General features: G+C 67.6%; 240 protein-coding genes and 4 tRNA genes (2 of these 244 running past the window's edge). 78 read left to right on the top strand and 166 right to left on the bottom strand.

Going from position 1 to position 222,635, the window contains the following annotated elements; genetic code table 11:
- Both EV650_RS18040 and truA read right to left on the bottom strand, forming a co-directional pair.
- Positions 1–75: the start of a class I SAM-dependent methyltransferase gene (locus EV650_RS18040; RefSeq protein WP_238174303.1), read on the bottom strand. It extends 528 nt beyond the left edge of the window; the window shows 75 of its 603 coding nt (coding positions 1–75); the start codon lies at positions 73–75; its stop codon lies off the left edge, out of view.
- Positions 68–880: a tRNA pseudouridine(38-40) synthase TruA gene (truA, locus tag EV650_RS18045; protein ID WP_134120230.1), complete on the bottom strand. Its 813-nt coding sequence runs from the start codon at positions 878–880 to the stop codon at positions 68–70. The genes EV650_RS18040 and truA overlap by 8 nt, the downstream gene beginning before the upstream one ends.
- Positions 881–1,025: 145 nt before the next feature.
- On the opposite strand from truA, the gene EV650_RS18050 reads away from it, so the two are divergent.
- A complete protein-coding gene (locus EV650_RS18050) occupies positions 1,026–1,703 on the top strand; it encodes a hypothetical protein (protein ID WP_134120231.1) in 678 nt (225 codons plus the stop codon).
- Positions 1,704–1,760: 57 nt separating this feature from the next.
- Here the strand turns inward: EV650_RS18050 and rplQ are convergent, their stop codons facing one another.
- From rplQ to EV650_RS18325, 55 genes are all read right to left on the bottom strand, one after another.
- A complete protein-coding gene (rplQ, locus tag EV650_RS41565; protein WP_134120232.1) occupies positions 1,761–2,435 on the bottom strand; it encodes a 50S ribosomal protein L17, sunset domain variant in 675 nt (224 codons plus the stop codon).
- A 49-nt stretch (positions 2,436–2,484) separates the two neighbouring features.
- Complete coding sequence (locus EV650_RS18060) at positions 2,485–3,510, bottom strand: DNA-directed RNA polymerase subunit alpha (protein WP_130384620.1); 1,026 nt, start codon at positions 3,508–3,510, stop codon at positions 2,485–2,487.
- A 107-nt stretch (positions 3,511–3,617) separates the two neighbouring features.
- Entirely contained in the window at positions 3,618–4,226 is a 609-nt protein-coding gene (rpsD, locus tag EV650_RS18065; RefSeq protein ID WP_134120233.1) for a 30S ribosomal protein S4, read from the bottom strand.
- Between the two features lie 26 nt (positions 4,227–4,252).
- Positions 4,253–4,660 carry a 30S ribosomal protein S11 gene (gene rpsK / locus EV650_RS18070; RefSeq protein ID WP_130384622.1) on the bottom strand — a complete coding sequence of 136 codons (408 nt, stop codon included), beginning with the start codon at positions 4,658–4,660 and terminating at the stop codon, positions 4,253–4,255.
- Between the two features lie 38 nt (positions 4,661–4,698).
- Entirely contained in the window at positions 4,699–5,070 is a 372-nt protein-coding gene (gene rpsM / locus EV650_RS18075; protein ID WP_020388083.1) for a 30S ribosomal protein S13, read from the bottom strand.
- 184 nt (positions 5,071–5,254) lie between these two features.
- Positions 5,255–5,368, bottom strand: coding sequence for a 50S ribosomal protein L36 (gene rpmJ, locus EV650_RS18080; RefSeq protein ID WP_008361054.1), 114 nt, complete (start codon positions 5,366–5,368; stop codon positions 5,255–5,257).
- 33 nt (positions 5,369–5,401) lie between these two features.
- Positions 5,402–5,623, bottom strand: a complete 222-nt coding sequence (gene infA / locus EV650_RS18085; RefSeq protein ID WP_012923661.1) for a translation initiation factor IF-1 — start codon at positions 5,621–5,623, stop codon at positions 5,402–5,404.
- 96 nt (positions 5,624–5,719) lie between these two features.
- Positions 5,720–6,502, bottom strand: a complete 783-nt coding sequence (locus tag EV650_RS18090; RefSeq protein WP_134120234.1) for a type III secretion system chaperone family protein — start codon at positions 6,500–6,502, stop codon at positions 5,720–5,722.
- Positions 6,499–6,948: a DUF1707 SHOCT-like domain-containing protein gene (locus EV650_RS18095; protein ID WP_134120235.1), complete on the bottom strand. Its 450-nt coding sequence runs from the start codon at positions 6,946–6,948 to the stop codon at positions 6,499–6,501. The genes EV650_RS18090 and EV650_RS18095 overlap by 4 nt, the downstream gene beginning before the upstream one ends.
- Before the next feature lie 64 nt (positions 6,949–7,012).
- Positions 7,013–7,837, bottom strand: coding sequence for a type I methionyl aminopeptidase (map, locus tag EV650_RS18100; RefSeq protein ID WP_134120236.1), 825 nt, complete (start codon positions 7,835–7,837; stop codon positions 7,013–7,015).
- A 6-nt stretch (positions 7,838–7,843) separates the two neighbouring features.
- Positions 7,844–8,416 carry an adenylate kinase gene (locus EV650_RS18105; protein WP_202874750.1) on the bottom strand — a complete coding sequence of 191 codons (573 nt, stop codon included), beginning with the start codon at positions 8,414–8,416 and terminating at the stop codon, positions 7,844–7,846.
- Positions 8,416–9,717, bottom strand: coding sequence for a preprotein translocase subunit SecY (gene secY / locus EV650_RS18110; RefSeq protein ID WP_134120237.1), 1,302 nt, complete (start codon positions 9,715–9,717; stop codon positions 8,416–8,418). The genes EV650_RS18105 and secY overlap by 1 nt, the downstream gene beginning before the upstream one ends.
- Positions 9,718–9,852: 135 nt before the next feature.
- Entirely contained in the window at positions 9,853–10,293 is a 441-nt protein-coding gene (gene rplO, locus EV650_RS18115) for a 50S ribosomal protein L15 (protein ID WP_130441472.1), read from the bottom strand.
- A gap of 1 nt (position 10,294) precedes the next feature.
- A complete protein-coding gene (gene rpmD / locus EV650_RS18120; RefSeq protein ID WP_020388092.1) occupies positions 10,295–10,477 on the bottom strand; it encodes a 50S ribosomal protein L30 in 183 nt (60 codons plus the stop codon).
- On the bottom strand, positions 10,477–11,076 hold the full coding sequence (gene rpsE / locus EV650_RS18125) for a 30S ribosomal protein S5 (RefSeq protein ID WP_134120238.1): 600 nt from the start codon (positions 11,074–11,076) through the stop codon (positions 10,477–10,479). Before rpsE ends, rpmD begins: the two co-directional genes overlap by 1 nt.
- 30 nt (positions 11,077–11,106) lie before the next feature.
- Entirely contained in the window at positions 11,107–11,490 is a 384-nt protein-coding gene (rplR, locus tag EV650_RS18130; RefSeq protein WP_134120239.1) for a 50S ribosomal protein L18, read from the bottom strand.
- Between the two features lie 2 nt (positions 11,491–11,492).
- Positions 11,493–12,035, bottom strand: a complete 543-nt coding sequence (rplF, locus tag EV650_RS18135) for a 50S ribosomal protein L6 (protein ID WP_134120240.1) — start codon at positions 12,033–12,035, stop codon at positions 11,493–11,495.
- A 27-nt stretch (positions 12,036–12,062) separates the two neighbouring features.
- The gene (rpsH, locus tag EV650_RS18140) at positions 12,063–12,470 is read right to left on the bottom strand and encodes a 30S ribosomal protein S8 (protein WP_134120241.1); all 408 of its coding nucleotides are present in this window, start codon (positions 12,468–12,470) and stop codon (positions 12,063–12,065) included.
- 91 nt (positions 12,471–12,561) lie between these two features.
- Positions 12,562–12,747 carry a type Z 30S ribosomal protein S14 gene (locus EV650_RS18145; RefSeq protein WP_012923674.1) on the bottom strand — a complete coding sequence of 62 codons (186 nt, stop codon included), beginning with the start codon at positions 12,745–12,747 and terminating at the stop codon, positions 12,562–12,564.
- Between the two features lies 1 nt (position 12,748).
- Positions 12,749–13,321: a 50S ribosomal protein L5 gene (rplE, locus tag EV650_RS18150; protein WP_134120242.1), complete on the bottom strand. Its 573-nt coding sequence runs from the start codon at positions 13,319–13,321 to the stop codon at positions 12,749–12,751.
- Positions 13,321–13,710: a 50S ribosomal protein L24 gene (gene rplX, locus EV650_RS18155; protein WP_134120243.1), complete on the bottom strand. Its 390-nt coding sequence runs from the start codon at positions 13,708–13,710 to the stop codon at positions 13,321–13,323. Before rplX ends, rplE begins: the two co-directional genes overlap by 1 nt.
- 1 nt (position 13,711) lies before the next feature.
- Positions 13,712–14,080 carry a 50S ribosomal protein L14 gene (gene rplN, locus EV650_RS18160; RefSeq protein WP_012923677.1) on the bottom strand — a complete coding sequence of 123 codons (369 nt, stop codon included), beginning with the start codon at positions 14,078–14,080 and terminating at the stop codon, positions 13,712–13,714.
- 97 nt (positions 14,081–14,177) lie between these two features.
- Complete coding sequence (rpsQ, locus tag EV650_RS18165) at positions 14,178–14,474, bottom strand: 30S ribosomal protein S17 (RefSeq protein WP_134120244.1); 297 nt, start codon at positions 14,472–14,474, stop codon at positions 14,178–14,180.
- Entirely contained in the window at positions 14,471–14,758 is a 288-nt protein-coding gene (gene rpmC / locus EV650_RS18170) for a 50S ribosomal protein L29 (protein WP_134120245.1), read from the bottom strand. The genes rpsQ and rpmC overlap by 4 nt, the downstream gene beginning before the upstream one ends.
- Positions 14,758–15,177: a 50S ribosomal protein L16 gene (rplP, locus tag EV650_RS18175; RefSeq protein ID WP_134120246.1), complete on the bottom strand. Its 420-nt coding sequence runs from the start codon at positions 15,175–15,177 to the stop codon at positions 14,758–14,760. Before rplP ends, rpmC begins: the two co-directional genes overlap by 1 nt.
- 2 nt (positions 15,178–15,179) lie before the next feature.
- A complete protein-coding gene (gene rpsC, locus EV650_RS18180; RefSeq protein WP_134120247.1) occupies positions 15,180–16,046 on the bottom strand; it encodes a 30S ribosomal protein S3 in 867 nt (288 codons plus the stop codon).
- 1 nt (position 16,047) lies between these two features.
- A complete protein-coding gene (gene rplV / locus EV650_RS18185; protein ID WP_134120248.1) occupies positions 16,048–16,644 on the bottom strand; it encodes a 50S ribosomal protein L22 in 597 nt (198 codons plus the stop codon).
- 52 nt (positions 16,645–16,696) lie between these two features.
- Positions 16,697–16,978 carry a 30S ribosomal protein S19 gene (gene rpsS / locus EV650_RS18190; protein WP_134120249.1) on the bottom strand — a complete coding sequence of 94 codons (282 nt, stop codon included), beginning with the start codon at positions 16,976–16,978 and terminating at the stop codon, positions 16,697–16,699.
- Between the two features lie 15 nt (positions 16,979–16,993).
- Positions 16,994–17,827, bottom strand: a complete 834-nt coding sequence (gene rplB, locus EV650_RS18195; RefSeq protein WP_134120250.1) for a 50S ribosomal protein L2 — start codon at positions 17,825–17,827, stop codon at positions 16,994–16,996.
- Positions 17,827–18,132, bottom strand: coding sequence for a 50S ribosomal protein L23 (rplW, locus tag EV650_RS18200; protein ID WP_134120251.1), 306 nt, complete (start codon positions 18,130–18,132; stop codon positions 17,827–17,829). Before rplW ends, rplB begins: the two co-directional genes overlap by 1 nt.
- Entirely contained in the window at positions 18,129–18,821 is a 693-nt protein-coding gene (gene rplD, locus EV650_RS18205; RefSeq protein WP_134120252.1) for a 50S ribosomal protein L4, read from the bottom strand. The genes rplW and rplD overlap by 4 nt, the downstream gene beginning before the upstream one ends.
- The gene (gene rplC / locus EV650_RS18210; protein WP_134120253.1) at positions 18,818–19,477 is read right to left on the bottom strand and encodes a 50S ribosomal protein L3; all 660 of its coding nucleotides are present in this window, start codon (positions 19,475–19,477) and stop codon (positions 18,818–18,820) included. The genes rplD and rplC overlap by 4 nt, the downstream gene beginning before the upstream one ends.
- A gap of 16 nt (positions 19,478–19,493) precedes the next feature.
- A complete protein-coding gene (gene rpsJ / locus EV650_RS18215; RefSeq protein WP_012923688.1) occupies positions 19,494–19,802 on the bottom strand; it encodes a 30S ribosomal protein S10 in 309 nt (102 codons plus the stop codon).
- A gap of 358 nt (positions 19,803–20,160) precedes the next feature.
- Complete coding sequence (tuf, locus tag EV650_RS18220) at positions 20,161–21,354, bottom strand: elongation factor Tu (protein WP_134120254.1); 1,194 nt, start codon at positions 21,352–21,354, stop codon at positions 20,161–20,163.
- Between the two features lie 72 nt (positions 21,355–21,426).
- Positions 21,427–23,487 (bottom strand): elongation factor G, encoded by a 2,061-nt coding sequence (gene fusA / locus EV650_RS18225; protein WP_238174557.1) that lies wholly within the window; start codon positions 23,485–23,487, stop codon positions 21,427–21,429.
- 121 nt (positions 23,488–23,608) lie between these two features.
- Entirely contained in the window at positions 23,609–24,079 is a 471-nt protein-coding gene (rpsG, locus tag EV650_RS18230) for a 30S ribosomal protein S7 (protein ID WP_130384648.1), read from the bottom strand.
- Positions 24,079–24,453: a 30S ribosomal protein S12 gene (rpsL, locus tag EV650_RS18235; RefSeq protein ID WP_130384649.1), complete on the bottom strand. Its 375-nt coding sequence runs from the start codon at positions 24,451–24,453 to the stop codon at positions 24,079–24,081. Before rpsL ends, rpsG begins: the two co-directional genes overlap by 1 nt.
- 325 nt (positions 24,454–24,778) lie before the next feature.
- Positions 24,779–26,053 carry a nuclear transport factor 2 family protein gene (locus tag EV650_RS18240; protein ID WP_134120256.1) on the bottom strand — a complete coding sequence of 425 codons (1,275 nt, stop codon included), beginning with the start codon at positions 26,051–26,053 and terminating at the stop codon, positions 24,779–24,781.
- Positions 26,054–26,192: 139 nt separating this feature from the next.
- A complete protein-coding gene (locus EV650_RS18245; RefSeq protein ID WP_134120257.1) occupies positions 26,193–30,053 on the bottom strand; it encodes a DNA-directed RNA polymerase subunit beta' in 3,861 nt (1,286 codons plus the stop codon).
- Between the two features lie 68 nt (positions 30,054–30,121).
- Entirely contained in the window at positions 30,122–33,604 is a 3,483-nt protein-coding gene (rpoB, locus tag EV650_RS18250) for a DNA-directed RNA polymerase subunit beta (protein ID WP_134120258.1), read from the bottom strand.
- 264 nt (positions 33,605–33,868) lie between these two features.
- Positions 33,869–34,537, bottom strand: coding sequence for a hypothetical protein (locus EV650_RS18255; RefSeq protein ID WP_134120259.1), 669 nt, complete (start codon positions 34,535–34,537; stop codon positions 33,869–33,871).
- Positions 34,537–35,028, bottom strand: a complete 492-nt coding sequence (locus EV650_RS18260) for an Rv1363c family protein (protein ID WP_238174304.1) — start codon at positions 35,026–35,028, stop codon at positions 34,537–34,539. Before EV650_RS18260 ends, EV650_RS18255 begins: the two co-directional genes overlap by 1 nt.
- Positions 35,025–36,314: an MCE family protein gene (locus EV650_RS18265; protein WP_134120260.1), complete on the bottom strand. Its 1,290-nt coding sequence runs from the start codon at positions 36,312–36,314 to the stop codon at positions 35,025–35,027. Before EV650_RS18265 ends, EV650_RS18260 begins: the two co-directional genes overlap by 4 nt.
- The gene (locus EV650_RS18270; RefSeq protein WP_134120261.1) at positions 36,311–37,537 is read right to left on the bottom strand and encodes an MCE family protein; all 1,227 of its coding nucleotides are present in this window, start codon (positions 37,535–37,537) and stop codon (positions 36,311–36,313) included. The genes EV650_RS18265 and EV650_RS18270 overlap by 4 nt, the downstream gene beginning before the upstream one ends.
- Positions 37,534–38,721 (bottom strand): MCE family protein, encoded by a 1,188-nt coding sequence (locus tag EV650_RS18275; RefSeq protein WP_134120262.1) that lies wholly within the window; start codon positions 38,719–38,721, stop codon positions 37,534–37,536. Before EV650_RS18275 ends, EV650_RS18270 begins: the two co-directional genes overlap by 4 nt.
- Positions 38,721–39,734, bottom strand: coding sequence for an MCE family protein (locus EV650_RS18280; RefSeq protein ID WP_134120263.1), 1,014 nt, complete (start codon positions 39,732–39,734; stop codon positions 38,721–38,723). The genes EV650_RS18275 and EV650_RS18280 overlap by 1 nt, the downstream gene beginning before the upstream one ends.
- Complete coding sequence (locus EV650_RS18285; protein ID WP_134120264.1) at positions 39,731–40,762, bottom strand: MCE family protein; 1,032 nt, start codon at positions 40,760–40,762, stop codon at positions 39,731–39,733. The genes EV650_RS18280 and EV650_RS18285 overlap by 4 nt, the downstream gene beginning before the upstream one ends.
- Entirely contained in the window at positions 40,759–42,087 is a 1,329-nt protein-coding gene (locus tag EV650_RS18290; protein ID WP_238174305.1) for an MCE family protein, read from the bottom strand. Before EV650_RS18290 ends, EV650_RS18285 begins: the two co-directional genes overlap by 4 nt.
- Positions 42,084–42,914: an MlaE family ABC transporter permease gene (locus EV650_RS18295; RefSeq protein WP_134120265.1), complete on the bottom strand. Its 831-nt coding sequence runs from the start codon at positions 42,912–42,914 to the stop codon at positions 42,084–42,086. The genes EV650_RS18290 and EV650_RS18295 overlap by 4 nt, the downstream gene beginning before the upstream one ends.
- Before the next feature lies 1 nt (position 42,915).
- Positions 42,916–43,689 carry an MlaE family ABC transporter permease gene (locus EV650_RS18300; protein ID WP_134120266.1) on the bottom strand — a complete coding sequence of 258 codons (774 nt, stop codon included), beginning with the start codon at positions 43,687–43,689 and terminating at the stop codon, positions 42,916–42,918.
- The gene (locus EV650_RS18305) at positions 43,686–44,633 is read right to left on the bottom strand and encodes an ABC transporter ATP-binding protein (protein WP_134120267.1); all 948 of its coding nucleotides are present in this window, start codon (positions 44,631–44,633) and stop codon (positions 43,686–43,688) included. The genes EV650_RS18300 and EV650_RS18305 overlap by 4 nt, the downstream gene beginning before the upstream one ends.
- 222 nt (positions 44,634–44,855) lie before the next feature.
- Entirely contained in the window at positions 44,856–45,245 is a 390-nt protein-coding gene (gene rplL, locus EV650_RS18310) for a 50S ribosomal protein L7/L12 (RefSeq protein ID WP_134120268.1), read from the bottom strand.
- 68 nt (positions 45,246–45,313) lie between these two features.
- Entirely contained in the window at positions 45,314–45,922 is a 609-nt protein-coding gene (rplJ, locus tag EV650_RS18315) for a 50S ribosomal protein L10 (RefSeq protein ID WP_134120269.1), read from the bottom strand.
- Between the two features lie 219 nt (positions 45,923–46,141).
- Entirely contained in the window at positions 46,142–47,326 is a 1,185-nt protein-coding gene (locus tag EV650_RS18320; RefSeq protein ID WP_134120270.1) for an MFS transporter, read from the bottom strand.
- Complete coding sequence (locus EV650_RS18325; protein WP_134120271.1) at positions 47,326–48,135, bottom strand: IclR family transcriptional regulator; 810 nt, start codon at positions 48,133–48,135, stop codon at positions 47,326–47,328. Before EV650_RS18325 ends, EV650_RS18320 begins: the two co-directional genes overlap by 1 nt.
- Positions 48,136–48,187: 52 nt before the next feature.
- Here EV650_RS18325 and EV650_RS18330 point away from each other — a divergent pair, with 52 nt between their 5' ends.
- Positions 48,188–48,766 (top strand): SMI1/KNR4 family protein, encoded by a 579-nt coding sequence (locus EV650_RS18330; protein WP_238174306.1) that lies wholly within the window; start codon positions 48,188–48,190, stop codon positions 48,764–48,766.
- Here the strand turns inward: EV650_RS18330 and EV650_RS18335 are convergent.
- Genes EV650_RS18335 through EV650_RS18345 form a run of 3 tightly spaced genes read right to left on the bottom strand, consistent with a single transcriptional unit; the run spans position 48,763 to position 50,888 of the window.
- The gene (locus tag EV650_RS18335; RefSeq protein WP_134120273.1) at positions 48,763–49,167 is read right to left on the bottom strand and encodes a RidA family protein; all 405 of its coding nucleotides are present in this window, start codon (positions 49,165–49,167) and stop codon (positions 48,763–48,765) included. The genes EV650_RS18330 and EV650_RS18335 overlap by 4 nt on opposite strands.
- A gap of 15 nt (positions 49,168–49,182) precedes the next feature.
- A complete protein-coding gene (locus EV650_RS18340) occupies positions 49,183–49,917 on the bottom strand; it encodes an IclR family transcriptional regulator (RefSeq protein ID WP_134120274.1) in 735 nt (244 codons plus the stop codon).
- Positions 49,914–50,888, bottom strand: coding sequence for a sugar kinase (locus tag EV650_RS18345; RefSeq protein WP_134120275.1), 975 nt, complete (start codon positions 50,886–50,888; stop codon positions 49,914–49,916). The genes EV650_RS18340 and EV650_RS18345 overlap by 4 nt, the downstream gene beginning before the upstream one ends.
- A 147-nt stretch (positions 50,889–51,035) precedes the next feature.
- Between EV650_RS18345 and EV650_RS18350 the strand changes: the two genes are divergently transcribed.
- Genes EV650_RS18350 through EV650_RS18360 form a run of 3 tightly spaced genes read left to right on the top strand, consistent with a single transcriptional unit; the run spans position 51,036 to position 54,576 of the window.
- Positions 51,036–52,337 (top strand): type III PLP-dependent enzyme domain-containing protein, encoded by a 1,302-nt coding sequence (locus tag EV650_RS18350; RefSeq protein ID WP_134120276.1) that lies wholly within the window; start codon positions 51,036–51,038, stop codon positions 52,335–52,337.
- Position 52,338: 1 nt separating this feature from the next.
- The gene (locus tag EV650_RS18355) at positions 52,339–53,931 is read left to right on the top strand and encodes an N-acyl-D-amino-acid deacylase family protein (RefSeq protein WP_134120277.1); all 1,593 of its coding nucleotides are present in this window, start codon (positions 52,339–52,341) and stop codon (positions 53,929–53,931) included.
- Positions 53,932–53,943: 12 nt separating this feature from the next.
- The gene (locus tag EV650_RS18360) at positions 53,944–54,576 is read left to right on the top strand and encodes a bifunctional 4-hydroxy-2-oxoglutarate aldolase/2-dehydro-3-deoxy-phosphogluconate aldolase (RefSeq protein WP_134120278.1); all 633 of its coding nucleotides are present in this window, start codon (positions 53,944–53,946) and stop codon (positions 54,574–54,576) included.
- Here EV650_RS18360 and EV650_RS18365 read toward each other — a convergent pair whose 3' ends face one another.
- The 3 genes from EV650_RS18365 to EV650_RS18375 are packed head-to-tail and all read right to left on the bottom strand — an operon-like array spanning position 54,577 to position 57,192.
- Entirely contained in the window at positions 54,577–55,269 is a 693-nt protein-coding gene (locus EV650_RS18365) for a DUF4097 family beta strand repeat-containing protein (RefSeq protein WP_134120279.1), read from the bottom strand. It abuts the gene before it with no gap.
- Positions 55,269–55,922 (bottom strand): response regulator transcription factor, encoded by a 654-nt coding sequence (locus EV650_RS18370; RefSeq protein WP_202874752.1) that lies wholly within the window; start codon positions 55,920–55,922, stop codon positions 55,269–55,271. Before EV650_RS18370 ends, EV650_RS18365 begins: the two co-directional genes overlap by 1 nt.
- The gene (locus EV650_RS18375) at positions 55,915–57,192 is read right to left on the bottom strand and encodes a sensor histidine kinase (RefSeq protein WP_134120280.1); all 1,278 of its coding nucleotides are present in this window, start codon (positions 57,190–57,192) and stop codon (positions 55,915–55,917) included. The genes EV650_RS18370 and EV650_RS18375 overlap by 8 nt, the downstream gene beginning before the upstream one ends.
- A 166-nt stretch (positions 57,193–57,358) precedes the next feature.
- Between EV650_RS18375 and EV650_RS18380 the strand changes: the two genes are divergently transcribed.
- Complete coding sequence (locus EV650_RS18380; RefSeq protein WP_134120281.1) at positions 57,359–57,868, top strand: hypothetical protein; 510 nt, start codon at positions 57,359–57,361, stop codon at positions 57,866–57,868.
- Here EV650_RS18380 and srmL read toward each other — a convergent pair.
- A complete protein-coding gene (gene srmL, locus EV650_RS18385; protein WP_134120282.1) occupies positions 57,855–58,976 on the bottom strand; it encodes a PheS-related mystery ligase SrmL in 1,122 nt (373 codons plus the stop codon). The two genes, EV650_RS18380 and srmL, sit on opposite strands and share 14 nt — an antisense overlap.
- A gap of 226 nt (positions 58,977–59,202) precedes the next feature.
- Between srmL and EV650_RS18390 the strand changes: the two genes are divergently transcribed.
- Entirely contained in the window at positions 59,203–60,246 is a 1,044-nt protein-coding gene (locus EV650_RS18390) for an alpha-hydroxy acid oxidase (protein ID WP_134120283.1), read from the top strand.
- 63 nt (positions 60,247–60,309) lie between these two features.
- On the opposite strand, the gene rplA is transcribed toward EV650_RS18390, so the two are convergent.
- The 5 genes from rplA to EV650_RS18415 form a co-directional block, all read right to left on the bottom strand.
- Positions 60,310–61,032 (bottom strand): 50S ribosomal protein L1, encoded by a 723-nt coding sequence (rplA, locus tag EV650_RS18395; RefSeq protein ID WP_134120284.1) that lies wholly within the window; start codon positions 61,030–61,032, stop codon positions 60,310–60,312.
- Positions 61,033–61,139: 107 nt separating this feature from the next.
- Entirely contained in the window at positions 61,140–61,574 is a 435-nt protein-coding gene (gene rplK / locus EV650_RS18400; protein ID WP_134120285.1) for a 50S ribosomal protein L11, read from the bottom strand.
- Positions 61,575–61,586: 12 nt separating this feature from the next.
- Complete coding sequence (gene nusG, locus EV650_RS41050; RefSeq protein ID WP_439648814.1) at positions 61,587–62,537, bottom strand: transcription termination/antitermination protein NusG; 951 nt, start codon at positions 62,535–62,537, stop codon at positions 61,587–61,589.
- A 313-nt stretch (positions 62,538–62,850) separates the two neighbouring features.
- Positions 62,851–63,093, bottom strand: coding sequence for a preprotein translocase subunit SecE (gene secE, locus EV650_RS18410; RefSeq protein WP_134120287.1), 243 nt, complete (start codon positions 63,091–63,093; stop codon positions 62,851–62,853).
- 55 nt (positions 63,094–63,148) lie between these two features.
- Positions 63,149–63,221, bottom strand: a tRNA-Trp gene (locus tag EV650_RS18415).
- A gap of 275 nt (positions 63,222–63,496) precedes the next feature.
- Between EV650_RS18415 and EV650_RS18420 the strand changes: the two genes are divergently transcribed.
- The 4 genes from EV650_RS18420 (at position 63,497) to EV650_RS18435 (ending at position 67,770) form a co-directional block, all read left to right on the top strand.
- On the top strand, positions 63,497–64,690 hold the full coding sequence (locus EV650_RS18420; RefSeq protein ID WP_134120288.1) for a pyridoxal phosphate-dependent aminotransferase: 1,194 nt from the start codon (positions 63,497–63,499) through the stop codon (positions 64,688–64,690).
- 42 nt (positions 64,691–64,732) lie between these two features.
- A complete protein-coding gene (locus EV650_RS18425; RefSeq protein WP_134120289.1) occupies positions 64,733–65,767 on the top strand; it encodes an adenosine deaminase in 1,035 nt (344 codons plus the stop codon).
- Entirely contained in the window at positions 65,734–66,336 is a 603-nt protein-coding gene (locus tag EV650_RS18430; RefSeq protein WP_134120290.1) for a histidine phosphatase family protein, read from the top strand. Before EV650_RS18425 ends, EV650_RS18430 begins: the two co-directional genes overlap by 34 nt.
- A gap of 63 nt (positions 66,337–66,399) precedes the next feature.
- Complete coding sequence (locus EV650_RS18435; protein WP_134120291.1) at positions 66,400–67,770, top strand: TrpB-like pyridoxal phosphate-dependent enzyme; 1,371 nt, start codon at positions 66,400–66,402, stop codon at positions 67,768–67,770.
- On the opposite strand, the gene EV650_RS18440 is transcribed toward EV650_RS18435, so the two are convergent.
- Positions 67,767–68,270: a hypothetical protein gene (locus EV650_RS18440; protein ID WP_134120292.1), complete on the bottom strand. Its 504-nt coding sequence runs from the start codon at positions 68,268–68,270 to the stop codon at positions 67,767–67,769. The genes EV650_RS18435 and EV650_RS18440 overlap by 4 nt on opposite strands.
- 289 nt (positions 68,271–68,559) lie before the next feature.
- Here EV650_RS18440 and EV650_RS18445 point away from each other — a divergent pair, with 289 nt between their 5' ends.
- The 3 genes from EV650_RS18445 to EV650_RS18455 are packed head-to-tail and all read left to right on the top strand — an operon-like array spanning position 68,560 to position 71,200.
- A complete protein-coding gene (locus EV650_RS18445) occupies positions 68,560–69,939 on the top strand; it encodes an NsdA family TPR-like regulatory protein (RefSeq protein WP_202874754.1) in 1,380 nt (459 codons plus the stop codon).
- Positions 69,936–70,559 (top strand): 2'-5' RNA ligase family protein, encoded by a 624-nt coding sequence (locus EV650_RS18450; RefSeq protein WP_134120293.1) that lies wholly within the window; start codon positions 69,936–69,938, stop codon positions 70,557–70,559. Before EV650_RS18445 ends, EV650_RS18450 begins: the two co-directional genes overlap by 4 nt.
- Complete coding sequence (locus tag EV650_RS18455; protein WP_134120294.1) at positions 70,556–71,200, top strand: hypothetical protein; 645 nt, start codon at positions 70,556–70,558, stop codon at positions 71,198–71,200. Before EV650_RS18450 ends, EV650_RS18455 begins: the two co-directional genes overlap by 4 nt.
- On the opposite strand, the gene EV650_RS18460 is transcribed toward EV650_RS18455, so the two are convergent.
- The 9 genes from EV650_RS18460 to EV650_RS18500 form a co-directional block, all read right to left on the bottom strand.
- A complete protein-coding gene (locus EV650_RS18460; RefSeq protein ID WP_134120295.1) occupies positions 71,194–73,410 on the bottom strand; it encodes an FAD-dependent oxidoreductase in 2,217 nt (738 codons plus the stop codon). The genes EV650_RS18455 and EV650_RS18460 overlap by 7 nt on opposite strands.
- A gap of 11 nt (positions 73,411–73,421) precedes the next feature.
- A complete protein-coding gene (locus tag EV650_RS18465) occupies positions 73,422–74,309 on the bottom strand; it encodes a MurR/RpiR family transcriptional regulator (protein WP_134120296.1) in 888 nt (295 codons plus the stop codon).
- 11 nt (positions 74,310–74,320) lie between these two features.
- Positions 74,321–75,139, bottom strand: a complete 819-nt coding sequence (locus tag EV650_RS18470; RefSeq protein ID WP_134120297.1) for a carbohydrate ABC transporter permease — start codon at positions 75,137–75,139, stop codon at positions 74,321–74,323.
- Positions 75,132–76,061, bottom strand: a complete 930-nt coding sequence (locus tag EV650_RS18475; protein ID WP_238174307.1) for a carbohydrate ABC transporter permease — start codon at positions 76,059–76,061, stop codon at positions 75,132–75,134. The genes EV650_RS18470 and EV650_RS18475 overlap by 8 nt, the downstream gene beginning before the upstream one ends.
- The gene (locus tag EV650_RS18480; RefSeq protein ID WP_238174308.1) at positions 76,061–77,320 is read right to left on the bottom strand and encodes an ABC transporter substrate-binding protein; all 1,260 of its coding nucleotides are present in this window, start codon (positions 77,318–77,320) and stop codon (positions 76,061–76,063) included. Before EV650_RS18480 ends, EV650_RS18475 begins: the two co-directional genes overlap by 1 nt.
- A 215-nt stretch (positions 77,321–77,535) precedes the next feature.
- Positions 77,536–78,387 (bottom strand): type IV toxin-antitoxin system AbiEi family antitoxin domain-containing protein, encoded by an 852-nt coding sequence (locus tag EV650_RS18485; protein WP_134120298.1) that lies wholly within the window; start codon positions 78,385–78,387, stop codon positions 77,536–77,538.
- Positions 78,388–78,536: 149 nt separating this feature from the next.
- Positions 78,537–79,562 carry a UDP-N-acetylmuramate dehydrogenase gene (locus tag EV650_RS18490; protein ID WP_238174309.1) on the bottom strand — a complete coding sequence of 342 codons (1,026 nt, stop codon included), beginning with the start codon at positions 79,560–79,562 and terminating at the stop codon, positions 78,537–78,539.
- Entirely contained in the window at positions 79,559–79,960 is a 402-nt protein-coding gene (locus EV650_RS18495; RefSeq protein WP_134120299.1) for a MaoC family dehydratase, read from the bottom strand. The genes EV650_RS18490 and EV650_RS18495 overlap by 4 nt, the downstream gene beginning before the upstream one ends.
- Complete coding sequence (locus tag EV650_RS18500) at positions 79,957–80,379, bottom strand: FAS1-like dehydratase domain-containing protein (protein WP_134120300.1); 423 nt, start codon at positions 80,377–80,379, stop codon at positions 79,957–79,959. The genes EV650_RS18495 and EV650_RS18500 overlap by 4 nt, the downstream gene beginning before the upstream one ends.
- Positions 80,380–80,448: 69 nt before the next feature.
- Between EV650_RS18500 and EV650_RS18505 the strand changes: the two genes are divergently transcribed.
- The gene (locus EV650_RS18505) at positions 80,449–81,189 is read left to right on the top strand and encodes a DUF3175 domain-containing protein (RefSeq protein WP_238174310.1); all 741 of its coding nucleotides are present in this window, start codon (positions 80,449–80,451) and stop codon (positions 81,187–81,189) included.
- 57 nt (positions 81,190–81,246) lie between these two features.
- Here the strand turns inward: EV650_RS18505 and rpmG are convergent, their stop codons facing one another.
- The 4 genes from rpmG to EV650_RS18525 form a co-directional block, all read right to left on the bottom strand.
- Complete coding sequence (rpmG, locus tag EV650_RS18510; RefSeq protein WP_130384703.1) at positions 81,247–81,414, bottom strand: 50S ribosomal protein L33; 168 nt, start codon at positions 81,412–81,414, stop codon at positions 81,247–81,249.
- 63 nt (positions 81,415–81,477) lie between these two features.
- Positions 81,478–81,554, bottom strand: a tRNA-Met gene (locus EV650_RS18515).
- A gap of 44 nt (positions 81,555–81,598) precedes the next feature.
- Positions 81,599–81,671 (bottom strand) — tRNA-Thr (locus EV650_RS18520).
- Between the two features lie 135 nt (positions 81,672–81,806).
- Positions 81,807–82,748 (bottom strand): NAD-dependent epimerase/dehydratase family protein, encoded by a 942-nt coding sequence (locus EV650_RS18525; RefSeq protein ID WP_134120301.1) that lies wholly within the window; start codon positions 82,746–82,748, stop codon positions 81,807–81,809.
- A gap of 122 nt (positions 82,749–82,870) precedes the next feature.
- Between EV650_RS18525 and EV650_RS18530 the strand changes: the two genes are divergently transcribed.
- Positions 82,871–83,503: a DUF899 family protein gene (locus EV650_RS18530; protein ID WP_134120302.1), complete on the top strand. Its 633-nt coding sequence runs from the start codon at positions 82,871–82,873 to the stop codon at positions 83,501–83,503.
- On the opposite strand, the gene EV650_RS18535 is transcribed toward EV650_RS18530, so the two are convergent.
- From EV650_RS18535 to EV650_RS41485, 11 genes are all read right to left on the bottom strand, one after another.
- Positions 83,500–84,546, bottom strand: a complete 1,047-nt coding sequence (locus EV650_RS18535) for an LLM class flavin-dependent oxidoreductase (protein WP_134120303.1) — start codon at positions 84,544–84,546, stop codon at positions 83,500–83,502. The genes EV650_RS18530 and EV650_RS18535 overlap by 4 nt on opposite strands.
- The gene (locus EV650_RS18540) at positions 84,543–85,322 is read right to left on the bottom strand and encodes a DUF1684 domain-containing protein (RefSeq protein ID WP_134120304.1); all 780 of its coding nucleotides are present in this window, start codon (positions 85,320–85,322) and stop codon (positions 84,543–84,545) included. The genes EV650_RS18535 and EV650_RS18540 overlap by 4 nt, the downstream gene beginning before the upstream one ends.
- A complete protein-coding gene (locus tag EV650_RS18545) occupies positions 85,319–86,404 on the bottom strand; it encodes an LLM class flavin-dependent oxidoreductase (RefSeq protein WP_134120305.1) in 1,086 nt (361 codons plus the stop codon). The genes EV650_RS18540 and EV650_RS18545 overlap by 4 nt, the downstream gene beginning before the upstream one ends.
- On the bottom strand, positions 86,394–88,268 hold the full coding sequence (locus EV650_RS18550; protein ID WP_134120306.1) for an FAD/NAD(P)-binding protein: 1,875 nt from the start codon (positions 88,266–88,268) through the stop codon (positions 86,394–86,396). Before EV650_RS18550 ends, EV650_RS18545 begins: the two co-directional genes overlap by 11 nt.
- A complete protein-coding gene (locus EV650_RS18555) occupies positions 88,265–89,581 on the bottom strand; it encodes an NtaA/DmoA family FMN-dependent monooxygenase (protein WP_134120307.1) in 1,317 nt (438 codons plus the stop codon). The genes EV650_RS18550 and EV650_RS18555 overlap by 4 nt, the downstream gene beginning before the upstream one ends.
- On the bottom strand, positions 89,578–90,561 hold the full coding sequence (locus EV650_RS18560) for an LLM class flavin-dependent oxidoreductase (RefSeq protein ID WP_134120308.1): 984 nt from the start codon (positions 90,559–90,561) through the stop codon (positions 89,578–89,580). The genes EV650_RS18555 and EV650_RS18560 overlap by 4 nt, the downstream gene beginning before the upstream one ends.
- Positions 90,558–91,613: an NADPH-dependent FMN reductase gene (gene ssuE / locus EV650_RS41415; RefSeq protein WP_134120309.1), complete on the bottom strand. Its 1,056-nt coding sequence runs from the start codon at positions 91,611–91,613 to the stop codon at positions 90,558–90,560. The genes EV650_RS18560 and ssuE overlap by 4 nt, the downstream gene beginning before the upstream one ends.
- A 9-nt stretch (positions 91,614–91,622) precedes the next feature.
- Positions 91,623–92,564, bottom strand: a complete 942-nt coding sequence (locus tag EV650_RS18570; RefSeq protein ID WP_134120310.1) for an ABC transporter substrate-binding protein — start codon at positions 92,562–92,564, stop codon at positions 91,623–91,625.
- Positions 92,564–93,316 carry an amino acid ABC transporter ATP-binding protein gene (locus EV650_RS18575; protein WP_134120311.1) on the bottom strand — a complete coding sequence of 251 codons (753 nt, stop codon included), beginning with the start codon at positions 93,314–93,316 and terminating at the stop codon, positions 92,564–92,566. Before EV650_RS18575 ends, EV650_RS18570 begins: the two co-directional genes overlap by 1 nt.
- Entirely contained in the window at positions 93,313–94,206 is an 894-nt protein-coding gene (locus tag EV650_RS18580) for an amino acid ABC transporter permease (RefSeq protein WP_134120312.1), read from the bottom strand. The genes EV650_RS18575 and EV650_RS18580 overlap by 4 nt, the downstream gene beginning before the upstream one ends.
- Positions 94,207–94,303: 97 nt before the next feature.
- Complete coding sequence (locus EV650_RS41485; RefSeq protein ID WP_355483003.1) at positions 94,304–94,378, bottom strand: putative leader peptide; 75 nt, start codon at positions 94,376–94,378, stop codon at positions 94,304–94,306.
- A 361-nt stretch (positions 94,379–94,739) separates the two neighbouring features.
- Between EV650_RS41485 and EV650_RS18585 the strand changes: the two genes are divergently transcribed.
- Together EV650_RS18585 and EV650_RS18590 are read left to right on the top strand one after the other, a co-directional pair.
- Positions 94,740–95,636: a M23 family metallopeptidase gene (locus tag EV650_RS18585; RefSeq protein ID WP_238174311.1), complete on the top strand. Its 897-nt coding sequence runs from the start codon at positions 94,740–94,742 to the stop codon at positions 95,634–95,636.
- Between the two features lie 59 nt (positions 95,637–95,695).
- A complete protein-coding gene (locus EV650_RS18590) occupies positions 95,696–96,388 on the top strand; it encodes a hypothetical protein (RefSeq protein WP_134120313.1) in 693 nt (230 codons plus the stop codon).
- A 280-nt stretch (positions 96,389–96,668) separates the two neighbouring features.
- On the opposite strand, the gene EV650_RS18595 is transcribed toward EV650_RS18590, so the two are convergent.
- Positions 96,669–97,178, bottom strand: a complete 510-nt coding sequence (locus EV650_RS18595) for a GNAT family N-acetyltransferase (RefSeq protein WP_238174312.1) — start codon at positions 97,176–97,178, stop codon at positions 96,669–96,671.
- Between the two features lie 103 nt (positions 97,179–97,281).
- Here EV650_RS18595 and EV650_RS18600 point away from each other — a divergent pair, with 103 nt between their 5' ends.
- A complete protein-coding gene (locus EV650_RS18600; RefSeq protein WP_134120315.1) occupies positions 97,282–97,860 on the top strand; it encodes a M15 family metallopeptidase in 579 nt (192 codons plus the stop codon).
- Here the strand turns inward: EV650_RS18600 and EV650_RS18605 are convergent.
- Positions 97,857–98,378 carry a GNAT family N-acetyltransferase gene (locus EV650_RS18605; RefSeq protein ID WP_134120316.1) on the bottom strand — a complete coding sequence of 174 codons (522 nt, stop codon included), beginning with the start codon at positions 98,376–98,378 and terminating at the stop codon, positions 97,857–97,859. The two genes, EV650_RS18600 and EV650_RS18605, sit on opposite strands and share 4 nt — an antisense overlap.
- A 39-nt stretch (positions 98,379–98,417) precedes the next feature.
- On the opposite strand from EV650_RS18605, the gene EV650_RS18610 reads away from it, so the two are divergent.
- On the top strand, positions 98,418–98,981 hold the full coding sequence (locus EV650_RS18610) for a helix-turn-helix domain-containing protein (protein WP_134120317.1): 564 nt from the start codon (positions 98,418–98,420) through the stop codon (positions 98,979–98,981).
- Here the strand turns inward: EV650_RS18610 and EV650_RS18615 are convergent.
- Together EV650_RS18615 and EV650_RS18620 are read right to left on the bottom strand one after the other, a co-directional pair.
- Positions 98,948–100,462, bottom strand: coding sequence for an FAD-dependent monooxygenase (locus EV650_RS18615; protein ID WP_134120318.1), 1,515 nt, complete (start codon positions 100,460–100,462; stop codon positions 98,948–98,950). The two genes, EV650_RS18610 and EV650_RS18615, sit on opposite strands and share 34 nt — an antisense overlap.
- A 67-nt stretch (positions 100,463–100,529) precedes the next feature.
- Positions 100,530–101,138, bottom strand: a complete 609-nt coding sequence (locus tag EV650_RS18620) for an acyl-CoA-like ligand-binding transcription factor (protein ID WP_134120319.1) — start codon at positions 101,136–101,138, stop codon at positions 100,530–100,532.
- Between the two features lie 101 nt (positions 101,139–101,239).
- Here EV650_RS18620 and EV650_RS18625 point away from each other — a divergent pair, with 101 nt between their 5' ends.
- Entirely contained in the window at positions 101,240–102,448 is a 1,209-nt protein-coding gene (locus tag EV650_RS18625) for a TerC family protein (protein WP_134120320.1), read from the top strand.
- Positions 102,449–102,458: 10 nt separating this feature from the next.
- Here the strand turns inward: EV650_RS18625 and EV650_RS18630 are convergent, their stop codons facing one another.
- The gene (locus EV650_RS18630) at positions 102,459–104,285 is read right to left on the bottom strand and encodes a glycoside hydrolase family 127 protein (RefSeq protein WP_134120321.1); all 1,827 of its coding nucleotides are present in this window, start codon (positions 104,283–104,285) and stop codon (positions 102,459–102,461) included.
- A 131-nt stretch (positions 104,286–104,416) separates the two neighbouring features.
- On the opposite strand from EV650_RS18630, the gene EV650_RS18635 reads away from it, so the two are divergent.
- From EV650_RS18635 to EV650_RS18645, 3 genes are read left to right on the top strand one after another with little or no spacing between them, the layout of a single operon-like run.
- Positions 104,417–105,403 (top strand): LacI family DNA-binding transcriptional regulator, encoded by a 987-nt coding sequence (locus tag EV650_RS18635; RefSeq protein ID WP_134120322.1) that lies wholly within the window; start codon positions 104,417–104,419, stop codon positions 105,401–105,403.
- A gap of 54 nt (positions 105,404–105,457) precedes the next feature.
- Entirely contained in the window at positions 105,458–106,636 is a 1,179-nt protein-coding gene (locus tag EV650_RS18640) for a hypothetical protein (protein WP_134120323.1), read from the top strand.
- 9 nt (positions 106,637–106,645) lie between these two features.
- Positions 106,646–107,452: a TrmH family RNA methyltransferase gene (locus EV650_RS18645; RefSeq protein WP_134120324.1), complete on the top strand. Its 807-nt coding sequence runs from the start codon at positions 106,646–106,648 to the stop codon at positions 107,450–107,452.
- On the opposite strand, the gene EV650_RS18650 is transcribed toward EV650_RS18645, so the two are convergent.
- Entirely contained in the window at positions 107,435–108,229 is a 795-nt protein-coding gene (locus EV650_RS18650; RefSeq protein ID WP_134120325.1) for a class I SAM-dependent methyltransferase, read from the bottom strand. The two genes, EV650_RS18645 and EV650_RS18650, sit on opposite strands and share 18 nt — an antisense overlap.
- A 170-nt stretch (positions 108,230–108,399) precedes the next feature.
- Between EV650_RS18650 and EV650_RS18655 the strand changes: the two genes are divergently transcribed.
- The gene (locus EV650_RS18655) at positions 108,400–108,696 is read left to right on the top strand and encodes a putative quinol monooxygenase (protein ID WP_134120326.1); all 297 of its coding nucleotides are present in this window, start codon (positions 108,400–108,402) and stop codon (positions 108,694–108,696) included.
- Positions 108,693–109,445, top strand: a complete 753-nt coding sequence (locus EV650_RS18660) for an isocitrate lyase/PEP mutase family protein (RefSeq protein WP_134120327.1) — start codon at positions 108,693–108,695, stop codon at positions 109,443–109,445. The genes EV650_RS18655 and EV650_RS18660 overlap by 4 nt, the downstream gene beginning before the upstream one ends.
- On the opposite strand, the gene EV650_RS18665 is transcribed toward EV650_RS18660, so the two are convergent.
- The gene (locus EV650_RS18665; protein WP_134120328.1) at positions 109,421–110,872 is read right to left on the bottom strand and encodes an AlkA N-terminal domain-containing protein; all 1,452 of its coding nucleotides are present in this window, start codon (positions 110,870–110,872) and stop codon (positions 109,421–109,423) included. The genes EV650_RS18660 and EV650_RS18665 overlap by 25 nt on opposite strands.
- On the opposite strand from EV650_RS18665, the gene EV650_RS18670 reads away from it, so the two are divergent.
- Together EV650_RS18670 and EV650_RS18675 are read left to right on the top strand one after the other, a co-directional pair.
- Positions 110,772–111,311: a P-loop nucleotide/nucleoside kinase family protein gene (locus EV650_RS18670; RefSeq protein ID WP_238174314.1), complete on the top strand. Its 540-nt coding sequence runs from the start codon at positions 110,772–110,774 to the stop codon at positions 111,309–111,311. The genes EV650_RS18665 and EV650_RS18670 overlap by 101 nt on opposite strands.
- Before the next feature lie 109 nt (positions 111,312–111,420).
- Complete coding sequence (locus EV650_RS18675) at positions 111,421–112,305, top strand: aldo/keto reductase (protein ID WP_134120330.1); 885 nt, start codon at positions 111,421–111,423, stop codon at positions 112,303–112,305.
- Positions 112,306–112,310: 5 nt separating this feature from the next.
- Here the strand turns inward: EV650_RS18675 and EV650_RS18680 are convergent, their stop codons facing one another.
- Positions 112,311–113,195: an LLM class flavin-dependent oxidoreductase gene (locus tag EV650_RS18680; protein ID WP_134120331.1), complete on the bottom strand. Its 885-nt coding sequence runs from the start codon at positions 113,193–113,195 to the stop codon at positions 112,311–112,313.
- Positions 113,196–113,288: 93 nt separating this feature from the next.
- On the opposite strand from EV650_RS18680, the gene EV650_RS18685 reads away from it, so the two are divergent.
- Positions 113,289–113,714 carry a MarR family winged helix-turn-helix transcriptional regulator gene (locus EV650_RS18685; RefSeq protein WP_134120332.1) on the top strand — a complete coding sequence of 142 codons (426 nt, stop codon included), beginning with the start codon at positions 113,289–113,291 and terminating at the stop codon, positions 113,712–113,714.
- Positions 113,715–113,747: 33 nt separating this feature from the next.
- Here the strand turns inward: EV650_RS18685 and EV650_RS18690 are convergent, their stop codons facing one another.
- The 5 genes from EV650_RS18690 to EV650_RS18710 all read right to left on the bottom strand — a co-directional run bounded on the left by EV650_RS18690 (position 113,748) and on the right by EV650_RS18710 (position 119,851).
- Complete coding sequence (locus EV650_RS18690) at positions 113,748–115,340, bottom strand: metallophosphoesterase (RefSeq protein ID WP_134120333.1); 1,593 nt, start codon at positions 115,338–115,340, stop codon at positions 113,748–113,750.
- A gap of 42 nt (positions 115,341–115,382) precedes the next feature.
- On the bottom strand, positions 115,383–115,901 hold the full coding sequence (locus EV650_RS18695; RefSeq protein ID WP_134120334.1) for a YciI family protein: 519 nt from the start codon (positions 115,899–115,901) through the stop codon (positions 115,383–115,385).
- Positions 115,898–116,986: a hypothetical protein gene (locus EV650_RS18700; RefSeq protein WP_134120335.1), complete on the bottom strand. Its 1,089-nt coding sequence runs from the start codon at positions 116,984–116,986 to the stop codon at positions 115,898–115,900. Before EV650_RS18700 ends, EV650_RS18695 begins: the two co-directional genes overlap by 4 nt.
- 65 nt (positions 116,987–117,051) lie before the next feature.
- A complete protein-coding gene (locus EV650_RS18705) occupies positions 117,052–119,199 on the bottom strand; it encodes an outer membrane protein assembly factor BamB family protein (RefSeq protein ID WP_134120336.1) in 2,148 nt (715 codons plus the stop codon).
- A 70-nt stretch (positions 119,200–119,269) separates the two neighbouring features.
- Positions 119,270–119,851 (bottom strand): TetR/AcrR family transcriptional regulator, encoded by a 582-nt coding sequence (locus EV650_RS18710; RefSeq protein ID WP_134120337.1) that lies wholly within the window; start codon positions 119,849–119,851, stop codon positions 119,270–119,272.
- Between the two features lie 54 nt (positions 119,852–119,905).
- Here EV650_RS18710 and EV650_RS18715 point away from each other — a divergent pair, with 54 nt between their 5' ends.
- The 3 genes from EV650_RS18715 (at position 119,906) to EV650_RS18725 (ending at position 124,019) form a co-directional block, all read left to right on the top strand.
- Positions 119,906–120,328, top strand: a complete 423-nt coding sequence (locus EV650_RS18715; RefSeq protein WP_202874755.1) for a nuclear transport factor 2 family protein — start codon at positions 119,906–119,908, stop codon at positions 120,326–120,328.
- Positions 120,329–120,400: 72 nt separating this feature from the next.
- The gene (locus EV650_RS18720) at positions 120,401–123,433 is read left to right on the top strand and encodes a hypothetical protein (protein ID WP_134120338.1); all 3,033 of its coding nucleotides are present in this window, start codon (positions 120,401–120,403) and stop codon (positions 123,431–123,433) included.
- A gap of 19 nt (positions 123,434–123,452) precedes the next feature.
- A complete protein-coding gene (locus EV650_RS18725; RefSeq protein WP_134120339.1) occupies positions 123,453–124,019 on the top strand; it encodes a P-loop nucleotide/nucleoside kinase family protein in 567 nt (188 codons plus the stop codon).
- Positions 124,020–124,076: 57 nt separating this feature from the next.
- On the opposite strand, the gene EV650_RS18730 is transcribed toward EV650_RS18725, so the two are convergent.
- Positions 124,077–124,159 (bottom strand) — tRNA-Tyr (locus EV650_RS18730).
- An 82-nt stretch (positions 124,160–124,241) separates the two neighbouring features.
- Here EV650_RS18730 and EV650_RS18735 point away from each other — a divergent pair.
- Both EV650_RS18735 and EV650_RS18740 read left to right on the top strand, forming a co-directional pair.
- The gene (locus EV650_RS18735; RefSeq protein ID WP_134120340.1) at positions 124,242–124,733 is read left to right on the top strand and encodes a YajQ family cyclic di-GMP-binding protein; all 492 of its coding nucleotides are present in this window, start codon (positions 124,242–124,244) and stop codon (positions 124,731–124,733) included.
- Positions 124,734–124,831: 98 nt separating this feature from the next.
- A complete protein-coding gene (locus EV650_RS18740; RefSeq protein WP_166678212.1) occupies positions 124,832–125,761 on the top strand; it encodes a phosphotransferase enzyme family protein in 930 nt (309 codons plus the stop codon).
- 159 nt (positions 125,762–125,920) lie between these two features.
- Here EV650_RS18740 and EV650_RS18745 read toward each other — a convergent pair whose 3' ends face one another.
- Positions 125,921–126,655 carry a GNAT family N-acetyltransferase gene (locus tag EV650_RS18745; protein WP_134120342.1) on the bottom strand — a complete coding sequence of 245 codons (735 nt, stop codon included), beginning with the start codon at positions 126,653–126,655 and terminating at the stop codon, positions 125,921–125,923.
- 10 nt (positions 126,656–126,665) lie between these two features.
- Positions 126,666–127,448 (bottom strand): AraC family transcriptional regulator, encoded by a 783-nt coding sequence (locus tag EV650_RS18750; protein WP_134120343.1) that lies wholly within the window; start codon positions 127,446–127,448, stop codon positions 126,666–126,668.
- Between the two features lie 102 nt (positions 127,449–127,550).
- On the opposite strand from EV650_RS18750, the gene EV650_RS18755 reads away from it, so the two are divergent.
- Together EV650_RS18755 and EV650_RS18760 are read left to right on the top strand one after the other, a co-directional pair.
- Positions 127,551–128,420: a phytanoyl-CoA dioxygenase family protein gene (locus EV650_RS18755; protein WP_202874757.1), complete on the top strand. Its 870-nt coding sequence runs from the start codon at positions 127,551–127,553 to the stop codon at positions 128,418–128,420.
- A complete protein-coding gene (locus tag EV650_RS18760; protein ID WP_134120344.1) occupies positions 128,417–128,713 on the top strand; it encodes a hypothetical protein in 297 nt (98 codons plus the stop codon). Before EV650_RS18755 ends, EV650_RS18760 begins: the two co-directional genes overlap by 4 nt.
- A gap of 36 nt (positions 128,714–128,749) precedes the next feature.
- On the opposite strand, the gene EV650_RS18765 is transcribed toward EV650_RS18760, so the two are convergent.
- Both EV650_RS18765 and EV650_RS18770 read right to left on the bottom strand, forming a co-directional pair.
- The gene (locus EV650_RS18765; protein WP_134120345.1) at positions 128,750–129,763 is read right to left on the bottom strand and encodes a lactonase family protein; all 1,014 of its coding nucleotides are present in this window, start codon (positions 129,761–129,763) and stop codon (positions 128,750–128,752) included.
- Between the two features lie 18 nt (positions 129,764–129,781).
- Positions 129,782–130,306: a GNAT family N-acetyltransferase gene (locus EV650_RS18770; RefSeq protein WP_166678213.1), complete on the bottom strand. Its 525-nt coding sequence runs from the start codon at positions 130,304–130,306 to the stop codon at positions 129,782–129,784.
- Between the two features lie 19 nt (positions 130,307–130,325).
- Here EV650_RS18770 and EV650_RS18775 point away from each other — a divergent pair, with 19 nt between their 5' ends.
- Positions 130,326–131,174 carry an arylamine N-acetyltransferase family protein gene (locus EV650_RS18775; RefSeq protein ID WP_166678214.1) on the top strand — a complete coding sequence of 283 codons (849 nt, stop codon included), beginning with the start codon at positions 130,326–130,328 and terminating at the stop codon, positions 131,172–131,174.
- Here the strand turns inward: EV650_RS18775 and EV650_RS18780 are convergent.
- From EV650_RS18780 to EV650_RS18825, 10 genes are all read right to left on the bottom strand, one after another.
- On the bottom strand, positions 131,164–131,691 hold the full coding sequence (locus tag EV650_RS18780; RefSeq protein ID WP_134120348.1) for a hypothetical protein: 528 nt from the start codon (positions 131,689–131,691) through the stop codon (positions 131,164–131,166). The genes EV650_RS18775 and EV650_RS18780 overlap by 11 nt on opposite strands.
- A gap of 55 nt (positions 131,692–131,746) precedes the next feature.
- Positions 131,747–133,198, bottom strand: a complete 1,452-nt coding sequence (locus EV650_RS18785; protein ID WP_134120349.1) for an NADH-quinone oxidoreductase subunit N — start codon at positions 133,196–133,198, stop codon at positions 131,747–131,749.
- The gene (locus EV650_RS18790) at positions 133,198–134,751 is read right to left on the bottom strand and encodes a complex I subunit 4 family protein (RefSeq protein WP_134120350.1); all 1,554 of its coding nucleotides are present in this window, start codon (positions 134,749–134,751) and stop codon (positions 133,198–133,200) included. The genes EV650_RS18785 and EV650_RS18790 overlap by 1 nt, the downstream gene beginning before the upstream one ends.
- Positions 134,748–136,514, bottom strand: a complete 1,767-nt coding sequence (locus EV650_RS18795; RefSeq protein ID WP_134120351.1) for an NADH-quinone oxidoreductase subunit 5 family protein — start codon at positions 136,512–136,514, stop codon at positions 134,748–134,750. Before EV650_RS18795 ends, EV650_RS18790 begins: the two co-directional genes overlap by 4 nt.
- Positions 136,511–136,819 (bottom strand): NADH-quinone oxidoreductase subunit NuoK, encoded by a 309-nt coding sequence (gene nuoK, locus EV650_RS18800; RefSeq protein ID WP_134120352.1) that lies wholly within the window; start codon positions 136,817–136,819, stop codon positions 136,511–136,513. Before nuoK (EV650_RS18800) ends, EV650_RS18795 begins: the two co-directional genes overlap by 4 nt.
- A 1-nt stretch (position 136,820) precedes the next feature.
- Positions 136,821–137,375, bottom strand: a complete 555-nt coding sequence (locus EV650_RS18805; protein WP_134120353.1) for an NADH-quinone oxidoreductase subunit J family protein — start codon at positions 137,373–137,375, stop codon at positions 136,821–136,823.
- Positions 137,372–137,719 (bottom strand): 4Fe-4S binding protein, encoded by a 348-nt coding sequence (locus EV650_RS41570; protein WP_439648815.1) that lies wholly within the window; start codon positions 137,717–137,719, stop codon positions 137,372–137,374. Before EV650_RS41570 ends, EV650_RS18805 begins: the two co-directional genes overlap by 4 nt.
- 212 nt (positions 137,720–137,931) lie before the next feature.
- Positions 137,932–138,690 (bottom strand): methylenetetrahydrofolate reductase, encoded by a 759-nt coding sequence (locus tag EV650_RS18815; RefSeq protein WP_134120355.1) that lies wholly within the window; start codon positions 138,688–138,690, stop codon positions 137,932–137,934.
- Positions 138,691–138,709: 19 nt separating this feature from the next.
- The gene (locus tag EV650_RS18820) at positions 138,710–139,903 is read right to left on the bottom strand and encodes an RNA polymerase sigma factor (RefSeq protein WP_134120356.1); all 1,194 of its coding nucleotides are present in this window, start codon (positions 139,901–139,903) and stop codon (positions 138,710–138,712) included.
- Positions 139,900–140,244, bottom strand: a complete 345-nt coding sequence (locus tag EV650_RS18825) for a YciI family protein (RefSeq protein WP_134120357.1) — start codon at positions 140,242–140,244, stop codon at positions 139,900–139,902. The genes EV650_RS18820 and EV650_RS18825 overlap by 4 nt, the downstream gene beginning before the upstream one ends.
- 89 nt (positions 140,245–140,333) lie before the next feature.
- Here EV650_RS18825 and EV650_RS18830 point away from each other — a divergent pair, with 89 nt between their 5' ends.
- On the top strand, positions 140,334–141,251 hold the full coding sequence (locus EV650_RS18830; RefSeq protein WP_134120358.1) for an NADP-dependent oxidoreductase: 918 nt from the start codon (positions 140,334–140,336) through the stop codon (positions 141,249–141,251).
- Here EV650_RS18830 and EV650_RS18835 read toward each other — a convergent pair.
- A complete protein-coding gene (locus tag EV650_RS18835) occupies positions 141,226–142,536 on the bottom strand; it encodes a sensor histidine kinase (RefSeq protein ID WP_238174315.1) in 1,311 nt (436 codons plus the stop codon). The two genes, EV650_RS18830 and EV650_RS18835, sit on opposite strands and share 26 nt — an antisense overlap.
- Entirely contained in the window at positions 142,533–143,189 is a 657-nt protein-coding gene (locus EV650_RS18840; protein ID WP_134120359.1) for a response regulator transcription factor, read from the bottom strand. The genes EV650_RS18835 and EV650_RS18840 overlap by 4 nt, the downstream gene beginning before the upstream one ends.
- Positions 143,190–143,300: 111 nt before the next feature.
- On the opposite strand from EV650_RS18840, the gene EV650_RS18845 reads away from it, so the two are divergent.
- Genes EV650_RS18845 through EV650_RS18860 form a run of 4 tightly spaced genes read left to right on the top strand, consistent with a single transcriptional unit; the run spans position 143,301 to position 146,741 of the window.
- Positions 143,301–143,807, top strand: a complete 507-nt coding sequence (locus EV650_RS18845; RefSeq protein ID WP_134120360.1) for a hypothetical protein — start codon at positions 143,301–143,303, stop codon at positions 143,805–143,807.
- On the top strand, positions 143,807–144,859 hold the full coding sequence (locus tag EV650_RS18850; protein WP_134120361.1) for a peptidoglycan-binding protein: 1,053 nt from the start codon (positions 143,807–143,809) through the stop codon (positions 144,857–144,859). The genes EV650_RS18845 and EV650_RS18850 overlap by 1 nt, the downstream gene beginning before the upstream one ends.
- Positions 144,856–145,521 carry an ABC transporter ATP-binding protein gene (locus EV650_RS18855; RefSeq protein ID WP_134120362.1) on the top strand — a complete coding sequence of 222 codons (666 nt, stop codon included), beginning with the start codon at positions 144,856–144,858 and terminating at the stop codon, positions 145,519–145,521. The genes EV650_RS18850 and EV650_RS18855 overlap by 4 nt, the downstream gene beginning before the upstream one ends.
- Positions 145,518–146,741, top strand: coding sequence for an ABC transporter permease (locus EV650_RS18860; RefSeq protein WP_134120363.1), 1,224 nt, complete (start codon positions 145,518–145,520; stop codon positions 146,739–146,741). The genes EV650_RS18855 and EV650_RS18860 overlap by 4 nt, the downstream gene beginning before the upstream one ends.
- Here EV650_RS18860 and EV650_RS18865 read toward each other — a convergent pair.
- Entirely contained in the window at positions 146,728–147,675 is a 948-nt protein-coding gene (locus EV650_RS18865; RefSeq protein WP_238174316.1) for a complex I subunit 1/NuoH family protein, read from the bottom strand. The two genes, EV650_RS18860 and EV650_RS18865, sit on opposite strands and share 14 nt — an antisense overlap.
- A gap of 61 nt (positions 147,676–147,736) precedes the next feature.
- On the opposite strand from EV650_RS18865, the gene EV650_RS18870 reads away from it, so the two are divergent.
- Positions 147,737–148,918: an NmrA family NAD(P)-binding protein gene (locus EV650_RS18870; RefSeq protein WP_166678215.1), complete on the top strand. Its 1,182-nt coding sequence runs from the start codon at positions 147,737–147,739 to the stop codon at positions 148,916–148,918.
- A gap of 226 nt (positions 148,919–149,144) precedes the next feature.
- On the opposite strand, the gene EV650_RS18875 is transcribed toward EV650_RS18870, so the two are convergent.
- The 4 genes from EV650_RS18875 to EV650_RS18890 are packed head-to-tail and all read right to left on the bottom strand — an operon-like array spanning position 149,145 to position 152,282.
- Positions 149,145–150,068 (bottom strand): GNAT family N-acetyltransferase, encoded by a 924-nt coding sequence (locus tag EV650_RS18875; RefSeq protein WP_238174317.1) that lies wholly within the window; start codon positions 150,066–150,068, stop codon positions 149,145–149,147.
- The gene (locus EV650_RS18880; protein ID WP_134120365.1) at positions 150,065–150,883 is read right to left on the bottom strand and encodes an NADH-quinone oxidoreductase subunit C; all 819 of its coding nucleotides are present in this window, start codon (positions 150,881–150,883) and stop codon (positions 150,065–150,067) included. Before EV650_RS18880 ends, EV650_RS18875 begins: the two co-directional genes overlap by 4 nt.
- Positions 150,880–151,431, bottom strand: coding sequence for an NADH-quinone oxidoreductase subunit B (locus EV650_RS18885; RefSeq protein ID WP_134120366.1), 552 nt, complete (start codon positions 151,429–151,431; stop codon positions 150,880–150,882). Before EV650_RS18885 ends, EV650_RS18880 begins: the two co-directional genes overlap by 4 nt.
- A gap of 5 nt (positions 151,432–151,436) precedes the next feature.
- Positions 151,437–152,282 (bottom strand): alpha/beta fold hydrolase, encoded by an 846-nt coding sequence (locus EV650_RS18890; protein ID WP_134120367.1) that lies wholly within the window; start codon positions 152,280–152,282, stop codon positions 151,437–151,439.
- A gap of 83 nt (positions 152,283–152,365) precedes the next feature.
- Between EV650_RS18890 and EV650_RS18895 the strand changes: the two genes are divergently transcribed.
- The 7 genes from EV650_RS18895 to EV650_RS41420 all read left to right on the top strand — a co-directional run bounded on the left by EV650_RS18895 (position 152,366) and on the right by EV650_RS41420 (position 158,980).
- A complete protein-coding gene (locus EV650_RS18895) occupies positions 152,366–153,823 on the top strand; it encodes a purine-cytosine permease family protein (RefSeq protein ID WP_202874760.1) in 1,458 nt (485 codons plus the stop codon).
- Positions 153,823–154,338, top strand: coding sequence for a cysteine hydrolase family protein (locus EV650_RS18900; protein WP_134120368.1), 516 nt, complete (start codon positions 153,823–153,825; stop codon positions 154,336–154,338). The genes EV650_RS18895 and EV650_RS18900 overlap by 1 nt, the downstream gene beginning before the upstream one ends.
- Complete coding sequence (locus tag EV650_RS18905; RefSeq protein WP_134120369.1) at positions 154,338–155,045, top strand: GntR family transcriptional regulator; 708 nt, start codon at positions 154,338–154,340, stop codon at positions 155,043–155,045. The genes EV650_RS18900 and EV650_RS18905 overlap by 1 nt, the downstream gene beginning before the upstream one ends.
- A 115-nt stretch (positions 155,046–155,160) precedes the next feature.
- Positions 155,161–155,379, top strand: coding sequence for a hypothetical protein (locus EV650_RS18910; RefSeq protein WP_134120370.1), 219 nt, complete (start codon positions 155,161–155,163; stop codon positions 155,377–155,379).
- Positions 155,380–155,623: 244 nt separating this feature from the next.
- The gene (locus tag EV650_RS41340) at positions 155,624–155,752 is read left to right on the top strand and encodes a hypothetical protein (RefSeq protein WP_255512105.1); all 129 of its coding nucleotides are present in this window, start codon (positions 155,624–155,626) and stop codon (positions 155,750–155,752) included.
- Positions 155,753–155,765: 13 nt separating this feature from the next.
- Positions 155,766–155,936 carry a hypothetical protein gene (locus tag EV650_RS40390; protein ID WP_166678216.1) on the top strand — a complete coding sequence of 57 codons (171 nt, stop codon included), beginning with the start codon at positions 155,766–155,768 and terminating at the stop codon, positions 155,934–155,936.
- 137 nt (positions 155,937–156,073) lie between these two features.
- Entirely contained in the window at positions 156,074–158,980 is a 2,907-nt protein-coding gene (locus tag EV650_RS41420) for a helix-turn-helix transcriptional regulator (protein ID WP_134120371.1), read from the top strand.
- A gap of 11 nt (positions 158,981–158,991) precedes the next feature.
- Here EV650_RS41420 and EV650_RS18920 read toward each other — a convergent pair whose 3' ends face one another.
- Positions 158,992–159,210 (bottom strand): hypothetical protein, encoded by a 219-nt coding sequence (locus EV650_RS18920; protein WP_134120372.1) that lies wholly within the window; start codon positions 159,208–159,210, stop codon positions 158,992–158,994.
- Positions 159,211–159,450: 240 nt separating this feature from the next.
- Here EV650_RS18920 and EV650_RS18925 point away from each other — a divergent pair, with 240 nt between their 5' ends.
- Complete coding sequence (locus tag EV650_RS18925; protein ID WP_134120373.1) at positions 159,451–160,347, top strand: ornithine cyclodeaminase family protein; 897 nt, start codon at positions 159,451–159,453, stop codon at positions 160,345–160,347.
- On the opposite strand, the gene EV650_RS18930 is transcribed toward EV650_RS18925, so the two are convergent.
- Complete coding sequence (locus EV650_RS18930; protein ID WP_134120374.1) at positions 160,344–160,700, bottom strand: NADH-quinone oxidoreductase subunit A; 357 nt, start codon at positions 160,698–160,700, stop codon at positions 160,344–160,346. The genes EV650_RS18925 and EV650_RS18930 overlap by 4 nt on opposite strands.
- A gap of 10 nt (positions 160,701–160,710) precedes the next feature.
- A complete protein-coding gene (locus tag EV650_RS18935) occupies positions 160,711–161,505 on the bottom strand; it encodes a hypothetical protein (RefSeq protein WP_134120375.1) in 795 nt (264 codons plus the stop codon).
- Positions 161,506–161,751: 246 nt separating this feature from the next.
- Here EV650_RS18935 and EV650_RS18940 point away from each other — a divergent pair, with 246 nt between their 5' ends.
- Both EV650_RS18940 and EV650_RS18945 read left to right on the top strand, forming a co-directional pair.
- Complete coding sequence (locus EV650_RS18940; protein ID WP_238174318.1) at positions 161,752–163,728, top strand: 2-oxoacid:acceptor oxidoreductase subunit alpha; 1,977 nt, start codon at positions 161,752–161,754, stop codon at positions 163,726–163,728.
- Positions 163,725–164,804 (top strand): 2-oxoacid:ferredoxin oxidoreductase subunit beta, encoded by a 1,080-nt coding sequence (locus tag EV650_RS18945; RefSeq protein WP_134120376.1) that lies wholly within the window; start codon positions 163,725–163,727, stop codon positions 164,802–164,804. The genes EV650_RS18940 and EV650_RS18945 overlap by 4 nt, the downstream gene beginning before the upstream one ends.
- Here the strand turns inward: EV650_RS18945 and EV650_RS18950 are convergent.
- From EV650_RS18950 to EV650_RS18975, 6 genes are read right to left on the bottom strand one after another with little or no spacing between them, the layout of a single operon-like run.
- Positions 164,797–165,546 carry an alpha/beta fold hydrolase gene (locus EV650_RS18950; RefSeq protein WP_134120377.1) on the bottom strand — a complete coding sequence of 250 codons (750 nt, stop codon included), beginning with the start codon at positions 165,544–165,546 and terminating at the stop codon, positions 164,797–164,799. The genes EV650_RS18945 and EV650_RS18950 overlap by 8 nt on opposite strands.
- A gap of 4 nt (positions 165,547–165,550) precedes the next feature.
- Positions 165,551–166,702, bottom strand: a complete 1,152-nt coding sequence (locus tag EV650_RS18955; RefSeq protein ID WP_134120378.1) for a serine hydrolase domain-containing protein — start codon at positions 166,700–166,702, stop codon at positions 165,551–165,553.
- A gap of 51 nt (positions 166,703–166,753) precedes the next feature.
- The gene (locus EV650_RS18960) at positions 166,754–167,398 is read right to left on the bottom strand and encodes an HAD family hydrolase (protein ID WP_134120379.1); all 645 of its coding nucleotides are present in this window, start codon (positions 167,396–167,398) and stop codon (positions 166,754–166,756) included.
- The gene (locus EV650_RS18965) at positions 167,395–168,417 is read right to left on the bottom strand and encodes an alpha-hydroxy-acid oxidizing protein (RefSeq protein WP_238174319.1); all 1,023 of its coding nucleotides are present in this window, start codon (positions 168,415–168,417) and stop codon (positions 167,395–167,397) included. The genes EV650_RS18960 and EV650_RS18965 overlap by 4 nt, the downstream gene beginning before the upstream one ends.
- On the bottom strand, positions 168,389–169,924 hold the full coding sequence (locus EV650_RS41080; protein WP_134120381.1) for a nitrilase-related carbon-nitrogen hydrolase: 1,536 nt from the start codon (positions 169,922–169,924) through the stop codon (positions 168,389–168,391). Before EV650_RS41080 ends, EV650_RS18965 begins: the two co-directional genes overlap by 29 nt.
- On the bottom strand, positions 169,908–170,483 hold the full coding sequence (locus EV650_RS18975; protein ID WP_166678218.1) for a TetR/AcrR family transcriptional regulator: 576 nt from the start codon (positions 170,481–170,483) through the stop codon (positions 169,908–169,910). Before EV650_RS18975 ends, EV650_RS41080 begins: the two co-directional genes overlap by 17 nt.
- 163 nt (positions 170,484–170,646) lie before the next feature.
- On the opposite strand from EV650_RS18975, the gene EV650_RS18980 reads away from it, so the two are divergent.
- From EV650_RS18980 to EV650_RS19020, 9 genes are all read left to right on the top strand, one after another.
- A complete protein-coding gene (locus tag EV650_RS18980; RefSeq protein ID WP_166678219.1) occupies positions 170,647–171,645 on the top strand; it encodes a hypothetical protein in 999 nt (332 codons plus the stop codon).
- Entirely contained in the window at positions 171,623–172,831 is a 1,209-nt protein-coding gene (locus EV650_RS18985) for an MFS transporter (protein WP_238174320.1), read from the top strand. Before EV650_RS18980 ends, EV650_RS18985 begins: the two co-directional genes overlap by 23 nt.
- A gap of 47 nt (positions 172,832–172,878) precedes the next feature.
- Positions 172,879–174,126: a DUF445 domain-containing protein gene (locus tag EV650_RS18990; protein WP_134120384.1), complete on the top strand. Its 1,248-nt coding sequence runs from the start codon at positions 172,879–172,881 to the stop codon at positions 174,124–174,126.
- Positions 174,127–174,166: 40 nt separating this feature from the next.
- The gene (locus tag EV650_RS18995) at positions 174,167–174,418 is read left to right on the top strand and encodes a type II toxin-antitoxin system Phd/YefM family antitoxin (RefSeq protein WP_134120385.1); all 252 of its coding nucleotides are present in this window, start codon (positions 174,167–174,169) and stop codon (positions 174,416–174,418) included.
- Positions 174,415–174,795 carry a PIN domain-containing protein gene (locus EV650_RS19000; RefSeq protein WP_134120386.1) on the top strand — a complete coding sequence of 127 codons (381 nt, stop codon included), beginning with the start codon at positions 174,415–174,417 and terminating at the stop codon, positions 174,793–174,795. The genes EV650_RS18995 and EV650_RS19000 overlap by 4 nt, the downstream gene beginning before the upstream one ends.
- Before the next feature lie 91 nt (positions 174,796–174,886).
- Positions 174,887–175,525, top strand: a complete 639-nt coding sequence (locus EV650_RS19005) for a hypothetical protein (RefSeq protein ID WP_134120387.1) — start codon at positions 174,887–174,889, stop codon at positions 175,523–175,525.
- 4 nt (positions 175,526–175,529) lie between these two features.
- Positions 175,530–177,362: an HAD-IB family phosphatase gene (locus EV650_RS19010; protein ID WP_134120388.1), complete on the top strand. Its 1,833-nt coding sequence runs from the start codon at positions 175,530–175,532 to the stop codon at positions 177,360–177,362.
- A gap of 65 nt (positions 177,363–177,427) precedes the next feature.
- Complete coding sequence (locus EV650_RS19015) at positions 177,428–177,970, top strand: SigE family RNA polymerase sigma factor (protein WP_369409957.1); 543 nt, start codon at positions 177,428–177,430, stop codon at positions 177,968–177,970.
- The gene (locus EV650_RS19020) at positions 177,967–179,382 is read left to right on the top strand and encodes a hypothetical protein (protein ID WP_134120389.1); all 1,416 of its coding nucleotides are present in this window, start codon (positions 177,967–177,969) and stop codon (positions 179,380–179,382) included. Before EV650_RS19015 ends, EV650_RS19020 begins: the two co-directional genes overlap by 4 nt.
- On the opposite strand, the gene EV650_RS19025 is transcribed toward EV650_RS19020, so the two are convergent.
- Positions 179,379–180,131: a sugar phosphate isomerase/epimerase family protein gene (locus tag EV650_RS19025; protein ID WP_134120390.1), complete on the bottom strand. Its 753-nt coding sequence runs from the start codon at positions 180,129–180,131 to the stop codon at positions 179,379–179,381. The genes EV650_RS19020 and EV650_RS19025 overlap by 4 nt on opposite strands.
- A gap of 64 nt (positions 180,132–180,195) precedes the next feature.
- Positions 180,196–180,786 (bottom strand): hypothetical protein, encoded by a 591-nt coding sequence (locus EV650_RS19030; protein WP_134120391.1) that lies wholly within the window; start codon positions 180,784–180,786, stop codon positions 180,196–180,198.
- A gap of 117 nt (positions 180,787–180,903) precedes the next feature.
- On the opposite strand from EV650_RS19030, the gene rarD reads away from it, so the two are divergent.
- The 5 genes from rarD to qcrB all read left to right on the top strand — a co-directional run bounded on the left by rarD (position 180,904) and on the right by qcrB (position 185,814).
- A complete protein-coding gene (gene rarD, locus EV650_RS19035; protein WP_134120392.1) occupies positions 180,904–181,821 on the top strand; it encodes an EamA family transporter RarD in 918 nt (305 codons plus the stop codon).
- Between the two features lie 42 nt (positions 181,822–181,863).
- On the top strand, positions 181,864–182,346 hold the full coding sequence (locus EV650_RS19040) for an RrF2 family transcriptional regulator (RefSeq protein WP_202874761.1): 483 nt from the start codon (positions 181,864–181,866) through the stop codon (positions 182,344–182,346).
- A gap of 37 nt (positions 182,347–182,383) precedes the next feature.
- Positions 182,384–182,875 carry a cupin domain-containing protein gene (locus EV650_RS19045; protein WP_134120393.1) on the top strand — a complete coding sequence of 164 codons (492 nt, stop codon included), beginning with the start codon at positions 182,384–182,386 and terminating at the stop codon, positions 182,873–182,875.
- Positions 182,872–184,386, top strand: coding sequence for a phospholipase D-like domain-containing protein (locus tag EV650_RS19050; RefSeq protein ID WP_134120394.1), 1,515 nt, complete (start codon positions 182,872–182,874; stop codon positions 184,384–184,386). Before EV650_RS19045 ends, EV650_RS19050 begins: the two co-directional genes overlap by 4 nt.
- A 78-nt stretch (positions 184,387–184,464) precedes the next feature.
- Positions 184,465–185,814: a cytochrome bc1 complex cytochrome b subunit gene (gene qcrB / locus EV650_RS19055; protein WP_134120395.1), complete on the top strand. Its 1,350-nt coding sequence runs from the start codon at positions 184,465–184,467 to the stop codon at positions 185,812–185,814.
- On the opposite strand, the gene EV650_RS19060 is transcribed toward qcrB, so the two are convergent.
- The 17 genes from EV650_RS19060 to EV650_RS19140 all read right to left on the bottom strand — a co-directional run bounded on the left by EV650_RS19060 (position 185,806) and on the right by EV650_RS19140 (position 204,447).
- Positions 185,806–186,828 (bottom strand): polyprenyl synthetase family protein, encoded by a 1,023-nt coding sequence (locus EV650_RS19060; RefSeq protein ID WP_134120396.1) that lies wholly within the window; start codon positions 186,826–186,828, stop codon positions 185,806–185,808. The two genes, qcrB and EV650_RS19060, sit on opposite strands and share 9 nt — an antisense overlap.
- A complete protein-coding gene (gene nuoN, locus EV650_RS19065) occupies positions 186,825–188,408 on the bottom strand; it encodes an NADH-quinone oxidoreductase subunit NuoN (RefSeq protein ID WP_134122564.1) in 1,584 nt (527 codons plus the stop codon). Before nuoN ends, EV650_RS19060 begins: the two co-directional genes overlap by 4 nt.
- A gap of 5 nt (positions 188,409–188,413) precedes the next feature.
- Positions 188,414–189,937: an NADH-quinone oxidoreductase subunit M gene (locus tag EV650_RS19070; RefSeq protein ID WP_134120397.1), complete on the bottom strand. Its 1,524-nt coding sequence runs from the start codon at positions 189,935–189,937 to the stop codon at positions 188,414–188,416.
- On the bottom strand, positions 189,934–191,802 hold the full coding sequence (gene nuoL, locus EV650_RS19075; protein ID WP_134120398.1) for an NADH-quinone oxidoreductase subunit L: 1,869 nt from the start codon (positions 191,800–191,802) through the stop codon (positions 189,934–189,936). The genes EV650_RS19070 and nuoL overlap by 4 nt, the downstream gene beginning before the upstream one ends.
- Positions 191,803–191,813: 11 nt before the next feature.
- On the bottom strand, positions 191,814–192,113 hold the full coding sequence (gene nuoK, locus EV650_RS19080; RefSeq protein WP_130384807.1) for an NADH-quinone oxidoreductase subunit NuoK: 300 nt from the start codon (positions 192,111–192,113) through the stop codon (positions 191,814–191,816).
- Positions 192,110–192,919, bottom strand: a complete 810-nt coding sequence (locus tag EV650_RS19085) for an NADH-quinone oxidoreductase subunit J (protein WP_134120399.1) — start codon at positions 192,917–192,919, stop codon at positions 192,110–192,112. The genes nuoK (EV650_RS19080) and EV650_RS19085 overlap by 4 nt, the downstream gene beginning before the upstream one ends.
- Entirely contained in the window at positions 192,916–193,464 is a 549-nt protein-coding gene (gene nuoI, locus EV650_RS19090) for an NADH-quinone oxidoreductase subunit NuoI (protein ID WP_134120400.1), read from the bottom strand. The genes EV650_RS19085 and nuoI overlap by 4 nt, the downstream gene beginning before the upstream one ends.
- Entirely contained in the window at positions 193,457–194,770 is a 1,314-nt protein-coding gene (gene nuoH, locus EV650_RS19095; protein ID WP_134120401.1) for an NADH-quinone oxidoreductase subunit NuoH, read from the bottom strand. The genes nuoI and nuoH overlap by 8 nt, the downstream gene beginning before the upstream one ends.
- Positions 194,767–197,205: an NADH-quinone oxidoreductase subunit G gene (locus EV650_RS19100; RefSeq protein WP_134120402.1), complete on the bottom strand. Its 2,439-nt coding sequence runs from the start codon at positions 197,203–197,205 to the stop codon at positions 194,767–194,769. Before EV650_RS19100 ends, nuoH begins: the two co-directional genes overlap by 4 nt.
- Positions 197,202–198,512 (bottom strand): NADH-quinone oxidoreductase subunit NuoF, encoded by a 1,311-nt coding sequence (gene nuoF, locus EV650_RS19105; protein ID WP_134120403.1) that lies wholly within the window; start codon positions 198,510–198,512, stop codon positions 197,202–197,204. The genes EV650_RS19100 and nuoF overlap by 4 nt, the downstream gene beginning before the upstream one ends.
- 2 nt (positions 198,513–198,514) lie before the next feature.
- Positions 198,515–199,243 (bottom strand): NADH-quinone oxidoreductase subunit NuoE, encoded by a 729-nt coding sequence (gene nuoE, locus EV650_RS19110; protein WP_134120404.1) that lies wholly within the window; start codon positions 199,241–199,243, stop codon positions 198,515–198,517.
- On the bottom strand, positions 199,244–200,581 hold the full coding sequence (locus EV650_RS19115; RefSeq protein ID WP_134120405.1) for an NADH-quinone oxidoreductase subunit D: 1,338 nt from the start codon (positions 200,579–200,581) through the stop codon (positions 199,244–199,246).
- The gene (locus EV650_RS19120; RefSeq protein WP_134120406.1) at positions 200,581–201,282 is read right to left on the bottom strand and encodes an NADH-quinone oxidoreductase subunit C; all 702 of its coding nucleotides are present in this window, start codon (positions 201,280–201,282) and stop codon (positions 200,581–200,583) included. Before EV650_RS19120 ends, EV650_RS19115 begins: the two co-directional genes overlap by 1 nt.
- The gene (locus tag EV650_RS19125; protein WP_134120407.1) at positions 201,279–201,833 is read right to left on the bottom strand and encodes a NuoB/complex I 20 kDa subunit family protein; all 555 of its coding nucleotides are present in this window, start codon (positions 201,831–201,833) and stop codon (positions 201,279–201,281) included. The genes EV650_RS19120 and EV650_RS19125 overlap by 4 nt, the downstream gene beginning before the upstream one ends.
- A 1-nt stretch (position 201,834) precedes the next feature.
- Positions 201,835–202,194 (bottom strand): NADH-quinone oxidoreductase subunit A, encoded by a 360-nt coding sequence (locus EV650_RS19130; protein ID WP_134120408.1) that lies wholly within the window; start codon positions 202,192–202,194, stop codon positions 201,835–201,837.
- Between the two features lie 86 nt (positions 202,195–202,280).
- A complete protein-coding gene (locus EV650_RS19135; protein WP_134120409.1) occupies positions 202,281–203,594 on the bottom strand; it encodes a geranylgeranyl reductase family protein in 1,314 nt (437 codons plus the stop codon).
- Positions 203,595–203,748: 154 nt separating this feature from the next.
- The gene (locus EV650_RS19140) at positions 203,749–204,447 is read right to left on the bottom strand and encodes a demethylmenaquinone methyltransferase (RefSeq protein WP_134120410.1); all 699 of its coding nucleotides are present in this window, start codon (positions 204,445–204,447) and stop codon (positions 203,749–203,751) included.
- 138 nt (positions 204,448–204,585) lie between these two features.
- Here EV650_RS19140 and EV650_RS19145 point away from each other — a divergent pair, with 138 nt between their 5' ends.
- Both EV650_RS19145 and EV650_RS19150 read left to right on the top strand, forming a co-directional pair.
- Positions 204,586–205,848, top strand: a complete 1,263-nt coding sequence (locus EV650_RS19145; protein WP_134120411.1) for an isochorismate synthase — start codon at positions 204,586–204,588, stop codon at positions 205,846–205,848.
- 3 nt (positions 205,849–205,851) lie between these two features.
- Entirely contained in the window at positions 205,852–206,469 is a 618-nt protein-coding gene (locus EV650_RS19150) for an MBL fold metallo-hydrolase (RefSeq protein WP_134120412.1), read from the top strand.
- Here the strand turns inward: EV650_RS19150 and EV650_RS19155 are convergent.
- Positions 206,462–207,286 carry a GNAT family N-acetyltransferase gene (locus tag EV650_RS19155; RefSeq protein WP_134120413.1) on the bottom strand — a complete coding sequence of 275 codons (825 nt, stop codon included), beginning with the start codon at positions 207,284–207,286 and terminating at the stop codon, positions 206,462–206,464. The genes EV650_RS19150 and EV650_RS19155 overlap by 8 nt on opposite strands.
- Positions 207,287–207,341: 55 nt before the next feature.
- On the opposite strand from EV650_RS19155, the gene EV650_RS19160 reads away from it, so the two are divergent.
- Entirely contained in the window at positions 207,342–207,971 is a 630-nt protein-coding gene (locus EV650_RS19160) for a PadR family transcriptional regulator (protein ID WP_134120414.1), read from the top strand.
- A 4-nt stretch (positions 207,972–207,975) separates the two neighbouring features.
- On the opposite strand, the gene EV650_RS19165 is transcribed toward EV650_RS19160, so the two are convergent.
- The gene (locus EV650_RS19165) at positions 207,976–208,539 is read right to left on the bottom strand and encodes a hypothetical protein (RefSeq protein ID WP_134120415.1); all 564 of its coding nucleotides are present in this window, start codon (positions 208,537–208,539) and stop codon (positions 207,976–207,978) included.
- Between the two features lie 124 nt (positions 208,540–208,663).
- Between EV650_RS19165 and EV650_RS19170 the strand changes: the two genes are divergently transcribed.
- The 4 genes from EV650_RS19170 (at position 208,664) to mptB (ending at position 212,518) form a co-directional block, all read left to right on the top strand.
- Positions 208,664–209,233 (top strand): TetR/AcrR family transcriptional regulator, encoded by a 570-nt coding sequence (locus EV650_RS19170; RefSeq protein ID WP_134120416.1) that lies wholly within the window; start codon positions 208,664–208,666, stop codon positions 209,231–209,233.
- 66 nt (positions 209,234–209,299) lie between these two features.
- On the top strand, positions 209,300–210,292 hold the full coding sequence (locus tag EV650_RS19175; RefSeq protein WP_134120417.1) for an ABC transporter ATP-binding protein: 993 nt from the start codon (positions 209,300–209,302) through the stop codon (positions 210,290–210,292).
- Positions 210,289–211,053 carry an ABC transporter permease gene (locus EV650_RS19180; protein WP_134120418.1) on the top strand — a complete coding sequence of 255 codons (765 nt, stop codon included), beginning with the start codon at positions 210,289–210,291 and terminating at the stop codon, positions 211,051–211,053. Before EV650_RS19175 ends, EV650_RS19180 begins: the two co-directional genes overlap by 4 nt.
- Before the next feature lie 40 nt (positions 211,054–211,093).
- Complete coding sequence (mptB, locus tag EV650_RS19185) at positions 211,094–212,518, top strand: polyprenol phosphomannose-dependent alpha 1,6 mannosyltransferase MptB (protein ID WP_134120419.1); 1,425 nt, start codon at positions 211,094–211,096, stop codon at positions 212,516–212,518.
- Here the strand turns inward: mptB and menD are convergent.
- Genes menD through menE form a run of 3 tightly spaced genes read right to left on the bottom strand, consistent with a single transcriptional unit; the run spans position 212,511 to position 216,159 of the window.
- On the bottom strand, positions 212,511–214,145 hold the full coding sequence (gene menD / locus EV650_RS19190; protein WP_134120420.1) for a 2-succinyl-5-enolpyruvyl-6-hydroxy-3-cyclohexene-1-carboxylic-acid synthase: 1,635 nt from the start codon (positions 214,143–214,145) through the stop codon (positions 212,511–212,513). The two genes, mptB and menD, sit on opposite strands and share 8 nt — an antisense overlap.
- Positions 214,142–215,068, bottom strand: a complete 927-nt coding sequence (locus EV650_RS19195) for an o-succinylbenzoate synthase (protein ID WP_134120421.1) — start codon at positions 215,066–215,068, stop codon at positions 214,142–214,144. Before EV650_RS19195 ends, menD begins: the two co-directional genes overlap by 4 nt.
- Positions 215,065–216,159: an o-succinylbenzoate--CoA ligase gene (gene menE, locus EV650_RS19200; RefSeq protein WP_134120422.1), complete on the bottom strand. Its 1,095-nt coding sequence runs from the start codon at positions 216,157–216,159 to the stop codon at positions 215,065–215,067. The genes EV650_RS19195 and menE overlap by 4 nt, the downstream gene beginning before the upstream one ends.
- 62 nt (positions 216,160–216,221) lie before the next feature.
- Between menE and EV650_RS19205 the strand changes: the two genes are divergently transcribed.
- Positions 216,222–217,094, top strand: a complete 873-nt coding sequence (locus EV650_RS19205; RefSeq protein WP_134120423.1) for a 1,4-dihydroxy-2-naphthoate polyprenyltransferase — start codon at positions 216,222–216,224, stop codon at positions 217,092–217,094.
- Here EV650_RS19205 and EV650_RS19210 read toward each other — a convergent pair.
- The gene (locus EV650_RS19210) at positions 217,077–218,267 is read right to left on the bottom strand and encodes an FAD-dependent monooxygenase (RefSeq protein ID WP_134120424.1); all 1,191 of its coding nucleotides are present in this window, start codon (positions 218,265–218,267) and stop codon (positions 217,077–217,079) included. The two genes, EV650_RS19205 and EV650_RS19210, sit on opposite strands and share 18 nt — an antisense overlap.
- 78 nt (positions 218,268–218,345) lie before the next feature.
- On the opposite strand from EV650_RS19210, the gene EV650_RS19215 reads away from it, so the two are divergent.
- Complete coding sequence (locus tag EV650_RS19215; protein WP_238174321.1) at positions 218,346–218,810, top strand: MarR family winged helix-turn-helix transcriptional regulator; 465 nt, start codon at positions 218,346–218,348, stop codon at positions 218,808–218,810.
- Between the two features lie 45 nt (positions 218,811–218,855).
- On the opposite strand, the gene cds1 is transcribed toward EV650_RS19215, so the two are convergent.
- Positions 218,856–219,965 (bottom strand): L-cysteine desulfhydrase Cds1, encoded by a 1,110-nt coding sequence (gene cds1 / locus EV650_RS19220; RefSeq protein ID WP_134120425.1) that lies wholly within the window; start codon positions 219,963–219,965, stop codon positions 218,856–218,858.
- An 82-nt stretch (positions 219,966–220,047) separates the two neighbouring features.
- On the opposite strand from cds1, the gene EV650_RS19225 reads away from it, so the two are divergent.
- On the top strand, positions 220,048–220,359 hold the full coding sequence (locus EV650_RS19225; RefSeq protein ID WP_134120426.1) for a hypothetical protein: 312 nt from the start codon (positions 220,048–220,050) through the stop codon (positions 220,357–220,359).
- On the opposite strand, the gene EV650_RS19230 is transcribed toward EV650_RS19225, so the two are convergent.
- Positions 220,344–220,925 (bottom strand): dihydrofolate reductase family protein, encoded by a 582-nt coding sequence (locus EV650_RS19230; RefSeq protein ID WP_134120427.1) that lies wholly within the window; start codon positions 220,923–220,925, stop codon positions 220,344–220,346. The genes EV650_RS19225 and EV650_RS19230 overlap by 16 nt on opposite strands.
- Positions 220,926–220,990: 65 nt before the next feature.
- The gene (locus EV650_RS19235) at positions 220,991–221,821 is read right to left on the bottom strand and encodes a helix-turn-helix domain-containing protein (RefSeq protein ID WP_238174322.1); all 831 of its coding nucleotides are present in this window, start codon (positions 221,819–221,821) and stop codon (positions 220,991–220,993) included.
- Positions 221,822–221,935: 114 nt separating this feature from the next.
- Between EV650_RS19235 and EV650_RS19240 the strand changes: the two genes are divergently transcribed.
- On the top strand, positions 221,936–222,635 hold the 5' portion of the coding sequence (locus EV650_RS19240) for a M48 family metallopeptidase (protein ID WP_134120429.1). It continues 320 nt past the right edge of the window; only the first 700 of its 1,020 coding nucleotides appear in the window; its start codon is at positions 221,936–221,938; its stop codon lies off the right edge, out of view.

Raw genomic sequence — 222,635 nt, forward strand, 5'->3', positions numbered from 1 at the left:
TCCCCAGATCCGCGCCTCGACGGTACGCCGCACGTCCGCCGACTGTGGGTCCGCCGAGAAGAAGTGGTCAGCCACGCTGGTGTACCTCTCCCCTGACCTGACGGGCCTGCAACGCCCGCGCGGCCAACTCGTCATCCGCTGGGTAGCGCACTTCCTCCAACGTGAGGCCGTGCGCGGGCAGGACCGACACAGCCGAGTCCCGCACCTTCCCAGCCAGTACTGCGGCCGGCCAGTCGACGTCACGGCGTCCGTCGCCCACCGGGATCATCGAACCGACCAGAGCCCGGACCATCGAGTGGCAGAACGCATCTGCGATCACTGTGCCCTCCAGCTGCCCTACTGCGGTCCGTTGCCAGCTGAACTCCAGCAGAGCCCGGACTGTGCTGGCGCCTTCCCGTTTCTTGCAGAACGCCGCGAAGTCGTGCTCACCGAGCAGTCCGGTCGCTGCCGCGTTCATCCGGTCCACATCCATCGGGCGACCCACTCGGAGAACCTGTCCCCTGCTGAGCGGGTCCCGGCCCGCTGGGTCGTCGCACAGCCGGTACACGTACCGACGGGCCAGTGCGGAGAACCGTGCGTCAAAGCCCTCTGGAGCCGCCGTGACGGCTGTGACAGCTACATCCTCGGGCAGGACGCCGTTCAGCCCTCTCAACAGCCTCAGCGGGTCCACAGCGCCGTCGACGTCCACATGCGTGACCTGTCCACGGGCATGCACCCCGGTGTCGGTCCGGCCGGCGCAGGTAACGGTCAACGGCTCCGGCAGCCGCAGTACAACCCGAACGGCCTCTTCCAGCTCACCCTGAACAGTACGAAGACCCTCTTGCCGGGCCCACCCATGAAAACCCGTCCCGTCGTACCTCAAATCAATCCGCCAACGCACACGGCAATCTAACGCAGGACCGACGTGCACCCCGACGTGACTACGGTGAGAACGGCCAGCAAATCACGGGGAACGTGAGGACAAAGGAGATCGAGTTATGGCCCTGGCGGGCGAATCCGAAGCCTATGTTCCGCGACCGGGTGACGTGATCGAAATCCGGCCGGACGCGGACTACTGGCAATTCGGGCGGGACGAGAATCAGCCGGACACCTGGCAACGGACGGTCGGGTTCGAGACCGACGACGGTGTGGCGCTCATGTGGGTGAATGCCCACGGCACGGACCCGTTCGACCACATCCAGCCCGGGCGGCAGTTCGAGCTCGACCGCGAGGTCGACGGCCAGGAGGAGACGTTCGGCCTGGTGCGCGACGAGTCCGGCGAGCTCCGCGTCGAGGCGCTGGAGCCGCCGCCCGAGCCGCTCGACCTCAGCGGCGCCGAGCCGTTCCGGCTGCGCTCCGGCGACAAGGTGATCACGAACGACCGAGGCGTTTTCTCGTACTACGGCACCGACAACGCCGGCGCGGAACGCTGGCAGGCCAACTTCCAGGAAGGGATCTCGGTGGAGATCCCGGACGCACCGTTCCAGCCCGGCGAGCAGACCACCGTCGTCCGCCAGCGCGACGGCGACGACCTGGAGTTCACCGTGGCGAAGGGCGACGACGGACTGGTCCTCGTGCCTGGTGTCGAGCAGCCGTCGATCGACGATGCAGGCGCCGCGGAACCGGGCGTCTCCGGCCCGGCCGCCCAGACCGACGCGGGTGAGCGGGCTTACACGGCCCACACCCAGGCCACCCGGAAGCAAGCACCGTCCGCCGGACGCTGAAACGCAAAACAGCGCCCCCTCCCTGTGCGGGGAGGGGGCGCTGTTGCGTGCTGGGTGTTACTTGTCGTCGTCCGAGCCGCCGGCCTTGGCGAAGCCTGCGGCTTCGGCGTCGGCCTCGGTCTTGAACCAGACCTCGGCGACCGTCTGGTCGTACCACGGGGACTCGGTGGTGTGGAACTTCATCGAGTCCTCGTTGCCCTTGATCGTGAAGCCTTCCGGCGCGGAGCCGTCGGCGTTCGGGGCGGCCGAGTTGTCGTACTTGCCGGTGACGACGTCCTGGACCTTCTCGTCCTTCGGCTCGTCGTCCTTGGGTGCGGCGGCCTTCTTCGCCGGGGCCTTCTTGGCCGGAGCCTTCTTGGCCTTCGGCGAGTCGGCCAGCGCCTCGACCAGCTCGATCTTCACCATCGGGGCGTTGTCGCCCTTGCGCGGGCCGAGCTTGGTGATCCGGGTGTAGCCACCCGGGCGGTCGGCGTACCGCTCGCCGATCTCGGTGAAGAGCACGTGCACGACGCTCTTGTCCTTGATCCGCTTCATCACCTGGCGGCGCGAGTTCAGGTCACCACGCTTCGCCTTGGTGATCATCTGCTCCGCCAGCGGCTGCAGGCGCTTGGCCTTGGCCGCGGTGGTGGTGATGGCGCCGTGCTCGAACAGCGACGTCGCGAGGTTGCTGAGGATCAGCTTCTCGTGCGCCGGGCTGCCGCCCAGCCGGGCACCCTTGGTTGGGGTAGGCATCTCTTGACTCCAGGAATCTCAGGCCGCGGGCGGCCCGGGGGTGGTTGACTCAGTACTGCTCGGTCTCGGCGAAGCTCTCGTCCTCGTCGTCCGCCTCGTTGCCGTAGGCACCGGACGCCGCACGCAGGTCGAAGCCAGGAGGCGAGTCCTTCAGCGACAGGCCCATCTCGGCCAGCTTCAGCTTGACCTCGTCGATCGACTTGGAGCCGAAGTTCCGGATGTCCAGCAGGTCCTGCTCGCTGCGCGAGATCAGCTCACCCACGGTGTGGATGCCCTCGCGCTTGAGGCAGTTGTACGACCGGACGGTCAGCTGCAGGTCCTCGACCGGCAGGGCCAGGTCGGCGGCCATCTGCTCGTCCACCGGCGACGGGCCGATGTCGATGCCCTCGGCCTCGACGTTCAGCTCGCGGGCCAGGCCGAACAACTCGACCAGGGTCTTACCGGCCGACGCGACGGCGTCGCGGGGCAGCATCGACGGCTTGGTCTCGACGTCGACGACCAGGCGGTCGAAGTCGGTGCGCTGCTCGACGCGGGTGGCCTCGACCTTGTAGGTGACCTTGAGGACCGGCGAGTAGATCGAGTCGACCGGCATCCGGCCGATCTCGGCGTCGGCGGACTTGTTCTGTACGGCGGACACGTAACCGCGACCGCGCTCGACGACCAGCTCCATCTCGAGCCGGCCCTTCTCGTTCAGGGTGGCGATCTTCAGGTCCGGGTTGTGCACCTCGACACCGGCCGGCGGCGCGATGTCGGCGGCGGTGACGTCACCGGGGCCCTGCTTGCGCAGGTACATGGTGACCGGCTCGTCGTGCTCGGAGGAGACGACCAGGTCCTTCAGGTTCAGGATCAGCTGGGTGGCGTCTTCCTTCACCCCGGCAACGGTCGAGAACTCGTGCAGGACACCGTCGATCTTGATGCTGGTGACGGCGGCCCCCGGGATGGAGGACAGCAGGGTCCGGCGGATCGAGTTACCGAGGGTGTAACCGAAGCCAGGCTCCAACGGCTCGATCACGAACCGCGAGCGGTACTCGTCGACGACCTCTTCGGTCAGGGTGGGGCGTTGTGCGATCAGCACTGTGTGTTCTTCTTTCTGGTTCCGCGACGACCACTATTTGAGGCCGCGAAGGTGAAGAAGAGACCGTTTCCGGCCGGTGGCCACGAGGGCCACCGGCCGGAGCAGGATCAGTTCTTCGAGTAGAGCTCGACGATCAGGTGCTCGGCGACCTGGGTGTCGATCTGCTGCCGGGTCGGCAGCTGGTGGACGAGGATCCGCAGCCTTTCGGGCATCACCTCGAGCCACGCCGGAACGACGCGCTCGCTGTGCGTCTCCCGGGCGACGATGAACGGCGTCGTCTCGGCCGACTTCTGCTTGACATCGATGATGTCGTGAGCGGCCACCCGGTACGACGGGATGTTCACCTTGACGCCGTTCACGGTGAAGTGACCGTGGACGACGAGCTGACGGGCCTGCCGGCGGGTCCGGGCCAGGCCGGAGCGGTAGACCACGTTGTCCAGGCGGGACTCGAGGATCTGCAGCAGGTTGTCACCGGTCTTGCCGGAGCGCCGCGAGGCCTCTTCGTAGTACCGGCGGAACTGCTTCTCGAGAACGCCGTACGAGTAACGCGCCTTCTGCTTCTCGCGCAGCTGGAGCAGGTACTCGCTCTCCTTCGGGCGGCCGCGGCCGTGCATACCCGGCGGGTACGGACGACGCTCGAACGCCTTGTCGCCACCGACGAGGTCGACCCCGAGACGGCGCGACTTCTTGGTCATAGGTCCGGTGTAACGGGCCATGGTTCGCTACCTTCCTCTCTCTGGGATCAGACCCGGCGCCGCTTGGGCGGGCGGCATCCGTTGTGGGCGACTGGGGTGACGTCCTGGATGGTGCCGACCTCGAGGCCGACGGCACCCAGCGAACGGATCGCGGTCTCACGGCCGGAGCCGGGACCCTTGACGAAGACGTCGATCTTGCGCATGCCGTGCTCCATCGCGCGCCGGCCGGCAGCCTCGGCTGCCATCTGCGCGGCGAACGGGGTCGACTTGCGCGAACCCTTGAAGCCGACGGTTCCCGCGGAAGCCCACGAGATGACCGCGCCGGTCGGGTCGGTGATCGTCACGATCGTGTTGTTGAACGTGCTCTTGATGTGCGCGTGGCCGGCGGCCACGTTCTTCTTCTCCTTGCGGCGCACCTTCTTCGCGCCGGCCGCGCTGCGGCTCTTGGGAGGCATAGGTCAGTTGCTCCTGGGGTGGTCGAAAGTCATCCGGGTCACTTCTTCTTCTTGCCGGCGATCGCCTTACGGCGGCCCTTGCGGCTACGGGCGTTGGTCCGCGTGCGCTGACCGCGCACCGGAAGCCCGCTGCGGTGCCGGCGACCCTGGTACGACCCGATCTCGATCTTGCGGCGGATGTCCGCGGTCACCTCGCGACGGAGGTCACCCTCGATCTTGTAGTTGCCTTCGATGAAGTCCCGGAGCTTGACCAGTTCTTCGTCGCCCAGTTCGTGGACGCGCTTGTCACCGGAGATCCCGGTGGCTTCGAGCGTCTTCAGGGCGCGAGTACGACCTACACCGAAGATGTAGGTGAGAGCGACCTCGATGCGCTTGTCGCGCGGCAGGTCGACTCCTACGAGGCGTGCCATGTGGCGGTGTTCCTTTCGTCAGCAGAGGTGTGGTGGCGCGCTGCGTCCTTGCCCGCCTCGGTGATTCGCTTGTGCTTCACCGGCAAGGCCCCGGCCTCTGTTCCAGGGGCGACGTACGGTCCGTGGACCGCACGAGCATGCGCGCTGTGGTGCGAAAGTGCTGTGTCCTGCGTTCGGGCTGAAATCAGCCCTGCCGCTGCTTGTGCCGCGGGTTCTCGCAGATCACCATGACCCGGCCGTGACGGCGGATCACCTTGCACTTGTCGCAGATCTTCTTGACGCTCGGATTGACCTTCATCGAGCTACTTTCTTCGACAGGTGTTGGTGGTCGTTACTTGTACCGATAGACGATCCGACCTCTGGTGAGGTCGTACGGCGACAGCTCGACGACGACCCGGTCCTCGGGAAGGATCCGGATGTAGTGCTGCCTCATCTTGCCGCTGATGTGCGCGAGCACCTTGTGCCCGTTGGACAGCTCAACACGGAACATCGCGTTCGGCAGCGCCTCGACGATGGTGCCCTCGAGTTCGATGACTCCCTCTTTTTTGGGCATGTCCTCGCACTTCTGTAGACGTGACTGACTATGGCTACAAACAGCCAAGGAATAAGTGTACGCCAGTCACCCATCCGAAACCCAATCGAGACCCGGTCAGTGCTCGGTAGCGGCCCACTGCTCGCCTTCGCGCCAGATTTGTTCGGGCATCAGGTCCAGAAGATCACAGGCTGCGTTCAGCTGCGCGAGCGCAGTGACGGATTCGCGGTACGCCGGGAGGATCGCGACGAAACGGCGGCCCTCGCAGCTGAAGCCGAAGGGCGGCACATCGGCCAAAGCCTCGACCGCTCGCGGGTGCAGAACGGCCATCGCGTGGTCCTCGCGGCCGTTGAACAGCTGGTACTGCGCCTGCAGGTCGGGGACCGTGAGCTTCAAGGGCAGGAAGCTCGCCGCGGCCACCGGGGCCAGTCCGGCGGGCAGCACCTGGAGCGGCGGCAGTGGTCGATCCACCTGCAGATCGAGGAAGTCGAAGCCCAGGTCACGCCGCCGTACCTTGTGGCGGAAGCGCCCGGTCCAGAACTCCCGGCCCCGATGCCGGCCGGTGGTCACGTCGATGACCTGGGCCCGGGGATCGCCGTCGAACGGTGGGAACGGCCAACGATCCCGCAGCTCCGGGCCCGACGCGCTGAGCCGCCAGCCCTGCTCCGCCGCCGCTTCGGCCCACGACCTCCGGCGGCGGCTGTCACCGACCCGCAGAGCCAGCGTGAAGACGATCAGCACCAGGAACCAGGCCAGCACCATCCAGCCCACCCAGCGCGGCTCCAGCAGCAGTCCGGCGACCGCCAGCGGTACGGCGACGGCGAACCAGATGACGTAGACGACCGCGGCGCCCTGGTGCAGCTGCCACGACCAGTCCGCCCGCACCGGGGCCGACGTCAACGGCGCCTGCCGAGGCCGCCGAGGGCGATGATCGCCCAGGGAATCAGCAGCCAGACCGGCCAGAAGCTCGGCCAGTGCCCGCCGTTGCCGAGCCCGATCACGAACCAGATCACCACGTTGACCAGCACGACCCCGGTGAAACCGCCTGCGGCAGCGAACGGGTGCTTGTGCGGCCGGTTGTCCTTCTTCCGCTCCGGGAAGTTGCCCGGCTCGGGCGCCGGCTTGACGTCCTGCACCGCTGCCGGCGTCTGGTAGGTCCGCACCGGCGGCAGGTCACGCACCAGCGGCTCGAGCTCGCCGTAGGTCTGCACGGTGTAGAGCTTGTCGAGGCGGGTGGAGAACTCGGGCTGGTCCAGCCGGCCGTCCGCGAACGCGTCCCGCAACCGCCCGGCGATCTTGTCGCGGTCGGCTTCGGTGAAACGCTGGTACGGCTGGTACTGAGGCATGTCTCAAGTGTGCCTCAGCTACGGTCCGCTTCGCGTCCCCCAACGGGTGGACCCGCAGGGTCCGTCAATCAGCCAGTGCGCCGAACTTGACGCCAAGCTCGGACAGCTTCGCTTCGCCGCCGTCGAGCGCGGTCAGCACCCACGGTCCTTGCGGAGTGAGAGTGAACGTGTGCTCTGTGTGCGCGGCGGACCGGCCGTCGTCGGTGACGACGGTCCAGTCGTCCTCGAGCGTGTGGTTGTCCTGCTTGCCGAGCGTGAGCATCGGCTCGACGGCGAGCGCCATCCCCTCGATCAGCTTCGGGCCGCGGCCCGGGCGGCCGAAGTTCGGCACGTTCGGCGGCTGGTGCATGGCCGAGCCGATCCCGTGCCCGACGAAGTCCTCGACGATCCCGTACGACGAGTTGGCGCGAACGTACGTCTCGACCGCAGCCGAGATATCCGTCAGCCGCCCGCCGAGCCGAGCGGCCGCGAACCCGCGCCACATCGACTCGGAACAGATCCGGGCCAGCTCGAGCAGCTCGTCGTCGACCTGCCCGACCGGCACGGTGATCGCGGCGTCGCCGTGCCAGCCGTCCACGATCGCACCGCAGTCGATCGAGATCAGGTCGCCGTCGGCGAGCACCCGGTCCCCCGGGATGCCATGCACGATCTCGTCGTTCACCGAGGCACAGATCGAGCCGGTGAAGCCGTGGTACCCCTTGAACGACGGGGTCGCGCCGGAGGACCGGATGTTGTCCTCGGCGATCGCGTCCAACTCGCCGGTGGTGATGCCGGCCCGGACCGACCCGCGGAGCAGCTCCAGCGTGCGGCCGACCACCAGGCCGGCCTTCCGCATGGCCAGAATCTGCTCGCGGGTCTTGATCTCGATCCCGCGGTCCTTGAACATCATCGGTCGCTACTCCGTGACGGTCTTGAGCGCCGCCAGCACGCGCTCGCTGACCTCGTCGATCTCGCCGACGCCGTCCACCTCGACCAGCAGGCCGCGCTCGGCGTACACCTGCAGCAGCGGCTTGGTCTCGGCGGCGTAGACGTCCTGCCGGTGCCGGACGACCTCTTCGGAGTCGTCGGTCCGGCCCTCGATGTGCGCCCGCTTCGTCATCCGCTCGACCAGTACGTCGATGTCGGCGACCAGCGCGACCACGGCATCCAGCTTGTGGCCGTGGTCGGCCAGGATCTCGTCCAGCGTGCCCACCTGGGCCACCGTCCGCGGGTACCCGTCGAGCAGGAAGCCCTCGCCGGCGTCGGCCTCGGACAGCCGGTCGCGCACCATCGAGTTCGTGATCTCGTCCGGGACGTAGTCGCCGGCATCCATGTACCGCTTGGCCTCGACACCCAGCGGCGTCTCGTCCTTCACGTTCGCACGGAAGATGTCGCCGGTGGACACGGCCGGGATATTCAGGCGATCCGCAAGCACCTTTGCCTGCGTGCCCTTGCCCGCCCCGGGCGGACCCATCAGCAACAATCTCATCAGCGCAGGAACCCTTCGTAGTTTCGCTGCTGCAGCTGAGACTCGATCTGCTTCACCGTGTCCAGTCCGACGCCGACCATGATCAGGATCGACGTACCACCGAACGGGAAGTTCTGGCTCGCGTTCAGCAGGACGAGAGCGACCAGCGGGATCATCGAGATCGCCGCGAGGTAGATCGCGCCGGGCAGCGTGATGCGGTCCAACACGTACTTCAGGTATTCCTCGGTCGGCCGCCCCGCCCGGATGCCCGGGATGAAGCCGCCGTACTTCTTCATGTTGTCCGCGACCTCCTTCGGGTTGAAGGTGATCGAGACGTAGAAGTACGTGAAGAAGATGATCAGGGCGACGTACGTCACCATGTAGATCGGGTGGTCGCCCTTGACCAAGTTGCCCTGGATCCAGTTGGACCAGCTCTTGCCTTGCTGGAACTGACTGACCAGGACGGGGAGATACAGCAGGCTGGACGCGAAGATCACCGGGATGACGCCGGCCTGGTTGACCTTCAGCGGGATGTACGTCGACGTGCCGCCGAACATCTTCCGTCCGACCATGCGCTTCGCGTACTGCACCGGGATCCGGCGCTGGGCCTGCTCGATGAAGATGACCGCGGCCATGATCACCAACCCGATGGCGATCACCACGACGAACGTGGTGATGCCCTTCTGCTTGCGGATGCTCCACAGCTGGGTCGGGAAGGTGGCGACGATCTGGGTGAAGATCAGGATCGACATACCGTTACCGACACCACGGTCGGTGATCAGCTCACCGAGCCACATGATGATGCCGGTGCCGGCGGTCATGGTCAGCACCATCACCGAGACGGTGAACCAGTCGTCCTTGTAGAGCAGCGGCTCGGTGCAGCCCTGGAACAGCCGGCCCGGCGTCCGGGCGAGGGCCACGAACGCGGTGGACTGCAGGATCGCCAGACCAACGGTCAGGAACCGGGTGTACTGGGTGATCTTGGACTGCCCCGCCTGGCCCTCCTTCTTCAGCGACTCCAGCCGCGGGATGACCACGGTGAGCAGCTGCAGAATGATGCTGGCGGTGATGTACGGCATGATGCCGAGCGCGAAGATCGCGAGCTGCAGCAGTGCTCCGCCGGAGAACAGGTTGATCAAGTTGTACAGGTTGGCGTTCTGGCCACCCTGGGAAATCTTGATACACGTGTGCAGAGACTGAACGTTGACGCCCGGTGCCGGCACGACAGAGCCGATCCGGAAGATCACGACGATGAATAGCACGAACAAGATCTTCCGGCGCAGGTCCGGAGTCTTGAACGCGTTGGCAAAGGCGCCTAACACCCTGTCCTCCCACAAGTTTCCCTCGCCGCGGGCACGGCAGGGGCCTAGCTAAGCCGCTGGGCAAGAGACGAGCCAGGGCTCGTCCGACCGGCGCAGGATATCAAGCACCGGGCGTTACGAGCCCTGGACCTCGTGTCACACCTCGGTCGTGGTCCCCCCAGCCGCCTGGATCTTGTCCGTGGCGGACTTGGAGAACTTGTGTGCCGAGACCTGCAGTGCCACGGTCAGCTCGCCGTCACCCAGTACCTTGACCGGCTGACCGCGGCGGACCGCACCCTTGGCGACCAGCTCGGCTACGCCGACCTCGCCACCCTCGGGAAACAGTTGTCCGAGCTTGTCCAGGTTAACGACCTGGAACTCCACCCGGTTCCTGCTCTTGAAGCCCTTGAGCTTCGGAAGCCGCATGTGCAGCGGCATCTGGCCACCCTCGAACCACTCGGGGATGTTGTTACGGGCCTTGCTGCCCTTGGTACCGCGGCCGGCCGTCTTGCCCTTGCTGCCTTCACCACGACCCACACGGGTCTTGGCGGTCTTGGCACCGGGCGCCGGACGCAGGTGATGAACCTTGAGCGCCATGTCAGTCGACCTCCTCGACGGTGATGAGGTGGCGAACCGCGCGGACCATACCGCGAACCTCGGGCTTGTCCTCGTGGACGGCGGTGTCGCCGATCCGCTTGACGCCCAGGGTGCGCAGCGTGTCCCGCTGGTTCTGCTTGCCACCGATGCCGGAACGGGTCTGGGTCACCTTCAAGCGTGCCATCAGGAAGCCGCCTCCGCCCGCGCCTTCAGCAGGGCCGCCGGAGCGACGTGCTCGACCGGCAGACCACGGCGCGCGGCCACGGCCTCCGGCGTCTCCAGGCTGCGCAGCGCCGCCACCGTGGCGTGCACCACGTTGATGGAGTTGGACGAGCCCAGCGACTTGCTGAGGATGTCGTGGATCCCGGCGCACTCCAGTACGGCGCGTGCCGAGCCACCCGCGATCACACCGGTACCGGGAGCGGCCGGACGCAGCATGACAACGCCTGCGGCCTTCTCGCCCTGGACCGGATGCGGAATGGTGCCTTGGATCCTCGGCACCTTGAAGAACGACTTCTTGGCCTCCTCGACACCCTTGGCGATCGCCGCGGGCACCTCCTTGGCCTTGCCGTAACCCACACCTACGGTGCCATCTCCGTCGCCGACGACCACGAGGGCGGTGAAGCTGAAGCGCCGACCACCCTTCACGACCTTGGCGACCCGGTTGATGGCTACCACCTTCTCGATGTAGGCGGTCTTGTCCGCCTGCTGACCGCGACCCCCGTCGCGGCCACGGCGATCACCACCGGCGCCGCCTCCGCGACGCTGTTGGCCTCCGCTCATTTCGAGTTACCTTCTTCCCTTGTCGCCATGTCAGAAGCCGAGCCCGCCCTCGCGGGCGGCGTCAGCCAGTGCCGCGATGCGGCCGTGGTACTTGTTCCCGGCCCGGTCGAACACGACCGAGTCGATGCCGGCAGCCTTGGCCCGGTCGGCGATCAAGCCGCCGACGGTCTTGGCCTTGTCGGTCTTGTTCGCCTCCGTGCCACGCAGGTCGGCCTCCATCGTGGAAGCCGAGACCAGCGTCTTGCCGGCCACGTCGTCGATGACCTGTGCGAACAGGTGCTTCGACGACTTGCTGACCACCAGTCGCGGCCGGTCGGCCGTGCCGTTGATCTTCTTCCGGACCCGGATCTGCCGACGCAGCCGGGAGGCCGTCGTCTTGGCGGAGTGCTTGTGCGGACGCAGTCCGATCGCCATGGTTACTTACCAGCCTTTCCGACCTTGCGGCGCACCTGCTCGCCGGCGTACCGCACACCCTTGCCCTTGTACGGCTCGGGCTTACGCAGCTTGCGGATGTTGGCGGCGACCTCGCCGACGGACTGCTTGTCGATGCCCTGCACGGAGAAGCGGGTCGGCGCCTCCACGTTGAACGTGATGCCTTCCGGCGCGTCCACCGTGATGGTGTGGCTGTACCCGAGCGAGAACTCCAGCTGGGTCGGTCCCTTGGACAGGACGCGGTACCCGACGCCGACGATCTCGAGCTTCTTCTCGTAGCCCTCCGTCACGCCGGTCACCAGGTTGGCGATCAGCGTGCGGGACAGGCCGTGCAGTTCCTTGCTCTTGCGCTGGTCGTCCGGACGGGAGACGGCGATGGTGCCGTCCTCGTCCCGGTTGACCACGATGGGCTCAGCCACGACGTGCGAGAGCTGACCCTTCGGACCCTTCACCGTGACCGTCTGGCCGTCGATCGTGACGTCGACGCCGGACGGGACCGTGACCGGGAGCTTACCGATGCGAGACATTTCAGTGGTCCTCCTTCCGGTTCTTCGTCACCAGACGTAGGCGAGGACTTCCCCGCCGACGCCCTTGTTCTTGGCCTGACGGTCGGTCAGCAGTCCCTGGGACGTCGAGATGATCGCGACTCCCAGTCCGCCGAGGACCTTGGGCAGGTTGGTCGACTTCGCGTAGACCCGCAGGCCCGGCTTGCTGATCCGGCGTACGCCCGCAATGGAGCGCTCCCGGCTCGGGCCGAACTTCAGGTCGACAGTCAGGGTCTTGCCGACGGCGCCCTCCTTGGGCTCCTCCACCTTGTAGGAGGCGATGTAGCCCTCCTGCTGGAGAATGTCGGCGATACCCTGCTTGATCTTGCTGTACGGCATCGCGGTCGACTCGTGGTACGCCTGGTTGGCGTTCCGCAGACGCGTCAACATGTCTGCGATCGGGTCGGTCATCGTCATGGCCTGGGGCCTCTTTCCCGCCGTGGTTTCGCCGCTCGGCGACCTACGGTGACTAGATAATGAATAGGGAGAAGTTCGGAGGTGGAGACGGTCACCAGCTGGACTTGGTCACACCGGGCAGCTCGCCCCGGTGCGCCATCTCCCGCAGGCAGATCCGGCACAGGCCGAACTTGCGGAAGACCGCCTTCGGCCGGCCGCAGCGCTGGCAGCGCGTGTAGCCACGCACCGCGAACTTCGGCTTCCGGGCCTGCTTGACCTTGAGTGCTGTCTTCGCCACGTCAGTTCTCCTTGAACGGGAAGCCGAGCGCCCGCAGCAGGGCCCGACCCTCGTCGTCGTTCTTCGCGGTGGTCACCACGGTGATGTCCATACCCCGGACCCGGTCGATCCGGTCCTGGTTGATCTCGTGGAACATCACCTGCTCGGTCAGACCGAAGGTGTAGTTCCCGGTACCGTCGAACTGCTTCGGGGACAGACCGCGGAAGTCGCGGATCCGGGGCAGCGCGAGCGCCAGCAGCCGGTCCAGGAACTCCCACATCCGGTCGCCGCGCAGCGTCACGTGGGCGCCGATCGGCATCCCCTCGCGCAGCTTGAACTGCGCGATCGACTTACGGGCCTTGGTGACCTGGGCCTTCTGGCCGGTGATCGCGGCCAGGTCCTTCACCGCGCCGTCGATCAGCTTGGAGTCGCGAGCCGCCTCGCCGACGCCCATGTTCACCACGATCTTGGTGAGCCCGGGCACCTGCATGACGTTCGCGTACTGGAACTCCTCCTGCAGCTTGCCGACGATTTCCTCGCGGTACTTCGTCTTGAGCCGCGGAAGAACCTTGGTCTCGGATACTGCGGTGGTCATCAGATCTCCTCGCCGGTACGCCGCGCGACCCGGACGCTCCGGAAACCGGTGTACGTCGAGCCGTCGGGGCGCCGCTTCTGCACCTCGACGCGGTTGTAGCCGACGCGGGTGGTCACCTTCTGCTTCTTGCCGTCCTTCTCGACCTCGACCAGAAGCATCACGTTCGAGACGTGGATCGGGGCTTCCTGGGTGACGATGCCACCGGTGGTGCCGCCGCGCTGGGCCTGCTGCACCTTGGTGTGCTTCTTCACCCGGTTGACGCCCTCGACGATGACCTTCTCGTCGTTCGGGAAGACCTGGATGATCTTGCCCTCGAGGCCCTTGGACTTACCGGCGATCACGCGGACCTGATCGCCCTTCTTCACGTGCAGCTTCTTCTGGACAGCCATCTCAGAGCACCTCCGGAGCGAGCGAGATGATCTTCATGAACCGCTTCTCCCGCAGCTCCCGGCCGACCGGCCCGAAGATACGGGTGCCGCGCGGCTCGCCGTCGGCCTTCAGGATCACCGCGGCGTTCTCGTCGAAGCGGATGTAGGAGCCGTCCGGACGCCGGCGCTCCTTCACGGTCCGCACGACGACCGCCTTGACGACGTCACCCTTCTTCACACCGCCGCCCGGGATCGCGTCCTTGACGGTGGCGACGATCGTGTCACCGACACCGGCGTAGCGCCGACCGGAGCCACCGAGAACGCGGATGCACAAGATCTCCTTGGCACCCGTGTTGTCGGCGACCTTCAGTCGCGACTCCTGCTGGATCATCTGTTGATCTCCTGGTTGTCTCGCTGGTTCTCACTCACGTGAGCCTTGCGGAACGAATAATTTCGATTGGTTGCCGGGCCGTCAGGACCCCGGAGGGCTACTTCGCCTTCTCGAGGATCTCGACGATGCGCCAGCGCTTGGTCGCCGACAGCGGCCGGGTCTCCATCAGGAGGACACGGTCGCCGGTGCCGGCGGCGTTCTGCTCGTCGTGCGCCTTGAGCTTGCTGGTACGCCGGATGACCTTGCCGTACAGCTTGTGCTTGACCCGGTCCTCGACCTCGACCACGACGGTCTTGTCCATCTTGTCGCTCAGCACCAGGCCCACCCGGGTCTTACGGTGGCTGCGCGCCTCGGGCGTCGTGCTCACGGTCTCGTCCTTCGCGTTCTCGGTCATGCGTTCGCCTTCTCACTGTCGTCCGCAGGCTCGTCGGCCTCGGTCTCGGCCTCGGCAACCGGGGCGTCGACCTCCTCGGTGATCCCGAGCGCACGCTCGGACAGCACCGTGTAGATGCGGGCGATGTCCTTACGGACGGCGCGCAGCCGGCCGTGGGACTCCAGCTGGCCCGTGGCAGCCTGGAACCGGAGGTTGAACAGCTCCTCCTTGGCTTCACCGAGCTTGGTCATCAGCTCGTCCCGGCCGAGGTTGCGCAGCTCAGCTGCGGTCACGGTGGTAGCCATCAGTTCTCACCTGCCTCTCGGGAAATGAAGCGGCACTTCATCGGCAACTTGTGGATCGCGCGGCGCAGCGCCTCGCGAGCGATGTCCTCCGGCACACCGGAGAGCTCGAACAGCACCCGGCCCGCCTTGACGTTGGCGATCCACCACTCCGGCGAACCCTTACCGGAACCCATCCGGGTCTCGGCCGGCTTCTTGGTCAGCGGACGGTCGGGGTAGATGTTGATCCACACCTTGCCGCCACGCTTGATGTGCCGCGTCATCGCAATACGCGCGGCCTCGATCTGCCGGTTGGTGACGTAGTGGTTCTCCAGCGCCTGGATACCGAACTCACCGAATGCCAGCGTCGTACCGCCCTTGGCGGCGCCGGAGCGCCCCGGGTGGTGCTGCTTGCGGTGCTTGACCTTACGGGGGATGAGCACGGTCAGCTCTCCGTTCCGGTCGTCTCGGCGGGCTTGTCGGCCGCCGGGGCGCTGGCCTCGGCAGCAGCCGGAGCCGCCGCCGCGTTGTCGCGCCTGTTGTTGTCCCGGCGGTCGTCGCGACGACCACCACGGTCACCACCGCGACCGCCACGGTCACCACGGTCGCCACCGTCACGGCGGGCCGGACGGCCACGCTGCTGGGTAGCGGCCCGGGCGGCGGCCTGCGCCTCGCGCTCGGCGCGGGTGCCGGCGACGTCGCCCTTGTAGATCCAGACCTTCACGCCGATCCGGCCGAAGGTCGTCCGGGCCTCGTAGAAGCCGTAGTCGATGTCGGCCCGCAGCGTGTGCAGCGGGACGCGGCCTTCGCGGTAGAACTCCGACCGCGACATCTCCGCGCCACCGAGCCGGCCGGAGCACTGGATCCGGATGCCCAGGGCGCCGCCACGCATGGTGGTCTGCATCGCCTTGCGCATCGCGCGGCGGAACGCCACGCGGCCGGACAGCTGCTCGGCCACACCCTGTGCGACCAGCTGAGCGTCGACCTCGGCGTTCTTCACCTCGAGGATGTTCAGCTGCACCTGCTTGCCGGTGAGCTCCTCCAGGCTGCCCCGAATCCGGTCCGCCTCGGCGCCACGGCGACCGATGACGATGCCCGGACGAGCCGTGTGGATGTCGACCCGGACCCGGTCACGGGTGCGCTCGATCTCCACGCGGGAGATGCCGGCGCGCTCCATGCCCTTGCTCAGCAGGCGGCGGATCTTGACGTCCTCGCCCACGTAGTCCTTGTACAGCTTGTCGGCGTACCAACGGCTCTTGTGGTCGGTGCTGATGCCGAGACGGAACCCGTGCGGGTTAACCTTCTGTCCCACGTCAGGACTCCTTCTTCTCAGCGGTGGCCTTCTTGGCGGCCTTCTTGGCGGTCGCCTTCTTGGCCGGCTTCTCGGCAGCCTCCACCGTGTCGGCAGCCTTCTTGGCTGCCTTCTTGGCGGGGGCCTTCTTCGCCGTGTCCGCGGTGTCCGCAGCCTTCTTGGCGGCGGTCTTCTTGGCCGGGGCCTTGGCGACCGGCTCGTCGGTGACCCGCGGCGTGACCACGACAGTGATGTGGCTGGTCCGCTTGTCGATCCGGGTGGCCCGGCCCTGGGCACGCGGGCGGTGACGCTTCAGCGTCGGTCCCTCGTCCACCAGGACCTTGGTCACGACCAGGTCGGCCCGGCTCAGGTGCTCGGTGCCCTCGGCGTTCGCCGCGGCGCTGTCGACGACCTTGTACACGGTCGCGGCAGCGGCCTGCGGGGCGAACTTCAGAGTGGCGAGTGCGTCGTCGACGCCCAGACCGCGCACCAGATCGCCCACGCGGCGCGCCTTCATCGGCGTCACGCGGACGAAGCGCGCGACCGCGAAGGCCCCGGGCTCTTCGCCCAGCAGGCTCTCGCGACGGGCACTGATCGCCCTACGCTCTTGAACGCTCATGATGTTCGAATCTCTCCGTAGTTTGCTTTCGCTTCGTCACTGTCCCTGAGGATCAGCGACGCCGTGACTTCCGGTCGTCCTTCTCGTGACCCTTGAACGTCCGGGTCGGTGCGAACTCGCCGAGCTTGTGCCCGATCATCGAGTCCGTCACGAACACCGGCACGTGCTTGCGGCCGTCGTGCACCGCGAGCGTGTGGCCGATCATGTCCGGCACGATCATCGATCGGCGGGACCAGGTCTTGATGACGTTGTGGGTGCCCTTCTCGTTCTGCACCTCCACCTTCTTCATCAGGTGGAGATCGACGAACGGGCCCTTCTTCAGACTGCGTGGCATCTTGGCCGGCTCCTATCAGCGCTTCTTGCCGGCCTTGCGGCGCCGGACGATCATTCGGTCGCTTTCCTTGCGGGTACGGGTACGGCCCTCAGGCTGACCCCACGGGGACACCGGGTGGCGACCACCCGAGGTCTTACCCTCACCACCACCGTGCGGGTGGTCGACCGGGTTCATCGCGACACCGCGGACGGTCGGGCGCTTGCCCTTCCAGCGCATCCGGCCCGCCTTGCCCCAGTTGATGTTCGACTGCTCGCCGTTGCCGACCTCACCGAGGGTGGCGCGGCAGCGAACGTCGACCATCCGGACCTCGCCCGACGGCATCCGCAGGGTGGCCATCCGGCCTTCCTTCGCGACCAGCTGGATGCTGGTACCGGCGGAGCGGCCCATCTTGGCGCCACCGCCCGGCCGCAGCTCGACCGCGTGGATGGTGGAACCGACCGGGATGTTGCGCAGCGGCAGGTTGTTGCCGACCTTGATGTCGGCGGCCGGACCGTTCTCGACGATCGTGCCCTGCTTCAGGTTCGACGGGGCGAGGATGTAGCGCTTCTCGCCGTCGACGTAGTGCAGCAGTGCGATCCGCGCGGTGCGGTTCGGGTCGTACTCGATCTCGGCGACCTTGGCCGGCACGCCGTCCTTGTCGTACCGCTTGAAGTCGATCAGCCGGTACGCCCGCTTGTGACCGCCACCGTGGTGCCGGGTGGTGATCTTGCCGGAGTTGTTCCGGCCGCCCTTCTTCGGCAGCGGACGCAGCAGCGACTTCTCGGGGGTCGAACGGGTGAGCTCGACGAAGTCGGCCACGCTCGAGCCACGACGGCCCGGCGTTGTCGGCTTGTACTTGCGGATTCCCATTACGACTGGCCTCCGAAGATGTCGATACGGTCGTCGCCCTTGAGGGTCACGATCGCTCGCTTGGTGTCCGGGCGCTTGCCGAAGCCGGACCGGGTCCGACGGCGCTTGCCCTTGCGGTTGAGTGTGTTGACGTCGTTGACCTTGACCTTGAACACCTTCTCGACCGCGAGCTTGATCTCGGTCTTGTTGGCGTCCGGTGCGACCTCGAACGTGTACTTCTGCTCGTCCAGCAGGCCGTAGCTCTTCTCGCTCACGACCGGCCGGAGCAGCACGTCGCGGGGGTCCTTGTTGACTCCGTGGCTCATGCCTCTACCTCCTCGGCCTCAGTCGACGTCGCGACGGCCTTGACGGACTTGCCCTTGGGCGCGCCGGCGACGAAGGCGTCGAGCGCGTCCTTGGTGAACACGACCGCGTCGCTGACCAGAACGTCGTACGCGTTCAGTTGGTCGGACGCGATCAGGTGCACGTGCTGCACGTTGCGCAGGCTCAGCCAGGTGAGCTCGTCGGCGCGGTCGACGACGACCAACGCCTTACCCGGGTCGGTCACCTCGCTCAGCACCTTCAGGGCCGACTTGGTGGAAGGCTTGTCGCCGTCCACGAAGCTCTCGACCACGAACACCTGGCCGTCGCGGGCCCGGTCGGACAACGCACCGCGAAGCGCGGCGGCGATCATCTTCTTCGGGGTCCGCTGGCTGTAGTCGCGCGGCACCGGGCCGTGGACGACGCCACCACCGGTGAACTGCGGCGCGCGGGTCGAACCCTGGCGGGCCCGACCGGTGCCCTTCTGGCGGTACGGCTTGGCGCCACCGCCGGACACCTCGGCCCGGGTCTTGGCCTTGGCCGTGCCCTGGCGGGCCGCGGCCAGCTGGGCCACCACGACCTGGTGGATCAGCGGGATGTTGACCTGGACGTCGAACAGCTCGGCCGGAAGCTCGGCGGAACCCTTCTTGCTGACCTTGTCGCCCTTGACGGCGACGACGTCGACGGTGCTCACTTGGCAGCTCCCTTCGCGGAGTTGCGGATCAGCACGAGGCCGCCCTTGGGGCCGGGAACGGCACCCTTCAGCAGGATCAGGCCGCGCTCGGTGTCGATCGCGTGCACGGAAATGTTCTGCGTGGTGACCTGCTCGCCACCCATCCGGCCCGCCATCCGCATGCCCTTGAAGACCCGGCCCGGGGTGGCGCAGCCGCCGATGGAGCCCGGCGAGCGGTGCTTCTTGTGCACACCGTGGGTGGCGCGGAGGCCGTGAAAACCGTGCCGCTTCATCACACCGGCGAAACCCTTGCCCTTGCTGGTGGCGGACACGTCGACCCGCTCACCGGCCTCGAAGGCCTCGGCCTTGATCTCCTGGCCCAGGGTGTACTCGCTGGCGTCGGCGGTGCGCAGCTCCAGCAGGTGGCGCCGCGGCGTCACGCCGGCCTTGTCGAAGTGGCCTCGCATCGGCGAGTTCACCTTGCGGGGGTCGATGTCGCCGAAGGCGATCTGGACGCCGTCGTACCCGTCCCGGTCCGCGGTGCGGACGCCGGTGACGACACAGGGTCCGGCCTGGATCACGGTGACGGGGACGACTCGGTTGTTCTCGTCCCAGGTCTGGGTCATGCCGAGCTTGGTGCCCAGCAGACCGCGCGTGTTCTTGGTAACAGTGCTCATTGGCTGTTCGCGTCCCTCAGAGCTTGATCTCGATGTCGACACCGGCCGGCAGGTCGAGACGCATCAGCGAGTCGACGGTCTTCGGCGTGGGGTCGATGATGTCGATGAGCCGCTTGTGGGTGCGCATCTCGAAGTGCTCGCGGCTGTCCTTGTACTTGTGCGGCGAGCGGATGACGCAGAACACGTTCTTTTCCGTCGGCAACGGCACCGGGCCAGCAACCTTCGCACCAGTACGCGTCACCGTGTCGACAATCTTGCGTGCCGAGCTGTCGATGACCTCGTGGTCGTAGGCCTTCAGCCGGATGCGGATCTTTTGTCCCGCCATCGCTTCGCTTCGTCCTTCTCTATCGTCTTTCGGTGCGTTGCTCCGACCCCCGCGGTCGGGTGTGTCGCGTAGAGGACACGCGCGTGACCAACCGCTTCTTCGACCTTGGGGTGGTGATCGGGGCCCGGTCTCGGACCGAACCTCGGCATGGTCTCCGGTCCGGCGCACCAGCCAGACGACAGTCTGGGGCGCGCCCCGGCGGCCTCGCCTGAGCAACCTGAATATTGTGCCAGAGATCGACGTCGAAACGCCAATCGGGTGGCTTTGGGCCCGATCCCGCACCACCTGAGCGTGGGATCGGGCCGCAAAGCAGAGGTCCGCGGGGCTCAGACTGCGAGCCCTCGCGGACCTCGTGAGATCACTTCAGGATCTTGGTGACCCGGCCGGCGCCGACGGTGCGGCCACCTTCACGGATCGCGAACTTCAGACCCTCCTCCATGGCGATCGGCTGAATCAGCTCGACCGACATGTCGGTGTTGTCGCCCGGCATGACCATCTCGGTGCCCTCGGGCAGCGTGACGACGCCGGTGACGTCCGTGGTCCGGAAGTAGAACTGCGGACGGTAGTTCTGGAAGAACGGCGTGTGCCGGCCGCCCTCTTCCTTCGACAGGATGTAGACCGAGGCGTCGAAGTTGGTGTGCGGGGTGGTCGTACCCGGCTTGATCACGACCATGCCGCGCTCGACGTCCTCGCGCTTCGTACCACGGAGCAGCAGACCGACGTTCTCACCGGCCTGGCCCTCGTCGAGCAGCTTGCGGAACATCTCGATACCGGTGACCGTGGTGGTCTGCTTCTCCGGACGGATGCCGACGATGTCGACGGTCTCGTTGATCTTGACCACACCGCGCTCGATCCGGCCGGTGATGACCGTGCCGCGACCGGTGATGGTGAAGACGTCCTCCACCGGCATCAGGAACGGCTTGTCGATCTCGCGGACCGGCTGCGGGATGTAGGAGTCGACCGCGTCCATCAGCTCGAGGATCGACTCGCCCCACTTCGCGTCACCCTGCAGTGCCGGGTGCGCCGCGACCTTGACGATCGGGGCGTTGTCGCCGTCGAACTCCTGCTCGGAGAGCAGCTCGCGAACCTCGAGCTCGACGAGCTCCAGGATCTCCTCGTCGTCGACCATGTCGCACTTGTTCAGCGCGACGACCATCGCCGGCACGCCGACCTGACGGGCGAGCAGCACGTGCTCACGCGTCTGCGGCATCGGGCCGTCGGTGGCGGCGACGACCAGGATCGCACCGTCCATCTGGGCCGCACCGGTGATCATGTTCTTGATGTAGTCCGCGTGACCCGGGCAGTCGACGTGGGCGTAGTGCCGGGCCTCGGTCTGGTACTCGACGTGCGCGATGGAGATGGTGATACCGCGCTGACGCTCTTCCGGCGCCTTGTCGATCTGATCGAAGGCCGACGCCTCGTTGAGGGTCGGGTACTTGTCGTGCAGCACCTTGGTGATCGCCGCGGTAAGAGTGGTCTTACCGTGGTCGATGTGACCGATGGTGCCGATGTTGACGTGCGGCTTAGTCCGCTCGAACTTCGCCTTAGCCACTGGGGCCCTCCTGGAAAATGTTGACTTACGCCGTACGCCGACGCGCTGTGGGTGGGTTGGTCCGGGGCGAGATTACTCGCCGCGGGCCTTTTTGATGATCTCTTCCGCCACGTTCTTCGGAACCTCGGCGTAGGAATCGAACTGCATCGAGTAGGACGCGCGACCCTGGGTCTTGGACCGCAGGTCACCGACGTACCCGAACATCTCGGACAACGGCACCAGGGCCTTGATGGCCCGGCTGCCACCGGGGCCTTCGTCCATCGACTGGATCTGGCCGCGGCGTGAGTTGAGGTCGCCGATCACTTCACCCATGTAGTCCTCAGGGGTGATGACCTCGACCGCGAACATCGGCTCCAGGATGACCGGAGTCGCCCGGCGGGCGGCATCCTTGAAGGCCATCGAACCGGCGATCTTGAAGGCCAGCTCGGAGGAGTCGACATCGTGGTAGGCGCCGTCGGTCAGCGTCACCTTGACGTCGACCATCGGGTAGCCGGCCAGTACGCCGAACTCCATCGCCTCCTGGGCGCCCTCGTCCACCGACGGGATGTACTCCCGGGGGATGCGGCCACCGGTGACGGCGTTGACGAACTCGTAACCGCCCTCGCCACCGGCTTCGACCGACGTCGGCTCGATGCTGATGATCACACGCGCGAACTGACCCGAACCACCGGTCTGCTTCTTGTGCGTGTAGTCGACCTTCTCGACCTTCTTCTTGATGGTCTCGCGGTAGGCGACCTGCGGCTTACCGACGTTCGCCTCGACCCGGAACTCGCGCTTCATCCGGTCGACCAGCACCTCGAGGTGCAGCTCGCCCATACCGGCGATGATCGTCTGGCCGGTGTCGTCGTCGGTCCGGACCTGGAAGGTCGGGTCCTCGTCGGCCAGGCGCTGGATCGCGACGCCCAGCTTCTCCTGGTCGGCCTTCGACTTCGGCTCGATGGCGACCGAGATGACCGGGGCCGGGAACTGCATCGACTCCAGCAGCACGGGCTTGTTCGGGTCGCACAGCGTCTCGCCGGTGGTGGTGTCCTTCAGACCCATCACGGCGACGATGTGGCCGGCGCCGACCGACGCGATCTCCTCACGCTTGTTCGCGTGCATGCGGTAGATCTTGCCGATCCGCTCCTTGCGGCCCTTGGTCGGGTTCAGCACCTGGGTGCCAGTCTCGAGCTTGCCCGAGTACACCCGGATGAAGGTCAGCTTGCCCAGGTGCGGGTCGGCCGCGATCTTGAACGCCAGCGCCGAGAACGGCTCGCTGTCGTCCGGCTTGCGCAGTACGACCGTGTCGTGGTCCTTGACGTCGTGGCCCTCGATGGCCGGTACGTCGACAGGGCTGGGCAGGTAGTCGTTGACCGCGTCGAGCAGGGGCTGGACGCCCTTGTTCTTGAACGCGGTGCCGGTCAGCACCGGGGTGAGCTTGCTGGCCAGGGTCGCGCGCCGGATGGCGGCCTTCAGCTGCTCCTGGGTCGGCTCCTCGCCCTCCAGGTACAGCTCCATGATCTCGTCGTCGGCCTCGGCCACGGTCTCGATCATCTTGTCGCGCCACTCGGCGGCGATCTCGGTGTGGCTGGCCGGAATCTCCTCGACCGTGTAGTCCTCGCCCATCACGGTCTCGCCGCGCCAGGTCAGCGCGCGCATCCCGATCAGGTCGACGACACCGATGAAGTCGGCCTCGGCGCCGATCGGCAGCTGCAGCACCAGCGGCACCGCGGCCAGCCGGTCGACGATCATGTCGACGCAGCGCATGAACTCCGCGCCGGTCCGGTCCAGCTTGTTCACGAAGCAGATGCGGGGTACGCCGTACCGGTCGGCCTGACGCCACACGGTCTCGGACTGCGGCTCGACGCCGGCCACACCGTCGAACACGGCAACTGCACCGTCGAGGACGCGCAGCGAGCGCTCCACCTCGACGGTGAAGTCGACGTGGCCCGGGGTGTCGATGATGTTGATGGTGTGGTCTTTCCAGACACAGGTCGTCGCGGCGGACGTGATGGTGATGCCGCGCTCCTGCTCCTGCTCCATCCAGTCCATCGTGGCGGCGCCGTCGTGGACCTCACCGATCTTGTAAGTGATACCGGTGTAGAAGAGGATCCGCTCGGTCGTCGTCGTCTTGCCGGCGTCGATGTGAGCCATGATCCCGATGTTGCGGACCTTGGCCAGGTCGGTGGTGATTTGTACGGCCACCTCGGTGGTCTACCTCTCGATTCTGTACTGCGTCAAAGGGGTGAAACTGGAGTCCGGATCGGACCCCGGATCACCAGCGGTAGTGGGCGAAAGCCTTGTTGGCTTCGGCCATCTTGTGCGTGTCCTCGCGGCGCTTCACCGACGCACCGAGACCGTTGGACGCGTCCAGGATCTCGTTCATCAGGCGCTCGGACATGGTCTTCTCGCGACGCGCCCGGGAGTACGACGTCAGCCAGCGCAGGGCGAGCGTGGTCGAGCGACCCGGCTTGACCTCGATCGGCACCTGGTAGGTGGCTCCACCGACGCGGCGGCTCTTCACCTCGATGCTCGGCTTCACGTTGTCCAGCGCACGCTTCAGCGTGATCACCGGGTCGGTGCCGGTCTTGGTGCGAGTGCCCTCGAGCGCGTTGTACACGATGCTCTGCGCGATCTGCTTCTTGCCGTCGACCAGGATCTTCGAGATCAACTGCGTGACGAGCGGCGAACTGTAGACCGGGTCGATGATGACCGGGCGCTTCGGGGCGGGGCCCTTGCGCGGCATTAGCTCTTCTCCTTCTTCGCGCCGTAGAGGCTGCGAGCCTGCTTCCGGTTCTTCACACCCTGGGTGTCGAGCGAACCGCGGATGATCTTGTACCGAACACCCGGGAGGTCCTTCACCCGGCCACCGCGGACGAGCACGATCGAGTGCTCCTGCAGGTTGTGGCCGACGCCCGGAATGTAGGCGGTGACCTCGATGCCGCTGGTGAGGCGGACGCGGGCGACCTTACGAAGGGCCGAGTTCGGCTTCTTCGGGGTGGTCGTGTAGACGCGCGTGCACACACCACGACGCTGAGGGGAACCCTTCAGGGCCGGCGTCTTGTTCTTGGACACCTTGTCCTGGCGGCCCTTGCGGACCAGCTGGTTAATGGTGGGCACCGCGTGGGTCTCTTTCTGTCGTCCGGCTGGGTTTGCTGCTTTTGCCTGACCCCCGCGGTCGGGTGTGTCGCGTGGGCACGGGCGTACCGAGGCCTTAATCTTCAAGACTGTCGGCTGAGTCCCGTGCCACGCGGCCCGATCCGTTGGACGAGGGGCACGCATGACGGCCCAGGTAGACCCCGGGCACGATCGTTAAGACTAGCGGGTGCCTCAAGCACGGTCAAAATGAGTAGGTGACCGCGGCGGAGGATCTGCCGTCAATTCAGTGTACAGGGACTCTGGAATGCCTGCGGCAAGCGCTTCCAGAGACCCTGTCCGCTGAACGTCAGGCGCGGAACTCGACGTCGGTGATCAGACCGTCGACGACCCGGTACAGCCCGAGCAGTGCGGTGGACTCGCCGTCGTCGTACGACAGCACGTGCTCCACCACCCACTCCCCGAGCATCAGACGCTGCACTACTTCGGTCTTGCACTGGCCGGCGTCGAAGCGCGGGCGGTAGTACTCGCGCAGGAACCGGCGGCCCTTCAGTTCGGAACCGTCCGCGAGATGGATCCGCGCGGTCGGCGAGTACATCGCCAGGAAGCCCTCGAGGTCGTGCGCGGCGAAGGCGGTGTGCTCGCGGCTGATCACCCGGGCCGCCGGGGTGTCCGCGGTGACGGCTGCGATCGTCGCCATCCCCAGGTCTGCCAGCGGAGCAGGCGTAGGAGTGGCCCTGGGGGTCGGAAGCGTCTGCTGAGTAGCGGGTTCAGCAGGAGCCTCCTTGACCGCCGCAGCAGGCTTTACAGCGGGTTTGGCGGCGGACGGCGTCCGTCGGGGCGAGGTGGTCTTCTTCTTGGCCGGTGGTGGTGGGACGAGGAGCTTGCCGTCGGCACCGGGCTCTTCGCCGAGGTGGGCTATCGCCCAGTCCAGAGCCTTGGTGACGGCGGCGCGTGATTCTTCGGTGTGGTCGAGCATGTCGAACCCGTGGTGCCCTTTCGGTACGTCGATGATGTCCAGCGCGGCGCCGCCCGCGGAGACGAACTCCGCAACCGGACCGGCGAGCTCCTCACGCTCGAGTCCAGCTCTGGTCAGCAGCACCGGCAGGTCCTTGTGTTTGCCGATCACTTCGGCGGCGGTTACCAAATCGTCGACACCGGGCGGGGTGGCGAGCAGGGGGTAGGTCAGGGCGACGAAACGCAGCCAGTCGGGGCGGCTGTCCAGCCACTCCCCGGCCAGCAGGCCGGCGCCGGAGAAGAACCACAGACCGACCCGATCAGGGTCGACCCGCGGATCGGAACGCAGTACGCCGACCGCGGCCTCCACCTCGTCCGCGGCCGCGACCAGTCGGTCGAGACCGTGGATCAGGCTGTGGTCGACGACCGCGGCCACCAGGCCTCGCCTGGCAGCGGCTGTCGCGTAGCCCTTGTAGACCGGCCAGTCCCGAGGCATCACCTCGAGGCCGGCAGGCCCAGGACCCCCGTGCACAAAGAGAATTGCACCGCCTCGGGCGGTCCCGGGCGGGCGGTACAGGTCGATCTCCCCCAGGCGATCGACACGTACATCGGGACCATCCAGAACCCCCAAGACGAAAGGCCGCAGGTAGGCCGGCAGATCCGTCATGGACCAATCTTGGCGCATGACGGGCACACTGTGTGCGCCCACCCCGAGTGTCTTTTCCAGCGGCCCTGAAACAGGGTCCGGAAATGCCGCGAGGGCGGCACCCCGAGTGGGGTGCCGCCCGCGTGCTGAGTGACTCGAATCAGTTCTGGTACGAACCGAGATCGAAGTCGTCGAGCGGGACGGACTGACCGCTGGACGGGCCGAAGTCGTAGTCGTACGACTCGTAGCCGACCATCGAGTACATCGCCGCCTTCGCCTCCTCGGTGGGCTCCACCCGGATGTTGCGGTACCGGTCCATGCCCGTACCGGCCGGGATCAGCTTGCCGATGATGACGTTCTCCTTCAGACCGACCAGCGAGTCGGACTTGCCGTGGATCGCGGCCTCGGTGAGGACGCGGGTCGTCTCCTGGAAGGAGGCGGCCGACAGCCACGACTCGGTCGCCAGCGAGGCCTTGGTGATGCCCATCAGCACCGGACGACCCGAGGCCGGCGTACCGCCCTCGGCCACGACGCGACGGTTCTCCGCCTCGAACATGATCCGGTCCGCGAGCTCACCCGGCAGCAGGTTCGCCTCGCCGGACTCGATCACCGTGACCCGGCGCAGCATCTGCCGGACGATGATCTCGATGTGCTTGTCGTGGATGGCGACACCCTGCGACCGGTACACCTCCTGGACCTCGTCCACCAGGTGCTCCTGCGCCTTGCGTACGCCGAGGATCCGCAGGACCTCCTGCGGGTCCGGCGTACCCTGCGTCAGCTGCTGACCGACCTCGACGTGCTGACCGTCCTCGATCAGCAGGCGACCACGCTTCGACACCGGGTAGGCGACCTCCTCGGAACCGTCGTCCGGGGTGAGCACCAGCTTCCGGGTCTTGTCGGTGTCCTCGATCGCGATCCGGCCGGCGGCCTCCGAGATCGGCGCCTTGCCCTTGGGCTGACGGGCCTCGAAGAGCTCGACCACACGCGGCAGACCGTGGGTGATGTCATCACCCGCGACACCACCGGTGTGGAAGGTACGCATCGTCAGCTGCGTACCCGGCTCACCGATGGACTGGGCCGCGATGATGCCGACCGCCTCGCCGATGTCGACCGGCTTGCCGGTCGCCAGCGAACGGCCGTAGCACTTCGCACAGGTACCGGTCTTGGCGTCACAGGTGAGCACCGACCGGACCTTGACCTCTTCGATCCCGGCCGCGACCAGCTTCGCGATCGACACGTCGCCCAGGTCGGCGCCGCCGGCAAGCACGACGTTGCCGTCGGCATCCAGGGCGTCGGTGGCCAGGGTCCGCGCGTACGCGCTGGTCTCCACGTTCTCGGCGTGCACGACCTTGCCGGACGGGTCCTTCTCGCCGATCTGCTTCGGCAGGCCCCGCTCGGTGCCGCAGTCCTCCTCGCGGATGATGACGTCCTGCGACACGTCCACCAGACGACGGGTCAGGTAACCCGAGTCGGCGGTCCGCAGCGCGGTGTCGGCAAGACCCTTACGAGCACCGTGGGTGGCGATGAAGTACTCGACCACCGACAGGCCCTCGCGGAAGTTGGACTTGATCGGCCGGGCGATGATCTCGCCCTTCGGGTTGGCGACCAGACCACGCATACCGGCGATCTGCCGGATCTGCATCATGTTCCCTCGGGCGCCCGAGTGGACCATCATCCAGATCGGGTTGTCCTTGGCGAAGTTCTCCTCCATCGCCTTGCCGACCTCGGCGTTGGCGCCGGTCCAGATCTCGATCAGCTCCTGCCGCCGCTCGGACGAGGTGATCAGACCCCGCTCGAACTGCTTCTGGACCTTCTCGGCCTGGGACTCATACCGGGCCATGATCTCCGGCTTGGACGGCGGCGTGCTGAAGTCGTCGATCGACACCGTGACACCCGAACGGGTGGCCCAGCGGAAACCGAGGTCCTTCAGGTTGTCGAGGGCGTTCGCGACCTCGACCTTGGTGTACCGCTCGGCCAGGTCGTTGACGATCCCGCCCAGCTGCTTCTTGCCGACCTCGACGTCGACGAACGGGTAGTCCGCCGGCAGCGCCTCGTTGAACAGCGCACGGCCCAGCGTCGTCTCCAGCGCGAAGCCGCCGTCAGGCCGCTCGGTCGCGCCGGCCGGTACGCCGGACTCGTTCAGCCGCAGCGTGACCTTGGCCTGCAGCGACAGCTCCTTGCGGTCGAAGGCCATGATCGCCTCGGCCACCGAGCTGAACGCCCGGCCCTCGCCCAGCACGCCTTCCTTCAGCATGGTCAGGAAGTAGATGCCGATGATCATGTCCTGCGTCGGCATCGTGACCGGACGGCCGTCGGCCGGCTTCAGGATGTTGTTGGTCGACAGCATCAGGATCCGGGCCTCGGCCTGCGCCTCGGCCGACAGCGGCAGGTGCACCGCCATCTGGTCACCGTCGAAGTCCGCGTTGAACGCGGAGCAGACGAGCGGGTGGATCTGGATCGCCTTGCCCTCGATCAGCTGCGGCTCGAACGCCTGGATGCCCAGCCGGTGCAGGGTTGGTGCACGGTTGAGCAGGACCGGGTGCTCGGTGATGACCTCTTCCAGCACGTCCCAGACCTGGGCGCGCTGACGCTCGACCATCCGCTTGGCGGACTTGATGTTCTGCGCGTGGTTGAGGTCGACCAGCCGCTTCATCACGAACGGCTTGAACAGCTCCAGCGCCATCGCCTTCGGCAGACCGCACTGGTGCAGCTTCAGCTGCGGGCCGACCACGATGACCGAGCGGCCCGAGTAGTCGACGCGCTTGCCCAGCAGGTTCTGACGGAAACGACCCTGCTTGCCCTTGAGCATGTCGGACAGCGACTTCAGCGGCCGGTTGCCCGGGCCGGTGACCGGACGACCACGGCGACCGTTGTCGAACAGTGCGTCGACGGCCTCCTGCAGCATCCGCTTCTCGTTGTTGACGATGATCTCCGGCGCGCCCAGGTCGAGCAGTCGCTTGAGCCGGTTGTTCCGGTTGATCACCCGGCGGTACAGGTCGTTCAGGTCCGAGGTGGCGAACCGGCCACCGTCGAGCTGAACCATCGGCCGCAGGTCCGGCGGGATCACCGGGACGCAGTCGAGCACCATGCCCATCGGGCTGTTGTTCGTCGCCAGGAACGCGGTGACGACCTTGAGCCGCTTCAGGGCGCGGGTCTTGCGCTGGCCCTTACCGGTCTTGATCGTCTCGCGCAGGCTGTCCGCCTCGGCCTTCAGGTCGAAGGTCTCCAGCCGGCGCTGGATCGCGGCGGCACCCATGGCGCCCTCGAAGTACTTGCCGAACCGCTCCTTCATGGCGCGGTAGAGGATCTCGTCGCCCTCCAGGTCCTGGACCTTCAGGTTCTTGAACCGGGTCCAGACCTCGTCGAGGCGGTCGATCTCGCGCTGCGCACGGTCGCGCAGCTGCTTGACCTCACGCTCGGCGCCTTCCTTGACCTTGCGGCGTACGTCGGCCTTGGCGCCCTCGGCCTCGAGCTGCGCCAGGTCCTCCTCGAGCTTCTTCATCCGCGTTTCGATGTCGTTGTCGCGCCGGTTCTCGAGCTGCTTGCGCTCGACGTCGGTCCGGCCCTCCAGCGACGACAGGTCGCGGTGCCGCGCCTCGTCGTCGACATCGGTGATCATGTACGCCGCGAAGTAGATGACCTTCTCCAGGTCCTTCGGGGCGAGGTCGAGCAGGTAGCCGAGTCGCGACGGGACACCCTTGAAGTACCAGATGTGGGTGACCGGCGCGGCCAGCTCGATGTGGCCCATCCGCTCACGGCGCACCTTGGAGCGGGTGACCTCGACGCCACACCGCTCGCAGATGATGCCCTTGAAGCGAACGCGCTTGTACTTACCGCAGTAGCACTCCCAGTCCCGGGTGGGACCGAAGATCTTCTCGCAGAAAAGGCCGTCACGCTCGGGCTTGAGCGTCCGGTAGTTGATCGTCTCGGGCTTCTTGACCTCGCCGTGCGACCACTGACGGATCTCATCCGCGGTGGCCAGGCCGATCCGAAGCTCGTCGAAGAAGTTCACGTCGAGCACGATGTGTTATCTCCCGATAGTAAAGATGGTCTGAGTGAGTTGGCTGTTGATCTCAAGCGGCAACCCGCTCAGACCTCCTCGACACTGTTCGGCTCACGCCGGGACAGATCGATTCCCAGTTCCTCCGCCGCGCGGAAGACGTCTTCTTCGCTGTCGCGCATCTCGACCCGGCTTCCGTCGGACGAGAGCACTTCCACGTTCAGACACAGGGACTGCATTTCCTTGACCAGAACCTTGAAGGACTCCGGGATACCCGGCTCCGGAATGTTCTCGCCCTTGACGATCGCTTCGTACACCTTGACGCGACCGACCACGTCGTCCGACTTGATCGTGAGCAGCTCCTGCAGCGCGAAGGCGGCACCGTAGGCCTCGAGGGCCCACACCTCCATCTCGCCGAACCGCTGGCCACCGAACTGGGCCTTACCGCCCAGCGGCTGCTGGGTGATCATCGAGTACGGACCGGTCGACCGTGCGTGGATCTTGTCGTCGACCAGGTGGTGCAGCTTCAGCATGTACATGTAGCCGACGCCGACCGGCTCCGGGAACGGCTCACCCGAGCGGCCGTCGAACATCCGGGCCTTACCGGTGCCGTCGACCATCCGGACGCCGTCACGGTTCGGCAGCGTTGAGCCGAGCAGGCCGGTGACCTCCTCTTCCCGGGCGCCGTCGAAGACCGGGGTGGCGACGTTCGTCATCGCCGGAGCGGAACCCGCGCCGATCTTGATCAGCCGCTGTGCCCACTCCTCCTGGTTCTCGGGGTCGACCTCCCAGCCGCGGCTGGCAACCCAGCCGAGGTGGGTCTCGAGGACCTGACCGACGTTCATCCGGCCGGGCACGCCCAGCGGGTTCAGGATGATGTCGACCTGGGTGCCGTCTTCCATGAACGGCATGTCCTCGACCGGAAGGATCTTGGAGATGACGCCCTTGTTGCCGTGCCGGCCGGCCAGCTTGTCGCCGACCGAGATCTTCCGCTTCTGGGCGACGTACACCCGGACCAGCTGGTTGACGCCCGGCGGCAGCTCGTCGCCGTTGTCGCGGTCGAAGACGCGGACACCGATGACGGTGCCCTCCTCGCCGTGCGGCACCTTCAGCGACGTGTCGCGGACCTCGCGCGCCTTCTCACCGAAGATCGCGCGCAGCAGCCGCTCTTCCGGGGTGAGCTCGGTCTCGCCCTTCGGCGTGACCTTGCCGACCAGGATGTCGCCGGTGGTGACCTCGGCGCCGATGCGGATGATGCCGCGCTCGTCGAGGTCGGCCAGCATCTCGTCGGAGACGTTCGGGATGTCCCGGGTGATCTCCTCCGGCCCCAGCTTGGTGTCGCGAGCGTCGACCTCGTGCTCCTCGATGTGGATCGAGGTCAGCAGGTCCTGCTGTACGACGCGCTGGGAGAGGATGATCGCGTCCTCGTAGTTGTGGCCTTCCCACGGCATGAACGCGACCAGCATGTTCCGGCCGAGAGCCATCTCGCCCTCGTCGGTGCACGGACCGTCGGCCAGCGGCGTCCCGATCTCGACCCGCTGCCCGGCGTCGACCAGCGGACGCTGGTTGATGCAGGTGCCCTGGTTCGAGCGGCGGAACTTCGCCATCCGGTAGGTCTGGTACGTGCCGTCGTCGGCGGCGATCTCGATCAGATCGGCCGAGACCTCCTTGACCACGCCGGCCTTGTCGGAGGTGACCACGTCACCCGCGTCCACGGCCCCGCGGAACTCCATCCCGGTGCCGACCAGCGGCGCGTCCGAGGTGATCAGCGGCACCGCCTGGCGCTGCATGTTCGAACCCATCAGGGCGCGGTTGGCGTCGTCGTGCTCGAGGAACGGGATCAGCGCGGTCGCCACCGACACCATCTGGCGCGGCGAGACGTCCATGTAGTCCACGTCGTCGACGGGCACGAGCTCGACCTCACCGTGGCGCCGGCGAACCAGCACCCGCTCCTCGGCGAACCGGTTGTCGTCGGACAGGGCGGCGTTCGCCTGGGCGATGACGAACCGGTCCTCCTCGTCCGCGGTCAGGTAGTCGACGTCGTCGGTGACCTGACCGGTGACGACCCGGCGGTACGGCGTCTCGACGAAGCCGAACGCGTTCACCCGGCCGTACGACGCGAGCGAGCCGATCAGACCGATGTTCGGGCCTTCCGGGGTCTCGATCGGGCACATCCGGCCGTAGTGGGACGGGTGCACGTCGCGGACCTCGAAGCCGGCCCGCTCACGGCTCAGACCACCCGGGCCGAGCGCGTTCAGCCGGCGCTTGTGGGTCAGACCCGCGACCGGGTTCGTCTGGTCCATGAACTGCGACAGCTGCGACGTACCGAAGAACTCCTTCAGCGCCGCCACCACCGGACGGATGTTGATCAGGGTCTGCGGCGTGATCGCCTCGACGTCCTGGGTCGTCATCCGCTCCCGGACCACGCGCTCCATCCGGGCCAGGCCGGTGCGCAGCTGGTTCTGGATCAGTTCGCCGACCGTGCGCAGGCGGCGGTTGCCGAAGTGGTCGATGTCGTCTTCCTCGACCACGATCTCGCCGGTCGGGGCGGGCAGCTCGGTCTTGCCTTCGTGCAGGGCGACCAGGTACTTGATCGTGGCGACGATGTCGTCCACGGTCAGCACCGCCATGTTGTGCGCCTCGTCACGGCCGAGCTTCTTGTTGATCTTGTAGCGGCCGACCTTGGCCAGGTCGTAGCGCTTGCCGTTGAAGTAGTAGTTCTCCAGCAGCGCCTGCGCGGCCTCGCGGGTCGGCGGCTCACCCGGACGCAGCTTGCGGTAGATGTCCAGCAGCGCGTCGTCCTGCCCGGAGGTGTGGTCCTTCTCCAGGGTCAGCCGGATCGACTCGTAGTCGCCGAACTCCTCGAGGATCTGCGCGTCGGTCCAGCCGAGCGCCTTCAGCAGCACGGTGACGTTCTGCTTGCGCTTGCGGTCGAGGCGGACGCCGACCATGTCGCGCTTGTCCACCTCGAACTCCAGCCACGCGCCGCGCGACGGGATGATCTTGGCGGTGAAGATGTCCTTGTCCGAGGTCTTGTCCGGGGTGCGCTCGAAGTACACACCGGGCGAGCGGACGAGCTGGGACACGACGACCCGCTCGGTCCCGTTGATGACGAAGGTGCCCTTGCGCGTCATCAGCGGGAAGTCACCCATGAAGACGGTCTGGCTCTTGATCTCACCGGTTTCGTTGTTCATGAACTCGGCGGTGACGAACAGCGGCGCGGAATAGGTGACATCCCGCTCCTTGCACTCGTCCACCGTGTTCTTCGGGGGCTCGAAACGGTGGTCGCGGAACGAGAGCGACATGGTGCCGCTGAAGTCCTCGATCGGGGAGATCTCCTCGAAGATCTCTTCGAGACCGCTGGGGCCGGACAGGTCCGACCGCCCCTCGGCCTCGGCGGCGGCCACACGGGCCTGCCACGTTTCGTTACCGACCAGCCAGTCGAAACTGTCCACCTGCAGCGCAAGGAGATCCGGAACCTGGAGAGGTTCGGCAATCTTCGCGAAGGAAATGCGGCGGGGGCCGGAGACGTTGGAAATGCTGTCGGACTGGGGGTTGCGCGAGGCGACCAAGGGGCGTCCTTCCACGGGCTCGCAAAAAATCACTTCGGTGCTGGGAGCGCACGCCGAACCGCCCCAGTCAAGTTGACACCCGAGCCGAGGCGAGGAAAAAGGCAGCGCAAAGCAATAGGCTACACGATCCAGGCAAGCCTGTCCAGTGGGGTCCAACAGTTTGCCGTTGGACCACCCTCTCCGTCAAGGACCGACCCGGGATCTCCAGCAGGTAGACCACCTGCGAGACACCCGGCGCCCTTCTGGTGCGGAGTCACCTAGAGGTTACAGTCCGGCGATCTCTTGGACCAGCCATCGATCGCCGTTTCGGACCATTGTGAACCGGGTCCGGTTCAGGTCCACCCGGGGACTACCCTTAGTGATCGTGCTGGTGGTCGTCTGGTTCACGAAGATGATCAGCGTGACCCGGTCGGCGTCGCCGTCACGGACCCCGACCTCGCGGACGTCGGCCTTCACTGTCGCCTTGGTCTTGGTGGCCAGCTCGCCGGCCACCTTGGCGGTCGCGTCGAACTTGGCGGCGAAGTCCGGAGTCATCGTCTCGCGGGCGGCGGCGAAGCTTTTGTCCAGGTCACGGTAGTCGTAGCTGAGCGCCGTCTCGGCCGCTTTCCGACCCGCGGCCGCGGCCTGGTCGCGGGCGTCGTCGGCCTGCTTCCCGTGCCATGCCTTCACCCCGAGCACGGCGGCGACGGTCAGCGTCAGGACGACCACCACAGCGAGGGCGATGGTCAGGACATTGCCCAGATTACGACCACGCTCTGTAGTTGTGGGTGCCTTCGGTGGGGTCTTTGGAGGCTCTGGTGTGGCTGGTGTCACATCCTGCGGAGCGTCGTCGGGCACCTGCTCCTCGACGAGCGGGGTCTCCTCGACCGTCGTCGACGTACCCGCGGTGCGGCGCTGGCCGGCGATCCGGGGGCGGTTGCGGCGGTCTGCCATCAGCCCACCACCTGCAGGTCGGCGGTCAGCCAGTGGTCCTTCTCCCGGACCATGTCCAGCTTGATCCGGTACCGGCGTTCGGTCCCGTCGGCGGAGGCCGTGTTGGTCACCACCGCGTTCACGATCACCAGCACCTGGGCGGAGTCCTTGTCGTTCGAGACCACCGCGGCCTCCTTCACGTCGCCCTTGGAGGTCGCCTTGTTCGTCACCACGTCGGTCTTCACCGCGTCGATCCCGGACTGGAACTCCTGCTTGAACTGCCCGGTGGAGTCGTCCAGCACCCGCTTCGAGTCCGCGTCCCAGGTCTGGTAGTCGTACGTCGTGAAGTCCAGCGCCAACTGCCGCGCTGCCTTCATCGCGCCGCTCCGCTCCGAGTTGTCCGCCCGCTGCCGGCTCAGGGCGACCACCGACAGCGTCAGCCCGCCCAGCGCTACCAGTAGGACCACGCTGAGCGCCCACGCCAGAATCATCCGGCCGTTCCGTGCGATCACTTGCCGCTCACCGGTCCGAGAATCAGGGCCTTCCAGGAGTCGCTGCCGAGCAGCTCCTCCTGACCGCCGGTGGAGCCGAGCACCAGGTCCGGCGTACCCGTGGACCCGCCGGCCTCGCCGGTAGCCGGGTCGTACCCGATCCCGTAGCCGGTCCGGTTCAGTTCGCGGGACGACGGGCTCGGCTTGTTCTGCGAGCCGCGGACGTTGATCCCGGTCGTCGGGCTCGCCGTACAGCCGGCCTTGGTGTTGGCCGGGGTGTCCGTGGTGGCCTGCGGGACCCGCTTTGGGGTGCCGCCGTACCCGGGCCGGCAGGCCGGCGGGGTGAGGCCGACGACCAGGCCGAAGTGCGCGTCGTAGTGCCCGGTGCCAGGGTCCTTCGCCGGTACGACGTACCCGCCCATCGCCACCGCCGGGTACACCACGAACAGCTGCTCGACGGCATCCAGCCGGACCGCGGTCAGTTCGCTCACCGTCAGCAGGTTACCCAGCAGCACCGCGATGTCGGCACGGTTGTCCTCGATCAGGCCGGTGATCTGGGTCGACGCGGCCGAGCCCTGGTCGATCACCTTCCGCAGGTTCGCGTCCGAGCTGACCAGGGTGTCGGACAGCAGCGCGAGGTTCTTCGCCCAGGTCTTGATCGCGTCGCCGCTGGCCACTTGGGTCGCCAGCACGGTGTCGCCGTCGTTGATCAGCTTGATCGTCTGCAGCACGTTCGCGTCCGCGGTGTCGATCAGCTGGCCGGAGCTGTCGATGATCTTCTGCAGATCGGTGCCCTTGCCCTTGAGGGCCGCACCAAGCTCGCGGACGGTGACCTTCAGGCTGTTCTTGTCGACCGAGTTCACCAGCTGGTCGAGGTTCAGCAGCAGCTCGGTGGTGTCGATCGGGATCGCGGTGTCCTGGCGGGCGATCTTCGAGTTGTTCTGCAGGTACGGCGCTCCGTCGCGGCGCGGCTGCAGGTCGACGTACTGCTCGCCGATCGCCGACCGGTTCGCGACCACCGCGAGCAGGTCGTTCGGGATCTTGAACTTCTTCTCGATCACCAGATTCACGTCGACGCCGTCGTCCAGCAGCTTCAGCTGGCCGACCCGGCCGACCGGCTGGCCGCGGTACGTCACCTCGGCACCGGAGAAGATGCCGCCGGACTCGGCGAAGCTCGCGCTGACGGTGTAGTCGGTGTCGACGATCAGCTTGTCGATCTGGGCGTACTTCGCGCCGACGAAAGCGACCCCGACAACGGTGATCAGCAGGAACACCATCAGCTGGATCCGGACTTGTTTGCTGATCATTGGACCGCCCCCGGCATCAGCGCGCGGGCCAGGTCCGGATCGAACCCGGACCGGTTCAGCTTCGGGGTGCAGACCGGCAGCCCGAGCAGCGTGATGCAGGTGGTCGCCGTACCGGTCGGGACCGGCAGCGACGGCAACGCGCTCTTCCCCGGGCTGGTCGGCAGGTGTACCGGGAGGCTGATCCGGCCGGTCGGCAGCGCGGTCGGGCCGACCGTCGGCAGGTTCAGCCCGAGCAGGCCCTTGAGCGCCTTCTGCGTGTTCACGTCGACGGTGATCCCGAGGTTGGTGAAGTCACCCTTCGCGGCCTTGGCGGCCTGGTCCGGGAACGGGTAGGTGAACAGCAGCTCCAGCGACTTCGGCAGGTTCTCCCCCGCCTCGGCCAGCTTGGTCAGGATCGGGTACAGCGACTGCAGGTTGGCCACCAGGTCCTTCTGCGCCGAGGTGATCACCCGGGTCGCGGTGTTGCCCAGCGTGGCCAGGGCCTGCAGCGTCTTAACCAGCGCGGCGCGCTGCTTGTCCAGGGTCGCGATCGACTTCGGCAGCGAATCGATCGCGGTCGCCAGCGTCGCCTTCTGCGCGTTCAGCTTCTTGGCCAGCGCGTCCACGGCGGTGATCGCAGTGACGATCCGGGCCTTGTTCTGGTCCAGGGTGCCGACGAACGTGTTCAGCTGGGTCAGCACGTCCCGGATGGCCGGCTCGTTGCCGGTCAGGGCCTTGTTCAGCTCCTGGGTGATGATCTGCAGCTGGGCCACGCCGCCGCCGTTCAGCAGCAGCGAGAGTGCGGCCAGGACTTCCTCGACCTCGACGTTGCTGGTGGTCCGGGACAGCGGGATGACCTCGCCGTTGTCCAGCTTGCCGCGCGGCTGCTCGGAGCCGGTCGGCCGCGACAGCGACACGAACTTCTCGCCGAGCAGGCTGGTCTGCCGGATGGTGGCGTGCGTGTTGTCCGGCAGCGCGAGGCTCTTCGGCAGCTTGATCCGGACCTTCGCGACGTACCCGTCCAGCCAGACCTTCTCGACCGTGCCGACGGTGACGTCGTCGACCTTCACCGACGACTTCGGCACCAGGTCCAGGACGTCCGCGAACTCGACGGTGACCGTGTACGACGGTCCCTTGATCTTCGCGCCGCCCGGCAAGGGCAGCGAGTACACGCTGAAGTCGCAGCCGGTCAGCAGCATCGCGAGCGCGGCCACTCCGGCGACAATCGACGTACGGCGCTTCATTTGACCAACCCCCCGAGCGTCGGGTCCACGGGGTCGGGGCTGTTCAGCGGGGCTTTCGGCGGCGGGGCCCACGGCGTACCGGCTGGACCACCACTGGCCGGCGCGGTGCCGGTCAGCTGGGTGATCAACGGCAGCTTGGCCAGGGCGTCGAGGACCGGCTTCAGCGCCGAGCACAGCGACATCGGCTGGTTCGCCTGCAGCAGCAGCGAGCAGACGAACGTCGCCGGATCGTCGAGCTGAGCCGGGTTGATCCGCTGGTCCAGCGTGCCGAACTGCGGGTTGTAGATCCGGGCCAGGTTGCCGAGGCCGAGCGGCGCGGTGTCGAGCACCTCGGCGATCGCGGACTTCTCCTTGACCAGGATCTGCGACAGGGCAGTGGCGCTGGTGACCGTGGTCTTCACCAGCGACCGGTTGTCCTTGACGAACGACGCGACCTCGCCGAGCGCGGTCGCGAGCAGCGACAGCGCGGCGCCCAGGTCCTGGCGTTCACCGGCCAGGGTGGTCGAGGTCTGCGCGAAGTTCGTGTTGAACTGCCGGACCAGCTGGTCGTTCGCGGCCAGCGCGGAGACGAACGTCTGCAGCTGCCGGATCGTATTGAACAGCGCCGACGAGTTGCCCGACAGCGTGCTGGTCAGCTTCGAGACGTCGGTGATGGTCTGGTTCAGCTTGGCGCCCTGGCCGTTCAGGTTCTTCGCCGAGACGTCCAGCAGCCGGGCCAGCGCGCCCTGGTCGTTCGCGCCCTTCGGACCGAGTGCGACGGACAGGTCGTTGAGGCTCTGATAGATCTGGTCGAGCTCCAGCGGTACGGCGGTCCGCTCGATCGGGATCTGGGCGCCGTCGGCCATCACGGCGCCCTTGGAGTACGCCGGGGTGAGCTGGATGTACCGGTCCGCGACGATCGACGGCGACGCGATCACGGCCTTCGCGTTCGCCGGCACCTTGTGCTTCGCGTCCCAGGAGAACTTCACCCGGACGGTCCGGCCGGCCGGGGTGACGCTGTCCACCTCGCCGACCTTGATGCCGAGGATCCGGACGTCGGATCCGGGGTACACCGAGACCGCGCGCGGAAAGTACGCCGTCGCGGTCACTCGGTCGGGCCTCGGCCACAGCGTCACGGCGCTGACCGCGAGGATCACCACGACCACGCCGATCGCGATCAGCCGGGACAGGGCGTTGACCTTCATCAGCCGCCACCTCCCAGGATCGCCGGCAGGCCGGGAATCGGGACCTTGGGCAGCGGGATCTCCGGGACCGGCGCCAGGTTCTGCAGGTAGGTGTCGAACCACGGCCCGGTGCCGAGCGTGTTGGTGAAGACGCGGACGAACGGCGCCAGACCCTTGATGCTCGCGTCCAGGGAGTTCTGGTTCTGCAGCAGTACGGCGAGGACCGCGTTGACCTTCACCAAGGTCGGTGAGAGGTCCTTGCGGTTCTCCCGGACCAGCGCGGTGATCTGCGCGGACAGCTGCTGCGTCGACACCAGGAGCTGGTGGATCAGCGCCCGTCGCGCCTGCACGGCCTGGAAGACCTTGTCACCGTCCTTCATCAGCTTGATGACCTGCTGGTTGCGGTCGGCAAGGACCTTGGTGACCACGTTGGAGTGCTGGAGCAACAGCTTGAGCTGCTCGTCCCGCTTGGCCACGTTCTGGGACAGGCGGGACAGGCCGGTCAGCGAGGCCCGCACTTCCTCCGGCGTGTTCTGGAACGTCGCGGACAACGTGTCCAGGGCCTTGGCCAGCTGGGCGGTGTTGATCCGATCGGTCGTGTTGGCCAGATCGGTGAAGGCGTCTACGACGTCGTACGCCGAAATTGTCCGGGCCAAGGGGATCTCGGTGCCGGGCTTGAGCTCGCCGGGGCCGGCCGGGTTCAGCTTGAGGTACTTCTGGCCGAGCAGGGTCTTGATCTTCATCTCGGCGCCGGTCTGGTCGCCGAGCTTCACGCCTTTGTCGACGACGAAGTCGACCCGGACGTGGGTGCCTTCGAGCTCGACCTTGCGGACCTTGCCGACCCGGACGCCGGCCACCCGGATCTCGTCGTTCGCCTTCAGGCCGCCGGCCTCGGAGAACTGCGCGGAGTACTTCGTCCCGCCGCCGATCAGCGGCAGGTCCTGCGCCTTGAACGCGGCCAGCATGATCAGGCCGATCACGGTCAGCCCGATCACGCCGATCGTCACCTGGTTCTGCTCGCGGAACGGCTTCACTTCTTGCACCTCGCCGAGTTGAGGTCGTAGGCGACCGGAACGCGGGTCCCCGTCGGCAGCGTGACGTTGCCGTCGAAGTTGCACAGGTAGAAGTTGAACCAGGAGCCGTACGACGCGGTGCGGGTCATCGAGTTCAGCTTCTCCGGCATGAACTGCAGGGTCTTCACCCAGATCGACTGGGTGTCGTCCAGCGTGGTGGCGACCGTCCGCAGCTTGTCCAGGTCGGCCTTGATCGGCACCCGGGTCTGCTGCAGCAGGCCTGCGGTCTTGGTGTTCAGCGAGTTGATCGAGCCGAGCGAGCCCAGGATCGGGGTGATGTCCTGACTCAGGCCGGTGATGAACTGCTGCAGGTTGACCAGCAACTGGGAGAAGTTCTGCTGCCGCTGGGAGACGATCTGCAGGGTCGACGTCAGGTTCGTGATCAGGTCGCCGATCACCTGGTCCGCGTCGGCCAGCGTGGTGGTCAGCGACGCGGTCTTGGCCAGCAGCGACTCGATCGTGCCGCCCTCGCCCTGGAGCACCTTGATCACTTCGAAGGCGAACTGGTTCACGTCCGCCGGCGTGAGCGCGGTGAACAACGGCTTGAACCCGTTGAACAGCACCGACAGGTCGAGCGCGGGGGTCGTGTGCTCCTTCGGGATCATCCCGTTCTTCTTCAGCCGCGGGCCGCCACCGACCCCGTCGGTCAACGCGATGTACCGGTTGCCGACCAGGTTCCGGTAGCGCAGCGTGGCGTGCGTCGACGTGTCGACGACCTGGTCGGAGTCGACGCTGAACGTCACCAGCGCCAGCGTGTTCTGGTAGAGCTGGATCTTGTCGACCTGGCCCACCTTCACGCCGGCGATCCGGATGTCGTCACCCTGGTTCAGCCCGACCGCGTCGGTGAACACGGCCTTGTACTTCGTGGTGGTGTTGAAGGTGATGTTGCCGATCGTCACGGCCAGCAGCGCGGTCGCGATCGTGGTGACCACGATGAAGATCCCGAGCCGGACGGTGTCGAAGGTCGTCTTCTTGTCGAAGAAACTCATTTCAGGTTCACCTGCCCGCCGCGAAGGAGAGGCCCGACCATCAGCGTGGTCAGATCCGGTACGTCGTTCGGCGCTACGCCCATCTCGGGACCGACGACGGAGTCGATGACCTTCTGCTCAGCCGGCGTACCGACGCCCTGGGTGTCCATCGCGAACCCGGGCATCGCCCGGTTCAGCTGCACGTTGAGCGGGAACCGCAGGTTCTTGTTGTGGTCGCCGATCACGCCGTCGTCACCGGTCACGTACGGCGCCGGGTTCTCCTGGTTGTACGGACCTGGCTTCTCACCGGGGACGCTGTAGTTCTTGCCGACACAGGTCGGCCCACGGTGGTCCTTGTAGGCCGGGAGCTCGTTCGGCTCGTACGGCGTGGGCTGGTTGGTGATCAGCTCGAGGTTGATGTTCAGCCGGCCGTCGCGGAACGTGTCGTTCAGGATCGGGGCGGTCTCGGTCATCACCTGGAGGAAGCACGGCACCTCGGGCGAGTACTTCTCCAGCAGGTCGAGCACCGGCCGGCTGACCTGGCCGAGCCGGATGACCCGGTCCTCGTTCTCCTGCAGGAACGAGTTCCCAGTGGTGGACAGCTTCTGCACGTTGCCGAAGAACGCCTGCAGCTGCTGCTCCTTCTCCACGACCGTGTTGCCGGTGATGGTCAGGTTGCGCAGGGCCCGGACCAGGTCCGGAGTCGCATCGCCGTACAGGTCGGCGACCTGGGTGAGCTTGGCCAGCGCATCCATCAGCTTCGGGACGCTCGGGTTCAGCTTCTTCAGGTACCCGTCGAGCTGGGTCAGCGTGCCGGCGATCTCGGCGCCGCGGCCTTCGAGCGCCGTAGCCAGCGTGTTCAAGGTGGCGTTCAGGTCGGCCGGATCGACGGCTTGCAGCAACGGCAGCGCGTCGTTCAGCACCTTCTCGATCTCGATGCCGACCGCGGTCTTGTCCCGGGCGATCACGTCACCGGCCTTGATGTGCGCGCCCTCGGGACCGGTTGGCGGCACGAGGGCGACGTACTTCTCGCCGAACAGCGTCTTCGGCAGGATCCGGGCGCTGACCGCGCTGGAGATCTCGTCCACCTGGTCGGGCTTGAGCGCCAGCTTGACGGTCGCCTCGTCGCCGTCGGTGGAGACTCCGCGGACCTCGCCGACGATGATGCCGCGCAGCTTCACGTCCGCGTGGTTGTTCAGCTGCAGGCCGATGTGGCTGGTCTTGAGCTCGACGTTCACGGTCTTGACGAAGACCTTGGCGTAGAACGCATACGTCAGCCAGAGCAGGAAACAGAGCACGCCGATGAACGCGACGCCCAGCACCTTGTGCGAGATCAATTTGGTCATCCGGCCAACCTGACCGTTGTCGTCGTACCCCAGATGGCCATCGACAGCAGCAGGTCGACGACGTTGATGACGACGATGGACGTCCGTACGGCGCGACCGACGGCGACGCCCACACCGGCAGGACCCCCGGTCGCGTGGTAGCCGTGGTAGCAGTGCACCAGGATCACCAGGACCGAGAACACCAGCACCTTGCCGAACGACCAGAGCACGTCTCCGGGCGGCAGGAACAGGTGGAAGTAGTGGTCGTACGTGCCCGTGCTCTGCCCGTAGAACGTGGTCACAGTGAGGCGAGTGGCGAAGTACGACGACAGCAGACCGACGACGTACAGCGGGACGACCGCGACCAGGCCGGCGATGATCCGGGTGGTGACCAGGAACGGCAGCGACGGGATCGCCATCACCTCGAGGGCGTCGATCTCCTCGCTGATCCGCATCGCGCCGAGCTGCGCGGTGAAGCCGCAGCCGACGGTCGCGGCGAGCGCGATACCGGCGATCAGCGGGCCGATCTCGCGGGTGTTGATGTACGCCGAGACGAAGCCGGCGAAGGCCGACGTACCGATCTGGTTGAGGGCCGAGTAGCCCTGCAGGCCGACCTCGGTGCCGGTGAAGAAGGCCAGGAACGTGATCACGCCGACGGTGCCGCCGATGACCGCGAGCGCGCCGCTGCCCAGCGTCACCTCGGCCAGCAGCCGGAAGATCTCCTTGCGGTACCGCGTGATCGACTTACCGGACCAGGCCAGCGCCTTGATGTAGAAGGCGAGCTGCTCACCGAGATGGTCGAGCGAGTTCAGCGGCTTCTTGACCAGGTTGTCCACCAGGGCCGACACGTCAGGCCCCCTTCGGCGGGACGAGCTGGAAGTAGATCGCGGTCATCGAGAAGTTCGCGACGAACAGCAGCATGAAGGTGATGACGACGGACTGATTCACCGCGTCCCCGACACCCTTCGGGCCGCCGCCCGCGTTGACACCCTTGTACGACGCGACGACCGCGGCGATGAACCCGAACACGAGAGCCTTCGCCTGGCCCTGCCACAGGTCTGGGAGATGCGCCAGCGCGGTGAACGAGGCGATGTAGCTACCCGGCGTACCGTCCTGCAGGACCACGTTGAAGATGTAGCCGCCCATCACGCCGACCACGCTGACGAACCCGTTCAGGAAGAACGCGACCAGCATCGTCGCCAGCACCCGCGGTACGACGAGACGCTGGATCGGATCGATGCCGAGCACCATCATCGCGTCGAGCTCTTCGCGGATCTTGCGGGACCCGATGTCGGCGCAGATCGCGGAGCCGCCGGCGCCGGCGATCAGCAGCGCGGTCGCGATCGGCGATGCCTCCCGGACAACCGCGAGTACTGCGGCCGAGCCGGTGAACGCCTGCGCACCGAACTGCTCGATCAGGCCGCCGACCTGCAGCGCGATCACCGCGCCGAACGGGATGGCGACCAGCGCGGTCGGGATGATCGTCACGCTCGCGACGAACCAGGCCTGCTGAAGGAACTCCTTCAGCTGGAACGGCCGCCGGAACGCCGCCCGCCCGGTGTCGAGGGCGAATGCGAACAGCGACCCTGCCTGCTTCAGCGGGGCGGTTGCCGAAAGGGTCACCGAGCCCCCACCGTCGCTGAGGCGAAGGATCCGGGTGGCGGGGTGACGCCGTTCTCACGGCACCACTCGCCTGGCTCACGCTGGGTCGGCCGGAGCATGCCGCTGCTGGGCAGCTGCTGGATCGGAATCGGCGGCAGTGGCGGCAACTCCTGGCCCGCCTCCGCGGCCAGTTCCTCGGCGTCCTTCTCCTCGGACATGCCGATCGGGCCGATCATCTGCGCGTTCAGGAACTGCCGGACCACCGGCTCCTCGCTGGACAGCAGCATCTCGCGCGGTCCGAACATGGCCAGGTGCCGGTGGTACAGCATGCCGATGTTGTCCGGCACCGTTCGCGCCGTGTTCACGTCGTGCGTGACGATCAGGAAGGTCGGGCTGAACGCCTCGTTCAGGTCGATCATCACCTGGTTCAGGAACGACGTACGGACCGGGTCCAGACCGGAGTCCGGCTCGTCGACCAGCAGGATCTCGGGATCGAGGACCAGCGCGCGGGCCAGGCCGGCCCGCTTGCGCATCCCGCCGGAGATCTCGCCGGGCAGCTTCTTCTCCGCGCCGACCAGGCCGACCATCTCCATCTTCTCCATCACGATGGAGCGGATGTCGGACTCGGACTTCTTGGTGTGCTCGCGGAGCGGGAAGGCGACGTTGTCGTACAGGTTCATCGAGCCGAACATCGCGCCGTCCTGGAACAGCACGCCGAACAGCCGGCGGATGTCGTACAGCTCGCGTTCGCTGCAGGTGGCGATGTCGGTGCCCTCGATCCAGACGTGACCCTTGTCCGGCTTGAGCAGGCCGATCAGCGTCTTCAGGAACACCGACTTACCGGTACCGGACGGGCCGAGCATCACGCAGATCTCACCGGCCGGCAGCGTCAGGGACACATCGCCCCAGATCAGCTGGCTGCCGAAGGACTTGGTGAGACCTTCGACGCGGACTTCTACGCCCACCGGCCCTCCTCACGGGAATGTTCTGGCTGCCCCGAACCGACGAGTACGCGGTTCCAACGACGGAGCAGTGGCCTAGGTTACGCACGAGTACGGTTTTGCGTAACCCCTGGAAGTCAAGCGGTTGCGATACTAACCATCACGTAATGGCAGAAGGGCGGCCCCCTGGCAGGGACCGCCCTTCTCTACACATTCGTTACGCTCCTTGACGGAGCGTAAGCGAGGTCACTTCAGCGTGACGGTGGCCCCGGCGCCCTCGAGGGCCTCCTTGGCCTTCTCCGCGGCAGCCTTGTCGACCTTCTCCAGAACGGCCTTCGGGGCCGCCTCGACGAGGTCCTTGGCCTCCTTCAGCCCAAGGCTGGTGAGACCGCGCACCTCCTTGATGACCTGGATCTTCTTGTCGCCGGCGCTCTCGAGAACGACGTCGAACTCGTCCTGCTCGGCGGCCTCTTCGGCCGGCGCGCCGGCAGCCGGGACACCGGCGGCGGCAACGGCAACCGGGGCGGCGGCGGTGACGCCGAACTCCTCCTCGAATGCCTTAACGAACTCCGACAGCTCCAGCAGGGTCAGTTCCTTGAACTGGCCGAGGAGCTCTTCGGTGCTGAGCTTCGCCATGATGGCGGTCCTTCCTGAACAAATGGTGCTTGGTGATCACTGATGGGGTGTTGCGGATGAGATCTGCCTCAGCTTTCGGCTGAAGCGGTCTCCTCGGTGCTCGCCTCGGCAGGTGCCTCGTCCGCCGCTGAATCCTGCACAGCGTCCTGTACAGGTACTGCTTCGGCCGGGAGCTTGTCCTGCAGCGCCGCGAACAGGCGCGCGGCCTGCGACAGCGGAGCAGCGAACAGCGACACCGCTTGCTGCGGGGCCGCCTTCATCGCACCTGCGAGCTTCGCGAGGAGGACCTCACGCGACTCCAGGTCAGCGAGCTTGCTGATCTCGTCAGAGCCGAGTGCCTTGCCTTCCAGCACTCCACCCTTGATGACGAGCAGGGGGTTCGCCTTGGCGAAGTCACGCAGTCCCTTGGCCGCTACCACCGGATCGCCCTTGATGAAGGCGATCGCGGAGGGGCCTTCGAGCAGCGTGTCGAACGAGTCGACACCTGCGTCCTTGGCCGCGATCTTGGTCAGCGTGTTCTTCACCACGGCGTAGTTCACGTCGTCACCGAGCGCAGTTCGGAGTTGCTTGAGCTGCGCAACGGTGAGACCGCGGTACTCGGTCAGCACGGCGCCGTTGGAGCTACGGAACTCGTCCGTCAGCTCCGCGACAGCGGCTGCCTTGTCCGGCCTCGCCATGGGGGTCTCCTTCTTTCGGCTTCCATGCCTAAGACCCCTGAACAAAGAGAACGCCCCTTGCGCAGGCGCAAGGGGCGTGAACATACGTGCTTCACTATCCAAGTCACCTACGCGGGCCACCCACCTGAGTGGGACCTTCAGCTGCCCTGAGGCAACAACCAGCGGTCTTCGGCAGAGACCAGTGTGCCTGGTGTACAGGTATTTAGCCAAATCGGGTGTTCAGGCCGGTTGTTCCGCTCGGGGATGCGGTGGGATCCAGCGGTGCATCGCCGTGGCCGCGGCCCACCCCGCTCCCGCCATGATGACGATCGCCGGCCCCAGCCCGAGGATCGCCGTCGCCCCCGCGAGCAGCAGTGGCCCAGCACCGTTCCCAGTGTCCGCGAACAGCCTGAATGCACCCAGGAACTGGGCTCTGCCGACCGGTGGAGACGCATCGGCCCCCAGCGTCATGATCACGCCGGCACCCAGCCCGTTCCCGATCCCCATCAGCAGGGCGACCAACGTCAGTGTCACCACGGTGTGCGTCAGCGGCAGTAGTAGATGCGCCAACCCCAGCACGAACATCGACGGTACGGCGACCCACTTGCGCCCCAGCCGGTCCATCACCGACCCAGCTGGATAGAACAGCAACATGTCCACCGCGCCGGACAGTCCGAAGATGATGCTGGTCGTCTGCGGATCCAGTCCGATGTGCAACGCCCACAGGGGAATCACCACCTGACGCGACGCCCGCACCGCACCGACCAGCAGCGCTCCGACACCGAGAGTCCGCAGTACCGGGAAGTGGTCGCGGATGACGACCCAGGTGGACTGGGGAGCCACCGGCCGCTTTCCGCGCGTGTGTGCGACGTCTGGAAGGCTGATCAGCACCGCGCAGGCGAGCAGTGCGGCTACTAGGTGCACCCAGTAGGCGCCGTCCGTGCCGAGGAACTTCATCGCGCCCGCACCGAGGAACGGGCCGATGAACGAGCCAATGCGCTGTACGCCGCCCAGCGTGGACAGGGCCCGTGCCCGGAGCTCGATCGGGATGGCCTCACTCAGATAGGCCTGGCGGGCAAGGCCCCAGACCGCACCGGCAAGCCCGGTGCAGCCGATGGCGATAGCTAGGCCCCAGACGTTCGGCACGACCAGACAGGCGGCCAATGCCAAGGAAACAAGGACAGTGGCGCCCAGCATCGCTTTGCGCTCACCAATGCGGTTCGTCAGGGCACCGGCCGGGATGTCACCGATCACCTGACCCAATCCGGCCGCCCCGACGACCAGACCGGCCACTGCCACCGAGGCGCCCAGGTGGGTGGCTGACAGCGCTACGACGGGTGCGATCGCGCCCTGCCCGATCCCGTACAGCAGGGCGGGCAGATAGACCGCGGGTGCGATCTTCCAGAGGCTTCCGATCTGGGACATCACCGGCCGCCGGCCAGCGCCGTACTGCGGTCCCGGGAAGCCGGGGTGGCACCCAGCAGCTCCGACACCGACCAGGCACCCGCGACGACTCTCATCCCGAACTCCTCCATCCGCTCCACCGGCATCCGCATCTCGGGGCCGGACACACTCAGACAGCCGGCGACCTGCCCGGAGTAGCCGAACACCGGCGCCGCGACGCTGCAGATCCCTGCGGTCCGTTCGGTCCTCGACATCGCGTACCCGCGCCGGCGGATGTCCGAGAACTGCTCCGCCAGCACCTGCGGATCAGTGATGGTCGCCGGCTGCACCTGCTCGAGCGGACCCTTCAGAACCTCCTGCTGCCGCTCGAACGGCAGAAACGCCAGCAACGCCTTCCCTGGTGCGCCCTGCGGCAGTGCGACCGGCAGGCCGAACTCCGTGTACGTACGGCGTAATTGGTGGTGGCTCTCGACCTGGTCCAGTACGACGCGCAGCCCGGACGGCAGCAGCTCGTGCACGGCCGCGGTCTCCCCTGTGTCATCGCGGAGTGCATGCAGAACCGGCATGGCCGCCTCGCGGAGGCCGGCCGGAATTCCGCCGCTGTGTGCGAGCTGAACGACCAGCGGACCGATCGCGTACCGCCGGTGGGCCGTCTGCCGGACGAGTCCGTTCTCCTGCATGGCCAGCAGCAGCCGGTGCACGGTGCTCGTGGACAGACCGGTCGCCCGAGCCAGGTCGCTGATCCCGAGGTCCGGCGTACGCGCGTCGAAGCACCGCAGGATCGCCACAGCGCGGTCGATCGACTGCACAGAGCCACGGGTTTCCTGCATTACGAAACCATATCCCGCAATGCGGGAAGCTCGTCCAGGTACTGTCCAGCCGGTGAGCATCACCGACTCCTGGAGCCGGCTCGACGGCTGGCTGTCCCAGCACGCACCCGCGACTTACGCCGTACTCGCGCCGCCCGCCACCGACGCCGAACTGCAGGCCGGGGTCGCGCTGCCACCTGAGGTTGTCGAGTCACTGAGGTGCCACAACGGCCTCGCCGAGTGGGCCAACCTGCTGCCGGAGGCGCAGCCGTCGACTGCGGCGCAGATCGCTGAGAACTGGCAACTGCGGATAGATCTAGCCGACGAGTTTGCTGTCCATCCGCCGGCTTCGGAGCCGTACTGGCATCCGGCCTGGATCCCGTGGGCCGACAGCGACGGAGACCTGCAGGTCATCGACGTACGCACGGGCCGGGTGGGTATGGCTGCTCACGACGGGACCGGCGACTTCGCGGACGGCTGGCCGGATCTCGCGTCGTACCTCGTCGCTGTTGTCGACTCGCTCCACACCGGAGCTGGGGTCAACGGCTGGTACCCGTACCTCACTACCCACCAGGAGCTCTGGTGGGACCGCGGCCCGGACCAGCGGGCCGTCAATGACGAGCCTCTGGTCCGGGTGCCGAGTCAGACTTAGCTGAGGACGGCCAGTGCGTCGATCTCGACCAGCATGTCCGGCAGCGGCAGGCCGGTGAACACGGTGGTCCGCGACGGCAGTACGCCGCTCGGGGTGCGGGTCGACACGAAGTCGGCGTACGCCTCGTTCATCGCGGCGAAGTTGTCGCGCTCGGTGAGGTAGACGCGCAGCATCACCACGTCGTCGATGCTCCCGCCGCCGGCCTTCAGGATCGCCTCGATGTTCTGCAGGACGCGGGTAGTCTGGGCCTTCACGTCACCGGTGAAGACGAACTCACCGCTGGCCGGGTCGACCGAGCCCTGGCCGGACACCTGCAGGATGTTGCCCTTGCGGACGCCCTGGGAGAACACGGGCATCGGCGGCGGCGCGTCGGTGGTGGAGACAACGGTCTTGTCGGACATCAGGTCTGACACCTCTCAGTTGTAGTCGGCACTGATCGCTTGGGCGGTGGCGAGCAGATCGGGGAGCAGCTCTAGCACCTGCTCATAGTTCAGCAGTACGTCGGGAACCGACAGCGACACGGCCCCGACAACGCGACCCGTGCTGTCCTTGAGCGGCGCACCGATGCAGTTGATGAACGCCTCGTGCTCAGCCTTGTCCTGCGCCCAGCCACGCTCTTTCACTGCTTCCAGCTCGTCCCGCAGCCGGTCCGGGTCAGTAATCGTGTTCGGCGTGTACACGTGGTAGTCCAGCGACTGGATCAACGCCTCTCGCCGCCGCTTGGGTTGCGCGGCCAGCAGCACCTTCCCGACCGCAGTGCAGTGCAACGCCGCCGGTACGCCGATCTGCGAGTACATCCGTACCGAGCGCACACTATCGAGCTTGTCGACGTAGATGACCTCGTCGTTCTCCCACGCGGCCAGGTGAACGGTCTGGCCGGTCTTCTGGTTCAGCTCCCGCAGATGCGGCGCCGCAACTTCGCGTACGACGTGTTGCTCGCGAGCAACGTCCGCCAGTGCGAACAGTCGTGAGCCCAGCCGATAGCGGTGCGCGGAGTCCCGCCGTACGAACCGATCTGCCTCCATGGTGCGCAGCAGCCGCAGTACGGTCGTCTTGTGCACACCCAGCTCGGTCGCGAGCTGGTCCAGCGACCGCTCACCCTCACCGAGACTGCTGAGGATCTGCAGAGCACGTCCGAGGCTCTGACTCATGCGGGACCGAATTTCGTAGCGGCCCACTCCTCGTCGGTGCAGTTCAGCAGCCGCTCGCGCACCTCCGGCTTTGGCGGCGGCGCGTGGTCCTCGTGCGCCGTCAGTACAGCTGCTGCTGTGAGATGTCCCAGTCGGAGCCGCTGTGTCATCGGGAGCTCTTGCAACGTCGCCGCCAGGAATCCGGCAGCAAATGCATCCCCCGCGCCCACGGTCTCCACCACGTCTACTGTCAGCGCTGGGACCTCAGTGCGGCCGTCTGCGTCGAGCACCATCGCTGTGTGCGCGTCGTCCTTCACAACCAGCGTGGGCACGCCTAGGCGCTCATAGAGCTCCTCTGGGTTTCCCGTGCCAGCAAAGACCTCCGCCTCGTCCGCACCGATCAGCACGAGGTCGGCGGCTTTCAGCAACCGCCACAGCGGTTCCGGGTCTTTGTCTCGCCAGAGGGCCGGACGCCAGTTCAGGTCGACGCTCAGCAGGAACTCACGCGGCTCGGTCGCCAGTCGTTCCAGCATCTGCGCACTGCTCGCGGAGATCGCCGCTGTGATGCCCGTGGTGTGGACAAGGTCGGCTTCGTCGAGCCTCTGCTTGACGTCGGGCCGGTCCAGGAACTCGGGGTCCATCGCGGCGGCAGCCGAACCAGTCCGGTAGTAGTGCATCCGGGACCGGCCGTCCTCCGACTCCTTCACGTACAACGCAGTCGGCCGGACCGGATCCAGCTCGACACCCCCGACGTCGACGCCTCGCGCTTGCAAGTCCCGCAGTACGTGCTGCCCGAAGCCGTCGTCACCGAGCCGCGAGATCCAGCCGGTCGGCACACCCAGCGCGGCGAGCCCGCCGGCCACGTTGCACTCCGCTCCACCGACCGACCGCCGGAACGTTTCGACGTCCGCCAGCGGCCCTGATTCCCCGGCCAGCATGATCATCGCCTCGCCGATACAGACGGCGGCCGTCTCAGGGAGCGGTTCGGGCATCGGCACTCCCTGGCGGCGAGGTGATGGGATAGGCGAGGTGATGGGATAGACGTGCGTTGACGCGACTTTGGCCGCGATGCTACAACCGACGAGTCAGAATACGCAATGAGCGTTGCGTATTCTGCAACTCCAACCCCAGGGGATCAGATGCCTGCTTACGATGCCGACGCCGTCGCTGCTCTCGCCGATGAGCAGGTGAGCTGGCGGGACAAGGCGCTACCGCCCGCGTTCTGGGGCAGGACCGTGGCGGAGGTGCTGGCCGGCCGGCCGCGGCTCTCCCAGCTGCCCACCCCGCTGATGACGCTGTCCGCGCCGGGTCTGCGGCACAACGTGGACACGCTCGAGACCTGGTGCACGCGCCACGGCGTCGAGCTCGCACCGCACGGCAAGACCACGATGGCGCCCGCGCTGTGGGCGATGCAGCTCGACGCCGGCGCGTGGGCGATCACGCTGGCCAACGGCTTCCAGCTCGGCGTCGCCCGTGCGTACGGCGTACAACGGGTGCTGATCGCGAACGCGGTGATCTCCCCGCTGCAGCTGCGCTGGATCGCCGACGAGCTCGCGGCCGACCCGTCGTTCGAGGTGATGGTGTGGGCGGACTCGGTCCGCACCGTCGAGATCATGGAGGCGGCGCGGTCGGCGCACGTCGGCCCCGACGCGCGCCCGCTCGACGTGATGGTCGAGGTCGGCGGCATCGGCGGCCGGACCGGCGCCCGGGATGCCGACACCGCCGTGGCTGTCGGTCACGCGATCGCCGAGGCGTCGACGCTGCGGCTCGTCGGCGTGGCCGGATACGAGGGCGCGATCGGACACGGTGTCGACGAGGCCAACCTCGAGGAAGTCCGCACGTACCTGCGCGATCTGGCGACGGTCCATCACCGCCTAAGGACCGTTTATGACGCGGACGTCGTTCCGGTGGTGAGTGCGGGCGGAAGTCAGTACTTCGAGCAGGTCGCCAAGGTGCTCGCGTCCGAGGCAGGCGAGGGCGCCCGGGTCGTACTGCGGTCCGGCGCCTACATCACCCACGATGACGGGCTCTATCGCCGGGTGTCGCCGCTCGGCGAGAACCCCCGCACGGACGGCGAGCAGCTCGTCTCGGCCATGCACGGCTGGATGCGGATCACGTCCCAGCCCGAGCCCGGCCTGGCGATCTTCGACGGCGGCCGTCGGGACTTCCCGTTCGATCAGGACTATCCCGAGCCGCAGCTGATCCGGCCTCGGACCGAGGGCTCGCCGATTCTGCCGGCCACCGGGATGACGGTGACCAATCTGAACGACCAGCACGGCTACCTGACCTTCACCGACGTACCAGTCGTGATCGGCGACGAGCTCCGGGTCGGCCTGTCCCACCCCTGTACGGCGTTCGACAAATGGGGCCTGATCCCGGTCATCGATGACCCGGACGCGGCCGATCCCGTCGTCGTCGACCTGGTCCGGACGTTCTTCTGAGATGACCCAACTGCTGATCACAGGGGCGCTGGTCATCGACGGCTCCGGCTCCCCCGGGTACCACGCCGACGTCGCGGTCGACGCCGGCCGGATCGTAGCCATCGGCAACGACCTGCCGGCCGCGCACCGGACCATCGACGCCAATGGGCTGGTGCTGTCGCCCGGATTCATCGACATGCACTCGCACTCCGATCTGCAGATCCTGGTCAACCCGGATCACACCGCGAAGGTCAGCCAGGGCGTGACGCTGGAGGTGCTCGGCCAGGACGGGCTCTCGTTCGCCCCGATCGACGATCCGACCCGTGCCGCCGTACGTCGTCAGATCGCGGGCTGGAACGGTGAACCCGACGACTTCGACTTCACCTGGTCGACGGTCGCCGGGTACCTCGACCGTCTCGACCAGGGGATCGCCTGCAACGCGGCGTACCTGGTCCCGCAGGGAACGCTCCGGATGATGGTCGTCGGGACGTCCAACCGTCCGGCTTCCGCTTCGGAGCTCGCGCAGATGAAGGAGCTGCTCGCCGACGGCCTTCGCGAAGGCGCGGTTGGGATGAGCAGCGGCCTCACCTACACGCCGGGTATGTTCGCGAGCACCGACGAGCTCGTTGCGCTCTGCGAGGTCATCGCGCAGTACGGCGGGTACTACGCGCCGCACCAGCGCTCGTACGGCAAGGGCGCCCTCGAGGCGTACGCCGAGATGGTCGAGGTGGCACGTCGATCCGGGTGCGCGCTGCATCTGACGCACGCGGTGATGAACTTCGCGCCCAATGCGGGCCGCGGGACCGACCTGGTCGCGATGATCGACGCGGCGCTCGCATCGGGGGTCGATGTCACCACTGACACCTATCCTTATTTGCCTGGGGCAACCACTCTGGCGGCGATCCTGCCGAGCTGGACCGCCGAGGGCGGGGTGGACGCGTTGCTGTCGCGGCTCCGCGATCCGGCTGCGCGTTCGAAGATCACTTATGAACTGGAGCAGGTCGGCTCGGACGGCTGCCACGGCTGCATCGTCGAGTGGGACACGATCGAGATCGGCGGGGTCCGCAATCCCTCACTGTCCTCAGCCGTCGGCCAAACCGTCGCCGCGCTCGCTCGTCGCGACGGCCACTCGCCTTCTGACATCTTCTTCGATCTGCTGCTCCAGGACGATCTCGCCACGTCGATCCTGCAGCACGTCGGCCACGAGGAGAACGTCCGCGCGATCATGCGGCACCAGTCCCACACCGGTGGCTCCGACGGAATCCTGGTCGGCGGCAAACCACACCCCCGCTCGTGGGGTACGTTCCCGCGTTACCTCGCCCACTACGTCCGCGAACTCGGCGTCCTCGACCTCGCCGACTGCATCCACCACCTCACCGGCCGCCCCGCCCGCCGGCTCTGGCTTCCCGATCGAGGCCTCGTGCGGGAGGGCTACGTCGCCGACCTGGTCCTCTTCGACCCCGACACCGTCCGCGACACGGCCACCTTCCCCGAACCCCGCCAACAGGCGGCCGGCATCCCGTACGTCCTGGTCAACGGCACGCCCGTCATCGACGACTCCCATCGAACCGCAGCGCTGCCCGGCCGTTCCATCCGTCGCACCTCCATCAGCTGAGAGGAACCTGTTGTGAACACCTTGGAGCTACTCCGCGCCGATCGGGTGCTGACCGTCGTACGCGCCCCGGAGATCTCCGACGCCCGCGACCTCTGCGCCGCACTGGTTGCCGGCGGCATCCACGTCGTCGAGCTCACGTACACCACGCCTGACCTCCCCCGTCACCTGGAACGCGCCGCCTCCACGGCTTCCGAAACCGGTGCGGTAGTCGGTGCCGGAACCGTCCAGACCGCCGACCAGGCAACCCAGGCGATCAACGCCGGCGCCCAGTTCCTCGTCACCCCCGGTCAGGGACCCGAAGCCGCCGCCATCGCCGAAGCCGCCCACGCCGCTGACATCCCCGTCGTACTTGGGGCCTTCACGCCGTCCGAGGTGATGACCGCCTTGGCCCTCGGCTCCGCGGCAGTGAAGATCTTCCCGGCCCACCACCTAGGCCCGAAGTACTTCAAGGACCTCAACGGCCCGTTCCCAGGTGTCCCGCTGATCCCGTCCGGCGGAGTCAACGCCACCAACGCCCACGACTTCCTCGCCGCCGGCGCCCTGGCCGTCAGCGCCGGCACCGACGTCGTCTCCCCCGCGGACGTAGCCGCCGCCAACTGGTCCTCGATCACCACCAAGGCCAAGACCTTCTGCGCAGCCCTGTGACTACTGGACGGTGATGCTGCCGTAGCTGGTTCGTAGGTAGAGGCGGTTCGACGAGCTGGAGTCGTTGGGAATGTCGATCTGGGTCGAGCCTTGAGCCGCCAGGGCGTCGATCGCGTACGTCGTGGTACGTGGGACCTGCACCGTCAGAGAACCGCCGCTGGCGGTGGCGTTGACCTGGTCCGGGGCGCTGTCGAACAGCATGTCGACCGAGCCGTGCACGGCGTCCACCGAAACCCGCGAGCTCCGCACCCGGGTCAGCGTGATCGAACCGTCGTTGGCCTCCACGGTCAGCGGTGAGGCAACCCCGACCGCATCCATGGACGTCCCCTCGGCCTTGACCTGTACGGCGGACGTACCGGGCACCTCCACCGTCACCTCCACCTCGCAGTGCACATCGGGACACCCGGTCTCCACGTCGAGCACGCCACCGGCCGTCGCCACTTTCACGCTGGGCTGTGCGACGGCGTACGTCCCGTCGACCGTCACATGGACCTGCCCGTCCGAGCTCGCCAGCAGCTGCAGCGACACGTCCGACACCACCTTCACGCCCTTCGGTCCGGGCGCGTACGAGGCCGAGTAGCTGTACGGCAACCGTCCCCGGATCATCGACACCGTGAGGGCGGCTGCGGTGACGACGAGCACCAGCACCGGAACCAGTCCGATGATCAGCATCTTCCGCTGCGCGCTCGTCATCACGTGTCCAGGAACTTGAGGACAGCGAGCACGCGGCGGTGCTCACCGTCGGTCGGCGTGAGATTGAGCTTCAGGAAGATGTTGCTGATGTGCTTCTCCACGGCGCCCTCGCCTACGACCAGCGCCTGCGCGATACCGCCGTTCGACTTACCTTCCGCCATCGCCCGGAGAACTTCCTGTTCCCGCGGGCTCAGCACCGCCAGCGGATCCGCCCGTCGCGACCGCACCAGCAGCTGCGAGATCACCTCCGGGTCCAGCGCCGCGCCGCCGCCCGCGACCCGGCGCAGTCCGTCGATGAACTGATCCACGTCGGCGACCCGGTCCTTCAGCAGGTACCCGACACCGCCTGGGTTCCCACCGATCAGTTCACTCGCGTACCGCTCCTCGACGTACTGCGAGAGCACCAGTACGCCGACGTTCGCGTACTGCTCGCGGATCACCAACGCGGCCCGCAGGCCTTCGTCGGTGAAGGTCGGCGGCATTCGTACGTCGACCACGCACACGTCCGGACGATGCGCCTCGACAGCCTTCAGCAGTGCGTCGCCGTCGCCGACTGCCGCGACCACCGTGCAGTCCTGCTCCTCCAGCAGTCGCACGATGCCCTCACGCAGCAGCACCGAGTCCTCGGCGATCACCACCCGCGTCTCAGCCACAGGGAACCTCCGCGATCAGCGTGGTCCCGCCACCGGGCGGGCTGTCCACCGTGAGTCGTCCGTCCACACCGGCCACCCGGTCGGTCAGCCCCCGCAGCCCAGTGCCGCCGGCCGGGTCCGCACCGCCTTGCCCGTCGTCGCGCACCTCGACCCGCAGTACGTCGCCGACCCGTGTCACCTTCACCTCCGCTTGTGCCGCCTCCGCATGTTTGGCCACGTTGGCGAGCGCCTCCGTCACCACGAAGTACGCGATCGACTCGATCGTCAGCGACGGCCGAGGCTGTACGTCGACACTCAGCCGGACCGGTACCGGTGATCGGGCCGCGACCGCGGACAGGGCCGCGTCCAAACCGCGATCGGTCAACACCGGTGGGTGCAGTCCCCGAGTCAGATCGCGGATCTCGACGATGGCCTGCTTCGCCTCCTTGTGCGCCTCCTCGATCAACGCACGAACGCTAGGCTCCCTGTCCCCGAGCCGATTCTTTGCCAGCCCGAGAGTCATCGCCAGCGAGACCAGCCGCTGTTGGGCGCCGTCGTGCAGGTCGCGCTCCATCCGGCGCCGCTCGGCCTCCACCGAGTCGACCACCTGCTGCCGGCTCTCGACCAGTTGGGTGACGCGCTCGGCCAGCACGCCGGTCTCGGACGGGCCGAGCAGCATCCGCGCCAGCCAGCCGTCCGCCGCCGAGGCGGAGCGCATCATCAGCGGTGAGACCAGCAGCAGGAAGACGGCCGCGATCGCGGCCACCACCGATGCCTTCGTGACGGTGTCGATCGTGAACGGCCCCAGCTGTGACTGCGACGCGGCGAACTGTGAGTAGTAGGCCGGCAAGGCGATCAGCACCGGCGGGATCGACCAGGCGACCACGATCGCGATGATCCACACGATTGCCAGCGGCAACAGCACGGCGTAGTACGTGAGCTGCCGCCACAGCCCTGGATCGCCCAGCGCGGCGAGCGCGTCGTCGGTGCGCGAGCCGGTCGGCGGCGGTGGCATCAGCGGCGGCACTTCCTGCCCACGGGTGATCCGCGCCCTGGCCCGCTCCCAACCGGCGATCGCATAGACCAGATGGTTCGCACCCTTGCTGAGTGGGATCCCGATCGCGGCAAGCGGAAAGCCCAGCAGGACCACGGTGGTCGCGCACAGCACCAGCAGGCCGGACGTGAGCACGACCACGGAGTCACCGAAAATGTGGATCGTTGCCAACCACAAGTACGGTGAGCGCCACAGCCGCCACGGCGCCCGGGGAACCGGACTCGCCGCAACCGTCATCCGGACCACCTCCCCGTGTCAGCGCCTGCTTGCCGTCACAACTTACGTCGTCCGAGCGGCCGCCCGGCATGGGGACATCCCACGGAACTGACCGGGGGTTATCCCCACCCCTGTTCGTGGGCTGGCCGGACTGTGCGGGACGGCCACCGCCGGGATGCTCGAAGCCATGACGACAACACTCGGCAGCAGGCCCTCCGACACCCTGGACGGGACGCTCGGCGACGCGATCGACGACCGCGTGGCCGATGCGCTCGAGGACTACATCACCGAAGGCCGCCTGGACGGCAGGATCCGCCCACGCCGCTCCCCCGGCGGTCTGGCCGCGCTGGTCGCCGCCGGGGTCGCGGCCGTGCTGCTTCCTTGGTGCCTGATCCTCGCGGCCACGCTGCCGAGCACCTACCAGGCGGACAACTGGAAGCTCACCTGGATCGGGCTCGACTGCGGGACCGCGCTCGCCGCCGGCCTGACGGCGTACCTGCTGCACAAACGCAACAGGCACGCCGTTCTGACCGCGATGGCCGCCGGGACGCTGCTGATCGCCGACGCCTGGTTCGACGTCAGCACGTCGGCGGCCGGCTTCGATCGCACGCTCTCGCTGACCGAGGCTCTGCTGCTGGAGCTGCCCCTGGCCGTGTGCGCCTTCGTGGTCGCGGCCCGTGAGCTCAGGAGGCAATGAGTTCCATGACAGGACCTTCGTGCAGAGCCCGATACACCTTGTCTCGCAGGGCGTTGGCCTCTATGTCCGTGAGCGTGCGGTCCACCGGCCTGAGGACCAGCCTGACCAGGAGATTCCGTTGACCTGGCGTCAGCTGAAGGCGTTCGCGGGCAGCCGTCGGCAAGTCGTCGTACGACGTTTCGTCCAGCACCTCCAGCGACTCCGCGGCATCCGCGTCCGGACCGAGCGCGGCCCGGACCTTGTCACCGAGGACCTCCGCCGACACATCGGCCGACGCGCCGACCACGACGGACAGGTCGCGACGTACGGGTGGCATGGACGAGACCGACTTGTACGGCGAGAGATCCAGCATCTGGCTGGCCACCCGTGGGTCCGTCGATCTCAGCAGGCGAATGTCCCGGATCCCCTTCCGGAGCATCAGAAGGCGGTCGAGACCAGGCCCCATCGCGAGTCCGGTCCAGCTCTCGTCCAGGCCGGCCAGGCGGAGGACGTGCGGCGCCGCGACACCGCACTCACCGATCTCGATCCACTGATCGTCCAGCAGGACGTCGATCTGGCGGCCGTGGATCGTGTACGGGTGGACCGCCGGCACAGTGCGGTAGGTCTGGCCGGGGAGGACCGTGTCGACCAGGCGGGCGATCATGTCCTCCAGCTCCGGCTCCCCCAACGTGACGTTGCGGCTGATCCGCCACAGATCAAGCTGATGCGGGGTTCCGGTGTGCTGCCAGTCGACGGAGTCCCGGCGGTAACAGATGCCGGCACAGACCATCAGCACATCGGACGCGTCCGACTTCGCGAGCTCACGAAGCGCGGGCGGGACCATCGCCGACGTGTGACTTCGGAGTACCTCGCCCTCCGACACGTAGCGCGTGTAGCGCGCCTCCCGGGTCACGGCGTCGGTCGCGTAGCCGAGGTTGTCGTAGTTGTCGGCCAGCGGTACGACGGGATGGTCGCGACGGGTCCAGATCTCGGTGTACGGCCAGGCCGCGCCGAGCGACGTACGGACCGAGTCGACGATGAGCTGGACGGCATGTGGTCCCTGGGCCGGATCGGTGAGGTCGCGGAGCGCCAGAGCAGCGTGCAGTTCTTCAGCAGTGAGTACAGACATGGGTTTCTCTCCAGGATGACGGTCTCGACAGGGGTCCACCCCGGTCGGCCGCGGTCACCTCAGGAGAGAGCGCAGCAGCAGCTCACCCCGTCGGCACCGATGTGCCGGCCGGGGCGCAGAAATCGCCGCCCGTACTGCGTCATGCCCTCAACTCTACAGTCCGCCCACCAGCTCCGCCGCGAAATTCCACCCGACAGCAGCGGAGACGGATGCGACGATGGGCCGCATGCGATGGATCGACACTCTGGAAGCGGCGGCCGCCGAAAAGCTACCGGAGGCCGTGTACCGGTACTTCCGGCAAGGCTCGGCCGGCGGGGTCAGCGTCGGCGAGGCGACCGCGGCCTGGTCGGCGTACCGCTTCCGTCCCCGCGTGCTGAACGACGTCTCCACGATCGATCTCAGCACGACGGTGCTCGGCGTACCCGTCGATTCGCCGATCCTGGTCGCACCGTCGACGCTGCACCGGATGGCCGATCCGGACGGCGAGATCGCGATGGCGCGCGGCGTCGGCGCGGCGAGGTCCGCACTCGGGGTCTCCAGCAACGCCGGTACGACGTTCGCCGAGCTCGGTGCGACCGGTGTTCCGTGGTGGCTGCAGATCTACGTCGTCCGGAACCGGGAGATCACCCGCCGGATGCTCGACGCCGCGGTCGAAGGTGGAGCGCGTGCGGTGGTGCTCACCGTCGACACTCCGGTGGTCGGTCGGAAGGAAGACGACGGCGACACGGTCTGGGGTCTGGTGAAGCCCGGACAGCTACTGGCCAACCTGCCCGACGGCGACTGGACCGACGACGACCTCGCGAAGGCCGACGACCTGAATCCCGACGTGATCGGCTGGCTTGCCGAGCGCACCGGCCTGCCAGTAGTGGTGAAGGGCGTCCTGCGCGGCGACGACGCCAAGCGCTGCGCGGACGCGGGCGCCGCCGGCATCATCGTGTCGAACCACGGCGGCCGTCAGCTCGACGGCTCGATTCCGACCGCTCAGGCCCTGCCCGAGGTCGCGGAAGCCGTGGCCGGGACCGGCCTCGAGGTGTACGTCGACGGCGGCATCCGCCGCGGCGAACACATCCTCACCGCCTTGGCCCTCGGCGCCCGGGCAGTCTTCGTCGGCCGGCCGGCGCTGTGGGCCCTGACCGTTGGCTCGTCGGCCGGCGTCGCCCGGCTCCTCACCGACCTCAGCGCGGAGCTCGACCACAGCATGCGACTGATCGGACATTCGACCCCGTCCTCGCTGACCCCCGACCTCGTCACCACGCCTCACCTCAACTGACGCCACAAAAGCAGATCCCCCGGGAAGACCCGGGGGATTCTGATGATGCTGAAGAGCTGAGGATCAGACCTCGGCAGCCTCTTCGGCCAGGTTGCGGCTCAGGTTGGGGTCAACCTGAACGCCCGGACCCATCGTGGTCGAGATGACCGTCTTCTTGATGTAGCGGCCCTTGGAGCTGGCCGGCTTCAGCCGGAGGATCTCGTCGAGCGCGGCGCTGTAGTTCTCCACCAGCTGGGCGTCGTCGAACGATGCCTTGCCGATGATGAAGTGCAGGTTCGCGTGCCGGTCGACCCGGAACTCGATCTTGCCGCCCTTGATGTCGGTGACGGCCTTGGTGACGTCCGGGGTAACTGTGCCCGTCTTCGGGTTCGGCATCAGACCACGCGGGCCGAGGACGCGACCGAGGCGGCCGACCTTGCCCATCAGGTCAGGGGTGGCGACGACGGCGTCGAAGTCGAGCCAGCCGTCGGTCACCTTCTTGATCATGTCGTCGTCGCCGACGAAGTCGGCGCCGGCGGCCCTAGCGGCCTCGGCCTTGTCACCGGTGGCGAAGACGAGGACCCGTGCCGTCTTGCCAGTACCGTGCGGAAGGTTGACGGTGCCGCGCACCATCTGGTCGGCCTTGCGAGGGTCGACCCCGAGACGCATTGCGACGTCGAGCGTCGAGTTGAACTTCTTGCTACCGGCGGCCTCCTTGGCCAGCCGGATCGCCTCGACCGGCGTGTACAGGTGATCGAAGTCGATCTTCTCCGCCGCCGCGCGGTAAGCCTTGCTGCGCTGTGCCATTTCTTTGTCTCCTTGTGCGAACGGTGCTCGTCGTTCGCGTGTTGTGGTGATCGGGCGAGGTGCGCCCTGCCACTCCTGCTGGTCCGCCAACGGCGGACCGGGTGACGTTACTTGTCGACGACGACGCCCATCGAGCGGGCGGTGCCCTCGATGATCTTCATCGCGGCGTCGATGTCACGGGCGTTCAGGTCCGGCATCTTGGTGGTGGCGATCTCGCGCACCTGGTCGCGGGTGATCTTGCCGACCTTGTCCCGCTGCGGGACGGCCGACCCCTTCTGCAGACCGGCGGCCTTCTTGATCATCTCGGGCGCCGGCGGCGTCTTGGTGACGAACGTGAAGGAACGGTCTTCGTAGATCGTGATCTCGACCGGTACGACGTTTCCGCGCATGGATTCCGTCTGGGCGTTGTACGCCTTGCAGAACTCCATGATGTTGACGCCGTGCGGACCGAGCGCGGTACCGACCGGCGGTGCCGGCGTCGCGGCACCGGCCTGGAGCTGCACCTTGACCAGGGCAGCGATCTTCTTACTCTTGGGAGGCATTCTGTCGGGTCCTTAGACTTTCTGGATCTGGTTGAAGCTGAGTTCCACCGGGGTCTCCCGGCCGAAGATCTCCACCAGGGCCTTGATCCGCTGGGCCTCGGCATTGATCTCCGTGACTGTGGCGTGCAGGGTCGCGAACGGCCCGTCGACCACCATGACCGAGTCGCCGACACCGAAGTCGGCGACCTCGACCTTCTTCTTGGCCGCGGTCTTGGCGGGTGCGGCACCGGCTTCGGCTGCCGCCGCTTCGGCCGCCGCCACGACGGCCGGAGCGAGCATCTTCTCAACCTCTTCGAGGCTGAGCGGGACCGGCTTCTGGCTGTTCCCGACGAAGCCGGTCACCGACGGCGTGTGCCGCACGGTCGACCAGGACTCGTCGGTCAGGTCCATCCGGACCAGCACGTAGCCGGGGAGCACGGTGCGCTTGACCATCCGGCGCTGACCGTTCTTGATCTCGGCGACCTCTTCGGTCGGCACGATGATCTCGAAGATGTAGTCCTCCATGTTCAGGGAGTTGATCCGGTTCTCAAGGTTGCCCTTGACCCGGTTCTCCATCCCTGAGTACGTGTGCACCACGTACCAGTCACCGATCTGCGAACGCAGCCGGTCGCGCAGCTCCTCGACCGGGTCGCCCGGCTCCTCGGGCTGAGCCTCCGCGGCGTCCTCGTCGTCAGCCTCAGCAGCACCGGCGGCCGCGGCGAGCGCGTCCACGTCGGCGTCGTCATCGGCCTCGTCATCGGCCGCGTCAGCCTCGGCGTCGCCGCTGGAGAAGACCAGCTCGTCGGCCGGGGCAGGCTGCTCGGCGGTCGTCAGCGGCGCGGTCTCGGCGGTCTCCTCGGCCAGCTCCTCGGTGGCGTCCTCGACGTCCTCCTCGGTCACCACCTCGGCGTCCTCGGCCTCGTCGGTCGCGGCAACCACGGCGACGGGCTCGTCGTCGGACGTGTCAGCGTCCGCCGGCGGCACCTCCGCCTCGTCGTCAGCGGAGTACTCGTCATCGGTCACGTCATCGCCGTCCTCGTCGTCGTCATCCTCGTCGAGGCCCGCGAACGGGTCGTCGTCGCCGTCACCATTACCGAACAGGTCGTCGTCATCGGCGGTGGCGTTCTCGTCGAAGTCGAGATCGAGCTCGGCGTCGGATACGTCGAACTCGTCCTCGTGGTCGAGGACCTCGTCGTCGCGCTCGGACACGTCGTACTCCGTCATCTGTAAATCGGGGTCTTGTCTCTTCGGGTCGGGCCGGGAGCCCGGGACCTACGGTTGGCTCGTTCGGTGGGCCTCAGCCGAAGACCTTGAACATCGCCCAGCCGAAGGCGAGGTCGAGGACCGAGACGATCGCGATGACGAACACCACGAAGGTCAGCACGACCACGAAGTACGTCGAGAGCTGCTTACGGGTCGGCCAGACGACCTTGCGGAGCTCGGCGACCACCTCGCGGTAGAACCGCACCAGGCCACGGCGCTGCTTGCCTTCAGCAGGCTTGCCGGCGCCGGACGGTGCCGGGGTGCGCGTCTCCGTCACGACCTACCTCTTTCGCTAGCGGCGGCCTGACCGGCCCTGCGCCGGTCAGGAGTTGCAGGGCACGAGGGACTTGAACCCCCAACCTTCGGTTTTGGAGACCGATGCTCTGCCAGTTGAGCTAGTGCCCTCTGCAATCCATCCGGACGCCGCGTCGGACCTGATCTCAGGCATGCCGGATCAGGGCCACCAACGCCCGGACTAGAAGAGTGTACGGGGTCAGAGCCACCGGGTCGAACTCAGCCTCTCGGCGTCCTCCGACCTGGTCCTACCCGCACGACCCCTATTCCAGGCGCCGCACCGCGGTCAGAACCTTACTGCCTCCAGCAGGCCCAACGGACCACACCCCCTGCTCGTTCCCCGATACTCCCGAGCCCGGTACGGCGGTTGGTGCCAGGATGGATCCATGGGTTCCAGGATCTCGGCGCGGATCGGCGCCATCAGTGAATCGGCGACGCTGGCGGTCGACGCCAAGGCGAAGGCACTCAAGGCGGCCGGGCGCCCGGTGATCGGGTTCGGCGCGGGCGAGCCGGACTTCCCGACACCGGACTACATCGTCGAGGCAGCGGTCGTGGCCGCCCGGGACCCCAAGAACCACCGGTACAGCCCGGCCGGCGGTCTGCCGGAGCTGAAGCAGGCGATCGCCGACAAGACCAAGCGCGACTCCGGCTACGAGGTCGAGGCGGCCCAGGTCCTGGTCACGAACGGCGGCAAGCACGCGGTGTACAACGCGTTCGCGACGCTCCTCGACCCCGGTGATGAGGTCCTGCTGCCGGCGCCGTACTGGACGACCTACCCGGAGACGATCCGGCTGGCGGGCGGCGTACCGGTCGAGGTGTTCGCCGACGAGTCGCAGAACTACTCCGTCACCGTCGAGCAGCTCGAGGCAACCCGGACCCCGCGAACCAAGGCTCTCCTGTTCTGTTCACCGTCGAACCCGACCGGTGCGGTCGACAGCCCGGAGGCGGTCGAGGCGATCGCTCGCTGGGCCCTTGAGCACGACCTTTGGGTGATCACCGACGAGATCTACGAGCACCTGACGTACGGCGACGCGAAGCCGACGTCGATCCCGGTCGTCGTACCGGAGCTGGCCGATAAGACCATCGTGCTGAACGGGGTCGCCAAGACGTATGCCATGACCGGCTGGCGGGTGGGCTGGTTGATCGGCCCGAAGGATGTGGTCAAGGCCGCGACGAATCTGCAGTCGCACCAGACCTCGAACGTCTGCAACGTTGCCCAGCGGGCAGCGCTCGCGGCGGTCTCCGGCGACCTGACCGCGGTCGACGAGATGAAGAAGGCGTTCGACCGGCGTCGGCGGACCATGGTCCGGATGCTCAACGAGATCCCCGGCGTCGAATGCCCGGAGCCGACCGGGGCGTTCTACGCGTACCCCTCGGTCAAGGGCGTCCTCGGCAGGGAGATCAACGGGCGGACCCCGGCGACGTCAGCCGAGCTGGCCGACCTGATCCTCGACGAGGTCGAGGTGGCGGTCGTGCCGGGCGAGGCGTTCGGCGCCCCTGGATACCTGCGGCTCTCCTATGCACTCGGCGACGAGGACCTGGCCGAGGGTCTCGGCCGGATCGCCAAGCTGCTGAGCTGAGCCGATTTCTCTCCTAGTGCGCCGCATCGGTAACCTTCGGTAATGACGCAGCGGGATCTGCGGGTGCTGCCGAAAACACACCTGCATCTGCACTTCTCCGGGTCGATGCGGCATCTGACGCTGGTCGAGCTGGCCGACAAGCACGGGGTCCGGCTGCCTGACGCGTTGCGGACCGATTGGCCGCCCGAGCTGTCGGCGGCGGACGAGCGTGGCTGGTTCCGGTTCCAGCGGTTGTACGACATCGCGCGGTCGGTGCTGCGCACGGAGGACGACGTACGGCGTCTGGTCCGCGAAGCAGCCGAGGACGACCGGGCCGACGGGTCGCGCTGGCTGGAGATCCAGGTAGATCCATCCGGGTATGCGAACCGGTTCCACGGGATCACTGAGTTCACGGATCTAGTACTGGATGCCGCGCGGGACGCGTCGGCGTCGACTGGGATCTCCGTCCAGGTGATCATCGCGGCCAACCGGACCCGGCATCCGCTCGACGCTCGCACGCTGGCTCGACTGGCGTCGCAGTACGTCGGACGCGGAGTGGTCGGGTTCGGCCTGTCGAACGATGAGCGCCGGGGTACGACGTCGGAGTTCGCGCCGGCCTTCCGGATCGCTCGTCACGCCGGCCTGCTCGCCGCACCTCACGGTGGTGAGCTGTGCGGCCCGGCAACCGTGCGTACCTGCCTGGACGAGCTTGGTGCTGGCCGGATCGGTCATGGCGTGCGGTCCGTCGAGGACCCTGATGTGTTGAAACGCGTGGTCGACGCCCAGATCGCACTGGAGGTCTGTCCGGCGTCCAACGTCTCGCTCGGCGTCTACCGCAGCGCCGAGGACGTGCCCCTCCGCCAGCTCTACGAAGCCGGCGCCCGCATCGCCCTCGGCGCCGACGACCCCCTCCTGTTCGGCTCCAGACTCGCCGAACAGTACGAAACCGCCCGCACCGTCCACGCCTTCACCGACCCCGAACTAGCCGACCTCGCCCGCGGCTCAGTCCTAGCCTCCACCGCCCCACCCGAAGTCCAAACCTCCCTCCTAACCGAGATCGACCAATGGCTAACCACCCCAGCGGTCGTCCCAGCCTGACCATCTATCTCGCACGCCACGGCCAAACGGAGTGGAACGTCACCGGCCGCCGTCAAGGCGGCCTGGACTCCCCGCTCACCCCGCTCGGCTTGCAACAAGCAGCCCGGAACGCCGAGCTGCTGTCTGCAGAAGGCATCGATGCTGTGTTCGCGAGCCCACTGGGCCGGGCGCATGAGACCGCCTCGATCATCGGCTCCACGCTCGGGCTGACTGTCCAGGTGCTCGACGATCTGGCTGAGATCGATCACGGGTTGTGGTCAGGGCTTGGGTCGGCTGAGATCGACGCCGGTTGGCCGGGGCAGCGTGCAGTTCGGGAGCGGGACAAGTACGCCTTTCGGTTTCCCGATGGCGAGAGCTATGCGGATGGCGCCGTACGCGCCGGTCGGGCACTGGCCGAGGTTGCGAGGACCGACGTACGGCGACCGGTGCTGGTGTCGCACGAGATGATCGGGCGGATGCTGCTTCGGCAACTCGGCGTACCGGATGCGCTTGAATCGCGGCAGCCGTCCGACGTGGTCTATCGCGTGCGGACGGGCGGCCTGGCTGAAGGGCTGACGAGGTCCGGATAAGTGCTGGTTGAGTTCCGGTGCGGGTCATTGCCGGGGCGTTAGGGCGGGCCTAACTTTGCTGGCATGACGCCGACGAAGATCCTGTTGCCAGAGGACGAGCTGCCGACCCGTTGGTACAACGTGCTGCACGATCTGCCCACACCACCGCCACCGGTCCTGCATCCGGGGACGGGGCAACCGATCGGGCCGGACGATCTGGCGCCGCTGTTCCCGATGGACCTGATCATGCAAGAGGTTTCGCAGGAGCAGTACGTCGACATTCCCGGCGAGGTGCTCGACGTCTACCGGTTGTGGCGGCCGAGTCCGCTGTACCGGGCGCATCGGTTGGAGAAGGCGCTCGATACGCCGGCGCGGATCTACTACAAATACGAAGGCGTCTCGCCGGCGGGATCACACAAGCCGAACACCGCGGTCCCACAGGCGTACTACAACGCGAAGTCCGGCGTACGGAAGCTCACCACCGAGACCGGCGCCGGACAGTGGGGGACGGCGTTGGCGTTTGCTTGCGCGCAGTTCGGCTTGGACTGCGAGGTCTGGCAGGTGCGGGCGTCGTACGACCAGAAGCCGTACCGGCGGACGATGATGGAGGTCTTCGGCGCGACCGTCCATCCGAGCCCGTCGGACCTGACTGCGGCCGGGCGGAAGATCCTTGCCGAGCACCCGGATTCGACCGGCTCACTCGGGATCGCGATCAGCGAGGCGGTCGAGGCAGCCGTGCAGGATCCCGAGGTGCACTACGCGCTGGGCTCGGTGCTCAACCACGTGCTGCTGCACCAGACGATTATCGGCGAGGAAGCGCTGATCCAGCTCGCAATGGTTGGCGAGACCCCCGATCTCCTCGTCGGCTGCACGGGCGGCGGGTCGAACTTCGGCGGCCTGGCGTTCCCGTTCCTACGGGAGAAGTGGGCCGGACGGATGTCGCCGGTCATCCGCGCAGTCGAGCCGGAGGCGTGCCCGTCGCTGACCCAGGGCACGTACGCGTACGACTTCGGCGACACACTCGGTATGACGCCGTTGATGAAGATGCACACCCTCGGCCACGACTTCATTCCTGACCCGATCCACGCCGGCGGCCTGCGGTACCACGGCATGAGCCCGCTGATCAGCCACCTCTACGAAACCGGCGAGCTCGAGGCCGTCGCCAAACCCCAGTCCGAGTGCTTCGCCGCCGGCATCCAGTTCGCCCGTACCGAGGGGATCGTCCCCGCCCCTGAGCCCACTCACGCCCTGGCCGCCGCCATCGAGGAAGCCCAACGATGCAAGGAGTCCGGCGAGGAGAAGGTCATCCTCACCGCCCTCTGCGGTCACGGTCATCTCGACCTCGCGGCATACGACGCCTACCTCAGCGGCACCATGACCGACCGTTCCTGGGACGACGCCGACATCCAATCGGCCGTCGCCGACGCCCTGACCCGTCTGCCCGCCCTTGGCTAGCCGCCGCCGCGTTTCCACCAGGGCTTGGGCCGCTTGGCGACCGCGGTAAGCCAGTCAGGCGGAATGGACCAACCGCGGGAGCTCAGCGCTTCGAAGTAGTCGGCCTTCAGACTGTCCGGCAGCCAGTACGTCGCCTTGTGCGGCCCGGACGCCTCGAAGTACGTCGTCCGTTGGCGGCGGCTCCAGACCGTGGCTTGGCTGGAGCTGTACGCGAGCCGCACGTAATCCCATCGCGCCTGCTCATCGTCCATGTCGAACCCGCGCTCAGGCACACGAGCCGCTCCGCGAGGCTGCTGCTCGAGCTCCTCGATCAGCTCCTGCACAACAGCCCGGTCATCAGTCATGCCATCAGGCAACTGCAACCCGATCGGGTCCAGCACCACCGGCCCCAGCCGCGGCCGAGCCACCTCAAGAAACACCTCGAGCAGCGCAAACCCTTCCTCAGCCCGCCCAAACCGATCCAACTCACCACGCAACGTCGTAACGGCTTCCTCAGACACCCACCAACCCTATCCACCGAACGGTTTCGGGGTTCGGGCAGTGGAGGGGCTGCCCCTATCTGCCCCGGGTTGCCCCGACGTGCCCCGCTGCGATCACGCTCAGCGAGCGGACCTACGGGCCATCGGCAGGACCGATGCGGCATTCCGGCGCCACATTCCTTCCGGCCGAACGGCCAAAAACCCTTTTCCAGCAGTGTTTTCGGGGCAGATCGGGGCATGCCGGGGCAGATCATCCACAGGGGCCTATTTCTTGGTCGCAGAGGGTGTTCGGCGTCTTACAGTTACCGCCATGTCAGAGCCCAACGAGTTGCTGCGCGCGGCGCGAGAGCGCACACCGTCTCGCCTCGCGCCGGGCGAACACATGTCGCGGGCCGAGCTCGCCGACACCATCTGCGCCTGGCTCTGGGACACCACCGAGATCAAGTACGAGCTCGACGGCCACTACATCGCCAAGCTCGAACGCGGCGCCGTCCGCTGGCCAGGTGCGGCGTACCGTTCCGGCCTGCGCCATGTCCTCGACGTTGCCGCCGACAACGAACTCGGATTCTTCCCGCCGTCCGGCGCCTCTCCGATCGAGCCGGATTCGGTCCCGCCGTCGATGGTCGGCCACGACGACGACCTGATCAACGCGGGCGACGAGTCCATCGCGCTGTTGTCCTTCGCCGAGGAGTCGAACGTCGGAGAGCTCACCGTCGAGCAACTGCAGGCCGACATCGAGCGGATCGCCCAGTCCTATCTCCGTACGCCGACCAGACCGCTGTTCGCCAAGAGCCGTGCGATCCGGGACCGTGCCTTCGGACTGCTGGCCGGCAATCAATCCCCCGGCCAGTCCCGCGACCTGTACTCCGCAGCCGGTTGGGCGATCACTCTGCTCGCCTGGATGTCGACCGACCTCGGCCGCCCGGACATCGCCGAAGGTCACACCAGGACTGCCTGGGCCTGCGCCGAGGCCGCAGATCACGACGTACTGCGTGGCTGGATCCGCGCCACCCAGCACACGGCCGCCTTCTGGCAGGAAGACTTCTCCCGGGCCGCGGCCTACGCCGAGGACGGACTGCGGTACGCCGCCGGTACGTCGCGACTCTTCCTCGCCAGCGCCGCGTCCGTCGATCTCGCCCGCGCAGGCCGACCGGACAAGGCCCGCGAGCTGCTCGACCTGGCCCGCACGCTGGCTGTCCATCCGGCGGAGTCCGAGCCAGGCGGCGTCCTGATCTGTACGCCGGAGCGCGCCGAAGGACTCTGGGCCGACACCCACCTGGCCTTCGGCGAAGCACAACGCACCGCGGATCAGGCCGATCACAGTGTCGCCCTGTTCGAGGCAGCGCCGTACTCACTCCGAAACCTCGGATCCGAACGCATGGCCCGATTGCAGCAGGCGAAAGCACGCCTGCTGCTCGGTGAGCTCGACGGTGCACTAGAGGCCGTCGAGCCGGTGCTGCAGACCCAGATGGAGTACCGCGTCCGCCCGCTGATTCAGCGCCTCGCGGAGGTCGCGGCCCTCACGTCGCCGTACGCACGGAGCCCGAAGGGCCGGATGTTGCGGGAGCGGATCGCCGAGTACATCCAACGCCCGGGACACCTGATGTCACCTCATCGGCGGATCGTCGCGCCGCCGCAAACCACTCCGCAAATCCATTTGGTACGACGTTCGAGAGAGGACCAGGAATGATCAAGGAAGTTCGCGATCACTGGTACTGGCGCCCCAACTGGCGACCCGGGCGGTCGTTCTACACCTGGCACATCGTCTTCCCGAACGACCCGGTGCTACTCGACCTGCACGCGGAGTACCAACGGCTGGTCGAAGCGCTGCCAGGCATCACGCCGGTCTCACCGCAGTGGCTGCATCTGACCATGCAAGGCATCGGGTTCGCCGACAAGGTTCCGCAGGCGGATCTTGATCCGATCGTCGAGGCCGCGCGACAGCGACTGGAGCACTTCCGGCCGTTCGAGATCCGGATCGGTCCGGCTGTCGTCGATGCCGAGAGTCTCCAACTCCCCGTCACGCCCGTCGACCGAATGCGCCGACTTCGCGATCAGCTGCGGGCTGCCGTCACCGACGTCTGGGGCCGGGATTCCGTCCCCGAGCTGCCAGAGCTCGATCCGCACATCTCCTTGGGCTACTGGAACGAAGTCGCCCCGGCCGAACCACTCAGGCAACGCGTCAACGCCCTCGGCGGCGGACTCGCGAAGACCGAACTGACCAGCGTCGCCCTCATCAACCTCAACCGGGACCACAACCAATACGAGTGGACCACGTACGCCCGCGTCCCTCTCGGACTGGCCGAATGAACGCGACCACGCCCTTGTCCGGCGACACTGCCGCCCTGGTCATTCGCGCTCTCCTGGACTTCCGAAGCCTGTGGACAACGCATGATCTGGTGACGACGAGCGGCGTTCCGGGGCCTGCGGTACGCCGCATTGTCGACCGACTCGAGCAGGAAGAGCTCGTCCAGCGCCACGCCCCAGGAGTCGTCGCCGTGCCGAGTTGGATGGCGCTACTCCGCCGGTGGAACCAGGAGTTCCGCTTCGGCCGTGACAGCCGACTGACCTACTGGCGCAGCAAGCACGGCGTCCAGGCACTCATCGATCAGATCCCGACCACGCCGGTCCGGCACGCGCTCAGCGGCGCCCGGGCAGCGCAACTCTGGGCTCCGGAGACACCGAGCGGGCCGACCGTGATCTACACCCCGGACGCTCGGGCAGCAGCCACGGTGTGGGAACTCGTGCCGGCAACGAGCAAGTCCATCATCCTGGCCGAACCGACGGCCGACGTCGTCTACGCGCGCTCTCGGAAGACCACCACCGGCCTTCGCCTGGCCGCACCCGCCCAAGTTCTCGCGGACCTTCTGACGGGCGCGGCCGCGGCGCAGCGCGTTGCCGATCCACTGTCCCGCTGGATGCAGGACAACGAACTCGAATGGCGTTATTGACCGTACGCGCGGATTGAGACGACGTGGGCTCGGGGGGAGCCGTTGGTCGAGTGGGCGGTTAGGCGTAGGTGGGTTGCCTGGGTTGGGGTGTCCAGGCGGTGGCGTTGGGTGCGGTGGTGGTTGGCGGTGACCTTGGCGATCGGGTGCCAGTCTTCGGTGCCGTTGCGGGCTTCCAGGACGTAGTCCGCGAGGAGGGTCGGTAGGGATTCGAAGGGGGTTCGGTGGTGGTGGAGGTTGATCAGGTCCTCTTGGACATCCGCGTCGAGGACGACCACGATCTCCGCGAGTTCGACCGGCTCGGGCCACTGCAGTTCTAGCCAAGGGTTCGGGTCCCAGGCGAGGTCCTCGGAGGACCAGAGGTTCGGTCCGCCGTACGGGCGGGAGTAGCCGCCGACCACCTTCGAGGCAGAGTACGCCGACGTCTCGCCGAGCCGGATGCAGAGCCCGCCGCGCGGCAGGATGTGCTTCCAGGCACGGAACTGTTCGGTCCACTGCTCATCCGAAGCCGGATCGCGGTGAGTGAAATGCACCATCCCGGGCAGCCCGGCCGACGCGGTGTGAACCGTGATGTCCGGCGTCTTCCGCAGTACGACGAAAGCGTTCGAAGCGGTCGCTGGATGCCAGGTCAACGGCACCTGGATCCAACGCTTCTCGCCGGCGGGGACCTCGATGGTGCAGGAGTCGACAAGCTTGGCCGGGAGGTAGTTCTGCGGTTTGACCGGGTCGTGCAGCTCGACGGTCAGCGAACCGCCGGCCGAGTCGACGAGCAGCTCGAAGCCGTCCAGGGCCGGGTCGACAGGGATCACCATGCCGACGTCGCTCGTCAACGGGAGCGTGCCGGCCGACACCTCGACAGCCGGCCGGGTGAGGGTCGACGAGGCGGTGACGGAAGCAGTCAGTGCAAGGTTCGCAGGATCGTCGTCGATCACACCGAGGACCGATGAGTCGGCCCGGGTTAGTGCGTGCCTGACCAGGTCAGACTTTGAGCGAGCCAGCTCCCGCGGCGTCAATCCGTTGCGCAGGGCAACAGCTGCGCCGATCCCCGCGGCTTCACCGAGCAGAGCACAGGTCGCCATCACACGCGTCGTACCGAACGCTACGTGACTAGCGCTGATGTTGCGGCCGGCCATCCACAGGTTGCGGACGTTGCGTGAGTACAGCGATCGCAGCGGGACGTGATAGTTGCCGTCCGGGTGCCAGTGCTTCGACCCCTTCTCCGTCGCGTAGACGCCACCCGGCGGGTGCAGGTCGATCGACCAACCACCGAAGGCCACTCGATCCTCGAATGGCGTCTGCTCGAGTACGTCGTGCTGGGTCAGGACGTGGTCGCCCAAAAACCGCCGGTACTCGCGCTTCCCGGGCACGGACCCGATCCACTCCAAGGTGAGCGTGTCCGCGTCGAAGCGCCCGGAATTCTTGATGTAGTCCCAGATCCCGTACACGACGGCCTGCAACTCGTCCCGGATCGCCTCGTTGTCGTCGACGACGTCGAGCGAGCCGCCCCACTCGATCCACCAGAACGCGCACCCGTTCAGGTCCGTCCGGATCACCCGGCGGTCCGGGATCGCGGTCTCGGTGACGTCCCGCGCGAACGACGGCGGCACGAACCGCACCGGCTCCCCCGCGTCCTTGGTGTAGAAGAGGATCGTGCTGCCGAGCGTGTTCGAATCGGGTACGAGCGGCGCCCACGACTCGTCGTACTCCGATCGTGGTTCGCGACCGGTGTGGAATTCCGCGCCGGCGAGAAACCCGACCAGCCCGTCACCCGAGCAGTCCAGGAAGACCGGGCTGACGAACCGGATCTCCTTCTCCGATCCCATCTGCCACCCGGTCACCGACCGGATCTCGCCGTCCGAAGCATCGATCGCACGGACGTCGGTGTTCAAGTAGACGGAGATCAGCGGCTCCGCGCGGACGGCCTCCAGGAGCACGAGATCCCAGTAGTACGGGTTCCCCAGCGGGTTCTGGTACTGGTTCTCGACGAACAGCTCACCCATGATGCCGGTCTCGCGCGCGAAGCTCTGGACCCCGTGCCCGGTCGCGCCGCACACCCACACCCGCACCTCACTGGACGAGTTCCCGCCGAGCACCGGCCGGTTCTGCACCAGCGACACGGTGCTCCCCTGCCGCGCGGCGCCGATCGCCGCGCAGATCCCGGCGAGCCCGCCGCCGACGACGGTCAGATCGGTCTGGACCTCGAGCTGCTGCATGCACAAACCCTTCAGCTATCTGGATGTACGACGGGCTGTCCCGGCCCGTTCGGGTGATTGGCGGTCAGGTGATCAGGCACCCGCTGCGCGACCAGGACGAACAACAAGCCGGCCGTCAGTACGTCGCTAGCCCGGCCGGCGAAGAACTCAGTCCAGGTCGACCCGTTCGGCGTACCGGTGTCAAAGGTGACGTCGGCCAGCCGGCCTATCGGTGAGTCGGCCACGCCGGTGATGACGACGGTGAGCGCACCTTCCTCGGCGGCCCGCTTGACGTAGTCGAGCGTGGTCGGATCGTTCCCCGACCGCGCCACCGTCAACGCGACATCGCCCGCGCCGAGCAGGCCGGCGCCGATCTGCGAAGACTGCGGTCCGTCGAAGAACCACACCGGAATCCCGATCCGCAGCAGCCGGATGTACAGCTCGCGCGCCGGGACCGCGTCCCCCCACTCCCCATAGATATGGGTACGGCGAGCGCCCGCGATCGCGTCCGCGACCCGGGTCGCAGCCGGCAGGTCGATCGCCGCCAACGCGTTGCGCAGTGCGTTCGCCTGGGTCGACGCCAGCACGTTGAGCACCTGCTCAGGCGGGTCCGCCGGGCCGATCGCCATACCGATGTCGCTCGCCCACCCGGCCTCCAGACCGCGGCCGACCTCCATGGCCAGCGCCGCCCGCAAGGCCGGGTACCCGGCGAACCCGAGATGCGTGGACAACCGCGTCACGGTCGCGGCCGAGGTCTGCGCAACCCCGGCCAGCTTGGTGATCGACCCGCGCGCGACCTCGTCCGGGTTCGCCAGGATGTGCTCGGCGACCCGCTGCATCGCGCCGTTCAGCTCGGGCAGGGCTCGCTTGACCAGCTGCAACGGACTCGGACTGCCGGCTCGCTCCATCAGGGATTCCATTCCGTGATCAACTATTTGATCCCAGTGTGAGTCATCGCCGCGATGAACCGGCGCTGCAGAACGACGAAGACGATCAGCACCGGAACGATCGAGATCACCGACGCGGCCATGGTCAGACCGGGTGCGATCTGGCCTTGTTCGTCGACGAAGTTGGTCAGGCTCAGCGGCAGCGTGTACCGATCCGGATTGCTGATCAGCACCAGCGGGGTCTCGTAGTCGTTCCACGACCAGACGAACGCCAGGATGCCGAGCGCACTCATCACCGGTGTTGCCAACGGCAAGTAGATCCGGGTGAACACCCGCCACTCGTTCGCCCCGTCCATCCGGGCCGCCTCGGCGAACTCGGCCGGCTGACTGATGAAGAACTGCCGCATCAGGAACGTCCCGAGCACGGTGAACATCCCGGGCAGGATCAACGCCCACAACGTGTCGTACAGCCCGAGCTTCTGGAAGTAAATGAACCGCGGCACCAGCAACAACTGCGCCGGGATGATCGCAGTCGCCAGATACAGGAGGAACAGTTTGTCCCGCCCCTTGAACGACATCCGCGCGAAGGCATACCCGGCCATCGTCGCGGTGATCAGCTCGCCCGCAACCCGCAGTACGGCAACGAACACCGAGCGGCCGAACGCCGGGAGTACCGAGGTCGCCCCGGTCAGCACCGTGCTGAAGTTGTCCCACTGGAACGGGTTCGGGATCCACTGCATCGGGATCTTGTACGCGTCCACGTCCGGCTTCAGCGCGGTCGAGATCATCCACGCGAACGGCGCGAGGAACGCGATCGCGAGGATCCACAGCGGGATTCCCCACAGCCACTTCGACTTAGTCATTGAGGGCCCTCCCTCGCTGCGCCCGCCAGGTGAGCAGAGTCAGGACGAGTACGCCGACGAACGTCACCAGGCCGATCGCCGAGGCATAGCCGAATCGGTAGAACTGGAAGCCTGTTTGGTACATGTAGTAGGAGATCGTCGTGGTCGCGTCGCCCGGACCACCCGCGGTGATCAGCGCGATCAGGCCGAAGCCCTGTGACGCACCGATGATCAGCGTGACCATCAGGAAGATCGTTGTCGGCAGCAACGACGGCCAGGTGATCACCCGGAACTTCGCCCAGGCCGAGGCGCCATCGATGTCGGCTGCTTCGTACAGCTGCGCCGGAGCATCCTGCAGCGCCGACAGGTAGATCAGCGAGCAGTACCCGACCCCGCCCCAGATCGCCATCACAATCAACGCCGGCAGCGCCCAGTGCGACGACGCGAACCAGCCCGGCTGGATGCCGAAGGCGTCGAGCACCTGGTTGACCAGGCCGGCCTTCGGGTTCATCAGCATCAGCCAGGTCATGCCGATCGCGACCACGTTGACGATGTACGGCAGGAAGAAGATCGCCCGCAGTACGGCGCGACCCGGGAGCGGGCGGTTGAGCGCGATGCCGAGGGCGAGTCCGAGTACGACGGTCAGTGGGACGGACACGACGACGTACACGAGGGTGAGGCCGATGGCGTGCCAGAAGCCGGGATCGCGGGCGATCGCGACGAAGTTGTCAATGCCGTTGAACGTGATGCCGCCGAGGCCGGAGACCAGGTTCCAGTCGGTGAAGGCGAGCACGACCACACTGATCAACGGGATCAGGGTGAACGCGATCACGCCGAGCAGGTTGGGCGCGATGAACAGGAACCCGATCCACCCGCTGGGCTTGATCCCCGGCGCCTTCTCGGTCCGGACCCTTGAGGCGGTGGCGATTGTGGCAGTGGCCATCAGGGCCTCCTCTCGTTACGGGCGATCGCTGCATCGGCAAGCCGCCGTACCTCACGGATCGCGACCCCCGGATCCTTCTCGCCCAGCCAGCACAGGTCGCGCTGCTGCTTCACGGCGAGGGTGATCTCCGGGAACCCGGTCAGCCGGGTGTCGGTGGCGAGCTTGGGGTCCGCCTCCAGTACGACGCGGCGGAACGAGTCCATGTCGAAGTACTTGTCCGGCTCCTTGCCGAGCATGCCGGTGATCACCTGGTCGTCGGTGACGCCGCCGAGCGCAGGCAGCTTGCCGCCCTTGAGCATCGGCGTCGCACCCTCGGTCAGCCAGAACTTCACGAACGCCCAGGCCGCCTCGAACTTCGGCGACTTCGGGTTGATCATGATGAAGTTGCTGAACGAGCCGCCGTTCCAGTCCTTGCCGTCGACGGTCGGCGACGGGGCGAACGCGACCTTGAAGTCGTGCGGGTACTTCTTCGCGTCGTACAGGTAGCGCAGGTTGAACGGCGCCGTCGACCAGAGGTGGAACTCCTCGGTCAGGAACGAGTTCTGCTGGTAGGCGTCGAGATGACGGGCGAGTACTTCGGTCCACGGGAACGCCGTACCGTCGGCGATCATCTCGCGGCCGAGCCGGAAGCCTTGCTCGAAGTGCGGGTCGCCGAAGTTCGACCGGTTGCCGTCGTACCAATAGTTGGGGCCGAGGGCGATCCGGGCGACGTCGGGGACCGTGTAGGCGCCGACGGTCTTGCCAGTCGTCAGTTGCTTGGCCGTACTGCGGAACTCGTCGATCGTCCAGTCGTGCGGGAGCTCGACGCCGGCCTGTTGCCGGAGCTTCTCGTTGAACAGCACGAAGAACGGCTCGCGGGCGGTGGCGAGAGCCTTGACCTTGCCGTTGTCGATGTACGACCGCGGCTGCACGGTGTCGAGGAACACCTTCAGCTCCGGGTCTGCGGTGACCCGATCGGTCAGGTCCGCCGCCAGTCCGGACCCGGCCCGCAGCGCGAGCGCGCCCTGCGAGTACGTGAAGTACACATCGATGTCGACGCCGCCCTGGAGGGCCGTGTCGAGCTTGAGGTTGCCGCGGTCGTCGTTCACGAACCGCGTGTAGTTCACCTTGTACTGCGGAAACTTCTCCTGGAACGCCTTCACCACATCACCCGGCCCCGAGGCCGCCGGCACCCCACCCCACACCTGCAGAGCCCCAGACCGCCCGCCATCACCACCGGAACACCCCGGCACCACAGCAGCCGCCAGCCCTGCCCCCACCCCGGCCAACACCTCCCGCCGAGAAAATCTTTTGCGCCTCACACTCCACCTCCCACCAGATCTCGCAAAAGATTAGCCAATCAACCCCCAATTGCCTACCCCCACTGCAAATCTTTTTCAGAGATTCCTAACGACAGGAGGTAGTGCATCAGTAGGACCGTCAGAGCCGTTCAGCCACCGTGAGCCCACGCCGGATACTGGACTACCTCCTGTCGTTAGCGGCTCCGAACCGCGCTCCGGATGCTCTCGACCACCCAGGCTGGATCGCCGATCACCTGCTGATAGGTGAACCGGAGTACGAGCCAACCGGCGGTGACCAGATCGTCGTACCGCCGGCAATCCGCAGCGAAAGCCGCCGGGGAACCGTGGAACTCGTACCCCTCTGCCTCCAGAGCGATCCGGGCCGGTCGATGACCGAGGTCCACCCGAGCCCAGGTCCCGGCGGTGCGGACAACGACCTGCGGCTCGAACCCGTCAATCCCCGCGCAGATCAACAGACTTCGGAGCATGGACTCGAGGAAGCTCTCCGACAGCCTGGTGGCCTCGGCCGCAACCCGCACCGCGTTCGGACGGCCCGGTCCGCGCATTGCGGTGGCTGCGGCCTCCAGTTCATCCTTCGTCAACTTGCCGGTGCCGAGCGCCGCGTCGGCGACCGCAAGGGCCTCGCCGAACGGCAGGATCCGGGCGCAGTCGAGCACCGTTCGTTGCAGGGAGGTCAGCCGAGCCGCTCGCTCAGCAGACGAGACCGCAGCCCAGTGCAGCTCGGCCGGGCGGCCCGGCCGAGGTCTGCGCTGTGCAGGAACGATGATGTGCGGCTTCTCCGGCTTGGTGAGCACCGGCAATCCCCAGCCGACCGCCGCGCTGGTGTGCGAGACAACCCCGTCGTAGGCCACTGCAGCGAGTTGCTCCGGCCCCAGAGCCGTCAGCCCATAGACCCCACGAGCGAGCCGCTCGACCTCGCCTCGCTGCACTGCCGCCTTCAGGGCGCCAGACGACGCCAGCCCGGTCAGTTCAGCGGTCGTCGCACAGCCTCCGAGCCGGGCGAGGATCTCGACGACAGAGGTCACCCAATGATCCTGCGGGATTCGGCAGGATCGCGGCTGGCGTTATCCACAGGGCCGCTAACGACAGGAGGTTGTCAGGTCGGCGAGCCGTCTGCAGACTCGGCTGGCCGCCGGGAGCGCCCGTTTCGGGCACTACCTCCTGTCCTTACGGCTCAGAGGGTGCAGTTCACTAGGACTGGTTCGTTGGTGAGGGTGATGTTGAAGGAGTGGTGGACCTGGGTGCGGACGTGGGTGGCGAGGGTTAGGAGTTCTTTGGCCGTCGCGGTGCCGCGGTTGGTGAGGGCGAGGGTGTGTTTGGTGGAGACGGCGGCGGCGCCGATGGTGAAGCCTTTGGAGACGCCGGCGTGCTCGATCAGCCAGGCGGCGCTGGTTTTGACTCGGCCGTCCGGTTGGGGCCATTGGGGGGCGCCGGCCGGGACCTCGGCGGGGGTGTCGAGGATCGGGTTGGTGAAGAAGGAGCCGGCGCTCCAGGTGTCGTGGTCGGCTGGGTCGAGGACCATGCCTTTGCTGCGGCGGAGGCCGAGGACGGCTTCACGTACGTCGGTCATCGGGGCGCGGGAGCCTGGTTCGACGTCGAGTACGCGGGCCAGTTCGGCGTACCCGACCGGCGCGGACAGATCGCCGATCGTCAACTGGAAGGTGACCTCGAGTACGACGTACCGCGATGGGTCGGCCTTGAAGCGGGAGTTGCGATAGCTGAATCCACACTCCGCCGCGAAGATCGTCTCGAGCCTCCCAGCAACCCGGTCCCATACCCGGACGGAAGCGATCGTCTCGGCGACCTCGTGTCCATAGGCCCCGACGTTCTGCACCGGCGTCGATCCGGCCAGCCCGGGGATCCCGGACATCGACTCGAGTCCGCTCCACTCCTCCGCGATCGCACGCTGTACGACGCCGTCCCAGTCCTCGCCGGCCGCAACGTGCACCATCGCCCCGGAGCACAGGTCAGACTCGACCCGGATGCCGGAAGTCGCGATCTTGACGACGGTCCCGCGGAATCCGTCGTCCCCGATCACCACGTTGCTGCCGCCCGACAGCAGCAGCACCGGCTCCCCGGCGGCATCCGCGTCGCGGACCGCGGTGATCAGGTCGTCCTCGGTGGTGACCTCGATGAACTTGTCGGCCGACCCGCCGATCCGCAGCGTGGTGTAGTCGGCCAGCGACACGTGCGTTCTCACCGGACCCGCACGACCGCCCTGGCCCGGCCGAGCACCTTCTCCTCGCCCGCCACCGCGGTGATGTCGATCTCGGCGCGTCCGTCCGCGACCTTGTCGACCTTCGCCGAGAACGTCACGCTCGCACCCTTGTCGTCATCCGGTACGACGACCGGCTTGGTGAACCGTACGCCGTACTCCAGCAAGTCAGCCGGGTCGGAGATCCAGTCCGTGACGACCCGCACCGCGGACGCCATCGTGAGCATCCCGTGCGCGATCACGCCGGGCAGCCCGAGCGCGGCCGCCATCCGGTCGCTCCAGTGGATCGGGTTGAAGTCGCCGCTCGCACCGGCGTACCGGACCAGGTCCTCGCGCCGGAGGGTGACGGTCAGCGGGGGAAGCTCGGTGCCTACCTCGATCATGCGTCCGCCCGGTTGTGCGAGATCGTGGAGGTCGACGTCGCGATCGGGTCGCCGTCGACGGTGGTCAGGGCGGTCTCGTACATGATCACCTCGACGTCACCGGCCTTGCGCACGGTGGTGATGGTCGCGGTCGCGGCGATGTCGTCGCCGGCCTTGATCGGGCGGGTGTAGCTGAACTTCTGCGCGCCGTGGACGATCCGGTCCAGCCGCAGGCCGAGCTCCTCGTCGTTCAGCAGCTGCTCCAGCGCACGGCTGCCGAGCATGAACGCGAACGTCGGTGGTGCGACCGCGTCAGCACCCCGGTACGCCGGGTTGGGATCGCCGATCGCGTCGGCGAACTCCCGGATCTTCTCCCGGCCGACCTGATAGGACTCGGCGGCCGCATAGCTCCGGCCGACCATCGTGGCGTCGATCGTCATATCCCGGAAGCCTACTGGCAGACTGTTCCAAGGGTTTCCGCCGCCCATGAAGCCAGGAAGGTTTGATCGGTGACGGCAGTGGCGGCGCTGGGGAAATACGCCCCGAGGTACAGGCTGGAGATCGGTGCGCCGGAGGGCGACGACTGGTTGCGAGTGGACCGGATCCTGGAGCCGGGTAGTCCTGAGCTGACCGAGCTGCTCAAACGCGACGATGAGGCCAGCAACCACCGGTCCGCCCACGCGAACGCGCTCAGCATGCTGTCGTTCTACGCCGGTCGCGCACCGGCCGCCGCACTGCTGTTCTGGGCGCTGGAAGGCCGCGTCCTCGACATCCGCCCGCAGAACCTCTGGGTCCGGCCGCACGACGGTCACGGCATCGCGGCAGTCGCCGTACGCTCCGCCGACTTCCTCCCCGGCGGGCTCGACACCCTGTACGACGTGGTGCTGCGGCAGCACTTGCTCCCGCTGTCCGAGGAGCTGCACCAGCGGACCCGGGCCGGGATCCGTCAACTCCACGGCGGGGTCGCGGCTGGGTGCGCGATGGGGTTCTGCGCGGCGACCCGGGAGGAGGTCACCGTGGAACCGGCGTACCTGCTCGAGCGGTGGCGGACCTTCGTGGCCAAGGCCGGACTGGCCAGGCTCGGCGACGTCGAGGTCGCCGCTGGGAAGCTCGTCTACCTGCGCAACACGTGCTGTCTCTATTACACGAGCGAGGTCGGCAAGGGCACGCTGTGCGGCTCGTGCTGCCTCACTCCGCGTGACGAGCGTCTCACCGCGTACGAGCGCGGCCGCCCGATCCTGACCGTCTGACAACACGACGAAGGGCCGCTTCGGCAATCCGAAGCGGCCCTCGCGGAGAAGCTGAGGTCAGCGGGTCTCGCGGTGGTCCGTGTGGTCGTTGCACCGGTGGCAGTACTTCTTCAGCTCAAGACGATCCGGGTCGTTCCGCCGGTTCTTCTTGGTGATGTAGTTCCGCTCCTTGCAGACCGTGCACGCCAGGGTGATCTTCGGGCGAATGTCGGTTGACTTGGCCACTGCTGCCTCTTCTGTTCAGGAGTGCGCAACTGAGGTGATCGCACTCTCGAGATACTGCGTTGGTGGTAGCGGGGGCGGGAGTCGAACCCGCGACACCACGATTATGAGCCGTGTGCTCTAACCACCTGAGCTACCCCGCCGGGAGAGTTCGCCATCCCACCCGGAGGTGGGATGCCGTGCTCAGAGCCCCTTTACGGAATCGAACCGTAGACCTTCTCCTTACCATGGAGACGCTCTGCCGACTGAGCTAAAGGGGCCGGCCGAGGAGAGAGATTACACGGTCCGCCACCCCGATGTGAAATCGAGCTGGCCACACCCTGCAGGCCCCTCAGTCCGTCCCGGAAATCATACCGGGTCCGCGGCAGTGCTCCTGACCATTTTCAGCCCAGAATTCAGCCCAGTACGGCGTCGTCCGCGGAGAAATCGTCCGAAGCGTCCGCCGGCGGATTCGCCAGGTGCCACCGAACGGAGGTCCGCAGCGTCGCAGCCGGATCCGTCGGCGTCCACCCGAGCACCGTCCGCGCCTTCGACGAGTCCACCTGCAGATGCTGGGTCGGCGCTCCGGTCAGGGACAGATCCTCCGGCAGCAGGTCGTCCCGCACCTTCACCAGTTCCACGTCTGCAGCGTCCGCCGCAGCCAGGATCTGCTCGGCGAACAGCCGGTACGGCGCAGTCGACGGCTCGACCACGTTGAACACCCCTGGGAACTCACCGCCCAGCGCCAACGACACAGCCGCCGCGACATCACCGACGTACACCCGGCTGAAGAGGAACTGACCCGATCCGACCGGGATCCGTCGCCGCCCGGCCCGGACCCGACGCAGGATGAACTCGAACCGCGCCTGGTAGTCGTGCTCGCCGTACACCGCTCCCAGCCGCAGGACGGTCGCCCCACGCGGCAGGTACCGCTCCTCCACCTCCAGGTTCTCGTACTGCGGCCCGTCGACGAACCGGCGTTCGCGCAGCGGTGACTCCTCCGTCAGCGGCAGCGCGTCCGTCGTACGGTCCGAATGCACACCGTCGTACGCACGGTACGCATCGACGCTGGAGAGGGCGATCAGCTTCACCGACTCCCCGACCGCGCCGAGGGCGGCATCGGCGGCGGCCGCGTTCATGCCGGAGATGTCGACCAGGGCCTCGGGATCGAACGGCTTCAGCGCCGCAGCCAGCGCAGCGCCGTCATGACGGTCCACATGGGCGTGCTCGACCTCCACCAACCCCTCAGGCTCGTGGTCGCCGCGGTGTACTACCAGCAGCGAGTGCCCTTCCGCGGCCAGCCGCTCGACCACTGCTCGTCCGATGAACCGAGTACCGCCCAAGATCGCAATCCGCATGCCCCAGTCCTACCGGCCGACCCGGTCTGGGCACAGAGTGGTCTGCGGGCAGCAGAAATCCGGTGTCGAGAACCCGCGACCGGCTTCGTCATACAGATAAAGACCACCTGAAAGGACACACCATGTCTGACCAGAAAGCCCTCCCGCCGGTTGTATCGGCCGAGGAGTGGGAGAAGGCGCGGGCCGAGCTGCTGACCGCCGAGAAGGCCGCCACCCGCGCGGAGGACCGGTTGGCTGCGCAGCGCCGGCGGCTGCCGATGGTTCAGTTCGGCGAGTACACCTTCGCGTCGACGGACGGGCCGGTGACGCTGCTCGACCTGTTCGGGGACCAGCAACAGCTCGCGCTCTACCAGTTCATGCACTCCGGCCCGGACCATTTCTGCCCGGGCTGCACGTTCTTCACCAAGCAGGTCACCGACCTCGACGGACTGAGCAGCAACGGCGTCGCCTGGGCCACGGTGTCGGACATGCCGCTCGACCAGATGGCCGGCTACTGGAAGCGGATGGGCTGGACGGTGCCGTTCGCCTCATCCGCGGGTACGACGTTCTCCGCCGACTGCGGTGCGGGTGGCGGCTTCCTGCTGAACCTGTTCCTCCGCGACGGCGACACCGTCTACCGCACCTACTCCACCGGCCAGCGCGGGGTCGACCGGCTGTTGTTCGGCAACACCATCCTCGACCTCGCGCCGTACGGCCGGCAGGAGGACTGGGAGGACTCACCGGCCGGCTGGCCGCAACACCCGACGTACGGCTAGGTCGACCACACGCGGCTCGGGTACGACGAACGTAGTACCGGCATCACCTCGGTGACGAAGGTCTCCACCGAGGTGCGGTTCTCGTCGTCGGGGAGTCCGGCGACCTCCAGCGAGACGCCGGACAGCTCGTGCCCGAACGCTTCCTGGTATCGGCCGAACTTGTCGATCACCTGCTCCGGCGACCCGACCAGCACCGATCCGCTCTCGAGAAACTCCTCCAGCGTGCGGAACGGCAGCTGGTTGTGCCGAGCCCCTGGTGAGTCCATAAAGGCGTCGAAGATCGGCCGGTACCCCTCGACTGCCTCCTGTGAGCTCTTACGAACGTAGAGCCCGTTGAACCCTGCTCCGACCACAGCAGCCGCCGGATCGCGCCCGTACGCCTCCCAGCGCTCCCGGTAGTGCCGGATCAGCCCGGCGTACTTCTCCAGCGGGTGGAATCCGTTCGCCGAGAACAACGGGTCGCCCCAGCGCGCCGCCAGCTCGGTGGACTCCGTTGACGAGGCAGAGCCATGCCACAACGGGATGCCGTCGGCTCGGTAGGGACGTGGCTGCGTGGTCGCGTCCACCAACGCCGGACGGTACGAACCCGACCAGGAGACCTCGGTCTCCCGCAGCAGCCGCCGGAGCAGCTCGTACTTCTCCCGGTTCCGATCCCACTGCCCGTCGAGCTCGTACCCGAACAGCGCGTTCTGGTCCGGGTCGTTGCCCTTCCCGATGATGATGTCGAGCCGCCCACCAGACAGCTGGTCCAGCGTCGCGTAGTCCTCCGCAACCCGCACCGGGTCCAGCAGCGACAAAACAGTCACCGTGGTCAGCAGCCGGATCCGCGACGTCACCGCGGCTATATAAGACAGCACGACCGGCGGCGACGACGAGATGAACCGCTGTGCGTGCCGCTCCCCCACGCCGTACCCGTCGAAGCCCAGCTCCTCAGCCCACTGCGCCTGCCGCACGACGTGCTGGAACCGCTCGGCCGGCGTCAACTGCACCCCACTGATCGGATCGGGCGAGTTGTCGATCAGCGTGTAGGTACAGAACTTCATCGGACCTTCTTCTCGCCCGCGGTCACCGGCAGACCGAGCCGATTGCCGGCCACCGGCGCCGGGCAGGTCCCGTACGCCGTGAACGCGAACGGCAGGTTGATCGTCCGGTTGAAGTCGATCCGCACCGACCCGTCCCGCCCGACCGGCCCAGTCGTCACCGTCCGCCAGGGCGCAGTCTCCTCACCATTCGTCTTGTCGTGGAAGGACAGGTTCAGTCGCCCGTCCCCTGCTGCGGTGGCGACCAGTTCGTACGCCGTCCCACCCAGCGCCACATGTACCGCGCCGACCACAGTCACGTACTGCCGCAGGTCCTCCCGCGCGGTGGACACCTCCACTCGCTCCGGCGTCGCCCGCGGCGTGAAGTACCCAGTCACGACCCAGCCGTCATCCAGCGGGTACGTCGGAACTCCGGTGAAGTCACGTCGCGTCGCGGCGTTCGGGTCTCGCTGCCGAACGGCGTACCGCCCGCCGCGGAGGACCAGCTCGACCAAACGGTCGCCGTACAACAGCCAGCTGAGCGAACCGGCTTCGGGGACGCTGGCGGACACTGTGCCGTTCACGGGCTCACCGCTGAGTGTCAGCTGCCCATCGGCCGTCACGTGTGCGCGCTCGTCGTCGGCCCACCAGATGCCCGGCAGTCCGGCCAGAGCGACCGGCGTCGTGGGTAGCCAGTCGAATCCGACGATGGACAGCCAGCCGTAGTCCGTGTCCAGGTCGCGTTCCCGCGCCGCATGCCAGGTGGCCCAGTCCTGCTCCAAGTCAGAGATAACAGTCATGACGCCTTCCTCTGTTCGCGGTGGGCTACCTCGGAGCGGACCAGCGGGATGACGTAGCGACCGAAGTCAATCGCGTCGTCGTAGATGTCGTACCCGCGGGCGGAGAAGATCCGGATGCCGAGGTCGTAGTAGTCGAGGAGCGCGGCCGCGATGGTGTCCGGCGTACCGACCAGTGCTGTTGAGTTCCCGCCACCGCCGGTGACGCCGGTCGGCGCGGTCCATAGCGCGCGGTCGTGGCGCTCGCCTTCTGCGACGGCCTTCAGCAGTCGCTGCGAGCCCGAGTTCTCAGGCGTTTTCGAACGGAGACGCGTCGGAGCCGGACCGTTCTTGATCCGGCCGAGGATGCTCTCCGCCTTCTCCCAGGCCAGTTCCTCGGTCGGCGCGATGATCGGCCGGAACGCGATCTGGATGGTCGGCCGGTCCGCACGGCCGGCGCGCGAAGCTTCGGCGTCGATGGTCGCGAGCTGCTCCCGAGTCCCGGCCAGCGGTTCACCCCACAGCGCGAAGATGTCCGCCTCGGCCGCACCGACGGCGTACGCCGCGGCCGACGAGCCACCGAACGAGATCCGCGGCCTTGGCTGCTGCAGCGGCTTGATGTCGGCTACGAAGTTCTCGAACCGGTAGTGCTTGCCGTCGAAGTCGAAGCGCTGATCCGAGGTCCAGGCCTGCTTGAGGATCTGGATGAACTCGTGCGTCCGTGCGTACCGCTCGTCCTTGGTCAGGAAGTCGCCCTCGGCGGCCTGGTCCGCGGTCGACCCGCCGGTGATCACGTGCACCTCGAACCGGCCGCAGCTGATGTGGTCCAGTGTCGCGAACGTCTTCGCGGTCAGCGTCGGGTAGGCGACGTTCGGCCGGTGCGCGACCACCAGGTTGATCCGCTCGGTCCGGCCGGCGACGTACGCCGCGACCTGGGACGGATCGGGCGAGCCCGAGTGGTAGGCGAACAGGATCCGGTCCCACCCATTGTCCTCGTGGGCGCGGGCGAGCTTGCTCGTGTACTCCAGGTCCAGCGGGCCGCCGGTTCGCGGCGTGACCTCGCTGGCCGGGTTGGTCCCGGCGATGCCCAGGAACTCAACTGGCATGACGTTCTTCCTTCCGTACGGTGGGTGCGAGCAGATTGAGCAGGTCCCTGGCTACGGCGTCGTTCTGCCGGAAGCCGGGACCGTTGAAGTGCGGCCGGGAGAACCCGGACGATCCGGCGGATCCCGAGACGGACGGCCCGAGCAGGAACAATGCGTCGTGCGTGGACCCGTCGGACCGGATCGCCCGGCTGTGCGAGTCGGCCTTGAGCTGACCGCCGCCAAGACTCGTCCCGTCACCGGCAAACAGCTCGTCCGCCGCGAGCGCCCCGGAGTCCAGCAGACCACGCAGCAACGGATCGGTTGTCGCGAGTACGTCGGGACGCGGCAACCGCGCTTCAACGAAAGCCCGTGCGTGGATCTCGCCCGCCACTCCGGGGCTGCGGGCAACGAAGTGATCGTTGTCGATGGCAACGTCCAGGTCAGGACCTGCGAACCGAACGATGCCGGCCCGGTGCAGCGCGAGCAGCTCCTCCAGCCGTCGCGGCGGCGGACCACTCGCGACGAACGAGAAGAACCCGTGCCACTCGGTCTCGACCCGCCGGACCCGGTCCTCGTCAGACAGTTGCCCTTCGGTGATTGCCCTGGACAACACGCTGTAGATACTCAGCAACGCGTTGAACACGGCGAGATCCGGCGAGTACGACGGATCCGCTCGGCGCAGCAGATCGTTCTCGATAAGCCTGGTCAAGAACCCCTCGAAGCCCTCGCGATCCTCGAAGAACCGATCCGCCAACGGCCGGTCGACCTCGTGACGAACGAACCGGTCGGCCTGATCCGGCACCGCGGCGGCAACCGCAGTCTCGAAGGCAGGTGACCAACTGTCGAGGACCTCGGCGAAGCGCTCCCACGACCAGCGGGTCCGCTCGGGGTGCGCCGTGAACAGCTGCCGATAGTGCGCGAACGCCAACTCCTTCTCGATCAACGGCTGTACGTCGCGATCGAAGTCCAGTACGCCGTTGCCGAGAGCATCCTTGGTCAGATAACGGGTGGGGACCGGCTTCGTACCGGCCACGGTGTAGCCGAGCTTCGCGTGGTACGGGACGCCTCGGCGCGAGCCGACGTACAGGATCGGCTCGTCGCCCGACGGGTGGTACTTGAGCAGCCCGTCGCATTCGTCGTACCAGCCGCCGCGGCCCTCGGTGAGCAGGACCATCAGGTCGATGAATGCTTGCCCGAAGCCCCGGACGATCACCGAGGACTTAGGCCACAGTCCGTCGAGATCCACGTCCGCGGTGTAACCGGGCGGGATGTAGGTCAGGCCGGCGTCCGTGGCCTGCGCGGCCCACGCCGCTTCCGATGCCGTGGGCAACCGATCGAGGTAGCCGAGGGCAAGGACTGCCGCGTCGGCCGCGATCTCCTGGCCGGACTCGAGAATCACCCGCTGGTCCGCGGTGAGCTCGACGGCCCGCTCGCGATGGGTGGTCACGGTCGCGGGGAGATCGCGGACGACGCGCTCCCAGACCCACGCCAGGTACTCCGCCTGTACCAGACGCGGCGGGAAGTCCATCGGGCCCGGTTGCTCGAGCCCTGCCTTCTCCAGGATCACCGCACCCTCACCGGCGACCCAGGTGGCGAGATCCGGACCCGGCACGATCGGCCCGTCGCACTCGACCGATTCGTCGGTGAAGATCGTGACGTCCGAGGTCATCGAGTTCATCCACAGCAGCCGGGACTGCTCCCGCCGCCAGATCCGCCCACCGCCGGCCGGGTACGGATCCACCACGTGGATGTGTACGTCGCGTCCATCGAGCAACTCCGACGCGTTGGCGGCGAACCGCTCGAGCAGCCCGACCGTCCGAGGCCCACCGCCGACGAACACGACCGTCGCGGCCGACTTCCACGGATGCAGGTCAGCCACAGTCATGCCTGAATCCCGAGGTGATGACGAAGGGTCGTGCCCGAGTACTCACTGCGGAAGACCCCGCGATCACGCAGCAGCGGGACGACCCGGTCGACGAAGTCGTCGAGTCCACTGGGCGTGAGGTGCGGGACCAGGACGAAGCCGTCCGCCGCGTCCTCCTGAACGTGGCGGTTGATCGCGTCCGCGACCGTGCTGGCCGACCCGACGAACGTCTGCCGGTTCTGCTGATTGATGACGGTCTGGCGCAACGACCAACCATGAGCCTCGGCCTGCGCACGCCACTCCGCGACGATCGGGAACGGGTCGTTGTACCCGACCCGCCCCTGCGTCACTGACGAACCCACCACCGGATCCTCGGCAGGCAACGGCCCATCCGGGTCGTACGCCGAAAGGTCGCGGCCCCACAGCAGCTCGGCCAGCACGAGTGCGGTCGGACCGGAGACCTGCTGCTCCCGGATGTACGCCGCCTTCTCGATCGCCTCGTCGTCCGTGTCGGCGACCACGACCGTCACCGCTGGCATGATCTTCAGCGACTCCTCGGTCCGTCCGTACTTCGTCAGCCGCGACTTCACGTCCTTGTAGAAGGTCTGCCCGGCCTCGAACGTCCCGTGCCGACTGAAGATCACGTCCGCACTCGACGCGGCGAACTCCCGTCCTTGGTCGCTGTCGCCGGCCTGGATGATGACCGGCCGACCCTGTGGCGACGGTGGCAAACCGAACCGTCCGCGAATATCGAAGTGATCGCCTTCGTCCGCGAAGATCCCAGCGCCCTCGCGGGCGAACACGCCTGCCGCCTGGTCGAGGACCAACTGGTCCGCGTCCCAGGAGTCCCAGAGCTTTCGCACGATCCGCAACGACTCCTGCGCGCGGACGTAGCGATCGGATTTGTCGAGGTACCCGCCGCGGCGGAAGTTCTCGCCGGTGAACGCGTCCCAGGACGTCACGACGTTCCAGGCCGCGCGACCGCCGGAGAGGTGATCGAGCGTCGACAGCCGCTTCGCCAATTCGTACGGCTCGTTGAACGTCGAGTTCACCGTCGCCGCCAGACCGAGGTGCGTGGTCACCGCCGCAAGCGCACTCAGCACAGTCAGCGATTCCGGTCGGCCGACGACATCGAGGTCGTGGATCCTTCCCTTCACCTCGCGCAGCCGCAGCCCCTCGGCCAGGAAGAAGAAGTCGAACGTCCCGCGCTCGGCCGTCTCCGCCAGCTTCCGAAACGACGTGAACTCGATCTGTGAGCCCGCCGCCGAGTCGGACCAAACGGTCGTGTTGTTCACACCCGGGAAGTGCGCAGCCAGATGGATCTGCTTCGTCATCGTCCACTCCCCGCATATCTGTTGCCTGGTCGCTGCAACCCGAGCCGCCCGCGCAAACTCCCACCGCGGTCAGCCGGCCCAACCAGTCCGCGTTCCCGCAGCAAAGGCAGCAACTCGTCGGCGATCACCGGAACGTCCAGCTCGAGCGACGCCGGCCGGAGGTGTACGCCGTCAACGCCCGCCGCGGCCCAACCCTCGATCCGCTCGACAAGTCGTTCAACACCCTCGTCGTGCGGCCGAACCCGCACCGAAACAAGCTGTAGTGCGTTCACCTGGGCGGGGAGGTCGTCGGAGTCCGGGAGGAAGACCAAGTCGGCGTCGACTTCCAGCGCCTCGGGGCTGTTCACCCGGACCGCCGTGATCGGGTAGCCCTGTGGTGGCCGCGGGACGATCGACGGGCCTTTGATGCTGAACGACGGCGACTCGAAGTCGACGTAATGCAGCTTTTCGCGATCGACGTACCGCCCGGTGGCTGCGTCGCGGATGATCGCGTCGTCCTCCCACGAGTCCCACAACCGTCGGCTCACATCGACGACGTACCGCGCCTCCCGCCACGTCTCGGCAGCGGGCGCCGGCGGGCGCCGACCGATCACCGCAGCGGCCTCGGCCGAGCTGGAAACGTCCGCGATCCACCCACCCCGACCGCCCGAGATGTGGTCGAGCGTGGCGACCGATGCCTGGACGTGGAACGGCTCGGTGTGCGTGACCGTGATCGTCGGCAACAACCCGATCCGCTGCGTCACCGGCGCGATCCGCGCAGCCAGCCCAAGCGCGTCGAGCCGAACACTCACCTGATCGGGTACGTCGTCCGGCGCCTCGAGCGCATCCGCAAAGGTCGCCAGATCGATCCCGGCCGCCTCGGCTCGCTGGACTGCGCGCAGAGCGAGCTCACCAGTGAGGATCGCCCGCGGATCAACCTCCGACCCACGCCAAGCCGCCGGGTCGCCGCCTGCTCCATCGATCTCGATCGCGGTGATCATGATGCTTCCTTCAAAGCAAGCGAGATCTCTTTGAAGAAAGGCAACGGACCGATCGACTCCGGATCTGCCTCGGTATCGAACTGCGGTTGGAAACCAGCCGCCAGATACAACGACGCCGCCTCGGGCTGACGCGGTCCCGTCGTCAGATAGAGCCGCCGATACCCGAGATCGAGAGCAGCCGCCTCCAGTTCCGCCAGCACGCGGCGGCCGAGTCCTTGCCGTCGATGCAGGTGCGACGTCCACATCCGCTTCACCTCGGCGGTCTCGTCGTCATACCGACGGATAGCGCCCCCGGCAACCGTCAGACCGCCGTACCGCAGGAGGACGAACGCGCCACCGCGCTCGAGGTGGAAATCGGACGGCGGTACTTCGGTGAGCTGCGTGTGCGGGTTGGTCCGCCCGTAACGGGTGCTGTACTCGACAACCAGATCCGCGAGCAACGGCGCCGCCTCGGGATCCTCCGGGCGAGCGCGGACCGCCTCGATGGCCGCCGCCTGCACCGGCGTACTCTCCACCGGCTGACCGCCCTCGACCGTCGCGAGGAACGCCTCCGTCACCTGATACAGCGGCACGGACGCAGCCGGATCGAGCAGCAGCCCACCGCCGTCGTACAACCGGATGTGGGAGGACAACACGAACCAGCCCTGGCCGATCGCGCCCGCCCCGAGACTGGTGAGCACCGGGCGGAGCGCGTAGTCGATCACCAGCACGTGCGCCGGCGTACCGCCTGTTGCCAATGGCAACACTGTCTTGCCTTTCAACGCGTACTGCGGAAGAAGGTCGAGGAAGACCTTCAACAGACCGGAGTACGCCGCCTTGTAGACCGGCGTCGTGACCACGACCGCGTCAGCAGCCTCCAAAACTGCGGCCGCGGCGGCGATCGCCGGATGATCGGCCCGACCTCGCACCAACGGCTCGGCCGGAAGGTCGCGGAGCACGATCGGGGTGACGGTGTGGCCGTGGCTGATCAGGCGTTTGGTGACATATTCGAGGACCGCGTCGGTGCGGGACGGGATCGACGGACTGCTGGAGATCGTTGCAATGGTCGCCATTGAGTTCTCCTATTTCTTCGGCAGACCGGGCGGGTTGATCAAGGACTTCGGGACGGCCTCGGCCTGCAGGCCCCACTTGGCCAGGACCTTCGCGTAGCTGCCGTCGGCGATGGCTGCATTGAGTGCATCGGCGAGCGGCTTGACCAGGCCGTCGCCCTTCTTGGTGGTGATGCCGACCAGACCCTGCACGGGGTAGCTGGACGAGACGGTGCCGACGATCTCGGTCTTGCCCTGGGTGGCGACGTGGTACGACGCGTTCGGGTTCGGGCCGAGGTAGAGATCGATCCGGCCGGACTGCAAGGCGAGATAAGTGTCCGCAGCTTGCTGGTAGTACTTGAGGTTCGCGGGTTTGCGACCGGCCGCGACGTTCTGTTTGTTCCAGTCGAGCAGGATCGCTTCCTGCAAGGTGCCGGAGCTGACCGCGACGGTCTTCCCGGAGATGTCGGCCGGGCCGGCGACCTTCAGCCCGGACCCCTTCTTCGCCTCGAAGGCGTGCAGTCCGAGCCGGTACGTCGCGAAGTCGTACTTCTCCTTACGCAGCTCGGAGACGCCGATGTTGGAGATCCCGACCTGGTACTTGCCCGAGTCGAGCCCGAGGAACAGGTTCTCCCAGCTGGTGGTGTCGATCTCCGCCTGCAACCCGAGCACGCTCGCGACCAGGTAGGCGATGTCGATCTCGACCCCGATCGGCGTCTTGTTGTCATCCGCCGTGAACCCGAGCGGCGGTAACCCGCCACCAGCCGACCCGTTTCCAACGACCAGCTTCCCGCTTTCGCGAACAGCTGCAGGCAGCTCGGCGGCGATGCTGTCGACCTTCGCCGACGTGACGTGCTCCTGCTTCGCGGACGTGTCGAAAGCAACCTCGGAAGCTTTCGAGGAAGTATTCGTCTGCGGGTCTGCGCACGCTGCCAGGGTGAACAGGGCGAGGGAAAGGACAAGGAGTCGTTTCATCAGAGAACCTTTGAGATGAAGGCGCGGGTGCGCTCGTGGACGGGGTTGTCGAGCACCTCGCGCGGTGGGCCGGACTCGACGATCCGACCGTCGTCGATGAAGACCACCGTGTCGGCGATCTCCCGGGCGAAGCCGATCTCATGCGTGACGACGACCATCGTGGCGCCGTCGCGAGCGAGCTCCTTGATCACGTCGAGGACCTCACCGACCAGCTCGGGGTCGAGCGCGCTGGTGGGTTCGTCGAACAGCAGGACCTTCGGTTTCAGCGCCAGCGCACGGGCGATCGCGACCCGTTGTTGCTGCCCGCCGGACAGTTGGCGCGGATAGACGTCGGCCTTGTCACCGACTCCGACTCGCTCCAGCAACTCCCGCGCGTACGGCTCGACCTCGCTGCGCTTGCGGCGCTGCGCGGAGACCGGCGCCTCGACGACGTTCTCCAGCACGGTCAGATGCCCGAACAGGTTGAAGGTCTGGAACACGAACCCGACCTGCGACCGCTGCCGGAGGATCTCCCGTTCACGCAACTCGTGCAGCTTGTTCCCGCGCCGCCGGTAGCCGATCAGCTCACCGTCGATCCGGATCAGCCCGCGATCCACCTTCTCCAGATGGTTGATCGACCGCAGCAACGTCGACTTGCCCGACCCGGACGGCCCGAGGATCACCGTGACCGCTCCGGCCGGCACCTCGAGGTCGATCCCCTTCAGTACTTCGAGATCGCCGAAGCTCTTGTGCACACCCTTGACGTCGATCATCGCGCCGTACCCCGGGCGAAGCGGCGTTCCACGTAGTACTGCACGATCGACAGCAGCGTGGTCAGCACGATGTACCAGACCGTCGCGACCATCAGCAGCGGTACGACGCGACCGCTCCGGCCGTAGATCACCTGGACCTGGTAGAAGAGCTCGGGGATCGCCATCACCGAGACGATCGACGTGCCCTTGAACAGGCTGATCACCTCGTTCGCGCCGTTCGGCAGGATCGACCGCATCGCCTGTGGCAGCACGATCCGGAAGAACTGCCGCGGCTTCGGGATCCCCAGCGCGGCCGCGGCCTCGGTCTGCCCGGCGTCGACCGAGATGATCCCGCCTCGAATGATTTCCGCGGCGTACGCCGCCTGATGCAAGGCGAGCCCGAGTACGGCGGCGCCGAGCGGGCCGAACAGGTTGTTCGTACTGAAGTGCACGAACTCCGGTCCGAACGGGATGCCGATGCTCAACTGCTGGTACAGGTAGGCGATGTTGAACCAGAACAGCAGCTGCACGATCAACGGGATCGAGCGGAACGCCCAGATGTAGCCCCAGGCAACTACTTGCAGGAAAGGGCTGCTGGACAGGCGCATCGATGCGAGTACGGCGCCGAGCACGAACCCGAGCACCGTGCCGTACACGGTCAACTGCACCGTTACCCAGAGCGCGGAGAAGATCGTCCTGGTGGCGAAGAACTGGAAGAACGTCGGCCAGTCCCAGCCCGGGTTCGTGGCCAGACCGTGCACGAACATCGCGAGCAGGACAAGCACAACCCCCACGCCGACCCAGCGCCACGGATGCCGTCGGGCGACGATCGGCAGGTCGGTTTCGAGCGGTACTGCGGACGTCGGCGGTCCGGACGTACCGGACACAGACGTGACTGAAGTGGTGGACACGATGACACTCCCTGGCGGTGGGCACGGCGCGGCAGACGTCCGGAACGGACGCCGTCAGCGGGAGGCGAGATAGCTCAGGTCAGCTCGGTCAGCACAGTCAGCGCAGACAGAGTGCGCTGGAGACCCGGAGAAGGTCGATGTGGAGGCGGTAGTACGGCGGCTTGCGCGTCATCCCCGTCTCCTCTCGTAGGTCGTGTCATTTCAGTATGGGACGAGGTTGAAAGATTAGTAACTTGGTCGACAAAGCTCTCAAAATATGGACGCCTTATACCGGTCCGGAAGGGCCGCTCGACGCCAATCGGCGGGTGATCCGCGTCACCCCGATCGCAGGCCGGACCGGCGGGCCGTTCACGCCTGAACACACACACGGCGGCAGGACCCCCTCACCGAGCGTGTTGAAAAACGTTCATCTTTTCGCAATCCGTGTTTGAGACACTCGTGATGGCGTCGTTATGGTCGTTCGAGTCGCCGTTCCCCCTCCCCGGCGATTACCCAGCCCTGGAAGGTTTCTCGTGCCCACACACCACCAAGACGTGCCGGATGTAGATCGGCCGGCGTCGCGTCGACCGGATGCACCGCGCCGGGTGGCCAAGCACCGCTCTTCCCGTCGTGCGACCCGCCGTACCCAGCTGATCGGCCTGACCGCCGCGTTGGCGGCCGCGGCCGGGACCACCACGGTCGGACTCAGCTCCTCCGCGACCGGCCCGGCCACCGCGAACGCGGGCACCGGCCTGAGCGCGGCGCAGGCCGACGCTGTCACCTCGGCCCGGATCGACCGGCGCGACCTCGGTTCCCGGGACGCGTCCCGGATCGACCTGTCGCTGGCATCCGCCCGCAAGGCGGCGGCCGACAAGGTCGCCCAGCAGCGCGCGGCGAAACTGGCAGCGAACGCGACGCTGACCCAGCGCCGGGCGCTCGCGCTGTCGGCGGCGAAGGCGGCCGCGGCGAAGAAGGCCGCTGACTCGGCCAAGGCTCTGGCCGTGGCGAAGCAGGCGGCGATCGCGAAGGCGGCCGCCATCGCGAAGGCCGCGCCGAAGATCGTCCTCCCGACCACCGGCTACCACCTGACCGCTCGCTTCAACCAGGCCGGCGGTCGCTGGGCCCACAACCACACCGGCCTCGACTTCGCGGCCCCGATGGGTACGCCGGTCCGTTCGGTAATGGCCGGCGAGGTCATCCAGGCCGACTTCGAAGGCGCCTACGGCCGTCAGGTCAAGGTCCGGCATGCCGACGGCACAGTCACGTCGTACAGCCACATGGAAGAGTTCGACGTCTCCGTCGGCGACTCCGTCGAAGCAGGCTCCATGGTCGGCCGCATCGGCATGACCGGCAACACCACCGGCCCCCACGTCCACTTCGAGGTCCTCCCCCACGGCGGCGACCCGATCGACCCCGAGCCCTGGCTCCGCGACCACGGCCTAAATCCGTAACCCTCCGCTGCAACCAAGGCGCGCTACGGTTCCCCCATCACTTCGAAGAGGGGGAACTCTTGAAGCTCTACAAGTCCGCCCTGGCCCTCGCCCTCCTGGCATCCGTCCTGGTCGCGACCCAGCCCGCCCACGCTGCCCCGCAACAGGCCACCGTGACATGCGCACTCTCGGTGCCTTCCCGGATCAGCGTCGGCGGGACCTACAACAACTTCCTCGCAAGGTTCGGCTCTGGCTGCCCGGACACCATTTACACGGCGGTGTGGAAGAGCACCCCGGCAGCCACCTCGAACCCGCAGGGCAGGCTCGAGTTCACGTTCGGAAATCGCGTGGCGCAGTTCGGATTCTCCGGCGCGGTTCCGCCCATCGGGACCATTACATGGAAGCCGGCCGGCGGCGCGACCAACATCAACGGCACCAAGGTCGCCGACCTGGCTTCCGCGACCTCGGTCTCGAGGCGCGCTTCAGCCGTCGCGCTCACCGGTGGCCGCAAGGGCAGCCGTACGGCGCTGCTCACGACGGTCTCGTATTGGCGCCCGAGCAGCGACCGCTACGTCCGCTGGGCCGGCAAGCAGGTCCTGATCCAGTACCAGGACATCGGTACGACGACCTGGAAGGGCTTGGCGTACGTCACGACCAACAGCGTCGGCCAGGTGACGTACAACTACTACCCGAACAGGACCAGGCGCTACCGCGTCTACGTACCGGGAACCAGCAGCATCTGGAACATCTTCTCTCCAGTCATCAGCCGCTAGCGCACCGTCAAGCAACGTTGGGCGCGCAACCCCGCTTCTCAGCGCGGGTGGTTTGGGGAGGATCTTCTCCCCGATCTGGGCAGAGATCCTCCCCAAGTCCCGATCACCCTCCGGCTGCCGATCACGGCTGACGCGTGACGTGTTGGCAGCTGCCGGGTGCGGGGTTGACCCTCAAGCTTTCGCGGAGCAGGGCGAGGCGAGCCTGGAGGGAAATGCGCTCCCACAGCGCAAAACCCTCCGAAGTCCACTCACCCGACGCGTAACCGTCCGCCACGACCTGCTAGAGCATCTTGGCCATGTCTAGGGCGGATATGTAGGTGCCGTCGATGAGGAATTCGTTGGGGTGGGTGCCTTCTAGGACGTAGCCGTGGCGTTCGTAGAGGGTGCGGGCGGGGGTGTTGGTGCTGTGGACGTGCAGGCTGATCTTGCGGGCGCCGCGGCGGTGGCCCTCGGCGGTGGCGGCGTCCAGGAGGGCTGAGGCGACGCCCAGCCGGCGGGCCTCCTGGGCGACCGCGAGGCCGTTGATCGTCAGTACGCCGGCGCCCTCGGGGAACGGGTACTTGTCCTGCAACCGCAGGTACCCGACCAGCGCACCGTCGTACTCCGCGACCAGATGCGCCTCCGGCCCGCTCCGCTCGAAGAACGAATCCTTCAGCGTGTCCTGGTACGACGGGAACCCGGACGCGGCATCCCACGCACTCCGCTCGATAGCGAGCAGAGCCGCGTCGTCCCCCTCGACAGCGATTCGAACAGTCACGTGGCGGTCACTCGGCAGTCGTTCATCACTCACGGCGCCATCTTCTCCCACCGGACAGGTCGCCCGCCCAGGGTTATCGAAAATGTATCGAGAAGCGCAGACGCTCCGGCAACATCCGCCCCGATGAACTGGTCGCATGCTCACCGATCAGCTCACCCGAAGCGGCGAGCGCCGGAACCGCGTCGGTCTGGCGATCGTTGCCGCAGTCATCAGTCTCGCCCTGACCTCGTGTACGGCGGTCTCCGCCAACCAGTCGGCGTCCACCTCGGGCAATTCGAAGCCCGACACCGCGGACGGCGTCATGCCCGACCACACGTCGGCGTACGACACCAGCTACCCCGGCATCGCCAAGCTCGACCCGGACCTTCGCAAGGCGGTCCAGCGCGCGGAGAGCGCGATGAAGGACGACGGCATCAAGATGCAGGTCACGACCGGATGGCGGAGCAAGAAGTACCAGGAAGAGCTGCTGACCAAGGCGATCCGGCAGTACGGCAGCCGCAAGAAGGCCCTCGAGTACGTTGCCGACCCCAACGAGTCGCACCACGTCACCGGCAACGCCGTCGACCTCGGCCCGCGGGACGCGGACGACTGGCTGAGCCGCCACGGCAACCGTTACGGCCTCTGCCAGACCCTCTCCAACGAGGCCTGGCACTTCGAGCTCGTGACGAAACCCGGCGACGACTGCCCGCCGATGACCGACCCGACGAAGGGCTAACGCGGTTCCGTCGGCGGATCCGGCAGTACGGCGAGGGGACGCTGGACCCAGTGAACGTCGTGCCACTGGTCGAGCTTCCAACCGATGTTCTCGTACGTCCCGATCGGGTTGAAACCAAGGGACTTGTGCAGCCCTTCGCTGGCCGGGTTGGGCAACGTCATCCCGGCGACGGCGGTGCGGTAGCCGCGCTCGGTGAGTCGCGCGAACAGGGCCTCGTAGAGCGCTCGGCCGGCGCCGGTACGTCGGCGACCCTGCTCCAGATAGACGCTGACCTCACAGGACCAGCGGTACGCCGCTCGCGGTTTCATCGGACCGCCGTACGCGTACCCGACCACGCGGTCGTTGTCCTCCGCAACCAACCAGGCGTGCGTCGACTGCGCCTTCGCGATCCGCCCGGCCATTTCAGCAGCGTTCGGTGGGTCGATCTCGAAGGTGATCGCGGTGCCGGTGACATAAGGGGCGTAAATCGCCGCGCAAGCCTCGGCATCGGCCTCCGAGGCGTCTCTGACCTGAACCATGACACGATAGTAGACACAACTGCCGCTATAGTGGCAAGCATGTCCGACGATTTGTCTCGATCCTTGGCGGCGACCGTGCAGCAGGCGCGGACAGCACTGGATCTGTCCGTGAACGCATTGGCGGAGCGATCCGGGGTGTCCCGCGCGATGATCGGCAAGATCGAGCGGGGTGAGGCGCAGCCCACCGCCGTACTGCTGGGAAAGCTTTCAGGTGCGCTCGGTATGACGTTGTCCGAGCTGGTCGCCCGCGCCGAGAACACGGGCGAGCTGCTCCGCAGAGCGGACGACCAGCCGGTCTGGACGGACCCCGTCACCGGCTATCACCGGCGGGCCGTGTCACCGGTGACGGACAGCCCGCTCGAGTTGGTCGAGGTGGAGCTGCCCGCGGGCGCGTCGGTCTCGTACCCGGCCGACGCGTACATCTTCAAGTATCAGCAGCTGTGGATCCTCGACGGACAGCTTCGCTTCCACGAAGGCCCGCAGATCCACGAGCTGCACACCGGCGACTGCCTGCAACTTGGACCGCCCTCGGCGACGACCTTCCACAATCCGGGGACGGTCCCCTGCCGCTATCTCGTGGCGCTGGTCAAGGGCCGCGGCTGAAACCATTGCGCGAGCGCGTCCCGCAGACCCTCCTGCTCGGCGACCCCATCCCGCTCCGCGGCCCAAGCGACGTACCCGTCCGGCCTGATCAGCAACGCGAGTGGAGCCTCACCCTGCGCAGTGACCACCTCAACCCCATCCGGTACGACGGCATTGGCGAACGACGAGTCCGGCGTCAGGTCGATCAGCAACGGCCGCGCCGTCCGCATCAGCTCGGCCAATCGCACCGACCCGACCATCAGATCGGGCGCCCACCGTCCGACGAGCGGATGCTGACCTTCGTAGTACTGGATGTCGGCACCGGAGATCAGGTCCGCGATCCGCTGCACGTTCCGCGGATCATTCAAGAACTCGCCGAACAGTTGCCGCATCGCGGTGACCTCGTTGCCTGGTGCAATCAACGCGGACTGGGCCTGCGTCTGCATCACTACCCGCTCCCCCACCGGCCGCCGCTCGGCCTCGTACGTGTCGAGCAGACCCGCCGGCGCCGTACCCTGCACCTCGGCCGCCAGCTTCCACCCGAGGTTGACCGCATCCTGCAGCCCGAGGTTCAGCCCCGGCCCACCAATCGCGGAATGCACATGCGCAGCATCGCCGACCAGCAACACCCGGCCCGACCGGAAGGTCGAAGCCAACCGACTGTTGCCGCCGACAAGCCGCCGCATCTGCCGCGCACCCTCACCCGTTGGCTCGACCAACGGTAGGTGTACGCCGAGCACTCGATCGGTGCTCGCCTGCAACTCGGCGAACGTCATCTCCTCGTCCGGCGGCGTGTCCCACTCGCCGGTGCTGATCGCGGGAAGCCGATCCTTGAACGCCGCCCAGACGAACAGGCCACGCTCCGTCCGCTGATGCATGAACGGCGGCACCACGCCGTACCCCGGGATCTTGAGCAGGCCGTCCTCGACGTACTCCGGGGACACCGCAGCGCTGCCAGTCCGCGACACCATCTTGTCGTTGGTGACGCCAGGGAAGTCGATCCCGGCCAGCTTGCGGGTGACGCTCTTGCCGCCGTCGGCGCCGACCAGGTACGCGGCTCGTAGCTCGTACTCCCCGTCCGGCCCGGACAGCGAGACCGTGACCCCGTCCGCGTCCTGGGTGAACCCGATCAGCTCGTGACCGCGCCGGATCTCCACCCCGAGTTCGAGCGCCCGCTCCTGCAGGACCTCCTCGATGCGGACCTGCGGCACCTGCAGCAGATAGACCGGGTTGTCCTCGAGTAGGTCGAGCCGCAACGGCATCGCGCCGAAGACGAATCCGGGAGTGGGTTGCGGCGCACCCGTCGTACCGCTCAATCGCTCGAAGAGGCCGCGTCGGTCGAGCATCCGCACGACCTGTCCAACCAGGCCGTTGGCGCGTGGCACCGTACTGCGTTCCGGCAGTTTCTCGAGCACGATCGGCCGGACTCCGGCCAACCGCAGTTCGCTGGCGAGCATGAGACCGTTCGGTCCGGCTCCGGCGATGATGACTTCTGCGTCCATGACGTTTCCCTCCACTTGGGCATGACTGACCACCCCGGCGACTGACCGGGGATCAAGAAGTTGTGTGCTATTCCGGAACTGGCAGGCCGGCTTCGACCTGGTCGAGCGCCTCCGTCAGCAGGTCGGCGATCGACCGCGGCGGATCGGCCCGCAGCCACTCGGCCATCACGACCCCGCGGGCCGCGCCGATGACCTCTGCGACGAGCCGCGGATACAACCCCGACGCGCCGGTCCGGTCGGCGATCGCGGCCGCCAGCTCCTCGCCGACGCGGGCGTACGCTCGCGCGATCGCACCCTGCAGCGCGGGCTCGGTCATCATCAACCGGATGCCGTTGAGCCACTGCTCGTCCGGTGGCCGCCGCCCGCCGTGACCCTCCTCGCCGAGCGCGAAGTGGGCCTCGATCGCGGCCCGGATCGCCACCCACAACGGCTCGTCGGCCGGCCGCGCGCGGAGCTCCTCGGCGATCTTCAGACTGCGATCGACCTCGCGGGCGGCGATCGCATCGGCCTTGCTGTCGAAGTAGTTGCGGAATGTCCGCAGCGAGACCCCGGCCTCGGCGGCGATGTCCTCGATCCGCACCGCGCCGTACCCGCGCTCGACGGCGAGCCGGACCGCCGCCCAGCTCAGCGCGATCCGGGTCTCCTGCTTCTTCCGCTCCCGCAATCCTTCGGCCATGACTCGACCGTAACAGAACTTGCCCAAAGAGCAAAGATGCCTTTTAGGCAAATTTATCCGAACCCGGGAATCCTTCAGGCCAGGCGTGGTTGGGTTACGACATGACGGTGTCCCCGCTGGTCTGGGTGCTGACGTTGCTGGCGATCGTCGGCCTGCTGCTGTTCGACTACTTCTTCCACGTCCGGTCGGCCCATGTCCCGACGCTCCGCGAGGCCGCGATCTGGTCCGCCCTGTACGTCGGGATCGCGATCATCTTCGGACTCGGCACGCTCGTCATCGGCGGCACCGAGATGGGTTCGGAGTACTTCGCCGGGTACGTCACGGAGAAGGCGCTGTCGGTCGACAACCTGTTCGTGTTCCTGATCATCATGACCGGCTTCCGGGTGCCGCGGGAGAACCAGCAGAAGGTGCTGCTGGTCGGGATCGTGGTCAGCCTGATCGCCCGGGCCGCGTTCATCTTCGCCGGCTCCGCACTGCTGCACACCTTCTCCTGGGTGTTCTACCTGTTCGGGATCGCGCTGCTGCTGACCGCCGGCAACATGCTCAAGCCGGAGACCGAGGAGTCGCACCAGGCGCAGAACATCGTCGTACGGCTGGCCCGAAGACTCTTCCGGACGAGCGAGGAGTACGACGACGACCGGCTGACCACTGTGGTCAACGGGCGCCGGATGCTGACGCCGATGCTGCTGGTGATGGTCGCGATCGGCGCCACCGACCTGATGTTCGCGCTCGACTCGATCCCGGCGATCTTCGGCCTGACCCAGAACGTGTACGTCGTGTTCACCGCGACCGCGTTCAGCCTGCTCGGCCTGCGGCAACTGTTCTTCCTGCTCGACGGGCTGCTGGACCGGCTGATCTACCTGTCGTTCGGACTGGCCGCGATCCTGATGTTCATCGGCGCCAAGCTGATCCTGCACGCACTGCACGAGAACAACCTGCCGTTCGTCAACGGCGGCGACCACGTCGACGTGATGGAGATCAGCACCGGCCTGTCCCTGGCCGTCATCCTCGTGGTCCTGCTGATCACGATCTTCGCGTCCCTGTTCAGCACCCGCGGCCGAACGGTCACCGCGATGGCCCACATCCGCCGCGACGCGAACGCCTACCTCGACCCGGAGTACACCGACGACCCGGGCGAGCGCGAGCGCGTCTTCCAGCGACTCCTCCGCGCCCGCGACCACATCACCGACCTAGGCCCAAAGGCCAAACAACACGTCCTCAACGAAGCCGACCTCATGGCCCTCTGCCGCCAAGTAGGCGAAGCCCACGCCGAAGCCCACGCAGACCACGAAATCCGCCCCTCCCTCTAACCCGCCACGATCAGGCCCTGGGCAGCCAGACGCGCATGGCACCGATCTCTCGGTTCGCCCACGCGTAGTACGGGATGGCGACCACGTCGACCTCGTCGCCGGTGGAGTCCTGCACGTCCGGCTCGAACGACCAACCGGGTCGATGCCCGGTCCCCGCTTTCCCGCGAGCCTTCAGCACAGTCAACCCGCCCAGCAGCTCCGACGCCTCGGCAGTGGGTGCCTCTGGCAACAAGTGCAGGTCGTCGACATTCGCCTGGTTGTCGGCCTGCTCGACCGCATAGACGAGCGGCCCACACTCCAGAGCAACACACCCACGGACGGCATCGATGCGTGGATCTGCACCTACTACTCGCGGTGTGAGCGGCAGAACCAGCTCGATCTCGGAAGCCTCCACCCGGGCATACCCACCCGCAGCAACCTGGTCACCGTTCACCGTGGCTCCCTCCGCCCAGCTGGGAATGCGGAGCTCGACAACAGTTGGTTTCGGAGCCGTGATCCGGACCGTGCCGTCCCAGGGGTAGGCGGTTTCCACCTGTAGATCGCCTATCACACCGGTCGCGTACTGGTGGATCTGCACCGCGTCGTCGGTCGTCGTCGCGAGGTAGCCGTCGAGGCTGGACAGGGTGCGCATGATGTTCGGCGGGCAGCATGCGCAGTCGAACCACCCGCGCCGCCCGAGCGCCGGACTCCGCCCGTTGTCCGGATACGCCGCCCCGCGCAGCTGGAGCGGGTTGACGTAGAAGTACTCCGTCCCGCTCAACGACACGCCCGCGAGGAACCCGTTGTAGAGCATCCGCTCGAGAGCATCGGCGTACGACGCCTCGCCCGTCGCGAGCAGCATCCGCCAGGCCCACTGGATCCCGCCGATCGCCGCACAGGTCTCGGCGTACGCGCGGTCCGGCGGCAGCTCGTACTCGTCGCCGAACGCCTCACCCTCCCAGCGCGCACCCAGACCGCCGGTGACGTACGTCTTCGTCGACCACATGTGGTCGAACTGCCGCTTCAGAGCGTCGAGCAACTCCGCGTCGCCGGTCTCCAGCGCGACATCGGTGGCACCAGCGGCCAGGTAGACCGCGCGGACCGAGTGCCCCTCGACCGACGTCGCCTCGCGGACCGGGACGCGGTCGGAGAAGTACGCCGGTGCGTGGCCGTGGTTCTCGATGATCCCGTGACCGCGGGCGTCCACGAACCACTTGGCCAGCTCGAGGTACGCCGCCGTACCGGTTTCTCGATAAAGCTCGACCAGGGCCATCTCGATCACCGGGTGGCCGTCGACGTCCACGGTCTTGCCGTCGCCGAAGGTCGCGACCAGATGATCGGCGAGCTTGGTCGCCACGTCGAGCAGCGCGCGGTCGCCGGTGCAGCGGACCTGCGCGACCGCGGCCTGGATCAGATGGCCGGCGCAGTAGTGCTCATGGCTCCAGACGAGTTGCTGGTAACGGCCCTCGTCGCCGTACCGGAGCTGGACGACCGAGTCGAGGTAGCCGTCCTCGCGCTGCGCGGCCGAGACGATCGCGGTCAGGTCGCGGATCCGCTTGAGCAGGTCCTCGTCGGGGTTGCGTCCGTACTCCCAGGCGGCGGCCTCGAGCCATTTGTAGACGTCGGAGTCGGCGAAGACCGGGCCGATCGCCTCGCCTTCGCCGATGCCGGCGGCGAGCCGGAGGTTCTGCAGATTGCCGGCCTTCTCGAGCTGGTCCTGGCCGCTGGGGATCGCGTCGGCGCCGTTGCGGGCCTGTCGCGGCGACCAGAAGCCGCCGGTGATCGTGGCCTGTCCGAGGCCGAGCGGGCGTCGGCGGCCCTTCGTCGTGGCGGCGGGGCTGCGAGGGGCTGTGCTCATCGCGCGGCTCCTGAGTTAGGAAAATCCGGAACACGTTTTCCTGCACGAAGGTAGAGAGCCAAGCGCTGAAGGTCAAGCCCTCACGGCACAGTTCGGCTAGGCTTCCGGAAACTTCGGAAAGGAGTTGCCGGATGCGCTCGCAACCGCGGATCACGGATGTTGCCGCGTTGGCGGGCGTCGCCACGAGCACGGCGTCCAAGGCGCTCAACGACACCGGTCAGCTCCGCGAAGAGACCCGCGAGCGGGTACGCCGGGCCGCCGAGCAGCTCGGGTTCACACCGGACAGCCGCGGCCGGGCGCTGTCGTCCGGGCGCAGCTTCACGGTCGGGCTGATCACCACCGACAGCTCCGGGCGGTTCAGCATCCCGATCATGCTCGGTGCCGAGGACGCACTCAGCGCCGGTGAGATGGCGCTCGTCCTGTGCGACACCCGCGACGACCCGCTGCGCGAACAGCACTACCTGAAGTCGCTGGTGTCCCGGCGGGTGGACGGCATCATCGTGACCGGCCGCCGGACCGAGCCGCGGGCGCCGATCGACGTACCCATCCCGGTCGTCTACGCCTTCAGCCCGTCGACCGATCCGGACGACACCTCGGTGATCGTCGACGATCACGGCGGTTGCGGCTCGACCGTTCGGCACCTGCTGTCGCTGGGACGGCAGCGGATCGCACACGTCACCGGGCCGGACTCCCACCACAGCGCCCGGGTCCGCGCCGCGGCCACGGTCGAGGCAGCGGGCGACGCGCTGGCCGGCGAGCCGTTGCACGGCGAGTGGAGTGAGCGGTGGGGCCGGCATGCGGTCGACGTACTGCTCCGGACGCAGCCGAGCGTCGACGCGATCTCCTGCGGCAGCGACCAGATCGCCCGCGGCGTCTGCGACCGGCTGCGCGAGCTCGGGCGCTCGGTGCCGGACGACATCGCGGTCTCCGGCTACGACAACTGGTCGGTGATGGCGCTGGCGAGCCGTCCGCCGCTCACCACGGTCGACATGCAACTCGAGGAACTCGGCCGCCGGACCGCCAACCTGCTCCTCGACGCCATCGCCGGCTCGACCCACAGCGGTCCGCTGGAGCTACCGACCCGCCTGATCACCCGGGAATCGACGTTGGGCACCTGAAACGTCACCCGTTCGACCGCTGCTGGTTGCCGAAGCCCGTCTAGATTGAGTCAGGTGCTGCGCAAGCTCCTGATTGGCGTAGCGGTGATCGCCACACTCGTGGCGGGGGTGGGCACCGCACGTCTGGTTCTTGATCCCACCGGTGGCGTCGTGAAGCAGCTGACGTATCTGCGGACCGAGATCGAGGGCGGGGCTGATCGGGCCGCGCAGAAGCAGTTCCCGGAGGGGTACTTCTTCCTCAACGTGCTCTACGGGCTCAGCTGGGTCCAGGTCGGGCTCGACGACCCGGCGCGGTCCGTCGACGCGACCGCGGAGGTCCGCTGGGCGCTCGACCGGCTCGCCGCGACGGACGGGACCGCTCCCTTCGACGAGTCGCTGCAACCGCAGTACGGCGTCTTTTACGCGGGGTGGACGAACTGGCTGCGCGGCGGCCTGATCGCGCTCGGTCACTCCGACGCCGCCGATCTCGACACGTTCACCAGCGAGTCGGTCGAGATCGCGACCGCGTTCCGGACCGCGAGTACGCCGTACCTGCCGTCGTACCCAGGTCAGGCCTGGCCGGTCGACTCGGTCGTCGCGATCGCCTCGCTCCGGCAGTACGACGCACTGGTCGCGCCGCGGTTCGGGCAGATCGCGCGGAACTGGGTCACGGCGGCGAAGACCAAGCTGGACCCGGCGACCGGTCTGCTGCCGCACCAGGTCGCGCCGCAGGTGTCGGGGGCGCGCGGTTCGTCGCAGGCGATGATCCAGCGGTTCCTGGTGGACATCGATCCGACCTTCGCGCGAACGCAGTACGAGATCTTCAAGGACAAGTTCGTCACCGGGGTCGGCGTTCGGGAGTACCCGAAGGGGACCGGCGGTAAGGGCGACTCCGACTCGGGGCCGCTGATCCTCGGGATGAGTCTGTCCGCGACCGTGGTCACCGTCGGCGCCGCGCGGGTGCACCACGATCCGCTCGCCGGCCGGCTGGCCCGTGAAGGCGAGCTGCTTGGGCTGCCGCTCACCGGGCTCAAGACGAAGCGGTACCTGTTCGGGGCGGTGCCGATCGGGGACGCGTTCCTCGCCTGGTCCACCTCCGCCCGGCCGCTGGTCGCCCCCGAACAGGCGAAGCTCGACGGCGGCTCGGGCTGGTGGAGATTGCCCTGGCTGGTGGTGCTGTGGTTGCCGGCCCTGATTCTCTGGGGCGCTCTCCGGCTCAGGCACCGCGGTCGAAGACGGAGGCGTGCGCATTAGGGTGGTCGGGTGCAACGGATCTCGTCGCGGAACGCCCGGTTCCAGGTATGGCAGGCGTCGCTGACCAATCGGACCAAGCGGCAGCGGGCCGGTGAGTTCCTGGTCCAGGGGGTGCGGCCGATTTCTGTTGCCGTCGACAACGGATGGCCGGTGCGGACGGTGATCACCGACGCGTCCCGGCCGTCGTCACGGTGGGCGTCGGAGTTGCTGCAGCGGCTGCCGGGGGTCGAGCAGGTCGCGATGGCGCCGGAGTTGCTGGCGGAGCTCGGCGAGAAGGACGATCCCGAGCTGATCGCCGTACTCGAACTGCCGGCTGATGATCTCGATCGGATCCCGGTCGGGCCCGAGTTCCTCGGGGTCGTCTTCGACCGGCCGACCGGGCCGGGGAACATCGGCTCGATCATCCGGTCCGCGGACGCGTTCGGCGCCGACGGGGTGATCGTCACCGGACACGCGGCCGACATCTACGACCCGAAGGCGGTCCGCGCGACGACGGGATCGCTGTTCGCAATTCCCGCCGTACGCGCGGCCTCCCATCGTGAGGTGCTCGACTGGGCCGGCCGATCCGAGGTCCCGATCGTTGTCGTCGGCACCGACGAGCACGGTTCGGCCAACGTTTACGACTTCGACTTCACCCAGCCGGTGCTGCTGCTGATCGGCAACGAGACCGCCGGTCTGAGCACCGCCTGGAAGGAAGCCGCCGACCAGCTGGTCCGCATCCCGATCACCGGCTCAGCCAGCTCCCTCAACGCAGCCAACGCCGCAACCGCAGTCCTGTACGAAATCTCCCGCCAGCGCTCAGGCGGTGCAGAGTAGTTCGCTGTGGAGGATGGAGACCCAGCCGTCGGGGGTGGTGGTCCAGGTCTTCCAGGCCTGTGAGATCGCTTCGAGCTTCTCCTCCGGTACGCCGGATGCGCGGGCCTGGTCGGCGAGGGCGGACTTCAGGATGCGGTCCGCCCACATGCCGCCCCAGAAGGCACGGTCCTCCGGGTTGGTGAACGCCCAGGTGGACGTGGTCGCGTCCACCTGCTCGAAGCCCGCCGCCAAAGCCCAGGACAGTAGGCGCCGACCGGCGTCCGGTTCGCCGCCGTTGGCGCGCGCCATTCGCTGGTAGAGCGCCATCCATTCGTCCAGCTCGGGCAGCGCCGGGTACCAGACGAAACCGTGGTAGTCCGAGTCGCGGACCGCGACGATCCCGCCGGGCTTGCAGACGCGACGCATCTCGCGCAACGCCTGCACCGGATCCGCGACGTGCTGCAGGACTTGGTGCGCGTGTACGACGTCGTACGTGTCGTCGGGCAGGTCCAGCGCGTGTACGTCGCCGGCGACAAACTCGATGTCGATGTCCAGGTTGGCGAAGGTCGCCCTAGTGATGTCGAGCGCCGCCTCGTTCGCCTCGAGCGCGGTCGTCGGCCCGGGCTCGACCAGCCGGGCCAGGTCGGCGGTGATGGTGCCGGGACCGGCGCCGACGTCGAGCAACGACATTCCGGGCCGCAGGTGCGGAAGCAGATAACCGGCCGAGTTCTCGGCGGTCCGCCAGCTGTGCGACCGCAGTACCGACTCGTGATGTCCGTGCGTGTACACGTTGTTCATCCCAGGCTCCTTTGCCCTCTTGACCCTCCCCACGCTAACTCAGAGTCTTGATAAATGAGACATATCATCTTGATATACGAGACGATGTTCATGACCGAATATGGCCAGACCCGGGGCCGGTGCGCGGGCGAACCTTGAGGTACTTCGAACCACACCTCAGGAGGAAACAGATGTTGGCAAAGGTCTTTCCGATCAAGCTGAAGGACGGCAACCAGGCCGCCGCCGAGGCGATCGTGCAGGAGTTCGCGCCGAGGGGGCCGGGCGCGGAGGAGGGCACGCTGTCGTTCCGCGTGTACCGCGATCCGGCGAAGCCGGACTACCTGTTGTTCGTCGAGCACTTCGCGGACCAGGCGGCGTACGACGCACACACCGGATCGTCGGCGTACAAGGAACTCATCGCGGGCGGGTTCGCCGACCTGATCGTCGAGTTCGTCGAGATCGACCACGAACTGCTGGTCAGCCTGTGAGCACTCAGAACGAGTTGGCGCGGCGGCTGCGTGAGCTGCACGGGCAGCCGCCGCTCGTGCTGCCGAACGCGTGGGACGCCGGTTCGGCCCGCGCGATCGAGGCCGCGGGTGCGACCGCGATCGCGACGACGAGCGCTGGCGTCGCGTGGGCCGCCGGGGTGGACGACGCCGGCGGTCTCAACCGGGAGTCTGCGGTCGTAGTACTCCGGGCTATCTGCAAGGCGGTCGCGGTGCCAGTCACGGCCGACATCGAGGCCGGGTACGGCGATGTCGCGGGAACGGTCACCGATGTCATCGAGGCAGGCGTCGTCGGCATCAACCTGGAGGACAGCACGGGTCGGGTCCTCGACGAACCCACTGTGCATGCCGAACGAATCAAGGCGGCCCGGGCCGCGGCAGTTGCCGCCGGCATCGAGCTGGTGATCAACGCGCGAACCGACACCTACCTGTTCGGCGACAAGACCGGGACACTCGAGCGCGCGAAGCTGTACGCCGACGCAGGCGCGGACGTGCTGTTCGTGCCCGGTGTGGTCGATGCGGCAACGATCACCGAGCTCGTTGCGGGATCACCGCTGCCGCTCAACGTGATGGTGGGCCCAGGCGCGCCGAGCGTTGGCGAGCTCGCGGAACTCGGGGTGGCTCGAATCAGCGTCGGCCCGGCGATCACAAGCGCGGCGTACGCGCTGGCGACCGCTGCGGCGAAGGAGATGCTGACCAGCGGCACCTACGAGACGCTGGTCAGTCGATAGACGGCGGCGAGCGAGCGCCACGGCCGCAGGCGCTCGCTCTCGCCGGCCAGCGGCCACGCGTCACGGGCACCGAGCCGCAGCGCGATCTCTTGTGCAGCACGGGTGCTCGTGACGGTCTCCAACGAGCGGACCAAACCCTCGAGATCAGCCTCGAGCACAATGTTGCCGTCAGCAACTTCACGTGCGAGCGGCCCGACCAGCTCGGCGCCGGTCAACGCCTCCGGCCCTGGGAACGCGTGGGTCAGCCCGTGACCGAGCCCCGCGACAGGTACGCCGTACACCTGGACGAGCTTCTGCAGCGCCTCGGTCGCATCGTCCGTAGGCAGTTGATCGCGGACGACCGCTTGGACAGCGACCTCGAACGGACCCCAGGCGCCGGGCACGCGGACACCAGGACGAGCCGCAACCAACGGGCCGAGGTCCGGGTCAGCGGAGAGATGGGCACGAGCTCGGATCGGCTCGCAGTCCAGACCGGCCAGGCACGCGGCGCGGTCGACGACATGCATGACGCCCTCCCAGAACGGAAGGTGCGCGCGGAGAAGCAGGTAGTCGTCGCCGCCCGCGCCGAGCTCTAGCACGCCCGGCTCGCCATCGAGCGAGATCGTCCGCCGGTACACCCCGTCCTCGACCGACTCGACACCCGGGATCGCGTGCGCTGCAAGGAAAGCGGCCGTCGCTTCCCAGTCGTACGGCGGGGTGAACGGCAATCGCAGTACCAGACCGCCGTCGGCCACCAAGCGATCGCCGCGACGCCGGCGATCGCGGAGCTCGCGGGGCGATGCACGGAAGATCTCCTGGATCGCCCGGTTGAACTGCCGCAGGCTGCCGAAACCGGAGGCGAACGCGATCTCCGCGATGCCCAGATCGGTGTCGTCCAGCAACCGCCGCGCGAAGTGCGCCCGCCGCGACCGGGCGAACTGATCCGGAGTCACGCCGAGGTGATCGTGGAACATCCGGCGCAGATGCCGCGCCGACACCCCGAGCCGCGTGCCCAGTGCCTCTTCGCCGGACTGGTCCAGCAGGCCGGCGATGATCAACTGCACCGCCCGGCAGACCAGCTCGGGCGCCTCGTCCGCGACCGTCCCGGCGACCCTATAGGGCCTGCAGCGCAGGCAGGCGCGATACCCGGCCGCTTCCGCCGCGGCCGGCAGCTCGAACGTGCTCACGTTCTCCGCGAGCGGCTTGGCGCCACAACCGGGCCGGCAGTAGATGCCCGTCGTACGGACCGCCGAATACGTCGTCACATCAGCACGGTAGCTGCGGCCACCGACAGTTCTGACGCGCTCCTTACACCGAGCGCTCTCAGTCAACGCTAAGGTACGGCGAGTGCATTCGAAACCGATGCTTGTTGTGGTGAGTGGTCCGCCCGGAACCGGAAAGACCACCCTCGCGCACCGGATCGCCACCGCGATCGGCTGCCCCGCCATCTGCCGCGACGAGATCAAAGAGGGCATGGCGCACGCGACCCCAGGTTTCGTGCCCGGCCCCGGCGACCCGCTCACGATGCGGACGCTGTCGACGTTCTTCGACGTGATCGGCCTGCTGATCGGCCGCGGTACGTCGGTGGTCGCAGAGGCAGCCTTCCAGGACCGCTTGTGGAACCCAGGCCTCAGCCCCCTCCTGGCCCGCGCCGACATCCGGATCGTCCACTGCACAGTGCCCGCCGAGGTCGCGCTCGCTCGGATCACCGCACGGTCCAGCTCGGATCCGCGCCGCTCCGCCCACGAGGACGCCCAGATCAGCCCCGACGCCCGGCTCCGAACCCACAACGCCTTCCAGCCGGTCGATCTGCCCGTCCCGTCCCTCACCTTGGACACCACTGGCGAACCGCCGCTGGATGAGGTCCTCGCGTTCTTGTCACGCTAACGACAGGAGGTAGTCGCCTCGCGGCGGCTGCGCACGAGGCGCTCAGGCGGGAGTTGGACGAGCGTGGTGGACTACCTCCTGTCGTTAGCGCTTCGCCGAGAGGATTCACATGACTACAGCAGCTGCGGCCGGGACCTGGAAGCTGGGCGACGTCACGGTCAACCGGATGGGCTTCGGCGCCATGCGGATCACTGCGAACCCGGATCGCTCGGTCGCGATCGCCGTACTGCGTCGTGCTCTTGAGCTCGGCGTGGATCACATCGACACGGCTGCGTTCTACGCGTCGCCGGGTGGGACGCTGCAAGTGGGCGAGGGCGAGAAGCGGTACGCGAGCGAGTTGATCCGCGAGGCGTTGGCGCCGTACCCCGATGGTTTGACGATCACCACGAAGGTCGGGCCGGGTGAGGATCCGGAGCGCGGGTTCTACAACGCCACGACGGCCGGGGAGTTGCGGGAGCAGGTGGAGACGAACCTGCGGCAGCTCGGCGTCGACAGCCTCGACGTGGTGAACCTGCGGATCATGAAGAAGCCCGGCGAGGACTCGATCACCGAACGCTTCGGCTGGCTCGCGGAGTTGCGTGACGAGGGCCTGATCCGGCAGCTCGGCGTCTCGAACGTGCGGATCGACCACATCGAGGAGGCGCTCGCGATCGCGCCGGTGGTCTGCGTACAGAACAGCTACGCCGTCGACCAGCGCCGCGACGAGGACGCGTTGATCAGCTTCTGCGCGGACCACGGGATCGCGTACGTCCCGTTCTTCGCGATCGCCGGCTCGTCCCGCGAGGGTGGCGCAACCACCGATCATTCAGCAGCCGTCGAGGCGATCGCCACCGCCCACTCGCTCACCCCACAACAGGTCCGCCTCGCCTGGACCCTCAACCACTCCCCCAACATCCTCGCCATCCCCGGCACCGGCAACCCAACCCACCTAGAACAAAACATCACCGCCGCAGCCCTGACCCTCACCCCCGAAGAACTCGCCACCCTGGACTGATCAGGTCAGCTGATTGCGGCTTGGATGGCTGGGACGATTTCTTCGGACCAGCGGATTACTTGGGTTTCGTAGGGTTCGGCGCCGCGGGGGAAGAGGGTGAAGCCGGCGGCGTTGTGGGTGAGGACGGCGTCGGTGAGTTCTTCGATCCATTGGGCTGGGGAGCCGCCGATCCAGCGGCCGTCTTCGTCGCGGGTACGGCGAAGTGGTGTGGCGGTGATCGATCCCGGGAAGTTGTAGATGGTCGCGATGTCGGAAGGCTTGCGGCCGACCGCGAGCGCGGCGTCGTCGATGATCGGGCGGGATCGGCGGTAGCGGTCGCTCAGCCAGTCGGCGGCGCGGCCGGGGATCCAGCCGTCGGCTTGCCGGCCGGTCGCGGCGAGCGACTTCGGGCCGTTCGAACCCGTCCAGATCAACGGCGCGGGTACGGCGGCAGGCCGGAGCTCGCCGATCGGATAGTGCTTGGTCGGAGCCGGGCGGCCGCCGTCGGACATCGAGTGGACCAGCTGCATCGCTTCCTCGAAGGCCTCGACCTGCTCGGCCGGACGCTGCTCCGGAACGCCCATCGTGGTGATCCGATCCATCGCTCCCCCGGCGCCGAGTCCGAGGATGAACCGCCCACCGGACAACGCGGACAGCGAGGATGTGGTCCGGGCCAGCAAAGGGGCCGGGCGCAACGGCAGGTTGGTCACGTTGACGAACGCGGACAGTCGCTCGGTCCGGCCGAGAAGGAACCCAACCCCGGCGTACCCCTCGAGCAGGTCGGCGACGTACGGGTGATCGGACAGGCTGACGTGGTCGAGCCCGGCCTCGTCGGCCCGTTGGGCCAGCCGCAGGATCGTGGGTACGTCGCGGATCTGGTCCGGTGAGCCGTAGCCGAATTTCACCGTCATCGGAGCCTCCTCAAGTAGTTCGATGTCCTAACTAGTAGTACCACGAACTGTTAGAACTACAAACTATTCGGCTACCGGACTACTATGTGAGACATGGCGACGACGACCGCACAGGATGAGGAGCTGGCCAGCGCCCTGGTCCAGACGATGCACCGGCTGCAGGACCTGCACGCCGAGAGCAGCCGGCCGCTCGGGCTCACCCCGCAACAGGCCCACCTGCTGTGCGTTCTCCTCGGCGGACCACTCGGGATGACCGAGCTCAGCCGGGTCCTGAGCATCGAGCGCTCCAGCCTGACCAGCATGGTCGATCGCCTCGAACGTCGCGACCTGGTCGCCCGCACCGCCAACCCCACTGACCGCCGCGCCTGCCACATCGAGCTCACCACAGACGGCAAGTCCCTGGCCCACGACGTCCACAACGCCGTCGTCGCCCGCATCGAAACCCTCACCGCGGACCTCTCGGCCAGCACCCGCAAGACCCTCATGACCGCCCTGCAGTCGATCCTCGCCCAGGCCTGAGGTACGCCGACCTGGGCGACGTGGATCGGCTGGTCAGTCGCGGCGCGGGCGCCGCAGAGTAAACGCCTCGAACTCGCGGAGGTCGCCGCCGGGGCCGAGTACGTCGTAATAGGTGACGGCGATCGAAGTCTGACCGCCGGGGTGACCGGGGTCGACGGTGAACCTCGCGAAGCCGTACGGGTAGGCGGCGTTGCGCGAGGCGGACCAGGGCGCAGGCTCCGTCACGTAGACGGGCGGGCGCTTGCCGGTCGTGGGATCGGGCGTGCCGACCGACGTGATCACACGGCAGGCCGGCGGATTGAACAGGACTCCGTTCGAGCCCACCGACGTACCGCCGCCGCCGATGACCATGTGGACCGTGCCCTTCGTCGTGTCCACGACATCGGTCCGGGTGGCGGTCGGGATCGGGGTCAGCGTCTGATTGGGCTGCTGGCCGCGGATCGGGTGCGAGCGCTCGTAGTGGTGCTCGTGTCCACAGACCACGAGGTCGACGCCGTACTTGTCGAACAACGGGACCCACTCCTGCCGGATGCCGAGGTCGGCGCCGTTGGCCTGGTCGGCGCTGCTGACCACGACCTGGTGCATGCAGACCACGATCCAGTCGATGTCGTGGTTGGTACGCGTCGCCTTGAGTTCCTTCTCCAGCCAGGCTTTCTGCGCACCTTCGGAGTACCCGCGGACGTAGCTGTTGCCGCCGTCCTGGTAGCAGATGTCGTCGTTCGCCAGGCTGATCACGCGCACCGAGCCGACCGTGAACGCGTACCAGAGTCCGCGCGTCACGTCGGTCTGACCGGCTTGGCGGGGCAGGGCGAAGTACGTCTGGTACGCCTCGTAGCCGATCGGGCCGTTGCCGAGTTCGTTCTCGTGGTTGCCTGCGGACGGCATCCACGGGCGGTTGCGGGCGCTGCGGGTGTTGTTCTCCCAGAAGTCGTTCCAGGTCCGAACCCGGTCGTCGGCCAGGTTGGCGTAGCAGAGGTCTCCGTTGAACAGGTGGAACAACGGGCGGACCCGCTCCACCCCGGCGGTGACGTCGCCCGCGGCCGGCGAGCCGAGGTTGTCGTTCACGAACGGCGGGTTCGGGATCGTCACGCCGGCCGGCGGCACGTACCGCTTGCCCAGGGTCGGCGTGCCCTGGTCGCCGAAGCTGGTGAAGGTGAACTTCGCGCGGCCCTTCGGAGCGGTGTGGAAGGTGCCGAACTCGGCCTCAGCCCCATCGTGTACGGCGCCGTACACGTAGTCGGTGTTGGGACGCAGCCGACCGGCGCGAGCGTGGTAGACGTACACGATCTGCCCGGACTTGGCGTCGGTGTAGTTCGTGCCGACCGCGGTCACGGTCCGCTCGAAGTCCCCGTCCGGTCCACCGAGCAGTACGCGCGGCCGTCGTACCGGCTGGCGAGTGTGCCAAGAGACGATCACCTCCGTCGCCGGGTCGACGCCGAACTGCAGATGCAGCCCGCCGACCCGAGGCGTCGTGACCGGATCGGCGGCAGCTGCCGTCTGCAGGACCGGAGCGGCCTGAGCGGGCGCCGCTGTCGTCAGCAGCGACCCGCCGGCAACCACCGTGGCAGACGCGAGAAATCCACGCCTTGAGAAGTGCGACTCGAACAATTCTTCGTCATCGATCACACCCTCACGCTGAGCGCCCCAGATGAATCCGGGGCCAATTCACTACCGCCTGCCGCCAAACTCCCAGGGATGCACCTCGGCATCCGCAACCTCGATCAGCTTCGCGGCTGCCGCTGCATCAGGAGCCTCGACCAAGGCGGCGCGGCCGATGTGCGTGTCTCCGTCGAGCAGGTCGCCGTACACGATGAGGTGGTCGGAGCTGAGTGGCCGCGAGGCGTCCTTAGTGAGGACGAGGTAGCGGCCGTAGCCCTCGACCGTGGTGGTGAACTCCCACATCGTGCGGCCGGTGTGGTTGTCGAAGCGGTACAGCTCGATCGTCTCGAACGCGCCGCCGAGGTAGTACGGCTCCTTATAGACAAAGGCGTTCAACGCCTCCGAGTCCGGGAGGTCGACGATGTGCAGGCTGCCGGTCGACTCCTCCCGGTCCTCGGTGAGCGTCGGACCGCGGGCGATCAGCTCCTCGGCGTACCGGTCCATGAAGGCCCAGTGCTCCTCGGTCAGCTCGCCCTTCAGCTCGCCGATGCCGGCCCGATCCCGGCCGTAGACGAAGTACTGCGTCACTTGGCGGCGAGGTGCAGACGGAGGATGGTGTCGTAGTCGACGACCTCCACGCCGGCGGCGGGCACGACGGTCTCCTGGGACGGGACGATCAGCAGCTTGCGCGGCTCGTTCACGTCGACGTCGTACTTCGTCTTGACCTGGGACCGGTTCTCCTCGGTGGCGAAGTACTCGGCGTACTGCGTGAGGTCGGCCGCGCTCTCGCTGACCGGGATCCGGAAGACGCGACGGCGCTTCTTGCCGTTGACCACGTCGACGACCGGGAGCTCGAGCCGGCCGATGATGTGGCTGCCGTCCGCGCGCTCCAGGATGAAGTCAGGGTGCAGCTCGTCGAGCGAGGGCTGCCGGATCAGCCGGGTCGCGCCGAACGCGGACAGCAGGATGGTCTCGTTCGCGTCCAGGAACTGATCGACGGTCGCGTCCTGCAGACCGTGCGCGAGGTACGTGCTCTCGAACGCCTCGGCCTTCAGCTCGGCCGCATCGATCGGCAGGCTGAGCGTGCCGACCGGGTCGAGGTGCGGGCGGGAGTTGATGTAGTTCCGCAGGAAGTCGAGGTACTTGTCGGCCGGCTCCGAGCGGTGGATCGCCAGCGCGAAGAACACCCAGTGCGGCCGCAGCGAGTCGCCGGCCGTCTGCACGAGCAGCGTCCGGTCGAAGGTCGAGTAGTTGCCGGGCGCGAACCGGAGCAGCTCGTCTGCCGGGCCGACCACCTCGTTCCCCAGCATCTTCACGGCGCTCGGGAACCGCTCGTCCAGCGCCCGCCGACCGGCCTGGGTCGCGATCGTCGCGTCGCTGAACCAGTTCTGTCCTTCGAGGTTCGCCACCACGGTGCCGCCGTCGCCGAGTCCGAAGTACTCCTCGACGCTGCCCAGCTTCTGCCGGCGTACTTCGAGGCTCCGGTACTCACGGCTCAGTCCGACGAGCTCGAGGATGTTCCAGTCCGGGGTCTCGGTCAGCACCATCATCCGCGGGAACAGCATCGGCCCCGGCAGCTCGGTCCGGTGGCTCACCGGCAGGTGCTCGCTCACACCCTTGAGGTGCTCGCCCCAGAACTGCCCGTTCACCTTCACGAACTCAGTCGGTTTCATCGTTCTCCTCGCTCAGACACGCCAACACAACCAACAACCCCTGCCTGAGCTGACCCTATTCCCCGCTAGCGGAGAGCGATCAGCGCGTCCGTGCTTCTGATCAGGACCAGGTTGCCGGCGACAGTCGCGCCGAAGCCGCAGTTGATCGAGCTGTCCAGCTGACGGTAGACGACGGGGCCGTCGCCGACAGCGGCCAGCCGGCAGCCACGCGGGCCGTTCCCCATCAGAATCACCCGGCCGTCCGACGTCACGGCGTCCTCCCGCTGGTACGGCATCTCGACCGAGGTCGTCTCCACCGTCTGACCGGTGCCGGCGTCAACCGCGCGTACGACGGTGTGCGACTGGGACTGCGCCTGACTCGGGCAACTGATCAGCGCGACCCGGTTGCCGGCCGGCTCGACCCGGACCGGGCAGCCCCACTCGGCCGGAATCTCCGAGCGCCACTTCTCCTCACCGGAGTGCGGATCGATGCCGACGAGCCGCCCCGACTGGATTGCGACGAACAGGCCGCCGGCCGCGACCTCTTCGGTCATCACGGCATCCTTGGTCCAGAGCTTCTTCCCGTTCTCCAGATTGAGGCCGACAAGTTGACTGGGCTCGTTACCGCAGCTGTGGCCGAGCTCGACGACGGCAACGTCCGCGGTGCCGGTCGCACTGATGCCGGTGCAGCGACCAGGCTCGTACTTCCAGCGATTGGAGCCGTCGGTGTTCGTCCCGTACAGCTTGTCGGACCCTTTGCTGACCGTCTTGCCGGTGACGAGCGGGTCGTTGTCCTGGATGTCGTAGTCCCGGGTGCCGCTCGGCCAGGCGGCCGTGCGCTTCCCGGTGTCGGCGTCGAGGACGAGGTAGCCGAGATCGTCGTACGACAGGAGCACCTGCCGGCCGCCGTTCAGCGGGTAGAGATGCGGCGAGTCGTCGGTGTCGGAGCGCAGGTAACGCCAGCGGGACTTGCCGGTCGCGGGGTCGAGCATCTCGACCGCGCCGCGTCCGCGGGCGACCGCGATCCCGTCGGCGGTCATCACGACCTGCTGCACGCTGAGCCCGCCCGGGTTGCTCCACAGCGGCTCGCCGGTCAGCTCCGACCGTACGTCGAGATTGGCCGGCTGATGCTGGTCTTCCAGGTACTCGTTCGCGCCGACCAGGTAGGCGCGCTCGGCGGGGTCGATGACGAGGAAGAGCGCGAGGACGACCACGACGAACGCTCCGAGACCAGCGAGCCGCTGGCCGCGGTTCCGGCTGCCGTTCGGGGTGAACCTGGTGGCCGCGAAGGCCGCCGTACCGGCCACGATGAGCAGGATGGACAGGATCATCAGCAGCGGGACGCGCCGGCCGACTCCGGAGGCGCCGTTGGTGTCCGGGGTGCTCAGCCAGACGAACAGCACCCCGATGACGCCGACCGCGACCGGGATGGCCGCCACTATCCGGGCGTTGCGACGGACGGCCCAAGACACACCGATGACCGAGGCGAGCGCGGCGAGCATCAGCAGGACGGCGGGCCAAACCGAGTCTCCGCTGTACTCCGGAACGCGCCACGGCTGACGGATCGCGCTGACCCCCGCCACGAACGCGACCAACGCAGTCAGCACCGCGGTGACCGCGAGCCCCGCCCGCTGCCAGCCGCGCCACGGGTGCGGCGTCATACCGTCGAGAGTGGCCAGCTCATCTGTCAGATGTGCGCGCGCTGTCTCCTCGTACCGGTCGTGGGCGAGCTGCGTGCGATAGATCCGGTCCGATGCCAGCAACGCCTCGACCTGCTGACGCCGACCCCGTACGTCGTACTGCGAGTCCCGCCGTACCTCGGACGCGTGGGTCACGTACCGCGGATCCGCGTAGACCGAGTTGAGCGCATCCAGCAGAACCTCGCCGTTGGCGTCCTCCGGATCGGTCAGCCGGACGAGTCGCGCGACCTCGGCGGTCTGCACCGGGTTCACGCCGTACTTCGGCAGCAGCTCCTCCGCCAGCCGCGCCGACGCCTCGGCATCCTCCGCCGCCGTACTCCCCTTGTCGTGCGCGGCCCGATGGAACCAGGCAGCCAACCGCACGGCCTCCGGGTCCGTGCACAGCTGCTCCAACGAGTCGAGGGCCGTCAGCACACCGATGAGATACCGATCCCGATACGCGACCCGCTTCCCGCCGTACCGCCGGACGAGCTCATCAGCCAGCTCGCCTGCATCCGGTACGACGTCGTCCCACAACTCCCGTAGTCCAGCCACCCGCAGATCCTGACAGACCCTCGGGCCGTCGCCGGTTACTTTGGGGTGATCACCGGTTGCTTTGGCGTGATCACCGTTTGCTTTGGCGTGAGCGGTAGCCGTCGCGGATGAGGTCCAGCATGGCGTCGAGGCCGGCCGGGGTACGACCGGTCAGCGCGATCCCGTTGGCCAGTGCGAGCAGCTCCGTCACGGTCAGCTCAGGCCGGACAGCACCGGCCTCCTGGGCGCGGTCGAGCAGGCGTTCGGCCGCGGTCCGCATGGTGCTGTGCCACTCGTCGAAGCGGCTGCCGCGGGCTTCGTCGGGGATGGCCAGCGCGAGGTCGGTTTTGGTGGCGACGTGGTGCACGAACGCGCGAAGCCAATCGGTGAACGCCTGGCCAGGCTCGGTGTGATCCATCAACCGACGGCTGAGCTCGTCCAGCTCGACGACCTCCTCGGCGTACACGGCGACGAGCAGATCGGCCCGCGTCGCGAAGTGCCGGTACAAGGTGGCGTTGGCGATCTCAGCGGTCTTGGCGACCTCGTCCAGGGGCACGTCGGTACCGCGCTCGTCGAACAGTCGCCTGGCGGCACCGAGGATCGCGCCACGGTTGCGCTCGGCATCGACGCGGCGCGATCGCGTGCGGCTGACTGGCTGGCTTTCCGGGGACATCCCCGTTATCGTAGCAAGCCTAAACGGGGATCTCCCCGGAAAGGATCGATAGTCGTGCTCACAGCTGAAGACCGCTGGGCGATCGGCGAGACGATCTCCCTGCACGGACACCTGTTCGACGAAGGACAACTCGACAAACTGGACACCCTGTTCACCGCCGACGTCGTCTACGACGTCAGCGATCTGGGGTACGACGTTCTGGTCGGGATCGATGCGGTTCGCGATGCCGCGCTGGCACTCGGTGCCAACAATCCGCTCGCGCACATCGTCACCAACATCGTCATTACCGATGCCGAGGGCAACGACACCGCCGTCGTACGGTCCAAGGGCCTTGCCATCAAGACCGATCACACCTGCGGCACGGCGACGTACGTCGACACCGTCCGCCGGCAGCCGGACGGCTGGCGGATCAGTCACCGCAGGATCCTCGCCCGCCGCGAACCACTCGGCGGCCTCCCGGCCAGTCGTGGTCAGTAGGTCAGATCGTGGACGTTTACGCGGACCGTCTAGGTTAGGGTCGGCTAACTTGTCGATCGTTGCGGAGGCTGCGTGCAGAGGTTCCTTGCCGGCTGGGTGATGGTGAGCACGGAGTCCGGCCGCCTGCTGGATCACCCGGACGAGTTGGCCGTCGACCTGGCCGAGGTACGGCACGACGGCAACGGCGTCTACACGATCACCACCAGCACCAACGAACAACTCCGCCTGATCAAACGCGTCGGCCCGCTGCGCCCCGGCGTCACACTCGAGTACTCCGTCAGTCCGGCAGACAACGCAGTCGGTCCGGACGACCTTCCGGCCGCCGGCCCCGCGTACGACCGTGTCCCGACCGTCGAGCTGACGCTCTCGGAGCGGCTGGCGGACGACGAGATCGGCCCGGCGCTCGCTCGGGTCCTGGCCGAGTCGACCGCCGCCCGCGCACCGGACGGCGACCGGGTTTTCAGCCCCGGCGGTACGCCGGACCTCGACGTCGTACAGCGGCCCGCGGATGCGGGTCTTCGCGCCGAACTCCGCCAACGCGGCCGGCTCCCCGGCCAGGCGGCGCGGATCCGGGCCCTCGCTCTCACCATGGGTGTCGCCGACGGACAGCCGAACGCCGAACTGCTCCGCACGCTACTCACCGAGGAGGAGCGTCAGATCCTCGACCGCGCCGCCAACGGCGAGCGCCCGCTGGAGGACCGCGTCGACCGAGCCGGATACCTCGCGAAGGCCCTCGGCGGCTCCGGCGTCTCCTCGGTCGTGATCGGCACAGCCGCGGCGGCCTTCACCGGCAATCCACTCGTCGGCATCGGCATCGCCGTACCGACGATTGTGAACGCGACCGTCGGCTCGGCCGCCGAGCGGCAGTTGGACGGGCAGAAGGCGTCCGGCCGGAAACCGGCGTACAACGCCGAGCGCAAGCAGCGCGAGTACGACCATCCGGGTCTGCTCGGGCTTCTCGACGGCGCTGAGCGGACCCGTCCGCAGGCGGTGAAGATGCCGCGGGCAACGGCTTGGCGCAACTATCTGGTCCGGTACATCAAGCCGACGCTGGCCACGGCCGCCGTCGCGGGCGCGCTCACGCCGTTCGGCGTACCGGCGTTGTCGTCGGCCATGGTGATCGCGTCGTCTGCGCTGGCCAAGTCCCTCGCGGAACGACTGGTCGACACGAAGAAGCTGGAGTTCCGGCTGCGCCGGATCGACGCCACCGAGCGGCTGCGGCTGTCCGATCCCGAGCTGTACGTCAACCAACTGGCGACCGAGTTCTCCGAGCTGCGGGCGCGGCTCGACCGCGTGGTTGCCAGCCTCGATCCGGGGGCGCGACCAGCTGTGCCGGCGGTTCCTGCGGACGTCCCGGGGTCGCCGCCGTACCAGGTCGGACTCGCCGCGCAGCTGATCGAGAACGTCTCGGGCTCCGCGCGCCGCGCGCTCCTCGGCGGCAAGTCCGCATCCGCAGACCCGACAGCGTTGCAGAGCCTCCTGAGTGCGGCTGGTCCGGGCGTGCTCGGCGCCGTGACGGGCGCGATGGGCGACAAGTACTTCCTGAACCGCGACGAGGTCGCCCGGGATGCCTCCAAGCAGTGGTCGCGCCGCCACCAGGAGGCCGCCCAGGCAGCCGCGCTCGACGGGATCCTGGGGCCGCGACTACGCGGTTTCCGCGACCTCGTCGACCGGCTGGAGGAACTGACCGGCGTACCTCCGGACCTGTCCACCCGCGCCGCCGACCGCGGTCTGCCCGTGGTCACCAGCCCACCCGACCAGTCCGCCCGCGCTGCCGACCGAGGTCTGCCGGTCGTAACCAGCCCGCCGGCCGTGCCGCGTCCGCCGGCACGAGCACGGTGGTCGGCGTACGCCGTTCAGGCCGCGGCGGGCTCGCTCGGCGGAGTGGCCGCCGCGGTCGGGCTCGACCAGGTCTTCGACATCCCCGATCTGTCGATCGTCCTGACCGCTGCGGGTGCGGCGGGGTCGATGACCGCGACACCGGTCGCGCGCTACACGTTCCGCAGTCGCGAACTCCGGGTCCACGAGGGCCTGGAGACGAACAAGGCGGTCCGGGCAGTCAACCAGTCCGAACTGATCGAGCAACGGGCAATCATCCGCTACTTGATGACGCAGCTGTCGATGCGGGCCGACGCGATCATCCGCGACGCCTCGCCGCGCCCGGTGGTGGAGCTGCCGTCATCGGCCTACACCGACCACGTCCGAGCCGCCGTACGCCGGGCCGAACTCGACAACGTGCCGACGCGTCAGCCGGAGACCTCCGCCGACACGGACGCCCGGTTCGTTCGAGTGCAGGCACTCGAACAAGTCGACCACTGCGCGGCCGAGATCGATCGCCTGACCGCACTGGACGGCCCCAGCACGTCGTCGCCCGCGACCGCGCCGGACGGCTCACGCACCTCGTCGCCCACGACCGCACCGGACGGCTCACGCACCTCGTCGCCCGCGACCGCACTAGACGGCTCCAGCACGTCGTCGCCCGCGACCGCGCCGCACGGCTCGCGCACCTCGTCGCTCACGACTGCACGCGACAAGGTGCGGTTCGCGATCGAGCGCTACGAATCGATTGCCGACAGCAACGGTCTGCGACGGGCGTTCCCGGACCTCGGCGCGGTCGACCCGGCCGACGGGCGGCCTGTCGTCGGCGGGACGACGGATCAGGTCCGCGCCGGCGTCGACCAGGCGGTACGCCGATTGGTCGCGGAACCAAGCGGGAAGCCTCTCCTCGCCGAACGACTGATCACACTTGAGCAGCTGTCACGCGCCGCGGACGCCGTCGACCACCATGCGATCCACGGAACGGACGAGTCGCGGGCGTACGTGCAGAACCAGTTCGACCAGACCTTGGCCGAGGCGGCCCGCCTGTGGCAAGAGGCCGGCGTACCGAACGGCCTCGTCCTCCCCGCCGTCGGTGTCGCTCCTTCGGCCGAGCCCGCCGTCAACGAAGACGAGAAGCTCCGCCAGATGGTCGACCGGCTACTGGGCAGTGCCCCTCGCCCGGAAGGTGGCCCCGGCGTCCGCCGTACGGAAGGTTGCTCGACTGCCCGTCGTACCGAAGGCGGCCCCGCTGCCCGCCGTACCGAAGACGGCAGCCGCGGCCGGTGAGCGCGTTAGGTTTCTCCGCATGAATGACGTCGTCGTAGTCCAGATGTCAGGACCGCCGGGAGCCGGCAAGACAACCATCGCCCGCGAACTCGTCCGCCACCGCCGCCTGGTCGCGATCGACCGCGACGTCGTACTAAGCGCAATGCTGGACAGCGACCCAGAACCCGACGGCACCCTGACCTTCGCCCGCATCGCCAGCTACAACGTGGTCAAGGCAATGGCCGACGGCGTCCTGACACAAGGCCTAGGCGTCATCATCGACAGCCCCTGCTTCTACGACGAACTACTGACAGCCGGCCAGGCACTAGCAGCCAAACACGGCGTCCCGTACCGCTACATCGAGTGCGTCACCGAGGACATCAGCCTCCTCGACACCCGCCTCCGCTCCCGCCCCACCCTCCGCAGCCAACGCCCCTCCGTCGAGGCACCCCCAGTCGACCTAACCCCCGACCCCGAAAACTCCGGCACCGCCCTCTTCACCGACTGGATCGCCAAGTCAAAGCGCCCACCCACCTACCTCCCCCTAGACACCACCAAGCCCGTAGCCGACTGCGTAACCGAGGCCCTGGCATTCCTCGACGCATAGACAACAGAAGAGCCTCTGGTCTGCGTTTCCGCAGGTCAGAGGCTCTTTTCTTGCGTGTGGCGGGTGCAGGGTTCGAACCTGCGTAGGCATACGCCGACAGATTTACAGTCTGCTCCCTTTGGCCGCTCGGGCAACCCGCCAGGGTGCTGCTGGTTCGTGAACCGGCGTGGGAGACGATACAACAGAGGGTGCCCCTGACAGCAAATCGGAAAGGAACTGCCCATGGCTTCGGAGTCCTCCTTCGACATCGTGAACAAGGTCGATCACCAGGAGGTGGACAACGCCGTGAACCAGGCGGCGAAGGAGATCAGCCAGCGGTTCGACTTCAAGAACGTCGACGCCGGGATCAAGTGGTCCGGTGAGGCGGTCGACATGCAGGCGAACACCGAGGAGCGGGTGAACGCCGTCCTCGACGTGTTCAAGGACAAGCTGGTCAAGCGGCAGATCTCGCTCAAGGGACTCGACGCGGACGAGCCGAAGCTGTCCGGGAAGATCTACAAGATCACCGCGACGATCGACGCCGGCATCACCCAGGAGAACGCGAAGAAGCTGTCCAAGCTGATCCGCGACGAAGGCCCGAAGGGTGTCAAGGCGCAGATCCAGGGCGAGGAGCTCCGCGTCTCCAGCAAGAGCCGTGACGACCTGCAGTCCGTCCAGGCGCTGATCAAGGGCCAGGACCTCGACTTCGCCGTCCAGTTCGTCAACTACCGCTGACGCGGTGGGGAGGATTTCGGCCCGATTCGGGTGGGAGATCCTCCCCAGCCCGGGTAATCGGGTCGCTTGGCGCGGGATCGGCGGGCAAGGTGGGGCGCGTGGGTGACACGTTGTTGCGGAAGTGGTTGCTGGCGGACTTCGGGCTCGAGGTGGTGGAGCTCACACCGGTGGCGTACGGCGCTGACGTCGCGGCGCAGGTGTGGAGAGCCAGTACGACGACCAACACGTACGCGATCAAGTGGAGCGGTGCCGGGACGAACACGGGTCATCAGGTGGCGGCGTTCCTGGCGGACAGCGGGCTGCCCGGCGTACCGGAGCTGATCCGAACCACCGAGGGCGGGCTGTGGAGCTTCCACGCGAAGAAGCGGCTGACGATCACGCCGTGGATCGACGGAGTGCGAGCGGCCCAGACCGGGCTGACGGACGAGCAGTGGTGGGAGTACGGCGTACTGCTGAGGCGGGTGCATGACTCGGAGCCGCCGCAGCGGTTGCGGGACGCGTTGCCGAAGCACAGTCATATCGACGCGCGTACGCCGGCGTTGGCCGAGGAGGTACGGACGCGACTCGAGAGGCCGGGCGGGGAGGTCGAGGACGAACTGGCGGCGGTGTGGAAGCAGTACGACCACATCATCACCGACCTGCTCAGAGCCCGTCCGCCGGCGCCGACCGGGCCGCGCGTCGTCTGTCACGGCGATCCCCATCTGGGCAACGTCCTCGTCGACGACCGGCTCCACCTGATCGACTGGGACGACGTGATCTACGCGCCGCGCGAGCAGGACCTGATGTTCATGCTCGGCGGCATGGGCGACCTCGGTCCCACCACGTCCGCCCAGCTGGAGGCATTCCTCGAGGGCTACGGCCCGCACCCCATCGACCAGGACGCCATTCACTACTACCGCCACGTCAGAGCGTTCGAAGACGTCATCGGCTGGTCCCACCAAGCCATCACCGGCCCCGAAGAGCCCTACGCCCTCCAAGTAACCAAAGGCATCCTCACCAAGGGCCTCGCTGCCCTGGCTGTCCAGTAGGTCAACAACTCTGATTGGTCGGCGCGGGCGGAGGTTCTGCAGCTCGACAGGAGGTATCGGCCAAACTGACCTGATCGGACGTGCCGCTGAGCGTGGACCTGGCCGTGATGGACGGACACCTCCTGTCGAGCTGCAGATCCGGTGGCGGAGACCGGGCGACTAGGCGTGGCGCAGCCAGATGTTGGGTTCGCGATAGATGCCGGTGTCGGCTGCGCGGTCGATCTCGAGTGTGGTCAGCCCGTCCGGGATTGTGTACGTACCCGTTGAGGGGAAGGACATCTTGGTCCACTTCTCCCAGTCCTCGACGGTGCCGGTCATGGTCTGAGACGCCGGAGCCGGCGCGAGAAGAGTGGCGCCTAGCCGGACGTGGGTCCGCAGCCACGGGTCGAGCGGAAGGCCGTCGGGCCGGGTCCAGGTCATAAAGGTCTCGATGGGAGTCAGCGGGTAGCTCGACTTCAGGGTCGGCCGGACGGGAGCGATCACCTGACCGAGCCCACCGGCTACCGCCCGATCGCGGACGGCAGTGATGACTCGACTCGCGTGCCCCTGGCCCTGCTCGTCGGAGCGTACGGCGGCAGCCATCAGCACGAAGGTGTTCGGTACGACGCCCTTCTCGTACGACGTCACCGACCGCGCCAACGTGTCCGTGAACCCACCGGGCAGATCAGCCACCGTCCCGTCCCACGCGATCGGCACACCCCAGCACCCGCCGATCAGCCGTTCGTCCGACGTGACGAGGTAGAACTCCCAGTCCGCGAAGTACTCCACCCGCCGCTCCCGGTACGGCGTGACGCCCTCGTCGTGGAAGATGAACTCCGGCCACTCCTCGACGAATCGCCGCTCGGCCTCTTCGTCGTACTGCGGACCGCTGGCCGCCGGAATCAGTTCATACATGCCGACGACGCTAGCCCGCCGACCCGACCCCGGCCACCGCATTACGAACGGCGCGCGGCGAGGCACCCAACTCGCGCCGACAGGTCTTGTTGAACGCCTGCAGATCGGGGATGCCCACCGAGGCCGCGACCGCTGGGATGGACAAGGTCGACGCCACGAGGAGGTGGCGGGCCCGATTCATCCGGCGGGTCCGGATGTAGGCGATGACCGTCTGCCCGGTCTCGGTCTGGAAGAGCCGAGTCAGGTGATTGTGGGAGACGTTGGCCAGGCGAGCCAGCGCCGGGATGGTCAGCGGCTGGGCGAGGTTCGCCTCGATGTAGGCGATGGCGGTGGCGACCGCGGGATGGCCGGAGTCGCCCTCCGTGGTCTCGGAGAGGTCGGCGATCCGCCACAGCGCGGTCCACACCTCCGAGGTCGTCCGCGACGAACCCGACGGCGACGCCTCGAGGGCCGACCGGAGCAGCGCCGACACCAGCGGCGCGGCCGCCCCGGCGTCCTGTACGACGGGCAGGTACGTCGGCTCGCCCGTCGCGACGGGCCGGAAGTGGGCATAGAGGTGCTCGGAGCGACCACGGTAGTCGAACTGGACCTGCGTCCCGGCCGGCGTCAACGAGACGTAGCCGGGGGCGACGGAGTACGTCGTACCCAGCAAGGTGAGCTCGGCCGAGTAGTTGTACAGGTGCAACTGCCACAGGTCCGGCAACCGGAAGACATCGCGCAGTCTGCGGACCCCGTGGATGCCGGCGCCGACGTTCACCACCTCCGGCGGTTGCGTCAGGTGCAATTCGAGCATGGTGAGAAATTACCACCAGTGGTGATCACATCCCACGCGAACCAACGGCAATCGTCCTTAGCCTGGAGGAGTAGTGACCACTACCCCACCATGGGAGTCTTCATGCCCCATCCGCATCGCAAGCACCTGCTCACCTCGGTACAGATGGCGCATTTCGTCGCCACCGGCGCGCTCCGGATGGACGCCGTCGTACCGGACGAGATGAACCAGCAGGCGATCGAGGTCCTGAACGCCGGCATTCCGGCCGTCCCGTACGGCACCCCGCTGTCGGAGGCGTTCGTGGACAGCGAGTTCGTCCAGCGGCTGGTGCAGTTGCCGGAGGTCGCCGGCGCGATCCACAGCCTGGTCGGTCCCGAGCCGACCGTCGACCACCACGCGGTCCACATCCGCAGGGCGCACGAGGGCGAGGCGCAGAACCTGCACGGTGACGCGATCATCGACGTCCGCACCGACGCGTTCGACGTACAACTCATGTACTACCCGCAGGACGTGACGCTCGAGATGGGCGGCACGCTCAGCGTTCCCGGTAGCCACCTGCGCCGGACCAACGAGTCCGACACCGGCCGCTACCAGAACCTGCTCGGCCAGACCCGCCTGGTCTGCCCGGCCGGCACCGTCCAACTGCTCCACCACGGCATCTGGCACGGCGGCCGGAAGAACGACAGCGACCTCGATCGCTACATGTTCAAGATCCGGTTCAACCCGACCGTCCGCCAGGTCCGGCTCTGGAACACCGACGATCTGTACGACGAGCAGGTCGCGGCCGAGCTCGAGCAGAACTTCCCCTGGTACGAGAACGCCACCGGCCGGCTCGAGCGGTACAACCGGATCATGATGTGGCGCGCCATCAGCGGTGACGACACCTACGACCCGAACTACTGGGTCACCCGCGTCACGAACCGCCCGCAGCGCGTCGTGGCCGACCGCGCCAAGAACCCGCACGCCGGTGCCCAAAAGAAGGAGATGGCATGACCGCCACTGCAGAGACGAGCCAGGTGACGGGCCTTCGTCAGCAGGTGCTGGTGCTCTACCTGGCCTCTTCGGCGCTCGACGCCCGCGTGGTCGGCTGGTCGACGTACGACGGGACCGGCGAGACGCATCCGACCACGGGTGACAGCGACGAGCCGCCGTACAAGACCGGGCTGGACGCGCTCAAGGACGGCTGGCGGCTGTTCCAGGCCGCCCAGCTGAACCCGCCGTACCCGGGGCACGAGTACGACGTGTCGTTCCTGAAGCACGAGTTCTTCTTCGAGAAGCTCGTCTGACGGTCGAGGGCCCCGGGGCGCACCGGGGCCCTCACCTCATACCGGGAGGATGCAGACCGGCTTCGGCCAGCTGACGGGGTCACCCTCCTGGGTGAGACGGCCGTCGTCGATGCTGAACGTCGCGATCTGGTCGGACTGCTCGTTGGCGGCGTACAGCCGGGTCCCATCGTTGCTGAAGGCAAGGTGTCGCGGCCAGACGCCACCGGACCCGATGGTCTGCACCAGCTCGACGGACAGCCCGTCGGCCGCGGTCGCGAAGACCGCGATCGTGTTGTCGCCGCGGTTCGACCCGTACAGGAACCCTCCGTCGGCGGAGATCAGCAGCTCGGCCGGGAAGTTCTCCCCCGGCGAGTCGGCCGGCCGGGTCGAGACGGTCTGCACGACCTGCAGCTTCCCGTCGGCGTAGCTGCAGACGGTCAGCGTCGAGTCGAGCTCGTTGATCACGTACGCCGCGCCCGCGGTCGGGTGGAACACGATGTGCCGCGGACCCGCACCCGGGTGGACGCTCAGCCGGTCGACCTCCTCCAGCTTTCCGTCCGCGGTCAACGTGGACGAGTAGACGGCGTCGGACCCGAGGTCGATGTCGAACACGTACGCACCGGCCGGGTCGAACGCGATCTGGTGCGAGTGCGGCCCTTCCTGACGGTCCGCATTCGGACCCGTCCCGGCGCGCTGGAGGAAGTACGCCGACTCGCCGAGCGAACCGTTCTCGTTGATCGGGTGCACAGCGACCGACCCCGACGTGTAGTTGGCCGACAACAGAAACCGGCCGGACGGGTCGATGTCCAGGTGGCACGGGTGCATGCCGCCGGTCGACTGCTGGTTGAGCAGCTCGAGCCCGCCCTCCGGCTGGATCGCGAACGCCGCGACCTGGCCCTCGTCCTCCTCGTTGGTGGCGTAGAGGAACCGCCCGTCCGCAGACCTGACCAGGAACGACGGATCGGCGATCGTCGCCACCGTGGCAATCCCGTCCAGTGGCCCGAACGCGATCCCGTCCCCGCCACCGGCCTGACTGGTGTAGCTCCCGACATAGATCCGCTCAGAAGTCATGACCCATACCCTGCCAGGTCAATGGCTTACAGGCATCCCACGGTCCAAACCGTAGAGCGCCGACCCCCAGCCGAGGTCCGGGACCAGGACCTGCCATCCCAACCGACGGTACAGACGCGGTGCCGGACGGTCGTCGATCCAGGTCGTGAGTAGCGCCTTGCGGTTCGGGAGGTCGCGCATCAGCTCCTCCATCAGCGCAGTACCGAGGCCGTTGCCCTGTGCCTCCACCTGGACCGCCAGCTCGACGACCTCGAAGTGCCCACCGATCCACTCCGCCGCCAGCTCCGGGCTGATCGCGTTCGCGACCCGGTCCGACCACCACTGCCCACGCTGCCCGGTGAACCCGTACGCGAACCCGACAACGGTCCCCTCCGACCGAGCGGCGACCAGCTTGAAGCCATCGCGGTCGGCGTGAGTCGGGAGCTGTTCGGTGGCGAAACGGTCTCCGTCGGGCTCCTCGTCGTACCCGAAGGCCGAGACGAACACTTCGGCGAGCTCGGGTGCGATGGCGAGAGCCGCATTTCGGTCGAGGACGTCGATCACCTCGCCTAGCCTAAGACCCATGGATACGACGGCGTTCCTGCAGCGGATCGGGTTTGACGGGTACGACGGTCCGCCGCGGCTGGAGGCGTTGACCCGGTTGCACGAGGCCTTCGTCGACCAGGTGCCGTACGAGACCGTGCAGTACCAGCTCACCCCGGGCGGACCGCTCGAGCCGGAGGACGCGGCGAAGCGGATCATCGCGCGAGAGGCCGGCGGGTACTGCTTCCAGCTGAACGGGACCTTCGCGCTACTCCTGACCGAGCTCGGGTATCGCGTGGAGATGCACCGCGGCGGCGTACAGACGCTCAGCCGCCCCGGCGACATCGACGGCAGCCACATGGTCCTCACGGTCAGCGGGCTGATCGAGGACCCGGACCGCGTCTGGCTGGTCGATGCCGGTCTCGGCGACGGCCTGCGTCAGCCGATGCCGCTCGAGGCTGGCGTGTCGGAGCAGTACCCGTTCACGCTGCGCCTGCGACCCTCCGAGAAGACTGACGGCTGGCGGCTCGACCACGATCCGCGCGCGAACCTGATCGGTATGGACTTCGAGTCAGCCGTAGTCGGCCTCGACGCCTTCGCCGCCCAGCACGCCTACCTGTCCGCCGATCCGACTTCGCCGTTCGTCCGTGTCGCCTCAGCGTTCCGCCGTACGCCGAAGTCGATCGTCGTACTGCGGTCCGTCGGCCTGAGTGAAACCTTCGCCGATCGGGTCGACAACACCCTGCTCGAAAACCCGACCGACTACTTCACCGCGCTTGCCGACGTGTTCAGGCTTCCGCTCCCCCACTACACCCAGTCCGACCGCGACCAGCTTTGGCGCCGGGTCTGGTCGCAGTACGAGGACTTCTTGGCGCGGACTACTTCGTGAAGCGGACGATGACTGTGTCGCCTTCGGCGTAGGTCAGGGTGGCGATGTGGAGTGGGCCGCCTTGGCTGCTCCAGCTGACCGCGGCGATGCCGCCAGCCACACCCCCGGCGCTGCCACCGCCGCTTCGGCTGACGTCGGTGCCGTTGCGGCTCAAGGCGATGTACCCGTGGGAGTCGGTGAGCTTGAGTTTGCCGGCCGCCACCGTCGCCGCGAACTTGTCCCCGCTGAGGTTGAGGGCGGCCTTGTTGCGGATCAGCACCTCACAGATGCCGTCGACGCAGGCCTTGTAGTTCTGCCCGTCCTTCGCAGTAGGCGCCTGGGTCGAGGGCTGCAGCGGTGACGGCGGTTGGGGCGTGCCCAGCGTAGGAGACGGCGTGATCATCGGCGAGCCGACCGGGCTGCCGGTTGGGCTCGCGCCCTTCAGCGTGCCGGGGTTCCCGCCGGCGCTGTCGTCGGAATTGCCGCAGCCGACCAGGGTCACCAGGGCCGCAGCCACAACAAGTCCTCGTCCGATCACCCGACACACGCTAGCCATCAGCAGCAGACCTCCGCCTCGCGATGGCCGGAACCTGTCAGGTCCCCAGAGCGAACAGGACGCTCGGAAGGACCGAGAGAACAGCGGCGACCGCGGCGAAGAGCGAGATCATCGTGACGGCCGGGGTCTCGATATCCACCGAGAACGGGTCGTCCGCGGGGAGACGGAAAAGCTCAGCCACCCAGCGCAGGTAGACGGCCAGGCCGATCATCACATTGAGCGCCATCACGATCGCCAGCCAACCCAGGTGCGCGTCGATGACGGCCTGGAACGCGGCGAACTTGGTGAACAGCCCCGCAAGCCCCGGTGGCAGTCCAGCCAAGACAACAAGGAAGAAGATCAGTGCCGCCGCGAGACCGGGCTCCGAGCGGACCATCCCGCGGTAGTCGGTCAGGAGACCGGCAGGCCGGTGACGTTGGACAACGGCGACCGCCCCGAAGGCTCCCAGCGTGACCACGACGTACGCCGCCAAGTACCCGACAACCGCCTGGGCATCGCCGACCGCCAACGGTGCGAGCAAGAACCCGACCTGGCCGATCGACGACCAGGCGAGCAGCCGGACCGCCTCGACCTGACGCAGCGCGGCCAGGTTGCCGACCGTCATGGTCACGGCCGCCAGGATCGCGACCACAATCCGCAGGTGCGAGCCGTCCGGCGCGATCCCAGTCGTCACCAGCACAAGCAGCCCGGCGACTCCCGCCGACTTCGACACCACTGCGAGGAACGTGGTGACCTCGACCGGCGCACCGACGTACGTATCCGGCAGCCATCCGTGGAACGGCACCGCCGCGATCTTGAACGCGAACCCGACGATCACGAACAGCCCGGCCGCGAACGCCACTCGCGCGAGGTCAGGGTCGAGTCCGCTCAACCGGTTCGCGACCGTCGTCAGGTACAGCGAGCCAGTCACGCCGTACAGGTACGAGATCCCGAACAGCATCACCGCGGTCGACAGCACCGACACCAGGAACGCCTTCATCGCGCCCTCGGACCCCCGCCGGTCCCGCCGCAGCCCGACCATCGCGAAGCTCGGCAGCGACACCACCTCGAGCGCGATCACCAGCGTCGCAAGATCCCGGGCACCGGCCAGCACGGTCGCACCCGTCAACGCGCTCAGCAGCAGGAAGTGATACTCGCCGATCGGCACATCCGCCGCCAGCAAGCGGTACGACGACAAGCCGACGACCCCGAGCCCGCCGATCAGCAGGACCGCCCACAACCCAGCCGTCAACGGCTCGAACACGAAACTGCACTCCGCCGGCCCTTCGACCGCCGGCCGGCAGAACGCGGGTTTGAAGCCACCCCGCTGAGCCCACACGAACACGAGCCCGAACAAGATCACCGCACTGGTCAGCAACGTGACGACGGTATGCCGGAGCTCCGCCGACGCGCTCTTCCAGAAACTGTCGATCAGCAACACCGCCACCGCGCCAATCGCCAGCACCAGCGGTACGGCAATCGCCTGCCAGTCAGTCCACGTGAGTGTCATCAGACCACCCACCACTCGTTCAGCAGCGTGAACGGCCAGAGACCAAGCACCACTGTGAGCAGCACCAACGGCGCGAAGGTGACCAGCTCGATCCGGCTCAGGTCGACTGCGAAGGCGGTCGCCGGATACTCAGCCGGATCACCCTGGCAGAGGTCGCGGATCAGTCTGAGGAAGTACGCGGCCGTCAGTACGGCGCCAAGACCGGCGATCGCCATCAGCACGATGAACGTTGACCGAGGCAACCAGTCGGCCGGGTGATAGGCACCGAGCAGGATCAGCATCTCGCCCCAGAACCCAGCCAACCCCGGCAGCCCGAGGGACGCGAGACACGCGTACGTCAGCAGCCCGCTGATCCGCGGCAGCCGGGCGTAGAGCGCGCGACCGATCGTCCGCAGGTCGCTGGTGTCGTGCCGGTCCTTGATCGCCCCGGCCAGGAAGAACAGCAGGCCGGTGATGATGCCGTGGGCAAGGTTCGCGTACAACGCGCCGTTCAGACCCTCCGGCGACATCGTTGCGATGCCGAGCCCGATGAATCCCATGTGCCCGACGCTCGAGTAAGCGATCAGCCGTTTCACGTCGGTCTGCGCCAAACAGGCCAGCGATCCCGCGATGATCGCGACCACCGAGAAGCCGGCCAGGTACGGCGCGATAGTGGCCGTCGCGTCCGGCAGCACGGGCAGCAGGATGCGGATCATCCCGTAGCTACCGAGCTTCAGCAGCACTCCCGCCAGCAGCACCGAACCGACCGTCGGCGCCTTCGCATGCGCGTCGGGCAACCAGATGTGCAGCGGCCACAGCGGCATCTTCACCGCAAGCCCGACAGCGATCAGTACCGCAGCGGCCAGCGGAATCCCGTGCCCACCCTTGAGCGGATGCTGCCCCAGGAACGCCAGATCGAAGGTCCCGGTCTGCCGATGGATCAGCAGGAATCCAAGCAGCATCAACGCCGACCCGAACACCGTCATCAGCACGAACGTGGTCGCCGCACGCCGCCGCCCGGCCCGGTCGTGGTCATCGCCCCAGATGTCGATCACGAGCCACATCGGGATCAGCACGACCTCGAAGAACACGAAGAACAACACCAGATCGGCGGCGGCGAAGGTGCCGATCACGCCGGTCTCGATCACCAGCAGCAAGGCGATCAGCGAGCGGACCCGGCCGATGCGCGGCGTGATCTTCAGCGAGTACACACAGCAGACGAAGACCAGCAGCGTCGTCAACGTGATCAGCGGCATCGAGATGCCGTCGATCGCCAAGTGGAAACGGACGTCCAGCGACGGAATCCAGGACACGTCGATGTCCACCAACGGCGACAGCTTGCCAGGCAGAGTCCGCGGAAGCGGACCGAAAGTGGACGTGCCCACGAAGGTGCACGGACAGTGCAACCGGCCCATGTCCCACCAAAGGACCACCGAGCCGACCAGCAAGAGCCCGGACACGATCGAACCAACGATCGCCGCCACCCGCTCCCCCGTGACCACGGGCAGCGCCCACAGGACCACGGCGGTCAGCGCCGGAATCGCCACCAAGGCGATCAGCAGCGATTGGCTCACGAGCCGATCACCCCCGCCAGGATCGCGAGCGCGACCACACCGACCACAGCCGCGGTCAGGTACGTCTGCACGTTGCCCGTCTGCAGCTTCCGGAACCCGGCCGACGCCAGCACACCGGTCCGCCCAGCCGCGCGAACATACGCGCCGATCACGTCACGATCCCCGCCGACCACCAGCTTGGCCAGCCACCGGACCGGCACGACGAACAGTCGCTGGTACGCCGGATCCACGCCGTACTCATGCTCCAGCAGCGCGGGTCGTGGATCGGCGCCGCGGTGCCACAGCGAGTACGCCGGGAGCGCGCCGAGGATCGCGAGCACAGTCGTGATCAGCGCGATCGCCCAGTTGAGGTGCACGCCGTCGGTGTAGCCCAACCCGGCGGCGCCGACCGTTAGCAGGATCATCGGCGCGAGCATCAGCCACGAACCCTCATGCAGCTTGCGGGCGTCGGGTTCCTCGAGATCGGCCATCGGGTCGTCGTCCTCAAAGGCGCCGACCGCGCCGGCCAACGCCGGCGTACGGAAGAAGATCCACAGCCACAGGCGAACGCAGTAGAACGCCGTCATCGATGCGGTCACGCAGACCGAGACGAGCACGATCCAGCCGACCGTCGAACCGTCCCGAGCTGTCTCCCAGGCCGCTTCGACCACCGAGTCCTTGGAGAAGAAGCCCGCAAAACCTGGCACTCCGGCCAGCGCGGCAAGGCCGATCGTCATCGTCACGAACGTCACCGGCATCCGCTTCCGCAACGCGCCGCGGCGGGTGTACCGACGCAGTACGACGAAGGCCGCGCTACCGACCTGGTGCAGGAGGACACCGGCGCAGAGGAAGAGCAGACCCTTGAATGCCGCGTGGGTCATCAGGTGGAAGAGCGCCGCATGACGACCGTCATGCGTCCCCAGCGAGAGCCCGGCGAACATGATCGCCAACTGGCTCACGGTCGACCAGGCGAGCACGCGCTTCACTTCCACCGCCGCCATCGCGCAGGACGCCGCGAACAGCATCGTCACGCAGGCGACCACGGCCAGCACGGTGAGAGTGGTGTGCGCCTCGACGAACAGGTCGTACAGCCGGGCGATCAGGAAGACGCCGGCGGCAACCATCGTGGCCGCGTGGATCAGCGCACTGACCGGGCTCGGGCCAGGCATGGCGTCCGGGAGCCAGGTCTGCAGCGGCACCTGCGCGGACTTGCCGACCACGCCGACCAGCAGCAGGAGCGTGCCCGCGGTCAGGGTGTGCGGCTCCATCGGGCCGCTGCCGAGGTCAGAGATCCGGAAGGTGTGGTACCCGACGCCGAGCACGAAGATCCCGAACAGGAAGGGGATATCGGCGAGCCTGGTCATCAGGAACGCCTTCATCGCGCCGGCCCGGGCATCCCGGCGCTCCCAGTAATGACCGATCAGCAGGTACGAGCAGGCGCCCATCACCTCCCAGCCGATCAGCAGCAGGAACAGGTTGTCCGAGATGACCACGGTCACCATCGCCGCGGTGAACAGCGTCACGATCGCCGTGTACGACGCGATGCGCTCCCGGACGTACCCGATCGAGTAGACCTGGACGCACGTCGAGACGACACCGACGACGGCGAGCATCAGCACGGTCAGACCGTCGGTGCGGAACTCGTAGGCGAACCAGAAGTCCTCGCCGATCATCGCCCCGGCGGACGAGGTCTGCTGCGGATCCACACCGTACAAGAGCGCGGCGGCGAGGACGACGAGCAGGGAGAAGCCGACGCCGACCACGCGCCAGGCGGTGGCGATCATGATTCCACCAGGTCGCGGGCGGCGTCGGCGTCGACGTGGCCGTGACCGCGGAAGAGCAGCAGGACGATCGCCAGCCCGAGGCCGATCTCGGCCGCGGCCAGGGTGATCACGAAGACCGCCAGCGTCTGACCGGTGGCGAGGCCGTCGGCATGCCAGGCGTCGAACGCGACGAGGTTGAGGTTCACCGCGTTCAGCATCAGCTCGAAGGACATCAGCAGGGTGATCAGGTTGCGACGGGCAAGGACGCCGTACACACCGATGCAGAACAGCACGACCGCGAGTAGCAGCGGCAGGATCAACGGCATCTCAGTCCTCCTTCCCCGAGGAGGACACCGTGTCAGACCCTTCCGACAGTTTCTGCGAAGGCAGTGTCTGCGAAGGCCTTTGGGACAAGGCGATCGCGCCGATCAGCGCGGCCAGCAGCAACACCGAGAGCACCTCGAAGGGAAGCACCCAGGTCTTGAAGACTTGGGTGCCCACAGCCTGCGCGGATCCGGCGGTCACGGGTCTGATCTTCTCGTTGCCAAAGGCAAGCACAACGCCGGCACCGAGGATCAGCGCGAGCACCGCCGCGACGACGGCCGCGAACGGACTACGGCCGGTGGTCACGTTAGGCAGCGGGTTGGTCGGCGCCTTGGTGAGCATGAGCGCGAACAGCACGAGTACGACGATCGCGCCGACGTACACCAGGATCTGCACCAGCGCGACGAACTCGGCGTGCAGCGCGCCGAAGCAGCCCGCGACCCCGCCGAGCGCGACGACCAGCCACAGGGCGGCATGCACGATCCGACGCGACGTCACGACAAAAACGGCGGCTACGACCGCGACAGCTCCTGCGATCGAGAACAGCGCAGTGGTCACGCCTCGTCCCCCGACGCCGGACCTGGGTCGATGGGCTGGGGTGCCGGAACGGTCCACATCCAGTCGCGGAGGCGGTCCTTCTCGTGGGTCAGGTTGCGGATGTCGGTCTCGGCGTACTCGAACTCCGGCGACCAGAACAGCGCGTCGAACGGGCAGGCCTCGATGCAGATCCCGCAGTACATGCAGAGGCTGAAGTCGATCGCGAACCGGTCCAGCACGTTCCGGCTGCGCTCACGGGCCTGCTCACCGACCGACGGCGCGGTCTCGGTGTGCGAGTCGATGTAGATGCACCAGCTCGGGCACTCGCGGGCGCACAGCATGCAGGAGGTGCAGTTCTCCTCCATCAGCGCGATCACGCCGCGACTGCGCGGCGGCAACTCGGGCTGGACATCCGGATACTGCTCGGTGACGGACCGACGGGCCAGCGTCTTCGCCGTGACCTTCAGCCCCTCGATCAACCCCTTGCCAGGTACCCCCACGCTCCCACCTCCCATCAGTAGAACCCTGCTTGCAGGAGACTAGTCGTTCCCGGCCCGATCCGGTGCGACCCGGCTGGTCAGAGTTCGCGCTCCAGGCGGGCCGCGACCTGCCGGTAACGGCTGACCGGTATCAGGTGAACGCCGTCGAAGGCGCCGGAGTCACGGATCTTCAGAATCTGCTCGCAGGCATGGTCGACACCGGCGTCGCGATCCCGCTCGACCGCGTCGATCAGGGCGTCCGGGATGGAGAGCTGAGGCAGGGCGGCCAGGTTGTGGGCCATCTTCGCGGAGGCGAGCACCATCACCCCGGCGTACACCGGGATGTCGAGATCCACCGACTCGCGCCAGCGGAGCAGCTCGTCGAGGTCGTAGCTGACCTGGACATAGAGGAAGTCCGCCTCGGCCTTCCAGCGCGGGACCGTGCGGAGACGGGTGGCCGCGCCGACCTGGAAGGGATTACAGCCCGGGTACGACGTCTCGCGCGCCTGCTCGATCATCGTGCGGACCGTGAGCTGACTCGTCCGCGCCCCCTCGGCGGGGTCGTCTCCGTGGACGAAGAGGAACTGCTCGACGCCGTACGCCGCTGCCGTCAGGAGATCCCGCCGGAAGCCGAGCAGGTTGCGGTCCCGCGAATTCAGGCAGGCGATCCCGCGGGAACCCATCGCCTGGACCTCGTTCGCCACCGCGACGCTCGACACCGTTGCCCGGCCGATGTGGTTGTCCGGAATCAGGAAGGCGTCCGCGATCGGGCTCATCACGCCGATCTGGTGCCGGACCTTCTTCAGATCGGGCCGCGTCGGCGGCTCCACCTCACACACCAGCTCGAATCCCCGCATGCCTGGACCCTACAGATGATCAGAGGCGGGACTGGAGGAAATCTTGTTCGGCCCGATTGGTGGTCAGGTCCAGGGCTGCCTGGTACGCGGCACGGGCCTCGGGGCGACGGTCGAGCTGGGTCAGGAGGTCGGCGCGGATGGCGTGGAAGAGGTAGTAAGAGCCCAGGTCCAGCTCGTCGATCAACGTCAGGGCCTCGGCGGGTCCGTGGACCTCGGCCACGGCGACGGCTCGGTTGAGGGCTACGACCGGAGTGGGCTCGAGGGTCAGGAGGTGGTCGTAGAGCTGGAGGATCTGGCGCCAGTCGGTGTCCGCGGCGGTGGCGGCGTCGGAGTGGACGGCGTTGATGGCGGCCTGAAGTTGGTACGGACCAGGCTGGTTGCGGCGGAGGCAACGGCGTACCAGGTCTTGGCTCTCATCGATCAGCGTGCGGTCCCACAGGCCGCGGTCCTGGTCGGGGAGGCGGATCAGCGAGCCGTCGGGAGTGAGTCGGGCGGGACGGCGGGAGCTCTGGAGGAGCATCAGGGCGAGCAGACCGACTGCCTCGGGCTCGTCCGGCATCAACTCGACAAGGAGACGACCTAGACGCAGGGCCTCGGCGCTCAGTTCGTCGCGGACGAGGCTCTCGCCCGACGACGCGGCGTACCCCTCGTTGAAGATGAGGTAGACGACGGCGAGTACGCCGCGGACGCGCTCGGGGAGATCGGCTTCGTACGGGACGCGGTACGGGATGTGAGCGTTGCGGATCTTGGACTTGGCGCGGACCAGTCGCTGCGCCATCGTCGGCTCGGGGACGAGGAACGCGTGGGCGATCTCCGCCGTGGTCAGGCCGCCGAGCATGCGGAGGGTGAGCGCGACCCGGACGTTCAGCGCGAGAGCCGGGTGGCAGCAGGTGAAGATCAGCCGGAGTCGGTCGTCGTCCACGGCGCCCACCTCCTCCGGCTCGTCCTCGGCATGCAGCAGCGCCGCCTCGGCCTGCTTGTCGGCCCGAGCCGACTCGCGCCGCAGGCGATCGATCGCACGGTTGCGAGCGGTGGTGATGATCCAGCCGGCCGGACTCGGCGGTACGCCGCTCTCCGGCCACTTCTCGACCGCCGTGGCGAACGCGTCCTGGACCGCGTCCTCGGCGATCTCGAGGTCCCCGAACACCCGGGTGAGCACAGCGACCGCGCGCCCGTGCTCGGCCCGGAAGACCCCGGCGATATCCGGACTCACGACTGAAACGGCCTGACCTCAACCGACAGCGGACTCAACACCTTCGCCAACCGCCTCGCCCATCCGAGCGCAGCGTCCAGGTCGTCCACCTGAATGACCGTGAACCCGCCGAGGTGTTCCTTGCCCTCAGTAAATGGCCCGTCCGTGACCAGCACGTCGTCCCCGCTGGCCTTCAGCACGGTCGCAGTCTCCGGCGGATGCAGTCCGGCGGCGAACACCCATACCCCGGCGGCCTGCATTTCCTCGTTGAGAGCCTGCAGTCCGCGGATGATCGGGTCGAGGATCTCCGGTCCCGGCGGCGGTCCGTCCGGCTGATAGATGCTGAGCAGATACTGATTCATCCCAACCTCCTTCTCGCCCCTATACGAACGCCGTAGCCCGAAATCGACCGACCTGCCAGGCAGACTGTCACAGACGACAGGAGCGAATGATGAAGGCAGTCCGTTTCAGCCGGTTCGGCGGGCCGGAGGTCCTCGAGCTCGTGGATCTCCCCGATCCGCATCCGGGTCCGGGCGAGGTACGGATCGCGGTGCGCGCGGCCGGCATCAACCCGAGCGACTGGAAGAAGCGCCAGGGCCTGATGGACGAGGAGCTCCCGCAGACGCTCGGCCACGAGGCGGCGGGCGTGGTCGACGAGCTCGGCGACGGTGTTACGGACGTGGCCGTCGGAGATCGCGTGTTCGGCTTCACCGCCGAGGAGGGCGCCCAGGCCGAGCTGGCTGTGCTGGCCTACTACGCCCCGATCCCGCCGTCGCTCGACTTCCCCGAAGCGGCCGCGCTGCCGGCGGCCATCGAGACGGCGACTCGCGCGCTCGACCAGCTCGGGGTTAAGGGCGGCACCACGGTGCTCATCAATGGCGCCTCCGGAAGCGTCGGCGCTGCCGCGGTCCAGCTCGCCGTGGTGCGCGGTGCACGCGTGATCGGCACCGCCAGCCCGGCGAACCACGACTACCTCCGCTCGCTGGGCGCCGAGCCCGTTGCGTACGGCGAAGGTCTCGTCGACCGGGTCCGCGCACTCGCGCCCGAGGGCGTCGACGCCGCACTCGACGTCGCTGGGAGCGGAGTCCTGCCCGAGCTCATCGAACTCGCGGGCTTAGCGGAGCACGTCATCACAATCGCCGACTTCGTTGGTGCGCGGGAGCACGGGGTGAGGTTCAGCCGCGGCGACGCCGGCCGGGCTCTCCACGCACTCGCTGACATCGGCGAGCTGACCGAGTCCGGCCGCTTCTCCCTCCCGGTCGCCCAGACCTTCCCCCTCGCCGACGTCGCCGAGGCGCACCGAGTCAGCGAGACCAGCCACGCCCGCGGCAAGCTCGTCCTGGTCAGCCCGGATCAAGCGGAAGCGTGACGGTGATCTCCAGCCCACCGCCCGGCCGCGGGACCGCCGTCACGGTCCCGCCGTGCGCCGTCGCGACCGATCGCACGATGGAAAGCCCAAGACCAGCGCCCTTTCCACCGACCAACCGCTCGGCTCCCAGTCGATAGAACGGTTTGAACAACGAGTCCACCTCGTACGGCGGGATCTCCGGGCCGGTGTTGGTCACGACCACCTCGACGTGGTCGTCGAGCGTCCGGCTGATCACGCGAACCCAGGTCGCGGACTCCAGGCCCATCACAATCGCCGGATCCGGCGCCGGCCCCGCGGGGCTGTCCTTGCGCGACTCAGTTGTGATGGCCTGGCGGTCCGCCACGTTGTGCCGAATCCCGTTCTCGACCAGGTTGTGGACGAGGCGTTCGAGCAGTAGCGCGTCGCCGCGGACGTGGGCGTCGCCGGGACCGCGGATCAGCTCGACGCCGGCCGTCGACGCTTCGGGGGTCAGCTGGGCGGCGACGTGGTTGACGATGTCGGCGAGGTTGACCGGGTAGACCGCTGTCAGGACCTTCTCCGAGTCGGCGAGGATCAGGAGGCCGTCGATCAGTTGTTCGTGGCGGGCGTTGATCGTGAGCAGGCTCTCGCCGAGGTCCTTCAGGTCGGCGGACGCCGTACGACGATGCATCGCCACCTCGACCAGGGCGCGGCCGAGGGTGAGCGGCGTACGGAGCTCGTGGGAGGCGTTGGCGACGAAGCGGCGCTGGCCGTCGAAGGAGTGCTCCAGGCGCTCGACCATCGTGTCGAAGGCGTTGGCCAGGTTCTTCACCTCGTCATCCGGACCGCTGAGCGCGATCCGCTCGTGCAGCCCGTGGCCGGCAGCAGGTGCCACCGCGATCCGCCGTGCTGTGTCCGTGACTCGGTGGAGTGGTGCCAGGACCCGTCCGGCGACCAGCCACCCGAAGCCGGCCGCCAACCCGCCGACGACGAGCAGGGCGATGCTGCCCTGGGTCAGTAGGGACTTGATCGCGGCCTGCCGTACCTGCTCGCGCTGCTCCGACATGACCCGCTCCGCGTCCGAGCCGGTGAGTACGTCGCCGTCCTTGTTGATCACGTACGCCTGATTCGGCAACCGCGGCGGTGGCTGGGCGGACGGCGTACCGGTCGGTGGGCTGGTGTACGTGCCCTGGATGATCACGCGGTACTGCTGGCTCAGGTTGTTGGTGAACAGCACATAGGTCAGGCCGAGCAGCAGTACGCCGGCCACCATGAACAGACCGCCATAGATCAGGGTCAGGCGTCCCCGCAGCGTCAGTCGCCTCACGGGATGCGGTACCCGACGCCGGTGACGGTCTCCACCAGTCCGGGCTCCCCCAGCTTCCGGCGCAGCTTGAGGATGGTCAGCCGGACCGCTCCGGTGAACGGATCCACGTGCTCGTCCCATGCCTTCTCCAGCAGTTGTTCGGCCGACACCGTGGCGCCGTCGGCTCGCAGTAGCTCCGCGAGTACGGCGAACTCCTTCTTCGACAGCGGGACATATCGACCGTCCCGGAACACCTCGTGCCGCGCGGGATCCAGAGCCACTCCGGCACGCCGCAGTACCGGCGGATCAGCCGGACGACTCCGCCGCCCCAGCGCGAGCACGCGGGCAGCCAGCTCAGCAAACGCGAACGGCTTGGTCAGGTAGTCGTCCGCGCCCAGTCCGAGCCCTTCGACCCGGTCGGTGACCGCGGCGGCTGCCGTCAGCATCAGCACCCGAGTGGTCGACCCTGACTCCACCAGCTGCCGGCACACCTCGTCCCCGTGTACGACGGGGATGTCGCGGTCCAGCACCACTACGTCGTACGAATTCACGGACAGCCGCTCGAGCGCCGTACCGCCGTCGCCTGTCACGTCGACGGCATGCGAGTCGTCGCGCAACCACTCCGCGATCGCTGCCGCCAGCAACGGTTCGTCCTCGACCACCAGTACACGCACGCACCCATGATCGCCGACGCCGGTGTTTCCCCCGCGTTATCAGCCCTGGAAACGGCACCGAAACGCCCCACGGCCAAAGCTGACAGGCCTAATCCGATCCAAGGAGACCTGATGCGTAAGACCACTTTGGCCGTCGTACTCGCGGCATTCCTGCTGACCGGCTGTGGCTCGAACGAGCCCGACACCCAGGTCGCCTCCGGCAGTGGCACCCAGTCGGAGTCGACCGCCCCGACCAGTGCGCCGGCCAGCCTGAGCCGGGACGAGATGGCGGTCAAGTTCACCCAGTGCCTGCGGGAGAACGGGCTGAACGTGCCGGACCCCGAGCCTGGCAAGGGACCGATGCTCAAGTTCGACAAGAACTCCGGTGTGACCCAGGAGCAGGTCCAGAAGGCGATGGAGGCCTGCCAGCAGTACAACCCGCAGGGTCAGGGCCAGGCGAACCCGCAGCAGGAGGAGAACGGCCGCAAGTTCGCCGAGTGCATGCGGAAGAACGGCGTGGAGAAGTTCCCGGACCCCAAGCCCGGCCAGCAGGGCATCATGATCGGTCCGGGCGTCGGTGACGACCCCGACTTCCAGAAGGCGCAGGACGCCTGTCAGCCAATCCTGGCAGGTAAGTGATGCGCAAAGCACTGACCGCTGTGGTCGTTCTGGCCGCCGGAGGTGCCGCTAGCGCCTTTCTGGTCAACCGGGGCGACACCAGCCAGGCAACGAACCAGACTGCGCAACCACTACCGGTCAACACCGCCAAAGTCACGCAACAGACCCTCAAGGACACCGAGACCCAGGACGGCGAGCTTGGCTTCGGTACGACGTCCACGGCGGTCAACCGGGTAGCCGGGACGATCACCAGCCTCCCCGACAGCGGACAGGAGCTCCAGCGCGGCAGCACCGTCTACAGCGTCGACAACAAGCCGACCACGTTGCTGTACGGCGCACTCCCGGCGTACCGGCGGCTGGTGAACGGGAGTGAAGGGCCGGACGTCCTCCAGCTCGAGCAGAACCTCAGAGCGATGGGCTACACCGGCTTCACCGTCGATGACGAGTACACCGCCGCCACAGCGACCGCAGTCTCGGAGTGGCAGGACGACTTGGGTCTGGACGAGACGGGGGTGGTGGAACTGGGCAGCGTCCTGTTCGCACCCGGTCACATCCGGGTGGACAGCCTCCAGGCGCAGGAGGGCGCACCGCTCGGCCCGAACCAGAACGTGCTCACCTACACCGGCACCAAGAAGGCGGTCACTGTCCAGCTTGACGCCGCCGATCAACGGCTCGCCAAGCCCAACGCGAAGATCGACATCACGCTCCCGGACGGCAAGAGCGTGCCCGGGCGGATCGAGAAGGTGTCGACGGTGATCATCCCGGCCGAGAGCCCGGACAAGGACCCGGAGACCAAGGTCGAGGTGATCGTTGCCATCGACAACCAGAAGGCGGTGGACGCCTGGGCGCTCGCGTCGGTCGACGCCACCTTCACCGACTCCGAACGGAAGAACGTGCTGACCGTCCCGGTGGCCGCGCTGGTCGCCCTGCGCGAGGGCGGCTTCGGCGTCGAGGTCACGGACGGTACGTCGTCGCACTACCTGCCGGTGAAGACCGGCCTGTTCGCGAGCGGTCAGGTCGAGGTCAGCGGCGCCGGGATCAAGGCCGGCACCGCGGTGGGGATCCCGAAGTGATCGAGCTGACCGAGGTGACCAAGGTGTACCCGGGCGGCGTCACGGCCCTCGGCGGGGTCAACCTGCGGATCGAGCGCGGCGAGCTGATCGCGATCGTCGGGCCGTCCGGCTCCGGCAAGTCGACGATGCTGAACGTCCTCGGCACCCTCGACCGTCCGACCTCGGGCACGGTCCACATCGACCGGTACGACGTGGCGCGGCTGTCGGACTCGGGGTTGTCGGCGTTGCGGGCGACCCGGATCGGGTTCGTGTTCCAGCAGTTCCACCTGGCATCCGGCGTACGGGCGTTGGACAACGTGGCGGACGGGCTCCTGTACTCGGGGCAGCGGCTGGCGGTACGACGGAAGCGGGCGGCGACCGCGTTGGAACGGGTCGGGCTCGGGCACCGGATGGATCACGAGCCCCATGAACTGTCCGGGGGTGAACGTCAACGAGTCGCGGTGGCGCGGGCGGTCGCGGGCGAACCCGCCGTACTGCTAGCCGATGAGCCGACTGGGGCGTTGGACTCCGCGTCGGGTGCTGGGGTGATGGAGCTGCTGCGGGATCTACACGCGGCCGGTACGACGGTTGTTGTGATCACGCACGACCGGGATATCGCGGCGTCGCTGCCGCGCCAGGTCCGGATGCGCGACGGCCGCATCCTCGAGGAGGTCCGCACATGAGCAGAGAGACGAAACGGCGGAACGGCGAGCTGAGGCCAGCCAGCCTCGGTGTGCGGGATGTCCTTCGCGTCGGCGCCGTCGGGTTGCGGACGCGGCCGGCCAGGGCGTTCCTTTCCGCGCTGGGGATCGCGATCGGGATCGCCGCCATGGTCGCGGTCGTCGGCATCTCGTCGTCCTCGCGGGCCGAGCTCGACGGCCAACTCGATGCCCTAGGCACCAATCTGCTGACGGTCGCCCCGGGCGTCCGCCTGACCGGTGAACAAGCCCAACTCCCACTCGCCGCCGAAGCCATGGTCGGCCGGATCGGCCCGGTCCGCGCCGAGTCAGCGGTCGGCAAGGTCGACGACGCCGCGGTCTACCGCAGCAACAAGATCCCCGACGTCGAGACCAACGGCATCATCGCCTACGCCGCTCGCACCAACCTGCTCGACACCATCGGAGCCACCGTCCGCAGCGGCAAATGGCTCGACGCCGCGACCGGCCGCTATCCGGCGACCGTGCTCGGCTCCAGCGCCGCCGATCGACTCGGGATCACGAAGGCGGGTCCGGATACGCAGGTGCTGATCGGCAACACCTGGTTCACCGTGCTCGGCATCCTCGAACCGGCCGCCCTGGCCCCCGAACTGGACAGCTCCGCACTGATGGGCTGGCCGGCAGCCGACACCACGCTGTCCTTCGACGGGCACCCGACCACGATCTACACCCGGTCGGACGACGCCCAGGTAGAGGCGGTCCGATCGGTGCTCGGGGCAACGGCCAACCCGGAGGCGCCGAACGAGGTCGACGTGTCCAGGCCGTCCGACGCGCTGGCCGCGAAGCAGGCCGCGGGCCAGGCGTTCACCGGACTGCTCCTCGGGCTCGGCGCGGTCGCGCTGCTGGTCGGCGGCGTCGGGGTCGCCAACATCATGGTGATCTCGGTGCTGGAACGACGATCCGAGATCGGGCTCCGCCGCTCGCTCGGGGCGACCCGCGGGCAGATCCGGACCCAGTTCCTGACTGAGTCCCTCTTGCTGTCCGCACTCGGCGGGGCCGGTGGGGCGTTACTCGGATCCGCAGTCACTGCGGCCTATGCGTCGTACCAGAGCTGGCTGACAGTGATCCCGATCTGGTCCCTCGTTGGCGGGATCGCGGCCACGCTCGCGATCGGTGGACTGGCCGGGCTCTACCCCGCGATCCGGGCTGCTCGCCTCTCCCCCACCGAGGCTCTCAGAACAGGATGACGCCGATGCCGGTGAGCGCGAGTTGGACCAGCGCCACCGGCACCAGGCCTTGCCAGGCGAGCTTCTGCAACTGGTCGGCACGCATCCGCGGGAACGACACCCGCACCCAGATCACCACGACCGACACCAGGGCGACCTTCACCAGAGTCCAGATCCAGCCGATCGACTCCGGCCCCGGTCCACTCCAGCCGCCGAGGAACAGCACCGTGGTGAGACCCGCGAGTACGACGATGCCGGCGTACTCGGCGAGCAGGAACATCGCGAACCTGAGCCCGGTGTACTCCGTGTACGGCCCGAAGATCACCTCGGAGTCCGCGACCGGCATGTCGAACGGCGGCCGCTGCAACTCGGCCAGGCCGGCGATGAAGAACACGATCATGCCGGGCAGCTGCCAGAGCAACCACCACGGATTCCAGGCGTGGGCGATGCTCGTCAGGCTGAGCGAACCGGCCGCGACCGCGACACTCGCCGCGGAGAGTACGAACGGCAGCTCGTAGCTCATCAACTGCGCCGCGACCCGGAGACCACCGAGCAGGCTGTACTTGTTGCCGCTGCCCCAGCCCGCCATCAGCGAACCGAGTACGCCGATGCTCATCACCGCGAGTACGAAGAACAGGCCGGAGTCGAGATCCGCGCCGACGATGCCGGGGGCCAGCGGGATGGCGGCGAGCGCGGCCAGGTACGGCAGGAGCGCGACGATCGGCGCCCATTCGAAGACGCGCTTGTCGGCGGCGGCCGGGACCACGCTCTCCTTCTGGATGAACTTCACGCCGTCCGCGACCAACTGCGCCCAGCCATGGAACCCACCGGCGTACATCGGGCCGAGCCGTGACTGCATGTGCGCCATCACCTTGTGCTCGGCCTGACCGACCAGCAACGGCGCCACCAGGAAGGCGACCAGTACGCCGACCACCCGCACCACGAACTCCAGCATGACGGTCAGCCTAGTGGTTCCGACTTGACCTCAACCAACGTTCAGGCCAGAGGGTGGCGTCATGACTACCGTTCTTGTCACAGGTGCAACCGGCCGGGTCGGCCGGCACGTCGTCGCGGGACTGCGCGCGGCGGGGGTGACCGTCCGCGCTCTCGTCCGTACGCCGGAACTCGCCGGCTTCCCGCCCGACGTCGAGCTGATCCAGGGCGATATTCGGGAGGCTGACGCCGTACGACGGGCCGCGGACGGCGTGGATGCGGCGTTCCTGCTGTGGCCGTCGTTCAGCGCTTCCGGCGCCGAGAAGATCGTGCCGGAGCTGCCTTCGCGGGTCGTGTATCTGTCTTCGCTCAATGCGTCCGAGGGCGGGGTCTGGGGTGAGGTCGAGCAGTTGCTGCGGGACGCGGACAAGTCGTGGACCTTCCTTCGTCCGAGCGGCTTCGCGGTCAACGCCCAGACCTGGGCCGACGACTTCCGGTCCGGCGACACGCTGCGCATCCCGTACCCGGAGGCCGCCCGCTCGATGATCCACGAACGCGACATCGCGGCCGTCGCCGTACTCACGCTCGTCAACCCCGCCCACGCCGGCCAGACCTACGACCTCACCGGCCCCGAGGCCCTGACCCAGGCCGAACAGGTCGCCACCATCGTCCGCGCGGTCGGCAAGCACATGCACGTCGAAGCCCTCAGCGACGACGCCGCCCGCCAGGCCATGCTCGCCCAAGGCGCCGACCCAGCCCTAGCCGCCAGCGCCGTCACCTACTGGGCCTCACTAGTCGACAACCCCGAACCCGTCACCACCACAGTCACCCAACTAACCGGCCGCCCCGCCCTGACCTTCGCCGCCTGGGCCACCGAACACGCCGACGAATTCCGCATCCTCTCCACAGCAGAGGTAGCCCAGGGGTACGTCGACGCCTTGTCCACCGGCCGCCTGGACCAAGCCGTCTCCTTCTTGGCCCCGGACGTAGTCCGCGCCGCCCCACTCGAATCCCCCACCGAACTCAAAGGCGCCCCCTCCATCCTCGACAACGCCCGCCGCCTGAACGCCGACGTCGAACACCTCGCCGTCGAAACCCTCGGCCCCCTCCTGAGCGACAACCACTTCGCCATCCGCTTCACCTTCGACCAACGCAACACCCAAACCGGCGCCCGCACCCAAACAACCAAACTCTCCCTCTGCACAGTCGAGTCCGGCCAAATCACCCGCGAAGACGTCTTCTACTACACCCCGCCGCGCTCCTGACGGACCCGGCCGCTTTGCGGAACATTCCTGCCAGCATCTGCAAATTAGTCACCGCAAAGAACGTGGCCATCACTCCGGAACAGCCCGCATGCCTGAACGGATTTGGGGTTGACCCCTCAGCTGGTCGGTTCGCAGCACTGCATTCCAGCGGGCAACCGTCCGTCTCAGGGGTCAACCCCTGAGATGGACGTTCCAGCCAGGCCGCCGCGACTTGCTCAGGGCTGAGTTAGAGGGGGAGTTGGCGCCAGCCGCCTATGTCTTGGCGGCCGGCTTTTAGGGCTGCGGTTCGGGCGCTGTGGTTGAGGGTGTGGATGGTGCCGATGAGGATGCGGGTGGGGTCTGGGAGGGCCTGGGCGAGGAGCGTGCTGAGGTGGGGGCCGTAGCCGTGGCCTCGGTGGGGTTCGGCGAGGATGAGTTCGAGTACGACGTACGCGGGGAGGCCGAGGGCGTCGTCGGGCTTGATCACGGCGGCGGCGTACCCGGCCCACTCGCCGTTCGCGGTGATGTCGAACAGCAGGCCCTCGGCCGCGGCCTCCTCGAGGTCGTCGCGGTCCTGGAGTGACGCCTCGTCGGCGTGATGCGGGTGCTCCGCGTCCACAGCGTCGTACGCGCGTCTTGCCTCGTCGTAGTGCTCGACGCTCTTTGCCGGCACGAGTTCGAGCCCGGGTGGTACGCCGTATGGCTGCAGCTGACTGATCGGGGCCGCGAGGAAGCGGCGGTCGGGTTGGGTGCCGGGGATTTCGGGCTCGGCGCTCCAGACGCGGACGTACTGCGGGTTGTGGATGCCGTAGTACTCACGGGCGACCGCGGCGAGGGCGGGTAGGTCGGTCGGCAGGGGTGAGCGGGTCATTGGTGTCGCGTCGACGAACGGTTTGGTGACGTCCATGCCTTCGAAGCGCATGCTCAGCATCGCGTGGAGATCGTTGCCTACGGCAACCCAACGGTTGAGCATCGATTCGGCTGGTTTGCCGGGGGTCAGGCGGTCGGCTCGCTGGGCGGCGATGTCGAGGTCCTCGGCCAGCAGGATGTCGAGGGCGGCGTGCTCCTCGGCCAGGGTCGCCAGGCGGGTCGCGTCATCGGCCCAGGCGCGGGTGATCGGATGCTGACGTTCGAGGGTGTACCGGGCCAGCTCCTCCGCCGACGGGATCACGACGACTCAACCGGCGGCTCGCCGCCCTCAACCGGCGGCTCAACAGCAGGCGGCTCAACAGCAGGCGGAGCCGCCTGATCAGCCGGCGGCACGTCGCCTTCCGCTGGTGAGGCCGGGGACTCGGCTGCACCGGCGGGTGGTTGGCGGCGGGTTCGGCGTTCGCCGGCTGCACCGGCGCGGCGCGGGCGGGCCGGTGTGGCGGCGGCCTGGGCCGGGGCCAACGGGTCGGGGTCGGGTGAGCCAGGCGGGCGCGGGCCCCAGGTCTCGGGATCCGGCACCCCGGGCGGCAACGTACGTCGGCGACTCGGCGCACCCGCCGGAGCATGATCGGATTCGCCCGGTTCCTTCGCGCCCGGCCACGGCTTGGCGACCCGGGACGCGAGCACGAACTCCTTCCGCAGCGGATGCCCCTCGAACTCGTCCGGCAGCAGCAGCGGGATCAGGTTCGGATGCCCGTCGAACGAGATGCCGAACATCTCGAAGGTCTCACGCTCATGCCAGTTCGCCCCGGCGTACAACTCCGACAACGTAGGCAGTACGGCGTTGTCGCGCGGAACCAGCGTCCGCACCAGCACATGCTCGACATGCGCCCCACCCCAGAAGTCCGCGAGATGCGACACCACCCGGAACCCGTCCGTCAGCTCGTCCGACGCGCTCAGGAAATCGAAGAACGTGAAGCCCACCGCATCCCGAAGTACCTCATGCGCCGCGACCCACGACTCGAGCGGTACGTCGAGAGCCGTCGGGCCGAAGCTGTCCGACGAGGTCGCGGCGATCCCGACGCTCGTCAGCGCCTCGAGTGCGTCGGCGCTCAAGGCTGCACCAGGCCGCGGGTCAGCGCCGCCGCGGACGGCTCCTCGTACCGATCGGCGAGCGCCTCGCCCGCGATCTTCTCCTGCAGCTTGAGGATCCCCTGCAGCAACGCCTCCGGCCGCGGCGGACAGCCCGGCACGTACACGTCGACCGGGATGATCTGGTCGACGCCCTTGGTCACGCAGTACGAATCCCAGTACGGACCGCCCGAGTTCGAGCAGGAGCCGAACGAGATCACGTACTTCGGCTCCGGCATCTGGTCGTAGAGCCGCTTGATCGCGGGCGCCATCTTGTCGGTCACGGTGCCCGACACGACCATCAGGTCGGCCTGCCGCGGTCCGGGCGCGAACGGGATCACCCCGAGCCGGATGAAGTCGTGCCGGCCCATCGACGCCGCGATGAACTCGATCGCGCAGCAGGCCAGTCCGAAGTTGAACACCCAGAGCGAGTACTTCCGGCCCCAGTTCAGCAGGTACCGAACCGGCTCCGGCGCAAGCTTCGCCAGCGCACCAACTGCCGGTCGCACCGTCGGCATCCCCAGCTCGGTCATGCTCGCTAGCCTAGTCCGACAATCTCCTCCGCGAGGATGTCCGGGTACTCGAGTGGCGCGTAGTGCCCGACACCGTCGACGAGCCGCAGCCGTACGTCGCTGAAGAAGTCGTCCAACCGGTCCGACCAGGCCCGTGGGAACAGCGGGTCGAACTCGGGCCACAGCACCACGGTGGGTACGGCGATCCGGTCGTACGACGGCGGCGCTGTCTCGGCTGCCGAGGTCGCGACCGAACCGGCGCCCGCCCGATACCACTGGATCGACGCCGTGAACGCACCCGGCGCCGAGTAGACCTCGACCAGGTGATCCAGCTCCGGCTCGAATCCCGGCCCGGACCAGTGCGTCCAGAAATGCCGCAGGTACGACCGAACCGCATCCGGCTTGCCGTCGATCAGCTCCTCGATCACGGGCAGCCGATGGAACGCTTGGTACCAGAACTCCGCCTGCGCCTGCTCGGAGTAGACCCGCTTGCCGATCCCCGGCAACGGCGGCGCGATCACCAGGCCCTCGATCAGCTCGGGCCCCGAACGCGCGATCCCCTGCGCGATACGGCTCCCGACGTCGTACCCGGCGAGCACGGGACGCTCCAGCCCGAGCTCCTCCACCAGACCGACCACGCTCCGACCCTGCGCGGCAACGCCGTACTGCGCTGGATCCATGGACTGACTGTCCGACTCGCCGAATCCGCGCAGATCCGGGACCACCACCTCGAACCCGCGCTCGGCCAGCATCGGCGCGAGCAACCGGTAGTCGGTGCGATCGCCGGGCCAGCCGTGCAGCAACACCACCGCCGGTCCCTCGCCGATCCGGTCGTACGCCAGTCGGAATCCGTCCACCGCGTCGCTCAGCATGACATTCATTGTTGACCACAACCCGGGCTCGGCCTACCGTGATTGAACAGGACTGAACAGGTCCATTCTGGTGGGGAGACACCATGGCTGACCAGCTCGAGGTGCAGCAGACTCGCGCGCTCTCGGTGGAGAGCAACGGGCTGAACGTGATCGCGGACGCGGACCGGAAGGGCCGGCCGAGTCAGCTGTTCTGGCCGTGGTTCGGGGCGAACGTATCCGTGCTCGGGCTGAGTTACGGCGCCTTCGCGCTCGGGTTCGGGATCTCGTTCTGGCAGGCGGTGATCGCCGGCGTGATCGGGGTGGTGTTCTCGTTCCTGCTCTGCGGGCTGATCGCGCTGGCCGGCAAGCGCGGTTCGGCACCGACGATGGTGCTGAGCCGGGCCGCGTTCGGTGTCCGGGGCAACAAACTGCCGTCGCTGGTCTCGTGGTTGCTGACGGTCGGCTGGGAGACCGTGCTGACGATCCTCGCGACCCTCGCCACCGCGACCGTCTTCGAGCGGCTCGGCTGGGGCGGCGGCAACCTGACCAAGGTGATCGCGCTGGTCGTGGTCGGTCTGCTGACGGTCGCCTGCGGCGTGCTCGGGTTCGACCTGATCATGCGGGCGCAGACAGTCATCACCATCGTGACCGCCGTACTCACGGTCGTCTACATCATCCTGGTCGCCGACCAGATCCACTGGTCCACGGTGTCCGCGCTGCCGAGCGGCTCCACGCAGGCGGTGATCGGCGCGCTCGTCTTCCTGATGACCGGGTTCGGGCTCGGCTGGGTGAACGCGGCCGCGGACTACTCGCGGTACCTCCCGCGACGGGCGTCGAGTCGCGGCGTGGTCGGCTGGACGACGTTCGGTGGTTCGGTGGCTCCCGTCGTACTGCTGGTCTTCGGCCTGTTGCTGGCGGGATCCTCGCCGGACCTGAGCAAGGCGATCGGGGCGGACCCGATCGGTGCGCTGGCCGAGGCCTTGCCGACGTGGTTCCTGGTGCCGTTCGTGATCGTCGCGGTGCTCGGTCTGGTCGGTGGCGCCGTACTCGACATCTACTCGTCCGGCCTGGCGCTGCTGTCGCTCGGAGTGCCGGTGAAGCGGTACGTCGCCGCTTTCATCGACGGGGTGGTGATGATCGGCGGGACGATCTATGTGGTGTTCTACGGCGGTGAGTTCCTCGGGCAGTTCCAGGGGTTCCTGATCACGCTGGGCGTCCCGATCGCGGCCTGGTGCGGGATCATGCTCGCCGACATCGCGGCCCGGCGACGGGACTACGCGGAGGGCGATCTCTACCGGACTTCGGGACGGTACGGCGACGTGCAATGGCTGCCCGTGATCACGATGGTCGTTGCTACCGGCATCGGTTGGGGACTGGTCACGAACACGCTCGCGTCGTGGCTGACCTGGCAGGGTTATCTGCTTGGGGCATTCGGTCTCGGTGGCAAGGAGGGCTCGTGGGCGTTCGCGAACCTCGGCGTGCTGGTGGCGCTGGTGATCGGGTTCGTGGTGCAGTGGTTCGGGCGCGCGGCCGGCGTACGTAAGCAGGAGGCGACTGCCTGATGGTGCTGGCGCTCATCGATCTGCAGAAGATCTTCGCGGACCCGAAGTCGGGGTGGGCGACGCCTGACTTCCAGCGCGTGATCGAGCCGACTCGGGAGCTGATCAGGCTCTTCGCTCCCGAGGTCGTCTTCACTCGTTTCATCGCGCCGGAACGGCCGTCGGGATCGTGGGTCGGCTACTACGAGCAGTTTCCGTTCGCGTTGCAGCCGGCCGATGCCGAGGACTATCAGCTGGTCGACGAGTTCAAGGGTGCTCCAACCTTGGACAAGTCGACGTTCGGGGCCTGGGGGCCGGAGCTGGCGGTGAGGGCCGGCGATCGGCTGGTACTCGCGGGAGTGGCGACGGACTGCTGCGTGATCAGTACGGCGCTGGCCGCGGTCGATGCCGGCGTACAGGTCCAGGTGGTCGAAGAGGCATGCGCTGGGTCGACGGACGAGAACCATCGCAAGGCGATCGACATCATGCGGTTGTATGCGCCGATGATCGAGGTCGTCAGCGTGGAACAGGTTCGTTGATGCGGCGGATCTACCTGAAGCACGAACGGGTCGCCCGGGTGCTCGCACGAGAGATCAAGTCCGGCGTCGTACGGCGTGGCGCTCAGCTGCCCGGCGAGGTCGAGCTGGCGAAGCGGTTCGCGGTCAGCCGGAACACGGTCCGCGCGGCACTCGCCGTACTGGCCGAAGAGAACTTGATCACCACGCACACCGGCAAAGGGTCGTTCGTGCTGTTCGACGGGCTGCCGCTGGACGGGCGGCTCGGGTGGACGCATGCCCTGTCCGAACAGGGCGTCGAGACCCGGATGCGGACGGTACGCATCGAACGGGAGGACGATCCCGAGCTGGCCGATCGGCTCGGTCTCGAATCCTCCGAACTGGTCGTGATCGAGCGCGTCCGGCAGCTCACGGACGGTACGGCGATCTCACTCGAACGCAGCCGGGTCCCGGCGCTGGACTCACTCCGGGACCTGCCCGAACGGGGTCTCGACAACGGCTCGATCAGCGTCACACTGAACCGCGCCGGCCTGTACCTAGACCACTGCGAGCAACGCCTCCGCGGCCGCCCACTCACCCCCGTCGAAGCCGGCCACCTGGAACGCCCCGACGACACCTGGTTCCTCCACACCACCCGAACCAGCTGGACCGCCGACGACCGCTTCGCCGAACACGCCGACGAACTCCTAGACCCCACCCACTACGAACTAAGCCTGTCCTACCGCAGCTGACGACACCCGCGCGTCCTCCGCACGCGCTCCCTTCGTCGCTCCGCTCCTCAACGCGCCCGCACCCCAGGCGGGGCGACCTAAGGGTTCGTTGCCTTTGGCATAGGGAGTTGTGCGGATGTGGGGGGACTCCTCAGGGGAGCAATCTCTAGTCATCGACGAGCTCCCGGAGGAGACCATGTTCATGTACTCACCCGACTCGCTCCAGGCTGAGATCCGGTACCGGCAGGATCGGATCCGGCGCGACTTCCAGCGGCCGGCCTGGTTCCAGCGCAAGCCACGGCGGCAGGCTCCCCAGCCCTGTGCGCCCGAACTGCGTGCCCGTCCGGCGATGTGACCGCTCGGGCACCACCGAGACCCCCTCCCCAACCGGCGCGGCCGGCTCCCCTCCGAGCCGGTCGCGCCGCCTTCGTTTCCAGGGTCTTTTCAGACTCCTTAGAGGCGGAGTACGGCGTACCTGAGGCACCTAGGGACCGCTCGGGCCTGGGGATAGGGAGGAGTTCCGATGTGCGGGACCACCTCAGACGAGCAGATTGAGGGGTGTCGGCAGGAAGCCGGCCACCAACCAGGAGGAACACCAAATGTTCACGAACGAAAGCGTCAAGGCAGAGGTCGACTACCGCAGGGAGCGCCTCAGCCGCGACTTCCGCCAGCACCGGAACACCCGGGGCCGCCGGACCATCAGCCACCTGTTCGGCCGGAAAGCCTGAAGGGAGGGAAACCATGTTCAACACTCCTCTGAGTCAAGACTTCATCAAGGCGGAGTCGGCCTACCGGCTGGAGCGGACCAAGCGTGACTTCCGGTCCGCGACCCGCCGGCAGCGCGCCGAGCGGGCCTCGCAGCCCGAGCCGCGGCACGCACGCCGCACGCTCCGACCCACCACGGCCGCATGACCGCGCCAACCGCCGTCCCTGATCCGCTCCTCGGGATCAGGGACGGCGCTCTTTTGGGCCGAACAACGAAGGCCGGGAGCAGAACTGACGCTCACCGGACGGGATGCCGTCGATTTGTGTCGGCGCCAGGGGCGAAGATGGACGACGTGCCCTGGACTTCGACACCTCTCGTCGGCCGCTCGACCGAGATGGCCGCCCTGCTGAGCGCCGTGGACGACGCGAAAACGCGCCGCGCCGGTGCTGTACTGCTGTCCGGTGACGCCGGCGTCGGCAAGACCCGGCTGCTGGACGAGGTGGCCACCGGCGCGCACGAGCGCGGTTTCGGCGTGCTGGTCGGGCACTGCACCGACTTCGGCGACGCCGGCCTGCCGTACCAGCCGTTCTCCGAGATCTTCGGCCGCCTGGCCGGCGACCGGCCGGATCTCGTCGACAGCGTGCTGACCAACTTCCCCGCGATCAGCCGGCTACTCCCCGCACACCGCCTGCTCAGCGCCCAGCCGGTGCCGCAGGAGGGCCAGCTCGACCGCGCTGCGCTGTTCGACGCCGTCCTCGGCGCGTTCACCGCGCTCTCCACCAGCGAGCCGCTCCTGGTGATCATTGAGGACGTCCACTGGGCCGACGACTCGACCCGGGACCTGATCGGCTTCCTGATCACCCGGCTGACCTCGCAGCGCCTGGCCCTCGTGGTCTCGTACCGCAGCGACGACCTGCACCGCCGGCATCCGCTCCGCCGCCCGATCGCCGAGTGGTCCCGCAACCCGCGCGTGCGTCGCGTCAACTTGCTCCCCCACGACGCCGACGAGGCCCGCACCCTCCTGCACCTGCTGCTCACCGAGCCGCTGCCCGCAGTCGAGGAGCGCCGGATCCTGGAGCGTGCGGGCGGCAACGCGTTCTTCACCGAGGAGCTGGCCGCGGCGGCCTCGATGGGTGACGGCGACGTCGTGCCGCCCGATCTCGCCGACCTGCTCCTGGTCCGCCTCGACCCGCTGTCGGACGACGCGCGTCAGGTCGCCCGGGTGATCGCGGTCGCGGGTCGCCGGGTCCCGCACGACCTACTCACCGCCGTCGCCAACATGCCCGACCGCGAGCTCGACGACGCCCTGCGGGAGCTGATCGACGCCCACATCATCGACGTACCCACCAATGATCGGTACTACTTCCGCCACGCGCTGCTGGCCGAGGCCGTGTACGACGACCTGCTGCCGGGTGAGCGGGTTCGGCAGCATGCGGCGTACGTGCAAGCGCTGGAGAACCAGACCGTCGCGGGCACCGCGGCCGAGCTGGCCGGGCACGCCACCCGGTCGCATGACCTCGCTACCGCGTTCGAGGCCCGGGTCCGGGCCGGTCAGGAAGCGCTCTCGGTCGCGGCGCCGCAGGAGGCGCTGAAGCACTACGAGATGGCGCTCGAGCTGTTCCCGAACGCGGCGCCGACGAGCACCGTCGACAAGACCTGGCTGATCGTCGACACAGCGATGGCGGCGACCCTGTCGTCACAGCATCTGCGCGCTCTCAAGCTGCTCCGGAAGGCGCTGGTCGATCTGCCGGCCGACGCACCGAAGCTGCAGCGGGCCGAGCTCCTGCTGCCGCTCGCGGACATCGCGCTGATCATCGACCAGGACAAGGAAGCCAGCGAGGCCATCTCGCAGGCGCTCAAACTGGTCAGCGACGAGCCCGCCAGTGTGTTCAAGGCGCAGGTCACCTCGTTGTACGCGCGGGTTTCCGACGCGCTCGGCCGGCCGATGGAGGCTGAGCGGTGGGCGCACCGAGCGCTCGAGATCGCCCGCGAGGCCGGTCAGGAGTCGGCCGCTAGCGACGCCGGGATCACGCTCGCCCAGCTCCGCCGCCGGGCCGGCGATCCGGAAACGGCCGCGAAGCAGCTCGAGGAAGCCGCCGTACGGGCGCAGCTCACCGGAGATGCCCCCGCCGAGGTGCGAAGCCGGTTCCTGCTCGGGTCCACGCACTACGAGCAGGGCGACCTGCTGAATGCGAAGGCCGCGTTGTCGTTCGCGGCGAAGCGGGCCGGTGAGCTCGGACGGCAGTGGGCTGTGTACGGGTTCGATGCGCGCCGGATGGTGGCGCTGACCCAGTTCATGCTCGGCGAGTGGGACGAGGCGGCCGCGACGGCCGAGACCGACGCGATGACGCCCGCCGCTGCGGCCGCGGCGCTGCGTGCGGTGGAGTTCTCGGTGCGCGGCGGGCGGGGTGACACAGCGGTCGCGGAGGAGTTCGAGATGTCCCGGAAATGGTGGGACCTGGACATCATGCTGCCGCTCCTGGGATTGCAACCGGCCGTGGACGCGTACCGGCAGCTCGATCAGCCGGCCGAGGCGGAGAAGTTGATCACCGATGTGTCCGCGCTGTGTAGCAGTGTGTTCCAGACGGAGTGGTTCCTCGCGCAGATCCGGTTCGCCACGCTCGGCCTGCAGGTGCTGTGCCACCGGGCCGTCGGCGAGCCGTCAGCCGCCACGGAGCTGGTCTCGCGCGGCGCGGAGCTGGTCGCCCTCGGGCAGGCGACCGCGGAGAAGGGGATGCCGCCGGGACGGTTGATGGGCGTCGAAGGGCTCGCGTGGCTGGCCCGTCTGGAGGCGGAGTGGGAGCGGCTGCGGTGGCTGGCTGGGATCGACGCGCCGACGCCGGAGGAGCATGTCGCCGCCTGGGAGCGGGCGACGGACGCCTTCGGGTACGGGTACGTCTTCGAGCAGGCCTGGTCACGGGTCCGGTTGTCGGCGGCGCTGCGTGCCGCCGGCCGGGTCGCCGAGGCGAACGAACAGACCGCGTTGGCCGCGGAGGTCGGTCGTGAGCTGCGGGCGAAGCCGCTGCTGGACGAGACCGGCGGCGTGGACACCGCGGCGAGTGCGCTGACGTCGCGGGAGACCGAAGTACTGCGGTTGCTCGCGGAGGGACGGACGAACCGGCAGCTGGCGCGCGAGCTGTACATCAGCGAGAAGACGGTCAGCGTGCACGTGTCGAACATCCTGGCGAAGCTCGGTGTCCGCTCCCGGACCGAGGCGGCCGCGGTCGCACGGCGTGACGGGCTGCTGTAGCTGACGACGAGTTAACCGTGTCTGCGGTGCCGGTCCGGCTCCGGATGGGCGTGGCGGGCGCGGACCCGAGCCAGGTCGTCAGCGGTGACTTTGGTGGGAATGTCGTGCAGCGGGCCGCCGATATCGGTGATGTCGTCGAACACCTTCCGGGCGTGCCGCATCCGTGCTGCGGCCAATAGCACGAGCCCGGCTGCAGCAAGTGCTATCAATACCCACAGTTGCCACGCCATAGCCTCACCGCCAGGTATTCGCCCCGTATCCCCGAGTAATCACCATAGCCCCGAACCCACCACTTGGCGACCGGCTGTACGCATACCGTTAAGCAATACGCTTGAAACTCACGTTTGTTGCCAAATGCAATCACAAACGGTGACCAGGCAACGAGTCTGGACGCTTGGTCAGTTGTTACGCTCAGTCACCAATTGCCGGATGGTTGCGGCAGGCAAATCCCGGCCGAATATGCTCGGGCGGTGAAGGTTCTTTCTGATCAGGATGTTCGGCGGCTGGTTCCGATGAGTACGGCGGTCGCGGCGGTACGGGACGCGTTCCGGGAGCTGGCGGCCGGGAACTTCGTGCTGCCGCCGCGGCAGATCTTCGGGGACGGGGCGGTGCTCGTCATGTCGGCGTACCACATCCCGAGCGGGACCGCGGTGGTGAAGAAGATCGGGATCGCGCTCGACCAGCTGCCGGCCATCCGCGCGACAGTGATCTGGACCGGGGCCGGCGAGCAGTTGGTCGCCGAAGGCCACTCGTTCACCACCCTGCGGACCGGCGCGGTCGTCGGCGTCGCCACCGATCTGCTCGCACCCGCCGACGCCAACCGGCTCACCGTGATCGGGACGGGCGCTCAGGCTCCGGACCAGGTCCGCGCGGTCCTCGCCGTACGCCCGATCGCCGATGTCACCATCACCGGCCGCTCAGCCGATCGCGCCGCGGCCCTCGCCCAGCAGCTGGCAGCCGAGTTCCCCGAGGTGAAGTTCACGGCCGGCACGAACATCGACGAGTCCATCGCCGACCCGCACATCATCTGCTGCGCCACCTCGTCGACCACTCCGCTCTTCACCGCCGACGCTCTCCCCGAGAACGTCCACGTCAACGCGATCGGCGCCTTCCGCCCCACCATGCGCGAACTCCCCCGCGACCTCCTGGCCACCGCCACCACAGTCCTGGTCGACCAACGCGAAGCAGCGCTCGAAGAATCCGGCGAGATCATCGACGCCGTCACGTCCGGCGCACTAGCGGAAGCAGACCTGATCGAGCTAGGCACCGCACTCGACAACCCACCAACGCCGCAAGGCCGAACAGTCTTCAAATCCGTAGGCATCGGCTGCCAAGACTGGGCCATCGCCGCGGCGCTGAGCGGTTAGGTCCAGCGCATTACGCCCTTGCGGTAGGCGTAGAGGAGGCCGACTGTGACGAAGGCCAGGAAGACGAACATCTCGATCAGGGTCGAGTAGCCGAGGGTGGCGAAGATGGTGGCCCAGGGGAACAAGTAGATCGCGTCTACGGCGAAGATCACGTAGAGGTACGCGAATAAGTAGTACCGGATGTGGACCTGGGCCCAGCCCTCGCCGACCGGGTCGACGCCGGACTCGTACGTCTTGAGCTTGCCCTCGGTCGGATAGGTGACCGTCAGCGCCTTGTTCAGCGCGAAGGCGCCGAGCAACCCGACCAGGCCGAGCCCCACCACCGCGGCGACGACGCCATAGCTGTCCGACACAGGCAGCAGCTTAGTTCGTGCAGAGCAGGAGCGAGTCGATCGAAACGTACGGCCCGTACCCGGACCGGATGTCCGCGACCTGCAGCCGCAACCGAGTCACACCGGAGATGTCGTAGTTCAGCCAGGTCTCGGTCTCCTGCTGCATCCGGGTCGACGTGATCGCCGTCGTCCCGTTGTGCAGCGACACCCGCACCAGACCGTCGGTCAGGTTGCCGAGCCAGTTCCGCGAGTACCGGCAGCCGGTCGAGTCCACGTCGCCCCAGACATACCCACCCTGGTTGGCCAGCAGGTCGGCCTCGGCCCGCCGCGGTCCTTCGTTCGGCGGTACGACGGTGAACTGCGGCTGCCCCTGTCCACCGGCCGCGAGCATCCCCTTCTTGAACATCCCGCGCCACACGTAGTGCTTGAAGCTGATCATCGGCGAGATCGCCGCGGCGTACGGCGCTTGTGCACCGACCGCGATCCGATAGGTCCGGATCGACCCCGGCTGCACCGTGGTGATCGTCACGCTGCTGCCGGACGAGAACCCGTGCGCGACCTCCTGCCACCGCTTCAGCGACGGGATCCACTGGTGCAACGGGATCCGGGTCCCGGCCGCGGGCGCGGGCGTCAACGTCCCGACGACGGTGATCACGCCCTTGGTCGCGTCGGTCGTACGGATGCTGGAGATCTTCGCGGACCGGACCGGAGTCGTCACGGCTGCGGACGCCGTACTGCCGAGACTGAGCGCACTGTCCGCCGGGGCGGCAGGTGCAGCGCACCCCACCAGCAGCGATGTCAGCAGTCCGACCAGCACACGACGCATGAAACGGCTCCTTGAAGTCACAGCTTGATGACGACACCCTGCCGGTTCCTACTTCGGATCGCAAGCGAGCGGCTGCGGAGTGTGACACTGATCGGTTCGTGTTAGCACCACGTCCCAGGCTGTGGACCACCGGGGCTTCCGCATGGTTCTGTTCTAAGGGCGAACTAATATTGGGGTTATCGCCCTGACGGGGGGATCGGCCTGTTGCCCACAAGGCGGCCGGACGACCCAAGCTTCGACTTGGAGATGAAAAGAACAGTGACCATCGAGGTCAAGCAGCTCGACCGCGTGGTGATCCGCTTCGCCGGCGACTCCGGTGATGGGATGCAACTCACGGGGGACAGGTTCACAGCGGAAACCGCATCGTTCGGCAATGATCTGTCGACGTTGCCCAACTTCCCAGCCGAGATCCGGGCACCAGCCGGGACCCTGCCGGGAGTGTCGTCCTTCCAGCTCCACTTCGCCGATCACGACATCCTCACGCCGGGCGACGCGCCCGACGTGCTGATCGCGATGAACCCGGCGGCCCTGAAGGCGAATCTCAAGGACGTGCCGCGGGGCGCGACGGTGATCGTCGACACCGCGGACTTCACCGCCCGCAACCTGAAGCGGATCGGGTACGACGAGAATCCGCTGGAGACCGGCGAGCTCGACGCGTACCACCTGATCCCGCTCAACCTGACCGGTATGACGGTCGAGTCGGTGAAGGAATTCGGGCTGACCCGTAAGGACGCGTCCCGGGCGAAGAACATGTACGCGCTCGGCCTGGTGTCCTGGCTGTTCCAGCGGCCGGTCGAGTCGACGATCACGTTCCTGCAGACCAAGTTCGCCTCGAAGCCGGACATCCGGGACGCGAACATCGCGGCCTTCCGGGCGGGCTACAACTTCGGTGAGACCGCCGAGGAGTTCTCGGTCCGGTACGAGGTGAAGCCGGCCCACATGGCCACCGGCACCTACCGGAACATCTCCGGCAACCTCGCGCTGGCGTACGGCCTGGTGGCAGGCGCTCAACGAGCCGGCCTGCCGCTGGTCCTCGGTGCGTACCCGATCACCCCGGCATCCGACGTACTGCACGAGCTGTCCAAGCTCAAGCGGTTCAACGTCACCACGATCCAGGCCGAGGACGAGATCGCCGGTGTCGGCGCCGCCCTGGGCGCGTCGTTCGGTGGTGCGCTCGGCGTGACCACGTCGTCCGGTCCGGGCATCAGCCTGAAGTCCGAGACGATCGGTCTCGGCGTGATGCTCGAGCTGCCGCTGGTCGTCTGCGACATCCAGCGCGCCGGTCCCTCGACCGGTATGCCGACCAAGACCGAGCAGGCCGACCTGCTGCAGGTGATGTTCGGCCGCAACGGTGAGGCGCCGTTGCCCGTGCTCGCGGCCCAGTCCCCCGCGGACTGCTTCGCGATCGCGATCGAGGCGGCCCGGATCGCGGTCACCTACCGCACGCCGGTGATCGTGCTGTCCGACGGCTACCTGGCCAACGGTTCCGAGCCGTGGAAGGTCCCGGTGGTGGAGGACCTGCCGACGATCGAGCCGAACTTCACCCTCGAGCCGAACGCGACCGACGCCAAGGGCGCGCCGACCTACCTCCCGTACCTGCGGGATCCGGAGACCCTGGCCCGCGCCTGGGCGATCCCGGGCACGCCGAATCTCGATCACCGGATCGGTGGTCTGGAGAAGGAGGACAAGACCGGCAACATCTCCTACGACCCGGCCAACCACGACCTGATGATCCGCACCCGGCAGGCGAAGGTGGACGGCATCGCGCGGTCCATCCCGCCGATCGAGGTGGACGACCCGGACGGTACGGCGAACGTGCTGGTGCTCGGGTGGGGTTCGACGTACGGCCCGATCGGCGCCGGCGTCCGCCGGGTCCGCCAGGTCGGCGGAAAGATCGCGCAGGCGCATCTGCGGCACCTGAACCCGTTCCCGTCGAACCTCGGCGACGTGCTGAAGTCCTACGACAAGGTCCTGGTGCCAGAGATGAACCTGGGCCAGCTGGCGATGCTGCTGCGGGCGAAGTACCTGGTCGACGTCGTCTCCTACGCGCAGGTCCGCGGTATGCCGCTCGGCGCCGCGGAGCTGGCCGAGGTGATCGGCAACCTGGTCGAGGAGACCGCGGGGATCGACGACGACGCCCGTCATTTGGGCGCGGCGGCTGCCGCCGTCAAGCACGGCGAGGCCCTGAACCAAGAGTTGCACCAGTCGGAGGGAGCACGATGAGCACGGTCGATCTCGGTCTGCCGAGTCTGCCCGGCGGTCTGAAGGGCGTCCCGGCCGCGACCGAGCCGCAGAACCGCAAGGAGTACGTGTCGGACCAGGAGGTCCGCTGGTGCCCGGGGTGCGGTGACTACGCCGTACTCGCGGCTTTCCAGGGGTTCCTGCCCGAGCTCGGGATCAAGCGCGAGAACGTCGCGATGGTGTCCGGTATCGGCTGCTCGTCGCGCTTCCCGTACTACCTGTCGACGTACGGCATGCACTCGATCCACGGCCGCGCGCCGGCGATCGCGACCGGTCTCGCGGTGTCGCGGCCGGACCTCTCGGTGTGGGTCGTGACCGGTGACGGCGACGCGCTGTCGATCGGCGGCAACCACCTGATCCACACGCTCCGCCGGAACGTGAACCTGAAGATCCTGCTGTTCAACAACCGGATCTACGGCCTCACCAAGGGTCAGTACTCGCCGACCTCGGAGACCGGCAAGGTCACCAAGTCGACGCCGATGGGCTCGGTGGACAACCCGTTCAACCCGGTCTCGCTGGCGCTCGGCGCGGAGGCGACGTTCGTGGCCCGCACGGTCGACTCCGACCGCAAGCACCTCACCTCGGTGCTGCGGGCCGCCGCCGAGCACCGCGGTACGTCGTTCGTGGAGATCTACCAGAACTGCCCGATCTTCAACGACAACGCGTTCGACGCGTTCAAGGACCCGGAGACCCGGGACGACGCGATCATCCCGCTCGTGCACGGCGAGCCGATCCGGTTCGGCACGGACGGACACCTCGGCGTAGTACGCGACGGCTTCGCGTCTCTCGCCGTACGAGAGGTTGCGGACCTGCCGGGTGGCGAGGCGGATCTCGTCATCCACGATGCGCACACCGAGGACCCGGCGTACGCCTTCGCCCTGTCCCGGCTGACCGACGCGGGCGTGCTGCACCAGGCTCCGATCGGCATCTTCCGCTCGGTCGAGCGCCCGGCGTACGACGACCTGGTCCGCCAGCAGATCACCACCTCCCAGGAAGCCCAAGGCACCGGCGATCTCCAGGCCCTTGTCACCGGCGCCGACACCTGGACCGTCAACTAGCGAGGAACTCCCGGACGACTTTCTGGAAGCCGTCCGGGTCCTCCAACCACGGGTAGTGCCCGACACCGTCGAGCACTACCCGTTCTGCATTGGGCAACGCCGCCAGCAAGGTGTCGGTGACGTACGGCGGCCGCAGGTCCTCCGCGCCATGCACCAACAACGTCGGTACGACGACCCGCCCGCAGCGCCCCGCCCGGTCCGGCACTGCCTTCAACTCGGCGAGCAACGCGTCCGCACAAACCCGATTGGGCTCGAACCAGGGCGTGTTCAACCGCCGGGAGGAGTCCAACGCGGTGGCCCGGTCGGCGAGGTTCACGGAGATCTGCGCGATCCACGGATCCTCCTCCGGAGTCTCGGCGAGGATCTCGGCGACCCGGGCGCGATAGTCGGCCGGCGGACCGTCGAGGCCGACCGATGACACCAGCACCAAGCGGGACACGGCCTCGGGGTGTGCTTGCGCATACTCCAGGGCCAGCGACGCTCCCCAGGAGTGTCCGATGACGATGCACGGCTCGGGGCCCGCGACTGTGGCCAGGTCGGCGACGAAGCGGGCGAGGGTGTACGGGCCGCGGCGGTCCGAGCGGCCGCAGCCTCGCTGGTCCCACCTGTGCAGCGTGAATCCGGGAAGCGACAGGTCGTGGAACACGTCCCACCACCCCGGACCGCCATGCACCAGAACGACGGATGGGCCGTCGCCGCTGACGTCGGTCCACAGGCGACAGCCATCGTCGGTGGTCAGCATGACGTCAGTCGTCCAGTGACGCGTAGACGGCAGCTCGCAGTTCGCGGCGGATGGGGTAGCTGGCGGACGGTCGGAGTTGGGTGAGGAAGAGGACGGCGAGCTCGTCGGCCGGGGAGACGAAGAACGCGGTCGAGGCCATGCCGCCCCAGAAATACTCGCCGGGTGTACCGATGGTTTGCGCCACGGTCGGATCGAGCAGCACACCGAACCCGAGCCCGAAGCCCTGACCGGCTCGCTTCGTCTCACCGCCGAAGTCGGTGAATGCCGCGAGGTCCTGACCGCCGGGCAGGTGGTTCGCTGTCATGAACCGCAGCGTGCGCGACCCGATGATCCGGGTCCCGTCGAGCGAACCGCCACCGGCGAGCATCCGCGTGAACCGCAGGTAGTCCCCCGCCGTCGACACCAGCCCGGCCACCCCGGACAAGAAGGTCCGCGGCCGGCCGTACGCACTCGTCTCCGGATCATCGGTCAGCGTGAACCCACTGTCGTCGTACCCGTAGCAGGCCGCGAACCGGGAAATGCTTGCCTCTGGCACCGAAAAACCGGTGTCGGTCATGCCGAGCGGTTCGAAGATGCGGGTTCGCAAGTACTCGTCCAGCGGTTGCCCGCCGATCACTTCGCACAGCAGGCCGACGAGATCCGTGGAGATCCCATAGATCCAGCGGGTGCCGGGATCCGCCTGCAACGGCAGGCCGGCCAGGCGTCCCGGCAGCTCGGACAGCGGTGCGTCCGAATCCATCCCGGTCAGCCCGGCTTCCTGGTAGAGCAGATTGACCGGATGCTTGCCCTTCGACGCCGCGAGGCCTGAGGTGTGCATCAGCAGATCTCGCACGGTCATCTCGCGACCGGAGTCCCGCAGGCCACCGTCGTCGTACACCTTCGGCCGCCCCAGCGCGGGCAGGTACTTCACCACCGGATCGTCGAGCTGGAAGCGTCCTTCCTCGTAGAGTTGCATCAGCCCGAGACTCACGATCGGCTTGGTCATCGAGTAGATCCGGAAGATCGTGTCCGCGGTCATCGGGCGATCGCGCTCGACGTCCGCACGCCCGTACACGTCGAAAAGCACGACCTCGTCCCGGTGCGCGACCACCGTGACGGTGCCCGGGAACCGACCGTCGTCGACGTACCGCCGGACCAGTGCCGCCACCTTCTGCACCACGACCTCCTGTAGTGTCTACTTCAGAGGATCCGATCTCTGTCGCAAATATTACACGAAGTTGAGCAGACTCTGTCCCACGGTGCGATTCAGGTGGCGCGCCGCTAACCCGGCACGCTGTGCCCCCAGCACATCCACCTCCAGGTTGTCCCCGATCATCAGCACGTCGGCGGGGTCGGCGCCCAGGGCTTCGCAGGTTCGCAGATAGGTCTCGGGGGCGGGTTTGCTGATGCCCAGGAACTCCGAGGTGCAGACGACGTCGACCAGGTCAGCGAGGCCGATCGCCGCCAGTTTCGCGTTCTGCTGCTTCGTGCTGCCGTTGGTGAGCACGCCGATTCGCAATCCGTTGCTGTGGGCAACTTCCAGCGCCGGGCGGGCATCCGGGAACGCGGTCCAGCTGCCCTGGTAGTGGCCGAGGTAACCGGTGAACAACTCGTCCAGCTCCGCGTCGGTCGGCGGGACCGGGTGATCGATCAGCGGCAGGAACTCGCGCAGCCGAGCGCGGCGCTGGCCTTGGTGGGTGAGCTCCCTGGCCAGATAAGCGTTGTAGACGCGCTCTTCGATCGCGAACCATTGCGCTACCAGCTCGTCGGACGCTATCCCGCCGAGCTCGGGAACCCACGTGCGGACTGCGTACGTCGCCGACGCGGTGTGGTCGAACAGGGTGTTGTCGAGGTCGAAGATGATCGCCTTCATGCGCGGACCACCGAGTCGCGGTTCAGCTCGCGATGGTTCGCGTACCCGGACAGCGCCAGCGTCAGATCGAGTTCGGCCAGGAAGCAGCGAAGTACATGCTCGACGCCTGCCTGGCCTGCCAACGCCAGGCCGTAGAGCAGAGGGCGGCCGAGGAGAATCGCCTTCGCGCCAAGGGCCAGCGCCTTCGCTGCGTCCGCGCCGGTTCGTACGCCGGAGTCGAAGAGGACTGTGAGTTGCTCGCCGACCGCATCGGCGATCGCGGGCAGTGCATCCAGAGAGGCGACCGCGCCGTCGACCTGGCGACCGCCGTGGTTCGAGACCACGATCCCGTCGACCCCGTGCTCGGCCGCGACCTTTGCGTCCTCGACCGCGGTGATGCCCTTGAGCACGATCGGGCCGTCCCAGTTGTCGCGCAGGAACGAGAGGTCGTCCCAGGCCAACCCGACGTTCGGGAACATCTGTGCCCAGTGCATCACCGCCGCGCCGGGATCCTCGGCGATCGGCTTGGCCAGCTTCGCCTGGAAGGCCGGGTCGCTGAAGTAGTTCGCCAGCCCCTCCCCCTTCAGGAACGGGAGGAACCCGCGGTCCAGGTCGGCCGGCCGCCAGCCGATCGTCCCGGTGTCCAGGGTGACGACGAGTACGGCGTACCCCGCGGCCTTGGCGCGTTCCAGGAAGCTGAGGCAGACGTCGCGGTCGGTCGGGTAGTACAGCTGGAACCACTTGTTGCTCGCCTCGATCTGCTCGATCGCGTGGCTCGCCTGGGTCGAGTGCGTGTAGGTCAGGCCGAGGGTGTCGGCGGCCCGTGCCGTGGCCAGCTCGCCGTCCGGGTGCGCGAGGGTCTGCACACCGATCGGCGCGACCATGACCGGCGCGGGCATCGCCGTACCGAGGATCGTGCAGGACAGGTCACGTTCGGTGCTGCCCCGGAGCATCCGCGGTGCCAGGCGCCACCGGTCGAACGCCGCCTGGTTCGCCCGCGCCGTCGCCCCGCTACCGGCGCTCGGAACGATGTACCCCATCGCTTCCACCGGGAGCTTCCCGGCCGCCTGCGACTCCAGCCGGGCCAGGTCGGTGGTGATCTCCGGCGTTATCCCCTGCAACATTCCCTGCAGGTAGATCTGCAACTGGTAGTCCCCGAAGTTGGCCATGCCGGATGCTTTCACGCCGACCGCGCGACCTCAACCGCACCAGCCCGGCCAGCGCCACCAGGCCGCACAGCCACGCGAACCAGTCACCCCAGGCGGTGTAGAGAGTACGGTCGATGCCCGGCCGCAGCTCACCGACAAGGAGAGCAGGGCCCGTGGTTTCCTTGACAATCCGACCGTTGGCGTCGGTCAAGGTCAGGCGGCCCTGAGCGCCGGCCCGGGCGATCGGGATGCCGTTCTCGATCCCGCGAAGCAGGGCCATCCGACTGTGCAACCAGCCGTCGTTCTCGAAGTCGAGCGCCGGCACGAGCAACAGAGATGTGTCGAGCTGGCCGTACTGGCGGCCAAGCGCCGGAAAGTCCATGTCCTTGCAGATCATCAAGCCCCACGAGTGGTACGTCGCGAGCTGGTCACCCGGCGTGTAGGGCTCAATTCCAGGGATCAAGTGGTGTTTGTCGTACGCCGTTGGCGCGGCACCGTCCGGGTGGAAGATCAAGGCTCGGTTGTGATCACCGTCGCCGAGCACGGTGAGGCCGACCACGAGCTCGATCTTGTTGCTGGTGGCAAGTGTCTGGAACTGCTGGGAGAGTTGCGGCAGCGCGGTCGTCTTGACGTCGATGATCTTCTCCGGCAGCAGGACGATCTTCGCGCCGGCTCGAGCGGCGTCGGTAATCATCGGGCGATAGCGGTCCAGGATCGCTGGTCCGGCCGCATTCGGCCAGCCTGCATCATCGGCCCCTTCGGCAGCCAGTACGGCGATCTTGACCGGCTGACTCTCCGGCGTTCCGTGCAGCCGGACCACGCCGTACAGGCAGGTGCCAGCGGCAACCAAGACCAGTACGCCGACGAGCATCACCTTGCGCGCGGCAAGTACCGCGGCCGGGAGGAGCAACAGGAAGCTCAGTCCCCACGGCCCGGTCAGCGACACGATCTGGTTGATCGGGGCAACTTCCGTCTGTGTGTACGCGAGGCTCGTGAAAGCACCATGCGGCGAGACAGTCGCGATCAGATAGTCGAGCGCGGCCCACAAGGCCGGCGCCGCGAACGCCGCGATCACTGGATGCCCGCGCACAACCAGTCCTCTGAAGAGCAACACAGTGAGCGTAAACACGCCTGCCAGCAACAGCAGGAACGCCAGTGCGATCACCGGCAGTTCGAGATCATTGAGCAGATACCGCACGAGGTTGGAAAGCCCCAGAAGCCAACCGATAAAGGCGGTCAGCGCCGCCGCACCCGGCCGGAGCCGAGTCGCAACGAAGAAGACCGGGATGGGCGCGAGCCAGGTCAGCGCGGGTATCGCGTGCAGGCCGGAACCGAAGTACAACAAGACTCCGGTAGCGAGTGCCGCCGCAAGCGCCACCCACTTAGATACGTAGTTCATTGATCATCCTTTCGCCCAGCCGTAGGCACAGAGCGCGGAAGTCGGCCTCGGGCATGCCGATCCGGTCGCCGTGGTAGAGCTGGATCAGGCCGTGCAGGAGAGCGGCGAACAGCAGGCTGGTTTCCCAGACGTCGTCGTCGCCGCGGAAAAGGTGCTGCTCGACGCCGGCCGTGACCGCGTCGGCGACCAGGTTGAGCGTGGGCGACTTGCGGGCCCGGAAGTCCGCCGGGAACCTCCGCGCCTGGTCGCGCCGTTCGGTGAACATGTAGTCGTAGAGCCGGGGCTGCCCGAGCGCGAAGTCGACGTGATCGACCAGCATCTCCCGCATTCGTGCATCCGCTGCGGCGGGTCGTTCCGCCGACTCCCAGCGCCGCACCAGCTCGACGAACGCGGCGTCGGCGATCGCGTTCAGCAACGTCTCGCGGTCCGGGAAGTACTGGTAGATCGCCATCGGCGTGATGCCGACCGCGGCCGCCACCTTCCGCATCGAGACCCCACTCGCACCGTGCTCGGTCAGCAGGTACGTCGCCGCGGCGGTAATCCGGTCCTTCGTCGTCATGACGACCATTAAAGACGCATTCCCTATACGCCGTATAGGCAGAATAACCCTGGTCGAACCCTGAGCTATGACATCCGTCAGGTCCGGGGCCGTACGTCCGTCAGCGCAGGATCCGGACGGATCGCATCCGTACGACCGCCCCGCGGCCAGGAGAGTTGTGGACATGACGAACACGACTGTGGTGACCGCGCCTCGACACAGCGGCCTGAAGCGGAGCCTGCCGGCCCTCGGGCTGTTCTTCCTGTCTCCGCTGGTGGCGGAGTTCCTGCTCGGAAACATCCCGATCAGCGCGCTGTTCGCCCTGCTCGGCCTGGCCCCGCTGTACGGCGGTGGCGCCGTACTGATCCGGGAGGTCGTCCGGCGACGCGGCTGGGGCTACCCGAGCGTGGTGATCCTCGCGCTCGCGTACGGCGTACTCGAGGAGGGCATCACCACTCAGTCGCTGTTCAACCCGAACTACGCCGACCAGCGGCTCCTGGACCCCGGGCACATCGGCTTCCTGGGGATGGGCGCGCCGTGGACGGTGTTCGTGCTCGGACTGCACACGATCTGGAGCATCACGGTGCCGATCGTGCTGGTCGAATCGATGTCCCGACGGCCACGCGAGCCCTGGCTCGGCAAGATCGGCCTGAGTGTGTACGTCGCCCTGTTCGTAGTCGGCATCGTCGCCACTACCGCCATCCAGCTCGGGATGGACTCGTTCGTCGCGTCCCCGGCCCAGTTCGCCGGCGTCGCGATCGCGATCGTCGTCCTGATCGTCATCGCTGCCCGGGTCGGCCGGCGGACGCCGCGTCGTACGACCGGCACGGTGCCGTCGGCCTGGGTGTTCGCCGTGGCGGGCCTGGTGGTGAGCTCGGGATGGATGCTGACCAGCGACCTGGTGAAGAACGGCTGGCTGGGCGCGGCCGTGATGCTCGCGATCGACGTCGTGGCGGCGGTCCTCCTCGTGCGCTACTCGCGGCGTACCGGCTGGACGCAGAAGCACGCGATGGCGGTGGCGGGCGGCACCTTGCTGACCTACGCGTGGCACGCGTTCCCCGAGGAGCCGGTCTTCCCGGCCTCGCACACGGTCGACCTGGTCGGGAACGCGGTCTTCGCCCTGCTCGCGGTGGCCCTGCTGATCTCTGCGACAATCAGGCGTGACAAGTTCGGTGACTCCTGACACCCGCGGTACTGCGCGGCACGTGAACCTGGCGTTGTTCGCGCTGGCGACCGGTGGTTTCGCGATCGGGACCACCGAGTTCGTCACGATGGGGCTGCTGCCACAGATCGCGGACGGCGTGCACATCTCGATCCCGACGGCCGGCCATGTCATCTCGGCGTACGCGCTCGGTGTCGTGGTCGGCGCTCCGGTGATCGCGGCGCTGGGTGCGCGGACCGGGCGGAAACGCCTGCTGCTCGGGCTGATGGCGGTATTTGTCGTCGGCAACGTCCTGTCATCAGTTGCCTCGAGCTACCAATTCCTGCTGGCCGCACGGTTCCTGTCCGGGCTGCCGCACGGAGCGTTCTTCGGGATCGGCGCGGTGGTCGGAGCCTCGATGGTGCCGCCCGAGCGACGGGCCCGGGCGGTGTCGATGACGATGCTCGGCCTCCCGGTCGCGAACATCATCGGCGTACCGCTGACGACTCTGCTCGGACAGCGGCTCGGGTGGCAGGTGCCGTTCCTCGCGGTCGGAGTGCTGGGTTTGCTGACGCTGGTCGCGGTGTGGTTCTGGGTGCCGCCGCAGCCGGTCGGCAGTGATGTGAACGTCCGGAGCGAGCTGAGCGCGCTGGCCCGACCGCAGGTGTGGATGGCCCTGCTGGTCGGGATGGTGGGCTTCGGCGGGATGTTCGCGACGTACTCCTACATCGCGCCGACGATGACGGACCTCGCCGGTTTCTCCGAGTCCGCGGTGACGATCGTGCTCGCGGTGTACGGCGTGGGCATGACGGTCGGGACCGTGCTCGGCGGAAGACTCGCCGACCGGTCACTGATGGGCAGTGTGTACGGCGGACTGGTCGCGGTGGCCGTCGTACTCGGGACGTTCGGCTGGCTGGCGCAGACGCGACCGGGAGCGCTGATCGCGGTCTTTGCGATGGGGTGCTCGGCGAGCATCCTCGTGCCGGCGCTGCAGACCCGCTTGATGGACGTCGCGCACGAGGGCCAGTCGTTGGCCGCGTCGCTGAACCACTCCACGTTGAACATCGCCAACGCACTCGGTGCCTGGCTCGGCGGCGTCGTACTGGCGGCCGGCTACGGCTACGAATGGCCGAGCCGCCTCGGCGCCGGGCTCGCGATCGCCGGGCTGGTCCTGGCGCTGATTTCCGGTCTGATGGAACGTCGAGGGTCGACTCAGGTGCTTGCCTGAGAGGGCGTCTGAGGGTCTCTTCACCGGGGACTTGGTTAGATCGGGGTATGGCGACCTTGACGTTGGGCGCCGCCGATCTGGTACGGCGGCGTGGACTGCGGCGAATGCGGTCAGTGGCGTTGGCGCTGCTGGTGCTCGCCGCGGTGATCTACGTGGTGACGCTGCACCACGGCGGCGGGTGGGCGTACCTGAACGCGGCGGCCGAGGCGGCGATGGTGGGTGCGCTGGCGGACTGGTTCGCCGTGACCGCGCTGTTCCGGCGCCCGCTCGGGCTGCCGATCCCGCACACCGCGATCGTGCCGACCCGGAAGGACAGCCTGGCCGAGAGCCTGGAGCAGTTCGTCACCGAGAACTTCCTGTCCGAGGAAGTCGTGGCGGAGAAGATGCGCACCGCCCAGGTGAGCCGTCGGGTCGGTGAGTGGCTTGCCGACGGCAACCACGCCGAGCGGATCGTGGCGGAAGGCGCCCGTACGATCGGGGCCGCGTTGCCGAAGCTCGGCGACGACGATGTGGCCGCGTTCGTGCGGGGGTCGCTGCTGCCGCGATTCGTGAAGGAGCCGTTGAGCCCGATCGCCGGGCATTTTGTCCAGTCGGTGGTGGAGGACGGGGCGCACCACGCGCTCTTCGACCTGCTGCTGGTCGAGGCATACGACTGGCTGGCGGACAACCGCGAACTGCTGGCCGACGTGGTCGGGCCGCGGGCGCCGCGATGGTCGCCGCAGTGGGTCGACCGGATGGTGATCGACCGGATCCACCGGGAGGCGCTGGCCTGGCTGGCCGACGTACGGGACAACCAGTCGCACCCCGCGCGCCGGGCGGTCGACCGGCTGCTCGCGCAACTCGCCGACGATCTGCAGCACGACCCGGAGACGATGGAACGCTTCGAGTCGTGGAAGGCGCGGATGCTGACCCATCCGGACATGGGTTCGAGCCTGACCGCGGTCTGGGACGCGATGCGAACGGCCCTGATCGGCGCCATCAACGACCCGGACAGCGCCCTGCGGATCCGCGCGATCAAGGCCCTGCAGGACCTGGGCCTGCGCTTCCAGGAGGACGAATCCCTCCGCGACCGCGTCGACACCCGCGCGTCAGAGGCCGTCGGCTACGTCGTCCGTACCTACGGCCGCGAGATCGTCTCGGTCATCTCCGACACCATCGAACGCTGGGACGGCCGCGAAGCCGCCGCCCGCATCGAACTCCACGTAGGCCGAGACCTCCAATTCATCCGCATCAACGGCACCGTAGTAGGAGCCCTCGTAGGCCTCCTCATCCACACCCTCACCCAAGTCCTGTGAACAGATTCGTTCATGTAGCACATGTGCTACCGTTGGGGGTATGGACGCACTGGGACTGCGAGAACTGCGGCAGCACGCAAGTGATCTCGTCCGCCGCGCGGAAGCCGGCGAGCACCTGGTGATCACGGTCTCCGGCCGCCCTGCCGCCGTACTCGGGCCACCGGAGCGAGACCACTGGCGGCGGTACGACGAGATTGCCGACGTACTGCGTCCGCGCACCGATGACGAGTGGGCGACCGATCGCGAGCTGCTCGATCAGAACCTCACCGATCCCTGGGAGCCGAGGGAATGAGGGCGCTGCTCGACACCAGTGTCCTGATCGAAGGTTTGGGCGAACCGGTCGATGCGGAGTTCGCGATCAGCACCATCAGCCTCGCCGAGCTGCATTTCGGCGTACTCGTCGCGAAGTCCGCGGAGATCCGGGCCGGCCGCCTGCGCCGGCTGGCCGGGATCGAGCGTGCCTTCGACGCATTACCGGTGACCGATGCGGTCGCTCGGATCTACGGCTCGTTCGCGGCGACGGTCGCGGCAGCGGGCGGGCAGCCACGAGCCCGCGCGTTCGACCTGGTCATCGCAGCCACGGCGGCGACCCACGAGGCCGCCCTCTACACCCGAAACCCGAAGGACTTCCGCGCCCTCCAAGACCTTGTCGAGATCATCGCAGTCTGAACCAGCCGGCCCGTCACCTGGTGTTCATCTGGGTGAACCGTGGGGCTTGGAGGATGGTTGGGGCGACGTCTATCGAGGCTGCGGGGTTGGTATGAAGGGGTTTGCACGGTCGCGGATGTTGGATGGGTTCGCGCGGGTTTGTGCGCTGGCTGAGGGGCAGCACGGGCTGGCGGCGATCGCGCAGTTGCGCGGCGAGGTGACCGAGCAGGTGCTCGCGCAGTGGCAGGACGCCGAGATCGTCGAGCCTGTCATCGACGGTGTGATCCGGGTCCGGGCCGGGGCGAGTCACCCGCATCCGACGCTGTACGCGACCTGGCTGCTCGCCGACGCCACCCCCGCGTGGGAACGGTCGCTGACCACGCTCGTCGTGTCGCACCAATCCGCGGCACTGCTGTACGGCGCTGGCACGGCCAACCCGACCGGGATCGAGTTCTCCGGCCGCGCCCGGCTCACACTCCCCGCCAAAGTCACCGTGTATCCACGCTCGGCGCGGGAAGACGAATGCGGCGTGGTCGAAGGCCTCCCGGTCACCGGACCGGCCCGAACGCTGGCCGACCTCGCCGACGGCCAAGGGCTCGACCTCTCCGACCTCGGCCGGCTGGCCCGGTCCTTCATCAGCCAGGGCTGGACGACGGCCGAGCAGCTCGGCGAAGAGCTGACCGAACAGTTCACTGACCAGGACGGGCCGGCCTGGCTCGAGTCCGCGCTCGACGCCGCCTCGAAGGGCTGATCGCGTGTACGACGGCCACCTCGACCTGAAGCAGTTCCGCGGCGCATTCCCCACCTGGGGCCGGCTCCTGGACCGTCTCGAGGAGGTCAGTACGCCGAGGTTCTCGGCCAACCGCGCGATGCGTCAGCTGGTCGTCGGCGACTTCCTCAGCCAGCTGAACCAGGGCGGCGACGACTGGGAGAACACCGGTTCCAACCCGCTCCCGGCGTACGCCGAAGCCTGGTCCGGCACCACGGACTCGGCGCACGAGATCGATCCCGTCTACGAGCTGGCGCGCACGGCCAACGACCTCGACATCTACAACGGTGCGCTCGGCCATCTGCCGGACGACGAGTACGTGGCCAGAGTCCGCGCAGCCGTGCTCGCTGCCGCTCCGGCCAGGCGGAATGCACTCGACGGCGGCGTAGGCCTCGGTGGGCTGGTCCGCTACACGACCCGCGACATCAAGGTCGCGGGCAGCGGACATGCCGTCTTCACCATCGGCGTACAGCCGGTCGACGACCGCCGGTCCCCGTTGGGCTTACGGCCCGACGGGGACGCCTTCACGATCGAGGTCGACGTGAAGATGCCGACCATGATCCAGCGGACGACCGAGTCGGAGCGGGCGCGGCGGTCGATCGTCGGCGTACAACTCGAAGGTCTGAAGCCGATCACGCCGCTGCTGCGGCCTGTGGTCGACCTAGCGGCCGACAAGATGGCGGCTCTCGCCTGCCAGCCCGGTGTCGGCGACGGCATCCTCGCGCCACGGTTCAAGGACATCGCGGACCTGTACTACATCGCGCGCACCTGCCCGATGGACGGCGACAAGCTCCGGAAGGCGCTCGCGGAGAACTGGCACTGGCGCGAGGCCGGCCGCAGCGGACCGCCGCAGCCGTACCGCTTCTACGGGCAGTCGCCGGCCCGCGACGACGAGACCGAAATTCTCTGGGACCAAGGATTCCGGCAGCTGCGGGGCCGCGTCGCCCAACTCCAGGACTACCCGGACTTCGAGTCCATGACCACCACCATCGGCACCTTCCTGGACGGCGCCGCCGACCCTTCCAACGGCGTGTGGGACCCGACCCGCGGGCAGTGGGGGCCGTCGGTCCGCAGCGAGGTCGCGTCGACGATGAGTCTTGCCCTGACCGGTACGACGCCGAGCCAGCACGAGCCGATCGTTCCGATGCAGCGGCACCTGTTCGTCTTCGACGTCGACAAGACGCTGAGCAAGCACGACACCTTGGACACGTTGGCCGAGCTGGCGGGCAGGCTCCCCGAGGTCAACGCGGTGCACGCCGAGGACTACGAGACGTCGATCCGCGCCAAGATCGCCGTACTGCGTGGTGTCGACGCGTCTCTGGTCCGCCACGTCGCGGAGACCCTCGAGCTGAGCGAAGGTGCCGAGCAACTGATCCGCGATCTGAAGGCGGCGGGGCACGAGGTGGCGATTGCGAGCGGCGGGTTCGACGCCATCGTCGGGCCGCTGGCGGAGCGTCTCGGGGTCAAACGGTTCGCGGCGGGCAAGCTCGGGATCGAGGACGGAAAGCTGACGGGCGAGGTCAGCGGTCTGATCGACGGGCCTGGGAAGGCTACGGCGATCCGAGGGTGGAATGAGGAGCTCGGGATCCCGCGCGAGCGGACCGTCGCGATCGGGGACGGCAGCAACGATGTCGACATGTTCGAGGCGGTCGGCTTCGCGGCCGGTTACCAGCCCGGAGCGGCGGCCGCGGCGGCATCCCACACGATCCTGAGCGATATGGGCTACCTGAACCGGGCCGCCCATCTGCCCCTACCCGAGCGCCTCAACGCCGCCACCCCGACCAGCTCCCGGCGCAACGGCTCCGAACGCGCCAGCTGACCGCCGCGCGGTTGGATCACGGCGGCGAGGCAACCATCCGGCCACGCCGGGTGGTCCGTCAGGATGTGAGCATCGATGACGGCGTGGTGACGACGGGGGTGACGAAAGTGCAGCCCAGCGAGAGCGTAGAGAGCTTCGACGCGTTCGTCGCCGCCCGCTCGCAGACCCTGCTGCGGACCGCCTACCTGTTGACCCGCGACCACGCGCTGGCCGAGGACCTGGTCCAGACCGCGCTGGCGAAGGCCTGGTTCCACTGGGCCAGGATCGACAACCCGGAGCCGTACGTACGCCGGATCATGGTGACGACGTACTCCTCCTGGTGGCGCCGCCGCTGGAACGGCGAGATCCCGACCGAGGAACTGCCCGAGTCGCCCGCCCCGGACGGCGAGGACCAGCTCGACCTCTGGGACGCGATCGGCCGCCTCCCCCGCCGTCAACGCACGGTCGTCGTACTGCGCTTCTACGAGGACCTCAGCGAAGCCGAGACCGCCCGTCTGATGGGCAGCACGGTCGGCACCGTCAAGAGCCAGACCGCCAAGGCGCTCGCGAAGCTCCGCGTCGACCCAGCCCTTTCGAGTACTCCGGCAGACCTGGAGCCCCCGCGATGAACCTCCAAGACCTGCGCGACGAACTCGCCACCCACGCCACCTCCGTCGATCAGCACGCCAACGACCTGCTGCCGGGCGTCAAGGACAAGATCCGTGGCACCCGTCGCCGTCGTACCTTCACCGCCCTCGGCGTCGTTGCGGTGCTCGCCGCGATCGCGGCCGGCCTGGTCCCGACGCTGCGCTCGACACCGCCGCCGCCCGCCGACCCGCCGCAGGACTTCACCCGGGACGGGCTGACGGTGCCCGGCATGGTCGGCAGCGACAGGTTGCTCAAGGCATGGATCGGTGACCGCAACCAGCGCAACCTGTCCTTCTCCTGGACCCCCGCCACGGACTCGATCACCATCCACGCCAACTGCAGCGGCGACGACGGGATCCTCGGCGTCCGCTTCAAGATCAACGGCTGGTACGTCGGGGATGCCGGTTGCGGCGCCGAACCGGAGGCCTGGTCGATGGACTTCGGCGTCCTGCTCCGGCCGGACTCCCCGTTCTGGCTGTCGTCCCCGGTCGGCAAACCGGCCAAGGTCACGGCCGAACTGATCGACCTGCGGACCCGCCGCCCGGCCGGGACGAACGCCCGGATCTGGTTCGGCATCTACTCCACCAACGCGAACCCGACGGCCAACGGCGTACCGACCCGAATGGTCCCGGCGGACGCGGACGCCTACACCAAGGACGGCGTGGTCTACCGGTCGAAGATCGGCGGCGACATCCTGGCCGGCGCGAAGGTCGCCGACCCGGGCCGGACCGAGGTGCGGTTCAGCTTCACCGCGACCGGCAACCGCCTGATCCTGCGCGACTTCTGTACGGCGAACTCCGGCTCGGACACCACCTTGCCGTACTCGGTGTCGATGCGAGTCGGCCCGGGAGAGCCGTTCCTCTCGACCTGCGGCGCCTACTCGACCGACGCCGGGACCGGCAGCAGCATCACCATCAAGTCACCGGTTCCGGCCGGGCAGCGCGTCGACGTGGTCGCGCAGATCGTCCCGTCGCAGAAGAACGGCCCGGCCGTGCCGCCGGATGCCCGGTTGGGTATGGGCATCTACTTCGAGGGCGATCAGCAGATGGTCGACGGGGTCTCGCTCCCGGAGCAGACCGAGGTGTCCGGGTACGTCTACAAGCTGGCCGACCTGAAGACCGCGCCCGGCCCGGCCGGACACGTCTCGATCGACACCCCGGCAGACAAGCCGTACGTGATCGCGTACGGCGGCTCGACGATCGGCACCGGCCACTTCGAGGCCGGTCTGTCGGTCGGGAAGAGCGAGACCGGCCGCAACGTGGCGTCGGCTGACGGCCTCGGCGTCGGCTGGGACCCGCACGGCGCCGGTCCGGCGGACCGGGCCACGATGACGATCTCCGGCGACAAGCCCACCAAGGGGACGCTGATTCTGGCGATCTACGTGCCGGTTTAGACCCAGCTGTGGAGGTCGGCGGCGTCCTTGGTGAACTGCTCCGGGGAGTCGTCGGCCACGAACTCCAGCAGGGCATTGATCTCGCGGGGCTCGGCGGCGAGGCGCTCGAGGACCGGGCGCCACAGCGACTCGCGGGCCGCCAGCGGCAGCCGGTTGTTCGACGGCCACCAGGAGAACACGTGGACCGTGCTCAGCCACGGCATCAGCGACTCGAGCTGCTGCAGGCACTGGGCGTCGTCGAGATCGACCGGCGGCTGCCAGTACGTCTTCAGGTTCGGCGCGCCGATGTCGAGCAGCAGCGTGATCGTCGAGTCGACCTCGTCGGTCAGCGTGTTCCGGTGGAACTCCATCGCGATCTCGATCCCCGCACCGGCGGCCATATCGGCCAGCTCACCCAGCCCACGGGTCACCGCCATCCGGTCTCCGACACCGGCTTCCGCCGTACCGACGTTGCCGGCCCAGACCCGGATCCGGGGTGCGCCGAGCGCCGCGGCGGTGGCGACCGCGGAACGCATCTCCTCCCGGTCGACGTTGCCGGCCCGAAGGTATGAGCCGTACGCCGCGACTTGCAGGCCGTGCACCTCGGTCAGATTCCGCACGCGCTTGGCGGTGACCAGGTTGCCGAGCGGGACATGCACGTCCCCACCCCACTCGATCGCCGCGAGCCCCGACTTCGCCGCCAACTCCACCACCTCGTCGACCGGCAACTGGCGGAACGTCACCGAGACCAGACCGGTCCTCACACCCACGCGTGCCTCCTCGTGTCCACACCTCCATCCAACCGCATCACACCAACCCGTCCCCCGCCCTGGATCACCCGATGGACGATCCCCCGTTGCGCTGTCCCCGTAGTTCGTTGGGTACCCTCGGCCCGGCCTTGACCGCGGCGACGGGCGGAGCGACGACCGCAGCAGCCGGCGGAACCGCCTGAGCAGCTCCCGGACCAGCCGGACCAGCCGCCGCACCGAGGGCGGCAGCAGCAGGCGCCTGCGACGGCCCACCGGCCGTCTTCCGCGCCTCCGCCTCCGCGGCAAAAGTAATCGCGTGCGCGATGTAGTCCTCCGCGTGCGGGATCGTCTCCTTGGGAAGGCCGCTCGTCAGACTGTCGGCGGCAACCAGCTCCGCTGCCAGCTTTCGAGCCGGAGAGGCATCGGCCTCAGGCTCGCCCCGGTACTGCTGGAGCTGCCGGGCGCCGGTCAGGTAGGCGCTGAACTGACTGTCTTCGTCACCGCGAGCAGCCGCGACCACATCTCTGTGCGCCCCCGTGGCCTCAGCCGCGATCGCGTCCCGAACGCGGTGCCTGGCAAGCACGCGATCCTCCGCCGAGAGATTGACCGATGCGAGCGCCGTACCGGTGATGTTGTCGGTCAGCTCGTCGATGAGTTTGCCGCGGGACTGCGCCATCCGAATCCTCCTGGGGTCGTGGTCAGGCTGCGGCACAGCGTATCCAGGCGGGAGGGCCGTCTCACGTCATGAGCAAAGGTGTTGGATGCGGCTGTCATGGGGGCTTACGCTGACGCCGTGCCGGAACAGCGAAGAGGGTTCATCTATGGGTTCAGTGCGTACCTGATCTGGGGTCTGTTCCCGCTGTACTGGAAGCTCCTGGACCAGTCCGGTGCGGTCGAGGTGCTCGCCCACCGGATCCTCTGGTCGCTGGTGACGATCGTGATCCTGGTCGTCGTACTGCGGAAGTTCGGCCAGGTGAAGGCGTTGTTGCGGGAGCCCCGCCGGCGCTGGCCGTTGGTCGCCGCCGCCTTCCTGATCTCGGCGAACTGGGGTACCTACATCTGGGCCGTGAACCACGGTCACGTCGTGGAGACCTCGCTGGGGTACTTCATCACTCCGCTGTTCACGGTGCTGCTCGGCGTCTTCGTGCTGAAGGAACAGCTGAGTACGGCGCAGTGGATCGCGCTGGCGATCGCGTTCGTGGCGGTGGTCGGGCTGGCGATCGAGAACGGGCGGCCGCCGTGGGTGGCGATCATCCTGACGTTCTCGTTCGGGCTCTACGGGCTGGCGAAGAAGCAGGCCGGCGCCGGGGCGATCGAGGGCATGGCGGTCGAGTCCGGCACCGTCGCCCCGCTCGCGCTCGCTGCAATCGTCGTACTCGGACTGCAGGGCAACTCGACCGTGACGCACCACGGCACCCTTTACCTCGTGCTGGTGCTGCTGACCGGGCCGATCACCGCCGTACCGCTGCTGCTGTTCGGCGCCGCCGCGACCCGGGTCTCGATGACGACCCTGGGACTGCTGAACTACATCGCCCCGATCATGCAGTTCATCGTCGGTGTCCTGGTGTTCCACGAGGCAATGTCGCCGATGCGCTGGGCCGGCTTCGGCCTGGTCTGGCTGGCCCTCGTGATCTTCACCTGGGACAGCATGAACCGCCGCCGCCAAAACATCGCCCTGGAACGCGCCGCAGTCACCGCCTCCGCCGTGTAACCGCCTTGACCTGGGGTATTCAGGACATTTAGTATCCAGGTTATGAAGATGAACGAGGGCGTCGAGTGGGCGATGCACAGCTGCGTGAATCTCAGCTGGGCACCCGGTGAGGCGGTCACCGCCAAACGACTCGCAGCCTTCTACGAACTGCCTACGGCGTACCTGAACAAGCAGCTTCAGGCACTCGCCCGGGCCGGCATTCTCACCTCGGTCTCGGGACCCAAGGGCGGCTTCCAGTTGGCCCGCGACCCGCGCAACATCAGCTTGCTCGACATCGTCGTCGCGATCGACGGGCCGGACGAGGCCTTCCGGTGTACGGAGATCCTCAAGGCCGGACCGGGCGCCGACCAGAAGGCCGACTACACGAAGGCCTGTCTGATCTCGCACGCGATGCGAACCGCGGAGCTGGCCTACCGGCGCGAACTGGCCGGCCAGAGCATCGCGGACATCGCCGAGCGGGTCGTGAGCCAGTCGCCCGACGCACCCGAGAACACCCGCAACCACTTCGCCAACCTGAAGTCCTGACCCATCCAGACTTCATCAACCCAGGAGCTAATTCAAGATGTCAAATGTCCAGAAAACCGTCCTCGTCCGCGCGACCGAGGCCGAGACCCTGTCCGCGAGCGGTGTGACCTTGCTGGCCGACGTACCCGACACCAACGGGCACCTGACCAGCCACCGCTCGATCTTCCAGCCAGGCAAGGAAGGCGCTCCCCCGCACCTGCACCGCGAGGCGGCCGAACTGTTCTTCGTCCTGAAGGGATCGCTCCGCGTCCTCACCGGTGAAGATCTCGTCACCCTCGAGCAGGGCGACTTCCTCCTGGTCCCGCCGAACACCCCGCACGCGTTCGAGGCCGCTGGGGACGAGCCGGCCGAGGTCCTCTTCGTCTTGACCCAGGCGAAGCCCCGATTCGGCTACTACCGCCTCCTCGAAGGCGCCTACCGCGGCGACACCGACTGGGCCGAGGTAGCCAAGACCAGCGACCTCTATGACAACCACTACACCGAAAGCTCCGCTTGGCAGGGGCGCGATCAGGGCACCTGGAGTAGGTGACACACGAGTGGTTCCTGACGCCGGCCGAGCGGGGCAATCCGGCAACTGACATCGACTCCGACGGCGCCTGGACCGAGGGGAACCTCGTCCGGCCGCTGGTGCACGGTGCGACGTACTTCAAGCGCTTGTACGACGAACTGTGCAAACTGCGGCCGGGCGATCGGGTCTGTTTCACCGACTGGTGCGGCGATCAGGACGAGGTGCTGTACGACGACGGCCCGACGATCGGTGAGGTGCTCTGCGATCTCGCCCGCTCCGGAGTGGAGGTCCGCGCGCTGCTGTGGCGCTCGCACTCCGACCACCTCAGCTTCAACGCCCAGGAGAACCAGCGCTTCGGCACCGAGCTGAACGAAGCCGGCGCCGAGGTCCTGCTGGACCAACGGGTACGCCGACTCGCCTCCCATCACCAGAAGCTCTTCGTGATCAGGCACCGCGACGATCCCGCAGCCGACGTTGCCTTCGTCGGCGGCATTGACCTGTGCCACGGCCGGCGCGACGACGAACGCCACTTGGGCGATCCACAGGCCGCGCCGATGGATCCGCGGTACGGCTCCTCGGCACCGTGGCACGACCTGATGCTCGAGATCCACGGCCCCATGGTCGGGGATCTGCTCCGGACCTTCGTCGAGCGTTGGGACGATCCGCATCCGCTCGACCGGCGAACGCCGTACCGGATGCTGGTGCAGCGGCGGGCCCGGATGCCGCGGCACACGGGCGACCTGCCGGAGGCGTTCCCGGATCCACCGCCGGCCGGACCGCATGCCGTCCAGGTACTGCGGACTTACGCGCACAAGCACCCGGGATTCCCGTTTGCTCCGCGCGGTGAGCACAGCATCGCCCGGGGCTATCTGAAAGCTTTCGCGAAAGCGAAGTCGCTCATCTACGTGGAGGACCAGTACCTCTGGCTCGATCTGGTCGCCGACAAGCTGCAAGAGGCGCTGGACCGATCGCCGGACCTGAGGATCGTCGCCGTGGTACCGCGGTATCCGGACCACGACGGCCGGCTCAGCGGACCGCCGTCCCGGCACGCACAACTCGACGCGCTCCGGCGACTGGACTCCGATCGGGTCGCGGTCTACGACCTGGAGAACGAGGACGGCGTACCCATCTACGTGCACGCAAAGGTGTGCATCGTCGACGACGCCTGGATGACCTGCGGATCGGACAACTTCAACCGCAGGTCATGGACCAACGACAGCGAACTGACCTGCGCGATGGACTCACCCGAGCTCGCCGGCTCACTCCGGCGCCAACTCTGGTCCGAGCATCTCGGTACCGCGTCGCCCGACCTCGACCCACGCACCGGCTTCGACCAGTGGAAGACAAGGGCCGCGGTACTCGACGACTGGTACGCCGATGGTTGCCAAGGGCCACGACCCGTCGGCCGGATCCGCGCGCACCGCCCCCAGCCCCTCAGCCGGTTCGAGTCCCTCTGGGCCGGCTGGCTCTCCCGCCACCTCTACGACCCCGACGGCCGCCCCCGCACCGCCCGCCGCCAGAACACGTTCTAGCAGTGTGTGAGGTCTGACACGGCATGTCACAATCTCGGTCGCTGCGGGGTCGTATGGATGACCGAGGAGGGCCGAATCATGCGGCGTCCATGGCGCAACCTGCGAGCAAGAGTATTCCCCGACCACTGGTCGCTGCTGTTCGGCCAGATCGCCTTCTACAGCTTCGTCGTGGTGGTCCTCAGCGGCGTGGTCCTGATGGTGTACTACGAGCCGTCGGTCGACCACGTGGTGTACGACGGACCGTACGGACCGCTGCACGGCCTACCGATGTCGCGCGCACTGGCATCGACGCTCAGGATCACCTTCGAGATCCGCGGTGGCCTGCTGATGCGGCAGATCCATCACTGGGCCACGCTGATCATGGTGGCGGCGATCTTGCTGCACCTGCTTCGGCTGTTCTTCACCGCCGGATTCCGTCGGCCACGGCGGCTGAGCTGGCTCGTCGTCTTCGGGCTGCTCGTCGCCACGCTGGGCGCGGCTCTGACCGGGACGTCCCTCCCGGACGACATGGCGTCCGGGACGAGCCTCGCAGTACTCGACGGCGTCCTGCAGGCGACGCCGTTCGTCGGCTCCCGCCTGTCCGCACTGCTGTTCGGCGGAGAGTTCCCCGGTGACGTGATCTCACGCTTCTACCCGCTGCACATCGTCGTACTGCCCGCCGCGCTCCTTCTGCTCTTCGTCCTCGGCGCGGTCCTCGCGCTCAGGAACAAACCCGCGCAGTTCGCCGGGCCTGGGCACACAGAGCGCAACGTGGTCGGACGCCCGGCGGCCGTCGCTGCGGTGAAGAGCGCAGGCCTGTTCTGCTTCGTGGTCGGGGTCTCCGTCGTGATGGCCGCGACGGCGACCATCAACCCGGTCTGGCTGTACGGCCCGGCCGACCCGGCGGACACCTCGGCCGGTGTCGGCCCGGCCTGGTACCTCGCGTTCCTGGACGGCTCTCTCCGGCTGGCGCCGGGATGGGAGGTCGTCTGGTGGGGCAAGACCATCAGCCTGGCTGTCCTGCTACCGGTTGCGGTCTGCACGTTGTTCCTCGTGCTCGTCGCGGTCTACCCGTTCATCGAGGAGCGGCTGACCGGCGACCACAAGGATCACCATCTGCTCGAGAGGCCACGCAACAACCCGACCCGGACCGGCATCGGCGTCGCGGGCATCACCTTCTACGGCACCCTCTGGGCCGCCGCCGGCGCCGACACGATGGCCGTTCAGTTCCACCTGTCGATCAACGTGCTGCTGCGAATGTTCCAGCTACTACTGATCCTGGGCCCACCCGCAGCTTTGGTCATCACTCGCCGCATCTGCCTCGGCCTGCAGCAACGCGACCTCGAGATCGCCACGAACGGCATCGAGACCGGCCGCATCGTCCGCCGCCCCGACGGCGGCTACGTCGAGCAGCACCGCCCGAGCAAGCGCGAACTCACCTCACACTGAGCGGGTGGCTACCAGGTCGCAGAGGGATTCGAGGGCTTCTCGGCCGGGGCCTTCGGGGAGGGTGGTGAGGAGTTTGCGGGCGTCGGCCGCGCGGCGGCGTACGTCGTCCTCGGCCTGGCCGAAGGCCGGGTGGGACCGGAGCAGGTCCAGGGTCTCGGACAGGCGGGCGTCGTCGGAGAGGTCGGACTCGAGCAGGTCCAGGAGGCGGGCGTCGGTGGCGTCGTTCGGGTCTGCCTGGGCGCGGAAAATCAGCACCGGCAGGGTCGGGACGCCTTCGCGGAGGTCGGTGCCCGGGGTCTTGCCGGACTGGTCGGACTCGGACGCGATGTCGAGCAGGTCGTCGGCGAGCTGGAAGGCCACACCGATCTCCTCGGCGAACGCCCGCAGCGATTCCTGGATCTCCTCAGAAGCACCGGCGTACCGGGCACCGAAGAGGGCGGACGTCGCGATCAGCGAGCCGGTCTTGTCGGCGACCACCGACAGGTAGTGCTTCAGCGGGTCCTGGCCCTCGCCGACGCCCATCGTCTCGCGGATCTGACCCTCGACCAGCCGGCCGAACGTACGGGCCTGGATCCGGACCGCTTCCGGCCCGAGGTCGGCGACCAGGTTCGACGCGCGGGCGAACAGCCAGTCGCCGGACAGGATCGCGACCGAGTTGTCCCACCGGGCGTTCGCGGTGGACGAGCCTCGCCGCAGCGCGGCCTCGTCCATCACGTCGTCGTGGTGCAGCGTGGCGACGTGGGTGAGCTCGACCACGACGGCCGCCTTCACCACGTCGTCAGCGAGTGCGTCCGGCCCGAACTCGGCTGCCAGCAGCACCAGCAGCGGCCGGAACCGCTTGCCGCCGGCAACCATGACGTGCTGCGCCGCCGCGGTGACGAACGGCGCCTCGGACTGGGTCGCGTCGAGCAGCGCCTGCTCGACCCGTTCCAGCCCGGCACGAACCCGGGACTGGAGCGCCTCGTCGGCGAACTCGAATCCCAGGCTCTCGGCCGGCAGCGGGGTCGGACTCAACGGATGAACTCACCAGCTCGGGCCGCCAGGTCGAGCACCGGCCCGGGGACCAGTCCGAGAACCACCGTGGCGGCAAGACCCAGCGCCACCGCGCTCGTGGTCTGCCAGCCCGGCAGCGCCACGTCCGGCGAGTCGGCCGGCAGGTCGGAGAAGAACATCAGCACGATCACGCGGACGTAGAAGAACGCGGCGACCAGGCTGGACAGGACAGCGACCACGACCAGCGGCCACGCGCCACCGGTCCAGGCCGCGCTGAAGACCGCCCACTTGCCGGTGAAGCCCGCGGTCAGCGGGATGCCGGCGAAGGACAGCAGGAAGAACGCGAAGATGCCGGCCAGCAGCGGCGACTTCTTGCCCAGGCCCGCCCAGCGGGACAGGTGGGTCGCCTCGCCGCCCGCGTCGCGCACCAGCGTGACGACCGCGAACGCGCCGATGGTCGGGAAGCCGTACGAGACCAGGTAGAACAGCACCGCCTGGGTCGAGGTGATCCCGCCGTTGTGTACGCCGCTGCCGGCCTGCGCGAGCCCGACGAACGCGGTCAGCAGGAAGCCTGCGTGCGCGATCGACGAGTAGGCGAGCATCCGCTTCACGTCGGTCTGGGTGATCGCGACGATCGAGCCGACCACCATGGTCAGGATCGCGACGATCCACATCATCGGCGCCCAGTCCCAGCGGGACCCGCCGAGCGCGACGTAGAAGACCCGCATCAGCCCGACGAACGCGGCGATCTTCGTGCAGGCCGCCATGAAACCGGTGACCGGCGTCGGAGCGCCCTGGTACACGTCCGGCGTCCAGGAGTGGAACGGTACGCCGCCGACCTTGAACAGCAGGCCGACTCCCAGCAGACCGGTGCCGGCCAGCAGGATCGTGTCGTTGCCGGTGTCGGTGGACAGCGCGTCCGAGATCCCGCCCAGCGACATCGTCCCGGCGTACCCGTAGAGCAGCGCGATGCCGAAGAGCAGGAACGCCGACGAGAACGCACCGAGCAGGAAGTACTTCATCGCGGCTTCCTGCGAGATCAGCCGGCGACGACGCGCCAGGCCGCAGAGCAGGTACAGCGGCAGCGAGAAGACCTCGAGCGCGACGAACAGCACCAGCAGGTCGTTCGACGCGGCGAACAGCATCATCCCGCCGACCGCGAACAGCGTCAGCGGGAAGACCTCGGTGTGCTCGATCCTGGCCGCCGTACCCTCACGCTCGGCCTCAGACCCCGGTACGGCGGCTGCCTGGCCGGCGAACGCGGACAGGCCGCCGTCGACCGAGCGCTCGGCGAACAGCAGCACGCTGATCAGGGTCAGCGCCAGCAGGATCAGCCAGGTGAACAGCGCCGGGCCGTCGACCGAGATCGCGCCCTGGGCCGCGATGATTTCCTTCTTGCCGTTCATCAGCATGCCGGTCAGCACACCCGACACGACCACGGCGACCACCGTGATGGTCAGCTGCACCAGGTGCCGCAACTGCCGGGGCAGGAACGCCTCGGCCAGGACGCCGACACACGCCGCACCGAAGACCACGAGCAGCGGAGCCAGCTCGTTGTACTCGATCTTCGGCGCCGTGAAGTCTGCCAGCGGCAGCAACATCGCGCTCACTTCTGTCCCTCCGTCACGGGGATCTGCGGTGCCTTGTCGGTCACGCCGACCCGCTGCATGGTCGAGTCGATCGCGGGCTTGATGATGTCGACGATCGGCTTCGGGAAGATGCCCAGGCCGATGATCAGGATGATGAGCGGCGCGATCGCGAGAATCTCACGCGCGTTCAGGTCCTTGAGCTTCTCGATCCCGGCCCGGACCGGACCGGTCATCGTGCGTTGGTACATCAGCAGGATGTACAGCGCGGCCAGCACGATCCCGAGGACCGCGATCACCGCGATCACCTTGTGCCGGCTGAACGTCCCGGCCAGCACCATGAACTCGGAGATGAACGGCGACAGACCGGGCAGCGCGAGGCTGGACAGGCCGGCGAACAGGAAGGTGCCGGCCAGGACCGGAGCCACCTTTTCCACTCCGCCGTAGTCGGCGATCCGGGCGGACCCTCGTCTGGAGATCAGGTATCCGGCCACCAGGAACAGGGCCGCGGTGGAGAGACCGTGGTTGAACATGTACAGCGTCGAGCCGGTCAGGCCCTGTGACGTCAGCGCGAAGATACCCATCACGATGAAGCCGAAGTGCGAGATCGAGGTGTACGCGATCAGCCGCTTGATATCGGTCTGGCCGATCGCCAGCAGGGCGCCGTACAGGACCGAGATCAGGGCCAGCACCAGGACGACCGGGGTGGCCCACTGGGACGCGTTCGGGAACAGGCCCAGGCAGAACCGGATCATCCCGAAGGTGCCGATCTTGTCCAGGACGCCGACCAGCAGCACCGACGTACCCGGCGTCGCCTCACCGGCCGCGTCCGGCAGCCAGGTGTGGAACGGCACCATCGGCGCCTTCACCGCGAAGGCGAAGAAGAAGCCGAGGAACAGCCAGCGCTCGGTGTTCTGACTGATGTCCAGCTTCATCATGTCGGTCAGCAGGTACGACGGTGCGCCGTGCTTGGCCGAGACGACGTAGAGGCCGACCACCGAGGCCAGCATCAGCAGACCGCCGAGCAGCGAGTACAGCAGGAACTTCACCGCGGCGTACGAACGCTGCGGGCCGCCGAAGCCGCCGATCAGGAAGTACATCGGGATCAGCGTGGCCTCGAACAGCACGTAGAAGAGGAACACGTCGGTCGCGGAGAACACGCCGATCGACAGCGCCTCCAGGCCGAGGATCCAGGCGAAGAAGGACTTCTCCGACCAGCGCCCGGACTGGGCGTCGTTCCAGGACGCGATGATCACGATCGGCGACAGCAGCGCGGTCAGCACCACCAGGACGACGCCGACACCGTCGAGGCCGAGCGCGTAGTGCGCGCCGAAGGCCTTGATCCAGGTGTACGTCTCGGCGTAGTCGTCCGGGCCGTTGCGGTGGTAGCCGATCGCGACGATCACGGTCAGCACCAGCGTCACGAGCGAGAACCCGAGCGCGACCTGCTTGGCCGTCAGCGCTTTCGCCTTCGGGATCAGCATCGTCACGATGGCCCCGACGAACGGCAGGAGCAGTAACAGGGTCAGCCAACCGATGTTCACGACAACCTCACCGCGAGGAGGGCGACGACCACGAATGCGGCGCCGAAGACCATGCTGAGTGCGTAGGAACGGACGAAGCCCGTCTGGAACCGGCGGAGCCGGCCGGACAGTCCGCCGAACAGTGCGGCCAGCCCGTTGACCAGGCCGTCGATGCCCCGGTTGTCGAGCCAGACCAGCGTCCGGGTCAGGTACTGCCCCGGCCGCATGAAGAGGGCCTCGTTCAGTGCGTCGCCGTACAGGTCACGACGCGCGAACGTGGTGATCGGCGAGCCGGCCGGAGCCTCCCGCGGGATGTCCCGGCGGTACATCAGCACCGAGATCGCGATGCCGACGGCAACGACCGCGAGGGTGATGATCGTCATCACGGTGGCACTCAGCGGAGCGTGCTCCTCCTCGTGCCCGACGATCGGGGCCAGCCAGTCGACGATCCAGTGACCGGCGAAGTACAGCGCACCGCCACCCAGCGAGAGCGCGGCCAGGATGATCAGCGGCCACGTCATCACCTTCGGCGACTCGTGTGGATGCACGTCCTCGGCCCAGCGTTTCTTGCCGAAGAACGTCATGATCATCACCCGGGTCATGTAGAACGCGGTGATGCCGGCGCCGAGCAGCGCGCACAGACCGATCACGATGTTGTCCGCGAACGCGGCCTCGATGATCTTGTCCTTGCTGAAGAACCCGGCGAACGGCGGGATGCCGAGGATCGCCAGGTAGCCGAAGCCGAACGTCACGAAGGTGACCTTCATCGCCGACCGGAGTGCTCCGTAGTGGCGCATGTTCACGTCGTCGTTCATGCCGTGCATGACCGAGCCGGCGCCGAGGAACATGTTGGCCTTGAAGAAGCCGTGGGTGAGCAGGTGGAAGATCGCGAACACGTACCCCGCCGGGCCGAGGCCGGCCGCGAGCATCATGTAGCCGATCTGGCTCATCGTCGAACCGGCGAGTGCCTTCTTGATGTCGTCCTTGGCGCAACCGATGATCGCACCGGCCAGCGCGGTGACCGTACCGACGATCACCACCGCGGTCGAGGCCGCGTCCGTGACCGCGTAGATCGCGTGCGAGCGGACCACCAGGTAGACGCCCGCGGTGACCATGGTCGCGGCGTGAATGAGGGCCGACACCGGAGTGGGGCCCTCCATCGCGTCCAGCAGCCAGGACTGCAGCGGCACCTGCGCGGACTTACCGCAGGCGGCCAGCAGCAGCATCAGGCCGAGCAGCGTGGCCCAGGTCTTCGACAGGTGCTCGGCGCCGGCGTTCACGGTGGAGAACGCGGACGAGCCGAACAGCGCCCACATGCTCATCACCGCGAGCGAGAGGCCGATGTCACCGACCCGGTTCACCACGAACGCCTTCTTCGCGGCGACCGCGGCCGAGTTCTTGATCTGCCAGAAACCGATCAGCAGGTACGACGCCAGACCGACGCCCTCCCAGCCGACGAAGACCAGCAGGTAGTCGGCCGCGAGGACCAGCAGCAGCATCGACGCGATGAACAGGTTCAGGAAGCCGAAGAACCGGCGCCGCCGCTCGTCGTGCTCCATGTAGCCGATCGAGTAGATGTGGATCAGCGAACCCACACCGGTGATCAGCAGCACGAACAGGATCGACAGCGGGTCGATCAGCAGGGTGAAGTCGACCTTGATGTGGCCGACCGAGAACCACTCGAACAGCCGGACCGTCTCGGACCGCTCACCGTCGGACTTGCCGCGCATCTGGAAGAACAGCACGACACCGAAGGCGAAGGAGATCACCGGCGCCAGGGTGCCCAGCAGGTGACCCCATGCGTTGGTGGCCTTGCCACCGAGCAACAGGATCGCCGCGGACACCGCCGGTACCGCGACCAGCAGCCACGTCAGCTCATGACTCATCGGTGCTTACCTCAGTACTTGAGCAGGTTGGCGTCGTCGACCGAGGCCGAACGACGGGTGCGGAAGATGGCCATGATGATCGCCAGCCCGATGACCACCTCGGCCGCGGCCACCACCATCACGAAGAAGGCGGCGATCTGACCGTCGAGGTTGCCGTGCTGGCGGGCGAAGCTGACGAACGCGAGGTTGGTCGCGTTCAGCATCAGCTCGACACACATGAAGACGACGATGGCGTTACGGCGTACCAGCACGCCCAACGCTCCGATACTGAAAAGGATCGCCGCGAGCACGATGTACGGCTCGGTGGTCATGCCTTCTCTCCTTCGTCAGCGGCGTCGAAGTCCTCGCCCGCGTCGAGTTTGCGGACCTCTTCGACGTCCGCGCGCTCCTCGGTTTCGGGGAACACGGTGCCACGTGCCTGCAGCACACGCGACACCGAGGTCGGTGCGATCGACCCGTCCGGCAGCAGCGCGGGCGTGTCGACGGCGTTGTGCCGGGCCAGTACGCCGGGAGTCGGCAGCGGACCCGGGTGGATGCCCTGCTCGGCGTACTTGCGGATCCGCTCCTCGGCGTGGTCGCGCTGGGTCAGCTTCTTGGTCAGCCGCTCACGGTGGGCCAGCATCATCGCGCCCATCGCGGCGGTGATCAGCAGCGCCGACGTGACCTCGAAGGCCCAGACGTACTTGCCGAACAGCAGCGCCGCGATCGCCTTCGGGTTCCCGTCCGGCTGCGCGTCGGCCAGGCCGGTCGGGTGCGCGAAGGTCGCGTTCCCGACGGCGGCGAGCAGCAGTACGCCGAAGGCGATGAAGGCGATCCCGGCGAGCAGCCGCTGACCGCGGATCGTTTCGACCAGCGAGTCGGACGCGTCCACGCCGACCAGCATCAGCACGAACAGGAACAGCATCAGGATCGCGCCGGTGTAGACGATGATCTGTACGGCGAACAGGAACGGTGCGTCCTGAGCGGCGTACTGCACCGCGAGGCAGATCATCACGGTCGCCAGCAGCAGCGCCGAGTGCACCGCCTTACGAACCAGGATCATCCCGATGGCGGCCAGGATCATGACCGGAGCCAGCAGCCAGAACGCGACCTGCGGGCCGGTGACCATGGCGATCATTTGGCGTCACTCCCCTCGGCCGGTACGGCGGCACCGGTCAGACCGAGGTAGTAGTCCTTGTCGGTCGCACCGAGCTGCATGTCGTGCGGCGGCTCCTGCATGCCCGGGAGCATCGGCGCCAGCAGGTCCTTCTTCTCGTAGATGAGGGACTCGCGGGTGCTGTCGGCCAGCTCGTACTCGTTGGTCATCGTGAGCGCCCGGGTCGGGCAGGCCTCGATGCACAGACCGCAGAGGATGCAGCGCAGGTAGTTGATCTGGTAGACGCGCCCGTACCGCTCACCAGGAGAGAACCGGCCACCCTCGGTGTTGTCCGCGCCCTCGACGTAGATCGCGTCCGCGGGGCAGGCCCACGCGCACAGCTCGCAGCCGATGCACTTCTCCAGCCCGTCCGGCCAGCGGTTCAGCTGGTGCCGGCCGTGGAACCGGGGCGCGGTCGGCTTCTTCTCGAACGGGTACTGCTCGGTGAACGTCTTCCGGAACATCGTCCGGAAGGTGACCCCGAATCCGGCGACCGGATCCCAGAGGGACTCTTTGAGACTAGCCACGGCTGCCTGCCTTCGATTTCGGCTCGGACTCTTGACTCGGGAGCGGTGGGGGCACCGGGAACCCGCCGGCGAAGGCGTCGAACTCCTTGCCGTCGGCCACTTCGGCCTGGTCTTCTTCCTTGGGCTTCTGCGGGATCGCGCTCAGCGCCAGCGCGATCACCAGGACGACGACGGCCGCGATCGCCAGCGTGGTCCGGCTGAAGTTGGTCTCCCGGCCGACCGCGCGAACGGTGGCGACCAGCAGGATCCAGGCCAGCGAGATCGGGATCAGGATCTTCCAGCCGAGCTTCATGAACTGGTCGTACCGCAGTCGCGGCAGCGTCCCGCGCAGCCAGATGTAGAAGAAGATGAAGCACATCAGCTTGCCCAGGAACCACAGCACCGGCCAGTAGCCCGAGTTCGCGCCGTCCCAGATCGAGATCGGCCACGGCGCCCGCCAGCCGCCGAGGAACAGCGTGGTGGCCAGCGCGGACACGGTCGCCATGTTGATGTACTCCGCCAGGAAGAACATCGCGTACTTGATCGAGGAGTACTCGGTCAGGAAGCCGGCCACCAGCTCGCCCTCGGCCTCGGGCAGGTCGAACGGCGCCCGGTTGGTCTCGCCGACCATCGAGATCACGTAGATCACGAACGACGGGAACAACAGGAACCCGTACCACCCGGGCAGCGAGATCGTCGCGCCGAACCAGTGCACGGTCTGGTGCGACTGCGCCGCCACGATCTCCGAGGTGGACAGCGAGCCGGCGAACAGGAACACCGTCACCAGCGCCAGGCCCATCGCGACCTCGTAGGAGATCATCTGCGCGCTGGACCGCAGGCCACCGAGCAGCGAGTACGTCGAGTTGGACGACCAGCCGCCGAGCACGATGCCGTAGATGCCGATCGAGGCGATCGCCATCACGTACAGCACCGAGACCGGCAGGTCCGTCAGCTGCAGCCGGGTGTAGGTGTCGGTCCACGGGATCTTCACCGTCGGCCCGAACGGGATCACCGCGAAGGTGAGGAAGGCCGGGATGGCGACGATGGCCGGCGCCAGGACGAAGACCAGCCGGTCGACGCCCTTCGGCATCAGGTCTTCCTTGAGCATCAGCTTCACGCCGTCGGCCAGCGACTGCAGCAGACCGAAGGGTCCGTGCACGTTCGGGCCGATCCGGTGCTGCATCTTCGCGACGACCCGGCGTTCCCACCAGATGTTGAAGAGCGTCAGCACCACCAGGAAGACGAAGATGAAGAGGACCTTGATCAGGATCACCCACCAGGGGTCGTGACCGACCCCCGCATCCGGCACGGCGAGTGGGATGGTCATGCGTTCCCTCCGGCGATCGTCACGATCGAGCCATGGTCTGCGTGCAGTGACCGGCGGACGTGGGAGTCGGCCGAGTTGGTCGGCAGCCAGACCACGTTGTCGGTCATCGGGGTGATCAGCACCGGCAGCCGGATCGTCCCGGCGTCGGTACTCACCACCAGCTCGTCCCCGTCGGCGACACCGATCCGGTGCGCGGTAGTGAGCGAGATCCGGGCGACCGGCGTCCGGGCGGTCGCGGTCAGGTGCGGCTCACCGTCGCAGGCCCGGCTGTCGTCGATCAGCATCCGCCAGGTCGCGAGCCGGGTCGAGTCGAACGCACCGAGAGCCGGACCGGCCTGGTACGTCGGCTCCTGGGCTCGGCCGCCGTCCCAGCGGCCGAGCTCGTCGAACTCCTGCTTCGCGCCGCCCGGCGTACTGAAGCCGAGCGAGTGGCCCATCTCCTGCGCCAGCGCGGCCAGCGCGCGGACGTCCGGCATCGCGGTCGGCACCTTGAGCACCACCGGGAACGGCCGCTCGCGACCCTCCCAGTTCACGAAGGTGCCGGACTTCTCCACCGGCGGAACGACCGGGAAGACGACGTCGGCGTACTCGGTCACCTGCGAGTTGCGAACCTCGAGGCTGACCACGAACGGCGCGGCCTCGAGCGCGGCCAGCGCCGCGGCCGGGTCGGGCAGGTCGTCGATCTCGACCCCTGCGACCACCAACGCCTCCAAGGCTCCGGCGCTCGCGAGGATCTCGGTCAGGTCCTTGCCGGTCTCGCCCGGCAGGTTCTCCACATCCCAGGCAGCCTGCAGGTCGACCCGCGCCTGCGGGTCGGTGACCAGCCGGCCACCGGGCAGCAGCCCCGGCAGGCATCCGGCCTCGAGCGCACTCCGGTCACCCGCACGCCGCGGGATCCAGGCCAGCTGCGCGCCGGTGTCGAGCGCCAGCCGCAGCGCGGCCGAGTACCCACCCGGGACGCTCGCCAGCCGCTCGCCGACGACGATGATCGAGTCGGCACCGAGCGCGGCCCGGGCAGCAGCCCCGGCCTCGCCGATGTTCCCGAGATCCCCGAGTACGGCGGCTTCGGTGCCCGGCGACGCCTGGACGACGACCCCGTCCAGCTTCTCGATACCCCGCGACGGGTACGCCGCGATGGTGAACACCTTGGTCCCGTGGGACCTGACGCCCTTGCGGACCCGGAGGAAGACCGACGGCGCCTCTTCCTCGGGCTCGAACCCGGCGAACAGCACAGATCCGGCCTGCTCCAGGTCGGCGAACGTCGTACCCAGGCCGGTGCCGGCCACCGCGGCGGCGAGGAAGTCCGCCTCCTCCGCGGAGTGCGGCCGGGCCCGGAAGTCGATGTCGTTGCTGCCCAGGGCGACCCGGGCGAACTTCGAGTACGCGTAGGCGTCCTCGAGGGTCAGCCGGCCACCGGTCAGCACCGCCGCGTTGCCGCGGGCCGCGGCAAGCTTGTCGGCTGCGAAGGTCAGCGCCTCCGGCCAGGACGCCGGCCGCAGCTCGCCGTCCTCACGGATCATCGGGTGGGTCAGCCGGTCGCCGGTGTTCGCGTAGTTGAACGCGAACCGGTCCTTGTCGGAGATCCACTCCTCGTTGACCTGCGGGTCGTCGCCGGACAGCCGGCGCATCACCTTGCCGCGCCGGTAGTCGACCCGGATCGCCGCACCGGACGAGTCGTGCTCGGCCACCGACGGCACCGACACCAGGTCGAACGGCCGCGAGCGGAACCGGTACGCCGCACTGGTGAGCGCGCCGACCGGGCAGATCTGGATCGTGTTGCCGGAGAAGTAGCTCTCGAACGGCTCCTTCTCGTAGATGCCGACCTGCTGCAGCGCACCGCGCTCGACCAGCGCGATGAAGGGGTCACCGGCGATCTGCTCGGAGAACCGGGTGCAGCGCGCGCAGAGGATGCAGCGCTCGCGGTCCAGCAGAACCTCGGCCGAGATGTTGATCGGCTTCGGGTAGGTGCGCTTGATCCCGTGGGTCTCGGCGAACCGGGACTCACCGGCACCGTTGCTCATCGCCTGGTTCTGCAGCGGGCACTCGCCGCCCTTGTCGCAGACCGGGCAGTCGAGCGGGTGGTTGATCAGCAGGAACTCCATGTTCCCGTGCTGGGCCTTGTCCGCGACCGGCGAGCTGACCTGGGTCCGGACCACCATGCCGTCGGCGACGGTGATCGTGCAGGACGCCTGCGGCTTCGGCATCCCGCGGCCGTTCCCGGCGTCGGTGATCTCGACCAGGCACTGCCGGCAGGCGCCGACCGGGTCGAGCAGCGGGTGGTCGCAGAACCGCGGGATCTGGATCCCGATCTGCTCCGCCGCCCGGATCAGCAGGGTGTTCTTCGGAACCTTCACCTCGATGTCGTCGATGGTGAGGGTGACCAGATCGGTACGCTCCACCTCCGACCCAGCCGGCGGGTTCGCTTGGATCGTCATGCGCTAGCTCCAGCGGTCGCGAAGACAGTGCTTGCCATCGGGTCGAACGGGCAGCCGCCGTTCTCGAAGTGCGCCAGGTACTCGTCCTTGAAGTGCTGGATCGAGCTGGCGATCGGCGCGGTCGCACCGTCGGCCAGCGCGCAGAACGAGCGGCCGGTGATGTTCTCGCACAGGTCGAGCAGGGTGACCAGGTCTTCCTCGGTGCCGTTGCCGTGCTCCAGCCGCTCGAGGATCTGCACCAGCCACCAGGTGCCCTCGCGGCACGGGGTGCACTTGCCGCAGGACTCGTGCTTGTAGAACTCGGTCCAGCGCAGCACCGACCGGACCACACAGACGGAGTCGTCGAAGATCTGCAGCGCCTTGGTGCCGAGCATCGACCCGACCGAGCCGACGCCCTCGTAGTCCAGCGGTACGTCGAGGTGCTCCGCCGTCAGCAGCGGCGTGGACGAACCACCCGGCGTCCAGAACTTCAGCGTGTGACCGGCCCGGACTCCGCCGGCGAGGTCGATCAGTTCGCGCAGCGTGATGCCCATCGGGGCCTCGTACTGCCCCGGGCGGGTGACGTGCCCGGACAGCGAGTACAGCGTCATGCCCTTGGACTTCTCGGTGCCCATCGAGCCGAACCAGTCCGCGCCGTTCTTGACGATGGCGGGAACCGACGCGATCGACTCGACGTTGTTGATAACAGTGGGGCAGCCGTACAAGCCCGCGACAGCAGGGAACGGAGGACGCAGCCGGGGTTGACCGCGACGTCCTTCGAGCGAGTCCAGCAGCGCCGTCTCCTCGCCACAGATGTAGGCGCCGGCGCCGGCGTGCACGACCACGTCGAGGTCGTAGCCGGTGCCGAGGATGTTCTGGCCGATGAAGCCCGCGTCCTTGGCCTCCTGGACCGCCTGCTGCAATCGGCGGACCACGTGCAGCACTTCACCGCGGACGTAGATGAACGCGACCGACGCGCGGATCGCGTAGGACGCGATGACGACGCCCTCGACCAGCGTGTGCGGCGAGGCCATCATCAGCGGGATGTCCTTGCAGGTGCCCGGCTCGGACTCGTCCGCGTTCACCACCAGGTACTTCGGCTTCGGGTTGTCCTGCGGGATGAAGGACCACTTCATCCCGGTCGGGAAGCCCGCGCCGCCACGACCGCGCAGACCGGAGTCCTTGACGGTGGCAACGACATCGGCCGGCTGCATGGTGAACGCCGTACGCAATGCGTCGTACCCACCGGAACGCTGGTACGACGCGAGCTGCCAGGACTTGATCTGGTCCCAGTTGTCGGACAGCACCGGGGTCAGCGTGTCAGCCATGGTCAGTCCTCCTTCTGGGCGTCGGCGTTGGAGGAGCCGCCGGGAGCGGTCCAGTTGCGTTCGCGGGCCAGCCGGAGGCCAGCCAGCGTCGCCTTGCCACCGGTCGGGCCTTCGTCGGCGCGGCCGTCCGTGAAACCGGCCAGCACCCGCTCGGCCTCGCGCCAGGTGCAGATCGTCGCACCGCGGGGCGACTTCACCTCGTTGCCCTCGCGCAGGTCGTCGACCAGCTTGGTGGCCGACTCCGGCGTCATGTCGTCGAAGAACTCCCAGTTCACCATCATCACCGGCGCGTAGTCGCAGGCGGCGTTGCACTCGAGGTGCTCGAGGGTGATCTTGCCGTCCTCGGTCGTCTCGTCGTTGCCGACGTCGAGGTGCTGCTTCAGCCGGTCGAAGATCAGGTCGCCGCCCATCACCGCGCACAGCGTGTTGGTGCAGACGCCGACGTGGTAGTCGCCGACCGGGCGGCGCTTGTACATCGTGTAGAAGGTGGCCACCGCGGACACCTCGGCACCGGTCAGCCCGAGCAGGTCGGCGCAGATCTCGATGCCCTCCGGGGTGACCCGGCCCTCCACCGACTGCACCAGGTGCAGCATCGGCAGCAGCGCCGACTGGGCTTGCGGGTACCGCGCCATCAGCTCGCGCATCTCCGCGATGGTGGCGTCGGTGATCTTCGAGTCGCCGGTGCTGTACGGCACCGGCTTGTCGGTTGCAGTCGCGTGGTTCTCGGCCATTTAGCGGTCCACTCCACCCATCACCGGGTCAAGGCTGGCGACAGCGACGATCACGTCGGCGACCTGGCCGCCCTCGCACATGATCGGCATCGCCTGCAGGTTTGCGAAGGACGGGTCACGGAAGTGCACCCGGAACGGTTTGGTGCCGCCGTCGGAGACGACGTGCGCGCCGAGCTCGCCGCGCGGCGACTCGATCGCCACGTAGGCCTGGCCGGCCGGCACCCGGAAGCCCTCGGTGACCAGCTTGAAGTGATGGATCAGCGCCTCCATCGACTCGCCCATGATGTGCTTGATGTGGTCGAGCGAGTTGCCCATCCCGTCGGCGCCGACAGCCAGCTGGCTCGGCCAGCCGATCTTCTTGTCGGCCACCATCACCGGGTCGCCGTCCATCTTCTCCAGCCGGTCGGCGCACTGCTCGACGATCTTCAGCGACTCGTGCATCTCCTGCAGCCGGACCCGGAACCGTCCGTACGAGTCCGAGCTGTCCCAGGTCGGTACGTCGAAGTCGTACGTCTCGTACCCGCAGTACGGCTGCGACTTGCGCAGGTCCATCGCGTACCCGGTGGAGCGCACCGTCGGCCCGGAGATCCCGAGCGCCATGCAGCCGGCCAGGTCGAGGTATCCGACGTTGTCCAGCCGGTGCTTGAAGATCGGGTTCGCGTTGCAGAGCTCGGCGTACTCCTTGAGGTGCTTGTTCATCCAGGTGATGTACTCGCGGATCTTGTCCAGCGCACCCGGCGGCAGGTCCTGCGCGACCCCACCCGGCCGGATGAACGCGTGGTTCATCCGCAGCCCGGTGATCAGCTCGAACAGGTCCAGGGTCTTCTCACGCTCCCGGAAGCCGATCGTCATCACGGTCAGCGCGCCGATCTCCATCCCACCGGTGGCGATGCAGACCAGGTGGCTGCTGATCCGGTTGAGCTCCATCAGGAGCACCCGCATCACGTTGGCCTTCTCCGGGATCTGGTCCTCGATCCCGAGCAGCCGCTCGACCGCGAGGCAGTACGCCACCTCGTTGTGGAACGGCGCCAGGTAGTCCATCCGGGTGACGAAGGTGACGCCCTGCACCCAGGAGCGGAACTCCATGTTCTTCTCGATGCCGGTGTGCAGGTAGCCGATGCCGCAGCGGGCCTCGGTCACCGACTCGCCGTCGAGCTCGAGGATGAGCCGGAGTACGCCGTGCGTGGACGGGTGCTGCGGGCCCATGTTGACGACGACGCGCTCTTCGGGCTCCTCGTCGAGGCCGGCCACCACCGAGTCCCAGTCCTGGCCGGTGACGGTGAAGACCTTGCCCTCGGTGGTGTCCCGGGTGGTCGCGTACGGATCTGTGGCAGTCATTAGTTGTACGACCTCCGCGTGTCGGGCGGTGGGATGACGGTGCCCTTGTACTCGACGTCGATACCGCCGAGCGGGTAGTCCTTGCGCTGCGGGTGCCCCGGCCAGTCGTCGGGCATCTGGATCCGGGTCAGCGCCGGGTGCCCGTCGAAGACGATGCCGAAGAAGTCCCAGGTCTCCCGCTCGTGCCAGTCGTTGGCCGGGTAGACCGAGACGATCGACGGGATGTGCGGGTCGCCGTCGGGCGCCGACACCTCCAGCCGGATCCGGCGGTTGTGGGTGATCGAGAGGAAGTGATAGACGGCGTGCAGCTCGCGGCCGGTCTCGTGCGGGTAGTGCACCCCGCTGACGCCGGAGCAGAACTCGAACCGCAGCGCCTCGTCGTCGCGCAGGTGCTTGCACACCTCGACCAGGTTCTCCCGCGTGATGTGCAGGGTCAGCTCGCCGTGGTCGACCACGACCTTCTCGATCGAGCCCTCGGCGACCAGGCCCTCGAGCCGGTCGGTGGCCCCGTCGAACCAGGAGCCGTACGGCTTCGGCGTACTGCCCGGCAACAGGACCTGGCGGCGCAGGCCGCCGAAGCCCGAGGTGTCACCGGTGCCCTGGACACCGAACATGCCCTCGCGCTGATCGATCACCTCTGGCGTGCCGCCGTCACCAGCCGACGGCGTCGCCGGAAGGTTCTCCGGTTGGGTATCGCTCACCGCAGCAGACCCTTCATCTCGATCGTCGGGGCGGCGGTCAGGGCCGCTGCCTCCTGCTCGGTCTGCAGCGCCTTCTTGTGCGCGCCGAGCTTCATGTGCTGGATCTGGTCGTGGATCTTCAGGAACGCGTCCAGCAGCATCTCCGGCCGCGGCGGGCAGCCGGGCAGGTACATGTCGACGGGTACGACGTGGTCCACGCCCTGGACGACCGCGTAGTTGTTGAACATGCCGCCCGACGAGGCGCAGACGCCCATCGCGAGCACCCACTTCGGACCGGGCATCTGGTCGTAGATCTGACGCAGTACCGGAGCCATCTTCTGGCTCACCCGGCCGGCCACGATCATCAGGTCGGCCTGCCGCGGCGACGCCCGGAAGACCTCCATGCCGAACCGGGCGGCGTCGTACCGCGGCGCACCGGTGGTCATCATCTCGATCGCGCAGCAGGCCAGCCCGAAGGTTGCCGGCCACAACGACGCCTTGCGCATGTAGCCGAGCAGTCCTTCGACGGTGCTCAGCAGTACGCCGGCCGGAAGCTGTTCCTCAAGACCCATGTCAGTCCCACTCCAGTCCGCCGCGGCGCCACACGTAGGTGTAGGCGACGAAGACGGTGACGATGAAGATGACCATCTCGACCAACCCGAACAGGCCCATCTGGTCGAAGGCGACCGCCCACGGGTAGAGGAAGATGATCTCGATGTCGAACACGATGAACAGCATCGCGGTGATGTAGTACTTCACCGGGAAGCGGCCACCGCCGACCGGCTGCGGGGTCGGCTCGATGCCGCACTCGTAGGAGTCCAGCCGGGCCCGGTTGTAGCGCTTCGGGCCGACCAGCGCGCTAATGGTGATGCTGCCTGCGACGAAGAGCGCCGCGAGCACACCGAGAGCGAGAATCGGTGTATAGGGGTGCATCGCTGCGTGCTCCCTCCTTCAGCCGGTGATCTGTATGTGTCTTTGGATATCAGTACGTCTGTGGCTCAGCTCACTCGCCCCGCCGGTCAGGCGGCTGGAGCGAGTTTGGTGAGCCCGTTGATGATCTTGTCCATCACGTCGCCGTCGCGCGGGTCGGTGAGGTTGGCAAGCAACTTCAAGGTGAACTTCATCAAAGTGGTGCGCGGCAGACCGTACTTCGTGCACAGCCGCATCACCTCCGGATTTCCGATCAGCTTCACGAAGATCCGGCCGAGTGTGTAGTAGCCGCCGTACTCCTGCTTCAGCGCCTTCGGGTACGCCGACAACGCGCGCTCCCGCTGGTTCGACTGCCGGTGCAGCGCCTGCGCGGCGACCTCCGCGGCGAACGCGCCGGACTCCATCGCGTACGGGATGCCCTCGCCGTTGAACGGGTTGACCATGCCGCCGGCGTCGCCGAGCAGCATCAGTCCGCGGGTGTAGTGCGGCTGCCGGTTGAAGCCCATCGGCAGCGCGGCACCCCGGATCGGGATGGTCTGGAACTCGTCGGTGAACTGCCACTGCGGCGGCGTGTTCTTCAGCCAGGCCTTCAGCAGGTCGGCGTAGTCGACCTTGCCGAACGCGTCCGAGGTGTTCAGGATGCCGAGCCCGACGTTGACCGTGCCGTCGCCCATCCCGAAGATCCAGCCGTACCCGGGCAGCAGCACCTTCCCGCCCGGCTGCTTCGGGTCGTCGGCCCACAGCTCCAGCCAGGACTCGAGGTAGTCGTCGTTGGTCCGCGGGCTGGTGAAGTACGTCCGGACGGCGACACCCATCGGGCGGTCGTCGCGCTTGTGCAGCCCCATCGCGATGCTCAGCCGGGACGAGTTGCCGTCGGCCGCCATCACCAGCGGCGCGCGGTACTCCACGTCCGCACCGGAGCGCCGGCCGTTGTCGTCGACCGGCTTCGCCGTGACGCCGACGATGAAGCCCTTGTCGTCCAGGATCGGGGCGCCCACGTTGGTCCGCTCGCGCAGCCGCGCCCCGGCCTTCACGGCCTGCCGGGCGAGCATGTCGTCGAAGTCCATCCGGTTCCGGGTCAGGCCGTAGTTCGGGTGGCTGGCCAGATCCGGCCAGTCGAGCTGGAGCTGGTGCCCGGCGCCCTGGATCCGGAGGCCGTAGTTGCGGATCCAGCCGGCCTCTTCGGAGATGTCGATGCCCATGTTGATGATCTGCTTGGTGCCGCGCGGGGTCAGCCCGTCACCGCACACCTTCTCCCGCGGGAACGCGGTCTTCTCCAGCAGCAACACGTCGAGTCCGGCGTTGGCCAGGTGGTACGCCGCTGCCGATCCGGCGGGTCCGGCACCGACGACGATCACATCGGCGGTCTCCGCCTGCTGCCCGCTCGGGACGCTCTGGCTCATCTCTCCGGCCTGGATGTTCTTGGGGGGCGTGTGCGCTCGTGAATGACTTCACGAACCCTCTTCACTCGACAGTCTAGGACTGCCTGACTCGGACACGAAACTCACCCCAACCCCCTTGCAGGCAAGCCAATTACGCATAATTTCCGTTGCGTAATTAACTGGGCTTGACGGCGCGGTGGATTGCCACCAGACCACCTGTCAGGTTGCGCCACTGGACCCGGGTCCAGCCGGCGGCCTCGATCGTGCGGGCCAGCGGTTCCTGGGCCGGCCAGGCGCGGGTCGACTCGGCCAGGTACTCGTACGCGTCGGGGTTGCTGGACACCGCCTTCGCGACCACCGGCACCGCGCGCATCATGTACTCCAGGTACACCACGCGGAACGGCTTCCAGGTCGGATGCGACTGCTCGAGTACGACGAGCCGGCCGCCGGGCCGGGTCACCCGGAGCATCTCCTTCAGCGCGACCGTGACGTCGTTCACGTTCCGCAGCGCCCAGGAGATCGTCACCACGTCGAAGCTGCTGTCCGCGAACGGGAGCCGGAGCGCGTCCCCGGCGATCAGGTCGAGCTCGGGGTGCCGGCGCTTGCCGACCCGGAGCATGCCGACCGAGAAGTCGCACGACACCACCTCGGCGCCGGCCTCCCGCAGCTTGATGCTGGACGCGCCGGTCCCGGCAGCCAGGTCGAGGATCTTCATCCCCTTCCGCGGCGCGACCTCCTTGAAGGTCTCCGGTCGCCAGTAGTGCTTCTCCAGACCCATCGTCGCGACCGCGTTGGTCCGGTCGTACCCCTCGGCCACGTTGTCGAACATGGCCGCCACCGCCTGCGGCTGTTTGGTCAGATCTGCGCGGGTCACCTGTCTAGTTCATCACGGGGCTGAGCGGCACCGAAATTCGCTGGACACAGGGCAGGCATACGCTTGCATCTCGTGAGTGCATCTCTGGTGTCGTCTGGCCCGCAACCCGGGGCCGCAGCGCGAGCGAGGAGTGGTCTCGTGAGTTTGTCCGAACCGGTCCGCAGTCAGGCTCCGAGCCTGGTGGTCCGCAGCCAGCCCGTCGAGGGCGTGGCGGCCGAACTACTGGACCATCTACCGCCCGAGGGTGGGCTGGCCTGGGTCCGGCGCGGCGACGGGCAGGTCGGCTGGGGAGTCGCCGCCCGCCTGGACGTTGCCGGCAGCAACCGCTTCCAGGAGGCGGTGAGCTGGTGGCAGGAGCTGACCGCGACCGCGGTGGTTCGCGACGAGATCGGCGTACCAGGCTCCGGACTTGTCTGCTTCGGGTCGTTCGGGTTCACCGACGAAGACCCGAGTGAACTGGTCGTCCCCGAGGTGATCGTCGGCCGCCGCGGCGGGATCACCTGGGTGACCACGATCTCGCCGGCCAGCTCGCTGACTGCGCCGCCCGAGCTGGTCGCGCACGAGCCGTCCCCGGTGTACGACGTGACGTTCGCGGACGGCGCCCGTACCGGAACCGCCTGGTCGAGCATCGTCGCCGACGCGGTCCGCCGGATCACCGGCGGCGAGCTCGACAAGGTGGTGCTGGCCCGCGACCTGATCGCGATCGCCGAGCAGCCGATCGATCTGCGCTGGCCGCTGCACCGGCTCGCATCGGCGTACCCGAACTGCTGGACGTTCTCCGTCGACGGCCTGATCGGCGCCACCCCGGAGCTGCTGGTCCGCCGGGAGAAGGGCCTGATCACGTCACGGGTGCTGGCCGGGACCATCCGCCGTACCGGAGACGACGCGCACGACCTCGCGCTCGCCGCGTCGCTGGCCCGGTCGTCGAAGGATCTCGAGGAGCACGAGTACGCCGTCCGCTCGGTGGCCGAGGCGCTCGAGCCGCACTGCAAGTCGATGAACGTCCCCGAGACCCCGTTCGTACTGCACCTGCCGAACGTGATGCACCTCGCCACCGACGTCGCCGGAGTCGCCGCGAACGGCGCGAACGCGCTCGGCCTGGCCGCCGCGCTGCACCCGTCGGCAGCGATCTGCGGTACGCCGACACCGGTCGCGCGCGACCTGATCGGCGAGATCGAGGGGATGCAGCGCGGCCGGTTCAGCGGACCGGTCGGCTGGATGGACGCCGCGGGCGACGGCGAGTGGTGCATCGCCCTGCGCTGCGGTCAGGCCGACTCCGACGACCCGCGCCGGATGCGCCTGTTCGCCGGCGCCGGCATCGTGGCCGGATCCAACCCGGACGCCGAACTGGCCGAGACGAACGCCAAGCTGGTGCCGATGAGAGACGCTCTAGGAGACTGAACCTTGAAGCTCACGAAGTTTGCGCACGCCTGTGTCCGGCTGGAGAAGGACGGGAAGGTCCTGCTGGTCGACCCGGGATCGTTCAGTGAGGACGCCGCGTTCGAGAAGGCCGACGCGATCCTGGTCACGCACGAGCACCAGGACCACCTCGACGTCGACCGGGTCGCGGCGCTCAACGTACCTGTTTACACGAACGCCGGCGTCGCGGCGCAGCTGACCGCGCTCGGCGACCGAGTGCACGTGGTCGAGGGCGGGCAGTCGTTCGACGCGGCCGGTTTCTCGGTCAGTGCCTACGGCAAGGACCACGCGGTGATCCTGCCCGAGTGGGGCGTGCCCTGCGAGAACATCGGCTTCCTGATCGACGACGCCGTCTACCACCCCGGCGACTCGTTCACCCAGCCGGACCGCGCCGTACACACCAACCTGGTGCCGATCTCCGGCCCGTGGTTCGCCCTCCCGCCGGCCGTCGAGTACGCCCGCACGATCAAGTCCGAGCAGCTGATCGGCATCCACGACGCCCTGCTCAGCCCGATCGGCCAGAGCATGTTCTCCCGCTTCCTCAACTCCGACGAGCGCCCTTACCTCGGCCTCGCGCCGGGCGACGTCACCGAGATCAACTGAAGTCGACGTCGACGAAATCGGCCACCGGGCGGTAGCCCGCCTGGTGGTAGATCTTGTTCGACGTGGGGTTGGTCAGGTCGGTATAGAGGCAGGCCTGGTTGCCGTCGGCAAGGATCTTTGCTGACACGTGGCTGGTCAGAGCACCGGCGTACCCGTGCCGTCGGTGCTCTGGTGGCGTGTAGACCGGACCGACCCGACTGACGCCGAAGAGCGGAACGCGGCAGCCGACCATGCTGACGGGCTCGCCGTCGACGTCCCAGATCCACATGCTCTGCTGCTCCAACTGACGCGCGGCCCACTTCCGCTGGCCGGTCAGCAGCTCCTCGGGGAAGCCTTCGTGCCCCCAGCCGGCGACCAGGTCGACCTCGTCGGCGTTCATCAGGCGTGGCGTGCCGCGATCCGCCTCGAGCGGGGTGAGCTCGATCAGCTCGTGCAGGCGAGTGCCCTTCGACTCGACCGCCCGGCCACCGCGGCGCTCGCACCACCGCTCCCCGAACCTGACCGCGGCGGGCCGATCCCCCGCGACTCCCGGGAGCGCCGGCAGTACGTCGGCGTACGCATCGGCGATCGGCTCGGCGAGGTCCTCGCGGAGCGCACCGAGATAGACACCGCGGCCCGGCGTCCGCATCGCGACCCCGACCACGTCCGGGTCGTGCACGGAGACGTAGTACGACGGCGCGGACTCGGCTCCGGCCGAACCGTTCGCCCGGTCGCGGACGTTGGTCATGATGATCGTGTGCAGCACCGGATCCTGTTGCAGGAAAGGAAACACGGTCTGCTCGAACGCCTGCGGATCGCTCGTCACCCGGACATCCATGCCGGGAGCGTACGCCTGGGGACGATTGTTGGTCGCCCGGATTTACACTGCGAACATGTCGACTACGCGGTTGTTGCTGCTCGGCGTCGTGCGGATCTTCCAGCCGGCGTACGGGTACCAGTTGCGGCGTGAGTTGATGACGTGGAACGTGCAGAGCTGGGCGAACATCAACCCCGGCTCGATCTACACCGGCCTCCGCACGCTGGCCAAGCACGGCTACCTGCAGGAGATCGAGCAGGACGGCGCCCAGCGGCCCGGCCGGATGTCGTACAAGCTGACCACCGACGGCGAGACCGAGTACTTCTCGCTGCTCCGCGGCATGCTGTGGACCGTCGACGGCTTCCACCCCGACAAGATGCAGGCCGCCCTCAGCTTCCTGTGGTCGCTCCGTCGCGACGAGGTCCTGACCGCCCTGGAGGCCCGCATCACCCAGCTCGAGACCTGGCTGAAGGCCGAGCCGTTCTCCGAGCGGCAGATCCTCGAGGACCCCGGCACCCCCAACCATGTGATCGAGATGTTCCGGATCACCTCCGCGCGGGACAACGGCGAACTCGAGTGGACCCGCGGGTTCCGCCAGCGCATCCAGGAGGGCGCCTACGCCTTCGCCGGCGAACCCGCGGACTGGAAGCCGTACCCCGGCATGGTCACGCACTGGGGCGAGATCCCCAACCCACCCACCGACTGACCGCTCAGTTCCCCTTGACTGCGAGGCGCGACAGGCGGATCGCGGAGATCAGGAAGAAGATGCCGCCCAGGACGGCGTACCCGGCGATGGTTGAGACTGATGGGTTCGGCTTGCCTGCCATCAGGATGAAGCTCGAGCCGGCGAGGACGGAGATGCCGCCGCTGAGGATCATCGCCCACTGGCCGCCGAGCCTGTAGCGCCGGATCGCGAGGACGAGCTGCACGATGCCCGCGGTGATCGCCCAGGCGCCCCACACCCGCAGAACGCTCGGGATGCCGGAGCTGGCAGCAACAGCCAGTCCGATCGCGGTGAGCAGGCTGAGCGCCATGTTGAGGTACAGCGGCGCTCGCGGTCGCGTCGTACCCGAAGAACGGAAGTCGATGACCGCCGCCGCGACATCGAACAGCGGATAGATCACCAGCAGGGTGACGCTGGCCGCGTTGAGTTTCGAAGCAGTGACTGCGATCAAGACGGCCCAGATGACGGCGAAGCCGAAGCGGACGTAGTACAGCTTCCGCAGGTCCTTGGTGCTGCTGGCGGTCTCGGCCACGTCGATGGAGGTGGACATCAAGTTCCTCTTCCAGATAGATAGAACGATCGGTCTACTTCGACCTTGGCGGATGCCCGCACGGATGTCAAGACCGACCGTTCTATCTGCTACCGTTTCGGCAGATCAGGAACGGGAGAAACGGATGTCGGAAGCACGAGCGCGACTACTCACCACGGCCAGCGGGTTGTTCTACTCCGAGGGCCTTCATTCGGTCGGCATCGACCGCATCATCGCCACTGCAGGCGTGACGAGAGCCACGCTGTACAGGCATTTCCCGAGCAAGGACGACCTCGTCGTCACCTACCTGACCCAGGCCGACGAGCTGATCCGCACGCGGGTGGACGCCGCGCGGACCGAGAGCACATCCCCCGAGGACGTCATTCGAGCTGTCGGTCGGTTCATCGCCGACGACATCCAGAGCACCGGGTTCCGCGGCTGCGCGTTCCTCAACGCCGCCGCCGAATATCCCGACCCGACCCACCCGGTCCACCAGGCGGTCCTCAAGCATCGGCAGTGGTTCCTGGACACGATGACCGAGCTCTTCACCGAGACGGGGAAGCCCGATCCGCAGCCCGCCGCCCGGCATTTCGTCATGCTGCGGGACGGCGCCATGACGGCCGGCTGCCTGACCGACCCGAAGCCGATCTGCGAGACGTTCCTGCGCGGGACCGAAGGACTCCTCACCTACCGGAGTCGCCGGCAGCCCGACTGACGGCGAGGATCAAATGGGCGTTAATCAACATTGACTAGTCAAAGTTGATCACTCACACTTGTCCGCATGATGATCGAAGCACGCGGACTCGTCCGCACCTTCAAGACCAAGCGCGGGCCGGTGCAGGCCGTGCAGGGGGTAGACCTCGATGTGGCCGACGGGGAGATCGTCGGCTTTCTCGGCCCGAACGGGGCCGGTAAGACCACGACGATGCGGATGCTGGCGACCTTGATCAAGCCGACCAGCGGGACCGCGACCGTGGCCGGTTGTGATCTCGCCAAGGACCCGGTCGGCGTACGCCGCGGTATCGGGTACGTGCCGCAGAGCGGATCCACGTTGCCCGAGGCGGTCGCCGGCGACGAGGTCGTCGATCACGCCCGGCTGTACGGCGTACCGAAGGCGAAGGCGGCCGCAGACGGTCAGCGACTGTTCGACGAGCTCGACCTGCCCGGCCTGTGGCGGCGGCAGTGCAAGACGCTGTCCGGCGGTCAGCGTCGACGGCTCGACATCGTGATGGGCCTGATCCACGACCCGAAGCTGATCTTCCTGGACGAGCCGACCACCGGCCTCGACCCGCAGGCGCGGGCCAACCTCTGGGAGCACATCCGCGGCCTGCGCGAGCGCGGCGCGACGATCTTCCTCACCACGCACTACCTCGACGAGGCGGACGCGCTCTGCGACCGGATCCTGGTGATCGACCACGGCAAGATCGTGGCCTCCGGTTCGCCCGACAACCTGAAGCAGCAGGTCTCCGGGGACGCGATCCGGCTGAGCCTGGCCGACGGGACTCAGGCGCCGTCGGTGATGAAGATCGTCCAGGAACTCAACGGCGCGGTCGAGGTCGAGACCGACGACGACGTGGTCGGTTTCCGTATCCAGCGCGGCGGTTCGGTGCTTCCGGGCCTGCTCCGCTCGATCGATGCCCAGGGCATCGAGTTGCACGGGGTCGAGGTACACCGGCCGACGCTCGACGACGTGTTCCTGACCGTGACCGGCCGCTCCCTTCGGGACGAAGACCCCACCGCTCCCCTTGAGAAGAAGGAAGAGGCCGTCGCATGACTGTCCTCCGCGAAACGTGGATCGTGTTCCATCGGGCGATGCGGCTGTCGCTGCGGAATCCGATGTGGTCGATCCTGATGCTCAGCCAGCCGTTGATGTACCTGTTCCTGTTCGGCCCGCTGCTGAAGCCGATCACCGCGCAGATCAGCCAGGGCACCACCACGAACCCTTACCAGGTGTTCATTCCCGGCCTGATCGTCCAGCTCGGCATGTTCGGCGCGATGTTCGTCGGCTTCGGCCTGATCGCGGAGTATCGCGCCGGCGTGATCGAGGCCGACCGGGTCACGCCGGCGTCCCGGATCGCCTTGATGGCAGGCCGGGTACTGCGCGATGTCGTCGTACTCGTGGTCCAGTCGATCCTCCTGCTGGTCGCCGCGATCCCACTCGGCCTGCGTGCTCCGTGGGGCGGCGTACTGCTCTCGCTGGTGATCGTCGCGCTGCTCGGCGCCACGTTCGCCTCGCTGTCGTACTCCGTCGCGCTGATCACCAAGAGCGAGGACGCACTGGCTCCGCTGCTCAACGGCATCGCGATGCCGTTGCTGCTGCTGTCCGGCATCCTGCTGCCGATGCAGATCGGTCCGACCTGGCTGCAGCGGCTGTCCGACATCAGCCCGTTGAAGCATGTCGTGAACGGCGTCCGCGCCTTGTTCCGTGGCGACATCGGCAGCTCGTCGTCGCTGTGGGGACTGTTCTGGGTGGTGCTGCTGACCGTGGTCGGACTTGCTGTCGGAGCACGCACGTTCCGCAAGGAATCCGCTTGATGTTCATCAGTGAGTTGCATGGCGGGGTTACGGTCCGGCCATGCGCTCGCCGATGGTTCGTGGGCTTGTCGGCTCTGTCGTAGTCGCTCTGGCGAGTCTGGTGACGTCGGTGGTGCCGCCATCCTCCTGGGTTGCTGCACTACCGGTCACCGGAGACCTGCGGCACTCCTTGCTCGGTCGCATGGTCGGGTTGACGTTCATGGTCGCCGGGCTCGGGCTGATGGCCTGGGCCTGGCTGACCGTGGGCCGCCGGGTCATGGCCGGCGAACGGCTCCCGCTGCTCCGAATGACGGCGTACTGGAGTGTGCCGCTGCTGCTGACGCCACCGCTGTTCAGCCGGGACGCCTGGAGCTATGCGGCTCAGGGCGCACTCGTCGCCAAGGGCTACAACCCGTACGACGTGGGTCCCGGCGTACTGTCCGGCCACATCATCGAAGCGGTCGACCCGATGTGGATGCGGACACCGGCGCCCTACGGACCCCTGCCGCTCGCGTACGGCGGTCTGGTCGCCCACCTCACCATGAACCCGTACACGCTAATGCTGGCGCACCGCCTCCTCGCCGTACTGGGCATAGTGCTCATCGCCTGGGCCGTACCGCGTCTGGCGACCGCATGTCGGGTCGACCCGGCCTTCGCTACCTGGCTGGTCGTGCTGAACCCGATGCTGATCACCCACGGCATCGGCGCGGCCCACAACGACGTACTGATGCTGGGGCTGGCCTGCAGCGCCTTCGCAATCGCACTGACCGGACACTGGGGTACGGCGGCAGTCGTAGCAGGAGCCGCGGCAGCGGTGAAGCTGCCAGGCGGGCTGGTGGTGATCGCTATCGCCGCAGTGATGAGTCCGCTGGCCGGACGACTGCTTCGGTTCGCCAGTCTGGCGATCGCTGGGGCTGTTTCGGTGCTGACGCTCGTCACCATCGGTGCGTTGGCCGGTGTGGGCTCTGGGTGGTTCGGCGCGCTCGATGTGCCTGGACTGGTTCGGTCGCCGTTCTCCCTGGCCAATTTGGTAGGTATGGCGGCTTCCGGCGTACTCGGCTGGCTGGGTGAGGACACTGCGGCAGCGCAGGCGCTCCAGATCGTCCGACTGGTCGGCATGATCGCTGCGCTTGGTCTGATCGCGGTGCTGAGTCTTAGGTCGTCGATCCATTACGCGGCGCGGGCGGTCGGTATCGCGCTGCTGGCAGTGGTCGTGCTCGGCCCGAGTGCGCACGACTGGTACTTCCTGTGGTGCCTGCCATTCCTGGCCGTGGCCCGGCCCGGTCGCAAGCTCACGACGATCATGACCGCGATCAGTCTGATCTTCACGATCGCGGCTCCGCTCAACTCGTCACTGCGCGGCGCGACGATCCCGATTCTGACGACGACCGCGCTGGTCATCGCGATGGTGTTGCCGCTGCTCAACGACCTCCGCACGCTGCATCCTGCGCGGAAGACACCGAAGGTCCCAGTTACAACTACTTGAGTGCTGCAACCATTGCCTCGCCGAGCGGCCGGTGATCACCCCGGGAGATCCGGACCTCGACCACATCGATCCCCGCGACCGTCGGAGTCAGCGCAGCCCGCAACTCATCGACTGTCTCGACCAGCCGGTACGGCGTACTGGTAGCGGCACACAGTGCGCCGAGCTCGACGTTGTGCGGCGTACCGAAGACCCGCTCGAAATGCGTGCCGTGGCTCGGATCGCCTTGTTCGAGCGTCGAGAAGATCCCGCCGCCGTTGTCGTTGACAACCACGATCCGCAGGTCCGGCCGGGCCTCCTCCGGTCCGATGATCAGCCCGTTGCTGTCGTGCAGGAAGGCGAGATCGCCAATCAGCGCGTACGTCGGACCCGCATTCGCCAGCGCGGCTCCGACGGCCGTCGAGATCGTGCCGTCGATACCGGCCAGGCCGCGGTTCGCGATCGTGCGGATCGGGACGACCGGGGCGAGGTCGAGGTCGCGGATCGGGTTCGAGGAGGCGACGACGAGCATCCCGTCGGCACCGACTGCCTCGCCGACAAGCGCTGCGACCCGCGGTCCGTTCAGGCTGTCCGCGAGTACCTTGTCGATCTCCGGGCGGGCCAGCTGGTCGGCGTGCTGCCATCGCTCGAGCCAGTCGGTCGTGTCGGCGCCGGTGACCTCGAGGCCGGTGACGACGGACGCGGCGCGATGAGCCGGGTCCGACCACGAACCGGTCGGCGAAACCACGATCACCTCGACGTCCGGCCTGGCGAGCAGCTTCGAGATCGGCCGAGACAGCGTGGGGTGGCCGAACACCAGCACCCGCTCGACCTCGCTCCCCAAAGCGCTTGCCTGCAGCAACAACCGGTACGCCGAGATGACCGCCGGACCGGTCCGGGCCCGGCTGGACGGCTCCGCGAACAACGGCCACCGACCCGCCTCTGCCGCCGACCGCGCGGCCTGCGACGCACCATCGCCCGCGACCACCACCGTCTTCGGTCCGGGAGCTACAGCGGCCGGACGCCCTGCTGCAGCATGCACAGCGGTCCACGGCCCAGTGCTGCGTCCATCCAGCGCCTCAGGCCACTCCGGCCCATCGGTCGGGACCAGCGGCTCCGACAACGGGCAGTTGAGCTGCACCGGTCCCGGGTCGGCAGAACGGGCACCTACTGCGTTGGCCACCGCCCGTGCGACCTGCGAGCGCCAGTACGCCACCTGACCGATCTCACGAACCGGAGTACCCATCTCGTGGAACAGCCGGACCGCAGAGCCGAACACCTTGAGCTGGTCGGTCGTCTGGTTCGCACCACTCCCCCTGAGTATCGGCGGGCGGTCGGCGCTCAGAACGATCAACGGCAGACCGCTGTGCGACGCCTCGAGTACGGCCGGGTGCAGATTGGCCACCGCCGTACCGGACGTGGTCACCACCGGCACCGGCAGACCGCTGCCACGCATCAGTCCGATGGCGAGGAATCCCGCCGTACGCTCGTCGATCCGGACATGCAGCCGCAGCCTGCCGTCCCGGTCGGCCGCCGCGAACGCCAGCGCGAGCGGGGCGCTGCGGGAGCCGGGAGACACCACGGCCTCGCGTACGCCGCAACGGATCAGCTCGTCGACCACCACAGTCGCAAAGGCCGTGGACGGGTTCATCCGGCACTCCTTACTCGGGACAGGCGTTCTTCCCACACCTTGGTCCGCTCCGCGTCGGCTCTTGCCGCTTCCAGCAACTCTGGGGCCGGCACGACACGCTTGACCGGCAGGAAGCCATCGACTGCAACTAGTGGCTCGGCAACTACTTCGCTGGTGAACATCGAGACCGTCGCCAGTCCACACGCGTACGGAAGGTCAGGAAGCGCGGCCGCCAACGCGACGCCGGCGGCAATGCCCACCGAGGTCTCCAACGCCGACGACACCACTACCGGCAGTCCGATCTGCTCCGCAATCCCAAGGCAGGCGCGAACACCGCCGATCGGCTGCACCTTGAGTACGGCGATGTCCGCGGCGTCGAGCTTCTTCACCAGCAGTGGATCCTCGGCCCGCCGGATCGACTCGTCGGCTGCCACTGGTACGTCGGTCCGCCGTCTGACCTCGGCCAGCTCTTGAACGGTCGCCGTTGGCTGCTCGACGTACTCCAGGTCGAAACGCTGCAACTGCTTGAGACTCCGCACGGCCTCGTCGACGGACCAGGCGCCGTTGGCATCGATCCGCACCCGGCCGGCGCCGATCGCGTCCCGCACTGCCTCCACGCGCGCTAGGTCGTCCGCCAGGGTTTGACCCGGCTCAGCGACCTTGACCTTCGCCGTACTGCAGCCACTCGCCCTGACGATCTCCGCAGCCTTCTCCGGACCGACCGCGGGCACTGTGCAGTTGACCGGCACCAGGTCTCGCACCGGCGCCGGCCAGCCGACCTCGGCCGCCTCCCGCGCAGCCCGCAACCAGGAGACGCAGGTGGCGTCGTCGTAGTCCAGGAACGGACTCCACTCCGCCCAGCCCGCCGGCCCTTCGAACAGCATGCCTTCGCGAACGGTGATGCCACGAAACTTGTTCTTCAAACCGATCGAGTACGTGATCACCGCACTCCCTCCAGCAGCCGCTGCCGATCAACCTTGCCCGAGGCAAGCATCGGCAACGCCTCCAGCCGGACCACGTCGCGCGGCGCCCAGGTCCGCGGCAACGTCTCGCTAACCCAGTCCCGCACCTCATCGAGCCCAGGCTTACCAACGACGAACGCGACCACCCGACTCCCCCACTCAGCGTCGGGAACCCCCAGCACTACGGCGTCCTTCACCTGCGGATGCTCGAGCAGTCGAGCCTGCACGGTCGTCAGCGTGACGTTCACTCCGCCAGAGATCACCACATCGTCCACGCGACCGATCACCCGCAGCCGGCCGTCGACGAGCTCGCCCCGGTCCTGCGTCCGGAACCACCCGTCGTTGAGCACCTCAGCGGTCAGCTCCGGGTTCAGGCGATACCCCGAGAACAGCGTGCTGCCCTTGATCAGGATCCTTTGGTCGTCGCCGAGCTCGATCGACGTACCGTCCAGCGGCACCCCGGCGTACACACACCCGCTCCCGGTCTCGGTCATCCCGTACGCCGGAATCGCGGTGACGCCGGCCTCCGCGGCCCGGACCTTCAACGGCTCCGAGGTCGAAGCACCGCCGATGATGATCGCGTCGAACGACCGCAGCGCGTCCAGATCCGTCTCCAGGTAGCGGGCCAACTGAGTCGGGACCATCGCCGTGTACCGCCGTACGCCGGTCATCGCGGCCGCGCTCTCGGTGAGGCTGTCTCCCAGCATCACCGGGGTCGTCCCAGCGACCAACGACCGGGTGAGGATCTGCAGACCGCCCACGAAGTACGGCTTCATCGGCAGCAGCCACTGCCCCGGACCGCCGAGGCGATCGTGGGTGGCGGTCGCCGAGGCGATTAGGGCCTCCCGCGACAACAGCACGCCCTTCGGCTCGCCCGAGGACCCGGAGGTGGTCAGGACCACCGCGCACCCGTCCTCGAGCGGCTGGTCCGGTGCGGCGGCTTCCTTGACTCGAGCGGCCCCGACGGAGTCCTCCGGCACAGGCGCGAACGGCGTACCGCTGCCGTCCAGCACACCGGCGAGCGCCGCCAACACCCCGTCCGGCGTACCCGGAACCAGTCGCAACCTAGCCATGACACACCGAGCGTACGGCCCGCCTCCGTGAGGCTGACTCCCGGCTGACACAATCGACGGTCATGGCCACCCCTGCCCAGTGGATCGAAGGCGCCCGCCCGCGCACGCTGCCTGCCGCGATCGCGCCTGTCCTCGTCGGAACCGGCGCGGCTGCGTACCTCGACGGCTTTGTCTGGTGGAAGGCGCTGCTCGCCCTCGGTGTCGCACTAGCCCTCCAAATTGGTGTCAACTACGCCAACGACTACAGCGACGGCATCCGCGGCACCGACGAGAACCGCGTCGGCCCACTCCGGCTGGTCGGTTCCAAGGTCGCCACTCCCACCCAAGTGAAGACCGCCGCGTTCACCTGCTTCGGCATCGGCGCCGTACTCGGCATCGTCCTGTCCGCCACGACGACTTGGTGGCTCCTGGTCGCCGGGGCTGCCTCACTCCTGGGCGCGTGGTTCTACACCGGCGGCAAGCGCCCGTACGGCTACCGCGCCCTCGGCGAGGTGAGCGTCTTCCTCTTCTTCGGCCTGGTCGCCGTCCTGGGTACGACGTACGCCCAAGCCGAAACCATCACCTGGCCCGCCGTTGCCGGCGCCGTCTCGGTCGGATCGATCGCCTGCGCCCTCCTGGTCGCCAACAACCTCCGCGACATCCCGACGGACTCTGTGACCGGCAAACGCACCCTCGCCGTCGTCCTCGGCGCCCCGCGCTCACGCCAGCTGTACGCAGCCCTGGTGATCCTCGCCTTCGTCCTCGCAGCGGTCTCCGCGATCGCCACCCCGTGGACCCTGCTGGCCTTCATCGCCGCCCCCCTCGCGATCAAGTCGATCCGCGTAGTCCTGAGCGACGCCGTCGGCCCCGCGTTGATCCCAGTCCTCAAGGGGACCGGCCAAACCGAGCTGCTCTACGCGATCGGCCTGGCCGTCGGCCTAGCCCTTGGCGGCTGACACCGGCCGGTAGTCCGGCAGGACCAAGCTGCTGTTGGCCTCTCGACCCTCGTCGCCCGTCATGCTCGCCGCACGGAGCTCGGTGTTGCGCGCGTCGAGCGCCTCTTGGGTGCCGGGCGCAACCACCTGCTTGCCGACCTCGACCAGGGCTTGGTTATCCTCGACGAACGTACGGATCCGCTCCTCGTACGCCGCGAACGCCTCCGCGTGATCGGCGTGGGTGGCTAATTCACCGGCCAGCACGTACGCGCCGACCAGCGAAACGCTCGACCCCTGACCGGACATGAACGAGGTCGCGTACGCCGCATCGCCGACCAGCCCGACCCGGCCGCGTGACCACGTTGGCATGTGGATCTGGCTGACCACGTCGAAGAACAGATCGTCGGCCTCCCGCATCGCGGCGACCAACCGCGGCACCTGCCATCCCGGATCCGGGAACGTGGCCGCGACCAGTTCCCGTTGCGCCTCGGGATCGCGGAAGGCGTCGTACGGCGGCTCGTCCACCCGGAACGTGAGGAATCCGTGCACCGGGTCGCTCGGCTCGTGTGCGTACAGCACAGCGGCTCGGCCCGCGACGTTCCAGGAGACACCTTCGTGCGAGAGCCCGAAGTCGTTGGCGAGCGTGAAGCCGGCGAAGGCGTACCCCTGATAGGAGTGGAACTCCTCCTCCGGACCGAAGACGAGGCGACGAACGTTCGAGTGCAGGCCGTCGGCTCCGATGACGAGGTCGAACGTGCGCCGGATCCCGCTGTCGAAGACGACGTCGACAGAGTCTCCGCGGTCGTCGAGCTGCGCGATCGAGTCGCCGAAGATGAACTCGACCTTGTCCTGGATCGGCAAATAGAGCGCGTCGGCCAGGTCGCCACGGCGTACCTCGAGGTCAAGGCCCTCCGTGCCGCCGGTGATCGACTCGGGCTGGATCGCGGCGATCAGCGCGCCGTCGGCATCCACGAATGAGATCCGTTGCGTGTCGACATGCGCCTTGCGGAGCTGCGGCAACAACCCCATCCGGTCGACGACGTCCCTCGCCGTACCCCGGATGTCGATCGCGTATCCACCACCGCGGACCGCCGCGGACTTCTCCACCACGGTCACCTCGAACCCATATCGATCCAGCCAGTAGGCGAGGGCAGGTCCGGCGATACTTGCACCTGCGATCAGAACAGTGGTCATGATGGCGACCCCTTCCAGAAGTATGTACCTTAGGTATCTAACTTCTGAATCATAAACATACCTAAGGTAGGTAATCAAGTGACCGCTGACTCCGGTGATGAGCTGGCGCTACTCCCGCGGCTCGCTCAGCTGGGTACGGCGATGAACCGCGGCCGGCTCGCACAGCAGGCAACGGAGGCGACCGGCCTCGCGCTCGACCGGCCTGCGATGACGATCCTGCTGACCCTGGCCATGGCAGGCGCCCCGCTCCGCGTCGGCGAGATCGCCGACCGCATGCAGGTGGTCGGGCCACATGTCACCCGCCAGGTACAGGCACTGGAACAGCGCGGCCTGGTCCGCCGAGTCACCGACCCGAACGACCGCCGAGCCAGCCTGATCGAGCCCACCGCCACCGGCGCCGAGGCAGCAACCCGCTACACCTCAACAATCGCCGACTGGTTCCGCGAGGCGATCGCCGGCTGGTCCCCCGAAGACCGCACCGAACTCAACCGGCTCCTCACCAAACTCACAGACGACCTAACCACCCGCCTCACCGACTCCTGAGCGTCCCGCAGCGCGCGTAGCGTGCGTGGGCGGATCCAGTCCCATCTACTCCGGTTCGGTCCACTTGCCGGTGGTGGTGAAGGTTTCGAGGGTGGTGGTGTGGCGGGTGATGTCGATGCCGCTGGTGCGGAGCCAGGCGTCGTCGTAGTACGTGTTGCCGTAGCGTTCGCCGCTGTCGCAGAGCAGGGTGACGATGCTGCCCTGGACGCCGGTACGGCGCATTTCGGCGGCCAGCCGCAGCGAGCCCCACAGGTTGGTCCCGGTGGAGCCTCCGACGAGGCGGCCGGTGACCCGGGAGCAGAAGCGCATGGCGGCGATGGACGCAGCGTCGGGGACCGAGATCATCCGGTCGACGACACCCAGCACGAAGGACGGTTCGACCCGCGGGCGGCCGATGCCCTCGATCCGGGACGGGCGGCCGGTGGAGAAGTCGTGGTCGCCGGCTTCGAAGGCGGGGAAGAAGGCCGAGTTCTCCGGGTCGACGACCGCGACCGAGGTGTCGTACCGCTGGTAGCGGACGTACCGGCCGATGGTGGCCGAGGTGCCGCCGGTGCCGGCGCCGACCACGATCCAGGTCGGGATCGGGTGCTGTTCCAGGGAGAGCTGGCCGAAGATCGACTCGGCGATGTTGTTGTTGCCGCGCCAGTCGGTCGCACGCTCGGCGTACGTGAACTGGTCCATGTAGTGACCGCCGGTCTCCTCGGCCAGCCGCTTGGCCTCGCCGTAGATCTGGCCGGAGCGTTCGACGAAGTGACAGCGGCCGCCGTAGAACTCGATCAGCTCGACCTTCTCGGGGCTGGTCGAGCGCGGCATCACCGCGACGAACGGCAGCCCGAGCAGGCGGGCGAAGTACGCCTCGCTGACCGCGGTGGAACCACTGGACGCCTCGATGACCGTCGTACCCTCGTGGATCCAGCCGTTGCACAGGGCGTACAGGAACAGCGACCGGGCCAGCCGGTGCTTGAGCGAGCCGGTCGGGTGCACGGACTCGTCCTTCAGGTACAGGTCCACACCGGTACCAGGCGGCATCGGGAACACGTGCAGGTGCGTGTCCGCGCTCCGGTTCGCGTCGGCGTCCACGATCCGGATCGCCTCGGACACCCAAGCGCGTGCCTTGTCGTCCCGGCGATCGACCTCACGACATACCTCACTCATGCGGGCCAGGCTAGGACCTCAAACCGGATTTGAGTATTCCTACGCTCTGCAACCAGCGCCCCGGACCGGGACGATCGGAGGCATGATCCCGCTCGGAGCGGTCGAGTTCTCCCCCGCCGACGTCGCCCTGATCCTCGCCGTACTGACCCTCGGCGCCACCGCGTTCGCGCTGCCCGCGACCCTCACCCTCGCCTGGATCGGCCACCGTCGCGCCAGCACCCACCCGGGCTGGAACGCAGCCTGGTACTGGTTCGGCGGTACGGCGATCTGCCTCGCAACCACCGCGTTCGCGGCAAGCAAGGGCCTCGGCTGGTGGTCGGTTCCGTTGGGCTGGCTCCCGACCCTGTTGCTGGCTTTAGCGCTCAAACCTCGGATCGGTCAGCGGCGCACCTGATAGCGCAGGTGAAGCACCCGGTTGCCCTGAATCACCACGTCAGGATCCTCCAGCAGGTGCTGCGCGTCGACCGACCCGAAGTAGCGCTTGCCGGACCCGAATACGACGGGTACGACGTCCATGCGCACCTCATCAACCAGACCTGCGGCAAGCACCTGACCACCGACGTCACCGGCGGCGACTTCGACTATGCGGTCACCGGCAAGCTCCTGCGCTTTGGCCATGGCTGCCTCGACGCCGTCGACGAAGTGAAACGGCGCCTCGGGGTCCCAGCCCTCGGGCTCCGGCCGGTGCGTCACAACGACCACGTGGTCGACCCCGGCCGGAGGCTTCCCGTCCCAGCCGTCCGTGATGTCGAAGACGTGGCGGCCGGCGACTGTCACCCCAATCTGGTCCCAGTACGGCCGGGTGTAGTCGTAGGAGATCTGCGACACCTTCACAAAGCCACTGTCGTCCAACGGGACGTCGCCGCTGGTCAACCAGTCGAACAGCGGTCCGGGCTGATCGTTCTCGTCCGCGACGAAGCCGTCCACCGACACCGAGCTGTACATGACGACCTTGCCCACGGGGCTCTCCTCTGCTTGGGGTGCCCCCATTCTGGCGTGTCTCGAGCTGCCGATCTTGTAAGAAATCAATCGGCCGGCAGCGGCCAGCCCTCGAACACGTGACCGGGATGTTCGAGCAGGAACCGCCGCCGTACTTCGACGTACCGGGTCGGCGTGAGCCCGGTGAACGCCCGGAACTCGTGGCCGAAGTGCGCCTGGTCGAAGTAGCCCGCGCCACCGGCGAGGTCACCCCAATCGATCGGTCCGGCCGGGTCGATCGCGAACACAGTGGCGGCGAAGCGGTAGGTGCGGGCCAGCCGCTTCGGCGTGACTCCGATGAGCTCCTTGAACCGCTGCGTCAGATGAGTGCTGCTGACACCGGCTGCCACACTCAGGTCGCCGATCGCCACCGCCCCACTGGTCGCCGCGATGACACTGCTCGTATGGCGGACCAGCCCGAGGCCGGCGGTCTCGCACAGCCGTCGCATCAGCTCCTCCTCGAGCAGCGTCAGCATCGCGTGCGGTCCGTCCGCCGCGGCCAGCCGGTCTCGCAGCTCAGCAGTGGCGGGCCGGCCCCAAACCTGCTCGATCGTCACCGGCCGGTCACACAGCTCGACCGCAGGCATCGGCAGGAACGGTGCCGGCCCCCACGGCTTGAAGTGCACGCCGACGGACCGGGTCCGGAGTGGGTAGCTGAACTCCCACGCGCGGGTGGGCATGGTGACCACGCAGCCGTCGGCGTACTCGGCCGTCTCGACGTCGGCGCCGGCGCGGATGCGGAACGGCGCCCCGAGGTTGACGATGAGCAACGCCGACGGCGCCGGCGGCAGCGTCAGCCGGGCGTACGGCGGCGAACCCTCCAGGTAGTAGAGGTCGTCGATCAGCCCGTCGAGCGGCGGTCGCGGCACTCTGGACACGTACTCCACTCCCACAGCATCGCCGACACCCAGCCGACAGAGCCCGACGGGATGGCTCCGCCCCCTGAGCGAGCTAAGTTGGGGAAACATGACGACCGGGCAGCAGGGGGAGCGATGAGCGAGAGCAGTGATCGGCCGACGCGGCAGCGGGTGACGTTGACCGACATCAGTTCGCGGGCGTGGGAGCACCCGGCGGACCGTGGTGCGCTGGTGGCGCTGCGGCAGCTGAAGGGTTTCGACTTCGTACTGCGGAAGATGTCCGGGCTGATCAACGAGCGCGCGTTCCGGCTCCAGTTCCTCGGTTCGGCGATCCGGGTCGACGAGCGGCAGTTCCCGACCCTGCACCGGCTCTTCACCGAGGCGGCCGCCACCCTGGACGTCCGGGAGCTCCCGGAGCTGTTCGTCACGAACAGCCCGATCTGGAACGCGATGACGATCGGCATGGACAAGCCGTTCATCGTGGTGAACAGCGCGCTGCTGCAGGGCATGGACGAGGAGGAGCTGCGGTTCGTCCTCGGTCACGAGCTCGGTCACGCGCAGAGCGGTCACGCCCTGTACCAGTCGCTGCTGCTCTGGCTGATGCGCCTCACCGGCGCGTTCAACTGGATGCCGATCGGCGCTCTCGGACTCCGCGCCATCATCGCCGCCCTGCACGAGTGGTCCCGCAAGGCCGAGTTGTCGGGTGACCGGGCCGGCCTGCTCGCGGTCCAGGACCCGGCGGTCGCGCTGCGCGTCCAGATGAAACTCGCCAGCGGCGGTCAGCTCGCCGAGCTCGACACGACGGCGTTCCTCGCGCAAGGCACGGAGTACGAAA

The sequence above is a fragment of the Kribbella kalugense genome (genome assembly GCF_004365875.1).
Classification (GTDB): domain Bacteria; phylum Actinomycetota; class Actinomycetes; order Propionibacteriales; family Kribbellaceae; genus Kribbella; species Kribbella kalugense.

Excerpts from the sequence above, each read along its gene's own strand:
- rplQ (WP_134120232.1), bottom strand. The coding sequence starts at position 2,435 with ATGCCTACCCCAACCAAGGGTGCCCGGCTGGGCGGCAGCCCGGCGCAC.
- rpsD (WP_134120233.1), bottom strand. The coding sequence starts at position 4,226 with ATGGCCCGTTACACCGGACCTATGACCAAGAAGTCGCGCCGTCTCGGG.
- rpsK (WP_130384622.1), bottom strand. The coding sequence starts at position 4,660 with ATGCCTCCCAAGAGCCGCAGCGCGGCCGGCGCGAAGAAGGTGCGCCGC.
- rpsM (WP_020388083.1), bottom strand. The coding sequence starts at position 5,070 with ATGGCACGCCTCGTAGGAGTCGACCTGCCGCGCGACAAGCGCATCGAG.
- rpmJ (WP_008361054.1), bottom strand. The coding sequence starts at position 5,368 with ATGAAGGTCAATCCGAGCGTCAAGAAGATCTGCGACAAGTGCAAGGTG.
- infA (WP_012923661.1), bottom strand. The coding sequence starts at position 5,623 with ATGCCCAAAAAAGAGGGAGTCATCGAACTCGAGGGCACCATCGTCGAG.
- EV650_RS18095 (WP_134120235.1), bottom strand. The coding sequence starts at position 6,948 with ATGCCTCAGTACCAGCCGTACCAGCGTTTCACCGAAGCCGACCGCGAC.
- map (WP_134120236.1), bottom strand. The coding sequence starts at position 7,837 with ATGATGTTCAAGGACCGCGGGATCGAGATCAAGACCCGCGAGCAGATT.
- EV650_RS18105 (WP_202874750.1), bottom strand. The coding sequence starts at position 8,416 with ATGAGATTGTTGCTGATGGGTCCGCCCGGGGCGGGCAAGGGCACGCAG.
- rplO (WP_130441472.1), bottom strand. The coding sequence starts at position 10,293 with ATGGCGCTCAAGGTTCATCACCTGCGTCCGGCGCCCGGTGCCAAGACC.
- rpmD (WP_020388092.1), bottom strand. The coding sequence starts at position 10,477 with ATGGCACGCTTGAAGGTGACCCAGACCCGTTCCGGCATCGGTGGCAAG.
- rpsE (WP_134120238.1), bottom strand. The coding sequence starts at position 11,076 with ATGAGCGGAGGCCAACAGCGTCGCGGAGGCGGCGCCGGTGGTGATCGC.
- rplR (WP_134120239.1), bottom strand. The coding sequence starts at position 11,490 with ATGGCGATCGGACTGCGTCCGCACAAGCACTCCGCCAAGACGACGGCC.
- rplF (WP_134120240.1), bottom strand. The coding sequence starts at position 12,035 with ATGTCTCGCATCGGTAAGCTCCCGGTCACGGTCCCGTCCGGCGTCGAC.
- rpsH (WP_134120241.1), bottom strand. The coding sequence starts at position 12,470 with ATGACGATGACCGACCCGATCGCAGACATGTTGACGCGTCTGCGGAAC.
- rplE (WP_134120242.1), bottom strand. The coding sequence starts at position 13,321 with ATGACCACCGCAGTATCCGAGACCAAGGTTCTTCCGCGGCTCAAGACG.
- rplX (WP_134120243.1), bottom strand. The coding sequence starts at position 13,710 with ATGGCTGTCCAGAAGAAGCTGCACGTGAAGAAGGGCGATCAGGTCCGC.
- rplN (WP_012923677.1), bottom strand. The coding sequence starts at position 14,080 with ATGATCCAGCAGGAGTCGCGACTGAAGGTCGCCGACAACACGGGTGCC.
- rpsQ (WP_134120244.1), bottom strand. The coding sequence starts at position 14,474 with ATGACCGAGAACGCGAAGGACGAGACCGTGAGCACGACGCCCGAGGCG.
- rpmC (WP_134120245.1), bottom strand. The coding sequence starts at position 14,758 with ATGGCTACCACCGTGACCGCAGCTGAGCTGCGCAACCTCGGCCGGGAC.
- rplV (WP_134120248.1), bottom strand. The coding sequence starts at position 16,644 with ATGAGCGTTCAAGAGCGTAGGGCGATCAGTGCCCGTCGCGAGAGCCTG.
- rpsS (WP_134120249.1), bottom strand. The coding sequence starts at position 16,978 with ATGCCACGCAGTCTGAAGAAGGGCCCGTTCGTCGATCTCCACCTGATG.
- rplB (WP_134120250.1), bottom strand. The coding sequence starts at position 17,827 with ATGGGAATCCGCAAGTACAAGCCGACAACGCCGGGCCGTCGTGGCTCG.
- rplW (WP_134120251.1), bottom strand. The coding sequence starts at position 18,132 with ATGAGCCACGGAGTCAACAAGGACCCCCGCGACGTGCTGCTCCGGCCG.
- rplC (WP_134120253.1), bottom strand. The coding sequence starts at position 19,477 with ATGAGCACTGTTACCAAGAACACGCGCGGTCTGCTGGGCACCAAGCTC.
- rpsJ (WP_012923688.1), bottom strand. The coding sequence starts at position 19,802 with ATGGCGGGACAAAAGATCCGCATCCGGCTGAAGGCCTACGACCACGAG.
- fusA (WP_238174557.1), bottom strand. The coding sequence starts at position 23,487 with ATGGCTCACATCGACGCCGGCAAGACGACGACGACCGAGCGGATCCTC.
- rpsG (WP_130384648.1), bottom strand. The coding sequence starts at position 24,079 with ATGCCGCGCAAGGGCCCCGCCCCGAAGCGCCCGGTCATCATCGACCCG.
- EV650_RS18240 (WP_134120256.1), bottom strand. The coding sequence starts at position 26,053 with ATGACGGATCTGCCGGCCTACCTGCGGCCTTTCGTCTTGGGGGTTCTG.
- EV650_RS18255 (WP_134120259.1), bottom strand. The coding sequence starts at position 34,537 with ATGGCAGACCGCCGCAACCGCCCCCGGATCGCCGGCCAGCGCCGCACC.
- EV650_RS18265 (WP_134120260.1), bottom strand. The coding sequence starts at position 36,314 with ATGATCAGCAAACAAGTCCGGATCCAGCTGATGGTGTTCCTGCTGATC.
- EV650_RS18270 (WP_134120261.1), bottom strand. The coding sequence starts at position 37,537 with ATGAAGCGCCGTACGTCGATTGTCGCCGGAGTGGCCGCGCTCGCGATG.
- EV650_RS18275 (WP_134120262.1), bottom strand. The coding sequence starts at position 38,721 with ATGAAGGTCAACGCCCTGTCCCGGCTGATCGCGATCGGCGTGGTCGTG.
- EV650_RS18285 (WP_134120264.1), bottom strand. The coding sequence starts at position 40,762 with ATGAGTTTCTTCGACAAGAAGACGACCTTCGACACCGTCCGGCTCGGG.
- EV650_RS18290 (WP_238174305.1), bottom strand. The coding sequence starts at position 42,087 with ATGACCAAATTGATCTCGCACAAGGTGCTGGGCGTCGCGTTCATCGGC.
- rplL (WP_134120268.1), bottom strand. The coding sequence starts at position 45,245 with ATGGCGAAGCTCAGCACCGAAGAGCTCCTCGGCCAGTTCAAGGAACTG.
- rplJ (WP_134120269.1), bottom strand. The coding sequence starts at position 45,922 with ATGGCGAGGCCGGACAAGGCAGCCGCTGTCGCGGAGCTGACGGACGAG.
- EV650_RS18320 (WP_134120270.1), bottom strand. The coding sequence starts at position 47,326 with ATGTCCCAGATCGGAAGCCTCTGGAAGATCGCACCCGCGGTCTATCTG.
- EV650_RS18325 (WP_134120271.1), bottom strand. The coding sequence starts at position 48,135 with ATGCAGGAAACCCGTGGCTCTGTGCAGTCGATCGACCGCGCTGTGGCG.
- EV650_RS18335 (WP_134120273.1), bottom strand. The coding sequence starts at position 49,167 with ATGTCCGACAAGACCGTTGTCTCCACCACCGACGCGCCGCCGCCGATG.
- EV650_RS18340 (WP_134120274.1), bottom strand. The coding sequence starts at position 49,917 with ATGAGTCAGAGCCTCGGACGTGCTCTGCAGATCCTCAGCAGTCTCGGT.
- EV650_RS18345 (WP_134120275.1), bottom strand. The coding sequence starts at position 50,888 with ATGCCCGAACCGCTCCCTGAGACGGCCGCCGTCTGTATCGGCGAGGCG.
- EV650_RS18350 (WP_134120276.1), top strand. The coding sequence starts at position 51,036 with ATGCCTGCTTACGATGCCGACGCCGTCGCTGCTCTCGCCGATGAGCAG.
- EV650_RS18355 (WP_134120277.1), top strand. The coding sequence starts at position 52,339 with ATGACCCAACTGCTGATCACAGGGGCGCTGGTCATCGACGGCTCCGGC.
- EV650_RS18365 (WP_134120279.1), bottom strand. The coding sequence starts at position 55,269 with ATGACGAGCGCGCAGCGGAAGATGCTGATCATCGGACTGGTTCCGGTG.
- EV650_RS18375 (WP_134120280.1), bottom strand. The coding sequence starts at position 57,192 with ATGACGGTTGCGGCGAGTCCGGTTCCCCGGGCGCCGTGGCGGCTGTGG.
- EV650_RS18380 (WP_134120281.1), top strand. The coding sequence starts at position 57,359 with ATGACGACAACACTCGGCAGCAGGCCCTCCGACACCCTGGACGGGACG.
- srmL (WP_134120282.1), bottom strand. The coding sequence starts at position 58,976 with ATGTCTGTACTCACTGCTGAAGAACTGCACGCTGCTCTGGCGCTCCGC.
- EV650_RS18390 (WP_134120283.1), top strand. The coding sequence starts at position 59,203 with ATGCGATGGATCGACACTCTGGAAGCGGCGGCCGCCGAAAAGCTACCG.
- rplA (WP_134120284.1), bottom strand. The coding sequence starts at position 61,032 with ATGGCACAGCGCAGCAAGGCTTACCGCGCGGCGGCGGAGAAGATCGAC.
- rplK (WP_134120285.1), bottom strand. The coding sequence starts at position 61,574 with ATGCCTCCCAAGAGTAAGAAGATCGCTGCCCTGGTCAAGGTGCAGCTC.
- EV650_RS18420 (WP_134120288.1), top strand. The coding sequence starts at position 63,497 with ATGGGTTCCAGGATCTCGGCGCGGATCGGCGCCATCAGTGAATCGGCG.
- EV650_RS18425 (WP_134120289.1), top strand. The coding sequence starts at position 64,733 with ATGACGCAGCGGGATCTGCGGGTGCTGCCGAAAACACACCTGCATCTG.
- EV650_RS18430 (WP_134120290.1), top strand. The coding sequence starts at position 65,734 with ATGGCTAACCACCCCAGCGGTCGTCCCAGCCTGACCATCTATCTCGCA.
- EV650_RS18435 (WP_134120291.1), top strand. The coding sequence starts at position 66,400 with ATGACGCCGACGAAGATCCTGTTGCCAGAGGACGAGCTGCCGACCCGT.
- EV650_RS18445 (WP_202874754.1), top strand. The coding sequence starts at position 68,560 with ATGTCAGAGCCCAACGAGTTGCTGCGCGCGGCGCGAGAGCGCACACCG.
- EV650_RS18450 (WP_134120293.1), top strand. The coding sequence starts at position 69,936 with ATGATCAAGGAAGTTCGCGATCACTGGTACTGGCGCCCCAACTGGCGA.
- EV650_RS18455 (WP_134120294.1), top strand. The coding sequence starts at position 70,556 with ATGAACGCGACCACGCCCTTGTCCGGCGACACTGCCGCCCTGGTCATT.
- EV650_RS18460 (WP_134120295.1), bottom strand. The coding sequence starts at position 73,410 with ATGCAGCAGCTCGAGGTCCAGACCGATCTGACCGTCGTCGGCGGCGGG.
- EV650_RS18465 (WP_134120296.1), bottom strand. The coding sequence starts at position 74,309 with ATGGAATCCCTGATGGAGCGAGCCGGCAGTCCGAGTCCGTTGCAGCTG.
- EV650_RS18470 (WP_134120297.1), bottom strand. The coding sequence starts at position 75,139 with ATGACTAAGTCGAAGTGGCTGTGGGGAATCCCGCTGTGGATCCTCGCG.
- EV650_RS18475 (WP_238174307.1), bottom strand. The coding sequence starts at position 76,061 with ATGGCCACTGCCACAATCGCCACCGCCTCAAGGGTCCGGACCGAGAAG.
- EV650_RS18495 (WP_134120299.1), bottom strand. The coding sequence starts at position 79,960 with ATGATCGAGGTAGGCACCGAGCTTCCCCCGCTGACCGTCACCCTCCGG.
- EV650_RS18500 (WP_134120300.1), bottom strand. The coding sequence starts at position 80,379 with ATGACGATCGACGCCACGATGGTCGGCCGGAGCTATGCGGCCGCCGAG.
- EV650_RS18525 (WP_134120301.1), bottom strand. The coding sequence starts at position 82,748 with ATGCGGATTGCGATCTTGGGCGGTACTCGGTTCATCGGACGAGCAGTG.
- EV650_RS18530 (WP_134120302.1), top strand. The coding sequence starts at position 82,871 with ATGTCTGACCAGAAAGCCCTCCCGCCGGTTGTATCGGCCGAGGAGTGG.
- EV650_RS18535 (WP_134120303.1), bottom strand. The coding sequence starts at position 84,546 with ATGAAGTTCTGTACCTACACGCTGATCGACAACTCGCCCGATCCGATC.
- EV650_RS18540 (WP_134120304.1), bottom strand. The coding sequence starts at position 85,322 with ATGACTGTTATCTCTGACTTGGAGCAGGACTGGGCCACCTGGCATGCG.
- EV650_RS18545 (WP_134120305.1), bottom strand. The coding sequence starts at position 86,404 with ATGCCAGTTGAGTTCCTGGGCATCGCCGGGACCAACCCGGCCAGCGAG.
- EV650_RS18550 (WP_134120306.1), bottom strand. The coding sequence starts at position 88,268 with ATGACTGTGGCTGACCTGCATCCGTGGAAGTCGGCCGCGACGGTCGTG.
- EV650_RS18555 (WP_134120307.1), bottom strand. The coding sequence starts at position 89,581 with ATGACGAAGCAGATCCATCTGGCTGCGCACTTCCCGGGTGTGAACAAC.
- EV650_RS18560 (WP_134120308.1), bottom strand. The coding sequence starts at position 90,561 with ATGATCACCGCGATCGAGATCGATGGAGCAGGCGGCGACCCGGCGGCT.
- ssuE (WP_134120309.1), bottom strand. The coding sequence starts at position 91,613 with ATGGCGACCATTGCAACGATCTCCAGCAGTCCGTCGATCCCGTCCCGC.
- EV650_RS18570 (WP_134120310.1), bottom strand. The coding sequence starts at position 92,564 with ATGAAACGACTCCTTGTCCTTTCCCTCGCCCTGTTCACCCTGGCAGCG.
- EV650_RS18575 (WP_134120311.1), bottom strand. The coding sequence starts at position 93,316 with ATGATCGACGTCAAGGGTGTGCACAAGAGCTTCGGCGATCTCGAAGTA.
- EV650_RS18600 (WP_134120315.1), top strand. The coding sequence starts at position 97,282 with ATGCTCACCGATCAGCTCACCCGAAGCGGCGAGCGCCGGAACCGCGTC.
- EV650_RS18605 (WP_134120316.1), bottom strand. The coding sequence starts at position 98,378 with ATGGTTCAGGTCAGAGACGCCTCGGAGGCCGATGCCGAGGCTTGCGCG.
- EV650_RS18610 (WP_134120317.1), top strand. The coding sequence starts at position 98,418 with ATGTCCGACGATTTGTCTCGATCCTTGGCGGCGACCGTGCAGCAGGCG.
- EV650_RS18615 (WP_134120318.1), bottom strand. The coding sequence starts at position 100,462 with ATGGACGCAGAAGTCATCATCGCCGGAGCCGGACCGAACGGTCTCATG.
- EV650_RS18620 (WP_134120319.1), bottom strand. The coding sequence starts at position 101,138 with ATGGCCGAAGGATTGCGGGAGCGGAAGAAGCAGGAGACCCGGATCGCG.
- EV650_RS18625 (WP_134120320.1), top strand. The coding sequence starts at position 101,240 with ATGACGGTGTCCCCGCTGGTCTGGGTGCTGACGTTGCTGGCGATCGTC.
- EV650_RS18630 (WP_134120321.1), bottom strand. The coding sequence starts at position 104,285 with ATGAGCACAGCCCCTCGCAGCCCCGCCGCCACGACGAAGGGCCGCCGA.
- EV650_RS18635 (WP_134120322.1), top strand. The coding sequence starts at position 104,417 with ATGCGCTCGCAACCGCGGATCACGGATGTTGCCGCGTTGGCGGGCGTC.
- EV650_RS18650 (WP_134120325.1), bottom strand. The coding sequence starts at position 108,229 with ATGAACAACGTGTACACGCACGGACATCACGAGTCGGTACTGCGGTCG.
- EV650_RS18655 (WP_134120326.1), top strand. The coding sequence starts at position 108,400 with ATGTTGGCAAAGGTCTTTCCGATCAAGCTGAAGGACGGCAACCAGGCC.
- EV650_RS18665 (WP_134120328.1), bottom strand. The coding sequence starts at position 110,872 with ATGGCGGGGCAGCCGATCGCGGTGGCGATCCGGTGCGCGAGGGTGGTC.
- EV650_RS18675 (WP_134120330.1), top strand. The coding sequence starts at position 111,421 with ATGACTACAGCAGCTGCGGCCGGGACCTGGAAGCTGGGCGACGTCACG.
- EV650_RS18680 (WP_134120331.1), bottom strand. The coding sequence starts at position 113,195 with ATGACGGTGAAATTCGGCTACGGCTCACCGGACCAGATCCGCGACGTA.
- EV650_RS18685 (WP_134120332.1), top strand. The coding sequence starts at position 113,289 with ATGGCGACGACGACCGCACAGGATGAGGAGCTGGCCAGCGCCCTGGTC.
- EV650_RS18700 (WP_134120335.1), bottom strand. The coding sequence starts at position 116,986 with ATGAAACCGACTGAGTTCGTGAAGGTGAACGGGCAGTTCTGGGGCGAG.
- EV650_RS18710 (WP_134120337.1), bottom strand. The coding sequence starts at position 119,851 with ATGTCCCCGGAAAGCCAGCCAGTCAGCCGCACGCGATCGCGCCGCGTC.
- EV650_RS18725 (WP_134120339.1), top strand. The coding sequence starts at position 123,453 with ATGAATGACGTCGTCGTAGTCCAGATGTCAGGACCGCCGGGAGCCGGC.
- EV650_RS18735 (WP_134120340.1), top strand. The coding sequence starts at position 124,242 with ATGGCTTCGGAGTCCTCCTTCGACATCGTGAACAAGGTCGATCACCAG.
- EV650_RS18745 (WP_134120342.1), bottom strand. The coding sequence starts at position 126,655 with ATGTATGAACTGATTCCGGCGGCCAGCGGTCCGCAGTACGACGAAGAG.
- EV650_RS18750 (WP_134120343.1), bottom strand. The coding sequence starts at position 127,448 with ATGCTCGAATTGCACCTGACGCAACCGCCGGAGGTGGTGAACGTCGGC.
- EV650_RS18755 (WP_202874757.1), top strand. The coding sequence starts at position 127,551 with ATGCCCCATCCGCATCGCAAGCACCTGCTCACCTCGGTACAGATGGCG.
- EV650_RS18760 (WP_134120344.1), top strand. The coding sequence starts at position 128,417 with ATGACCGCCACTGCAGAGACGAGCCAGGTGACGGGCCTTCGTCAGCAG.
- EV650_RS18765 (WP_134120345.1), bottom strand. The coding sequence starts at position 129,763 with ATGACTTCTGAGCGGATCTATGTCGGGAGCTACACCAGTCAGGCCGGT.
- EV650_RS18775 (WP_166678214.1), top strand. The coding sequence starts at position 130,326 with ATGGATACGACGGCGTTCCTGCAGCGGATCGGGTTTGACGGGTACGAC.
- EV650_RS18785 (WP_134120349.1), bottom strand. The coding sequence starts at position 133,198 with ATGACACTCACGTGGACTGACTGGCAGGCGATTGCCGTACCGCTGGTG.
- EV650_RS18795 (WP_134120351.1), bottom strand. The coding sequence starts at position 136,514 with ATGATCGCCACCGCCTGGCGCGTGGTCGGCGTCGGCTTCTCCCTGCTC.
- nuoK (WP_134120352.1), bottom strand. The coding sequence starts at position 136,819 with ATGCCGTTGATCCTGCCGCTGCTACTCGCGGTCGTGCTGTTCTGCATC.
- EV650_RS41570 (WP_439648815.1), bottom strand. The coding sequence starts at position 137,719 with ATGGAGGAGAACTGCACCTCCTGCATGCTGTGCGCCCGCGAGTGCCCG.
- EV650_RS18815 (WP_134120355.1), bottom strand. The coding sequence starts at position 138,690 with ATGCGGGGATTCGAGCTGGTGTGTGAGGTGGAGCCGCCGACGCGGCCC.
- EV650_RS18825 (WP_134120357.1), bottom strand. The coding sequence starts at position 140,244 with ATGAATCAGTATCTGCTCAGCATCTATCAGCCGGACGGACCGCCGCCG.
- EV650_RS18830 (WP_134120358.1), top strand. The coding sequence starts at position 140,334 with ATGAAGGCAGTCCGTTTCAGCCGGTTCGGCGGGCCGGAGGTCCTCGAG.
- EV650_RS18845 (WP_134120360.1), top strand. The coding sequence starts at position 143,301 with ATGCGTAAGACCACTTTGGCCGTCGTACTCGCGGCATTCCTGCTGACC.
- EV650_RS18850 (WP_134120361.1), top strand. The coding sequence starts at position 143,807 with ATGCGCAAAGCACTGACCGCTGTGGTCGTTCTGGCCGCCGGAGGTGCC.
- EV650_RS18860 (WP_134120363.1), top strand. The coding sequence starts at position 145,518 with ATGAGCAGAGAGACGAAACGGCGGAACGGCGAGCTGAGGCCAGCCAGC.
- EV650_RS18865 (WP_238174316.1), bottom strand. The coding sequence starts at position 147,675 with ATGCTGGAGTTCGTGGTGCGGGTGGTCGGCGTACTGGTCGCCTTCCTG.
- EV650_RS18870 (WP_166678215.1), top strand. The coding sequence starts at position 147,737 with ATGACTACCGTTCTTGTCACAGGTGCAACCGGCCGGGTCGGCCGGCAC.
- EV650_RS18885 (WP_134120366.1), bottom strand. The coding sequence starts at position 151,431 with ATGACCGAGCTGGGGATGCCGACGGTGCGACCGGCAGTTGGTGCGCTG.
- EV650_RS18890 (WP_134120367.1), bottom strand. The coding sequence starts at position 152,282 with ATGCTGAGCGACGCGGTGGACGGATTCCGACTGGCGTACGACCGGATC.
- EV650_RS18895 (WP_202874760.1), top strand. The coding sequence starts at position 152,366 with ATGGCTGACCAGCTCGAGGTGCAGCAGACTCGCGCGCTCTCGGTGGAG.
- EV650_RS18900 (WP_134120368.1), top strand. The coding sequence starts at position 153,823 with ATGGTGCTGGCGCTCATCGATCTGCAGAAGATCTTCGCGGACCCGAAG.
- EV650_RS18905 (WP_134120369.1), top strand. The coding sequence starts at position 154,338 with ATGCGGCGGATCTACCTGAAGCACGAACGGGTCGCCCGGGTGCTCGCA.
- EV650_RS18910 (WP_134120370.1), top strand. The coding sequence starts at position 155,161 with ATGTGGGGGGACTCCTCAGGGGAGCAATCTCTAGTCATCGACGAGCTC.
- EV650_RS41340 (WP_255512105.1), top strand. The coding sequence starts at position 155,624 with ATGTTCACGAACGAAAGCGTCAAGGCAGAGGTCGACTACCGCAGGGAG.
- EV650_RS40390 (WP_166678216.1), top strand. The coding sequence starts at position 155,766 with ATGTTCAACACTCCTCTGAGTCAAGACTTCATCAAGGCGGAGTCGGCC.
- EV650_RS41420 (WP_134120371.1), top strand. The coding sequence starts at position 156,074 with ATGGACGACGTGCCCTGGACTTCGACACCTCTCGTCGGCCGCTCGACC.
- EV650_RS18920 (WP_134120372.1), bottom strand. The coding sequence starts at position 159,210 with ATGGCGTGGCAACTGTGGGTATTGATAGCACTTGCTGCAGCCGGGCTC.
- EV650_RS18935 (WP_134120375.1), bottom strand. The coding sequence starts at position 161,505 with ATGCGTCGTGTGCTGGTCGGACTGCTGACATCGCTGCTGGTGGGGTGC.
- EV650_RS18940 (WP_238174318.1), top strand. The coding sequence starts at position 161,752 with ATGAAAAGAACAGTGACCATCGAGGTCAAGCAGCTCGACCGCGTGGTG.
- EV650_RS18945 (WP_134120376.1), top strand. The coding sequence starts at position 163,725 with ATGAGCACGGTCGATCTCGGTCTGCCGAGTCTGCCCGGCGGTCTGAAG.
- EV650_RS18950 (WP_134120377.1), bottom strand. The coding sequence starts at position 165,546 with ATGCTGACCACCGACGATGGCTGTCGCCTGTGGACCGACGTCAGCGGC.
- EV650_RS18960 (WP_134120379.1), bottom strand. The coding sequence starts at position 167,398 with ATGAAGGCGATCATCTTCGACCTCGACAACACCCTGTTCGACCACACC.
- EV650_RS18965 (WP_238174319.1), bottom strand. The coding sequence starts at position 168,417 with ATGGGGTACATCGTTCCGAGCGCCGGTAGCGGGGCGACGGCGCGGGCG.
- EV650_RS41080 (WP_134120381.1), bottom strand. The coding sequence starts at position 169,924 with ATGAACTACGTATCTAAGTGGGTGGCGCTTGCGGCGGCACTCGCTACC.
- EV650_RS18975 (WP_166678218.1), bottom strand. The coding sequence starts at position 170,483 with ATGACGACGAAGGACCGGATTACCGCCGCGGCGACGTACCTGCTGACC.
- EV650_RS18980 (WP_166678219.1), top strand. The coding sequence starts at position 170,647 with ATGACGAACACGACTGTGGTGACCGCGCCTCGACACAGCGGCCTGAAG.
- EV650_RS18990 (WP_134120384.1), top strand. The coding sequence starts at position 172,879 with ATGGCGACCTTGACGTTGGGCGCCGCCGATCTGGTACGGCGGCGTGGA.
- EV650_RS18995 (WP_134120385.1), top strand. The coding sequence starts at position 174,167 with ATGGACGCACTGGGACTGCGAGAACTGCGGCAGCACGCAAGTGATCTC.
- EV650_RS19000 (WP_134120386.1), top strand. The coding sequence starts at position 174,415 with ATGAGGGCGCTGCTCGACACCAGTGTCCTGATCGAAGGTTTGGGCGAA.
- EV650_RS19005 (WP_134120387.1), top strand. The coding sequence starts at position 174,887 with ATGAAGGGGTTTGCACGGTCGCGGATGTTGGATGGGTTCGCGCGGGTT.
- EV650_RS19020 (WP_134120389.1), top strand. The coding sequence starts at position 177,967 with ATGAACCTCCAAGACCTGCGCGACGAACTCGCCACCCACGCCACCTCC.
- EV650_RS19030 (WP_134120391.1), bottom strand. The coding sequence starts at position 180,786 with ATGGCGCAGTCCCGCGGCAAACTCATCGACGAGCTGACCGACAACATC.
- EV650_RS19040 (WP_202874761.1), top strand. The coding sequence starts at position 181,864 with ATGAAGATGAACGAGGGCGTCGAGTGGGCGATGCACAGCTGCGTGAAT.
- EV650_RS19045 (WP_134120393.1), top strand. The coding sequence starts at position 182,384 with ATGTCAAATGTCCAGAAAACCGTCCTCGTCCGCGCGACCGAGGCCGAG.
- qcrB (WP_134120395.1), top strand. The coding sequence starts at position 184,465 with ATGCGGCGTCCATGGCGCAACCTGCGAGCAAGAGTATTCCCCGACCAC.
- nuoN (WP_134122564.1), bottom strand. The coding sequence starts at position 188,408 with ATGTTGCTGCCGCTGGCAGACTTCACGGCGCCGAAGATCGAGTACAAC.
- nuoL (WP_134120398.1), bottom strand. The coding sequence starts at position 191,802 with ATGAGTCATGAGCTGACGTGGCTGCTGGTCGCGGTACCGGCGGTGTCC.
- nuoK (WP_130384807.1), bottom strand. The coding sequence starts at position 192,113 with ATGACCACCGAGCCGTACATCGTGCTCGCGGCGATCCTTTTCAGTATC.
- EV650_RS19085 (WP_134120399.1), bottom strand. The coding sequence starts at position 192,919 with ATGATCGCCATGGTCACCGGCCCGCAGGTCGCGTTCTGGCTGCTGGCT.
- nuoH (WP_134120401.1), bottom strand. The coding sequence starts at position 194,770 with ATGACCATCCCACTCGCCGTGCCGGATGCGGGGGTCGGTCACGACCCC.
- EV650_RS19100 (WP_134120402.1), bottom strand. The coding sequence starts at position 197,205 with ATGACGATCCAAGCGAACCCGCCGGCTGGGTCGGAGGTGGAGCGTACC.
- nuoF (WP_134120403.1), bottom strand. The coding sequence starts at position 198,512 with ATGGCTGACACGCTGACCCCGGTGCTGTCCGACAACTGGGACCAGATC.
- nuoE (WP_134120404.1), bottom strand. The coding sequence starts at position 199,243 with ATGGCCGAGAACCACGCGACTGCAACCGACAAGCCGGTGCCGTACAGC.
- EV650_RS19115 (WP_134120405.1), bottom strand. The coding sequence starts at position 200,581 with ATGACTGCCACAGATCCGTACGCGACCACCCGGGACACCACCGAGGGC.
- EV650_RS19125 (WP_134120407.1), bottom strand. The coding sequence starts at position 201,833 with ATGGGTCTTGAGGAACAGCTTCCGGCCGGCGTACTGCTGAGCACCGTC.
- EV650_RS19130 (WP_134120408.1), bottom strand. The coding sequence starts at position 202,194 with ATGCACCCCTATACACCGATTCTCGCTCTCGGTGTGCTCGCGGCGCTC.
- EV650_RS19135 (WP_134120409.1), bottom strand. The coding sequence starts at position 203,594 with ATGAGCCAGAGCGTCCCGAGCGGGCAGCAGGCGGAGACCGCCGATGTG.
- EV650_RS19155 (WP_134120413.1), bottom strand. The coding sequence starts at position 207,286 with ATGGATGTCCGGGTGACGAGCGATCCGCAGGCGTTCGAGCAGACCGTG.
- EV650_RS19160 (WP_134120414.1), top strand. The coding sequence starts at position 207,342 with ATGTCGACTACGCGGTTGTTGCTGCTCGGCGTCGTGCGGATCTTCCAG.
- EV650_RS19165 (WP_134120415.1), bottom strand. The coding sequence starts at position 208,539 with ATGTCCACCTCCATCGACGTGGCCGAGACCGCCAGCAGCACCAAGGAC.
- EV650_RS19170 (WP_134120416.1), top strand. The coding sequence starts at position 208,664 with ATGTCGGAAGCACGAGCGCGACTACTCACCACGGCCAGCGGGTTGTTC.
- EV650_RS19175 (WP_134120417.1), top strand. The coding sequence starts at position 209,300 with ATGATGATCGAAGCACGCGGACTCGTCCGCACCTTCAAGACCAAGCGC.
- EV650_RS19180 (WP_134120418.1), top strand. The coding sequence starts at position 210,289 with ATGACTGTCCTCCGCGAAACGTGGATCGTGTTCCATCGGGCGATGCGG.
- mptB (WP_134120419.1), top strand. The coding sequence starts at position 211,094 with ATGCGCTCGCCGATGGTTCGTGGGCTTGTCGGCTCTGTCGTAGTCGCT.
- menD (WP_134120420.1), bottom strand. The coding sequence starts at position 214,145 with ATGAACCCGTCCACGGCCTTTGCGACTGTGGTGGTCGACGAGCTGATC.
- menE (WP_134120422.1), bottom strand. The coding sequence starts at position 216,159 with ATGGCTAGGTTGCGACTGGTTCCGGGTACGCCGGACGGGGTGTTGGCG.
- EV650_RS19205 (WP_134120423.1), top strand. The coding sequence starts at position 216,222 with ATGGCCACCCCTGCCCAGTGGATCGAAGGCGCCCGCCCGCGCACGCTG.
- EV650_RS19210 (WP_134120424.1), bottom strand. The coding sequence starts at position 218,267 with ATGACCACTGTTCTGATCGCAGGTGCAAGTATCGCCGGACCTGCCCTC.
- cds1 (WP_134120425.1), bottom strand. The coding sequence starts at position 219,965 with ATGAGTGAGGTATGTCGTGAGGTCGATCGCCGGGACGACAAGGCACGC.
- EV650_RS19225 (WP_134120426.1), top strand. The coding sequence starts at position 220,048 with ATGATCCCGCTCGGAGCGGTCGAGTTCTCCCCCGCCGACGTCGCCCTG.